Source organism: Chitinophaga sp. (genome assembly GCF_019236475.1).
Taxonomy (GTDB): domain Bacteria; phylum Bacteroidota; class Bacteroidia; order Chitinophagales; family Chitinophagaceae; genus Chitinophaga.
Map to the genome: position 1 here is coordinate 1 of NZ_JAFAIX010000009.1, position 230686 is coordinate 230686.

General features: G+C 43.7%; 201 protein-coding genes, 1 tRNA gene, 1 other RNA gene and 1 riboswitch. Of the genes, 113 read left to right on the forward strand and 90 right to left on the reverse strand.

Going from position 1 to position 230686, the window contains the following annotated elements; genetic code table 11:
* The 4 genes from JO154_RS11195 to JO154_RS11210 all read left to right on the forward strand — a co-directional run.
* Positions 1-5311 (forward strand): Calx-beta domain-containing protein (locus tag JO154_RS11195; RefSeq protein ID WP_291945284.1); only part of this gene is annotated, 5311 nt, incomplete at its 5' end.
* An 18-nt stretch (positions 5312-5329) separates the two neighbouring features.
* Positions 5330-6244, forward strand: a complete 915-nt coding sequence (locus JO154_RS11200) for a type IX secretion system membrane protein PorP/SprF (protein ID WP_291945287.1) — start codon at positions 5330-5332, stop codon at positions 6242-6244.
* An 18-nt stretch (positions 6245-6262) separates the two neighbouring features.
* Entirely contained in the window at positions 6263-8473 is a 2211-nt protein-coding gene (locus JO154_RS11205) for an OmpA family protein (protein ID WP_291945290.1), read from the forward strand.
* A gap of 34 nt (positions 8474-8507) precedes the next feature.
* Positions 8508-10994: a Calx-beta domain-containing protein gene (locus JO154_RS11210; protein WP_291945292.1), complete on the forward strand. Its 2487-nt coding sequence runs from the start codon at positions 8508-8510 to the stop codon at positions 10992-10994.
* Between the two features lie 745 nt (positions 10995-11739).
* On the opposite strand, the gene JO154_RS11215 is transcribed toward JO154_RS11210, so the two are convergent.
* From JO154_RS11215 to rplU, 7 genes are all read right to left on the reverse strand, one after another.
* The gene (locus JO154_RS11215) at positions 11740-12237 is read right to left on the reverse strand and encodes a GNAT family N-acetyltransferase (protein WP_291945295.1); all 498 of its coding nucleotides are present in this window, start codon (positions 12235-12237) and stop codon (positions 11740-11742) included.
* A 9-nt stretch (positions 12238-12246) separates the two neighbouring features.
* Positions 12247-12876, reverse strand: coding sequence for a DsbA family protein (locus tag JO154_RS11220; RefSeq protein ID WP_291945297.1), 630 nt, complete (start codon positions 12874-12876; stop codon positions 12247-12249).
* 42 nt (positions 12877-12918) lie between these two features.
* On the reverse strand, positions 12919-13635 hold the full coding sequence (locus JO154_RS11225; protein WP_291945300.1) for a PrsW family glutamic-type intramembrane protease: 717 nt from the start codon (positions 13633-13635) through the stop codon (positions 12919-12921).
* A complete protein-coding gene (locus JO154_RS11230; protein ID WP_291945303.1) occupies positions 13632-15320 on the reverse strand; it encodes a DNA polymerase/3'-5' exonuclease PolX in 1689 nt (562 codons plus the stop codon). Before JO154_RS11230 ends, JO154_RS11225 begins: the two co-directional genes overlap by 4 nt.
* A gap of 405 nt (positions 15321-15725) precedes the next feature.
* Entirely contained in the window at positions 15726-16064 is a 339-nt protein-coding gene (locus JO154_RS11235; protein WP_291945307.1) for a hypothetical protein, read from the reverse strand.
* 64 nt (positions 16065-16128) lie between these two features.
* Positions 16129-16407 carry a 50S ribosomal protein L27 gene (gene rpmA, locus JO154_RS11240; RefSeq protein ID WP_073076832.1) on the reverse strand — a complete coding sequence of 93 codons (279 nt, stop codon included), beginning with the start codon at positions 16405-16407 and terminating at the stop codon, positions 16129-16131.
* 55 nt (positions 16408-16462) lie between these two features.
* Positions 16463-16765, reverse strand: a complete 303-nt coding sequence (rplU, locus tag JO154_RS11245; protein ID WP_291945311.1) for a 50S ribosomal protein L21 — start codon at positions 16763-16765, stop codon at positions 16463-16465.
* Positions 16766-17048: 283 nt separating this feature from the next.
* On the opposite strand from rplU, the gene JO154_RS11250 reads away from it, so the two are divergent.
* From JO154_RS11250 to JO154_RS11285, 8 genes are all read left to right on the forward strand, one after another.
* Positions 17049-18545: a GH3 auxin-responsive promoter family protein gene (locus JO154_RS11250; protein WP_291945313.1), complete on the forward strand. Its 1497-nt coding sequence runs from the start codon at positions 17049-17051 to the stop codon at positions 18543-18545.
* Positions 18546-18635: 90 nt separating this feature from the next.
* Positions 18636-19802 carry a 1-deoxy-D-xylulose-5-phosphate reductoisomerase gene (locus JO154_RS11255; protein ID WP_291945316.1) on the forward strand — a complete coding sequence of 389 codons (1167 nt, stop codon included), beginning with the start codon at positions 18636-18638 and terminating at the stop codon, positions 19800-19802.
* An 86-nt stretch (positions 19803-19888) separates the two neighbouring features.
* Positions 19889-21229, forward strand: coding sequence for an RIP metalloprotease RseP (gene rseP / locus JO154_RS11260; RefSeq protein ID WP_291945319.1), 1341 nt, complete (start codon positions 19889-19891; stop codon positions 21227-21229).
* Between the two features lie 94 nt (positions 21230-21323).
* Positions 21324-21698, forward strand: a transfer-messenger RNA (tmRNA) gene (ssrA, locus tag JO154_RS11265).
* Between the two features lie 257 nt (positions 21699-21955).
* Complete coding sequence (locus tag JO154_RS11270; protein WP_291946333.1) at positions 21956-22744, forward strand: RHS repeat-associated core domain-containing protein; 789 nt, start codon at positions 21956-21958, stop codon at positions 22742-22744.
* Between the two features lie 701 nt (positions 22745-23445).
* Complete coding sequence (locus JO154_RS11275; protein ID WP_291945322.1) at positions 23446-23715, forward strand: hypothetical protein; 270 nt, start codon at positions 23446-23448, stop codon at positions 23713-23715.
* 459 nt (positions 23716-24174) lie between these two features.
* Complete coding sequence (locus JO154_RS11280; RefSeq protein WP_291945324.1) at positions 24175-25236, forward strand: heparin lyase I family protein; 1062 nt, start codon at positions 24175-24177, stop codon at positions 25234-25236.
* A gap of 164 nt (positions 25237-25400) precedes the next feature.
* Positions 25401-25886 (forward strand): hypothetical protein, encoded by a 486-nt coding sequence (locus tag JO154_RS11285; RefSeq protein WP_291945328.1) that lies wholly within the window; start codon positions 25401-25403, stop codon positions 25884-25886.
* 18 nt (positions 25887-25904) lie between these two features.
* On the opposite strand, the gene JO154_RS11290 is transcribed toward JO154_RS11285, so the two are convergent.
* Positions 25905-26348 (reverse strand): nuclear transport factor 2 family protein, encoded by a 444-nt coding sequence (locus JO154_RS11290; RefSeq protein WP_291945330.1) that lies wholly within the window; start codon positions 26346-26348, stop codon positions 25905-25907.
* Positions 26349-26588: 240 nt separating this feature from the next.
* Here JO154_RS11290 and asnA point away from each other — a divergent pair, with 240 nt between their 5' ends.
* Entirely contained in the window at positions 26589-27578 is a 990-nt protein-coding gene (asnA, locus tag JO154_RS11295) for an aspartate--ammonia ligase (RefSeq protein WP_291945333.1), read from the forward strand.
* Positions 27579-27691: 113 nt separating this feature from the next.
* Positions 27692-28744 carry a metallophosphoesterase gene (locus JO154_RS11300; protein WP_291945336.1) on the forward strand — a complete coding sequence of 351 codons (1053 nt, stop codon included), beginning with the start codon at positions 27692-27694 and terminating at the stop codon, positions 28742-28744.
* An 8-nt stretch (positions 28745-28752) separates the two neighbouring features.
* Here JO154_RS11300 and JO154_RS11305 read toward each other — a convergent pair whose 3' ends face one another.
* The 3 genes from JO154_RS11305 to JO154_RS11315 all read right to left on the reverse strand — a co-directional run bounded on the left by JO154_RS11305 (position 28753) and on the right by JO154_RS11315 (position 32435).
* Positions 28753-30348 (reverse strand): ABC-F family ATP-binding cassette domain-containing protein, encoded by a 1596-nt coding sequence (locus JO154_RS11305; RefSeq protein ID WP_291945339.1) that lies wholly within the window; start codon positions 30346-30348, stop codon positions 28753-28755.
* A 188-nt stretch (positions 30349-30536) separates the two neighbouring features.
* Complete coding sequence (locus tag JO154_RS11310) at positions 30537-31553, reverse strand: carboxylate--amine ligase (protein WP_291945342.1); 1017 nt, start codon at positions 31551-31553, stop codon at positions 30537-30539.
* 105 nt (positions 31554-31658) lie between these two features.
* A complete protein-coding gene (locus JO154_RS11315) occupies positions 31659-32435 on the reverse strand; it encodes a DUF1080 domain-containing protein (protein ID WP_291945344.1) in 777 nt (258 codons plus the stop codon).
* Between the two features lie 174 nt (positions 32436-32609).
* Between JO154_RS11315 and JO154_RS11320 the strand changes: the two genes are divergently transcribed.
* Positions 32610-33098 (forward strand): DUF4240 domain-containing protein, encoded by a 489-nt coding sequence (locus JO154_RS11320; protein WP_291945347.1) that lies wholly within the window; start codon positions 32610-32612, stop codon positions 33096-33098.
* A gap of 213 nt (positions 33099-33311) precedes the next feature.
* Here the strand turns inward: JO154_RS11320 and JO154_RS11325 are convergent, their stop codons facing one another.
* Positions 33312-33722: a Dabb family protein gene (locus JO154_RS11325; protein ID WP_291945350.1), complete on the reverse strand. Its 411-nt coding sequence runs from the start codon at positions 33720-33722 to the stop codon at positions 33312-33314.
* Positions 33723-33880: 158 nt separating this feature from the next.
* Here JO154_RS11325 and JO154_RS11330 point away from each other — a divergent pair, with 158 nt between their 5' ends.
* From JO154_RS11330 to JO154_RS11355, 6 genes are all read left to right on the forward strand, one after another.
* Positions 33881-35389 carry a histidine kinase gene (locus tag JO154_RS11330; protein WP_291945353.1) on the forward strand — a complete coding sequence of 503 codons (1509 nt, stop codon included), beginning with the start codon at positions 33881-33883 and terminating at the stop codon, positions 35387-35389.
* 6 nt (positions 35390-35395) lie between these two features.
* Entirely contained in the window at positions 35396-36595 is a 1200-nt protein-coding gene (locus tag JO154_RS11335; RefSeq protein WP_291945356.1) for a DUF4407 domain-containing protein, read from the forward strand.
* Positions 36596-36598: 3 nt separating this feature from the next.
* On the forward strand, positions 36599-37300 hold the full coding sequence (locus tag JO154_RS11340; RefSeq protein ID WP_291945359.1) for a LytTR family DNA-binding domain-containing protein: 702 nt from the start codon (positions 36599-36601) through the stop codon (positions 37298-37300).
* A gap of 113 nt (positions 37301-37413) precedes the next feature.
* Complete coding sequence (locus JO154_RS11345; protein ID WP_291945361.1) at positions 37414-37809, forward strand: DoxX family protein; 396 nt, start codon at positions 37414-37416, stop codon at positions 37807-37809.
* 83 nt (positions 37810-37892) lie between these two features.
* Positions 37893-38924, forward strand: coding sequence for a TIM barrel protein (locus JO154_RS11350; RefSeq protein WP_291945364.1), 1032 nt, complete (start codon positions 37893-37895; stop codon positions 38922-38924).
* A 294-nt stretch (positions 38925-39218) separates the two neighbouring features.
* A complete protein-coding gene (locus JO154_RS11355) occupies positions 39219-41606 on the forward strand; it encodes an ABC transporter permease (protein WP_291945367.1) in 2388 nt (795 codons plus the stop codon).
* Positions 41607-41612: 6 nt separating this feature from the next.
* On the opposite strand, the gene JO154_RS11360 is transcribed toward JO154_RS11355, so the two are convergent.
* Entirely contained in the window at positions 41613-42461 is an 849-nt protein-coding gene (locus tag JO154_RS11360) for a dienelactone hydrolase family protein (RefSeq protein WP_291945370.1), read from the reverse strand.
* 79 nt (positions 42462-42540) lie between these two features.
* Positions 42541-43215 carry a FecR family protein gene (locus JO154_RS11365; protein ID WP_291945373.1) on the reverse strand — a complete coding sequence of 225 codons (675 nt, stop codon included), beginning with the start codon at positions 43213-43215 and terminating at the stop codon, positions 42541-42543.
* A gap of 306 nt (positions 43216-43521) precedes the next feature.
* Between JO154_RS11365 and JO154_RS11370 the strand changes: the two genes are divergently transcribed.
* On the forward strand, positions 43522-44700 hold the full coding sequence (locus JO154_RS11370; protein ID WP_291945377.1) for a proline dehydrogenase family protein: 1179 nt from the start codon (positions 43522-43524) through the stop codon (positions 44698-44700).
* A gap of 89 nt (positions 44701-44789) precedes the next feature.
* Here JO154_RS11370 and JO154_RS11375 read toward each other — a convergent pair whose 3' ends face one another.
* Positions 44790-46097, reverse strand: coding sequence for a RagB/SusD family nutrient uptake outer membrane protein (locus JO154_RS11375; protein WP_291945380.1), 1308 nt, complete (start codon positions 46095-46097; stop codon positions 44790-44792).
* A 26-nt stretch (positions 46098-46123) separates the two neighbouring features.
* Positions 46124-49117 (reverse strand): SusC/RagA family TonB-linked outer membrane protein, encoded by a 2994-nt coding sequence (locus JO154_RS11380; protein WP_291945383.1) that lies wholly within the window; start codon positions 49115-49117, stop codon positions 46124-46126.
* 412 nt (positions 49118-49529) lie between these two features.
* On the opposite strand from JO154_RS11380, the gene JO154_RS11385 reads away from it, so the two are divergent.
* The gene (locus tag JO154_RS11385) at positions 49530-50351 is read left to right on the forward strand and encodes a thymidylate synthase (RefSeq protein ID WP_291945386.1); all 822 of its coding nucleotides are present in this window, start codon (positions 49530-49532) and stop codon (positions 50349-50351) included.
* A gap of 9 nt (positions 50352-50360) precedes the next feature.
* The gene (locus JO154_RS11390) at positions 50361-50858 is read left to right on the forward strand and encodes a dihydrofolate reductase (protein WP_291945388.1); all 498 of its coding nucleotides are present in this window, start codon (positions 50361-50363) and stop codon (positions 50856-50858) included.
* 7 nt (positions 50859-50865) lie between these two features.
* On the opposite strand, the gene dnaG is transcribed toward JO154_RS11390, so the two are convergent.
* Positions 50866-52860, reverse strand: a complete 1995-nt coding sequence (dnaG, locus tag JO154_RS11395; RefSeq protein ID WP_291945392.1) for a DNA primase — start codon at positions 52858-52860, stop codon at positions 50866-50868.
* A gap of 83 nt (positions 52861-52943) precedes the next feature.
* Between dnaG and JO154_RS11400 the strand changes: the two genes are divergently transcribed.
* From JO154_RS11400 to JO154_RS11420, 5 genes are all read left to right on the forward strand, one after another.
* On the forward strand, positions 52944-54116 hold the full coding sequence (locus JO154_RS11400; protein WP_291945395.1) for an acetyl-CoA C-acyltransferase: 1173 nt from the start codon (positions 52944-52946) through the stop codon (positions 54114-54116).
* 216 nt (positions 54117-54332) lie between these two features.
* A complete protein-coding gene (locus tag JO154_RS11405) occupies positions 54333-54821 on the forward strand; it encodes a hypothetical protein (protein WP_291945398.1) in 489 nt (162 codons plus the stop codon).
* Between the two features lie 230 nt (positions 54822-55051).
* Positions 55052-55387, forward strand: coding sequence for a hypothetical protein (locus JO154_RS11410; RefSeq protein ID WP_291945401.1), 336 nt, complete (start codon positions 55052-55054; stop codon positions 55385-55387).
* A 196-nt stretch (positions 55388-55583) separates the two neighbouring features.
* A complete protein-coding gene (locus JO154_RS11415; protein ID WP_291945404.1) occupies positions 55584-55814 on the forward strand; it encodes a hypothetical protein in 231 nt (76 codons plus the stop codon).
* A complete protein-coding gene (locus JO154_RS11420; protein WP_291945406.1) occupies positions 55796-56353 on the forward strand; it encodes a hypothetical protein in 558 nt (185 codons plus the stop codon). Before JO154_RS11415 ends, JO154_RS11420 begins: the two co-directional genes overlap by 19 nt.
* A 30-nt stretch (positions 56354-56383) precedes the next feature.
* Here JO154_RS11420 and JO154_RS11425 read toward each other — a convergent pair whose 3' ends face one another.
* Positions 56384-57040 carry a hypothetical protein gene (locus JO154_RS11425; protein WP_291945407.1) on the reverse strand — a complete coding sequence of 219 codons (657 nt, stop codon included), beginning with the start codon at positions 57038-57040 and terminating at the stop codon, positions 56384-56386.
* 166 nt (positions 57041-57206) lie between these two features.
* Between JO154_RS11425 and JO154_RS11430 the strand changes: the two genes are divergently transcribed.
* The gene (locus JO154_RS11430; protein WP_199074001.1) at positions 57207-58190 is read left to right on the forward strand and encodes a pyruvate dehydrogenase complex E1 component subunit beta; all 984 of its coding nucleotides are present in this window, start codon (positions 57207-57209) and stop codon (positions 58188-58190) included.
* A gap of 76 nt (positions 58191-58266) precedes the next feature.
* On the opposite strand, the gene cysM is transcribed toward JO154_RS11430, so the two are convergent.
* Both cysM and JO154_RS11440 read right to left on the reverse strand, forming a co-directional pair.
* Positions 58267-59148 (reverse strand): cysteine synthase CysM, encoded by an 882-nt coding sequence (gene cysM / locus JO154_RS11435; protein ID WP_291945411.1) that lies wholly within the window; start codon positions 59146-59148, stop codon positions 58267-58269.
* Between the two features lie 9 nt (positions 59149-59157).
* A complete protein-coding gene (locus tag JO154_RS11440; protein WP_291945413.1) occupies positions 59158-59961 on the reverse strand; it encodes a serine O-acetyltransferase in 804 nt (267 codons plus the stop codon).
* 184 nt (positions 59962-60145) lie between these two features.
* Between JO154_RS11440 and JO154_RS11445 the strand changes: the two genes are divergently transcribed.
* The 5 genes from JO154_RS11445 (at position 60146) to JO154_RS11465 (ending at position 64880) form a co-directional block, all read left to right on the forward strand.
* Positions 60146-61330, forward strand: coding sequence for a sigma-54 dependent transcriptional regulator (locus JO154_RS11445; protein ID WP_291945416.1), 1185 nt, complete (start codon positions 60146-60148; stop codon positions 61328-61330).
* Between the two features lie 12 nt (positions 61331-61342).
* Positions 61343-61996 carry an alpha/beta fold hydrolase gene (locus JO154_RS11450; RefSeq protein ID WP_291945419.1) on the forward strand — a complete coding sequence of 218 codons (654 nt, stop codon included), beginning with the start codon at positions 61343-61345 and terminating at the stop codon, positions 61994-61996.
* A 192-nt stretch (positions 61997-62188) separates the two neighbouring features.
* A complete protein-coding gene (lepB, locus tag JO154_RS11455; protein WP_291945422.1) occupies positions 62189-63379 on the forward strand; it encodes a signal peptidase I in 1191 nt (396 codons plus the stop codon).
* Between the two features lie 18 nt (positions 63380-63397).
* Positions 63398-63886 (forward strand): cytidine deaminase, encoded by a 489-nt coding sequence (locus JO154_RS11460; protein ID WP_291945425.1) that lies wholly within the window; start codon positions 63398-63400, stop codon positions 63884-63886.
* 82 nt (positions 63887-63968) lie between these two features.
* Positions 63969-64880: a tetratricopeptide repeat protein gene (locus tag JO154_RS11465; RefSeq protein ID WP_291945427.1), complete on the forward strand. Its 912-nt coding sequence runs from the start codon at positions 63969-63971 to the stop codon at positions 64878-64880.
* A 199-nt stretch (positions 64881-65079) separates the two neighbouring features.
* Here the strand turns inward: JO154_RS11465 and argS are convergent, their stop codons facing one another.
* The 3 genes from argS to JO154_RS11480 form a co-directional block, all read right to left on the reverse strand.
* Positions 65080-67020, reverse strand: a complete 1941-nt coding sequence (argS, locus tag JO154_RS11470) for an arginine--tRNA ligase (protein ID WP_291945430.1) — start codon at positions 67018-67020, stop codon at positions 65080-65082.
* A 192-nt stretch (positions 67021-67212) separates the two neighbouring features.
* Positions 67213-67785, reverse strand: coding sequence for a porin family protein (locus JO154_RS11475; RefSeq protein ID WP_291945433.1), 573 nt, complete (start codon positions 67783-67785; stop codon positions 67213-67215).
* A 391-nt stretch (positions 67786-68176) separates the two neighbouring features.
* Positions 68177-69550, reverse strand: coding sequence for an OmpA family protein (locus JO154_RS11480; protein ID WP_291945436.1), 1374 nt, complete (start codon positions 69548-69550; stop codon positions 68177-68179).
* Between the two features lie 301 nt (positions 69551-69851).
* Here JO154_RS11480 and dnaK point away from each other — a divergent pair, with 301 nt between their 5' ends.
* From dnaK to JO154_RS11495, 3 genes are all read left to right on the forward strand, one after another.
* A complete protein-coding gene (gene dnaK / locus JO154_RS11485) occupies positions 69852-71759 on the forward strand; it encodes a molecular chaperone DnaK (protein ID WP_291945439.1) in 1908 nt (635 codons plus the stop codon).
* Between the two features lie 113 nt (positions 71760-71872).
* A complete protein-coding gene (locus tag JO154_RS11490) occupies positions 71873-74530 on the forward strand; it encodes a 4-alpha-glucanotransferase (RefSeq protein WP_291945441.1) in 2658 nt (885 codons plus the stop codon).
* Complete coding sequence (locus tag JO154_RS11495; protein WP_291945443.1) at positions 74505-75515, forward strand: mandelate racemase/muconate lactonizing enzyme family protein; 1011 nt, start codon at positions 74505-74507, stop codon at positions 75513-75515. The genes JO154_RS11490 and JO154_RS11495 overlap by 26 nt, the downstream gene beginning before the upstream one ends.
* A 2-nt stretch (positions 75516-75517) precedes the next feature.
* Here the strand turns inward: JO154_RS11495 and JO154_RS11500 are convergent, their stop codons facing one another.
* From JO154_RS11500 to JO154_RS11510, 3 genes are read right to left on the reverse strand one after another with little or no spacing between them, the layout of a single operon-like run.
* Positions 75518-76120 carry a hypothetical protein gene (locus JO154_RS11500; RefSeq protein WP_291945446.1) on the reverse strand — a complete coding sequence of 201 codons (603 nt, stop codon included), beginning with the start codon at positions 76118-76120 and terminating at the stop codon, positions 75518-75520.
* Positions 76121-76175: 55 nt separating this feature from the next.
* Positions 76176-76457, reverse strand: a complete 282-nt coding sequence (locus JO154_RS11505; RefSeq protein ID WP_291945449.1) for a hypothetical protein — start codon at positions 76455-76457, stop codon at positions 76176-76178.
* Positions 76438-77958, reverse strand: a complete 1521-nt coding sequence (locus JO154_RS11510; protein ID WP_291945452.1) for a C25 family cysteine peptidase — start codon at positions 77956-77958, stop codon at positions 76438-76440. Before JO154_RS11510 ends, JO154_RS11505 begins: the two co-directional genes overlap by 20 nt.
* 159 nt (positions 77959-78117) lie before the next feature.
* Here JO154_RS11510 and JO154_RS11515 point away from each other — a divergent pair, with 159 nt between their 5' ends.
* The 7 genes from JO154_RS11515 to JO154_RS11545 all read left to right on the forward strand — a co-directional run bounded on the left by JO154_RS11515 (position 78118) and on the right by JO154_RS11545 (position 84071).
* On the forward strand, positions 78118-79344 hold the full coding sequence (locus tag JO154_RS11515) for a PmoA family protein (RefSeq protein WP_291945455.1): 1227 nt from the start codon (positions 78118-78120) through the stop codon (positions 79342-79344).
* 105 nt (positions 79345-79449) lie between these two features.
* Positions 79450-79752: a hypothetical protein gene (locus JO154_RS11520; protein ID WP_291945458.1), complete on the forward strand. Its 303-nt coding sequence runs from the start codon at positions 79450-79452 to the stop codon at positions 79750-79752.
* A gap of 18 nt (positions 79753-79770) precedes the next feature.
* The gene (locus JO154_RS11525; RefSeq protein WP_291945462.1) at positions 79771-80271 is read left to right on the forward strand and encodes a hypothetical protein; all 501 of its coding nucleotides are present in this window, start codon (positions 79771-79773) and stop codon (positions 80269-80271) included.
* Positions 80272-80278: 7 nt separating this feature from the next.
* Complete coding sequence (locus tag JO154_RS11530; RefSeq protein WP_291945464.1) at positions 80279-81277, forward strand: DUF3137 domain-containing protein; 999 nt, start codon at positions 80279-80281, stop codon at positions 81275-81277.
* A 110-nt stretch (positions 81278-81387) separates the two neighbouring features.
* The gene (locus JO154_RS11535) at positions 81388-81825 is read left to right on the forward strand and encodes a hypothetical protein (protein WP_291945467.1); all 438 of its coding nucleotides are present in this window, start codon (positions 81388-81390) and stop codon (positions 81823-81825) included.
* 24 nt (positions 81826-81849) lie between these two features.
* Positions 81850-83193, forward strand: a complete 1344-nt coding sequence (locus JO154_RS11540; protein ID WP_291945469.1) for a DUF5458 family protein — start codon at positions 81850-81852, stop codon at positions 83191-83193.
* Between the two features lie 20 nt (positions 83194-83213).
* Positions 83214-84071, forward strand: a complete 858-nt coding sequence (locus tag JO154_RS11545) for a hypothetical protein (protein WP_291945471.1) — start codon at positions 83214-83216, stop codon at positions 84069-84071.
* Positions 84072-84089: 18 nt separating this feature from the next.
* Here JO154_RS11545 and JO154_RS11550 read toward each other — a convergent pair whose 3' ends face one another.
* From JO154_RS11550 to JO154_RS11560, 3 genes are read right to left on the reverse strand one after another with little or no spacing between them, the layout of a single operon-like run.
* Positions 84090-85859 carry a hypothetical protein gene (locus JO154_RS11550; RefSeq protein WP_291945473.1) on the reverse strand — a complete coding sequence of 590 codons (1770 nt, stop codon included), beginning with the start codon at positions 85857-85859 and terminating at the stop codon, positions 84090-84092.
* 2 nt (positions 85860-85861) lie between these two features.
* Positions 85862-86278, reverse strand: coding sequence for a GPW/gp25 family protein (locus JO154_RS11555; protein ID WP_291945477.1), 417 nt, complete (start codon positions 86276-86278; stop codon positions 85862-85864).
* Positions 86279-86288: 10 nt separating this feature from the next.
* Positions 86289-87272 carry a hypothetical protein gene (locus tag JO154_RS11560; protein WP_291945480.1) on the reverse strand — a complete coding sequence of 328 codons (984 nt, stop codon included), beginning with the start codon at positions 87270-87272 and terminating at the stop codon, positions 86289-86291.
* 227 nt (positions 87273-87499) lie between these two features.
* On the opposite strand from JO154_RS11560, the gene JO154_RS11565 reads away from it, so the two are divergent.
* From JO154_RS11565 to tssD, 5 genes are read left to right on the forward strand one after another with little or no spacing between them, the layout of a single operon-like run.
* Positions 87500-88318: a hypothetical protein gene (locus JO154_RS11565; RefSeq protein WP_291945482.1), complete on the forward strand. Its 819-nt coding sequence runs from the start codon at positions 87500-87502 to the stop codon at positions 88316-88318.
* A gap of 18 nt (positions 88319-88336) precedes the next feature.
* Positions 88337-89170, forward strand: a complete 834-nt coding sequence (locus JO154_RS11570) for a TssN family type VI secretion system protein (protein WP_291945485.1) — start codon at positions 88337-88339, stop codon at positions 89168-89170.
* Positions 89158-90321 carry a hypothetical protein gene (locus JO154_RS11575; protein WP_291945488.1) on the forward strand — a complete coding sequence of 388 codons (1164 nt, stop codon included), beginning with the start codon at positions 89158-89160 and terminating at the stop codon, positions 90319-90321. Before JO154_RS11570 ends, JO154_RS11575 begins: the two co-directional genes overlap by 13 nt.
* A gap of 12 nt (positions 90322-90333) precedes the next feature.
* Positions 90334-90861, forward strand: coding sequence for a type VI secretion system TssO (tssO, locus tag JO154_RS11580; RefSeq protein ID WP_291945490.1), 528 nt, complete (start codon positions 90334-90336; stop codon positions 90859-90861).
* A gap of 32 nt (positions 90862-90893) precedes the next feature.
* A complete protein-coding gene (gene tssD / locus JO154_RS11585) occupies positions 90894-91280 on the forward strand; it encodes a type VI secretion system tube protein TssD (RefSeq protein ID WP_291945493.1) in 387 nt (128 codons plus the stop codon).
* Between the two features lie 259 nt (positions 91281-91539).
* On the opposite strand, the gene JO154_RS11590 is transcribed toward tssD, so the two are convergent.
* Genes JO154_RS11590 through JO154_RS11600 form a run of 3 tightly spaced genes read right to left on the reverse strand, consistent with a single transcriptional unit; the run spans position 91540 to position 94624 of the window.
* Complete coding sequence (locus JO154_RS11590; protein ID WP_291945497.1) at positions 91540-92298, reverse strand: MBL fold metallo-hydrolase; 759 nt, start codon at positions 92296-92298, stop codon at positions 91540-91542.
* A 5-nt stretch (positions 92299-92303) separates the two neighbouring features.
* Positions 92304-93260, reverse strand: coding sequence for a type I pantothenate kinase (coaA, locus tag JO154_RS11595; RefSeq protein ID WP_291945500.1), 957 nt, complete (start codon positions 93258-93260; stop codon positions 92304-92306).
* A gap of 11 nt (positions 93261-93271) precedes the next feature.
* Positions 93272-94624 carry an NAD-dependent succinate-semialdehyde dehydrogenase gene (locus JO154_RS11600; protein ID WP_291945503.1) on the reverse strand — a complete coding sequence of 451 codons (1353 nt, stop codon included), beginning with the start codon at positions 94622-94624 and terminating at the stop codon, positions 93272-93274.
* Positions 94625-94744: 120 nt separating this feature from the next.
* Here JO154_RS11600 and JO154_RS11605 point away from each other — a divergent pair, with 120 nt between their 5' ends.
* The gene (locus JO154_RS11605; protein WP_291945506.1) at positions 94745-95917 is read left to right on the forward strand and encodes an MFS transporter; all 1173 of its coding nucleotides are present in this window, start codon (positions 94745-94747) and stop codon (positions 95915-95917) included.
* Positions 95918-96031: 114 nt separating this feature from the next.
* Here JO154_RS11605 and pyk read toward each other — a convergent pair whose 3' ends face one another.
* Both pyk and pfkA read right to left on the reverse strand, forming a co-directional pair.
* Positions 96032-97519 carry a pyruvate kinase gene (gene pyk / locus JO154_RS11610; protein WP_291945509.1) on the reverse strand — a complete coding sequence of 496 codons (1488 nt, stop codon included), beginning with the start codon at positions 97517-97519 and terminating at the stop codon, positions 96032-96034.
* A gap of 12 nt (positions 97520-97531) precedes the next feature.
* On the reverse strand, positions 97532-98512 hold the full coding sequence (gene pfkA / locus JO154_RS11615) for a 6-phosphofructokinase (RefSeq protein WP_291945512.1): 981 nt from the start codon (positions 98510-98512) through the stop codon (positions 97532-97534).
* A 137-nt stretch (positions 98513-98649) separates the two neighbouring features.
* On the opposite strand from pfkA, the gene JO154_RS11620 reads away from it, so the two are divergent.
* Positions 98650-100776, forward strand: a complete 2127-nt coding sequence (locus tag JO154_RS11620; protein ID WP_291945515.1) for a prolyl oligopeptidase family serine peptidase — start codon at positions 98650-98652, stop codon at positions 100774-100776.
* A gap of 108 nt (positions 100777-100884) precedes the next feature.
* Positions 100885-101784 (forward strand): SDR family oxidoreductase, encoded by a 900-nt coding sequence (locus JO154_RS11625; RefSeq protein ID WP_291945517.1) that lies wholly within the window; start codon positions 100885-100887, stop codon positions 101782-101784.
* A gap of 16 nt (positions 101785-101800) precedes the next feature.
* Here the strand turns inward: JO154_RS11625 and JO154_RS11630 are convergent, their stop codons facing one another.
* From JO154_RS11630 to JO154_RS11640, 3 genes are all read right to left on the reverse strand, one after another.
* On the reverse strand, positions 101801-102760 hold the full coding sequence (locus JO154_RS11630; protein ID WP_291945520.1) for a hypothetical protein: 960 nt from the start codon (positions 102758-102760) through the stop codon (positions 101801-101803).
* Between the two features lie 85 nt (positions 102761-102845).
* Positions 102846-104510: a TonB-dependent receptor gene (locus tag JO154_RS11635; protein ID WP_291945523.1), complete on the reverse strand. Its 1665-nt coding sequence runs from the start codon at positions 104508-104510 to the stop codon at positions 102846-102848.
* 45 nt (positions 104511-104555) lie between these two features.
* Entirely contained in the window at positions 104556-107630 is a 3075-nt protein-coding gene (locus JO154_RS11640; protein ID WP_291945526.1) for a tetratricopeptide repeat protein, read from the reverse strand.
* 277 nt (positions 107631-107907) lie between these two features.
* Between JO154_RS11640 and JO154_RS11645 the strand changes: the two genes are divergently transcribed.
* From JO154_RS11645 to JO154_RS11660, 4 genes are all read left to right on the forward strand, one after another.
* Positions 107908-108312 (forward strand): DoxX family protein, encoded by a 405-nt coding sequence (locus JO154_RS11645; RefSeq protein ID WP_291945530.1) that lies wholly within the window; start codon positions 107908-107910, stop codon positions 108310-108312.
* Between the two features lie 18 nt (positions 108313-108330).
* Entirely contained in the window at positions 108331-108741 is a 411-nt protein-coding gene (locus tag JO154_RS11650; RefSeq protein WP_199073961.1) for a thioesterase family protein, read from the forward strand.
* 12 nt (positions 108742-108753) lie between these two features.
* A complete protein-coding gene (locus JO154_RS11655) occupies positions 108754-110022 on the forward strand; it encodes a CinA family nicotinamide mononucleotide deamidase-related protein (protein WP_291945537.1) in 1269 nt (422 codons plus the stop codon).
* Positions 110023-110083: 61 nt separating this feature from the next.
* Positions 110084-111409 (forward strand): dihydrolipoamide acetyltransferase family protein, encoded by a 1326-nt coding sequence (locus JO154_RS11660; protein ID WP_291945539.1) that lies wholly within the window; start codon positions 110084-110086, stop codon positions 111407-111409.
* A gap of 251 nt (positions 111410-111660) precedes the next feature.
* Here the strand turns inward: JO154_RS11660 and JO154_RS11665 are convergent, their stop codons facing one another.
* A complete protein-coding gene (locus tag JO154_RS11665; RefSeq protein ID WP_111592184.1) occupies positions 111661-111990 on the reverse strand; it encodes an RNA-binding protein in 330 nt (109 codons plus the stop codon).
* 250 nt (positions 111991-112240) lie between these two features.
* On the opposite strand from JO154_RS11665, the gene JO154_RS11670 reads away from it, so the two are divergent.
* Complete coding sequence (locus JO154_RS11670) at positions 112241-112951, forward strand: hypothetical protein (RefSeq protein WP_291945547.1); 711 nt, start codon at positions 112241-112243, stop codon at positions 112949-112951.
* Here the strand turns inward: JO154_RS11670 and JO154_RS11675 are convergent, their stop codons facing one another.
* The 4 genes from JO154_RS11675 to JO154_RS11690 all read right to left on the reverse strand — a co-directional run bounded on the left by JO154_RS11675 (position 112952) and on the right by JO154_RS11690 (position 115545).
* Positions 112952-113584, reverse strand: coding sequence for a DUF4230 domain-containing protein (locus JO154_RS11675; protein ID WP_291945550.1), 633 nt, complete (start codon positions 113582-113584; stop codon positions 112952-112954).
* Positions 113585-113661: 77 nt separating this feature from the next.
* Positions 113662-114165: a cupin domain-containing protein gene (locus JO154_RS11680; protein WP_291945553.1), complete on the reverse strand. Its 504-nt coding sequence runs from the start codon at positions 114163-114165 to the stop codon at positions 113662-113664.
* A 44-nt stretch (positions 114166-114209) separates the two neighbouring features.
* Complete coding sequence (locus tag JO154_RS11685; RefSeq protein WP_291945555.1) at positions 114210-114662, reverse strand: GNAT family N-acetyltransferase; 453 nt, start codon at positions 114660-114662, stop codon at positions 114210-114212.
* 43 nt (positions 114663-114705) lie between these two features.
* The gene (locus JO154_RS11690) at positions 114706-115545 is read right to left on the reverse strand and encodes a DUF6597 domain-containing transcriptional factor (protein ID WP_291945557.1); all 840 of its coding nucleotides are present in this window, start codon (positions 115543-115545) and stop codon (positions 114706-114708) included.
* A gap of 688 nt (positions 115546-116233) precedes the next feature.
* Here JO154_RS11690 and JO154_RS11695 point away from each other — a divergent pair.
* Positions 116234-117226: a virulence protein RhuM/Fic/DOC family protein gene (locus JO154_RS11695; RefSeq protein WP_291945560.1), complete on the forward strand. Its 993-nt coding sequence runs from the start codon at positions 116234-116236 to the stop codon at positions 117224-117226.
* Positions 117227-117313: 87 nt separating this feature from the next.
* On the opposite strand, the gene JO154_RS11700 is transcribed toward JO154_RS11695, so the two are convergent.
* Positions 117314-120154, reverse strand: coding sequence for a prolyl oligopeptidase family serine peptidase (locus JO154_RS11700; protein WP_291945561.1), 2841 nt, complete (start codon positions 120152-120154; stop codon positions 117314-117316).
* Positions 120155-120301: 147 nt separating this feature from the next.
* Here JO154_RS11700 and JO154_RS11705 point away from each other — a divergent pair, with 147 nt between their 5' ends.
* The 10 genes from JO154_RS11705 (at position 120302) to JO154_RS11750 (ending at position 137387) form a co-directional block, all read left to right on the forward strand.
* Positions 120302-120898, forward strand: a complete 597-nt coding sequence (locus JO154_RS11705) for an RNA polymerase sigma factor (protein WP_291945563.1) — start codon at positions 120302-120304, stop codon at positions 120896-120898.
* Positions 120899-120988: 90 nt separating this feature from the next.
* On the forward strand, positions 120989-122149 hold the full coding sequence (locus JO154_RS11710) for a FecR domain-containing protein (protein WP_291945567.1): 1161 nt from the start codon (positions 120989-120991) through the stop codon (positions 122147-122149).
* Between the two features lie 271 nt (positions 122150-122420).
* Complete coding sequence (locus tag JO154_RS11715; RefSeq protein WP_291945570.1) at positions 122421-125795, forward strand: SusC/RagA family TonB-linked outer membrane protein; 3375 nt, start codon at positions 122421-122423, stop codon at positions 125793-125795.
* A 21-nt stretch (positions 125796-125816) separates the two neighbouring features.
* Complete coding sequence (locus JO154_RS11720; RefSeq protein ID WP_291945573.1) at positions 125817-127337, forward strand: SusD/RagB family nutrient-binding outer membrane lipoprotein; 1521 nt, start codon at positions 125817-125819, stop codon at positions 127335-127337.
* A gap of 236 nt (positions 127338-127573) precedes the next feature.
* Complete coding sequence (locus tag JO154_RS11725; protein WP_291945577.1) at positions 127574-128173, forward strand: RNA polymerase sigma factor; 600 nt, start codon at positions 127574-127576, stop codon at positions 128171-128173.
* 86 nt (positions 128174-128259) lie between these two features.
* Positions 128260-129408 carry a FecR family protein gene (locus tag JO154_RS11730; RefSeq protein WP_291945580.1) on the forward strand — a complete coding sequence of 383 codons (1149 nt, stop codon included), beginning with the start codon at positions 128260-128262 and terminating at the stop codon, positions 129406-129408.
* A gap of 101 nt (positions 129409-129509) precedes the next feature.
* Entirely contained in the window at positions 129510-132968 is a 3459-nt protein-coding gene (locus JO154_RS11735) for a TonB-dependent receptor (protein ID WP_291945583.1), read from the forward strand.
* Between the two features lie 10 nt (positions 132969-132978).
* On the forward strand, positions 132979-134487 hold the full coding sequence (locus JO154_RS11740; RefSeq protein WP_291945586.1) for a RagB/SusD family nutrient uptake outer membrane protein: 1509 nt from the start codon (positions 132979-132981) through the stop codon (positions 134485-134487).
* Between the two features lie 6 nt (positions 134488-134493).
* A complete protein-coding gene (locus JO154_RS11745; RefSeq protein WP_291945590.1) occupies positions 134494-135345 on the forward strand; it encodes an endonuclease/exonuclease/phosphatase family protein in 852 nt (283 codons plus the stop codon).
* Between the two features lie 8 nt (positions 135346-135353).
* Entirely contained in the window at positions 135354-137387 is a 2034-nt protein-coding gene (locus tag JO154_RS11750) for a DUF5689 domain-containing protein (RefSeq protein ID WP_291945593.1), read from the forward strand.
* Between the two features lie 114 nt (positions 137388-137501).
* Here JO154_RS11750 and JO154_RS11755 read toward each other — a convergent pair whose 3' ends face one another.
* From JO154_RS11755 to JO154_RS11770, 4 genes are all read right to left on the reverse strand, one after another.
* The gene (locus JO154_RS11755) at positions 137502-138389 is read right to left on the reverse strand and encodes a DMT family transporter (protein WP_291945595.1); all 888 of its coding nucleotides are present in this window, start codon (positions 138387-138389) and stop codon (positions 137502-137504) included.
* A gap of 76 nt (positions 138390-138465) precedes the next feature.
* A complete protein-coding gene (locus JO154_RS11760; protein WP_291945598.1) occupies positions 138466-139206 on the reverse strand; it encodes a polyprenol monophosphomannose synthase in 741 nt (246 codons plus the stop codon).
* 72 nt (positions 139207-139278) lie between these two features.
* Positions 139279-140052 (reverse strand): 3'-5' exonuclease, encoded by a 774-nt coding sequence (locus JO154_RS11765; protein ID WP_291945601.1) that lies wholly within the window; start codon positions 140050-140052, stop codon positions 139279-139281.
* 33 nt (positions 140053-140085) lie between these two features.
* On the reverse strand, positions 140086-141441 hold the full coding sequence (locus JO154_RS11770) for a Mur ligase family protein (protein ID WP_291945604.1): 1356 nt from the start codon (positions 141439-141441) through the stop codon (positions 140086-140088).
* A 149-nt stretch (positions 141442-141590) separates the two neighbouring features.
* Between JO154_RS11770 and JO154_RS11775 the strand changes: the two genes are divergently transcribed.
* From JO154_RS11775 to aroQ, 4 genes are all read left to right on the forward strand, one after another.
* On the forward strand, positions 141591-141746 hold the full coding sequence (locus JO154_RS11775; protein ID WP_291945607.1) for a hypothetical protein: 156 nt from the start codon (positions 141591-141593) through the stop codon (positions 141744-141746).
* Between the two features lie 7 nt (positions 141747-141753).
* Positions 141754-142083: a bacillithiol system redox-active protein YtxJ gene (gene ytxJ, locus JO154_RS11780; RefSeq protein ID WP_291945610.1), complete on the forward strand. Its 330-nt coding sequence runs from the start codon at positions 141754-141756 to the stop codon at positions 142081-142083.
* A gap of 94 nt (positions 142084-142177) precedes the next feature.
* Positions 142178-142750 carry a UbiX family flavin prenyltransferase gene (locus JO154_RS11785; RefSeq protein WP_291945614.1) on the forward strand — a complete coding sequence of 191 codons (573 nt, stop codon included), beginning with the start codon at positions 142178-142180 and terminating at the stop codon, positions 142748-142750.
* A 43-nt stretch (positions 142751-142793) separates the two neighbouring features.
* A complete protein-coding gene (gene aroQ / locus JO154_RS11790; RefSeq protein ID WP_291945616.1) occupies positions 142794-143207 on the forward strand; it encodes a type II 3-dehydroquinate dehydratase in 414 nt (137 codons plus the stop codon).
* Between the two features lie 61 nt (positions 143208-143268).
* Here aroQ and JO154_RS11795 read toward each other — a convergent pair whose 3' ends face one another.
* The 6 genes from JO154_RS11795 to JO154_RS11820 all read right to left on the reverse strand — a co-directional run bounded on the left by JO154_RS11795 (position 143269) and on the right by JO154_RS11820 (position 149314).
* Complete coding sequence (locus tag JO154_RS11795) at positions 143269-144054, reverse strand: glucose 1-dehydrogenase (RefSeq protein WP_291945618.1); 786 nt, start codon at positions 144052-144054, stop codon at positions 143269-143271.
* 70 nt (positions 144055-144124) lie between these two features.
* Positions 144125-145027, reverse strand: coding sequence for an AraC family transcriptional regulator (locus JO154_RS11800; protein WP_291945622.1), 903 nt, complete (start codon positions 145025-145027; stop codon positions 144125-144127).
* A 140-nt stretch (positions 145028-145167) separates the two neighbouring features.
* Positions 145168-146274, reverse strand: coding sequence for a M42 family metallopeptidase (locus JO154_RS11805; RefSeq protein ID WP_291945625.1), 1107 nt, complete (start codon positions 146272-146274; stop codon positions 145168-145170).
* 46 nt (positions 146275-146320) lie between these two features.
* A complete protein-coding gene (locus tag JO154_RS11810) occupies positions 146321-147166 on the reverse strand; it encodes a UbiA family prenyltransferase (RefSeq protein ID WP_291945628.1) in 846 nt (281 codons plus the stop codon).
* 56 nt (positions 147167-147222) lie between these two features.
* Complete coding sequence (locus JO154_RS11815) at positions 147223-148761, reverse strand: acyl-CoA carboxylase subunit beta (RefSeq protein ID WP_291945631.1); 1539 nt, start codon at positions 148759-148761, stop codon at positions 147223-147225.
* Between the two features lie 97 nt (positions 148762-148858).
* On the reverse strand, positions 148859-149314 hold the full coding sequence (locus JO154_RS11820; RefSeq protein ID WP_291945634.1) for a hypothetical protein: 456 nt from the start codon (positions 149312-149314) through the stop codon (positions 148859-148861).
* Positions 149315-149466: 152 nt separating this feature from the next.
* Here JO154_RS11820 and JO154_RS11825 point away from each other — a divergent pair, with 152 nt between their 5' ends.
* Together JO154_RS11825 and JO154_RS11830 are read left to right on the forward strand one after the other, a co-directional pair.
* Complete coding sequence (locus tag JO154_RS11825; protein WP_291945636.1) at positions 149467-150450, forward strand: acyl transferase; 984 nt, start codon at positions 149467-149469, stop codon at positions 150448-150450.
* A 57-nt stretch (positions 150451-150507) separates the two neighbouring features.
* The gene (locus tag JO154_RS11830; RefSeq protein WP_291945638.1) at positions 150508-151377 is read left to right on the forward strand and encodes a hypothetical protein; all 870 of its coding nucleotides are present in this window, start codon (positions 150508-150510) and stop codon (positions 151375-151377) included.
* Here the strand turns inward: JO154_RS11830 and JO154_RS11835 are convergent.
* Positions 151352-152071, reverse strand: a complete 720-nt coding sequence (locus JO154_RS11835) for a hypothetical protein (RefSeq protein WP_291945640.1) — start codon at positions 152069-152071, stop codon at positions 151352-151354. The genes JO154_RS11830 and JO154_RS11835 overlap by 26 nt on opposite strands.
* Positions 152072-152640: 569 nt before the next feature.
* Between JO154_RS11835 and JO154_RS11840 the strand changes: the two genes are divergently transcribed.
* The 4 genes from JO154_RS11840 (at position 152641) to JO154_RS11855 (ending at position 155046) form a co-directional block, all read left to right on the forward strand.
* A complete protein-coding gene (locus tag JO154_RS11840; RefSeq protein WP_291945642.1) occupies positions 152641-152979 on the forward strand; it encodes a hypothetical protein in 339 nt (112 codons plus the stop codon).
* A gap of 68 nt (positions 152980-153047) precedes the next feature.
* A complete protein-coding gene (locus JO154_RS11845; RefSeq protein WP_291945644.1) occupies positions 153048-153884 on the forward strand; it encodes a DUF692 domain-containing protein in 837 nt (278 codons plus the stop codon).
* The gene (locus JO154_RS11850; protein ID WP_291945646.1) at positions 153859-154608 is read left to right on the forward strand and encodes a DUF2063 domain-containing protein; all 750 of its coding nucleotides are present in this window, start codon (positions 153859-153861) and stop codon (positions 154606-154608) included. The genes JO154_RS11845 and JO154_RS11850 overlap by 26 nt, the downstream gene beginning before the upstream one ends.
* A 3-nt stretch (positions 154609-154611) precedes the next feature.
* Entirely contained in the window at positions 154612-155046 is a 435-nt protein-coding gene (locus JO154_RS11855) for a DoxX family protein (RefSeq protein WP_291945648.1), read from the forward strand.
* On the opposite strand, the gene JO154_RS11860 is transcribed toward JO154_RS11855, so the two are convergent.
* Positions 154981-155793, reverse strand: coding sequence for an NAD(P)H-dependent oxidoreductase (locus JO154_RS11860; RefSeq protein ID WP_291945651.1), 813 nt, complete (start codon positions 155791-155793; stop codon positions 154981-154983). The genes JO154_RS11855 and JO154_RS11860 overlap by 66 nt on opposite strands.
* 80 nt (positions 155794-155873) lie before the next feature.
* Between JO154_RS11860 and JO154_RS11865 the strand changes: the two genes are divergently transcribed.
* On the forward strand, positions 155874-156722 hold the full coding sequence (locus JO154_RS11865; RefSeq protein ID WP_291945653.1) for an AraC family transcriptional regulator: 849 nt from the start codon (positions 155874-155876) through the stop codon (positions 156720-156722).
* Positions 156723-156777: 55 nt separating this feature from the next.
* Positions 156778-157137 carry a SnoaL-like domain-containing protein gene (locus JO154_RS11870; RefSeq protein ID WP_291945655.1) on the forward strand — a complete coding sequence of 120 codons (360 nt, stop codon included), beginning with the start codon at positions 156778-156780 and terminating at the stop codon, positions 157135-157137.
* A gap of 64 nt (positions 157138-157201) precedes the next feature.
* Here JO154_RS11870 and JO154_RS11875 read toward each other — a convergent pair whose 3' ends face one another.
* A complete protein-coding gene (locus JO154_RS11875) occupies positions 157202-157597 on the reverse strand; it encodes a DUF2809 domain-containing protein (protein WP_291945657.1) in 396 nt (131 codons plus the stop codon).
* A 138-nt stretch (positions 157598-157735) separates the two neighbouring features.
* Between JO154_RS11875 and JO154_RS11880 the strand changes: the two genes are divergently transcribed.
* The 4 genes from JO154_RS11880 to JO154_RS11895 all read left to right on the forward strand — a co-directional run bounded on the left by JO154_RS11880 (position 157736) and on the right by JO154_RS11895 (position 162984).
* Positions 157736-159379: a glycosyl hydrolase family 18 protein gene (locus JO154_RS11880; protein ID WP_291945659.1), complete on the forward strand. Its 1644-nt coding sequence runs from the start codon at positions 157736-157738 to the stop codon at positions 159377-159379.
* A 91-nt stretch (positions 159380-159470) separates the two neighbouring features.
* A riboswitch (cobalamin riboswitch) is annotated at positions 159471-159690 on the forward strand.
* A 209-nt stretch (positions 159691-159899) separates the two neighbouring features.
* Positions 159900-161246: a DUF5074 domain-containing protein gene (locus JO154_RS11885; protein WP_291945662.1), complete on the forward strand. Its 1347-nt coding sequence runs from the start codon at positions 159900-159902 to the stop codon at positions 161244-161246.
* Between the two features lie 22 nt (positions 161247-161268).
* The gene (locus tag JO154_RS11890; protein WP_291945664.1) at positions 161269-162189 is read left to right on the forward strand and encodes a hypothetical protein; all 921 of its coding nucleotides are present in this window, start codon (positions 161269-161271) and stop codon (positions 162187-162189) included.
* Between the two features lie 219 nt (positions 162190-162408).
* Complete coding sequence (locus tag JO154_RS11895) at positions 162409-162984, forward strand: GNAT family protein (protein ID WP_291945666.1); 576 nt, start codon at positions 162409-162411, stop codon at positions 162982-162984.
* Positions 162985-163015: 31 nt separating this feature from the next.
* On the opposite strand, the gene JO154_RS11900 is transcribed toward JO154_RS11895, so the two are convergent.
* From JO154_RS11900 to JO154_RS11935, 8 genes are all read right to left on the reverse strand, one after another.
* Positions 163016-163687: a response regulator transcription factor gene (locus JO154_RS11900; protein ID WP_291945668.1), complete on the reverse strand. Its 672-nt coding sequence runs from the start codon at positions 163685-163687 to the stop codon at positions 163016-163018.
* A 6-nt stretch (positions 163688-163693) separates the two neighbouring features.
* Complete coding sequence (locus JO154_RS11905; protein ID WP_291945669.1) at positions 163694-164479, reverse strand: ATP-binding protein; 786 nt, start codon at positions 164477-164479, stop codon at positions 163694-163696.
* On the reverse strand, positions 164469-165143 hold the full coding sequence (locus tag JO154_RS11910) for a hypothetical protein (RefSeq protein WP_291945671.1): 675 nt from the start codon (positions 165141-165143) through the stop codon (positions 164469-164471). The genes JO154_RS11905 and JO154_RS11910 overlap by 11 nt, the downstream gene beginning before the upstream one ends.
* Before the next feature lie 76 nt (positions 165144-165219).
* Positions 165220-165705 carry a hypothetical protein gene (locus tag JO154_RS11915; RefSeq protein WP_291945673.1) on the reverse strand — a complete coding sequence of 162 codons (486 nt, stop codon included), beginning with the start codon at positions 165703-165705 and terminating at the stop codon, positions 165220-165222.
* Between the two features lie 775 nt (positions 165706-166480).
* A complete protein-coding gene (locus JO154_RS11920; protein WP_291945675.1) occupies positions 166481-166930 on the reverse strand; it encodes a MarR family transcriptional regulator in 450 nt (149 codons plus the stop codon).
* A 21-nt stretch (positions 166931-166951) separates the two neighbouring features.
* The gene (locus tag JO154_RS11925; RefSeq protein ID WP_291945677.1) at positions 166952-167704 is read right to left on the reverse strand and encodes a glucose 1-dehydrogenase; all 753 of its coding nucleotides are present in this window, start codon (positions 167702-167704) and stop codon (positions 166952-166954) included.
* 136 nt (positions 167705-167840) lie between these two features.
* The gene (locus JO154_RS11930; protein WP_291945678.1) at positions 167841-169652 is read right to left on the reverse strand and encodes an outer membrane beta-barrel family protein; all 1812 of its coding nucleotides are present in this window, start codon (positions 169650-169652) and stop codon (positions 167841-167843) included.
* Positions 169653-169724: 72 nt separating this feature from the next.
* On the reverse strand, positions 169725-170003 hold the full coding sequence (locus JO154_RS11935) for a hypothetical protein (protein ID WP_291945681.1): 279 nt from the start codon (positions 170001-170003) through the stop codon (positions 169725-169727).
* A 198-nt stretch (positions 170004-170201) separates the two neighbouring features.
* On the opposite strand from JO154_RS11935, the gene JO154_RS11940 reads away from it, so the two are divergent.
* From JO154_RS11940 to JO154_RS11965, 6 genes are all read left to right on the forward strand, one after another.
* Positions 170202-171194: a sensor histidine kinase gene (locus tag JO154_RS11940; RefSeq protein ID WP_291945683.1), complete on the forward strand. Its 993-nt coding sequence runs from the start codon at positions 170202-170204 to the stop codon at positions 171192-171194.
* 4 nt (positions 171195-171198) lie between these two features.
* Positions 171199-171918: a LytTR family DNA-binding domain-containing protein gene (locus JO154_RS11945; protein WP_291945685.1), complete on the forward strand. Its 720-nt coding sequence runs from the start codon at positions 171199-171201 to the stop codon at positions 171916-171918.
* Positions 171919-172022: 104 nt separating this feature from the next.
* The gene (locus JO154_RS11950) at positions 172023-172523 is read left to right on the forward strand and encodes a hypothetical protein (protein ID WP_291945687.1); all 501 of its coding nucleotides are present in this window, start codon (positions 172023-172025) and stop codon (positions 172521-172523) included.
* Positions 172524-172679: 156 nt separating this feature from the next.
* Positions 172680-173018 carry a metalloregulator ArsR/SmtB family transcription factor gene (locus tag JO154_RS11955; protein WP_291945689.1) on the forward strand — a complete coding sequence of 113 codons (339 nt, stop codon included), beginning with the start codon at positions 172680-172682 and terminating at the stop codon, positions 173016-173018.
* Between the two features lie 27 nt (positions 173019-173045).
* The gene (locus JO154_RS11960; RefSeq protein WP_291945692.1) at positions 173046-173471 is read left to right on the forward strand and encodes a VOC family protein; all 426 of its coding nucleotides are present in this window, start codon (positions 173046-173048) and stop codon (positions 173469-173471) included.
* Between the two features lie 35 nt (positions 173472-173506).
* The gene (locus JO154_RS11965; RefSeq protein ID WP_291945694.1) at positions 173507-173983 is read left to right on the forward strand and encodes an SRPBCC domain-containing protein; all 477 of its coding nucleotides are present in this window, start codon (positions 173507-173509) and stop codon (positions 173981-173983) included.
* 62 nt (positions 173984-174045) lie between these two features.
* Here JO154_RS11965 and JO154_RS11970 read toward each other — a convergent pair whose 3' ends face one another.
* A complete protein-coding gene (locus JO154_RS11970) occupies positions 174046-174414 on the reverse strand; it encodes a VOC family protein (RefSeq protein WP_291945695.1) in 369 nt (122 codons plus the stop codon).
* Between the two features lie 348 nt (positions 174415-174762).
* Between JO154_RS11970 and JO154_RS11975 the strand changes: the two genes are divergently transcribed.
* From JO154_RS11975 to JO154_RS12015, 9 genes are read left to right on the forward strand one after another with little or no spacing between them, the layout of a single operon-like run.
* A complete protein-coding gene (locus JO154_RS11975) occupies positions 174763-175395 on the forward strand; it encodes a hydrolase (RefSeq protein ID WP_291945697.1) in 633 nt (210 codons plus the stop codon).
* A 24-nt stretch (positions 175396-175419) separates the two neighbouring features.
* Positions 175420-176808 (forward strand): alginate export family protein, encoded by a 1389-nt coding sequence (locus JO154_RS11980; protein WP_291945699.1) that lies wholly within the window; start codon positions 175420-175422, stop codon positions 176806-176808.
* A 10-nt stretch (positions 176809-176818) separates the two neighbouring features.
* Complete coding sequence (locus JO154_RS11985) at positions 176819-177580, forward strand: M17 family peptidase N-terminal domain-containing protein (protein ID WP_291945701.1); 762 nt, start codon at positions 176819-176821, stop codon at positions 177578-177580.
* 11 nt (positions 177581-177591) lie between these two features.
* Positions 177592-179487: an amidohydrolase gene (locus tag JO154_RS11990; protein ID WP_291945703.1), complete on the forward strand. Its 1896-nt coding sequence runs from the start codon at positions 177592-177594 to the stop codon at positions 179485-179487.
* 11 nt (positions 179488-179498) lie between these two features.
* Positions 179499-179930 carry a DoxX family protein gene (locus JO154_RS11995; protein ID WP_291945705.1) on the forward strand — a complete coding sequence of 144 codons (432 nt, stop codon included), beginning with the start codon at positions 179499-179501 and terminating at the stop codon, positions 179928-179930.
* Positions 179931-179940: 10 nt separating this feature from the next.
* Positions 179941-180414, forward strand: a complete 474-nt coding sequence (locus tag JO154_RS12000; RefSeq protein WP_291945707.1) for a DNA starvation/stationary phase protection protein — start codon at positions 179941-179943, stop codon at positions 180412-180414.
* A 25-nt stretch (positions 180415-180439) separates the two neighbouring features.
* Positions 180440-181135 carry a YoaK family protein gene (locus JO154_RS12005; protein ID WP_291945709.1) on the forward strand — a complete coding sequence of 232 codons (696 nt, stop codon included), beginning with the start codon at positions 180440-180442 and terminating at the stop codon, positions 181133-181135.
* A 4-nt stretch (positions 181136-181139) separates the two neighbouring features.
* Positions 181140-183395, forward strand: coding sequence for a histidine kinase dimerization/phosphoacceptor domain -containing protein (locus tag JO154_RS12010; protein WP_291945712.1), 2256 nt, complete (start codon positions 181140-181142; stop codon positions 183393-183395).
* A gap of 10 nt (positions 183396-183405) precedes the next feature.
* On the forward strand, positions 183406-184773 hold the full coding sequence (locus JO154_RS12015; protein WP_291945713.1) for a sigma-54 dependent transcriptional regulator: 1368 nt from the start codon (positions 183406-183408) through the stop codon (positions 184771-184773).
* 30 nt (positions 184774-184803) lie between these two features.
* Here JO154_RS12015 and JO154_RS12020 read toward each other — a convergent pair whose 3' ends face one another.
* Positions 184804-186417: a sigma 54-interacting transcriptional regulator gene (locus JO154_RS12020; protein ID WP_291945714.1), complete on the reverse strand. Its 1614-nt coding sequence runs from the start codon at positions 186415-186417 to the stop codon at positions 184804-184806.
* Between the two features lie 247 nt (positions 186418-186664).
* Here JO154_RS12020 and JO154_RS12025 point away from each other — a divergent pair, with 247 nt between their 5' ends.
* Entirely contained in the window at positions 186665-187270 is a 606-nt protein-coding gene (locus tag JO154_RS12025; RefSeq protein ID WP_291945715.1) for a Crp/Fnr family transcriptional regulator, read from the forward strand.
* A 67-nt stretch (positions 187271-187337) separates the two neighbouring features.
* On the opposite strand, the gene JO154_RS12030 is transcribed toward JO154_RS12025, so the two are convergent.
* The 3 genes from JO154_RS12030 to JO154_RS12040 all read right to left on the reverse strand — a co-directional run bounded on the left by JO154_RS12030 (position 187338) and on the right by JO154_RS12040 (position 189997).
* Positions 187338-188159 carry an alpha/beta hydrolase gene (locus tag JO154_RS12030; protein WP_291945717.1) on the reverse strand — a complete coding sequence of 274 codons (822 nt, stop codon included), beginning with the start codon at positions 188157-188159 and terminating at the stop codon, positions 187338-187340.
* Positions 188160-188403: 244 nt separating this feature from the next.
* A complete protein-coding gene (locus tag JO154_RS12035; protein WP_291945719.1) occupies positions 188404-189360 on the reverse strand; it encodes an amidohydrolase family protein in 957 nt (318 codons plus the stop codon).
* A gap of 67 nt (positions 189361-189427) precedes the next feature.
* Complete coding sequence (locus tag JO154_RS12040) at positions 189428-189997, reverse strand: Crp/Fnr family transcriptional regulator (protein WP_291945721.1); 570 nt, start codon at positions 189995-189997, stop codon at positions 189428-189430.
* A 183-nt stretch (positions 189998-190180) separates the two neighbouring features.
* Here JO154_RS12040 and JO154_RS12045 point away from each other — a divergent pair, with 183 nt between their 5' ends.
* The gene (locus JO154_RS12045) at positions 190181-190525 is read left to right on the forward strand and encodes a hypothetical protein (protein ID WP_291945723.1); all 345 of its coding nucleotides are present in this window, start codon (positions 190181-190183) and stop codon (positions 190523-190525) included.
* 293 nt (positions 190526-190818) lie between these two features.
* Here the strand turns inward: JO154_RS12045 and JO154_RS12050 are convergent, their stop codons facing one another.
* The 3 genes from JO154_RS12050 to JO154_RS12060 form a co-directional block, all read right to left on the reverse strand.
* Positions 190819-191766, reverse strand: coding sequence for a hypothetical protein (locus JO154_RS12050; RefSeq protein ID WP_291945725.1), 948 nt, complete (start codon positions 191764-191766; stop codon positions 190819-190821).
* 44 nt (positions 191767-191810) lie between these two features.
* Complete coding sequence (locus JO154_RS12055; RefSeq protein ID WP_291945727.1) at positions 191811-193358, reverse strand: hypothetical protein; 1548 nt, start codon at positions 193356-193358, stop codon at positions 191811-191813.
* Between the two features lie 105 nt (positions 193359-193463).
* Positions 193464-193673: a hypothetical protein gene (locus JO154_RS12060; protein WP_291945728.1), complete on the reverse strand. Its 210-nt coding sequence runs from the start codon at positions 193671-193673 to the stop codon at positions 193464-193466.
* 316 nt (positions 193674-193989) lie between these two features.
* On the opposite strand from JO154_RS12060, the gene JO154_RS12065 reads away from it, so the two are divergent.
* The 5 genes from JO154_RS12065 (at position 193990) to JO154_RS12085 (ending at position 202087) form a co-directional block, all read left to right on the forward strand.
* Positions 193990-194514 carry a hypothetical protein gene (locus JO154_RS12065; RefSeq protein ID WP_291945731.1) on the forward strand — a complete coding sequence of 175 codons (525 nt, stop codon included), beginning with the start codon at positions 193990-193992 and terminating at the stop codon, positions 194512-194514.
* A 17-nt stretch (positions 194515-194531) separates the two neighbouring features.
* Positions 194532-195497: a hypothetical protein gene (locus JO154_RS12070; protein WP_291945732.1), complete on the forward strand. Its 966-nt coding sequence runs from the start codon at positions 194532-194534 to the stop codon at positions 195495-195497.
* Positions 195498-196322: 825 nt separating this feature from the next.
* Positions 196323-199475, forward strand: coding sequence for a SusC/RagA family TonB-linked outer membrane protein (locus JO154_RS12075; RefSeq protein ID WP_291945734.1), 3153 nt, complete (start codon positions 196323-196325; stop codon positions 199473-199475).
* 30 nt (positions 199476-199505) lie between these two features.
* Entirely contained in the window at positions 199506-201071 is a 1566-nt protein-coding gene (locus JO154_RS12080) for a SusD/RagB family nutrient-binding outer membrane lipoprotein (protein WP_291945736.1), read from the forward strand.
* Positions 201072-201091: 20 nt separating this feature from the next.
* Complete coding sequence (locus tag JO154_RS12085) at positions 201092-202087, forward strand: DUF1735 domain-containing protein (protein ID WP_291945738.1); 996 nt, start codon at positions 201092-201094, stop codon at positions 202085-202087.
* Between the two features lie 214 nt (positions 202088-202301).
* Here the strand turns inward: JO154_RS12085 and JO154_RS12090 are convergent, their stop codons facing one another.
* The 7 genes from JO154_RS12090 to JO154_RS12120 form a co-directional block, all read right to left on the reverse strand.
* Entirely contained in the window at positions 202302-204065 is a 1764-nt protein-coding gene (locus JO154_RS12090; protein WP_291945740.1) for a right-handed parallel beta-helix repeat-containing protein, read from the reverse strand.
* Positions 204066-204338: 273 nt separating this feature from the next.
* On the reverse strand, positions 204339-205481 hold the full coding sequence (locus JO154_RS12095; RefSeq protein WP_291945742.1) for an epoxide hydrolase family protein: 1143 nt from the start codon (positions 205479-205481) through the stop codon (positions 204339-204341).
* Positions 205482-205552: 71 nt separating this feature from the next.
* Positions 205553-206395 carry a helix-turn-helix domain-containing protein gene (locus JO154_RS12100; protein WP_366935584.1) on the reverse strand — a complete coding sequence of 281 codons (843 nt, stop codon included), beginning with the start codon at positions 206393-206395 and terminating at the stop codon, positions 205553-205555.
* Positions 206396-207136: 741 nt separating this feature from the next.
* On the reverse strand, positions 207137-207445 hold the full coding sequence (locus JO154_RS12105) for an RNA-binding protein (protein ID WP_291945746.1): 309 nt from the start codon (positions 207443-207445) through the stop codon (positions 207137-207139).
* 528 nt (positions 207446-207973) lie between these two features.
* The gene (locus JO154_RS12110) at positions 207974-208603 is read right to left on the reverse strand and encodes a carbonic anhydrase family protein (RefSeq protein WP_291945748.1); all 630 of its coding nucleotides are present in this window, start codon (positions 208601-208603) and stop codon (positions 207974-207976) included.
* 64 nt (positions 208604-208667) lie between these two features.
* On the reverse strand, positions 208668-209165 hold the full coding sequence (purE, locus tag JO154_RS12115) for a 5-(carboxyamino)imidazole ribonucleotide mutase (RefSeq protein WP_291945750.1): 498 nt from the start codon (positions 209163-209165) through the stop codon (positions 208668-208670).
* Between the two features lie 5 nt (positions 209166-209170).
* Positions 209171-210289, reverse strand: a complete 1119-nt coding sequence (locus tag JO154_RS12120; protein ID WP_291945752.1) for a 5-(carboxyamino)imidazole ribonucleotide synthase — start codon at positions 210287-210289, stop codon at positions 209171-209173.
* A 129-nt stretch (positions 210290-210418) separates the two neighbouring features.
* Between JO154_RS12120 and JO154_RS12125 the strand changes: the two genes are divergently transcribed.
* From JO154_RS12125 to JO154_RS12150, 6 genes are all read left to right on the forward strand, one after another.
* On the forward strand, positions 210419-211093 hold the full coding sequence (locus tag JO154_RS12125; RefSeq protein WP_291945754.1) for a TetR/AcrR family transcriptional regulator: 675 nt from the start codon (positions 210419-210421) through the stop codon (positions 211091-211093).
* A gap of 227 nt (positions 211094-211320) precedes the next feature.
* The gene (locus JO154_RS12130; protein WP_291946336.1) at positions 211321-211785 is read left to right on the forward strand and encodes a sigma-70 family RNA polymerase sigma factor; all 465 of its coding nucleotides are present in this window, start codon (positions 211321-211323) and stop codon (positions 211783-211785) included.
* A 1-nt stretch (position 211786) separates the two neighbouring features.
* Entirely contained in the window at positions 211787-212575 is a 789-nt protein-coding gene (locus JO154_RS12135; protein WP_291945756.1) for an anti-sigma factor, read from the forward strand.
* A 233-nt stretch (positions 212576-212808) separates the two neighbouring features.
* Positions 212809-213522, forward strand: coding sequence for a ferritin-like domain-containing protein (locus tag JO154_RS12140; protein ID WP_291945758.1), 714 nt, complete (start codon positions 212809-212811; stop codon positions 213520-213522).
* Positions 213523-213553: 31 nt separating this feature from the next.
* The gene (locus JO154_RS12145; protein WP_291945760.1) at positions 213554-214363 is read left to right on the forward strand and encodes a ferritin-like domain-containing protein; all 810 of its coding nucleotides are present in this window, start codon (positions 213554-213556) and stop codon (positions 214361-214363) included.
* 29 nt (positions 214364-214392) lie between these two features.
* A complete protein-coding gene (locus JO154_RS12150; protein WP_291945762.1) occupies positions 214393-214806 on the forward strand; it encodes a hypothetical protein in 414 nt (137 codons plus the stop codon).
* A 275-nt stretch (positions 214807-215081) separates the two neighbouring features.
* Here the strand turns inward: JO154_RS12150 and JO154_RS12155 are convergent.
* The 11 genes from JO154_RS12155 to JO154_RS12205 form a co-directional block, all read right to left on the reverse strand.
* Positions 215082-215165: transfer RNA gene (locus tag JO154_RS12155), tRNA-Leu, on the reverse strand.
* 95 nt (positions 215166-215260) lie between these two features.
* Positions 215261-217165 carry an AAA domain-containing protein gene (locus JO154_RS12160; protein ID WP_291945764.1) on the reverse strand — a complete coding sequence of 635 codons (1905 nt, stop codon included), beginning with the start codon at positions 217163-217165 and terminating at the stop codon, positions 215261-215263.
* A 12-nt stretch (positions 217166-217177) separates the two neighbouring features.
* A complete protein-coding gene (locus tag JO154_RS12165) occupies positions 217178-219385 on the reverse strand; it encodes a multicopper oxidase domain-containing protein (protein ID WP_291945766.1) in 2208 nt (735 codons plus the stop codon).
* Between the two features lie 91 nt (positions 219386-219476).
* Positions 219477-219935 (reverse strand): DUF3347 domain-containing protein, encoded by a 459-nt coding sequence (locus JO154_RS12170; protein WP_291945768.1) that lies wholly within the window; start codon positions 219933-219935, stop codon positions 219477-219479.
* Positions 219936-220019: 84 nt separating this feature from the next.
* Entirely contained in the window at positions 220020-220379 is a 360-nt protein-coding gene (locus tag JO154_RS12175) for a hypothetical protein (protein WP_291945770.1), read from the reverse strand.
* A 71-nt stretch (positions 220380-220450) separates the two neighbouring features.
* Positions 220451-221218 (reverse strand): metallophosphoesterase, encoded by a 768-nt coding sequence (locus JO154_RS12180; protein ID WP_291945772.1) that lies wholly within the window; start codon positions 221216-221218, stop codon positions 220451-220453.
* Between the two features lie 220 nt (positions 221219-221438).
* A complete protein-coding gene (locus JO154_RS12185) occupies positions 221439-223061 on the reverse strand; it encodes a RagB/SusD family nutrient uptake outer membrane protein (RefSeq protein WP_291945774.1) in 1623 nt (540 codons plus the stop codon).
* Between the two features lie 11 nt (positions 223062-223072).
* The gene (locus JO154_RS12190; protein WP_291945776.1) at positions 223073-226393 is read right to left on the reverse strand and encodes a TonB-dependent receptor; all 3321 of its coding nucleotides are present in this window, start codon (positions 226391-226393) and stop codon (positions 223073-223075) included.
* Positions 226394-226561: 168 nt separating this feature from the next.
* The gene (locus tag JO154_RS12195; protein ID WP_291945778.1) at positions 226562-227725 is read right to left on the reverse strand and encodes a FecR family protein; all 1164 of its coding nucleotides are present in this window, start codon (positions 227723-227725) and stop codon (positions 226562-226564) included.
* A 69-nt stretch (positions 227726-227794) separates the two neighbouring features.
* On the reverse strand, positions 227795-228385 hold the full coding sequence (locus JO154_RS12200; protein WP_291945780.1) for an RNA polymerase sigma factor: 591 nt from the start codon (positions 228383-228385) through the stop codon (positions 227795-227797).
* 758 nt (positions 228386-229143) lie between these two features.
* Entirely contained in the window at positions 229144-230667 is a 1524-nt protein-coding gene (locus tag JO154_RS12205) for a TROVE domain-containing protein (protein WP_291945782.1), read from the reverse strand.
* Between the last annotated feature and the right edge of the window lie 19 nt (positions 230668-230686).

The following is a 230686-nucleotide window of genomic DNA, read 5'->3' on the forward strand; positions in this document are numbered from 1 at the left end:
TGATTTGAATGATTATAGCCTGACTTTACCTACTCCATCTTTCACTGGTCACTCTATCGATGCGGACCTGGTGCTTAAATTGGATGGCCTGATGGAAGGTCCGGAAACACTGGTGATCGACGCTACCGCTGTAGATGCATTGTCTACGAGCTTTAACGTTACGCCAACTACTATTACTATCATTGATGCGGATTATCCACCGGCACATCCAGTGATCTTGCACCTGGATCAGACCTTTGCAAAAGAAGGCGATGCCACCGGTGCTGCTTTCTGGGTAGAACTGCCAGATAATCTTATTGCAGGAAATCCTGTGAACTTTACGCTGACTGCTGGAACAGGTACGACTGCGGCTGTAGGGAGATACAATCTTCCCGCTACCATTACCATCCCTGCGAATAAATCAGCCTCCGATAAAATCTATATCACCGCCACTACCAATAAAGTACTGGATGACGATGCAGCGCTCTACATCGCAGCTACTTGTACAGATCCGCTGATCACTACTGCGGCTCCTGTGCAACTGACTATCCAGGATGACACCAGAACTACTTATCCTGGTAGTAACACGCTCACCGTTGCTGCTGTTACGAACCCACTGCTGGAAGGTGCTAAGTCCAAATTAAGTATCGCGCTGCCTGCGGGCTTTACGTCTGCCAAAGACATTAATATCAATCTCTCTGGTGTTGCTGGGGACGCTAGTGCTAGTGATTACACGCTGATAAATACAGTAGTTACCCTGCACGCTACCAATAATAGTGAAACCACTGTTGATGATGTAATCCTGGCAAACACAGATAATATTATCGAGAAAGACGAACTGTTGACGATCAGGCCAGATGCAGGCGCAGCTTATACCAGTGCTGATTTCTCACTGACCATCAATGATGCTACACGCAGAGATGCAAACAACAGAAAGTTGATAGTAACACCTGCCACTAGATTGCAACTGCATGAGGGCGATGTGCAACAGTATACCTTGAGTCTCCCTACAAATATCACAACAGAAATTCCTATCAATATTTCCTTCACTACTAGCGGAACTGCCACTGAAGGCGCCGGACAGGACTATACAGTTCAGTCTACTGCTAGCTTCAGTACTGGAAATAGTGTAGTCATTCCCGTGAATGTATTGACAGATGATCTGGTAGAAGGAACCGAAAACTTCACCATCACCGGCACCACAACAGATGCTACCGGTGAAGTATATACGACAGATGCTATCACCGCTGATATTATCGATGCGCAATATCCTGTAACACTGGAAATTACTGCGTCGCCAGATCATATCCTCGAAGGTTTCAGTTCTGCGGTGAGTGTTAAACTGCCAAATAATTGGAGAGCGGGTTATGATATCCCTGTGAATATTGTCAAAGGTGCATCGTCTACCCTGGACAATGCAGAGCATACCGCGCTGCCTACCCAGTTTATCATTCCTAAATTCAGCAATGCGGCCACTGCGGTGAATGTAACAGCATATAGCAATGATATGTTGGGAGATGGCGGTACCATCGTGGTGGAAGGATCTACCGCTGATGCGAATATCTTGGTAACGCCAGTAACGATTACCGTAGAAGATAGTACCATCAAACGTCCAGGTACTAACATCCTGAATATTACCAGCAGTAAATCAGTATTGAAAGAAGGAGAAAGCGCAGATATTACCGTTTCCTTGGGTACCAACCTAATGTCTAAAACTCCGATTGTGGTAACCCTGAATCGTGGGACGGCTTCCACTGCTTCCGCTAGTGATATGACTTTTGCGACTACCACTATCACACTGCCTGCTGGTCAGCATAGTAAAACCTATACGAATCAGATTACCGCTGTAACAGATAATATCCTGGAAAACGATGAAACCTTTATTATCACAGGTACATCCGGCCCTTATGTAATTGGTGATCTGCCGATTACTATCCAGGACCAAACCAGGTTAAATCCAAACAATACGGTACTGAATATCACACCAAGCAAAACAGGTATACTGCAGGAAGGTGATGATGTGACTTTACAGATTAGTCTACCTACAGGTATTACCACCGAAGTACCTATCACGGTAACGAATATACTGAGTGGTACGTCTACCGCTGCCGACTATACGATTCCAGCATCCTTCATCTTCAACAAAGACACTACCATTGCGCTGCATATTGTTGCAGATGATCTGGTAGAAGGAGATGAGACCCTGCAAATAGGATTGTCTGGCAACGATGGCATTTCCACCTATACGAATACACCTATTAATTTTACCATTAAGGATGCCCAGTATCCTGCCCGGATTCATCTGAGTGCTATACCAGATAGGATTGACGAAGGAGGAACAGGAGCTGTGCTGCAAGCGGCCTTTGAAAACAACTGGAGAGCTGGTAAAGACTTTACGGTTGCCTTGTCCAAAGATGCTGCCAATAGTACCGCAGATGATTCAGACCATTCTTTATTACCAGCATCCATCACCATTAAATCAGGGGATAATGCCGGTGTAGCCACTACGCAATTGTTTGGCTTAAAAGACCTGATCCTCGAAGATGATGAAACAGTAAGTATTACTGGTATCTGCAATGATCCGCAATTACCGGTAGATAGAACCCTCGTTACTATTCTGGACAGAACCCATGATGATCCGGCTACCGGAAAAATCTATCTGTCGCCGGTTACTCCTGGTAATACAGTGGTTGAAGGAAATAGCTATCAGGTGAAAGTGTCTTTTGCACCAGGTGTTACCGCAAGCAAACCATTGGAAGTAAGATTGGATATGTCTCCAAATTCCACTGCCGACGCATCCGATGTAAATGGATTGCCAACCACCATTGTCATTCCTGCTGGCGCAACAGATTTCTCTTTTGCCTTTACCGCTTTGAATGATAATATCATCGAAAGACCTGAACTGTACAGAATTGTAGCTACACCAACGAATTTCACCGGTATGAGAGGTGATTCCATCGATGTGACTATCATTGATGCTACCAGTGCAGATCCGAATAACTTGAAAATGAAACTGAGCATAGACTCTACTTCACTGCAAGAAGGTCATAGTACCAAAGTATTGCTCAGCTTTGAAACAAATAATATTGTGGCAGGAGAAGACGCGGTGTTGCACGTAGCGCCAGATGCTACTTCCACAGCAGATGTGAATGATTACAGTGGCTTACCAGATAACTTGGTGCTGCCTGCTGGAGAACATCAGATTACGTATACACTAACCGCTGTAGCCGACAAACTGATTGAAGGAGATGAAATCCTGCAACTGCAAGGCAACTTTGTCAACAGTTACTTTACGTATACATTGCAACAACCACATGCACTGACCATTACGGAAATTATAGCACCAGCAGTACAACTGCTGAAAGGTACGGATGCCTCCGAGCCATCCACCACAGGTTCGTATACAGTGAAATTGCCGCTGGATTATACTGCCATTGCACCTGTACAGGTAACCTTGTTTATAGGAACCGTTCCTGGTGCTACCAATATTGGTAGTGTAGCCAATACCGTTACCATCCCAGTGGGTAGTAATAGTGCGGATATTCAAGTGCCAGTGATTGATAACAATATCATAGATGGAGATGAATTCCTACCTGCCGTATTGCAAATAGCATCTATGGTAAGAGGCGCGAACACCATACCATTTGCTGTCAATAAACTGGATACAGTTAAACTGCCAGTGCATGATGATGAAAGTGCCACCACTGGTCCTAAAGCGACAGCCAGAGAAATACTGGTAGAGAAGATCAAAGATGCTGCAGAACCAGCCACCCAGGGCCAACTGAAAGTACGCTTTACAGAACCTACCCTGACAGCCGCAAAAGATGTAACCGTTAACTATACTGTTGGTGGTACTGCTACTCCGGATGTGAGGTACAAGAAACTGAGTGGTCAGGCGCTTATTCCTGCTGGTAAGAACGAAGTACTGATTAACGTAGATCCGATCGATAATAATATTGTAGATGGAGATGGTACCGTATCCTTGCAACTGAAGAACGTTACCAGCAACCTGGTAAATGTGACCTGGCCGTTCTCCGCGCAAGCAGTACCTGACCTGATCATCAGCGACAATGACACCCTGGTAGTAGAACTCTATACTAATGTGACCACTGTGGCAGAAGGTCAGCCTATCCAATACACGATTAAATCACCAAGCAAAGCAGCTATTCCAGTACCTATCACCATCCAGGTCGATCAGGATGCAGTACGTACTTACACCGCCAGCGAAGGACAAATTAATGGTAAAATACTGACCATTACCTTGCCTGCGATGCAGTCTGAACACAGCTTTACCATCTCCACTTCAGATGATGCCATCAACGACGACGATGGCTTCCTGAATACAACCCTGCTGCCTTATGCCGGTACCAACAGCACACCGCTGTATTACCTGGGTAGCCAGATTAACAATCATGTAATTGTGACAGATAATGATCCACTGAATATTTCCTTCGCCAACACGAAATTTAGTGTGAAAGAAGGAAACCTTGGAGACACTAATCTGCTGCGCTTTGCCATCAAACTGAGCAATAAGAGCTCCCGTCCAGTAACAATTACCTTCGATAACGAAGAAGCTACTGAAGGCGTAAGCTATCCGTTCTTCGACTTCAGAGCCACTCCAGGTGAGGACTTCATCATGGATGTGAAACAAATCACTATCCCTCCATTCTCATCTGAAGGTGAACTTGCGGTGAAAATTATTGGTGATACCACTTTTGAACAGAATGAGTCCTTCTTTGTGAAGATGTTGTCTGCCACTGTTCCATCCAATACCAATCTGCCAAAACTGGTAGATCCAATCAAAGCGCTGGGCGTCATCCTCAATGATGATCCGATGTGCCGACCTTGCGATGCCGATGGTGATGGCCTGACCAACGAAGAAGAAGATATCAACCAGAACGGTGATCCATTCGATGATGATACCGACGGTGATGGTATTCCTAACTTCCTGGACCTGGATTCTGATGGCGACGGTGTACCGGATTCCGTGGAAAGATGGACAAGAGATAAACGCTACATAGACGCTAACAATGGTCTTATCAGGATACATCCTGCTATCTCGCCAAATGGTGATGGTAAGGGTAACGATGTGATGTACATTGAAAACATCGAGAAGTATCCGGATAATGAAGTGGTGATCTTCAACCGTTGGGGTGGTACCGTATTTAAATTACAGCATTACGATAATACGTCTAGGAACTTTAAGGGTAAATCGAACGTAGGAATGGGGTCAGGAGCGGATGTGCCAGATGGTTCTTACTTCTATACTGTGACGATTCGCACGGAAGGGAAGACACAACAGGTAACAGGCTTTATCGTAATCAAACGCTAATCAGAAAAGTTGAAATCTATGCGAAACTTTTTGGTAAAATCATTATATCTGCTGGGCATGGTGTTATGCTTTGGTTCTTACGCCAGCGCCCAGCAGCAACCGATTTACTCTCAGTATATGTTTAACGGTATGGTGATAAACCCGGCCTATCCTTCCATGGATGAGTCGTCCAGTTTGACCGCCGTAGGACGTAACCAGTGGGTAGGGGTAGATGGTGCTCCGAAAACCTTATCGGCTTCCTTTTATACGCCCATAAAAGCGAGTAATACTAGTTTGGGCGTATCGTTGATGAATGAGAAAATTACCGTCAATTCCCAGACCCAGGTAAATTTCAACATATCTCAACGTGTGAAGCTCAACGAAAAAACGTATATAGCGCTGGGTTTGAAAGGAGGGATGTCACAGTTCAGAGAAGATAATGCCTCTCTGGGCACGTATGATCCCGTGTTTGCGGAAAACCAGAGCTATTGGAAATCGGATATTGGATTTGGATTAATGTTGTTTACGGATAACTTTTTTATTGGCTTATCATCCCCTACTTTTCAGAGTTTTGATTTGGGGAGTAAGTTGAATAAGGTGGAGTCCAAACCGCATTATTATTTGCAGACTGCTTATCTTTTTACCATCAGTAATGATGTGAAACTTAAACCTAACCTTTTGATACGTGCTGTAAAGGGTTCTGGTATCCAGTATGATATCAATGCCAACGTACTGCTGAAAAACCTGATCTGGCTGGGAGCTTCCTGGAGATCAGAGCAAACGCTTACTGGATTGGTACAAGTACAGGCCACGAAAAATTTACAGATCGGATATTCCTATGATACCCCTATGCAATCCAATCTTAAGGGTGCGCAGACGGTATCACATGAGTTAATGGTGAACTACCGGTTTGCGTGGAGCAAGTGGAAAGTGGTAGCGCCTCGCTATTTCTAATCGAAAAAACATGAATGTATGCCAACGAAGCCCATTTCATCCCTTATATTAATACAGGGTGCTGTATTGATTCTCGCATCATGTTCCGTCGTGAAAAATTCCGGCAGCTTTGGCGATATGTCCAAAGTAAACCGCGCCGAACGGCTGTTTAAGCGGCAGGATTATGAGCATGCTATCTCCCTATGCAACAGCGTTATTAACAATGGCAGCAGCCCAGAGGCAACCCGAAAGGCTAAATTACAACTGGCAAGGGTGTATTACGAGACCAGGCAGTTCGAAAAGACGATCAGTCTCTATGACGAAGTGCTGTATAAGCCTGAAAAAGATATCCAGGAAACGGATGTCACCAATTATACAGACCTCCTCAAACGAACTGGAAGAGTAGAGAAAGCCAAGCAGATTGCGGATAACTTCTCTAAAACCTATGCAGACAACACCCGCTTTCAGAATATTCAGCGTTCACTCAATAATTACTATTCTTTCTACAACAGGGAATCCGCTGCCACTATGAAAATAGACAGCTTGCAGCTCAACCTGGCGGGATACCAATACGGACTGGCCTTGTACAAGGACAATGTAGTATTCCTATCCAATGATATTAAGAAAAAGGATGCACAGTCGCTGTACACGAACTCCAAAATGTACCTGATCTCTGAAACTGGGGTACAGCCGTTCAACAACAGTCTGAAAGGTATTCTGCAACTGGGCCCCGCCTCATTTTACGACGGTGGTCAGAAAGTGATTTTTACTTCTAACCAGTTTTCCGATGTAAGGAATGAAAAAAACTCCTACATCAATTACAGTAACAATACCCAATTGCTGGCGTCTACCTTCCAGCCAGAGCATAATACCTGGACTCGCCCAGTAAGAGTAGAAATCGGAAAAAACAGCGCTTCTTACTCAATTTTGCATCCTTCAGTTGCTCCTGACGGGAAACGTTTGTACTTTGCATCCGATATGCCAGGAGGTTTTGGTGGAACAGATATCTACTATACCGACTGGGATGCCACAGAAAAACGGTGGAAAGCACCGGTGAATATGGGCCCCAAGGTCAATACCAATGGGAATGAACTCTATCCTTACATCGCTGGAGAGAAATTATTCTTCTCTTCCAATGGTTTAGAAGGATACGGTGGCCTCGATATTTATGTGATCAATACCAAGAAGCCAGAAGAAGGCGCTGAACATTTACCTTTCCCGGTAAATACCCAATTCGATGACCTGAACCCTGTGCTGGATGAAAATAAATGGTTACTGTATTTTACTTCTGATCGTTCAGGAGTACACGATAATGACCATATCTATGTATTGAGCCTGCAAAATAATCCTTTGAAAAAAGTAGGTATATCTAATCCCGATGCACCTGCGGAAGATGTAAAACAGTCCCTTACCGTGATCCAGACGGATGAACGCCGTCAACACACCTATACCGGCGACGCGCGTTACGACAATCTCATCTCAAAAGATTCAGCTCAATCAACAATTAGTACACCTGTTCAAAAGGAACAGCCACGCGAGGAAGTAAAAGACCAGCGTGTAACAACAGACTATGTCAATTCAGCCGCCAACAGTTCTCCTGAAATGATTTCCTGGGAATATCAGGCTGGAAGTCCGCAAGCCGCTGCTGCAGCCCAGTTGCAGCAAAAGGCCCGTACCTCCGCAACTGTACAACCTGAACAAGCGAAGAACAGTCAAGGGGAAACTATTGCCTGGAATCCTAACGCCAACGCCGCTACGAAAGCAGGCGGCAATACTGTACAGGAAAAAAAAACGGTAGCAGGAAACGATAATGCCTCCACATGGCAACAGGACAATCACGCCCTGGATGCGCGTATGGACAGCATCACCCGTGCCGCCAACATGCTGTTGCGCATGCCTGGGGTTATTTATTTCGATCTGAACTCCAGTATACCACTGGATCAGGAATGGGGGAAACTGGATACCATCTTCCGTCGTTGGAAAAAATACCCTAAACATACAATTCTGATCAGTGGGCATACAGATATCATTGGCACAGAAAAATACAACTTGGCCTTGTCTAAAAACAGGGCGGTATATATCCAGGAATGCCTGAAAAGCAAAGGAGTAGAGGCGGATAAGATCCGTATCAGCTATTTTGGTTCCAGCAAACCGGTATGGGTGGCTGATCAGCAATCACTGGATAGTGACCGGATAGAATTCATTCGGGACCAGGGTGTGAACCGGAGATGTGAGATAAAAATATTGTAGTAATAATTTTTTAGCGTATATCAAACTTACAGAAATGAACAAGATTGCTTCATTAATGCTTTTCCTGGCCGTAGGTACACAAGCCATGGCTCAGGAGATGCCAGTAGTGTTCAACAAGAGTTTCAGCGGTGCAAAGAACCAGTATAAGAAACTGGCTATTGCCGACAATAACTCTATTGTTGCTATCGGTGGAGGAACTGATAATGGATGTATTACCAAATTATCATCTGCCGGAAACCTTATTTACAATGCCAAGCTGAATAAAGGTGGCCTGGTGGCATACCAGGACATGCTGATGCTGCCGAAAAATGAGCTGGTAGCCGTGGGTGGAGGAACGATTGCCTATGGTAATGCTCGTATCACTAAGTTAGCTTCCACTGGTGAAGTTATCTTTGATAAAAGCATCGGCAATGGCCAAGGTGGTTTTTTCACCAAAGTGATTACAGACCGTCATGGTAACTATATCACCGTGGGTGTTGACGGTAGCAAACCCGCACAAGCCCGTATCACCAAAATGGCGCCTGACGGCAGAATCGAATTCGATAAAGCTTTCGGTGCACACAACGTATTCAACAACGTACTGATCGACGAAGATGAGAACATCATTGCCGTTGGTGGCGACGTTGGAGATGGCCAAGGTAAAGCGTTTATGGTGAAGGTAGACGGAAAGGGAGAGAAAATATTTGAACTCTCTTTCGGTAAACCAGGAGCCGTATTTGAAAAAATGCTGTTGTTGGAAGATGGCGCGGTACTCGCAATGGGTGGCGGCGCTTATGGCACCGGCAACGCCAGCCGTATTGCTAAAGTGAACACGGAAGGCCAGGTGGTATTCGATAAAGAATACAGCACCGTAGATGGTAAATTCAACGCTATCCGCGTAAACGATCTGGGACAGATCTTTGCTTGCGCAGAAGAAAAAGAAAAAGGCCGTATCGTGAAGCTCCGTCCAGATGGTACTGAGCTGTTCAATAAAGAAACCGATGCAGCCCTGTATGCCCTGGAAGTAGGTAAAAACGGTAAAGTGGTAGCCGCTGGTGGGAACTCCACTACCAACACTGGTAAAATCGTTAAACTGCTGCCTGATGGTACTGTAGTAGTTAATAAAAATGCAGGTACTTCTTTCTCTCATCTGTTACTGACAGAAGATGATGAAATCATGGTGGTTACTAAAGAAGGCTACCGCCTGATGAAATTCAATCCAGATGGCGAACAGATGTTCGATAAACAACTGGGTAAGTACGATGCAAAAACTTCTCTGGCTGCCCTCCTGATGAGCCCTTCTGGCGAAATCATTGCTGCTGGTGGTGGTGAAGAAGATGGTAACCGTATCATCAAAGTGAGCCACGGTGTATCTATCAACGATATCGTGGTAACAGAGCCTCTGAATGGCCTCTCCAACGCATCCCTGACTATTTCTCTGTCCGGCTTCCTGCGTAGCAACGGTGTTCGTATGCCCGTTAACGTGCATTACAAAACCGTAGCACATAAAGATGGCGCTGGTGTGGGCGACTTCGATGCCACTGAAGGAACTATTTCTTTCGTGCCTTCTGAGTTTGCAGCAGGCGCACAGATCTCCAAAACCATTCAGATTCCTGTAAAAAGTGATAACCTGCTGGAAGGAAAAGAAACTTTCCACGTAGAAATCATGGATGCATCGGATCTTCATCTGACTAAAAACAAAGGGGAAGTAACTATCCTGGATCAACCAGCGATTGTGAAATTTATAGGTGGTAGCAATGGTGCTGAACCTGCAACTGATGTTGTATTCTCCGCTGGTTTATTTAAGAGAGACGGAACTCCGTTGATTAATGCCACTTCTAAACCAGTACGCCTCACGTACAAGTTTGGTAACGGAACAGCCGTTCCAGGCTCCGATTTCGTAAACAGTATCAAAGCTCCTTTTGTAATTGAGACTGGCGCTAGCACAGCTAACCTGAATGTAAAAGTAAAAGACGATAATCGTTTTGAACTGGCAGAAACAGTTGTACTGGTATTGAGCGAAATCAAAGCAGAAAACGAAGCGGTAGTAGGCTATAATGGCGATGTAACCAGCATCTCTGCTACACAATATATCCAGGATCAAGCAGCATATATCACATTGGTGAAATTGACAGATGCCAACGAATCTGCTACTGCACCTGTGAGCATGTTCAAATGTATCCTCGTAAAAGCGGCTGATCAATCTGTACAAACTAACTGTACAGGTAGCGATATCAATATTTACTTTGGTGTGGACAGCTCTTCTACAGCAGCTTACGGTAAGAAGTATATCATCATGAATGGTGATATGGTGAAAATCACTGGCGACTGTGCTTTCAGCGAAACCGATATCCAAGTGGCTTTGGTAAACGATCGTATCAAAGAACCAGATGCACTGATAGTACTGAAACTGAAAGACGTTACAGCAGCTAACAATGCAGGTATGCTGAAAGTGGCTCCAGACCTGAAACTGAATAAAGCTGTAGCAACTATCCACGATGATGATACAGACGAAAACGGTGCTGTATTGACATCCAAATAACAACGGCTTGATTATTTAACCGATATACGCACTCAAGCACCTACGTTCCCGCATAGTTTCTTCTATGCGGGAATTTTTTTTGCTATCATTTTGATACGATTAACATTTGAATAATTGTTGAATATAAGTAAATATTATTTAAATGATTATTAATCAATCAAATAGAAATGATTTAGAAAAAAATATGTATTTTTTGGTTAATTGAAAATCCAAAGGGAATATAGGGGCGTATATGATTGAGAAGGCATTAAAGAAGTTATTTACCGTATCCTAGATATATTAACCAGTTCTTTGTAAAAGATTGTCAGATAATTCGGATGAGCGTTGCTCATTTTTTCCTGGGGGCATGTTTACTTCTTGTACACAACATGCATCAACACCTCAGTGTATTGGTTCAATGGCAGGGAATTTACGACATGGATTCTCTGCCACCACAGTACAGATTCAGTAATGTAATGCGTTTGTTTTACAACCCACTTCTGTGTAGAAGGGCCGCAAATTGAGCGTTGTGGATTTGATCAGTTACACAACGTTCAATTTGCACTAGCTGAAGCCCAAAGATATTTTAAAATAAACTGCACTTGTAATGCGAGCCCGTTTGCGGGACTTTGGAAAAATTATTCAATTCTTTAAAATCTGTATAAAGAGTTGTGTCTTTTAATGGTTAACTTGGGAATAAGCCTGGTATATCCTTACCGGGCTTTATTTTTTTCTACAACTCTTACTACAATCCTGTTGAAAGCCTTTATTTTAAAGGCTTTTGCATCACATAATCTTCCATCAGATAACCGTTGCCAATATCTGTATTTTTCTCTTTTATGACTGAAAAGCCCATTTTTTCGTAGAACTGCTTCGCTTTATTGAAGCGATTCACATCCAATTCCAGTATGGTAGCTCCTTTGGCAGCCACTTGATCTGCAACAGTATTCAGTAAGAATTTGCCCGCACCCTTACCCTGATAGGTAGGATCCAAGTATATTTTATGCAGTTTATAAATGCTCGGATCATCCGTTTTACTATAGGCGGCATAGGCAATGGGGGCCTCTCCATCTGCCATAATAATAAACTGATGTTCTTTCTCTGTCATTTGTTGTTCCAGCGATGGAGTGCTATACATCATGTCCATCATAAATGTCATCTGTTCCGGACTAAGTATAGACTGGTAAGTAGGGGTCCATATTTTGACAGCCAACGCTTGTATAACGGGGATATCTGCGATGGTAGCTAATTTGATTTGATACATGCTGACGGTTTATTTTTGACTTTCTGCGAGAATATTATCAATCGTTTGTTGAACGGTGGCCAGTGGCGCAAAGCCTCGGGCGCATAGGTATAGCTGTTCTCCTGTATCCAAGATAGCTGCTGGAAACCCAGTGATGCCCCAGTTTTGTACCAATTGAAACTCTTGTTGTGTTTCATAACGGTTTTGCTCTTCCTGCATTTGTTGCAGGAATTCATCCACAGGCAAGTTATAGCGGGCAATCAACGGACGATAAGTATCATCGTCGATGAGGTTCTGTCCTTCGAAATTGAGGGCTACTTGCATATCATGCGCGAAGTCCAGCGCTTTTGCTGGTAAGTACTTTTTGAATACCGTGAGCGCGATCGCTGGTTTTTCAGAATCCATTTTTTGGGAAGATGGCAGCAGCTCGTAGAGAAACGTGTCTCCAAATTTCACACCTGTCATTTCCTCTACATTCTTATGTGCCTGTAGGATATATGCCTGCATGGTAGACCATGGACGTTTATTATCGCCCAAAATCATACCACCTGAAAGCACTTCAAATTCCCAGTCGGGATGCTGCTTTTGGAGTTCCTGCATTACTGGTGTGAAACCATAGCACCAACCACAGAGCGCATCATATACATAGATTATTTTCATTACTATTTGATTATCGTTGAGATATTAATTGAAAGGATACCGTCAGCTTTGGCCGCGATTATCTTCTTCATTAAAGTAGTTATTATCATGCAGTTTTTCAGATAATGCACGATCTTTTTTAATCGCCCTGATGGAATTCCTGATGGCAAAAACTAGTGTCACCAAAGCGGCTCCAAAGAAGAACAAATTATTGCCCGTAAAGAGGAAGAAATCGTACGTACCATGAAAAAACACCGCTACCAATAAACCCTTCCTCAGCAGTTCCTCCTTTTTATGAGGCAGGAATTTCGCCAGACCCACGTAATAGCCCATTAGCACCGCAAAAGCGCCATGTGCAGGCACAGAGAGGAACATGCGCGCCACGCCGGTTCCCATCCCGTATTTGGCCACATAAGCGATATTTTCCAGGGTAGCGAATCCCATGCCTATCATCACCGCATATACGATGCCGTCGAAAGGTTCATTGAACGCTTTTTTCGGATAGGCGTAAAGGTAGAGTACCAGGAATTTCGCCAGTTCTTCTGATAATGCAACAACGGCATAGGCAAAGAAAGCGGTATTAAAAAGTGTATCTCCGCTTTCGCTGAAGCCAAACATAAGGGCGCTGGATTGTACTATCAATGGAAGTATAATACTGGCCATGCCCAGGAAGAAACATTTCAGCAAGAGGCCCAATGGCTCGCGTTCGTATTTGTCGAGCGCATAAATCAGCATAGAGATTGCCAGTCCGGGAGCTACTGCCAGGGCCAAAAGTATCATGAGATCAGATTTTTTTGTTTTTTCCTTTCCTTGAGGAAGGCATCCAACTGATCAACAGTATAGCTACTTAGATTGTTTGCCTTTGTCAGGCCGCCTTTTTGCGCAGCGAGGGTACCATAAAATACATCTTGGTAACCTTCAATACTATGGGCATCTGGATCGATGGAGATGAGTACATTTTTTTCCAATGCATAATGAATCCACGACCAGTCCATATCTAAGCGGCGAGGGTGCGCATTGAGTTCTATCACCACATTATTTGCAGCACAGGCATCAATGATTTTTTTATGATCTACTGGGTAGCCATTACGACTCAGTAGGAGTCGCCCTGTCATATGTCCCAATATGGTAGTATAAGGATTCTCGATGGCTTTGAGGAGGCGTGCCATGGCTTTCTCTTCTGTCATCTTCAAGGTAGAGTGGACGGAAGCAATCACCAGATCGAACGTAGCAAGGATTTCATCTGGGTAATCGAGGTTACCATCATTGAGAATATCCGATTCGATGCTTTTGAAGATGCGGAATGGCGCCAGTTGTTTGTTCAGTTCATCTACTTGCGATTGTTGCGCCAGTACACGGGCGGCATCCAGCCCATTTGCATAGAAAGCAGAGCGGGAGTGATCGCTGATCACCAGGTATTCAAAGCCTTGTTTTTGGGCTGCCAGCGCCATTTCTTCGAGTGTATAAAGGCCATCGCTCCATTGACTATGGGAGTGAATAATACCTTTGATATCGGTCGATTGAATAAGATGTGGCAGTTGATGCGCGCGGGCTTGGTCCACTTCGTTTATGCCTTCCCGTAAGCATGGCGGGATATAATCCATGGCTGCTCTACTGAAGATTTCCGCTTCGCTGGTAGCACCAGTGATGGCTGGGTGACCGCCAGCAGCATTGAATTTGTCGATAAAAGCAGTAGATCCGGTAGTCAGGAAGAGCTGTGCTGGGAAATCGGCCGTATTGCAGGAATGGGTAATGATTTTGATTTTCTCTTCCGTAGACCAGATGATATTGGTATCATTTACGGCTTCCAGGTGAAAGCCTGGCAGGAGAGAAAGTTGTTCCTGAATGGTTTGTACTGGAGCAGCTACCAGTAGTTCGATTTCATCGATGATGATCGCATTTCTTCTGAAGGCGCCGGTAATGCTTACAGGAGCAGGAGCGAAGAGTTCCTGGAGTTGTTTTTCCAGTTGAACGCCGGTGGCGGCGACTTCTGCATAGAGGAAACGGTGTTTATTAGAGAGGTAGAATTCAATATTCTGGCGAACGTTGTCCTGTGTTTTCTGACCGAATCCTTTCAGGAGCAGCAGTCTATTTTCGTTGCAGGCATAGAGGAGTTCTCCCATGGATTCTACTTCCAGTTCTTTCCAGATGGTAGCTATTTTTTTAGGTCCCAGACCTTTTATTTTCATGATTTCGAGGATACCAGGAGGAGTGATTTCCAGGTAATGATCGAGTAGGCCGAAGCGCTGGTTTTCCAGCATTTCGATGATGGCTTTTCCGGTAGATTCTCCGATACCTTTGATTTTAAATATATCGTTATGGGCGGTATCTTTTAATTGGCCCGGCAGTTTTTCTATGGTAAAAGCAGCGGAGGCAAATGATTTTGCTTTGAAGCTATTTTCGCCGTGGATATCCATTAGTTTGGAGAGCAGGGCGAAGTTATCGGCAATTGCGTAGTTGTCCATGCGATAAAATTAAGGGATTTTTTCACGCAGAAGTTTTTTGCGCGCAAAGCGGTATAAGCAGCAAGGCAGCAAAGGAATTTGTGGGGAAGGGTAGAGGCGAAATTTTGTCTCGCAAAGGGCGCAGAGGAATAACGTGAGGATTAGTGATTGTTGTTTTAAAGACCGCAAAGGTCCTATTCAGTACTTTTTCTCTGGGGTGAATGAGGCATTTAAAGTGAAGCAGTAGTTTGCTGCTTTGGGAGCTACTGGAAACAGCATCATCCTACAACAAAACATAGTCCTTTGTTTCTTTGCGCCTTTGCGAGAAACACAGCATAACACAATCCTTTGCTGCTTTACATCTGGGGCAAAGAAAAAGGTCCTGATATTTCAGGACCCTTATAACTACATTTTGTAAATCCGATCTTAGTTAGCTGGATTTGCTGGAGCTGGAGCGGTAGCAGGAGCGGCTTTTTTAGCAGCAGCTTTCTTCTTAGGCGCAGCTTTTTTAGCAGCAGCTTTCTTTTTAGGAGCGGCTTTCTTAGCAGCAGCTTTCTTTTTAGGAGCAACGGCTTTTTTAGCAGCAGCTTTCTTTTTAGGAGCAGCTTTCTTAGCAGCAGCTTTCTTTTTAGGAGCGGCTTTCTTAGCAGCAGCTTTTTTAGGAGCAGCTTTCTTAGCAGCAGCTTTCTTTTTAGGAGCAGCTTTCTTAGCAGCAGCTTTTTTAGGCGCAGCTTTTTTAGCAGCTGCTTTTTTAATTGTTGCCATTGTTTTTTGAATTTGGGTTAGTAAAAAATAATTGGGTATAAAAAAACTTTATGGCAAACACTGATTAGGCTTCCGCCTGAGCAGTGGTGTCAAATGCTTTAACAGAAACGTAGGTTTTGTTTTCGCGACCTTTTCTGAATTCAACTACACCGTCAGCTACTGCGAAAATGGTAAAATCTTTACCGATGCCTACATTTGAACCTGGATGGTAAACAGTACCTCTCTGGCGTACAATGATGTTACCAGAAATAGCAGGTTGACCACCGAAAATTTTAACGCCCAGCCTTTTGCTTTGGGAGTCGCGGCCGTTCTTTACACTACCTTCACCTTTTTTATGTGCCATTGTATAATTTCTTTAAAAACTTTGTCTAATAAATAAATTGCGCTTAACGTACAAATTAAGCGATTTCATTGATTTTAATCTTAGTGAAGTGGGTACGGTGACCAACTTTCTTTCTGAAGCCTTTTCTTCTCTTCATTTTGAAAGCGATAACTTTATCACCCTGAACATGTCCTAAGATCTCTGCTTTTACTACTGATTTTACATCAGTACCTACGGTCAGCTTACCAGCGTTATCTGTTAACAGTACTTCAGAAAACTCCACTTTATCTCCGATATTTCCCTGTAACTGCTGTACAAATATTTCCTGGTCTTTTTGTACTTTAAATTGCTGACCTGCGATTTTTACAACTGCAAACATAATTATCCAAAATATAATTTCCGCAAAAGTAACATTTGTTTTTCGGATTGACAAAGTTTTCCGGTTTTTTTTAATTCACATGTGTAAATTAATGTATTCAACCAGATAAAACTTAATCTTTTCAAAGATACGTACTTTCCTGAATTTTAGATTTTTTTAACATTTTATTACCATATTTTAAATCATCATTTTTACTGTAAAAGGGATCGCATTTTTATATACATTTGTCGTTTACACTATATTATAATAGATGTCCAATCTCTCAATAATAAAATAACGAGGCATGAAGTTTAAATCACTGCTGGCCAAACCATTTGCTTCCATTGTGCATAACAAGATCAAGAAGGAAATGCTGAGGGCGGTAGAAGACCAGGAGCATATCCTGGAGGAGCTGATAAAAACAGGAAGGAAAACGGAATTCGGCGCGGAGCATAAATTGGATGCAGTCAATACCCACGAGGAGTTCAGACAGGCCATTCCTGTGCGCGACTATGAGCAGTACAAACCTTATATAGAACGTATTAAGCAGGGTAAACAGAACGTTCTTTGGAAAGGGCAGCCCATTTACCTCGCTAAAACTTCCGGCACCACCAGTGGTGTAAAATATATTCCCATCACCAAAGATTCTATCTCCAATCATATAGATACTGCCCGAAATGCGCTGTTGAACTATATGGGAGAAACGGGCAATACCGCCTTTGCAGATGGTAAAATGATCTTCCTTTCTGGTTCTCCTGAACTGGAAAGAGTAGGAGGCATCCCTACCGGCAGGTTGAGTGGTATCGTCAATCATCATATTCCAAAATACCTGCGTACCAATCAGCTCCCATCTTACGAAACAAATTGTATTGACGATTGGGAAACGAAGCTGGACCGGATTGTGGAGGAAACCATCAACCAGGATATGACCCTGATCAGTGGTATTCCACCTTGGGTACAGATGTACTTCGATCGCCTGATGGAACGTACCAATGGTAAACGTATCCGCGAAATATTTAAAAATTTTGATGTGATGGTATATGGTGGGGTGAACTTTGAACCTTACCGCGCTAAGCTGATGGCTTCCATCGGGGCGCCGATCCATACCATCGAAACATTTCCGGCTTCAGAAGGGTTCTTTGCCTTCCAGGATTCCCAGGAACAAGAAGGATTGCTCCTCAATACCAATTCAGGCATTTTCTATGAATTTATTCCTGCACAGGAAATATTTAACGAAAATCCTACCCGACTGTCACTCAAAGATGTGCAGGTTGGCGTAAATTACGCCCTGATTATTAATAATAATGCTGGCCTCTGGGGATATAATATCGGAGATACTATTAAATTTATCTCCACCAATCCGTATAAAATCCTGGTAACAGGACGTATTAAACATTTTATTTCTGCATTCGGAGAGCACGTAATCGGGGAAGAAGTAGAGTATAGTTTGATGAAGGCCGCTCAGGAAGAAAATGTACACATTACGGAGTTTACTGTAGCACCGATGATCCAGACAAACGGCGAACTTCCTTACCATGAATGGTTTGTGGAGTTTGAAAATATGCCGGCCAACCTGGAGGCATTCGCCAAAAAGGTGGATGAGAACTTGCGCCGGAAAAATATATATTACAACGACTTATTGACTGGCAATATCCTGCAACCCCTGAAAATAAGACCTGTACGGAAACAGGGCTTTATCGACTATATGAAGGCGATTGGAAAACTGGGCGGACAAAATAAGGTACCTCGTTTGAGTAACGACAGGAAACTGGCAGACGAGCTGACGCAGTATTTACAGTGATAGTATTCCAGGAGAAAATATAACTGCTGTAAACCAAATTTACAGCTGATCGTTCATGTATTGTTAACCGATAAAATGTAAATCACCGTAATGAATAAACGAAAAATTGCCATCTTCGGCTCTACCGGATCGATTGGTATTCAGGCACTGGATGTGATAGCGGCGCATCCCGACAGATTCTGTGTGGAAGTATTGACCGCCCAGAATAATGCAGACCTGTTAATTGAACAGGCGCTGAAATTCAAACCCAATGCAGTTGTCATCGGGAATGAAGAGAAATATAAGCAGGTTAAGGACGTATTATTTGATAAAGGCATTAAAGTATTTGCTGGCGCTAAATCCATGGTGGAAGTAGCTGCCTGGAATTCTATTGATATGATGCTGGCTGCCATTATGGGCTTTGCCGGTTTGGCGCCTACCATGGCGGCAATTGAACAAGGTACTGCCATTGCGTTGGCCAACAAGGAAACCCTTGTTTGCGCCGGCGATATCGTCATGGCTGCTGCTGCCAGGAAAAATGTGCCGATTATTCCGGTAGACTCCGAGCACTCGGCCATCTTCCAGTGCTTGTTGGGAGAACCGCTGTCGAAATTGGAAAAGGTGATCCTCACTGCTTCTGGTGGTCCTTTCCTCGGTAAAAAACCGAATTTCCTGATCAACGTGAAAAAAGACCACGCACTCCAACATCCTAACTGGAGTATGGGGGCTAAAATCACGATCGATTCCGCCACCTTGATGAATAAAGGACTGGAAATGATCGAAGCCAAATGGTTGTTTGGTCTGAAACCAGAAGATATTGAAGTGGTGATTCATCCGCAATCTATCATCCATTCCATGGTGCAATTTGTAGACGGTTCTCTGAAAGCCCAGATGGGATTACCAGATATGAAACTGCCTATTCAGTATGCCTTGGGATTCCCAGACAGATTACAGAATGATTTCCCTCGTTTCTCTTTCAGAAACTATTCTTCGCTGACATTTGAGCAGCCAGATACCAAAACATTCCGCAACCTGGCCATCGCTACGGAAGCGATGTACAAAGGTGGAAACGCTGCTTGTGTGATGAATGCTGCCAATGAAGAAGTGGTGAATGCCTTCCTGAAGAACCGCATCGGATTCCTCCAGATGACGGAAGTAATCGAGGAAACAATGGCAAAAGTCCCATTTGTAGAGAAGCCTACACTGAACGATTACTATGAATGTGACGCTGTAGCCAGAGAGCACGCGTCTTCCTTAATCAATTCAATTGTAATTTAACAGCAGTCAAAAATTAACAACAAATTTTGCCTTTATATCTGTTAAATCTGATATTTTACAGGCGGAATAAAAGCAGCATATACTAAATGACATTAGAGTTAATATTAGTGAAAGGCGGACAGCTTATTCTGTCGCTCTCTATACTGGTGGTTCTGCATGAGCTGGGCCACTTTATCCCTGCCAAGTTGTTTAAAACCCGTGTAGAAAAGTTCTACCTGTTCTTCGACCCCTGGTTTTCACTCTTTAAAATCAAGAAAGGAGAAACGGAATACGGTATCGGCTGGCTTCCACTCGGCGGATATGTGAAAATATCCGGTATGATTGATGAAAGCATGGACAAGGAACAAATGGCTAAACCCCCGCAAGAGTGGGAGTTCAGGGCCAAACCAGCCTGGCAACGTCTGATCATTATGATCGGTGGTGTTACGGTGAATATCCTGCTGGCTTTCTTCATCTATTCCATGATTCTCTGGTCTAAAGGATATACCTATATTCCTACCAAAGACCTGACTTATGGTATAAAAGTGGATTCCCTCGGTAAAAGCATCGGGCTGCAGGATGGTGATAAAATCATCTCCCTGGATAACAAAGAAGTAAAGGAATTTGATAAGATACCGGTATACATGATCCTCCATGGCGCCAAAACTATCCAGGTGGATAGACATGGTCAGCAGGTGGAAGTAGCCATTCCGCAAGGATTTATTCGTCGCGTAATGGGCATCATGAAAGGCGGTGGAAGCTTCATCGATCCTAATATGCCAGATACAGTGCCTTACGTGATTGGTAAAGTACTGGAAGGATACCCTGGCGATAAAGCTGGTTTGAAGGCAGATGACCGCATGCTGGCAGTAAACGGCGTTGCTACTCCGGATACGAAGGCCTTCATGACGGAAATGAAGAAGTATAAATCTCAAACGATTGATCTGCAAATCCTTCGTGGAAAAGATACCTTGACTGTTCATCCGGTATTGGATTCTACGGGTAAAATGGCGCTCCTGCCATTTAAAACCGTGACCATTCATTACTCCTTCCTGGAATCTTTCCCTGCGGGTGTAAGAATGGGCGTGGATAAACTGAATTCTTATGTGATGCAACTGCGACTCTTGTTTGTATCCAAAGAAGTGAAAGTGACGGAATCGGTGGGTGGTTTTGGTAGTATTGCCAAACTGTTCCCGGATCAGTGGAACTGGCTGGATTTCTGGCAATTGACTGCCTTCCTGTCGATTATCCTGGCGTTTATGAATATTCTGCCTATTCCTGCATTGGATGGCGGCCATGTGCTCTTCCTGATCTACGAAATCGTAACAGGTCGCAAACCAAGTGAGAAGTTCCTGGAATACGCCCAGATTGTAGGGATGGTATTAATTCTCGGACTCCTGCTGTTTGCGAACGGAATGGATATTTGGAGGGGAATTTTCGGTAAATAGCCACTTTTTGATAAAATTTTGAAAAAAGCATACAGTTGTCACAACTGTATGCTTTTTTACTTTGCGGAAAAGTTGTATATTTGTGGAATAATCAGGGGCTGCCTGGTTTTGACAGCATAGGTCTTTGAAAGTGTAAGCATGTCGTGCGTTGGATAATTAGCACGTTAATCTGAATATTCAAACTTTAAATGGCGAATCTAACTACGCCATGGCTGCCTAATCAGAGATTAGACACCCATTATAGCCGCCTGGAGTTGTCGCCTTATGCGACTCCCGCCGCTGAATCATCAAACCCATAGGGATAGGTACTCATGGTTTCTGTGAGTGAGTACCGAAGCTCAAACGGATAAGAACGAGGTTGGTTCGTTGCACCCCTGCCAAGTTCCGACATACTAATGTGTAAATAAGCATGTAGAAGCCTTTCGACGAATATGTTTGGACACGGGTTCGATTCCCGTCAGCTCCACAGATAATTTTTAAAAGCCGTTGAGTTTTTCAACGGCTTTTTTTATTGTAATACCACTCGTTTTTTCAACTTGCCTTGTTGGAAGTAATTCCTGACGAATGATGGCTATTTCGTTTAATTGTTTAAGTTTGTTGGAGTTTGATTGACCATAATCGAAATTAATAATTGATATCCCTTTATTCTGATTGACTGATAAGCATCTGTTGAGTAAAGCGCCTTACCTTATATTATGCCATCAATAATACTGTAGGCGTCCCCGCATTGAGTGGTATGACTATGGGGCGAGGATGTATGATCAGCAGATAGGAAGATGGCATGTACTAGATCCTTTATCGGAAAAAATGAGGAGGTATTCGCCTTTTAATTATGCTTTTGATAATCCAATTAGATTCATTGATCCTGATGGACAGGAGGCTACGGAGAATGAAACATCAGAGGATAATAAATCCAAGACACGTGCATTTAAATCGAGAACTATAGTAAATACATTTACATATAGCAATAAAAATCAGACAGTTGGCGTCGATAATATTACTGAAACTAACCAATCCATCACAGAAACGACGGATAAGAATACTGGAGATCGTATTGTTAATACTAGGGTCATAAAAACAACAACTACAATTAATCCAGATGGAGAAGTGGGTGAAGTACAACAAAGCATCTATACGGATAAGGTTCTATATAAGAATGATGAAAGTAATGGTCAAATTGTGGATAGAGGGGCAGTTACTTTGAAGGCGGATTTAAAAGTCACAAGTAAAGAGTTTCAATCTGCTGTCCAAAGTGTGGTCGATATTAAAACTGAGGATAAAAGAAGCCCCCTTCAAAATAAGGCGGATGCAATAAATTCGGCATTTTCCAACACAGGAAAGGCTCAAGGAGGTGTAGGAGTAATATTAGCCTATGCTAAAAAACTGAAGAGTGGCCCTGTTTCAGCCATTGTTGGTTTTTTAACATCAATGACAAGTGTAAGTCCTGAAGAGCTTAAGACTGTTATTCGCCTTGATGGGGACAACAAAGAAGTAAAAACTAGAGCAATACGTTAATATAATTATGAAAAAAACACTTGATATACTTGCAATTTTGTTGGTAACTGCTGCTTTACTACTTGAAATTTACTCTAGAGATACTATTGTACTGTCATGTATATACTGCATTCTAATTATTTTCAGTCTTTACTTTTATGGGGGTATAATACGATATAAGGAATATTTTTATCCTAAGGAAGGAGGACCTGTTTTCATTGTTATCTTAAAGGTTATATGTTTTTATGTTGGGGTGGTTGGGGTATTTACTATATGGAGTAACTGGTCTAGCTATCCTTTATACCTATTAATACCTAGATTGCTATTTTGGATTCTTGTTGGATTATTTCCTATAATTTATTTTAAGAATATTTGGCAGAAGTAGAATGATTATTCTCTTTTTTAAAGTCTAAACGTGAGCATGGTTGAATGAAAGTGGCGAAAGAGATTTTGAGACAGATTGGTTCTTCAATTGAATCCAGAAAAAAAATCTAAGGTTTCATAATAATTACCAATACTGGAATACGAAGAATCTGTAATAAACCTAGTATGCCGCAGGTACCGCCTGCGGCATTTTACTGGATTTCACACAATCTTATTATAGGATTTGAAGAAATGTGAAAATAGCTAGTCTCCATTACCGCCACCGACATCAAAAAGATATTAGAAGTGATCTCCTCCCCAAAAAATGTAGAGTTGAAAATTGGAAATTTCGGGGTATAATGGATTTTACCTGGATTTTTAATGGAGAAAATGGACGTTTTGCATCCGCCGTTTTTACGGAACTTTCACTTGCTGAAGATTGGGTCAGAACGCATAAATTGACAGGAGTATTAACGAAGTACCCTATTAATACTGGGGTGTATGATTGGGCTGTTAAAGAAGGAATGTTTAATGTGAAGAAAGAAGAGCACACGTCTTCACTATTTATAGGCAAATTCACTTCAGCAGGTCAGGAGCATTACCATTATGAAAATGGAGAAAGAGCTTGAATGCTGATAACATCCTACTTTAACTATGAAGATGTTTGTTGTAATGCTAATTTCTTGACAGCGGATAATTTACTTAAGAAAATAGGTAATGGTGCTCAGATAGTTCCCCGCTCCATTTTTGTAAGGAGTTGAAATGATTATTTCGGGAGACAGCCAGGCCTGTAATTGAATGAGCTCAAACATACACGATTACTGCGTGTCTCCCTAAAAGCATTTAATGTCTCTTCTTTCCTGGTGATAATTACTGTTCCTTTAATCCCTCTCATTGGGTTTATCGAATTCTATAACTCCCTATTAATCGGCATACCTCACAAATATGTTGTTATAATATTATAGAGACATTAGTTACTCTAATCAGAAATAAGCAAATTAATATCAGAAATTGCGAATCCGCTGCCTGATAAATTGCAATCGATTGCTTAGATTCGGAATATATTGTTCACCCAAATAAATTCCCTTATGAAAATCAATCAGGCGCTCATTACCTGCCTGCTGGGCCTTTCCTGTATCACAGGTTTGACCAATTGCGCAAAAGACAACAGTAACCCTGCAAATGCCAAGACTGGCAATGCCGGCGCTCATGTCGAATCTCTGCTTTTTAATGGCGATGCTGCCCTCGGCGCTTCCAACGTATGGAAGGTCCTAAACATCGAAGGTACTGGCACCATTACGGTAGATACAGACGCTGTTTACGGACCTGTCTGGAAGTTCTACAAACCAGCATTGAGTCATCGTACAGAAGGCCACGGCGCTAAGAACTATCAGGCCGCAGAAGGAGATGACATCTACATCGGATGGCGGTCCAAACTAGACATTCCTGCCAATCAGAATACCAATGCGGTATTCCAATGGAAGGCCTTCGGCACTACACAGCCAATGCTGCAGAATTATCCGATTGTACTCAGTACTTCTTCCAGCAACACTTTCCACCTGATGCACTATGCTCCTGGAAAAATTGGAACAGAAGTATGGGTGACGCCATTGTCTTCCAATGTTTGGAACACGATGGTACTGCATCTCAAAGTATCACGAGATTCTTCCATCGGCTTTATTGAGTTCTGGTACAACGGTACAAAGCAAACGCTGGTGAATGGTACGCAGCGTTATTATGCGCGTACCCTTGATGCTGATTACTGTGATCCTAAGTTTGGTGTATATGGCGGCGATCCGTCTGATATCACCAACTATGTACAGGGAATCAAAATCGGCACCACACTGGCAGATGTAGACCCAGGTGGCAATACGCCAGCACCGCAAGTGCTGGTATATCAAAACTGTAGCTATGGTGGCTGGAGCGCTAGTTTCGGACCAGGTCAATACAATACTGCTGCTATCGTGGCTGCTGGCGGTCTTGATAATGACGCGTCTTCCCTAAAAATTCCTGCTGGCGTAACCGTTACCCTATTTGACGGCGATAACTTCACAGGAGATTCGCTGGTATTAACCTCCGATGCAAGCTGTCTGAAAAACACCAGTACATTTAATGACCGTACGTCTTCTTTGAAGGTAAGAGTGAATTAGAACGAAAGCGAAAATTGTTGTAAACGGCCATGGGTGCAAACTGCACCTGTGGCCGTTTGTATTTAAAGTTTCGAGAAATTTTCAAGTTCAATTTTGGTGGATGATTATCAAATAAGTTTATCGATCTTGCCTCCGCTGATTTTTATACATCTTGAACTACAGCGATGAAGAAAGTACCACTGCCATTCGTAATACTGCTCTGTTTTTCCCTATCACTTGCTGCGCAGCATCATAAGGCGCAGTTTTATAAAGGGAAAGAATTCCGGGGTTATATTTTCGATACTACCTATCATACCAGTTACAGAATAGAGGGACAAAAATCCAGGATCGATTTATCAATCAAGGATATTGAAGACGCAGAAAAATTGCTAAAAAGAAACCTGGGAGTAGTTACAGTTGGATTGCCGCTTGAACGCTTTGGTCACAATATAGTTACCAGTTTAGCACAATATTACCGTCAGTATTTTGGCTATACCAATTGGAATGGTGATACCATTATCTGGATTAACCTGTCGTGTAATGAAGATCTTGAAGAAAAGGCCGCATTGGGAGAACTCGAAGTGATGGATGGTGGTAGCTGCTATTGGAATATAGAGGTAAATATTACCACACAGCGGTTATCAAACCTCAGTATACATGGTCTGGGATAGCAAAATGGTAGCTTATTGTTATAATTTCAATCCCACTTCCGCCACTCCTGTCGTGGCATTAAAAGGCACAGAACTATGTGATGCCACAATCTTCCATTCGCCCTGTAACTTCTCCCAGCAGAGGGTTTCTCGCCAATACCCCTCCAATTTATTGCCGTTTTTTAAATTAGCAGAGATATGCTTTATACAATTGCTGAATGCAATTGACTCTTCGGCTACTACTACTAACTGATGTGTAGTGAGACGCACAGGCTCTTCACTGAAATTGCCCGTCCAGGCAGTAAGTCGGGCTTTCACCTCCGAAACGCCATGCTGCTGCAAGGGCCCCACTACATCAAATATCTTTACATCATATTGATAATTTTCCACTGCTGCATTGAGATCCCGGTTGCTGATAGCCTGATCCTGCAAGGTTATCAACGCGCCTATATGGGTTTCCTCCCGATGATGATGACTTTCCATATTTCACTCTTTTATGCTACTTATTCAACACCTGAATGCACTGCTAGTTCAATGCATAATTAACAGATTTTGCTAAAATTTGACCTGATTTTGTTCATTTTACAATAAAATGGCCGTATTTGTTAAAAATATTTTATAATTTGGATAATATTTTTGAATATTGTCGCATAAATAGCGACTTTTGTAGAAAGTCATCTAACGAAATCATAAAATTAACATAGAAAACGCAACGGAAGTATTATGCAACCGACCGCCAAAACATCAGCACAAAGCGATATGCTCGCGAAAGAACAAATAATTGCACAGGTGAAGGATTTCTTCGCTAGTCAACTGTGCCGTCAGTTGTCACTGATTAAAGTGACCGCTCCTCTGTTTGTGAAATCCGGAACCGGTTTTAATGATGATCTTAATGGGGTGGAAAAACCCGTTCAGTTCCAATTGAAAGGGGTGTCCGAATCCGTAGAAATCGTGCAATCCCTCGCTAAATGGAAACGTATGCGCCTCCATGAGTTGGAAACACCTTCCGGACACGGTATCGTAACGGATATGCGCGCTATCCGCCCAGATGAGGTAATTTCTCCTATCCATAGCTTCTTCGTAGACCAATGGGACTGGGAAAAACGCATCAGCCAGCAAGACCGCTCTCTGGCATATCTCAAACAAACAGTGAACGCTATCTATCAAGCAGTGAAAGCCACCAATGATATGGTGGCCGCTGAAACTGGCCAAGCACTGGACCTGCCAGCAGATATTCACTTTATCCATAGTGAAGACCTGCTCGCTAAATACCCGCAACTCACACCGAAAGAAAGGGAAAATGAAATTACCCGTCAATATGGGGCGGTATTTATCATGGGTATCGGCGGACCACTGAGCAACAATCTCGTGCATGATGACCGTGCTCCTGATTATGACGACTGGACCACTGCCAACGAAGATGGCTACCATGGCCTCAATGGGGATATCCTCATCTGGAACCCTGCACTGAACAGCGCATTGGAAATCTCTTCCATGGGTATCCGCGTAGATGCTACTGCATTGAAAAAACAACTGGCACTCAAAAACTGTGAAGAACGCGCTACACTGGAATTCCATTCCAATGTACTGAACAGCGCCTATCCACTGTCGATGGGTGGTGGTATCGGACAGTCGCGTCTCTGTATGCTGCTGCTCCAGAAAAGTCATATCGCGGAAGTGCAATCTAGCATCTGGCCTAAAGGCGCTTACTAATAATTTCACTCTAGGAAAATATATACTTGAAAAAGCCACCGCGAGGTGGCTTTTTTATTGCGTTTGATCCGTATCTTCATGTATCCCTCAGTCATTTTTTTCTTACTTACATCATGTTCAAACTGAAAACCATTTTGGTTGTTTCCCTGTTGCCCCTGACCGGATATGCCCAGCAATATGTAGATGGGCCATATGTTTACTACAAAGGAGACAGCGCAATCGTGAAAACAATTTTTCAGCAGGAAGATCTAAAGACTGTTGAAACGAAAATCTATCCGAAAGATAGTACTCCTACCTTACATGCAGGTTCCTTTAAGGTGCAACTAAAGCGGGAAATCAGTATCCCTGCTGCCGTTAGCGCTCAACCAGACAAGGTATTTGTGCTGTCGGATATTGAAGGGGAATTTGATGCCGGAAAGCAGCTACTATTGGCAGCAGGCGTCATTGACCGACAGTATAATTGGACTTTCGGTAAAGGCAGCCTCGTGATTGCCGGCGATTTATTCGATAGGGGGCTGGCCGTAATGCCGTGGCTATGGCTGCTCTACAGCCTGGAAGATAAAGCCGCCGCGGCAGGAGGCGCGGTGCATGTGATCTTGGGAAATCATGACGTGATGCAGTTGAGCGGAGACTTCCGATACACAGATGCTAGCTATTTCAAAAATGCCTGGCTCATGGGACGTGACCTGCATACCGTTTTCGCCACGGATACGGAACTAGGCAGATGGTTGCGTAGCAAAAATGTAATAGAACAAATTGGCGATCTATTGGTCATGCACGCAGGACTATCTCCAGATTTGCTGCATAAACAATGGTCACTGGAACGCATCAACGAAATGGTAAGGCCCGCATTAGGCACTCCTAGAAAACAATTGCCAGAGTCCGTACAGATACTGTTCGACAGCAGGTCGCCCTTCTGGTACCGTGGCTATTTTATGGACCCTGCGGCCAGCATTGTTGTTGTCGACAGTACCCTCCAACTATATCATTGTAAAAAGATCATCGTAGGGCATACCATCACCGATACCACCATTGTTACAAAGTATAATGGAAAGGTGATAGGCGTGGATGTTGACCAGCACGAAGGACATCACAAAGGTCTCCTCATTGAAGGCAAAAAATATTATGTGATTGATAATACCGGTCGCAGAAAACCATTGGAGTAGCCATAAGGCTACTCCAATACTATTTCCCGGGTTATGCCAATATCTGCTGTGAAAGACTGATCATGCGAAATCAAGATAATAGTACCCTTGTATTCCGCGAAAATCTTACCCAACATCGTAATATTGATAAGGTCCAGGTTATTGACCGGTTCATCCAGGAAAATGATATCCGGCGTTTTATTCTGTAGTATCATACAGCAAAGCGATAGGCGCAGCATTTCTCCTCCACTCAATACAGCACAGGGTTTGTGCCAGGTGTCTGGCTTAAAGATGAAGTTCGCCAGCATCGTATGTATCTGCGCAGGTTCTAGTTTCCTTTCATTAAAAGAAAATGCTTGTTCCAGGATGGTTTTGTTCCTGTCTATCAGGGTGTAATCCTGATCCAGTAATACACTGCTATAACTGCTGGTTTGCAAGCTTCCCACGGTGGGTTGTAGTTTCCCCAACAATAATTGTAATAATGTGGACTTACCAGCCCCATTACTACCGGTAATGGCTATACGCTCACCGCTACGAATAGTGAAGGTGAACGGCTGTTGCCATAACAGCGGCTGATCCGGGTAGCTGAAATTCATTTCATCCGCCTGGAAAAGTACCTTTCCATTGTGTAGTGCAGCGTTTTCAAAGAAGCCTTTCATCATCTGCTGCATTTGTACCAGTCCGGCGGCTTCCTGTAAGGATTCACGGATATTGTCGATCTTATCCGCATGTACCTGTTTTAGCTTACCGGAACTGTTTTCTGCTGCATTTTTCCGACCATTCAGCAAGATCTTCGGATCGGAGCTGTTTTGGACTTTCTTCTTGGCCTGTGCATCGGCGCGCTGTTTGCGTTCAAGGGCTTCTTGTTGCTTTTTTTTAGCCTCTTTCAGGGCTTTCTTATGTGAGTCTAGCTGTTGTTCTTTTGCGGCTGATTCCTGCTCTTTTTGCGATTCGTACAGGTCGTAATTGCCCCCATATTCCTGTATGCCATTGGCGGTCAGTTCCATGATGGGCTCGCACAAACGCAGCAGTTCCCTATCATGGCTGGTAAGCAGTACAGCGCTACTAGTAGTGGCCATCCATTCATGTAACTGGGCCCTGGCTTTGCGATCCAGGTGATTGGTAGGCTCATCGAGCAATACGATTTCCGGTGAGAAAATGGAAATCCCCGCCAGGAATAGCTTTGTTTTCATACCGCCGCTCAGTTCTTGTAACGACTGATCCAGCCGTATGCCTGTCAGTCCCCATTCAGCAAAGGCTTCTTCACATCTAGCCACGATATCCCAGTTATTTTCCATGATATCGTAATCTTCCTGTGCTACAGAACCATTTTCTATCGCTGCCATGGCCGTTGTCAGGTGTGCAATACCTAGGGCGCCGGCCACTGTCTGTTGATCGAAATGGCCATAGTGCTGAGGAACATAATACAGTGTTCCGTTGATCAGTAGACTACCTTGATATTCCGGTAATTGCCCGGCGATGAGCTTTAATAAGGTGCTTTTTCCAACCCCATTTTTGCCTACAATAGCGGCTTTTTCTCCTTTGTCTATGCTAAAGGAGACATTTTCGAAAATGCTGGTGGAATCAGGTTGACGGAAGGATATATTTTGTGCGTTAAGTAGCATGGAAATTGGGTTGAGATGTGAGCAAATAAATGAAGCGTCCGTTGGCAGGAAGTAAGTTTCATGTCAGTAAATTTTAGTTAAGAAATATATGTATATGAGAAATAGCAGTGCCGGACGGCCTGCAATAGCTTGGTGCTATATTTTTGGTAGGATTAGAATCACATAGTGGCGCAAAGGTAGGCAAATTTCTAAATACCCCAATTTTGGGCAAGAATATTTTCCAATAGCTCGGCGTATGTCCAGCCGATTTTCTGGGCAGCAATGCCGGTCAAGCTTTCTACATTGCGTCGGTGAACCCTGGATGGGCCAGTGAGGGCGGGTTGCATATTTAGGTCTATAATGGAAAAAACACCCGTAGCATCAGCGCGACAATCCATTTGTATCGGAGCGCGGATGCCAACGAGGCGGGCGGCGGCGATACAATACGTATACGCTGCCTGTACCTGCATTGAATTTTCTTCTTTGTCATTCAACACTTTGGTGTCGTGGAGAATGGTAGCAGGATTAATTTCTGGGGAGACGCCGTTCTGGTGGTCCAATCGTTTTACACCGGGCAAGCACCAGGGGTTTTCTTTTACAACGCTTTTACCTGCAATCGTGTAGGTACCGGGAGGCATAACGGTAACAGCTATTTCCTCTCCTGGCAGAAAGGATTCTAGCAGCACGGCGGAGTTGTGTCTGTCTATATCAAACATTTTAGTTAATTCTTCCTGGAAATCCTCTCTGTTACGAATAATCGCTATCATATCCCGATGATGCCCGCGAATGGATTTGGCTACCAGCGGATAACGGGGTCTTTTTTTGTACTGCCGAAAATCGTCATATTGCAGGAGTTCCGCTTCAGGAACAGGAATATCATTGTCTTTCAACAGCATTAAAGTATTCCATTTATCGTTGTACATCCCAGAAAGCATCGGGTGCTGGCCCACGACCTTTATACTTCTGTTCAGCCAGGTCGTAATGGGATGATCCGAAGAGAGCACCGTATCAAGCCAGATGCAATCAGCGCCAGCGTTTACCGCATGTTCAATACCGTGTGCGGTATCTGGAAAAATCCAATCAGTATCCTTGTCGATATAGGGATTTTTGGCAGGGGTAATAACTGCTTTCGGAAGATTTTTCAAGGCGCAGGCAATATCGGCGCCACTGTCCGTATGACTGGAGGAAGCTTGATATATGATAGCCACTTTTAGCGAATCTGTCATGATAAAGCAATTGTACCAATGTATCAACAAAAATGCCGAGGAACAGTTTGTTTCTCGGCATTTTTTTATGGGATGAATCAAATCATCGTACAGGCGTTCCCGTAATTACAGTTCTCTGATCCAGATATTGCGGAAGCTGATAGGCTCGCTTTTATCGCCATGGGCCTGCAGTTTGATAGGAGAGGCGCCATGCGCCTGTGTATACGAAGGTTTCCCGATGTATTGGGTAGGCCCCAACAGGCTCATATTGTTTTGTACCAATACGCCATTGAAGAATACCGTAACGCGGGCAGGTGATTGCAGGGAGCCATCGCCGTTGAAGACAGGGGCTGTCCAAATTACATCATAGGTTTGCCATTCGCCTGGTTTGCGGGCAGGATTGGCGAGTGGAATGAATTGTTTGTAAATACTGCCAGCCATTCCGTTGACATAGGTTTTATTATTGTAGCTGTCCAGGATTTGCAGTTCATAACCACTATCTCCTTTACCCGTAGAGGCCAGAAACAGACCGCTGTTGCCGCGGGCTTGTCCGCTACCAGTGATATTGGCAGGAATGCGCCATTCGATATGCAATTGATAGTTGGTGAAGTTTCTTTTTGTTTCTATGTTGCCTGCGGATTTATTTACCGTCATGACATTATCCTTCACATCCCAACCGGCAGGTTTGGTTCTGTCTGCCACAGAAACCCATTCATTCAGGTTTTTCCCGTCGAATAAAATGATGGCATCTGAAGGTGCATTTTCGAAGGTGATTTTACCGGGCGTAACCACTTTTGGAACGGGTTCCCATACTTCTGTGTCTTCAGGTTTGGCTTTTTCTTGTGCTTGTGCCATAAAGCTGCCGCATACCAGCAGCGCGGTGAGCAAATGTTTTCTCTTCATTGTGGAAAGTTTAGCAATATGTAATCCACCATTTTGCGGATGGTTCCGGCATAGATGAAAGGGTATCTCTGCCACCTCAAGATAGCAGAAAAACTTTATTCTTCACAGTGTAATTGCACTACGCAATTCTATTGCGTACCGACGATGTAGTTTTGAAGTAAGAATTAGATATACATGAACGAACAGCAATTTTGGGCATTAATAGACGCATCTTGGAAGGATATTCCTTCTGCGGATAAACAGCGACAGGAAGGCATTAAATCGAATGAACCGGAACTTATTTTTGAATTGAGCGAATTGTTGTCGGCAGAAATTGCCGATTGTATGAAGACACGGTTACTCGCGCTGGAAAAGCCTGATCTGGTAAGGTTTATCCGGATACTAGAGTCCAAACTCCAACAGATAGACCGCGAAGAAATTCATTTTTATACCGATGGCTCTGATGATGGATTTCTGTATAGTCGGGGTTTTATCGTAGGAATGGGAGAGGAGTATTTTAATCTGATCGACCGTCATCCTGCATATGCTACCTGTTGTGCGGAAGCTGAAATTATTAGCTTCATTGGATATGCAGCTTATAGTGAAAACTTTGGACACGAATTTCACCGGGATGCAGATAACCTCTCTGCCACCGATTCTACGGAAGGTTATTCTCTGAACTAATGTTCTGTACTGATATATTACTGCAGTGGTGCTGATGCCTGACTTCCCAACACTTCCCCCTACTAGGGCGTCGGCACCCTGTATTTAAATTGTTTGAAACCCTGATGTCCTGCGGTCCTATTGCAGTGGAGAAGGTAATTAAATCTAAACACCTTTCTGGCAAGCGTTTCGGTGGCTTATCCGGCATGCGCTTACATGCCCATACGTTTTGCCCTAAATAGTCATAGCATCATATACTACCACCCGTTCCCATAAGTGGCCGTAGTTCTTCACAAACTCCAGGTGTACAGGATGGGTTTGATAGGATGCTTGTCCGGATACATCGTCAAAGAATATCATCTCTGATACGTCCCAGGTAGCATCTACTACCTCTCTTTTCTCGGTATCCGCTACGATACCTACATGTAAAGTTCGGATGCTTTCAATTTTACCCAAGGTTCTAACACCTTCAATCAGTTTGTTTCTGTCTTCTTCAGAATGAGGGTTTTTTAGCCAGAAAAAGACGTGATGAACGAGGGGCTGGAGACTTTTTGAGGGAGCAAATGGTTTTGCTGAGGCGGCAACAGCGCCCACGGCAAGCGCCGCGGCGGTGCCGAGGAATTTTCGGCGGTTAGCGTTGGACATAGTGAACGAGGTTAAGGACCTGAAATTACGGATAACTGCCCAGAAATCAAAGCGCAGAAGGGATTTCGCGCATTCGTAACAGAATATTGCTGTTTCATCCCATTTTGTTACAGCAGCAACCGCCATTGCTTAATATTGCTGTAAATATTTAGCCTGCTATGAATCAGCAACAACTGCGGAAAATTGAATTCGGTGTCGCTACAGGAATTTTCCTGCTGGCGCTGATAAATCTTCTGGGGCCTTCTTTCATGTCCAACGACCGCATCTCCATGGACGGTCCCTATGTATACAAGTTTGAGCAATATCACCAGGTATATGATTACTACCTGCATTATGTACTGCCAGCAATGGGAAAAATGTTATTCCTCTATCTCTCCTTTATCGCCATGAATTTCCTCATTATCCCCCGTTTCTTTGAACAAGGGAAATGGGTGGAGGGAGGATTACTTACCCTGCCAGTGTTGCTTATACTTTTTGTAGCCCTGATGGTATCTAATTCCTATACCTATGGCTATATGCTGGGGCAGTATGCCACTATTCGCGGCGCACATGTGCAATTCGCCAAGATGGCCTTTCTCAGTACTGCCGTATATGCTATCCTGTATGTGTTCTATTATGTTTCCAAAACCCTGTATGCCGACTACTTACATCGTTGGGTGACAGAAAAATTTCTTCCCGCAAAAGGGGCGAAGGAGCTACTGATTGTAGGTATCACTTGGGTGGCTTTAGTGGCTATTACCTACAGTAGTACCCGACGTATCATCTTCTTTGCAGGACCTGTTGTCATGACAGTGTATTACTTCACGCAGTACCGCATTTTCCCAGAATATGAATTGCATCGTAATAAACGCGTATTGTGGAGAGACCTATCCTTGCTACTCTTGATGGTCAATACGCTTATGGTGATTGTCATCGCGGTGGTGGCGCACCGTCATGCCGGTAGCAGCGTGCCATTGGGCTTGTTATCCTTATTGTTTTGCGTGATATTGGTATTACCGCTTTGCTGGCTGCTTTTCAAGTCCAGGCAACAGCAACAAGCCACCGTTACCGGATTACAAGTTGCCCTCGGACATTCCGCTGCCAACCTAGATTTTCTCCGTACGCAAATCAACCCGCATTTCCTCTTTAATGCACTGAACACACTCTACGGCACAGCTCTCCAAGAAGAAGCCACCCGCACCAGCGAAGGCATTCAGAAACTAGGAGATATGATGCGATTTATGCTGCACGATAATACATTGGAAAAAATTCCGTTAGATAAAGAAGTTGCGTATCTTCAGAACTATATTGATCTACAGCGACTGCGTGTACTCGTGTCTCCCGATATTAAAATTGAAGTAAATATCGATGAAACGAACTGCCACCATGATATCGCTCCTATGTTGCTGATCCCATTTGTGGAAAATGCATTCAAACATGGTATCAGTCTACGCAACAAATCGAGCATCGTTATATCCATGTCCTGCAATGAGGATAAGATATTCTTCGATGTGTATAATACCGTACATCCCCGTCCGGAAAACGATCCGGAAAGAGATAGCCTAGGAATAGGATTGAATAACGTGAAAGAACGACTGGCATTACTTTATCCCGGCAAACACGAACTTAGTATCAGACAAACCGCGACAGGATTTTTCGTACATCTTACCATTGATGTGAACAGATAATAGACCATGACAACTTCATCAGAAAACAAAATGCAACCTGCTCAAGCAGAACCAGATGCCATCACAAAATTCCTGTGGTGGCTTTCTGCTGCTGATACCGACATCCTAAAAGAATGCAAAACAGAAAAAGAACGATATCGGATTATTGGTATCGCGGTATTTGTCACCTGGATGTTTGCCACCCTTGCCTGGGGATATTTTTTCTCTACCATCGTAAGCGATGATATGATTGTGCTGGCGCTAGCCCTTTTCTTTGGCTTCGCCATACTCAGTATTGATCGTACGCTTATTGCCGCTATGACGCGTAGTAATGGCAATAACAAATGGATGCCGGTTGTTTTCCGGCTGCTGCTGGCCATCACCATTGGATTGTTTATCTCCCAGCCAGTTGTGTTGATGCTCTTTAAGAAAGATATCACCGCACAACTGGAAATTAATAAACAAACTAAAATCGATGCATTCAAGGATTCCCTCGTCAAACAAAATGCGGTACAGCGACAATCATTTCTAACGGATCTGGATAAGCTGAACAAAAACATCGCGCAAAAAGAAGCGGAAACAAAAGGCTATAAAGACGGTTATATCAAAGAAACAGACGGTACTGGCGGTTCCGGAAGAATAGGAGAACAAGCAGTAGCCCGTGTGAAAAAAACCGCCTGGTTGGCCTCCGAAGAGGAACTAGCAGCATTGCGCAAGCAACTGGCGCCACAACAGGCGGCATTAGATGAACAACTAGCACATATGCGTGCGGTGGATAGTATCAAGGTGTTGGCATATACCAGTACCCTTACTGATGGCTTCCTATCGCAGATAGAAGCCCTGCACGACCTGACAGAAAGCCATCCTCCACTCAAGCAACGTTATCGCCTGATTGTATTTATTATCACCTTGATTGAAATCATGCCCTTGCTCAGCAAACTAATGATGCCAAGAGGCGAATATGATGAAAGATTGGCTGCTGCTAGTTCACAAGGTATGCTGAATGCAAAACTAGAACAGGAAAAAGGACGAGAACTACAAGAACATTTTCAAGACGCCGCTGTTGCTGCTGATAAGGAACTGATGGACTACCTGATGCAAGAAAGTAACGCTATACGCCGTCAGCAGGCAGAACAACTAGTAAGAGAATGGAAACAGCGGGAACCGGCTTCTATTAAACTGTTCTGGCAAGAGGCGAAAAGATTGTTCTTCGGAAAAATGATGTAGATTATGAAACTTACTGCAATTGCCATAGATGATGAACCTGTTGCACTGACGGTCATTAAGAACCACGCTACCATGGTGCCTTTCCTGGAAATGAAAGGCTATTTTACCAATGCCTTTGAGGCAATGGAATTTCTGAATAAAGAAAGAATAGATCTCCTTTTCCTGGATATTAAAATGCCGGATATCTCCGGCCTTGATTTCCTCACCAGTATGCCAGAGCCGCCCATGACCGTTTTTACGACGGCCTACTCAGAACACGCGGTGAAAAGTTTTGAACTGGATGCAATTGACTATCTGCTCAAACCCTTCTCCCTGGCACGTTTCATTAAAGCATGTAATAAAGCACATGGTTTGTGGTTGTTGAAGCAGCGGAATAATACTGTGCGAGAAGTGCCGGAGTATATCTTTATCAAGAGCGGATATGAGCAATTGAAAATAATCCTGGATGATATCCTGTACCTGGAAAGTGCTGGGAATTATGTCAATTTCTTCATGAAAGATAAAAAAATCCTTTCCCGATTATCCATGCAAGAGGCAATTGATCTGCTGCCAGAATCTATGTTTACGCGCGTACATCGATCTTACATTGTAGCCAATAATAAGATTGATCGGGCCGACAGGAACTCCTTGTATATTCAGCATTTCCCGGTGCCTGTAGGGGCGGCATTTGCGGAAGCGGTGGAAGAATTATTGTTGCGGAGATAGGTTGTCGCATTTACCCCAGTAAATGTCTTAATCCCTACCCATGAATAAGGAATAAGCAGTATAATTTTACATCATCGAAAGACACTGATTGTTTAACTATTATACTGTTTATTATGACAACCTTCACCACTGCTCGTATTGCAAAGAAAGACCGCATTATTTATTGGATTTTTACCATCTTGTTTGTACTGATGGATAGTGTGCCTGCTATCTGGTTTAATAGTGAATTGGCCCGTAATGGAATAAAAGATATGGGCTTCCCTGCTTATTTTGGCGTAGAGTTGGGTATTGGAAAGATTGTAGGTGGACTACTGCTGATTTTGCCAATGATTCCTGCACGCTTCAAGGAATGGGCCTATGTTGGATTTGGAATATCACTGATCTCCGCAGGTATTGCTAACCTGGTAGTAAAAGGACCCCTCTTCGCATTAGCCCCATTAGCTGGCCTAGTAATTCTCACCGTTTCTTACGTTTATTTTCATAGAATCAGGAAAGATGCAGCTTTATAAGGCTGCATCTTTCCCTGTCATTCATCAAAAAAAGCTACCTGTATTCTCATAAAAACGATATATTTAAATAAAACCACGTTATTATGAGCAATACGAACAATCGCCGTGATTTCCTGCGGCAGGTAGGGCTTTACACCATGGGACTAGGTATCCTGCCTTCTATTCTGGCTGCCTGTAACAACGGGCAATCTACTGATAGCAAAGACAAAAAAGACAGCGCCAAAAATAAACTGGTGACTGAAAATGTACATGATCTCTTCTTTAAAATTTCCTTAGCAGAATGGTCTTTTCACAAAGCATTGTTTGCTGGGAAAATGAATCACCTCGATTTCCCCCTTCGTGCAAAAAACGAATTCGATATCCACGCAGTGGAATATGTGAACCAGTTTTTTAAAGACAAAGCGAAGGATAAGAAATACCTGGAAGAAATGAAAAAACGCTGTGATGATAATGGCGTAAGAAGTGTATTGATTATGTGTGATGGAGAAGGAGAGATGGGAGACGCGGACCCGAAGAAACGGCTGCAGGCTGTTGAAAACCATTATAAGTGGGTAGAAGCGGCGCAATTCCTCGGCTGTCATGCTATCCGTGTAAATGCTGCTGGAGAAGGCAAAGCCGAAGATGTGGCCAAAGCGGCTGCTGAGTCATTGGCAAAACTCGCTGCTTTCGGCAAAGATCATAACATCAATGTGATCGTGGAAAATCACGGTGGCAACTCCTCCAATGGCAAATGGCTGAGCAGTGTTATGAAAACTGTTAATATGCCTAACTGTGGCACCTTACCGGATTTCGGCAACTTCTGCTTACAACGTTCAAAACCAGAAAACAATACGCCCGAAGCTTGGGCTAAAACCAAGTGCCTGGAAGATTACGACCGCTACACCGGTATCCAAGAACTGATGCCTTTCGCGAAAGGCGTAAGCGCGAAATCATACGACTTCAATGATAACGGTGATGAAACCACGATGGACTTCGCCCGTATTATGAAGATTGTGAAAGAGGCAGGCTATACCGGACATGTTGGTATTGAATATGAAGGCGACCGTTTGTCTGAAGAAGAGGGTGTTCGCAAAACAAAAGAACTGCTGCTGCGTGTAGGCGCCAGCCTTAGCTAGCAGCGAACCTGGCAAATACTTCTGCCTGTCGTCCCTGCCCAAAGAGAATGGAGGCAAAAACGCTCCAACCTGTCGTCCCTGCCCGCAGGGCAGGGACGACGAAAAAATAAAATCCGAAGGTGACATCGCAGATGTTACCTTCGGATTTTTATTTTTCCTGTATTGAAAGCGAACATGATTTGTTTCAAAAACGAACATATGCATATTTATATAATATTTATAAATTTGATTATGTAGACACGGATTTAAAGGCACTGCATTGGTTACTTACAGCATCATGTCAATTAACACCTTATGATCAGAAACTATTTTAAAGTTGCGCTACGGAACCTGGTAAAGAACAAAACCTATGGACTACTGAATGTACTGGGGCTGGCGTTGAGCTTGACCTGTGGCATATTGATAGTGATGATGGTGCGGTTTCACCTGAGCTTTGATAACTTCCATAAGGATAGTGATCGTATTTATCGTATTGTGACAGAGCAACATCGGGATCGTATATTTTATTCGGCCAGTGTGCCTCCTCCGTTGGGTAAAGCTTTCATGAATGATTATGCTTACGCGGAAGATATGTGTCGTTTTGTAAATCCTGGTACTGTTTTGTTAACAACGAAATTCGGTAATGAGGTGAAAAAGGTGAAGGAGTCGAGTGTAATTTTTGCCGAGCCTTCTTACCTAAATATGTTTGCATTCCGACTGTTGGAAAGCGATAAGCAACCCTTGAATGAGCCTAATACAGCTATCCTGACAGAGAAAATGGCCCGAAAGTATTTCGGTAATACAAACCCCATCAACCAAATATTTTACCTTGAAAGCAGACAAGCCATACGCGTAACAGGCATTATGCAGGATCTACCCGGAAATACGGATCAAAATGGCCAGATTATTATTTCCTGGATTTCATTAAAGGGCTTTAATAATTGGTTTCTTAGTGAGGATAGTTGGGGTGGAATAACCTCCGGTTTGAGTTGCTATGTGCGCTTGAGGCCGGGAGGAAATATTGCTGCTATTGAAAAAGACTTAGACGCATATGTACCGCGTTTTCGCCCTCATAACAAAAATGTTCATCATTATAAGCTGCAGCCATTATCAGATGTACATTTCAATGCGCGGTACGGTGGTGTGATGGAGAAAAAGAACCTCTGGATACTTTCATTGATCGGCGTATTCTTATTGATAACGGCCTGTATGAATTTTATCAATTTGGCTACTGCACAGGCATTGAATCGTAGTAAAGAAGTAGGCATTCGCAAAGCTTTGGGGAGTCAGCGCAGCCAGCTTTTCTGGCAGTTCATCGCTGAAACCGCCATTATAACGTTGACGGCTACACTGTTGGCAGTTATATTATCTTATCTCACCTTACCGTTTTTCGGATCACTGTTCCATTCTGATATACCATATCAACTATTTAGAGATCCTTTGTTGATTTCAATGCTGTTGTTGATGTTTGTAGTGGTAACCTTCCTGGCAGGTGCTTATCCAGGATTGATATTATCCGGATTTAAACCAGTAGCGGCACTTAAAGGGAAACTCTCCTTACAGCAAATGGGTGGCTTCAATACGAGGAAAAGTCTAATTGTGGTGCAATTCAGTATTTCATTGGTATTGATTATTGTGATGATGGTGATTACCCGACAAATGCAATATGCGAAGGAATTTAATATGGGTTTCGATAAAGAGGCGATTGTAATGGTACCTATGGGAACTGATGATCCGGATATCAGCACCAAGACGCTGCTTCATCAACTGGGAACGATACCAGGAATAGAGCACATCTCTTTATGTTATGCATCTCCGTCGTCGCAGGCCACCTGGTCTACTTCTGTTTATTTTGACCATCGTGCCGAGGCGGAGGCTTTCCAGGGAAGCGTAAAGGGAATAGATGAAAATTATCTGGCAACATTTGGATTGAAATTGGTTGCAGGGAAAAACATCTTTCCTGCGGATTCTGCCAGGGAAATTCTTATCAATGAAACAATGGTGAAAAAACTGGGTTTGGCCACTCCTGAAGAAGCAATAGGAAAGAATATTACCATCGGTGGTGGAGTGCTGGCAGCGCCCATTACAGGAGTGGTGGCGGATTTTCATGACGGCTCCCTCCATAGGGACATCGAAGCTATTGCCATGGCGATATTCCCGTCACAATACGAATATTATGCTATTAAGCTGGATTCCCGCAGAATGGCCGCCACACTGCCCGCTATAGAGAAGGCCTGGAGCGCCATGTATCCTGATAAACTATATACCTACGAATTCCTGGATGATACCATTGCTGCGTATTATACTACAGAAGAAACCATGTTGAAAATCATTCGCGTGTTTTCATTATTGGCCATTTTTATCGCCTGCCTGGGACTTTACGGCCTCGTGTCCTTTATGGTAGTGCAGAAACGAAAGGAGATTGGCATCCGCAAGATATTAGGAGGAACAGTACCAGGAATATTGTGGTTGTTTGGAAAAGAATTCAGCCGATTGATTTTACTATCCTTCTTGTTTGCTGCGCCGTTGGGGTGGTGGCTGATGCATAACTGGCTGCAAGACTTTCGCTATCATGTGGACTTAGGACCAGGGGTATTCGCTGCTGCGATTATTATCACGATGATCATAGCGGCACTTACTGTAGGCATGCAAAGTATTCGTGCCGCTATGATGAATCCTGTTAAGAGTTTAAAAAGTGAATAACGGGTGTTATTTCAGACCAAACTGTTGACGAAGAAATGCGATAGCATAGTCATATGCTTCTTTAGTGGCTTTGCTATCGTATATCGGGTTGCTAGGATTGGCAAAACCGTGTTCTGCATCAAAAGAGTGAACGGTTAATTTTTTCCCTGCTGCCTGCATATTTTCTTTGAACGTTTTCACCACTTCCGGGCTGATACCTTTGTCTTTGGAGGCAAACAGTCCAAGTACAGGCGCATGCAGTGTTTTCAGTCGTTCAATATCTTTTTCCGGCATGCCGTAATACATCACATCTCCTATATTCTGTGTACCGTTGATCAGACCTGATTGCAATGATAAGCCTCCGCCAAAGCACCAACCAATGGTAGCAATCTGGGCTGCCTTACCTGCATAATGCAATGCCCCCTCCATAATCGCTTGTAGGCGTTCACGTGGTGCCGCTTGCATCAATTTACTGGCTTCCTCGCGATTGGTGGCTATCTTTCCATCATACATATCCAAAGCCAATACATTCACTTTTCCGCCGAGATCGTTGTATAATTTTTCAGATTCTTTTTTAATGTAGTCATTCAATCCCCACCATTCCTGGTATACAAAGAGATATTTATCAGATGGTGTTTTTGCTTTGAATAAAAAACCATGTGCTTCTTTTCCATCAGGAGCGGGGAATGTAATGCTTACTCCTTCAGCGCCCTCATACTTATAGGGCAGGGGATTGGCGTGCTGATTTCTGAAGTCGGAAGAATTGGCAAGGTCTGCAAACTCCGTAACAGCATCCTTATGGCAGCAACTGGGCGTCTGTGCCTTGGCGACGGAAACCAGGCCCAGCAAAGTAATTGCAAATAGTAACTTTTTCATGGAAAGTTGATTTGGGTAGAAGGTACAAAAAATGTATATAAAGCTTGCTAACGTACAGGCATAAACGTTAGTAGATCTGCTAAAATTTAATTTCTATCTGGTTGCCCTCGGCTTTCCAGGTAAAGCCTTGTTCCTTGCCTAATTTATCCAGTACTTGTGGGAGGGAAGCATGTATAAATACTTGGCTAACAGGTTTCGCTTTGGATGCGTTTCCTTTAACATCTATTTCTACACCATACCAATCTTCGAGGACTCTCCAAAGGTGCAGTCCCTTTGACTCATCCAAGAGCAGGGAATCGGCCAGCCAGCGTTCTGCATCCAGCGGGTTATAGGTTTCCTTTTCCATCAGGTCGATTTCCCGATTGGCCAGGATCATTTGCCCTCTTTCCAGTATTTCAGGCTGATTATCGGTGGCTGAATGATAGCTCTTGGCCACCTTCAGTTTCCCTGTCAGCAGGTAAACGGTGGCGCCCTGTTGCCCGGTAAAGCAGTGTACTCGGAAGCTGGTTCCCAGGACGGTCGAGGTCAGCTTGTCAGCCACTACGCTAAACACAGCGCTGTCGGGCTTCACTTCAAACCAGGCATCGCCATCCAGTAATATCCGGCGTTCCTGCTGGCCATAGTTTTCCGGCACTAGCAAGAGCGTTTCCGAATTAAGGATCACGGTGGAGCTATCCGGTAGTACGACTTTTGTCCGATTGCCCATAGTCCCGGTATAGGACTGGTATTTGATACCTGGCTGCTGTAAAGACAAGATTGGACTGGGCTTTTTAACCTTTGGGGCAGGTTGGTTGCAGGCCAGGAAGGCCATGCAGCATCCTACCGATAGCAAACGAGAAAAAACCAGTATTTTTTTGGTATCATAATTAAATAGCATATACCGGGAATTTTGTATACAAAAGAAAAGATCTAAAAGTAATCAAATTTAATAGCAGTCGGAAGCGTGACTTTTCCAATTTCTAACAAGCAATCGACAATATCCGTTAATGCTGTTAAAAAGATGTTTCAATCGCTCAATGTTTTTTGTTGGAGTTGTCCGTCCACCCTAACTTTGCGGCCCATGGAAAAGCAGCTACCTTTATCATTCGATAATACGGCTATTGCATTTGAGGCAAAGACCGACAAAGCCTTGAAAAAAGCCAACTTTCTCTTTAGTAACATTGGGAAACCTTGGTTAGTTAAACTGGGCGCCACGTTTACTCCCATCGCATTTAAACTGCGATTACCTATTAAAGGAATTATTAAAAATACCATTTTCTCCCAATTCTGTGGAGGGGAAACACTGGAAGAAGCAGCCCACACTGCGTTGCAGCTTGGTAACTACCATGTGGGAGTAGCCCTGGATTACGGTGTTGAAGCCATGGAAGGAGAGGAAAACTACGACCATGCAGTACCTGAGTTTGTACGCGCTATCCAATATGCTGCTTCTCGCCCAGATATTCCATTCATCGCTATTAAAATCACCGGTTTTGCTCGTTTCAGCCTCCTGGAAAAAATCCATAGCGGTGAGAAACTCACTCCGGAAGAGCAACAAGAGTTTGAAAGAGTACGCAAACGTGTGCTCGCCATCGCCGATGCTGCTGCCAAAAATAATGTAGGTATCCTCGTAGATGCGGAAGAATCCTGGATTCAACAGCCAGTGGATGACCTGACAGATGAAATGATGTCGCTGTTCAATAAAAAGAATGTGATCATCTTCAATACTTTCCAGATGTATCGTCATGATAGACTGGAGTTCCTGAAAGTGTCCCTCACCAAAGCGCAAAAAGAAGGCTACTTGCTTGGCGCTAAACTGGTACGCGGCGCTTACATGGAAAAAGAAAACAAACGTGCGGCTGAAAAGGGTTATCCAACACCTATCCAGCCTAGCAAAGCGGCCACTGATAAAGACTACGATGCAGCGGTTAGCTTCTGCTTGGAAAACCTGGATAAACTGGGGCTGTTTATCGGTACACACAATGAAAATAGCTGCATGCAGGCTGCCCGTATTCTCCATGAGAAAGGTTTCGCGCATAACCATGAACACATTAGCTTCTCTCAATTGCTGGGTATGAGCGATAACATTACTTTCAACCTGGCACATGCTGGTTATAATGTATCCAAATACCTGCCTTATGGTCCAGTGAAGGATGTAATGCCTTACCTGATTCGCCGTGCACAGGAAAATACTTCTATTGCCGGTCAAATGGGCCGTGAACTGGGACTGATCAGAAAAGAAATGAAACGTAGAGGATTATAATCTTGTAAATACAGTGCAAAGGGCTGACCAAATGAATGGCCAGCCCTTTTTTATGCTTCTCCAGATTAAAATGCTATGCGTGAAAATCTTTAAATATTTACTTCTGTTTGTGGCAGCGGGAAGTTAGGCCAAACCTTATCATTAGGCCTGTCAATAGGCAAATCTCCCAGTCGGCCGTACCTTCTCAAGTCAATCCAGCGATGACCTTCTCCCAGCAAGGAATACCTGCGCTGGTATAACAATTCATTCAGCAAAGCGGCAGTTGTATTTGCACCGCCATAAGGAGGCAGGTTGTGCCCTGTTCTGATTGTATTCAATGCCACCTGCGCATCAGGAAAGAGGCCTAGTTGGATCTTGGCTTCAGCATATAGTAATATCAATTCCTCATTGCGAATGATAGAAATAGGAGCGTCCAGGGCGGTCCAAATATAGAGATCACGGTTGCTGCTGAGGCCTGATTGGCTCACAGTGGCGTTACGTAATGGGGCTTTAGAGATACGATCATCACCGGCCATCATATCCGTGGCAAAACTAGGATGTACTGCTCTTACTTCTCCTGTCTGATTGAGGGCGATGAAGTTAGGGTTTACCTGGTCGCCACCGCCAGTGGAGAAGAAATGATATACGCCTGTACTGAATTTACCACTGAAGTCCATAAAGGAACCGTTCAGGTCTGTGAGCACATTCGCCCAGTTTTTACGATAAGCATCTACACGGGCTGCCAGTGCGCGATTGAATTTCGTCAATCCTGCGGCATCTTTGAAGCCAGTAAAACCGGTAGACAGCGAGAAGATCACGGATGATCCGCTTAAGTCTGCCGCCCCATCTGCCAGGTATTTCAGGATGGAATCCTGAACCTGTCCCGGATCTTTGATTACTGGGCCAATATAGGTAGGATCTGCGGTAGGAATGCGTACCCCATTTACATCGGTCAGATTAAGATTTAACAGCAACTGATATCCGATGATTGTTTTTGCAAATCCGGTATATCCCTTGCGTTCTGCATCTGTGATGGATTTACAGTTGGCTGCTCCTTGCAGGATAAGCCAGCATTGACGGATAACCAGGTATCTAGATGCCCAGGGATTGGTCAGGTAAAAAGTATTGTTATCCAAGCCACTGGTGAGCATATCTGTTACCCAACGAGGCTCTGAATTGGAGAACCTATATATCTCTCTGCCAATGATACTTACATCGTCCAGGTAGGTACCCGCGTCTCTTCTCATACCTGATTCCACACCGGATACGAGGTTATTCAAATCGGCTTTACTCGGATTGAGCACAATAGCATCCGTAGGCGTATTCAAATTAAGGATCTCTCCTTTCTGACAAGCATGGCATACTAGCATAATGCCGGCCAGTACAGCGAGTTGTATATATTGATGATACTTTTTCATGTGAATAAGTTTTGTCTGTTGAAGAATCAGAAGTCGATGCCCAAATGGAAACTCGCTCTTTTAGATGCAGGATATGGCATAACGTCTACACCAGTGGAAAGACCGTTACTACCGCGACTTTGCGCAGTAGACATGGTGTTGCTTCCGAAGTTGGAAACTTCCGGATCATAACCTTTATATTTGGTCCAGGTGAAGAAATTATTTGCAGAGACACCCAGTCTGATTCCTCTGATATGTTTCACATTGGTAAGCGGAATGTTATAGTAAAGACCGATCTCACGTATACGTATATACGAAGCATCCTGTACCCAGATGGAAGCGTCTCCTGCACTAGGTCTGTACACGCCGGCTTTTTTTCCATTGATGATATCATCATAATCCGCTGAGGTGGCGCCAAGATCTGTTAATAACTGGGTGAGGTTGATATTATCGCCTCCTTTCTTCCAGTGCAACAGCAAGCGGAAAGAGAAGTTTTTCAGGAAAGTAACTTCGTTGAACCAACTGGTCTGAAAGTCGGGTTCCGCGTTGCCCAGCAGTTTGAGAGAACCGCCTACTGAACCCTTAATCTGTGTGGCAGGTTGTCCTTCTTCCAGGTAGAAAGTACCCAGTGAGTTACCGAATGAACCAATAGCAAATGGAGGAATGGTCAATTTGGTAACTACTGCTTTGTTCTTCCACCAGTTGATATTCGTTGTCCATTTCACCTTTGGTGAATTTACTGGAATGGCAGTAATACCCAGCTCTATACCGCGGTTACGAAGGTCGCCACTATTTTTCCACTCACTCACATAACCATTGGAGGCAGGGAGTGTATGACGCAACAGCAGGTCATAGATTTTCTTGTTGTAATAGGAAGCTTCCACACTGATACGACCTTTCAAAATACTGAAGTCAACCCCCATTTCCATCTCTGTTTGTCTTTCTGGTTTGATATCAGGATTTCCTCTCAGGTTGTCTAGCAGAATACCAGGGTAGGAATTGATATTGCTGGGCAACAGGGAGATGAATTTACTGCCGTAGGGAGGGACGTTACCGGATTGGCCGTAAGCTGCGCGCAGCTTGAGGTTGTCGATCACGTCTGAATGCCAGAAAGACATTTTAGAAATATTCCAAGAGGCGGCAGCTTTAGGGAATACATAGTATTTTTTGTAGTCGCCATTATTGGTGGAACGGTCGAAACGCACGCCACCACTGAGGGTGATCGCGTCTATAAGCGTCAGATCTTCCTGGAGGAAAATACCATTATCCCGGTATTTCATACGGAATTGTCTGGTAGTAGCATTGGCGCTTTGATCCACATTACTTTGATCCGTAATGATATTGGTAGCTACCGTGGTGATATTCTCAAAATACCCAGTTTCATAAGTAGCACCGAGGGTACTGGATAATGTCAGATTATTATTGGGATTGAAAGTATTCACCAAGAATCCAGCGAAGTTGGTATTCAGGTTATTACTCATCCCCTGTATGGAGTGACCTAATTGGCTATTCTTTTCAAACTGTAAGTCGCGAGGGAAAAGCCCTATGGTTTTGAAATTGAAGAAATCCACGCCACCACGTAGAATTACTTTTGTAGTACTGGTTTTGCTCTGTTGGAAAATGGCATCCAGGTTACCGCCGCCTACAAAGCGATTGGTAGTTTCATTGTTAATAGCCCTGTCTCTTGTTTGTAGTGGGTTGGAGGCCGCAAAGGAATCTACCGGATATTCTCCTTGTGCATTTGGATGTATGTCAATCCAGCCGGGCGTAGAGGAGAGGGCAACACCATAAGTAACGCCGTTGTTGTCGTTGTTAGTGAGACCTCTGTCCGCTGATGAATTGATGTAATTCGTAGTAACGCCGATGGATACACGGTCAGAAATTTTATGATCTACATTGAGGCGTATGGAGTTGTTGAGATAGCCAGTATTCTTGATGATACCGTCCTCTTTACGACGATTGCCAGATACAAAGAAAGTGGTTTTATCAGAACCGCCGCTAACAGAAATATTGGTATTCAGCACTAACCCTGTCTCCCCAAACATTTCTTTCTCATAATCAAATATTTTTCCAGCAGCCTGCGCTTGTTGAAACTTGTATTTATACCATGCCCTTGCACTAATAACATCCGGATCGGTGCTGCTAGCGGAACCGGCCAGGTCTGCGGCTGTTTCGGCAGTGAAGGCGCGTACGCCCATTAGATGGCGGGCTTTCACTAAGCCTGTTTCCTGGTTGAAACTGATATTTGTTCTACCGCTTTTACCTTTTTTGGTAGTAATGATCACTACGCCGGCAGCGGCTTTAGCACCATAGAGTGCAGCAGCAGAAGCGCCTTTGAGGATTTCAACGTTTTCAATGTCGTTGGGATTAAGGTCCGCGATACGACTGGAAGGATTGTCTTGGTTTTGTGGATTTCCCGCGGTAGCGGCTCCAGTTACATCATTGAGGGCTGCAGGAATACTGCTGTTGTTGAAGAACACACCATCCACAATGAACAGTGGCTGAGAGTTTCCGAAAATGGAGGTGATACCACGCAGTTTTACAGAAATACCACCACCGGGAGCGCCGGAGTTGGCCGTAATCAATGCACCAGGCACCTTGCCACTGAGGGCGGCATCGAAGGTTTGCGCAGGAGCTACGCCGGTCAATTCTTTTGAAGAAATAGTGGCTACCGCATTGGCCAAGTTTCTTCTTTTTACGGTAGTGGCCATCCCTGTTACCACTATTTCATCTAGCTTGGCGAAGTCTTCTTCCATGGAAATGGTAAGCGGACCGCTACTCTGATTGACGGCTACTGTTTTGGTTTTGTAACCGGTGAAACTGAATACCAGCGTGGTGTTGGAGGAGGTGGTCATAATGCTGAATTTTCCTTCTGCATCTGACACGGTACCACGAGTACTGTTAGGAATGCGAATGGTAACACCCGGAATAGGGCGTCCGTTGGCGGCATCTTGTGTTTTACCCGTAATAGGCTGCTGGGCATAGCTCACAATACAGCATACGAGTAACAACACCAGAAAGGTGAATCTGGATAGAAGCATAATAAATGGAGTTGATAAATATGTAAAATGGGACCACCTATGGTGATCGGGTTCAAAAGCAGCTTAGTTTTTCTTGTGTTTTTTAGGTTTTATTCGATTTTGGTTTTTTGAGAATCCGGTCTGCCTCTATTCAATAATGGATGTTGGGATGCAGGTTAAGCCAATCATTTTGCTACTCTTTTGCTGGCATTAACTACGTTGTCTGGTCACCTGGCAAAATATCTTCGTATAGTCGTCAAGTTGGGGAAAATCCTGTCTAAAAAAATATTTGGCAGTCTACGAAAATTGCCGAGAAAATCGACTTTTTTTATTTGAAGTATTTTCTTTATATTCTTTTTGCATTGTCAGCTTCCGTTCATATAACTATCTGAGGTTCCCGGTATTTTTTAAAACTTCGTATCTTGCCCGAATTATGGAGCAGTACCTTTCATTATTACAGCATATTATTAAGGATGGAGTTGTAAAGTCAGATCGTACCGGAACCGGTACCACCAGCGTGTTTGGTTACCAGATGCGTTTCAATTTGCAAGATGGCTTTCCCCTGGTGACCACCAAAAAGTTGCATCTGAAATCCATTATATATGAGCTCCTTTGGTTTTTAAAGGGAGACACGAACATTGCTTACCTGAAAGAACATGGCGTGAGTATATGGGACGAGTGGGCGGATGCCAACGGTAACCTCGGACCTGTTTATGGTAAACAATGGCGTAGCTGGGAAACCCGCGATGGCCGTGTGATAGATCAAATCACGGATGCCGTGAACACCATCAAGAAGAACCCTGATTCCCGTCGTATTATCGTGAATGCATGGAATGTAGGGGATCTGCCAGATATGAAGCTCAGTCCTTGCCACTGCCTTTTCCAGTTTTATGTCACACCTCCAGATACCTCCAAAGGCGAAACCCGTGGAAAACTGAGCTGTCAGCTCTATCAGCGCAGCGCGGATGTATTCCTGGGCGTTCCTTTCAACATCGCTTCCTATGCGCTTCTGACCATGATGGTAGCACAGGTATGCGACCTGGAGCCCGGCGATTTTGTACATACCTTCGGAGATGTTCACCTGTACAGCAATCATATGGAACAGGCCAAACTGCAATTAAGCCGTCAGCCATATCCATTGCCAGTGATGAAAATCAACCCGGCAGTAAAAGATATTTTTGCCTTCAATTATGAGGATTTTGAACTGCAGAACTATCAGTTTCACCCAGCGATCAAAGCACCAGTAGCAGTTTAAGCAAATCTTATGAAAACAGTTTCCATTATAGTGGCCGCTTCCGAGAATAATGCCATTGGTATCAATGGCCAATTACCTTGGCGAATTGCGGACGACATGAAATATTTTAAAGACACGACCACTGGCAAACCCATTGTGATGGGTCGTAAAACCTTTGAGTCATTAGGTAAGCCTTTGCCTAACCGTCCTAATATTGTGATTACACGTCAGATGGATTATGCGCCAGTAGGGACCATCGTCGTGGATTCCCTCCAAGCCGGCCTGGATCGCGCCAAAACCTATGATGTGCAGGAAGTATTCATCACCGGTGGTGGCGAGATCTTCGAACAAGCAATGGATATCACAGATAGAATCTACATGACCCGCGTCTATGCCGTAGTTCCTGGCGATGCGTTTTTCCCGGAAATAGATGGAAATAAATGGGAATTGGTAAGTGATGAGCGCCATGAAGCGGATGAAAGAAATCAATATCCTTTCTCCTTCCAGATTTGGGAAAAAATTAAGTAATCAGGGATTATTTAAAGATAACCGTACCCAGCCCCTGGGTCAGCTCTTTTTCGAGTTGTTTCAGGTGCTGGTGTAATTCCATACAGCGTTTCAACTCCTCTATATCGCTCAGCGTAGCAGCTTCCTGCTGATTCTCAATAATCATCTTCTTGATCTTCCGCAATATGAGATAGTTACTAGTGGAAATAGTGTCTTTCAGATAGGCTACGTCTCCATAAACCGTATCAATTTCAAATCTCTCCTTCCAGTTAACGCTTAGGTCAGCCTCTTTATCTTCGATAATAAGGGCAATACTTTTGGCTAAGTCTTGATCTTCATGATACAGGAACTGTTTTTTATCCGGAATAGTACCCTCATCGTAGATGCGTTTGTATTCCCGGAGGATACGTTTAACCAGTTCACTATCGACCAATGATTCAAAATCATAGGGAAGATGGAAGACGTAATCCGCTACTGTATTCTGTGCTTCCTCGCTGAATGGCCGATCGCCAAATCGCAGCAATATTTTCACCAGTTCTCTTTCCTGCTTTTCATCAGGGTTAAAGAGGTTATCTGATCCATAGGCTGCTTCTGCCGCTTCCATGGCTGCAATAGCCTCATCGGAGAGCGCATCGTCTGGCGGAGCCGGGTTATTCTTATTATACTGTTGTTCTCTTTTTACGAGTCGCTCGCGGATATATTTATTGACCAGCGTAATCAGTCCCTGTTCATCGATTTTCAGGAGCTGGCTACATTGGCGGATATAGTCCTGCTGACGAGTGAAATCTTCCGCTTTATCAATCTTGGAAATGGTTTCCGCGATTTCATTTACGAGCTGTGATTTCTTTACGCTATCATTGCCGGCATCACGGAGACTAATCTCCAGTTTAAAGAGAACGAAGTCTTTTTTATTCTCCTCAATAAACTCACGGAATGCGGTAGCGCCAATGCGTTGCACATAGCTATCCGGGTCTTCTTTTTCAGGGAGCAATACCAGCTTCACGTTAAGGCCTTCTTCAATGGCCATGTCCAGACCACGGAGGGCAGCCTTCACACCGGCAGCATCACCGTCGTAGATGATAGTGAGGTTGTTGGTGTATTTCTTTATCAGGCGAAGCTGATCCTGCGTCAGGGAGGTACCGCTGGAGGCTACCACGTTTTCTACGCCTGCTTGGTGCAGGGAAATAACGTCCGTATAGCCCTCTACGAGCAGACATTCATTGAGTTTATCAATAGCATGTCTGGCGAAGTAAGTACCGTATAGCACGCGACTCTTCACGTATATCTCATTCTCCGGGGAGTTGATATACTTAGGCGCCTTATCAGATTTAACGAGGATACGGGCGCCAAATCCGAGTACTTTTCCCGATTGGTTATGGATAGGGAAGATGACACGTCCGCGGTAATTATCCGCAGGTTGTTCATTGCGGATGGTTACCAGGCCTGTTTTCTGGAGGTATTCCAGGTTATAGCCTTTTGCCGTTGCCGTTTTGACAAATGAATCACGGGTATTCAGGCAGTAACCGAGTTGGAATTTACGTATAGTCTCTTCCGTGAATCCGCGTTCTTCGAAGTAGGAGAGGCCTACATTCTGGCCTTCCTCTGAGTGGAAGAGGGTATCGGTGAAGTATTCTTTGGCGAAGCCGTTGATAATGTAAAGACTATCGGCCAGTTGCTGGTATTGGCGGAGTTCGGGACTTACTTCCGTTTCCTCTACATCGATTTGATATTTTTGCGCCAGCCAGCGGAGGGCTTCCACATAGGAGTATTTCTCATGCTCCATGACAAAGCTGATCGCGTTGCCAGAGGCGCCGCAACCGAAGCATTTATAGATTTCCTTGCTGGGAGATACGGTGAAGCTGGGAGTCTTTTCGTTGTGAAAAGGGCAGTTGCCTAAATAATTGGCGCCGCGCTTTTTGAGTTTCACAAACGAACCTACTATTTCCACAATATCTATGCGGCTGAGAATCTGCTGTATGGTGTTCTGAGAAATCACGTTCTTTCCAAATACATCTACAAACATACGCTAAAAATCCCAGTGAGCATTCATTCCCTTCCTTTTCGTTATATTTGGAGATTATCATAAGCCAAACAATCTTTTATCAGATGAAAGAAGTATTTATAGTATCTGCTGTTCGTACACCAATAGGTTCATTTAACGGTGGGCTGTCTGGAATTGCTGCAACCAAACTGGGTTCTATCGTCATCAAGGCGGCTCTGGAAAGGGCTGGAGTAGCGGCGGATCAGGTAAACGAAGTGTATATGGGGAATGTGATCAGTGCCAACTTGGGGCAGGCGCCAGCTACCCAGGCGAGTCTGGGTGCAGGTCTTCCTAATACAGTTCCTACTACTACTGTCAACAAGGTATGTGCTTCCGGTATGAAAGCCATTATGTTGGGTGCGCAGAGCATTATGCTCGGCGATAACGACGTGGTGGTAGCCGGCGGTATGGAAAACATGAGTCAGGTGCCTTATTACCTGGATAAAGCCCGCAACGGTTACAAACTGGGACATGGCGCTATTACCGATGGTATTATTCGCGATGGCCTCTGGGACCCTTACAAGGATTTCCATATGGGTAATGCCGCAGAAATCTGCGCGAGCGAATATCACATCACCCGTGAAGACCAGGACGCCTATGCTATTCAGAGTTACAAACGTGCTGCGGCAGCTTGGGAAAAAGGTCACTACAAATCAGAAGTCCTGCCAGTAGAGATTCCAGGCAAACAAGTAGTAACTGTTTCGGAAGATGAAGACTACAAGAAAGTAATTTTCGATAAGATCCCTTCCCTGAAGCCTACCTTCCAGAAAGATGGTACCATTACTGCGGCCAATGCCTCCAATCTGAATGATGGTGCAGCGGCGGTATTACTGGTGAGCGGCGAGAAGCTGAAGGAGCTGGGATTGAAGCCACTGGCTAAGATCGTAAGTTTTGCAGATGCGTCTCAGGCGCCTGAGTGGTTTACCACTACGCCGGTAAAAGCGATCAATAATGCATTGCATAAAGCAGGTCTGAAGATTACAGACATGGATTTTGCAGAGGTAAATGAAGCATTCAGTTGTGTACCTATTGCGAATGCCAAAGATCTGGGCTTGCCTATGGAGAAAGTGAATGTATGGGGTGGTGCGGTGTCTATGGGGCATCCGATTGGATGCAGTGGTGCTAGGATCGTAGTTACCTTGAATTCCATTTTACACCAGGAGAATGCGCGCTACGGAGTAGCAGGTATTTGTAATGGTGGTGGTGGCGCTAGTGCGATCATCATTGAACGAGTATAACAACTGCCATAATATTTTATTTGTAAGCCTGTCTGAAAAGACAGGCTTTTTTTTGTGTCAAATCTGATCAAAATGATAATTATTGTATCAATTTTATAATGTATAAATTATTAATCTTCAATAACATTTGATTAACTTTTCTACTGATTTTTGAGAGGTAAAGCTCGCTAATTTTGGATGATAAGATTCATTTTTTTAACCCAAAAATGCAATTACATGTCAGATGATCAGATGCAAGTAATTTTAGCTGCTTTGAAAGGAATGGATGGTCGGCTTGAAGGAATGGATAATCGACTTGAAAGAGTAGAAAATCGACTCGAAGGAGTAGATAAACGACTCGAAGGAGTAGATAATCGGCTCCACAAAGTTGATGATCGACTCCATGTTTTGGAGACTAATTTTGAAAGCTTGGGCAATCAAGTTAAAGGCTTGGATAATCAAGTCAGAGGCTTGAACAAACAAGGGAAAGATCTTGAACAAAGGCTAATTTCCATGGACATCAAATTCGAACAGAGGTTTTATCTTCTGGAAGGTAGATTTGATACCATGAAGGAAGATTTCAAAGGATTAAGGAATAAGTTAACTGTGATGGACAGGAAGATTGAAGCACGATTTAAGGTTATTGACCAAAGTTTTTCAGGTGTAAAAACAATCTTGACCGAGTTTGGCAAAATGCAGCAGGAGGCTATGGATAAAATACTGTAGATGCAGTAAAATGAATGGATTTAGTCAAAAGTAACAGGGCGTCTCAAAAATAATGGAGGCGTCCTTTTTGTGTCAGCTATAATCAGAATGATAATTATTTAATCAATTAAATAATGTATAAATAATTAATATACAATAACATTAGATTAACTTTTGTGCTGATTTTCCAAGGGGAAAGCGCGCTAATTTTGAATGATAAAATTGATTATTAACCCAAAAAATTACGTTACATGTCGGATGAACAGATGCAAGAAATTTTAGCTGCCTTAAAAGGAATGGATACTCGCTTTGAGGAAATAGCGACTAATCTTAAAGGGCTGAATAAAAATTTGAAAGATTTTAGAGAGGAACTAATATCCATAGACAACAAGTTTGAACAGGAGTATCAGCTAATGGATCGCGGATTTGATGGAATGAAGAAGGATTTTAAAGGATTAGGAAACAGGATTAATGAGATGGACCACGACTTTAAAAAACGATTGGATGTTATTGACACCAGTATTTCTGGATTGAAGTTGATCGTGACTGATTTGGTCAAGGGACAGGTTATTGGGCAGCGGTCGTAAAATGGAAACATAATCAGCCAAAAGTAAAACCTGTTACGGCAGGTTTTTTTGTTTCTTAAAATGATAATTATATTCTCATTTTGATGCTTGAAATGTCATATAAATAATTGAATTATAATCACAAATGATTAACAAAAATAATTATGGTGAGATTGATATTTGATCTATTTTCGAGTCATACTAAAAAAATTAGCATATGGTTAAATCACTTGAAGTAGTTGTGAATCCATCAGGCTTTACTAATTGGGCAGCAACAAAAAAAAAGAATCAAGAAAAACTCCTTGCATTCCTGCGTAAAAAAGCAGAGGAGTTGGAAGCAGATCCGTCACATGGATTGATGGATCTTGTAGCAGCAGGTATTTGGGATGAAAACGCCGATTTTACTAAACCTTTTAATCTTTTAAACGAATGCAAAGCAAAACAATGATTGGATTTCAAGAATGCGATGCTGCATTAGCTCGCAATGTAGCCAGCGGAAAAGTAGACCTTCCGTTGACAGATGATGATTACCGCCTTGGTAAGGGCATTTACTTTTGTGAAGTCAGGCAGCCCAGACCAGACGTCGAGGATCAGGAAAATAAAATGACAGTTATAGGTGGCATGATGCACCTTGGACATTGCCTGGATTTAGAAGATCCACAGTGTCAGGAAGTGGCGAAATTATGTTTCGATAACCTTGTAAACATAGCGACTAAAATGGGTTATGTTTTTCCTACCCAGGATGACAATATCCAAGAAATTTTAGAAGGTGCAGCTATTGAATATTTACATCAACTCAATGAATCATTTGGATTGATGCCATACGATTCCGTAAGAAAATGGATTGTCGCGGGAAAGGAGATCTATCCTGGTTCACGTTTCAAAGACCAGACCCGTAATCAGGTTTGTATCAGGAACCGGGACTGTATTGATATGTTATTTATTCCAAACAGTCTTGAATTCATCCGGTCGTACGATAGGTCATAAGTAAAAACATCTTTACCCATTTCCCTTTTATTATTGCAAATATCCCTGTTTCAAAGCCATCACCGTATCTATACTGTTTGTACCGCCAGTCTTCATTGTACCACTCTTAATAAACTGAATCCTTACACTATCGGCGCCTTTTTTAGTGAGGCGAATCGCTGCTGGAAATGCCTGCGGATCAATGACCCCTGGAGTTATTTTTTCGAAAACCCCGTATTTGTCCTCTATCATGCTGTAAACAGGATAGCGAGACATGATACCCATGGTTTTGGTCTGAATGGCATAGTCGTCATCTATTTTGTAGCGTTGGAACTCGCTATCGGAATAGAGCGTGAGCGCTAGCATCAGCACATAGGTGCGCACAACGGGTATTATAAGCCCAAATACTAACACAAAGGGCAAAGCAAATAAACCGGCCAGGTAATAATAGCGAGCGTTAATTTCAGGCTTGGAGAGGCCGTAGAGGACCAATCCGGTGCCTGCATACAAAGAGAAAATCACCCGCTCCGTCTGGGCCCCTTTGAACCCATAACCGTTTAAAGACAATATCAGGCTGATAACAGCCAATGCTAGCAAAATGATATGGAGGTTCCAAGTCAACAGCCGCAATACAGGCGCTTTTACATTCTTAATACGGATGGAAAGCGCAGCCAAGTAGGATATACCAAGGATTGTAATGGTAATCATTTCATCAGGATGTGAAATATATTTAAATATCAAAATATAAATATATAAATATTATACTTTATGTTGTCTGGTTTTTTTTCCTTTGCTTTTTCGCCAACAAACGATATTTTTGCCCTGCCTAAAAGAAAACTAGGCAATTAAACTTTCAAACTTTATTAAGATTAGCATGCGTCAGATAGCTTTCAGACAAGCCTTAAGAGAAGCCCTGCAGGAGGAATTTCGCCGTGATGAACGGGTTTTCCTTATGGGGGAGGAAGTAGCCGAATATAATGGTGCTTACAAAGTGAGCCAGGGAATGCTGGATGAGTTTGGACCTAAACGTGTTATCGACACGCCGATCGCTGAACTCGGTTTCGCTGCCATTGGCGTTGGTGCCGCACAAAACGGTCTTCGCCCAGTAGTTGAGTTCATGACCTGGAACTTCGCAGTGCTCGCACTGGATCAGATCCTCAATACTGCCTCTAAAATGCTGGCAATGAGCGGTGGCCAGGTAGGTTGCCCTATCGTTTTCCGCGGACCAAACGGTTCTGCAGGTCAATTGGGTGCTCAGCACTCCACTGCTTTCGAAAGCTACTATGCCAATATCCCAGGCCTGAAAGTAATCTCCGTATCTAACCCTTACGATGCTAAAGGTCTGCTGAAAGCCGCTATCCGCGACGACGATCCAGTTGTTTTCATGGAATCTGAGCAGATGTATGGCGATATGGGCGAAGTTCCTGAAGAAGAATATATCATTCCAATCGGTAAAGCAGATATCAAACGCGCAGGTAAAGACGTTACCATCGTTTCTTTCAACAAAATGATGAAAGTAGCCCTGGGCGCCGCTGAAGAACTGGCTAAAGAAGGGATCGAAGCCGAAGTAATCGACCTCCGTACCATCCGCCCACTGGACTGGTTCACCATCCTGGAATCAGTTAAGAAAACAAACCGCCTGGTAATCGTGGAAGAACAATGGCCTTTCGCTTCTGTTTCTTCTGAAATTACCTACCGTATCCAGAAAGAAGGATTCGACTACCTGGATGCTCCAATCCGTCGTATCACTGCGCAAGATGCTCCTATGCACTACGCTCCAAACCTGGTGAAACTGTACCTCCCTGATGTGGAACGTACCGTGAAACTGGTGAAAGAAGTGATGTACATGAAGAAGTAATTTCCAACTTCGTTATACAAAAAAAGTCCGGCGCATTTGCACCGGACTTTTTTTATTTATGCTGCTTTATATGTCATTACGCAAATAAATCACTACTCAAATACCTATCGCCCCGATCACAAATAATACAAACCAATACGCCACTACGCAGCTCCTTAGACAATCTTGCCGCCGCGGCCACTGCTCCGCCACTACTCATGCCACAGAATACGGCTTCCTCCTTGGCTAATCGCCTAGTCATTTCACGGGCTTCGGCTTCCGAAATATCCATGATCTGATCAACCCTAGATCTGTCAAAGATCTTCGGCAAATAAGCCTCCGACCATTTGCGGATTCCTGGAATTTTAGAACCTTCGGTAGGTTGACAGCCTACTATCTGTATATCTGGATTTTGCTCCTTTAAAAAGCGAGAAACACCCATAATAGTACCTGTCGTCCCCATGGCACTGATAAAATGCGTAATCCTGCTCTGGGTATCTTTCCAGATCTCAGGACCAGTGGTCTTATAGTGCATCATGTAATTATCCGGATTGGCGAATTGATTCAACATGAAATAACCGCCTTTCGCCACCTGCTCATTGGCATAATCAATGGAACCTTCCATGGATTGCTCTTTAGGCGTCAGTATCACTTTAGCCCCATATGCCTGCATGGTTTGTACTCTTTCCAGGGTGGCATCTGCGGGCATTACCAGCTCTATCTCAATACCAAAGAGATTGGCAATCATGGCCAGCGCAATACCAGTATTGCCACTGGTAGCTTCGATGAGCTTAATGCCTGGTTTCAGTTCGCCTCTGTCCAGTGCTCCTTTAATCATCCCGTATGCGGCACGGTCTTTCACACTACCACCGGGATTATTGCCTTCCAGTTTACCGTAAATGGTAACTGCGGGGTTAGCAGAAATCTTTTTCAGTTCTACCAGTGGGGTATTGCCCACCAAGTCTAATATTGTAGCCATGGTTTATGATTACAGTTCTGTTAATCTGTGTTCTGCTTTGTAGTATATACGAGAGAAAGGCTCGACACTTCTTATCAGCCACACATTACCACCTATGATACTGTGATGCCCAACTATGGTATCACCTCCCAATATAGTGGCGCCTGCGTAAATGACAGTATGCTCTTCAATAGTAGGATGACGCTTGCTATGCGCCATTTCTTTGTCCACACTCAATGCGCCAAGGGTCACGCCCTGGTATAACTTCACATGTGGGCCAATCACGGTGGTTTCACCAATAACCACTCCTGTACCGTGATCTATACAGAACCAAGGGGCAATAACGGCCCCAGGGTGAATATCAATACCTGTTTTGCTATGTGCCAACTCCGTAATCATCCTTGGAAAAAGCGGTACCCGCAGCTTACAGAGAATATGTGCCATCCGGTAGAATGCCACCGCATAAAAGCCCGGATATGCCCGGATTACCTCGTAGAGGCAGGTGGCCGCGGGATCTCCCTGTAAAATAGCATCCGCGTCTTTCTTCAAATCTTCATACATACCCGGCACCTGCTGCATGAACTGACGACTCAGTTGCGAAGCTGTATCAGGTAACTGATGCTGCATCGATTGCAGGAGTAATTCGAGTTGTATCTCCAGTTGCTGGCCATATTGCTCCAGCATTACAGGATCTGCCATTACCTGGCCAGTATGTTCGGGAAATAACCAATTTAATAAGTTGTTGGCAAAGTCATTGACAGCTCCCGTGGCGGGAAATGCGCTCGCCGCCGCCGATTGGTGCCGCCGCTTCAATTCATCCAGAAAATCATTCATATGCGGTTTGGAATTACAGGGTCCGGCCTGTGATCTAACAATAAAATTACATATAAATCTACAAAGGTAGTGGACTAATTCTGATATTTAACTGCGTTTAGCAACAATTTTAGCAACTCTTTGTACCGGTTTCTTGGGTAAGAATCTTATTTTTGGCGTCTGTGAATTAACACTTAATCATACTATGGCAAACATTTTAATAATTGATGATGAAAAAAGCATCCGTAAGACCCTTACGGAAATCTTAAGTTACGAAGGGTATAAAGTTGATGAGGCGGCAGATGGACAAGAAGGTTTTAAAATGTTTAAAGATAAACAGTACGATGCTGTACTGTGCGATATCAAAATGCCAAAAATGGATGGATTGGAATTCCTGGAGAAAGCCAGGGAAATCAATCCTGATATTCCGATCATTATGGTGTCAGGACACGGTAACATCGATACCGCAGTGGATGCCGTGAAAAAAGGCGCGTATGATTATATCTCCAAACCACCAGACCTGAACCGCCTGTTGATCACATTGCGTAATGCCATGGATAAAACCACCCTGGTAACTGAAACCAAAACATTACGTCGCAAGGTGAACAAAGTGCCTGAAATGATAGGGGAGTCTGCTCCCATTCTCAAAATAAAAGAAACACTGGAGAAAGTAGCTCCTACTGATGCCCGCGTACTCATCACGGGTGAAAACGGGGTGGGTAAAGAACTGGTGGCCCGCTGGCTCCATGAGCTGAGCAGCCGCGCTGCTGGCCCTATGGTGGAAGTAAACTGTGCTGCTATCCCTAGTGAACTGATTGAAAGTGAACTGTTCGGCCACGAAAAAGGTTCCTTTACTTCTGCGGTAAAACAACGTATCGGTAAATTCGAACAAGCTAGCGGCGGTACCCTCTTCCTCGATGAAATCGGAGATATGAGTCTCAGCGCCCAAGCAAAAGTATTGCGCGCCCTCCAAGAAGGTAAGATTACCCGTGTAGGCGGCGATAAAGAAATCAGTGTAGACGTTCGCGTAGTGGCTGCTACCAACAAAGATCTGCTCCGCGAAGTGGAAGAAAAGAATTTCCGCCTCGACTTATACCACCGTCTGAGCGTAATCCTGATCCACGTGCCTTCCCTGAACGATCGTCGGGATGATGTGCCATTATTGGTAGATAACTTCCTGGATGCGGTTTGTAATGAGTATGGTATCTCCCGCAAACAAATCGATAAAGACGCGATGAAAGCATTGCAACAACATAACTGGTCCGGTAATATCCGTGAACTCAGAAACGTTGTAGAGCGACTGGTTATCCTCTCCGGGAAAACCATTACCGCAGAAGATGTGGATGATTTTGTAGTGCCAAATCGTGATAAGAAAAAAGTCAATTCTTAAGATAATATCGCAATGACCAGAAAGCATTTGTACCTCATAAGTGGACTGGGAGCGGATGAAAGAGCCTTTCAACATCTGCGTTTCCCAGCGGAATATGAGTTGCATCATCTGCCCTGGATTCCTCCATTGCCAAATGAGTCTATCAGCAGTTATGCAGCCCGTATGGCAGAAAGCATAACTGCTGATGGTCCTGTCAGTATCCTCGGTCTCTCTTTTGGCGGCATCATGAGCCTGGAAATAGCGAAGATCCGGCCCGTTGAACAAAATATCCTGATATCAAGTATCAAGCATACGAGTGAAAAACCTAGTTATTTTGATTGGGTATTGAGACTACATCTACTCCAACTGCCAGATTTCATCATCTTCCAGAACCGACGTTTTGTAGTGGAACGCTACATGGATGCGCAGTCGCCCGAAGAGAAACAGTTGCTACGCGAATACCTTTCAAAAAAGGATTATGCTTATACCCGTTGGGCCATCAACGTTATATTACACTGGCAGAACGAGTACGTACCAGAAAACTTGGTGCATATTAACGGAGATAAAGATCATCCCTTCCCGATAAAGCATGTGCACCCTACTCATATTATCCGTAATGGCGGCCATTTTATGGTAATGAATAGGGCCGGAGAGATCAGTCGTATATTGGCTGAAACCATGTTATAGTCGCGTGTTGACCATCTTCATAACCCCTTCTTACACTATTTTCAATATCTTTAATAATGGAATTATCCATCTGGAGAGTATTTCGGGCTAAACATTAAGGTATTTTTAAGAAAGTTTTCCCGTATAAAAGATGGAAGGATAAGACAGAATATTATATTTGCCTTTTTAAGCATTTAACTTAAGCCTAACTGAATGAACCTGGCATTTTGGAAAAATAATAAGGACAAGCAGCCCAAGAAAAAGAAGTCTGTGGCTCGGGAATGGCTGGACGCTGGTATATTCGCTATTATAGCCGCTACACTGATTCGCACTTTTATTTTTGAGGCCTATACTATTCCGACTCCTTCCATGGAGAAAACCCTTCTTGTGAACGACTTCCTGTTTGTAAGCAAGATCAGTTATGGTCCCCGTATTCCGATGACCCCACTGGCAGTGCCTTTCGTACACCATACCATGCCTCTTACCAAAAACACTCCTGCTTATTCAGAAGCGGTGCAATGGAAATATCGCAGGTTGCCTGGTTTGTCTGACGTAAAACGCTACGATGTAGTGGTATTCAACTTCCCAGAAGGAGATACCGTGGCGCTGGATGCCGCAGATCCAAGCTATTACAGGATGGTGCGTCAGTTTGGATGGTCAGAAGTAAACAACAACTATAAAGTTATTCATCGCCCAGTAGATAAAAGGGAGAACTATATTAAGCGTTGTATGGCAGAAGCTGGTGATACCATCCGTATCGTACACGGACAAGTATTCATCAATGGTCAGGCTGCGCCTGTACCTGCTGGTAGCCAACATCGCTATATGATTGAAACCACCGGAGATGCCCTCAATCCAACGCGTATGGAAGAAATGGGTATTACTGGTCCGGATGCTACGATAGATGCCAGTCACTATGTATACAACCTGACTCCTGAGCAGGCGGCTGCATTGAAACAGTTCCCAGTCGTGAAAAGTCTTGTTGTATTTGAAGAAGCAAATATCAATGTCAACTTCGATTACAACGATATCTTCCCACACGATACAACACATTTCCATTGGACAGAAGAAAACTTTGGTCCTTTATACATTCCTAAAAAAGGCGCTACCGTTAAATTGGACGATAGCAATATTGCCCTGTACGACCGCGTAATCCGCGTGTATGAAGGCAATACCTTAGAAAGAAAAGATGGTAAATTTATCATCAACGGTCAGGCGACAGACAGCTATACCTTTAAAATGAACTACTATTGGATGATGGGAGACAATCGTAATAACTCCCTCGATTCCCGCTACTGGGGCTTTGTTCCAGAAGATCACGTAGTTGGTAAGGCATGGATGATCTGGATGAGCTATGGTGAAGGTGGTATCCGCTGGAGCCGACTGTTCAGAACAATCAAATAACCCAAAAAAATTACAGTCATGGCAAAACAACTGCAACAATTCGAATTCTCAGTTTATGATGATATCAAAGAACTGGAAGATGCGGATGCATGGCTGCTCAATGAAGCTCGTGACGTTACGCAACATGCGTATGCACCATATTCTCATTTCCAGGTTGGAGCCGTAGCAAGGCTCGTTAACGGCGAAATCATCGCTGGCTCCAACCAGGAAAATGCCTCCTTTCCTGTAGGCCTCTGTGCAGAAAGAGTTGCGCTGGCAGCAGCTGCTTCGGTTTATCCGGATGTAGCCATCGAAACAATCGCTATTAGCTATCATAACCTGAATGGAGATAGCTCACAACCTATATCTCCTTGTGGCATCTGCAGGCAATCACTGGCAGAAGTAGAAATGCGCCAACAAGAACCTATCCGCCTGATTATGGGTGGACTTAGTGGTAAAGTATACATTGTGGAAAAGGCAAACGACCTGCTCCCCCTTGCATTCTCCGGCAGCATGCTGTCTATTTGACCCGTGTCTTCCTATATAACAAAAAAATAATATCATTAAATTAATATTTATTTATATTTGTCGGTATACGTAACTGCCGGACATGATATCCTGTCGAAAAAACCTGCTGATACCATTCTTATTGCTATGGATGGGGATTCAGCCTGCCACAGCGATCCATCGGAATACATCACATGATAAATCCCGACAACTATTACGGGAAGGTCTTGCCCTGAAGAAATCAGGAAAGCTACTCGCTGCGCGCGAATGCTTTCTGGCGGCTATTCAGGCAGATACTACCTGCGCTGCTGCGTATAGTGAACTGGGAGATAGTTACTTTGCAGGTAAGGACTATAAGCTGGCTTTGCAATACAGTTCTCGGGCAAAACAACTGGGAATCACTGCTGCCACGCAGGTGATAGGACTTAGTTATTATCATCTTCAACAGTACGACAATGCCCTAGAAGTGCTGCAGGATGCAGTGAATGAGCATCCAGACAACGGACTGCTGCTACAAAAACTGGCACAAATACAAGGTCAGTTGGGCAACTACCGCGAAAGCATACACTATTATCAGCAAGAGCTGGCAGTAGATAGTACCCACGCAGAAAGCTGGTACGAGTTAGGAATGATGTATTTTAATGATGCTGATTTTCCCGCTGCCAGTAAGGCTTTTGATAAAGCTGCTCTGTATGGATGCGATCAACAGGCGCTATTCTGTTTGCATGCAGGCGTAGCTGCCATGCAATGCGGACAACTGGATAAAAGTATTCAGTTACTGACAAAAGCCAGCCAGTTGCAGCCCGATAATGAACAGGTATTATTTAACCTGGCGCATGCCAATTACAGGAAAGCAAATTATCCAGCGGCAGTAAATGCCTGGACAGCAGTGTTGAAACATGAACCTGGCAATGCTTTTGCACTGTTTATGTTGGGGAAATCGTATATGGGTGCAGGTGAGAAAGAGAAGGGAGAGAAATTATGCGATCAGGCACAGCAAATGCCTAATCAATAGACTAACGACAAAGAATATACGTTATATAGATAAAGCTATTCGCCACAGTAGAGAAGTGATTACAAACAACGTTTTACAGGAAAGGCAAGCTCTTGTTACGTTGTGCTGATGACTGTGGTATCTTCTTCGGCAGTTTGGCCACGGTGGCTGCAAGCTGCTAAACGCTGCGAACCTTTCGGTCCGCAGCGTTTTATTTTTATTACATACGCTCAGGTACGCGAATACCTAGCAGTTGCATACTTTTTGCAATGGTATTGGCAGTCAACTGAATAATCTGCAGACGCAGTTTTTTCTTCTCTTCATTTTCCGCTTTCGTGATGGAGTAGGTAGGTACGCCATCCGCTTTTTCTGCATAGAAAGAGTTGAAGGTTTGTGCCAGTTGGAACGCATAATTAGCAATCACAGAAGGGCTCATTTCCTTATGCGCATCTGCAAGAATACCTGGGAACTGCTCGTTCAGGGAGATCAGTTCTTTCTCCATTGGCAACAAAGTACCGTTGTAGGTATACTTGTTTAGCTCAGCTACGGCATCTTCATTACCCGGATCACGCAGGATGGATTTGATACGTGCATGTGCATATTGAACGAAAGCGGCGGTGAAGCCGTTCAGGTCAATAGATTCTTCCGGGTTGAAGATCATTCTCTTCTTAGGATCTACACGCAGCAAGAAGAATTTCATCGCACCAAGACCGATGGTCTCATACAGTTCATACAGTTCGCCTTCTGATAAGTCGGACAGTTTTTTAGTGATATGTTCTTTGGTCTTATCTTCCGCGGCTTTCACCATTTCATCGATCATATCATCCGCATCCACTACGGTACCTTCACGGCTCTTCATACGACCATGTGGCAGTTCCACCATGCCATAGCTCAGGTGGAAAATACCAGGAGCAGAAGGCTCGCCCAATTTCTCGAGGATGAGTTGTAATACTTTAAAGTGATAATTCTGTTCATCGGCTACTACATAGATGCTTTGATCCATTTGGTAGTCGTCATATTTCAGGCGGGCAGTACCCAGGTCCTGCGTCATGTAAACAGAAGTTCCGTCACCACGGAGGAGGAGTTTTTCATCCAGGCCATCAGCGGTGAGGTCGATCCATACGGAGTTATCTTCTTTTTTGAAGAGTACACCTTTACGCAAACCGTCTTCTACCAGGTCTTTACCTAGGAGGTAAGTCTCGCTTTCGTAGTACATTTTATCGAAGTCAATGCCCAGTTTTTTATAGGTAACATCGAAGCCTTCGTATACCCATCCGTTCATTTTGTTCCACAGCTCGCGTACTTCAGGGTTGCCGGCTTCCCATTGCTGCAGCATAATTTTGGCTTGCAACATGATCTCCGTTTTATTACGGGACATCTCTTTGATGTCGCCCATAATTTTCCCTATTTTATCTTCATCGGCCTGTACTTCTGGTTTGTGGAGTGCAGTTACCAGTTTCTCCAACTTTTCAATTTCAGTGGGGTTGAAGTCGCGGAAATCGCGTTCCAGCACGCGGTCGATGATAGGTTCCGCCTGTTCTTTCACTACAGATTCAAACTTCACATAGTAGTCGCCTACGAGGTGATCTCCTTTGATACCAGTGGATTGAGGGGTATCGCCGTGGGCGAACTCCTGCCAAGCCAGCATGGATTTACAAATATGGATACCACGGTCGTTGACCAGGTTGGTTTTAATCACTTCGAAACCGTTTGCCTTCAGGATTTCTGCGATAGAATAACCTAGGAAGTTATTGCGCAGGTGACCGAGGTGCAGCGGTTTGTTCGTATTGGGAGAGGAATATTCCACCATGACTTTTTTACCATTGGCGGGTTGTATTCCAAATTTGGTATTGCTGTATTGTTGTTGCAGGAAAGCAGCCCAGTAGCTGTGGTTAATAACGAGGTTCAAGAAACCTTTTACCACATTGAAACCGGAAATCAGCTCCTGGTGATTGTTTTGCAGGTATTCACCGATTCGTTGGCCGGTTTCTTCCGGTTTTTGTCGGCTGAATTTAGTGAATGGGAAAACGACAATGGTATATTCACCTTCGAATTCAGGTTTGGTAATATTGACAGAGATGTCAGCTTCCGTTACCTGCTGGTCGTAAAGTGATTTAATGGCGGCCACTGCGGCCGTTCTGATTGATTGAACAACACTCATGCTGAAAATGATTAATGCGAAGAGCAAAGATAATTGTTTCTAGCAAAGTGCACAAAGTACGTAAAGGGGCTATATACGTATAGGGGGTAAAGTTAGGGAGACACGTGCCGCTCTGGTGGGCCATGGAATAATAAAGCCGCGGGATAGTACCCCGCGGCTTTGAATAAATTTGTCTAAAGTTGAGCTTAGCAATTAGAAAGCATAGAACAGACCGATTTGAGCAACAGAGTTTTTGCTGTTGGTAGAGTAGTCGCTTTTGAAAGCGTCGGTGATACCGAACATGTATCTGCCGGATACGCCTACACCACAATCAAATTTGTAACCCAGACCGAAACCCAGGCCGAAATCAGCACCAGCCATGTATTTTTTCATGTCGGAGGTGTTGGAGCCTATTTTGTCTTTAGCGCTAGCCAGGAAACTCACCTGTGGACCCGCTTCCAGGTAGAAGCTAGGAGCGATAGAGTATTGCACCATTACAGGGACGCTGATGTAATCTGCTTTGAAAGTTTCATCAGGAATAGGACTTGGGTTGTTTACTTTCACACCTTGTCCTGAGTACAGTACCTCTGGTTGAATAGCCCATTCTTTGTTCAGGCCGATGTTTACGAAACCACCAACATTAAAGCCAGCTTTGGTTTTAGCATTGTCTGTATTGGTGAGTTTAGTGATGTTCAGACCACCTTTCACACCAAACTTAATGTTTTGTGCTTGTGCGCTCAGTAAAGCTCCTACTGCAAGAACGCCGGACAGAATAAGTTTTTTCATGATATGTTATTGTTTGAGGATTCGGGAAAGACAATAACTGTGCCGGATACACGAAAACATATAAATATTTTTTATACTAGATAAAAAGGTGGTCAAGCAGCACAAAAAAACTCCTGCCTGAAGCTGACAAAAAAGTCATTTCAGGACAATCGCTATGCCTGCGGTAGCAACCGGGCGAAGCCCGGAACTCCGCAAGTTGACATCGAAGATGTCAACTTATAATGATAATTATCGTTATCTGCGATATTTAAATCGACATCTTCGATGTCGATTTGGTTTGTTTCGCCCTTCGGGCGGTGACGCTGCGCTGAGCTTTGGGAGAGCCCCAAAAATAAAAAGGGAAAGGACGTCGCAGACGTCCTTTCCCTTTTTATTTTTGATATAGCTTGTATTAGAAGATCGTAAACTCTACGCGGCGGTTTTTCTGACGGCCAGCGGCAGTTTTATTGGAAGCGATAGGTTGGGTAGGACCATAACCCACCGCTTCAATTTTATTTGTCAGCACCCCTTTAGCTACGAGGTAGTTTTTAACGGATTCTGCTCTTTCTTTAGACAGTTCCATATTCCGTTTGAGGCTACCTACGTTATCGGTGTGGCCTGAGAGTTTAAGGTTCAGATTTTTGCGTTTGAGGAGTTCGGCCACTCTATCCAGAGAAGGATAGGATTCAGGTTTGATCGAAGCTTTTGCAAAGTCGAATTCGAGGTTGCGGATAGCTTCTTTCACAATACCTCTGTCTTCTTCTGTGATGATTACTTTTTCTTCCACTTTTGGCGCTTCTGGCACTGGGAGTGGGCAACCGCTTCCATCCACTTTTACGCCTGGAGGTGTATTCGGGCATTTATCGAAGAAGTCGGATACGCCATCACCATCAGAATCTTTTGTCAATATGGCCATATCGGCAGCCATCCTGGCATTAGCGGCATTGGCAGCGTCCAGTTTGGCACGTGTGGCCAAATTTTCGGCTGTCAGTTCTTGGTACATTTGTTTGGCCGGGTTGTGGAACTGGAGTTGAGGTCTTCCTTTTTTACCCAGGGCGAATTCCAGGCCCACGTGGCCATAGGAGAATTTATCCTTGTTGGGACCATAATAGTAGCCATCAAGGTTATCGCCATCTGTGTAGTACATGGTGTATCCCAAATCCAGGTTAATGAGGTCGGAGAGTTTGAATTTAATCCCAGCGCCAACGGGGATTACCAATTCACTGATGGTGCCACCTGGCTTGTAATCCACGGTAGAACCATTTCTTAAAGTGAGGGTAGGGCTGTAACCTGCCAAACCTCCACCCACAGTGGCATAGAGGGTAGCTATATTCTGGCGGGTGAGCCAGTTAACAGTGGTGATGTTGAAGATGGCGCTAAATGTACCCGTGTATTTCAATTTGGTTTTGAATTCCAGGTAAGGACTATTGGGAGGCATACCATTACCAAGATTCTTATCATTAGTACCTCTCAGTTGTCCGCCCATATAATCCAGCCGTAGGCCGAAGAAATGGAGGATTTGGTACTGAACATAGGCGCCGTAACCAAAATCGGCTTTCCACTTGGTAAAATCGTTACTGCCGCCAGTAATAGCTACAGGAGCGGTTGCGCCGCCATTAATACCGAGGTACCACTTTTTGTACTCTTTACCACCTTTGAATAATGGGGCTTTGGGTTCATTGGTTTCCCCTTCTACAGTAACAGTGGCTTCTTGTTGGGCCTTGGCAATAAATGGCATGAATGCCAGGAAGGCTATGGCGAATTGCCATATCATGGTTCTTTTCATAAGAATGAACATTAAAGCGGATGAACAATAAAAAATGGTTGATAAGGCTCGGGGATAATAGAATCTTTTGGGCGGGCAGAGGTTATGAACAATCGAGCCCCCGTAATTGTCTAATAAGGACATCAGCAATCTGACGTCTGGGGACGCTATGGGTAAAAATAGTGATTATTCATTTAATTCAGCAGTAATTACTTAAAAAAATCGGACTGACATATTTTCAGATTCTTGCCGCTTGGCATAATCATTGACAATTTTCCGCAAACACGCATTTTACTTACAACTAAAGGAGAATCTTAATACTATGGGAAAAATAATAGGCATTGACTTAGGAACTACCAACTCATGCGTTGCCGTAATGGAAGGTAACGAACCGGTAGTTATTGCCAATGATGAGGGTAGAAGAACCACCCCATCTGTTGTGGCATTTTTGAAAAATGGTGAAAGGAAAGTGGGTGATCCTGCAAAACGTCAGGCTATTACCAATCCTGTGAACACAATTATGTCAGTTAAACGTTTTATGGGCCGTCATTTTGACGAAGTGTCCAACGAACTGACACACGTTAGCTATAAAGTAGTTAGAGGGGATAATAATACTACCCGTATCGATATCGATGGCAGATTATATACACCGCAGGAAATTTCTGCGATGATTCTGCAGAAAATGAAAAAAACAGCAGAAGATTACCTGGGTCAGGAAGTGACTGAAGCGGTAATCACTGTTCCTGCATACTTTAATGACGCTCAACGTCAGGCAACTAAAGAAGCTGGTGAAATTGCCGGTCTGACTGTTCGCCGTATTATCAACGAACCTACTGCCGCAGCACTGGCATATGGTCTCGATAAAAAACATCATGACAGCAAAATCGCGGTATTTGACCTTGGTGGCGGTACCTTCGATATCTCCATCCTGGAGCTGGGCGATGGCGTATTTGAAGTAAAATCCACTAATGGTGATACGCACTTAGGTGGTGACGACTTCGATAAAGTGATCATGGACTGGCTGGCTGATGAATTCAAAAAAGACGAAGCGGTTGATCTGCACAAAGATCCAATGAGCTGGCAGCGTCTGAAAGAAGCTGCTGAAAAAGCTAAAATTGAGCTGTCTTCTTCTGCAGAAACTGAAATCAATCTGCCATATATCACCGCTGTTGATGGTGTTCCTAAACACTTGGTGAAAAAACTGACCCGTGCTAAATTCGAACAGTTGAGCGATTCCCTGGTGGAAAGAACCCTGGAACCTTGCCGCGCTGCACTGAAAGATGCCGGTATGAATACTTCCGAAATCGACGAGGTAATCCTGGTAGGTGGTTCTACCCGTATTCCTAAAATCCAGGAAGTGGTAGAGAAATTCTTCGGTAAAAAACCTAACCGCGGTGTGAACCCTGACGAAGTAGTAGCCGTTGGTGCTGCTATCCAAGGTGGCGTACTGACCGGTGAAGTGAAAGACGTATTGCTGCTGGACGTTACCCCACTTTCTTTGGGTATCGAAACTATGGGCGGCGTTATGACTAAACTGATCGAGTCTAACACTACCATCCCTACTAAAAAATCAGAAACATTCTCTACTGCTGCTGACAACCAGCCTAGCGTAGAAATTCACGTGCTGCAGGGTGAAAGACCAATGGCTAACCAGAATAGAACACTGGGCCGCTTCATCCTCGGAGATATTCCTCCTGCTCCTCGTGGCGTTCCTCAGATCGAAGTTATTTTCGATATCGATGCAAACGGTATCCTGCATGTAACTGCGAAAGATAAAGGCACCGGTAAAACCCAGAACATCAAAATTGAAGCTGGTAGCGGTCTTAGCAAAGATGAGATCGAAAAAATGAAAACCGAAGCCAAAGCTAATGAGGCTAGCGATAAAGAAGCACGCGATAAAATCGAAAAGCTGAATAAAGCTGACAGCATGATCTTCCAGACTGAAAAACAGTTGAAAGAGTACGGTGATAAACTGTCTGCTGATAAAAAAGCAACCATCGAAACTGCATTGCACAAACTGAAAGAAGCGCACAAATCTCAGGATAGTGCAGCCCTGGATACAGCTACTGCTGAACTGGATGCTGCCTGGACTGCTGCTTCTGAAGAACTGTACAAAGCAACCCAAGGCCCGCCTGATGCAGGTCAAGCCAACGGTGGCGGTCAGCAACAACAGAGCCAGAGCAACGCTGGTGACAGTGTGACCGATGCTGAATTTGAAGAAGTGAAGTAAGTACAATTAAGCAAACATAATGCACAAGGGCGCTCATTCGGGCGCCTTTGTTTTTTTATTCCGTTCCTGCTTTTGCTTGAATTCCTTATTTTGTAGCGGCTTAGCAGGAAAACATGTATTACAGACTTAGGTTCTATCTTCATTATCAAACCCAATTCGGGCAGAATATTTTCCTGCTCGGTAACATCCCCGTAGCCGGTAACAATAACCCGAAACAGGCTATACAACTGCATTGGCTGCCAGGAAACTGGTGGTATGCAGATATCAATCTCCCTCAAGAAGAAACCATCGAATTCCAGTATCATTACCTTGTTCGGGAACTGGAACAGACAATCACCGAAGGTGCTTTCAGGAAAATTTCCATCCGTGCCGGCGCTCCATATGACCAGGTTTTTATTGACACCTGGAATGATGCGGCCAACCTCGAAAATAATTGGTCAACCGCACCGTTTACGCGGGTATTCTTTCCTCACAAAGCAACTGTTGTTCCAGGCCAACTAACGGCTACGCATATATTTAAAGTGAAGGCTCCCTTGTTGGAGCAGCATCAGACGGTATGCCTACTGGGCAGCAGCCCACAATTGGGAAATTGGGATGCCACACATCCTATTCTCTTGCAGTATACCGCAGATGAATGCTTTACTGCCGTTGTGGATCTCCGGAAAGTGGCTACCCCATTGCCTTATAAATACGGCATTTGGGATATGAAAGCACAGCGCTTCCTGGAATTTGAAAACGGGGACAACAGGTACGTTCATTTTGATGCGCAACCTGGTCGGCAGGTTACCATGCAGGATGGATTTGTACGTCGCAATTATCAGCCGTGGAAAGGAACAGGTGTAGCAGTACCGGTGTTCAGCCTGCGTTCTGTAGCAGGACTAGGTACGGGCGAGTTTGCTGATATTCCGCTGTTGGCCCAATGGGCTGCCACGCAGAAGATGCATTTGATACAATTACTGCCTATTAACGATACTACCGCAACGCATACCTGGCGTGACTCTTATCCTTATGCAGCCGTGTCTTCCTATGCCCTACATCCTCTCTATATCCGTTTACAGGACGTAGGTCATCTTCCAGATGCACATCCCTTGCAGCAGGAACTGCCATTATTACGGCAACGCCTCAACGATAATGACAAGGTGGATTATGAGGCAGTCATGGATTTCAAACTGAAATATCTGCATGCATTGTATGAGCAACAGGATTATCAGTTGGAGACAACCGGTTATTGGCAATGGTTTGCGGCTAATGAGCATTGGTTGTTGCCTTATGCGGCATTCTGTTACCTGCGGGATAAGTATCAGTCGCCCGATTTCAGCCACTGGAGTGATTTCCGCCACTACCAATTCAGAGCGGTGAATGCGATGATTATGGAAGATGTGGTAGCAGCAGAATCGGTGAGATTCCATTTTTTCGTGCAGTATCATCTGCACTTACAATTGGAGGCGGCTGTAACGAAGTCGCGCGCCCTGGGGATAGCCTTGAAGGGCGATATTCCTATTGGTGTTGGCAGGTGCAGTGTAGAAACTTGGACGCATCCCGATTTATTTCACATGGATATGCAGGCGGGAGCTCCGCCAGACAGCTTTACGACGGAAGGGCAGAACTGGGGATTCCCTACTTATAACTGGTCGCGGATGGCCGAAGATGGCTATGAATGGTGGCGGCAGCGTTTCCAACATATGGCGCAATACTTCGATGCTTTCCGAATTGATCATATCCTGGGCTTCTTCCGCATCTGGCAAATGCCCATGGATGCGGTGCAGGGCGTATTGGGGTTTTTTCATCCAGCCGTTCCCGTTAGTAGGGAAGAGTTGATTTATATGGATATCGGTTTTGAAGAAGAACGCTTCTGCGAGCCATACATCACGGATGAGCTGTTGGATAGCACCTTTGGAAATTATGCGGGTATCATCAAGGATACTTACATGATTCGCCTCACCAATGGGCGATATGCGATGCAATCGGCCTTCAACACGCAAAGGAAAGTGCAGCAACAGGAGTTGCCTGCTGGCATGAAATTGGCCTTATATCATCTATTGGCAGATGTCATTTTCATCCGGGAAAAGAAGGATGGTAAAGTGATGTATCATCCCCGGATTGACTTTATGTCTACTTCCTCATTTGCCGATTTTCCTGCGGATATTAAGGTGCGATTGGCAGATTTGCATCAACAATATTTTTACGGGAGACACGAGCACCGTTGGCGGAAAGAGGCCCTCCAAAAATTACCTTATATCAGCAAAGCAACAGACATGCTGATCTGCGGGGAAGACCTCGGAATGGTACCAGCCTGTGTACCCGCTGTCATGGAGCAGTTGGGCATATTGAGCCTTGAAATACAGCATATGCCCAAGCATCCACAGGATAATTTTCAATCATTGCAATCATCCCCTTATCGATCAGTAGTAACGCCCTCTACGCATGATATGTCTACCTTACAGGGCTGGTGGCAGGAAGATCCTGCACGCACTCAGCAATATTGGGAGGAAGTATTAAAGCAAAGTGGTAAGGCGCCAAAAGACTGTTCACCAGATATTATCCAGGAAATCGTGGACTTGCATTTGCAATCTCCGGCAATGTGGCGTATCTTTCAAATCCAGGAACTGCTGGCGATGGAAGGCCTGCAAACCGTTATCAACCCGGAGGAAGAGCGTATTAATATACCCGCAGTACCTGTACATTATTGGCGTTATCGCATCAAAACAAACCTGGAAGACATACTTAAAATCAATTCTGAAGTTAATGGAACTGCATCTATATCCATTTGAGCTGAAGTTCAGACATACCTTTACCATCTCAAGAAAATCGAAAGACACTCAACCAACTCTCATTGTAGAATTACGCACAGACGGATTCAGTGGCCTTGGAGAAACAGTAGATAATTCCTACTACAACATGACTGTTCCCATCCTGATGGATACTATCAACCGTCATCGGGATTTTATTGAAAATTATCAACTGGATACGCCGGAAAAATTCTGGGCAGATTTGTACCCACACTTCAGCGACAACATGTTCGCGTTATGTGCGCTGGACCTTGCTGCGTGGGATGTCTATGGGAAGAAGAAAGGATTGCCGCTTTATCAGTTGTGGGATTTGGATATCTCCAAGAATCCTATGACAGACTATACCATTGGGATAGATACTATCGAAAACATGGTACGCAAGCTGAAAGATTTTCCTTGGCCAATTTATAAAATTAAACTGGGTACCAAAGAGGACATCGCCATCATGCAGGAATTGAGAAAGCATACAGACGCCATTTTCCGTGTGGATGCCAACTGTGCCTGGGGAGTAGAAGAAACGCTGAAAAATGCGATTGCCCTGAAAGAACTGGGAGTGGAGTTTATAGAACAACCTATGCCTGCGGCTGATATTGAAGGCATGCGGGAAGTGTACAAGCAATCAGTTCTGCCATTGATAGCAGATGAAAGCTGTATTCTTGAATCTGATGTAGACCTTTGCCATGGCTGCTTTCACGGAATTAATATCAAGCTCGTTAAATGTGGCGGTATAACGCCTGCTCGTCGGATGATCGCAAAAGCGCGTCAGTTGGGCATGAAGGTGATGACTGGCAGTATGAATGAAAGTACTGTTGGCGCATCCGCCGTAGCACAGTTGTTACCTTACCTGGATTATGTAGATATGGATGGCCCGCTGTTACTGGCTGAAGACACGGCAACGGGTATACGAATGGATAATGGTCGTATCCTTTATGCTGATAGGCCCGGCACTGGCGCTTTATTGAAGTAGCCTTATATATTCGGGTTAAATCCTGGCCAGAGAATTTCCTGGTAGTTTCCCATCGCTTTTATCACTGCATTTTTTATCTCGGGATGCTGGCATCTGCTGGTATCCCGGGTTACAATAACCCTGTCTGCATACGCCTGCAATAATGCTGCATCTTGTAATACCGGTTCGAGGGAGCCAGTAGGGGATACCTGCATGCCTGTAGATGAAAAGGGCCATTGCGCAGCAGTTTGGAGCACATAATTCCGTAGATGATCTGTTTTGGTATAGAGGAGAAGGTCCGGCAGATAACGCAGGCATAGATCGGCGCTATAAATGACCGCGGGTGTAATAGGTTGTGTATAGGAAGGCAGTAGGGTTGTAAGCGGTAATAGCGACGGCTCCTCCGCCAACTGCACGATGCGGTAGGCAAGGGTAGCGGCCCAGAGGGCAGCATCTTCCTGGAAAGCAGGGGAAGAAGGAGGCATCTCTTGGATGTCGTCTCTATAAAAATTATACAACACCAAACTTGCATCCTGTAATGCAACAGGAGAAAATGGGGTAATACCGGGTATAACGGACACTTTCCTGTCCTGAGTCAGGGCAGTTACAAATAAAGCTAGATTCATAGGTAACAATGGCACAGCCATTCTCCCACAAATTAGCAAAAAAAGGTTTAGCTAGTTAGTCGTTATCTGTGACTTCCTGCCAGGAAGTTACCAGGAAAACGTAGTCTACAATGACACCTGTGGCGGAAATGATTTTGCCGGCCATTGGCATCAGTGGATTCTCTGCGAACGGATTCCCTGCAGCAGGGCGGATAAGGTATTCGCCCTGATCAGAGACGATGTAAACGCCCATATGTTCACTTTTGCTGTGCTGAGCGAACATGCGGAGTATCAATCTGCCGCGGAGCGTAATGGTTGTAGTGTTGCTGTCCATTTTGTTATCTGCTGACGTATTCACGATATCCCAGGATTTGATTGTTTTTGGCTTTAACTACCAGCACTTTCACACCAGGGGCCTGCGCTGAAGCAGGTATTGCTTCCGAAAATACATGAAATTTTACAGATGCATTGGTAGTTGGATGTATATCCTGTCTTTTATGTCGGTTGACGAAAGTGCGTTTATTTTTTGTGGCTTGAAAATTCCTGTCTATCAGGAGGCTATCCATGGATTTATTCAGATGATCATTTGCATCATCGTCGTTATCTGGCTCTGGGCTGGCGATAAACAGGTCCAGCATTTTACCTCTTGCCTCCATATTCTCCCGACGGTTTTGAATGGAATTTACAAAAGACTGGCTGTTATCGACGGGAGCGTCTTTTTCATTGATAACGGGCTGGATGGAAGGATCTCCTAGCAGATAGAATTGGGCGGCCGTTTTAAGTTCATATGGGTCCAAGGTAGGGCCCATTTCATTGAGGAACTTTTGTCTTGCCTCCAGTAGTGCCCTGCCTGTACTAGCGCCGTTCAGCATATTGATTACAAAGAATTGCGTCAGCAGATCTGCCAGTCCTTGGCCGGTAGCAGGGCCATAGGCGATATTAGAACTGCCAAGGAATGCAATGGCATTGTTACCGAGATAACTGTTCGCCATGCTGATCTGTTTAAAAACATTTTTAGCTGGATCAAACAGTTGCGCCCCATAGCAGCATTCAGCAGTCACCACCGTACCTGCATCAATTCTTCCTTTGATTAGATCGGATTTCATGGCCAGTGGAAAATCTGACTGTTTCTGACCATAGTAGCGGGGATTATTGAGTGCGCCGTGGCAGTTGATGAAATGGGTTTTAGGCATCAGTTGATCGGCGGACCAGTCGCCATTATCAGGAACATTTTCTCCTGGAATGATGCGTAGGGAGGTATTGTTGCCGAAAATAGCCATCAGTGATCGTTGAGTAGAATCCTGCCAGTCGAATGTACTCAAAGAGAAATAGTTTTCGTACACGTTTCTTTGCTGTGGCGTATACTGGAGGATATTATTGATTAGTGAATGAAAATACGATGGGTCTGGATTGCCTGGAATATCCGGTAGGCGGCCCAGAACGCGGGTAGGTGCAATAAATTTACCTGGGTCTTTATCGTAAGGCGCATCGCAGGCATAAGGGAGATCGCTGGGAATAAGGGAATCTGGATCGTGATCGCCGCCTACCAGGTTGGTGAGGCGTTGGAATGGGACGATATCCTGAGCACCGGCGATCATCATATAGCCTGGTGTAAAATGGGTATATAGTGCGTCGATGGCGTTTTTATTTTGGGCTTCATCCGCAGGATTGCTGACGGCAGTTGCCTGGAAAGTTGTCATTTGCGTGGCATCATCTAGGAAAATGATACTGGTATCCAGGTGGCGTGTTTTATCGAAATCCTGTAGACGCTGAAGGTCCTGGAGCAGTTGCGTATGCTGATCGCCGTATTTGGCTGCCAGGGCTGTTTTGTTGGTAATAATGAGTTTTGTTGACTGCATAAGTGATACCGGGGTTTCCATTTTACAGACGGATTAGTTCGTCAAAAATATAGAATAAATTAACCAGTGAAGCTCGTGTCTCCCTAAAATAATTTCTATCTCCACAAGGTACTTGCGTAGGGGCAAACTAACTATTATCTTGTTATAATAATTAGCGTAATGAAAAAACTCTTCCTCTTTTTGCTGCAGGTAGCTGTGGTACCTGCTATCGCGCAGGATATTCATCTTTCCGTGAAGGCAGGCAGATATAACCGGAGTAATACTTTGGTGACCTATCATCCTGTACAGCCGCTTCCTATGGGAAAAGGCTGGCAGATGGAGGAATTGGTGGGGAAGACTAAAATTCCGGTAGCAGTACAGCAGGATGCAGATGGGAATTTCACCTGGATGATGGTGGGTCAGACCGTAGCAGGAGCAGAAAGGAGCTATCGTTTGTACATGGGGAAGCAGGTGGGTAAAACAGCGCTACAGGCACTTGTTTCCGATACCGCTATACTATTGGAAGACGGAAAGAACCGTGTCTTACAATATAATACTGCTGTCGTATCGCCACCAGCAGGCAGTGATACCGTTTATAGAAGAAGTGGTTTTATACATCCGCTTTGGGCGCCTAATGGGGTGGTACTAACAAATATTTTTCCTAATGCAGGGCATCGGCATCACATGGGGATCTGGAATCCGTGGACCCATACTATGTTTGAAGGGAAAGAAACAGATTTTTGGAATGTGCAAAAGAAAGAAGGTAAAGTGAGATATGGCGGTTTGGTAGCGACAGATGGGGGAAATGTTTGGTGTGGATTTAAGGTAAAGCAGGAGCATGTTGCTTTTCCGGCGCCGGGTCGTGAAAGAATTGCTATAGAAGAGGTGATGTCCGTCAGGGCATATAAGGCTGATCCATCGGGGAATCACCGGTATTGGGATATGACATCTAGTTTTGAATGTCTGGGTGATAGTGGAATAACATTAATGCAATATCGTTATGGGGGCGGATTTGGGCTTCGCACCACCTCTTATTTTACGGATAAGACCAGCACCGTATTGACCTCCGAAGGAAAGACTCGTAAGGATGCTGATAGTACGAGAGCGCGGTGGGTAATGGTAACTGGTAATACGCCTAAAGGAAGGGTAGGACTCCTGATAATGAATGCGCCAGATAATTATGACTCCCCGGAGGCTTTACGCGTATGGCCGGAAAATATGGAAGGGGGAGAATTAATGTTAAATTATTCCCCAACAAAAATTAAATCTTGGCGGTGGTTCCACGGCAACGTATATACGTTAAGATACCGAATAATGGTGTATAGTGGTGATTTATCAGTATCGGAGGCAGAGTTGGCCTGGCAGGATTACGCATATCCTCCGGAAGTTACTCTTTTGGGGCACTGAACAAATCAATAAGAAAAACATTATTTTAGTAGTCTGATGGAATTTGGGGTTCCTTTGGGCATCCTGTCGTCCCTGTATCATTATCCTTAACCATAATGGGACAGTATGAGCAATAGCGTTAATTCCAAACCGGACAGACCAGACAATGCACCTGAAGACGATCCTTCCTGGGGAGGTGTGATAGTGGGGCTGATGTTGGCAACAGCCGGGATAGGGCTCATATACAACAGATATCAACAATTTCATGATCTAGCAAACGACCCCATCAGTCTAACCAGGATTGAATTATTGATTTACAAAATAGCGGGAGGAAATGAGTGGGTATTATTAGCAGCCTATGGAATAATTGCATTGGTGGGTATTTATTTGATTATCAGCAATATTATTCATTTAAGAATCAAGCAATAGACATACAATACGGCGAACATGAGAAACCTTCAGGAATTGAAAGTGTTTTTGCTGTCCATGCATCATAAGGATGTGAAACAAACCATTATAGCCTTGATAGTGGCGGAGTTCATCACTTTTTTGCTGGCATTCCTGATTTTGTTTATCATTTATGAACGGGGAGTACAGCCGCCTGTTTTCATTTGGGGGGTGGTAGCTTTGCTGCTGATTGGGCCTTCTATTCCATATTTGATGATGTTGTACAAGGGGACCCAGCGGCCTGCGTTGATTATTTATTTTATCGAGTTACTGGAGCGGGGTGCGACTATTCAGCAGGTGGATATTATTCAGCAATATAAATTTCAACTGATATTAGTGCATTTGTATCCAGTAATTTATGCTAGAATTAGTGTAAGTAATGGCAGGCAGATATTTGTATTCCCCATTTCGAAAGTTTATGTAGAGCAGTTCCAATCACAGATAAGTAAGGAAATCACTGGCGTAAATGGTTTTTCAGGAATAAGCTGGTCTTCCAACTAATCCAATTATGAAATCACCGCATAGTTTAAATGAATTTATAGGCAGTCATCTGCAAGATACGCTTAAACAACTGGAAAGGACCAGACGGCGTATGCGTAGTACGTGGTGGCTTTGGGTATTATGCCTAGGGCTGGCAGCGCTATTTTATTTATTTGTGGTGGAACCGATACACTTGGAGCAATCCAAGGGTCATGAATTGTATATTAAGTTAGCGTATATAGGTATCGGCATTGTGTTGGCGCTTGCTGGTGTGATGCTCATTCGGAATTTAATGATGCGGCAATTTGTAGATCGGCCATCAGAGCATCTGCAGCGGGAATACAAGCAGAAGGTCATTGCGCCATTATTACAGTTTGTGCATCCACATTATATTTATGAGCCGACAGAAAATTTGCCGGTAGAAGATTTTGTGGAGACAGGATTGTTTGCGAATAAGGATTATACGGTTCAAGGCAATGACCTGATCACAGGTCGGATGGGATATTTATTATTTCAGTTTTGTGATTTGCGGGTGTCTGTGATTCCTGGCGCTAGGTTTCAACGGGCCAAGGCGGATACAGTTTTTTATGGCAGTTGTTATATGTTACAGTCTCCTCGTTATTTTGGGACGCCTGTTTATGTGCATAGTCGTGGCTGTAAATTTATGGAGATGGTGAATCCGGGAAATTTTTTGATGCTATCAGATAAGGCATTCAATCAGCGGTTTGTTGTGTATTCAGCAGATGTGGCGGAGGCAGAGCAGTTATTGAAACCGAGTTTATTGAAGCGTATCAGTGCCTTGCAGTTTATGCCAGATATCAGTTTGTTTATCGCGTTTCATAAGCATAGGATTTATATTGCCGTTAATACAGGCATGGATAATTTCGAATTAAATATGAACCGATCATTAGAGGATCGGCAATTATTAATTGATTATTGTATGGTCTTTATGCATCAGTTGCAACTGGTGCAGGAGATGCGGGATAGCATTAGTATTTGGACGACTGCCGCATTTTCTCGCTCCTAATTTTCATTATTTTCATTCGCGGATCTGAAATCGGAAAATGATGATTTTCCAATACTTTCTCTTAGTAATTTAGGGTGTTAAATATTGTTTGTTTGTTAATCAGGATTGTTATGATGAAACACCCAGGTATTGGTGGTACGGAAGTGAAGCCGGAAACCAATGAAGCCATTGCAGAAATCTCTCCTAACAGAACGTTGTTTGCTGAAAGTCTCACGTTAGCGCCTTCCTTGAAGCCTGAGATTGTAAAGGGCTTGCATCACATTGCTGCTGTATTTGCTCATTACAAGCCTAGTGTTCCGATTGATTTTACGGGGCCAGGAGGGGAAAGAATAACAGAGGTATTAACGTTTCAGCAGATGGCGGATTTTGGGGTTAGTGGGATTACGGCACAGAGTGATTTTCTTAGAGCTTTAGCTTTACGTCGTGAATTGTATTTACAGGTTATTCGCCATTTAGGGAGTAACAAGGTATTGCGTATGGCGCTGGCGGATGATGCCGCCAGGAAGTCCTTGTTGGTGTTGATCCAACAGTTATTGGAGGAATTATAAAGATTAAAATTAAAAACCATTGTTATGTTATCCACAGAAACCAATGAGCGGTCGTCTTCTGCGGCCGGGTATGCTATTCAATTACAGTGTCTTTCACGATTTGGTGGATTTGAGTTGCTGGAATCGGCGATTGAAGGGGTACAGAACTTGAATCCGGAGCGCAAATCGAGGCGTCAGCTCTTTTTAACGGAATCCTCAAAGGAGCTGGACAGGGGGCGGCTAAAGGCCTTATTGTGCATATGGGAGCAAATCTTGAGTGGGCATCAGGAGGTAAAAGATATGATGCAGGATTGCAGTCATGCTGTGTTACAATCGGAAGCCTTATTGAAGGAGAATCTGTTAGTCGCGTTGGGAGCTACTCGTACGTTGGAGCAATCTTACCGTAATGTGTCTCTTTTCTTTGCGAATACGGAGGAGGAGAAGGTCAAGAATGTAAGTTTTCTGAATGCGGCGCCGGAGCAGTTGCGGGATTTAGACAACAGTCGATTTCTAGATGCGATTAGGCAGGAGTTATCGCAGCATTATGATCGGCTGGATCTAAAGGGGAATTATAGTTTGTTGCTCATGCCGGGGTATGCTGGTAGTAATAAGATCCTTGAGAAGTGGGCTCGGATGGCTTATGATAATAAATGTTTGCTGATAACTGATTTCTGTCATATGGATGCGCCGGATGATGTAATGGAGATGTTTGACGCTGCTTGTTTGACGGGTGCGGAAGCTTGTAAGTCAAATGTAATCATGACCTGTAACTGGCTGATAGGAAGAGGGAAGGCTATACAGGTGGGTGAAAAAGAGCATGTGCTCGTGTCGCCATCGGGGGCATTGGCTGGAAGGATTTATAGTACACTGATGTCGCAGGTGACTGCGGGGAAGAAGTATGGCGCATTGCGAGAAGTAGACGGTGTTAGTTTTGAGCTGAAGAAAAGTGAGATAGCCACGTTGGAGAAGCTTGGATTGGTGCCTATGGTACAAGAATATGGGCGCGTAATGGCCTTTAGTGCCAAGACGTTGTTTACGGGTGATAATATTGGGCTACAGACGTATTCTGTAGTACGGGTATTCGATTATGTCACGAAAGTATTGATCGACTTCCTCAACCGTAGAGCATTTGAGAATTTTAGTGCTAATACTAGGAAGGATTTACAAAGACAGATCATACAGTTTCTGGATAGTATCACTGGCCCAGACAGGTTGATTGAGGATTTTGAAATACGTCGGTTTGAACAGGATAATAGGCAAAAGGATACGATCCATCTGGATATATTTTTGAAACCCTATTTTCCGGCGAGGAACTTCATGATTCGGATGGATGGCCATAAAGGAGAGGATGCTAATGCCTGGGAAACTAGTTATGAACAAACTAAGTAATAACGGTAAACAGGTATAGTATGCGTCTACAAAAAACAGTTGTATTAGTACTGGTGGGGCTATTGCGGTTAACGATTGTATGGGCGGCAACGGATACTATTGTTGTCACTAAGGGAGCTGTTACGGCGTTAACGTTTCCTTCAAAGGTGGTTACTGTGCAACTGGGTAATACTCAGGAGCAGGAATGTCAATATACGTTGGCGGGGCATTTGGTATTATTAAAGGCACAGCGTCCGTTTCCATCCGTTACCAATATGGTGGTCATTACACAACGGCAGGTGTATTATTTGTTGGTTGTTTACCGTGAACCGGTGGATATGGCATTACTGAATGTTGATTTTTCCAAAGGGAAAAGTAAGGCAGTAGCTTTAACAAACGAACAAGAAATCCTACGGAAGCAGCTCAGCACATGCAATGAAGCTGTTGATACGATGGTCATCCTAAATACTATAGATACCGTCATTGCGGCGCGTATTGCGGCAGATTATCGCTTACAGCATAAGAAAGGGAGTATTGGCAGGATGCATAAAGCAGCGATTACTTTTAAGCTGGAAGACGTGATGAAGCTCAATAAGCTCCTGTACCTGCGGTGGTATTGGAGCAATCGTGCAGGGCTGCCAGTGGAAATCGTGCGTATGTCGGTATGTATGAAATCGGCAGCTACTACTGCATTGATGCCTTTAAGGACTTGTCTGAAGCTGCCACCACAAACGCTTCCTGCGAAGAGTGGTCTCCGGCAGGTATTGGTGATATCTGCACCAATTATAGATAAGGCAGATGAATTATTTGCTGTAGTACAGTTGAGGAATATTCCAGACCCATTGGTTTTGAGAATCAAAGCAGGGGCGTTACCTAAGTATATTTTAGAGCCGGGTTAGGTACCCGGTTCTAACCCACTACATGTCATGAATAAACGAAATGCATACAGGCAGTAATTGGAAGGAGCGCTCTTCTAATTGCCGTAGTATGCATTCTTTATAATGTGTAAGCAGTGGTTGGGGATAGGGTGATCCTGTATGGCTGAGGACTAATGTTATTTGCAGTACCCGTCTGAAACCTTCCTGGATATTGGCAGAGAGGATAGATCCTATTTTAATGTGGCAATCTTGCAGGTGTTCTCCCATTATAGCCAAACAGCATAATCTAATATCTGCCGGCGTAACTATTTTATCGCCGGAGTAGAATTGTTGCCTGAAATGATGAGTGATGTCAGTGGATGATAATGGTTGTTTTCCGCCTGCTGAGGGGAGAAGGCTTTTGATACTTCCCTTCATAAAGAGATCATTTTCTGTTGTTTGAAATGCGGCTCCTGGTGGAATATTATTGGCTAAATCACCATCCGTGCTGAAGTATTTTATATACAGGAAATCTGCATCTGGTAATGGTTTTATGGAAAGGATAGGCCAGGTGGATTTTTCTTCCTGGTCAATGGATTGTTCGATTTCATGAGTGAGTTGTTGCAAGTTTTGTAGATGTTGGATTAATAAGCTGTTTCGAGTCGGTTGTAATAAACGATGTTCTTCTCGGAGTCGGTATAACAATAATGAGATCTTTTGCTGTAAGTCCTCATCCTGCCATCTTTTGTGTGCTGGATAATCGCAAGTATATTCTCCTGGTTGTAAGTCGGATACTGTTTTGGTGGCTTCCTGGCGATAGGCACGTTGATGCTGGTCTGTACAGGAATGTAGTTTGAAGAAAGAGTGTTTACCTGTTAGTGGAAATACCTGGAAATCATGTGTGACGGCAAGGGAAGTTGATATTGCCCGAAGATTTACCACAGGAAAGCAATTGCATTGGCAGACGATATCCGGAAGAGCTTCCATTGGTAATCCTGGTAATTCGATTTTTAACCAGATGCCTGGCAGGAACGTTTTTAGTCCATTTTGTTGCTGATAATAGCGTAAAGGCGCTGGAATATTCATGTCTGCCTCCTGGAAGGTATAATGGCTGTTAATTGTCAGGTAATGCTTCTTGTATTTTTGTTGCCAGAAACTCCATATTGCATCTGGTTTGGGAGTATTCGATGCTTCATGAAAACCAATGGTTGTTTTGATAGGTTCCTCATTCGCGTATATGCGTGCAAGGGGTAATACATGGAATAATATATCTTCCATTGCGGTATTGTTAACTAGGAAGCATAATGAAAGACCATACAGATCGGGCATGGCACCTGATGGATATGCTAGTCGTACATACACCTGAGAAGGGGTGTTGTGCCAGATAATATCTTTTATTAAAATGGTTGGTTGTATATCATTCATTTGCAGTACTACTTGTGGGCATACAATATGTGTGACATGCCCTGGTGTAAGTTTGAAATGACCGGTAGGAATGAAAGAGGGCTTTACCAAAGCATGATTTGAAAGATGTGTCATGAATTCCTGCTCTGGAGTGATGATTATCTCTTCTTTGGGTAAGGCATGCAATAGTACATCGGCTGGATGTGCGCAAGTATTTATGGTAGGTATCAGTATACTGGCTAACTGATGAACCATTGCTGTTTGATGTGCATGGCTTTCGCTATGTATTCTTTCCAATTCATCCGCGAGACCTTCCAGTAGCAATTTAACAACCGGATCCAATAAGGCATCCTTCTCATGATCTGATATCTTCCATGTACGACAGGCGAGTTGTATCAGTCGCTCTTTTATAGAATTGTTAGTCATCATTAAAGTTTGAATGTAACCGGGTTGATATTTAATTTAAATGCAAATTCGAAAGGCTGTACGGGCATGATGGTATGTCCGTGTATGGTAAAAAGTGCAACAGACGTATTGTTATGTAGTAGACGTTTTAATGAAACATGTATAGCAGTTTGTTGAATACGTGTTTCATGTTGTGTAAGACTGTTGAGTAGTATTGATTCCAGTTGGGTTTTAAGTAGGTGCGGCGGGTTAGAAAGTTTTAATAGTTGTTCCTGCATACCGCATCCATAGGAGGGATTGGCTGGGAATTCACCAGTGGCTGTTTGGATTAACAGTTGTATATGCTGCATTACAGACGTTTTGAGTTGTACAGTGTATTTATGATTGCCTGTAATTAGCGCCTGAATATCCAGTGGGAGTTTAAGGAATGTATTTTTCATATTTCTATTTTTAAAAGAGTCCAATAAATCTTTTTTTGTTGTAGTGTACGCTAAGTGTGGTAATGCAACCGGATTTATCCCGTGTCATCTTCACCTGATCCAGGGATAGCCGTTTTCTTCCCGTAATTTGAAGACAGAATTGATTAAAGGGGATCATTGTTTTTTCATTGATGATCACCGGTATGAGTAGATTATTGCAGAGATATTCGGAGAAATCTGTGCACTGTTTGTACCCGCTAATAACCTGTTGTAACATAAATTTGAATTCCTCCTCGGTTATGACCGGCATGCTGGGTTCAGCTTTTTTTACAGGTGGATGAGTGGGCGGTAGTGGGATAGCGGGGATTGGTGGACTGATGGGTATGGGCGGAGGAAAAACATGGATATGTTTAACAGCCATACGGGCCGTATCTCTATTGATGATGAGCGTAAGTATTTTTTCTCCAGGAGTACGAAATGTATATGTTACTGTTGGGGTGTGGTGTATACTGTCTTCTCTGCCTGTAAGTTGCCATGCAAAACCTGTAATGGTAGGCTGATTGGAACTGAAGGTGGCTTCTATTCCAACTGTAGCGGTAGAAGGGCCTGTGATACTAGGGTATATCGAGATGGTATCTTTAGTAGTAACTATTGCTGGTTGTATGGTTATCCGTTGATGAAAGTGACAGTTGCCTGTGAGTACCTGTATATCCTGTATGCCTATATGGTGAAAGGATTTAATTATACTTGATCCGGAAGCATAGCTATGATCTGGTAATATCCAGAAAAGGTGATCTGATTTTTGATTCCCGTTTAAGAATAAATGTAATGTGTCATTTATCGTATATACATTGACGTTATAAACGTATTTGCTTTTTATTTCAATCCCTTTATATCTGCAGGTTGCAGTAGGGTGTAATTGTAAACAGTAAAATAGAATGCCCAGCATTCCAGTTACAATAATAGTGAAAAAGATAAACCGTTCCCGTAGGAATGGAAGGTTAAAATGTAGCATGGGTAATGGTTTGGGTTAACATCTGCTGAAGGGGGAGTGGTCAGCAGTTAAATTATTTTTATAATTACAAGTTTAAAGATTATTTTAGGAACGAGAAATTTTTTTTCAAAAAATATTCTCAAATTTTTGTTTTGTATTGTTTCGATTTTATATTTTTGCTTACATGTGATTTACTTCTTTATCGCATTTCCTTCAGGCTATATTTTGATTAGTTAACCCAATAGATCATGCCTGATTATTTATTTGATGATTTTCTCAATGCGGAGCTATTATTGCCGTTATTCTTACATAAGGATATTACAGTCAATTTCGCTGGAAATTTTGCCCGCGCATATAGCGCTGACATTCGTAACATAGTTTTAAACAAGGCGGTAGCACAATTGACACTTAATCGCAATGGTTTGTATCATCAATTGCCGGAGGGATTGTTTCATGCATCGGACTGCCCGTTGGATCAGGGTGGAATGGAAGCTGTGACGAATAATAGTCGTCATCTGAAGCAGGAAGCAGCCATGGCTTGTCTTTTTTTTCAACCCATGGAACAAGTAATGTTTGAGGAACGATGCAGGATTTACCATCACGCTGTGCAGCCTGTTTTAATGGCGTTGTTGCGGGCAATCAGTGGATGCAAGGAGGAGACCTTTTTACAGCAATTAATTCCTTTTTTGGCGGAAATGTGTAGTTGTAAAAGTATACCAATGGCCATCGCACTGATATCCAAGATAATCAAACAACCAGTATCGTTTCATTGGAAGCGTAATAGAAGGTGTACTGAGGTAATTTCTTCGAAAGGTAGAATCATAGCTGAATTAGGGGTGGACCTAGTGCTGGGGGATGTTATGGAGGACGCAGGATCTATACTTTCAATTGACGTTGGACCGGTTACAACACTGGATGCACCTGCTTACTTACCATGGAGTTGTAAGGGAAGATTCCTACGATTACTGGCGTATCTGTTACTACCTGCGGCCGTAGAAATTGACTGGAAGTTATTAGTTGAACAGGAGGATCATATCTGTATGCTTGGAGGATATATGTATTGTTAACCCAGAATCATATCTAAAATGACTTATTTACTTATTGCTCTTGCAATATTAATATTTATTGGCGCCTGGTTGATACGCAGCGCATGGAAATATGAGCATAAACAATCGCTGTTGGTGGCCCTGTTGATCATACTGCCTTTGCTGGTTGGTGGATATATGATGCCAACGTTTATGGGGGCATCATCCTGGGAGGGAGTATTTGCACTTGGAGGAACTGCTTCCTTTTTAAGCGGTATTGTAGCGGTGGTTTGTGGGCACTATGGTAGGTGGAATATGAAAATGAAAGTCCTCCATTGTGTTTGTATGCTGTTGTTTGGAGTTAATATCATTTTATGCACTCACTACTTGTATGTGGATACTCGGTGGCCTCCAATACCTATTGGCTACGGGCTACTTGATTTTTTAATCCCTGTTAGTTTCTGGGAGTTGTGGGAGGTACTTAGCTTTATCCCCGCTGTCTTATATGATGATTGGTGTTATCCGGTTGAGGAAGGGTATGAGGAAATTGCAGAAAACGATATGAGAGATTTATTGGTGATCGCGCTGAAGCTAAGAAAAAATGCCAGTAGTGGATTATCTGGATTTCGGGCTAGGGCGCCACGTCATGTGACTTGGGGTGTTTTCTTTTATCATTTTATCAATGATTATAATGCCCGTCATCCGGAGCATCAGATTGATATTTTCGACGAAGATAGGCAAGGCTATAGATGGAGATGTTATCGCGTGCGTAAATGTTGGTGGCCGAGCGTGATAGATCCGAATTTACCAATATATAGTAGCGGCATTCGAGAAAACAGCATTATTCTTTGTGAAAGAATTCACCAGTTAAAAATTGAAACATGCGACCAATAATCAATTATCCAATGGTGAACTGGGTAGATGGGATGAAAGTACGCCAGGAGGATTTTACCACCATGGAAAATGCAATACTAGCGCGAATCCATCGAACGGCAGCGTCTATTCTAAATGAGCATAACTATGGGTTGTTGGATGTTAGTGCATTGCCTAAAAGAATCTTGCATCTACAAATTACCCCAGAGCGCCATTGTTGTGTGTTGCATTTGCACGCCTGTCAGGCGATTACAGCGGAGGGTATCCTGATACAACTACCAGTAGTAACTGCAGCGGGCATTATTATCTCTGGTAATATATCTACTAACTGGGCAGTACCGAAGCAAGATGGTGTTTGGTATGTAATGGCTAACATAGACTGTTATCAACGGATTCCCGCTGGAGAGCCAGTTTTGGAAGAGCTTCCATCTCGAACGAAGTATATGATAGACCGCCTCCTGCTCTCCGTGGTAGCTGTGCATGAATTGCCGGCTGATGGTCTGTTGCCTGGGCAACTGCCTGTGGGGCGAATTATAGTAAAGAATCATGTACCGGAAGTAGATCAAAGTTATATTCCGCCTTGTACCTGTGTGGGGGCATACCCTTTGTTATTGGCTGCTGGGGAAGAAATTATTGTATTGTTAAGACAAATACACTGTAGTTGTCAGGAAATAATAGAAAAGATTTATTCCAGGAATCAGCAGCAAGAGCTAGCGATAATCGTTTTATACCTGGCGGAGCATGTTGGGCAGGTAATCAATTTTTCGCTTCCATTTTGTCAAGAGAAAGTTGGAAGGGAACTACCGTTTCGCCTGTTTGCTTTGGCAAAAGCTATAGGTGGAATGTGGGCGTCAGCGCTAGAGCAACGAGCATCTGGTAACAAAGAGGAGGTACTACAATATTTCGCTGAATGGGCTGGGGTGAATGCTGGAGAGATTGAAACTAAATGTTATGAGTTGATCGTAGCGGTCTATAATCATCTGGATATTCAGTTGGCATTCCATAGCGCTTTGAGCTTTCTAAGAATCGTGCAAAGGGTCTTATCCGTCATCGCAAAACTAGAGTATATAGGTAAAAAGCCTGAAGGGAATATTTTTGTAAAAGAAGAAAGTGTAGGGCTGCCACAGTCATCGCCAGGTATACGTAAATCTAAATGGTCCTTTTCGGAATAAATTAGCGTTATTATGGAACCGATAAATAATCATGCAAGACGGAAAGGGTTTGCATTATTTCTATTGATGTATACGGTCACAACAGGGTTGTTGATACTTGGTGTGTTCTTTCATTACCAAGTGCCAATTGTGGAAAATATTATGCTGCGGCGTGAATTAATTTATCATGGCAGCAGGATGGAGCAACAACAGCAGTTCGGTGAAGCTTTAGGGAAAGTCAGGCAGCAACTGGCAATTGTCAATGATCCAGGGCAAAACAGTGGATATGTTGATCAGATAATTGCCACCATGCTGGCCGGAATGCGTAATCGTATTACGCCACAAGCATCTGGTTTTACTTTTTATGACGATATCATGCAATGTTGTCTTTCTCTGCAACAAAGTAAACAACAATTGAGAGAATGTAGAGATGCCCAGCAAACTATCATGGCATTGAAAATGGAAGTGGTTCAACTGCAACAGCAACTGGATGGCAAGTCCAGGGAGTTAGAGAATTGCCGTTTATTAATGATGACCAACCATGCACAAACAACCCCGTGATTATTATTTGTTAACCTTTAAAATCAGAATGTATGTCATTTAAATCAATTCTTATGGTAAATGGTGAGCAGTACAATGTACAGCATGTGAGTTATGAATTACATCAGGAAACGGATGCTACTGGAAGGCCTTCTGCCATTACAAGAGGAGGGCGTATTGAAATGACCGTCGAATCCACTGGTAAAACCGATCTTTTTGAGTGGATGGTGAATAACTTTGAGCGGAAAGATGGCACCATTACATTTTTCAAAAGGGATACGGATGCCAAGCTAAAATCATTAGAATTTAAAGAAGGGTATCTGGTTAAGTTCGAAGAGGTATTCGATTATGCAGATAAACATCCTATGACCATTACGTTTACGATTTCTGCTAGGGAAATGAGTATGGGCAATGCTAGTCATATCAATGAGTGGGTATAGCAAGGAGGAGGTTAAAAGTGGCTTTATCAATCCATTGTTTATGTTGTACTGAATACATTGCAATTAATCATGAGGATAGGCCGTAGATTGAATGCAATTTAAACGAGGATATTTTTGTTTCGAAAAAGGAATGCTGTGGAACGGGGGATAGCGTTAAAGAAAGGAGGTAATATTGTTTGGGTTAAACACCATTTACGCCGCCTACATCGCAGCGTAAATGGTAGAGGGGATGGTAATGGAAGAATTAGGGAGATGCGGATTAATTTAGCATAATCCAGTCTCCCGGATCGGGGATGTTACATTCTTTGGAAGCCACTGCTACGGCTACTGCCAGGTCTTCCCTGGTGAGGGTGCAGTGATTGATGGACTCCATATGGACTGCAATAACATTTGTATGAGCAGGGTGATTAATCACCTCCAATACATCTGCTGCTGTCATAGTAATGGGATCTCCCTGGAGGAATCTTGCAGCACCCGCATTCACCACAGTATATTCTGGTTTGAAACGGTCCAGGGTTTCTTTTACCTCATTGCACCAGATAGTATCTCCAGCGATGTATAATCGATGTTCACCATCGGTGATGACGAAGCCGGAAACAGGTGCCATTAGTTTACCGATTTCGCCGGTACCGTGTTGGCCACCAGTGCGATGAATGGTAAAATGATTCCAGGTAATACTGTCTTGAACGGGAATAACATTGATGAATCCCGCTTCACTGATTTTCTGCACGTCTTCTGGCTGGCAAATAATCGTGGTCGTTTTTGGAAGCATCTGTTGTGCCGCAACGTCCCAATGGTCTCGATGCGTATGGGTCAGCAAAACCGCATCGATATCTTGCACCATAGTTTGAACAGCAATATCGCTGAGGGTAAGATCTACAGTGGGATTACGGATAGTGTTGGCTGTGTTGGGGACAGGGTCCATACTTCCTTTGGATCCCAGCATGGGATCGACGAGGATTTTCTTGTTGTTCCATTCCAGTAGGAATGTTGCATTTCTTAAATACAGTAATTGCATGTCGATCAGGTTTTCCTGAGTTTGATGGATTGAACAAAATGGTTACTACCTTTCTCCAGTATCAGGCCTGCACGGTAGCGTGTAGGTGCAATATTCTGCTCCAGATTGGGTTTGTTGATATCGTCCCAAATCTGGGTGGCGAGTTCCACAGTGGCGCCATCGGACAGTCCTGCATATCTGTGAAAGAATGAATCCGGGTTTTGAAATGCTGTCTGACGCAAGGATTCAAATCGCGCGATATACCATTTACGGATATCTTTTTCAGCAGCGTCAACATATATGGAAAAATCGAAAAAGTCAGATACGAAAACGGCAGGATCTTTTTGTTGCTGGCGAGGACGTACTTGTAATACGTTCACACCTTCGACAATGATAATGTCCGGTTGTTCTATCCATTGTAATTGTCCTGGAAGAACATCATATTCTAGGTGGGAATATAATGGTGCGGCTACACGTTCTTTGCCTGATTTGACATCTGCCAGAAAGTGAATGAGGCGTTTGATATCATAACTTTCAGGGAATCCCTTACGGTTCATGATATTGTTTTGTTCCAAGATTTTGTTGGGATAGAGGAATCCGTCTGTTGTAACGAGGTCTACTCTGGGATGATTTGGCCAGGCCTGTAATAATCGTTGTAATACTCTGGCAGTGGTGCTTTTACCTACCGCAACACTACCTGCAATTCCAATGATATAAGGTACTTTCAGTTGTTGACTACCGAGGAAATTGCTGGTGGCTTTATGTAATTGCTGGGATGCAGTTACGTAGAGGTTTAATAAATGGGCCAGGGGAAGATATACTTGTGTAATCTCTTCCTGTGTAAGTGGCTCATTCATACCATGCAATTGTTCCAGGTCGTAGTCTGCCAGTTGTAGCCTGGCATCACCGCTCCTTTCTGCCCATTCTTTACGGGAGAAGGTGATATAGGGAGTATAGCGGTCGCGTTTCAGAGATGTGGTCATGTTCTAAAAGCCTAATGTATGTAAACGGTCTTAACGTTTAGAAATTCGTGTGTTCCTTCCAGTGATAATTCCCGACCATAACCGGATTGTTTAACTCCTCCGAATGGCAGTCGGGCATCTGAACGAACCATAGCATTGATAAATACATTGCCGCTTTCAATCTGGCGGGCCAGTCGGGCTGCTTTTTCCAGGTCTTTGGTCCATAACGCGGAACCCAGTCCGAAATCCGTTTCGTTGGCAAGTGCTATCGCTGCTTCTTCACCAGTTGCTTCTACGATTATGCCCAATGGGCCGAAGGTTTCTTCCCGGAAGGCAGTCATATTTGCAGTGACACCAGTCAGCAGTGTAGGGGCAAAGTTACATCCTTCATAGGTGCCACCCAATACTAAGTGTGCGCCTTGGGAAATACTCTCTTTCAGTTGTCTACCCAGATCGGCTGCAAGATCCGGTCTGGCCATAGGTCCCATATTAGTGCTTTCCAGCATGGGATCTCCCTGTTTCATTGCCTGGAGAATTTCCGCTACGGCCTCTGTAAACGCTGCCACTGCTGGTTTCTCAACAATCCAGCGTTTGGCGGCAATACAAGACTGGCCGGCATTCTGCATACGACCCTGCACAGCTACTTTGGCGGCTTCTTTAATATCGGCATCTTTCAAAACGATAAAAGGATCGCTGCCTCCAAGCTCCAGGACTGTCTTTTTGATGTATTTCCCTGCCAGTGCCGCCACACTTTTCCCGGCAGGCGTACTGCCAGTGAGCGTAACACCCTGTACACGCGGATCTGCGATAATGGGTTCTATATGTTTGGACGACAACAACACTGTCTGGAACGTACCAATAGGGAACCCCGATGCTGTAAAGAGCTGTTCTATGGCCAGGGCACATCCGCTCACGTTACTGGCATGCTTTAATAATCCTGCATTTCCTGCCAATATATTAGGAATAGCGAATCGAAAAACTTGCCAGTAGGGGAAATTCCAGGGCATAATGGCCAGAATGATCCCTTTAGGCTCATAAGATACGTAACTTTTTGAGGCATCGGATGATATCATCCGTGGTTGGAGGATCTGTTCTATATTTTCGACATAGTAATCAATGGTGGTGGCGCATTTCTGCACTTCCGCGGTGGCTTCCCGGAGGGTTTTCCCCATTTCCCGGGAAATAATGGTAGCATGCTCCTTTACATTATCGCGCATGGATTTGGCTATCTGTGCCATCCACTGCCGGCGCTGGTCCAGGGGGATTTTAAGCATATCCCGAAAAGCCTTTTCGCCCTGTAGCAATTTGGCTTCAATTTCATTTTCGTTGTGTTCCTTATACTCTGCTATTAATTCCTGTGTGTAAGGATAGATACTTTTGAACATAACTATCTGCTTTTAACGGTGAGCAATTAACTATTACAAATTTACCGTTTCCAGGGCAATGAAATCGTTCTGGCGGTTTTATGCTTTCAACTATCTTTGCAAAGCAAAAAATTGGAATATATGGCGCTTAGCAAATGGAATATAGCTGTAATGGCACTCTGTACAGGTTTGATTGTAGCAAATATATACTACAGCCAGCCTTTACTGGTGTTGATGAGTCAAGAATTCGGGGTTACGGATTCTAATGCAGGACAGGTAACCTTTTTCACACAGGTGGGATATGCCCTTGGATTGCTGTTTTGTGTGCCTTTAGGGGATATGCTGGAAAAGAAGAAGCAAATAATAGGTATGACACTCGCCTCCTCAGTGGCCCTGGTGGCTTCTGCGATGTCTACTAATATCACTATGCTGAAAGTAACCGGTCTAATGATTGGTTTTACTTCTGTAGTACCACAACTGATACTCCCGCTGGCGGCTACATTAAGTAGTGATAATAATCGGGGAAAAGTAATCGGAATGGTGATGAGTGGCTTATTGGTTGGGATTTTGTTGTCAAGGACGCTAAGTGGTATTATTGGCCATAATTTTGGCTGGAGAGGCATGTTTTGGATTGCTGCTGCCATCAGTGGCTTATTGGCACTGGTGATGACAGTTTCCTTTCCGCAAAGTGCTCCTACTTTTAAAGGGTCATATAGTGATCTGATGAAATCATTGATCACCCTTGTTAAAGAACAGCCGATATTAAGAGAGGCCTCTGCCATTAATGCTTGCACCTTTGCGATGTTTGGGCTATTCTGGACAACGGTGGTTTTCCTGTTATCGGAAGCCCCCTTCTTTTTTCAGAGTGACAAAATTGGGCTAATGGGATTGGCGGCGGCTGCAGGAGCCCTCGGAGCTCCTTTGGTAGGACGTGTAGCAGATAAGAAAAATCCCCGTATAGCAGTTGGATATGGCATTGTTTTCCTGTTTGCAGGTTACCTGCTCTTCTTCCTGTTTAAGACGGATATCATAGGTATTATAGTAGGAATTATCGCCATAGATCTGGGTCTGCAGGCAATCCACGTATCCAACCAGACAAGAGTATACGCATTAATTCCCTCCGCCAGAAACCGCCTCAATACCGTATTTATGACCACTAGTTTTATCGGTACCTCTCTTGGGTCCGGTATCGGGCTATGGGTATGGTCTGTGGGCAAGTGGACAGGTGTCTGCGTAGCTGGTACTGCCCTCATCACTACGGCGCTGATCATTTACCTATTGACACTGCCCAAATTGGCTGTCAGTAAAGCGTAATGGCAATTAGAGGTTTTATAGGTTGACATTTCAGGTGGGCCACTACCCTAGGATATTAAATAAAAAAGCCCGGTTGAACTCAACCGGGCTTTGTATTTCAAATAATGTAGATTACTATTCTACTCTGGTGATTTTCAGTGTGTTAGTAGCCAAATGCAGTTTCACTGGCGTACTACCTGTATTTACCACAACATCACCTGGTTTGATGAAACCTCTTTCTTTCAAGATGTTGATCTGATCGAAAACGATATCATCCAGGCTTTCTTCCTCTTCGTAGAAGAAGGCACGTACGCCCCAGCTCAGGCTCAACTGATTTACCAGGGTTCTTTCTTTGGTAAATACATACAACGGAGAGCGTGGACGGTAGGAGCTCAACATAAAGCCGGTGTAACCGCTTTGGGTCATACCAATCAGTGCGTCGGCATCCAGATCTTCAGCGATTTTACATGCATTATAGCAAAGTGCATCACTGAGGAAGGTAGGAGAGTGACGGTGAGGAATCAGGTTACGATTGTAAATGATCGCCTCTTTTTCCACTTCCTGGATAATTTTATTCATTGTCTGAATAACCAGTACTGGGAATTGACCAGTAGCGGTTTCGCCGGAGAGCATCACTGCATCGGCACCTTCCAGTACGGCATTCGCAACGTCGGTGATTTCGGAACGGTTAGGACGGGTACGGTCCATCATGCTCTCCATCATCTGTGTAGCCACGATCACAGGTTTTGCGCGGTGGATACATTTGCGGATAATATCTTTCTGGATCATCGGGATTTGTTCCACTGGCAGTTCAACGCCGAGGTCACCGCGGGCGATCATTACGCCATCGCTTTCCCAGATAATTTCTTTCAGGTTTTGAATCGCTTCAGGTTTCTCAATTTTAGAGATCACCTTGATTTTAGAGTTGCGTGCTTCCAGACGTTTGCGTAGATCGATCAGGTCTTTTACGCTTCTTACGAAGGAAAGCGCAACCCAATCACATTGATGGTCAATGATGAATTCCAGGTCAATGATATCTTTTTCAGTCAGAGCTGGCAGGGAAACTTTCGTATCAGGCAGGTTAAATCCTTTTTTGGAGGACAGTACGCCCGGGAGGGTTACTTCTGCTTTGATTTCGCCTGCAGGAGTGATTTCTCTAACAACAGTTTCAATTTTACCATCGTCCAGAAGAATTTTCTGGCCGGGTCTGAGATCTTTATACAGGTCAGGGTAGGAAACATAAATTTTTTCCATGTTACCCACTACTTTCTCGTTGATGAAAGTGAGGATATCGCCGGCTTTCAGCGGGAGTGCATTATTCTCGATTTCGCCTACACGCAGTTTAGGGCCTTGCAGATCGGCCAGGATGGCCACATTGTAAGGTTCTGTTTTATTGATCTGACGGATGTATTCAATAATCCGCAGTTTGTCTTCATGCGAGCCATGAGAGAAGTTTAAACGGAAAACATTCACACCTGCTCTAACTAACTCCAACAACTTGTCATAGGTATCACTAGCTGGACCAACGGTAGCCACAATTTTAGTTTTGTGGGAAGAATGTTCTCTACCTGCAGCATTGTCCATCTGCTTGTGATAGTATTTGGAAAGGTCCTTTGTACTCATAAGTCTTATTTTTTAACTCGCAAGAATTTTAACAATCTTAAACCATTCTGGGTCAATTTCCTGTTTGGCTTTCACCGCTCTATCAAGCGGAGTATACTGAATTCTGTCATTCACTACTCCGATCATTACGTTGTGAATACCTTCGCGGAGTGCTTCAACAGCGGCATATCCCAATCTGCTGGCCAGGATACGATCCTGACAGGTAGGGGATCCGCCACGTTGGATATGACCAAGGATGGCCACTCTGGTGTCCAATTGAGGACAGGCTTCTTTAATTCTGCGGGCTACTTCGTTGGCGCCTCCGGTTTCATCTCCTTCTGCCACCACAATAAGGTTAACGAGCTTTTTACGACGTTCGTTGGCCTGCAGTTCTTCAATAATTTCGTTTACTTCTGTTTTGCGTTCTGGCATTAACACATGCTCTGCACCTGTAGAGATGCCACTGTGTAATGCAATGTAACCGGCATCCCGGCCCATAACTTCAATGACAAATAGTCGGTCGTGTGCGTCAGCAGTATCCCTGATTTTGTCGATCGCCTCCACCGCAGTATTGACGGCTGTGTCAAAACCAATAGTGAAATCGGTGCCCGCAATGTCCTTGTCAATAGTACCAGGCAAGCCTATACAAGGAATGTCAAATTCCTGGCTGAATTTCTGCGCACCATTAAATGAACCGTCTCCACCTATTACGACCAGTCCATCAATGTTGTGCTTCTTCAGATTCTCATAAGCCTTTTTTCGCCCTTCATATTCATAGAACTCTTTGCACCGGGCGGTCTTTAGGATGGTGCCTCCGCGCTGAATAATATTGGCCACTGACTTGGACTCCATATTGAAAATGTCATTAGTCAACATTCCCCTGTAGCCGTACATCACGCCATATACATTCAGCTGATGATAAATGCCCGTTCTTACTACTGCACGAACCGCGGCGTTCATGCCAGGAGCATCTCCTCCTGAGGTAAGGACTGCAATGTTGTTCAACTTTTTCATATAAATTGCTAAAAAAATATCTTAAGGGCGCACAAAAATAACATTTTGGAATTGTTTTCTAATTGTTATTTCATGAAATAACCTAAATTTTTAATTTTCATCAAACAAAGTAGCATAATTATTTAAAAATTATAGGCATGTTTAAAAAAACTAATAAGACCTTGCTGATTATGAGTATGACTATATTGACGGGACAGGCCATGGCACAGCATCACAGCGGTATCAAATATCCTGAAACAAAAAAAATCGATGTAACAGATGATTATCACGGAACCAAAATTGCTGACCCATACCGTTGGTTGGAAGATGATAATTCGCCAGAAACAAAAGCTTGGGTGGAAGCTCAGAACAAGGTTACACAGGACTATCTCTCCAAAATCTCCTTCAGAAATGATGTGAAAATAAGATTAGAAGAACTCCTTAATTATCCCAAGACATCTGCCCCTTTCAAAAAAGGGAAATATTACTATTTCTACAAAAATGATGGTCTCCAGAACCAATCTGTACTCTATCGTTCCACCACACCAGGAGGAACCGCAGAAGTTTTCATAGATCCCAATAAGCTGAATGCTGCTGGTACCACCGCTCTGGGTACCATCTCCTTCTCAAAGGACGGAAAATATGCTGCCTACCTGATTGCTAAAGCAGGTTCCGATTGGCAAGAGGGGTATGTGATGGATGTAGCTTCCAAACAACTGCTCTCTGATAAACTGGACTGGATTAAGTTCAGCGGCATCTCCTGGAAAGGCGATGGTTTCTATTATAGTCGCTATGATAAGCCAGATGAAGCCAACAAATTATCCCGGAAAAATGAATTTCATAAAGTATACTTCCATAAAATGGGAGATACGCAGGAAAAAGATCAATTGATTTTCCAGGATAAAGAACATCCGCTGAGAAATGCTAATGTAAGCGTAACGGAAGATGAACGCTTCCTCATTCTCCACCTGTCTGAAGGTACCTCCGGCGCAGAAGTGCGGGTATGGGATCTGAAAAACCCTGCTCAGAAAGACTTTTCAGTCCTGGTACCTGGCTTTAAATATGAACCAGCAGTTATTGATAATAATGGTGATAAATTATTGGTACGTACCAATCATCATGCACCTAATTATAAAATCGTAGAAATCGATCCGAAACATCCGGAGGAAAGCAATTGGAAAACAATTGTGGCGGAAACACCGGAAGCCCTGCAAAATGTAGGTACCGGTGGCGGTAAGCTCTTCCTCAGTTACTTGAAGGACGCGTCTTCCTATATCGTTCAATATGATTATAATGGTAAGAACATGAAACCGGTGAAACTGCCCGGTATTGGTTCTGCTAATGGATTCGGAGCGGAAAAAGAAGAAAAAGCATTTTATTATACCTATTCTTCTTACGTAACGCCGGCAACAGTATATAAATATGATATCGCTACGGGGAAGTCTACACTCTTTAATAAAGCAGAAGTAAAATTCAATCCAGATGAATATGAAACCAAACAAGTTTTCTTCACCAGTAAGGATGGCACAAAAGTGCCTATGTTCCTTTCCGGTAAGAAAGGTTTCAAACTGGATGGCAATAATCCGGTATTGATTTATGGTTATGGTGGATTCAATATACCACAGACGCCATCTTTCAGTGTATCCAATCTCTATTTTATGGAACAGGGAGGCCTATACGCTGTAGTATGTTTACGTGGCGGAAGTGAATATGGAGAAGCTTGGCATGAAGCAGGTATGATGGAGAAAAAACAAAATGTGTTTGACGACTTCATCGGTGCCGCTGAATACCTGGTTAAAGAAAAATATACGAATCCTGCTAGAATAGCCATCCGTGGTGGTTCTAATGGCGGTTTGCTGGTGGGTGCATGCATGACGCAGCGTCCTGATCTCTTTAAAGTAGCACTTCCTGCAGTAGGCGTAATGGATATGCTTCGTTTCCAGAAGTTCACTATTGGTTGGGCTTGGGCTACTGAATATGGCAGCAGCGATAATGCAGAACAGTTTCAGTACCTAATAAAATATTCACCGCTTCATAACCTGAAACCTGGTGTATCTTATCCGGCAACGATGGTTTCTACTGCCGATCATGACGACCGTGTAGTACCTGCACACTCTTTCAAATTTGCAGCTACACTGCAGGCCGACAATGCAGGTGCTAATCCTGTATTGATCCGCATTGATACACAGGCTGGTCATGGCGCTGGTAAACCTACTTCTAAAGTAATTGATGAAGCAGCAGATATTTGGTCATTTACCATGTATAACCTGGGAATGAGGAAGTAATATCTTATACCATATAAATGAAAAACGACTGCTCATGGCAGTCGTTTTTCATTTAGCTAATAGCGGAAAAATTTTAGTATCTTTAGAAATAGCGTATGATTAAGGCTTATGAACGTACTAATAACAGGCAGTAACGGATTATTGGGTCAGCATTTGATCCCTCTTTTTCTCCAGGATAAAAAGTATAATGTAATAGCTACCGGAAGAGGCCCCAACCGTATTCCCCAGCGCGAAAATTACATTTATGAGGCAGCCAATCTCCGCACTCCTGGAGCGGCGGCTAATCTCATTGATAAATATAAACCGGAAATCATCATCCATTGCGCCGCGATGACGCAAGTGGATGAATGCGAAAAAAATAAAGATGCTTGCTGGGATATGAACGTGGGCGTTACCCGTTACCTGGTACAGGCGGCTGAAAAAGTCAATGCTTATTTCCTGTTTGTTTCTACTGACTTTGTATTTGATGGTCTTAGCGGTCCTTATACAGAAGAGGATCTCGTAAATCCTATCAATTACTACGGAACCAGTAAAGTAGCTGCTGAAAGGCTTGTCCATAACAGCAAGCTTCCCTGGGCTATCATCAGAACGGTATTGGTATATGGCGTGGTGGCGGATGCGCAACGTAGCAATATGATCACCTGGGTGAAAAACAATCTGCAACAGCAGAAGAAAATCAAGGTGGTAGATGATCAGCTCCGTACGCCTACACTTTGCCAGGATCTGGCTACAGGCTGCAAATTGATCGTAGATAAGAAGGCTACCGGCGTATTCAATATTTCTGGTAATGAAACGCTGTCTCCTTACGATATGGCTATTAAAACAGCTAACTATTTCAACCTGGATACTAACCTCATTGAAAAAATCAGCTCTAAGAGTCTTTCTCAGCCGGCTGCCCGCCCTGCCAAAACAGGTCTGGTAACAGAAAAGGCGGAAAAAGAACTCGGCTACAATCCCCATACCTTCGCAGAAGGGCTGGAAATTGTAGCCGGTGAAATTAACAGGTAGCCGTACCCGTTATATATTATGGTCTTTCCAGGAATGCCTGGTTACCAAAGTCTTTTCTTACTTTTTTAATGGCTTCAGCAGTATCTGCATCATTGATCTTTACTGCCAGTCTGTATTTACCATCTTTATAATACATCATTACCTCTCTGCCCCAGTTTTTTTGACGGAGCTGCTTTTTGGCAGCATCTGAACTATCTTTTGTCGTATAGTAAACCGCTACATAGTGCAGTGTATCCGTTACCGTTGGTGCAGGTGTTACAGCAGCGGTACTATCGACTGGAGCTACGTGTGCAGTGGTGTCTGATGGTGGAGTGGTTGTAGTATCAGGTTTTGCAATGGGCAACACAGGCGTCTCTTTAATAACTTCCTGTTGAGCCGGTTTGGATTGATAGGTGATATACCACCAAGCAGCCACGCCCCCGAGGATCACCACAATGGGTATTACCGCCCACCACCATTTGAAACCGCTTTCTTCCTCTATAGCTTCCAAGGTATTTTCCACCTGTTCCGTCATAATTGGTTCAATGGGTTCAGGAGGTGTAGCAACGGGTGCAGCCGGAGCTTCTGCTGGTTGCTGCTCGCGAATAGGGTGGAGGTCAAGGGATTCTTGTGAAACTGGCAGTTTTATGGCAAAAAAGTGAATATTTCCTGCGAAATCTCCTTGTAAAGTGCCGATTCCAGGCAATTCCATGGGCTTACCTGTGCGAAGTTCCTCCTTCATTTCTTCCAGGTATTTATCCAATTTGCGTTGGGCTACTGAAGGTACAAGGTTCTCCTTAAGGGCAATCCATTCCAGGCAGGAACCATCATCTTGATAGGTCTGACTGAATAGTACTTGATCCCAAGGTGGAGTCAGGGTTTGCGTGTTAACATTATATTGGGCAGGGAAATGCTGTAAGGTAAAGGTGCCTAACTGGGGAATCACACAAACACGCTGTCTGAATAGGACTTCCTGAATATATTGCTGTAAAATCATAGTGATTCTTACTGATTACTATTGACAGAAATGGGGAGATATTGTTACATATCTCCCCACAATCTCTTAATTACCAATATGTAATTTAGAACTTAAATAGCAACCCACCAACTATATTAAAGCCATAGGATGGGTATAGGTAATAGCGCTGGTACTGAGAATTGAAGATATTATTCGCATTCAGCCAGAGACCAAAATTCTTGGTAATATCAAATGAAGCGCCCAAATTCATATCCCAAGCACCTTTGGTTTTACCAAAGTCCACTTTATTTGGATTCATGTAATAAGCGCCGCTCATGGCAAACAGTTCTGCATTGAGGTGCAGTTTTTTCATCAACAGGTAAGTGGCAGAGAGGTTACCCTGGAATGCTGGCAAGGCCCATGGTTTAATCTGACTTTCCTGTTTGTTATAGTTAAACCAGTCGAACGCCACTCTTGCCTGAAACTTCTCTTCTTGAATATAACCTACTTCCGCATGCAGTTGGAAGGCACGCATTTCTGCTTCGTTCAAGGTAATGAAACGGCTGGAGTTCAGCGTGTCATTAACGAACAGTGGCAGATTGTACCAGGTTACGCTGGCGAATTTGGTGTTATAGTTGAAATGACTGCCCAGCGTACCTTTGATACCGGTATATTTTTCTTCTACGCGGGTATTCTGCATATTATCCATTGCTCCCAAGAAATATGGGTTGCGGTTGATCAAATTGCGGTAGCTATTTTTTTCAATGTAAGAAATCCATCCACTGCTCAGAATCAGCTTTTTGCGGATCAGGTGTGTTTCGTTCACGATGTCTGGCAGCAAGTAGAATTTGCTGATACCTGGTGTGTTGCTCCAGGTAGGGTTTACGCCAGCATGGAGTACGAAGCCAGGATATACGATGTCTACAGCAGGATGAATGGCCACCACATTGTTACTGATGGACGGCTTGTTATCTTCTTTGAAAGTAGAGAGGTCGAATACGCCTTCTGCTTTCAGGAAGATGTTTTCAAAAATCTGTTTGCGAATCGGCACATTCAACTGGAATGAGCTTTCATTACGTTTGTAGTTATCGTTGAAGTAAATGAACTTCACTTTCGGTTGGAAGCTGAAAGCCCAATCATTGCCAGGCAGGTTTCTTCCAGAAGCCGTTGCGGTAATCTGGTTGAAATGCTGTGCGATACTACTTTTCTCAACAGGAGCGAGGTTGTGATCATAACCATAGTAGTGTACGGTATTACGATCGTAGGCGAGACTGCCGTTCAGTTGGAATTTATTCAGTAAATAACTACCGGCGGCGAGTGTATTCAAGGTGCTATAGTCCTGGTTTTCTATCTTCCCTTTGGAGGAGGTATAGTTGACAAACAGGCCATAGTTATAATTTTCATGTCTGCCGCTACCAAAACCAGCCTGTACATATGGCGTACTCAGATTACCATAGCCCAGTTTGACAAAATTGTTTTGGAGCAGATCCAAGGAATCTTTTCCCAATGCCAGTGGTTTGAGCGGAGCGGCCTGATATCCGAAACTGAGGTTCAGGGAAGGTACTTCGTACTTCAGGGAAGGACGGGTAGTATCAACGCCTGGCAAAGATGCTGTCAGGTTCAGTTTGGCGGCATCGCGCAAACGGGGCTGATAGGTGGAAATAATATCGATAGTTTCCTGTTTCAGGGAGTCTTTCGCTTGGGCCGTAGCTTGTTGTACGGCTGCTGCTGAGAGTCCCATTGCAGCTAATAAGAAAAATCCTTTGTGATATATGTTCTGAATGTTCATGCTGTCATTTGCTTAAAATCCGTTGCCGGATGCTGATACGAAATATTATTTCTTCTTCTTACCGGCAGCTTTTTCGTCTGCTTCCGCTTTCGCCAGTTTATCCTTTGCTTCCTGTTTCAGCTCTGGAATTGTACTATTGGCGGCAATACTCTGATAAGTGGCTTTCGCATTGAAATAATCCTGTTGTTTGGAATAAACATCTCCCAGCAAGATATATGCTTTGGCCACCCAGTATTCGTAGGAAGCGGTGTTTTTGATGACATCAAATCCGGCTTTCTCTGCAGCATCCAGCTCATTCTGCTGGTAGTAAGAATCGGCAATATCATAGCGGGCTTCTGCACCGATTTCAGATTTGGTGAGACCCGTTACTGTCTTGAACTCAGTGATCGCTGCTGCGTATTGGGCTTTTTGTTTAAGCCCTTTAGCATGATAGAAGTGACCGAGGATCTGGTCGTCAGTACTATTGTTGCTACCAGCGAGTAGCATTTCAGAGTAGTTGGTCACATCGTCCCAACGTTTCAGCATATAGTTGCTGCGCAGCAGTCCGCGAGTGGCAGCCATGCTGTTTTCCTTGCTGGTGGCCAGGTCTTGCAGTTGCAGATAGTAGTTTCTTGCCTTCTCGTAATTTTTTACTTGGTAGTAATTAATATTGGCAGCCTGGAGAGCAGAGCGTTCTGCATACAGACTGTTATTACGAGATAATACAAACTCATATGCTGGAAGTGCCGTCGTATAGTCTTTATTGTTATAGCTACATTCTGCTTTATAGAAGTTGGCCGGCAGGATAAACTGTCCGTCAGGATATTTGCGGATGTAGTTGTTGAATGCGACAATCGCGCCTGCGCAGTCATTGTTGGTAAAGCGACTTTCAGCAGTAGCGTATGTGAGTGAATCTTCAGCGGAAGCACTTACCGTTTTTCCATTGGCTTTCAGGAAGGCCAGATAATCATCCGTCTTCCCCTGACCAACATATATAGAACGGATACTTTGCAGTGCCTCATTACTTTCTGGGGAACCCGGGAATTTTTCCACCACCTGGCGATAATAGCCCAGCGCTTTGGATTCATTATCCTTGTTATAGTAGCAAAGACCCAGTTTCAACAAGGCTCTTGGAGCATTGGCGCCATTCGGCTGTTTTTGCAGCACATTTTCCAGGTAAGGAATGGCCTCATTGAATTTTTCGGCGGACAGATAAGTATTGGCAATCTCCATATCTGTTTCGTTACCGAAATTACTGTTCGGGAACTTATTACCCAGTTGTTTCAGCAATGCAAGCTTTTCGGTTTGCTTACCCTGTAAACCCAGGATGATACTTTTCTGATAGGTGGCGTAATCGGCTCCTGGATCATTATTGCTGATTGCTCGGTCATATAATGCCAGCGCTTTCGGAAACTGACGCATCATATAATAGCAATCGGCACTACGGAGGAGGGCATCATTGCCGATACGCTGTGCATTTGGACCACTTGCTTTCTGAGCAGTTTCAAACCAAGGTAATGCTTCACTGAAGCGATCTTGTTTGAGCAGACTGTAACCCAGGTTATAGCTGGCAGTTTGGGCATTCGCCTCGCCAGACAGCACGGCGGTATTGCTCAGGTAAGTATTCAGATTCGAGATAGCAGCTTCTGTTTTATTCTGACGAAGGGCAATTTCTCCTTTCCAGAAGTAAGCCAGTTGTTTGATCTGCTGGTCATAAGGATTTTTGATAGCGATATCCAAAAGGCGATCCGCTTCCGCCAATTGACCATCATTGATTAGTTGTGTGGCGCGGCCATAGGCAACTTTCTGGTATGCCTTCAATACAGTCTGGTTTTTATCAGGAATCATTTCGATGGTAGCCAGACCTTCCTTATAGTTATTGGAATTCATAAAGAGGTTCACCATGATTTCACGGGCCTCTTTATTATAAGTAGAATTCGGATAGGTTTTTACAAACTGGGTCAATTCGCCGAGTGCGGCATCAGGATATCCCAGTTCATAGGAAAGTTTACCGTAGTTGAATCGGGAAATTTCCTGTTGTTGTGCATTAGAGCTATTGTTGGCACAGAAGGCGAAAGCGTTGCGGGCATTCGTTTTCTGGCCGGTGCGCAAGTAGCAATCGCCCAGTAGGTACATAGAGTTCTGTCCCAGGGAATCTTTTGCGCTACTCAGTTGTTTGAATCCGCTAATAGCTTTTTGGAGATTGCCAGTCTGGTAGTAGGAATAAGACAACTGGTAAATGTCTTCATTCCTTACATCGTCAGAATTATCCTGGAATTCCTGGAGATAAGGCAATGCTTTTTTGTAGTCCTTTTTCTCGAAGTAGGCTTTACCGAGCAGTTGTTTCAGTTCTGCTTCATAGTATTGGCCGCCTTGCTTCACCAATGGTTCGCCGTAGGCTATCAGTTGGTCTGTTTTACCTTGGAAGTAATAGATTTCAGCGATATAGTAAGGTACTACATTGCTGTACTTAGGCTCCTTCACCACGCGTTGGAAGCTGGTCAGGGCTTCGTTGTACTGGTGGTTGTTGTAAGCAATGAAGCCATAATAGTAGTTTGCCGGGAGATAATATTTACCCTGGATTTCCTTTATTGAAGCAAAAAGCGGTTGGGCCTTTTTGAATTCTTTTACATTGAAATAGCAGTACGCCAGTTCAAACTTGGCATCGGCAATTTCATCGTTGGAGAGATTGTCGATACTGGCCTTTTCATAGTATGGAATGGCCTCTTTGAGTTTATTGGCGTGGAAGTAGTATTTCGCCAACTGGTAGCTGATAAGCTGTTCGCGGGCGTTATTGTTGAAGTTTTGGAGATATTCCAGCGCAAGTTTTTCCGCATTGGCTTGTTGCAGTTTCAGTGCGCAAGCGGTGTAATAGTAATACGCATCTGATTTGACAAGATCGCGGTTGGTTTCATGCCAGTAATCGATATTGTCGATAGTTTGCTTGAAGAGCTGCATGGATACTGCATATTTCCCGTGTTGGAAATATTGCTGCGCATCTTTGAAAGCTTTCTCCGGATCTGTATAAATGCGGGTTTGCTGGGCCTGTGCTGCAGGGATGCCTGCTACACTGGCGCCTGCAAAGGCGATTAGGGATAAGTACAGATGTCCGGGAACAAAAATTTTTCTTATGACCTGCATGTTTGCTTGTTATCTTGAATATGCGATTAAAACGAATACCCAGCAGAAATATTTTTCAGCCGGGCGATTATTGCTGTTACATGATCCTCTATTACGCAGTTCTGTGTTGGGCTGCAGGATATTGTAGCCATGACAGAACGGTTAGAAGCAAATATATATGTTATATCCATTCTTTTTTGAACGTGTTCTTAACAATGTGGATAACTCCGTATAGCCGGCATGGGCCATTACGTTATCTTGTGAGAAAGAATTCTTATTAGCAAAAACCTTACCTACTATGCGAAAACTTTTTTCTGCCGGCTTTACGAATGGTGCTGTTCATCTCTCGATGCTTGTGCTGCGACTGGTTTTTGGGGGATTGATATTGTTGCATGGCTGGCCAAAATTGATTCATTTTGATGCCAAAAAAAATTCATTTCCGGATCCATTGCATGTGGGGCATACCCTTTCGCTGGGTATCACCATCTTTGCTGAAGTGGCCTGTGCCATCTTCCTAATGCTGGGATTACTGACCCGTATAGCGAGCGTACCGCTTATTATATGCATGGCAGTCATTATTTTTGTGATTCATGCAAATGAACCAATTGACAAGATAGAATTACCGATTATGTACTTGGCAGCCTTTTGTACCATCCTATTTATAGGACCTGGTAAGGTTTCCATAGATAATCTGATTGCCTGATAAAAAACAGAATGGACCATGTTTATTAGTACAACCACCATACGGGTGAGATATGGAGAAACAGACCAGATGGGGTATCTTTATTACGGAAATTATGGCCTTTACTACGAAGTAGGCAGAGCAGAAGCCATCCGGGAACTGGGATTTACTTATAGAGAGCTAGAAGAACAAGGGGTTATGATGCCTGTGGCTGAATTGAATGTGAAATACTTCAGACCTGCTTTTTATGATAATCTCATCACGGTTAAGACTATACTGAAAGAACTGCCTAAAAGTTCAAAAATCCAGTTTCACAGCGAATTGTACAATGAAAAAGGGGAATTACTCAATGTAGGCGTGACCACATTGGTATTTGTAGATGTGAAGACACGACAAAAATCTGGTCTTCCGCAGGTACTGAAAGAACGCCTCGAACCATTTTTCAATTAAAAACAACACAAAGTGGAAAAAATCACTGTCAGCATCATTACCATCGGGGATGAACTGCTCATCGGTCAAACCATCGACACCAATTCCGCCTGGATGGCGCAACAGCTCAATGGTATGGGGATTTGGGTACATCGTCGTGTAGCCATTGGCGATATACGGGAAGATATTCTCTCCACCCTGGAGGAGGAAGCTGCCCTGTCGGATGTGGTGCTCATTACAGGCGGACTCGGCCCCACTGCGGATGACATCACCAAACCTACACTCTCTGAATATTTCCAGAGCCGGTTGGTGCAGGATCGTGAAACCCTCCAGCGGGTACTCTATATGTTCGAGAGCAGAGGCTTGCCTATCCTCCAGCGAAATGTAGATCAGTCCCTGGTACCAGAAGCGGCCACTGTGATTCCAAATGAGCGGGGAACTGCTCCTGGCATGTGGTTCGAAAAAGATGGAAAGATCTATGTTTCCATGCCTGGTGTGCCCCATGAAATGAAAGGAATCATGGAAAACTATGTGCTCCCACGCCTGGAAACACATTTCCGGACGCCGGCAGTAGTACATCATACCTTGGTTACTTCTGGGATGGGAGAGTCTTTCGTTGCTGAACGACTCGTAGATTTCGAAGCGAAATTACCTCCTCATATCAAGTTGGCTTATCTACCTAGCTATAGTTTGTTGAAACTGCGCCTGACCGCTCATGGTAGGGACAAACTCAGTACTGCTACAGAATTATCATTGTATTTCACGGAGTTAAAGGAACGACTGTTGGATATCGTGGTAACAGATCAGGATATTTCTATTGGCGAAGTGTTGGGGCGTTTGCTACTACAGCGGAATAAAACGGTAGGTGCCGCGGAAAGTTGTACTGGTGGCCTTATTGGTAGCTGGATTACAGCTATTTCTGGGAGCAGTTCTTATTTCAAAGGGGGCGCTATTACTTACTCCAACGATATGAAAGTGAAGATGCTAGGGGTAAGAAAGGAAACCCTGGCCATTTATGGAGCAGTTAGTGAGGAAACCGTCAGGGAAATGTTGACAGGGGCACTGCATATGCTAGATGTGGATTACGCCATGGCGGTTTCCGGCATTATGGGCCCTACTGGCGGCAGTGAGGAAAAACCTGTTGGAACTGTCTGGATAGCAGTAGGTTCCCGCGAAAAAACAGTAACGATCAAATATACTTTGCGGTACGACCGGGAGAGAAATACTCAGATGGCGGCCGTATATGCAATGAATGAATTGAGGAAGCTTATTTTAGAGCTGGAGCCGGAAGGCCTGAATTGATCTAATTCCCTTATTTTTGTTCCGCACTAAATTAAGCTCAAATCAAGCTAAAATCAATCTTATGGCTATTGTAGAACTGGTAATGCCGAAAATGGGGGAGAGCATCATGGAAGCTACCATCCTGCGTTGGCATAAAAAGCCGGGAGATCACGTAAAAGTGGACGAAACCGTGCTGGAAATTGCTACCGACAAGGTGGACAGCGAAGTTCCTTCTATTGCAGAAGGAGAAATTGCTGAGATCCTGTTTTCTGAAAACGATGTAGTTCCAGTTGGAACTGTGATCGCCCGCATTAATACCAATGCCGAAGCCGGCGCTGATACGGCTCCTGCTGCCCCTGTAACTACTGAACCGAAATTTACGGCTGCATCTGTCCCTATGGCGGCTGTACCAGCCGAAGCTGCTCCGGCGCCTGCCGCTGGAGGTACCCGTTTTTATTCCCCGTTGGTACTCACTATTGCCCAACAGGAAGGTGTTAGCTTCGCTGAACTGGAGAAAATCCATGGCAGCGGCACTGAAGGAAGGGTTACTAAAAAGGATATCCTGCAATATGTTACCAACCGTAAGGAAGGTAAAGTACCTGCGGAAGTGATCACTTCTGCTGCTCCAGCGCCTGCCGCTGCTGCCGCTCAACGCCCAGCAGCTACCCCTGCTACCGTGGTTTCCCCTACCTACAGCGGTAATGTGGAAATCATCGAAATGGATCGTATGCGCAAACTGATTGCTAACCACATGGTGATGAGCAAACAGGTGAGCCCGCATGTAACCAGCTTTGCAGAAGCAGATGTTACCAATATGGTGAAATGGCGCGATCGCATGAAAGGTGAATTCGAGAAGAGAGAAGGGGAGAAACTGACCTTTACACCACTCTTCATCGAGGCCATCGTGAAATGTATCAAACGTTTCCCGCTGATCAACTGCTCTCTGGATGGAGACAAGATCATTATCAAGAAAGATATCAACGTGGGTATGGCTACTGCACTGCCATCTGGTAACCTGATCGTTCCGGTAATTAAATATGCAGACCAGTTGAACCTGGTGGGTATTACCAAACAGGTAAATGGCCTTGCCAACGCCGCACGTAATAATAAACTGAAACCTGAAGATACCCAGAACGGTACTTTCACCCTGACAAACGTGGGTACTTTCGGTAGCCTGATGGGTACGCCTATCATCAACCAGCCGCAAGTAGCCATCCTGGCGGTAGGTGCTATCAAAAAGCGTCCGGTGGTGATTGAAACTGAACAAGGCGATAGCATTGCCATCAGACATATGATGTACCTGTCTATGTCTTACGATCACCGTATCGTAGATGGTTCCCTGGGCGCTACTTTCCTGACTGCTGTAGCACAGGAACTGGAGAATTTCGATCCGAAAAGAGGTATTTAATAGTCATAATATTTGAAGTTGTATTAAAAAGGGATTTGACGCGACGTCAAATCCCTTTTTAATTTCTTTCGTCGTTCCTGCCCACTGGGGAGGAACGACAGGCAGGAAAATTTTACAAAAAATGGCCATCGAAAGATGGCCATTTTTTAATACAATTAAATTGATAATCAATGCTTTATTGCATTAAAAAAAGGGAAGCCAATTTGGCCTCCCTTTAATTTTTTTAACAGCTTTACCGAGAAAAAAATGACTTAGTAGCGTCCACCGCGGTCGCCACGAGGACCACCATATCCTCCGCCACCACGATTGTTTCCACCACCTCTGAAATTATTGTTCGGTTGTTTTGGTCTTGCTTCGTTTACGGTAATTTGTTTGCCGTCAATCTCACTGCCATTCAAACTTTCCATAGCCTTAGCTCCTTCTTCCTGATTAGGCATTTCCACGAAACCGAAACCGCGTGAGCGACCAGTTTCATGGTCCTTGATGATCTTAGCGGAGGTAACCTCTCCAAATTCGCTGAAAATCTGATGAAGATCTTCATCGTTCAACCTGTAATGAAGGTTGGCTACGTAAATGTTCATGTTAACTGAATTAAAAAAATGAAAAATAATATACTGAAGATATGAAAATTAAGCTAATAAAAAAGGAGGCAACCTAAAATATTCCCCTTTTTTATGATTTTTTATAGAAACTAATTGCCCAGAACCCCTCCCAGCTTCACTTTACATGTAATAAAAAAATATTTTCAAATCCCACCAACTATGAATTTTGTGAAATTTTTGCCAGTTTTTCTTCGTAAATTAATAGCAGAATCCATTAAATTATTTTGTTATGGGAGCCTTGAGCGAAACATGGTTTGCGGATGGCTACATAGACTTCGAACTAAAGAAATATACGCTACTCGCATACCTACAAGATATCAACCGATACTTCAACCAGCATAAACTGTATCCGCAGTTGGCGGACATCATCTTTCACTACAATAACCTAGTGGCCTTCCGTGATAATAAGCAGTTTCTACAGCAAAGTTTTCCTAAAAAACTCTCTGCTGTCAACCTGGAGAAATTGCAATTGCTCTATGAACAGATCATAGCAGATGATGAATTAATGAAGGAACTAGAAGAAATCATCGATTTTGCCATGAAAAAAATGAATGGCACTATTAAGGAAGGAACAGAACTGTACGAGTTTGTAGAAGGCCGGTTGAATATTTCACCGGTAGGACTGGTACCACTGGAAACTACCGAAGGTTACATGCTGCTGATTGATGGCAGGTACCGGGAAACGCTCGTTTACAATTACCGGCTGACCATTTTTGAAAGACATGATGAGAAATTTCGCGGCATACATATGCATTACATGGACTCCTACGAGAAAGACTTGATGCATACCTGCGAATACATTAAAGGTCAACTGATACGCCAATACCAACAATTGCCTAATCCAGCAGTTTATTGCGTGGAAACTAAGTTAGTATTGCCGATCAATGAAACATTGTTGCCAGTGGCGAAAAGGAGTCTTGTAAAGTTTATCGCAGCTTAGTTATTGCAACTTAGTATTATTGACTACATGTACGGTATCCCCGTCGAACCGCACTTCCAGCGTATGGTCTTTCAGGAAGGGAGTATAGTATTCCCGCATGATGGCAATAATCTTGTTTTTGGAACGCTGTATATATGCAGGACTATTTTCCAGTTGTGCACGGGAAGTCTGGTATAATTTCTTTTGTACGGCAGTATAAGTTTCATCGTCTTGGAAGAGGAACAAACCTTTACGGTTGGCCGTTTCCATTTGATCTACCTTTAGTTCGTAGCTAAGTAATTTGGGAGACGGAAGCTCCACGACGATATGTTTCTGCGCAATGCTTACCTTAAAATTTTTCTCGTTGATATCTACGCCGTATTTTGCTTCATACGGAATCGTTACCCACACTGTATTTTCTAGGAATGCTTTTTTGAGATTATCCGTCCAGTCGCTGCCACCTTCTTCTAGGTTACTGCGTTTAATACTGGCACTGCCTTGAACATCCAGACTGGAAAGCTCCGCAATCTCTTTTACAATAGTGCTATTGGAGATGATTTGCTGACTCGTGTTCTTACTGCCAAAAAAGCGGCCCATCCAGAACATCAGCGCAGCAACTACAACAAATACAACTATGTAAATAATCTTCTTCATAACTGAAAGTTAAGGAAAGATAACATGTAATCCATACCAATAGCAGTAAGGCTTAGTAGGAAATGAATGATAAACAATTATCGGGTGAGGGTTGCAATCAGGTCTGCATGCTGTGGATAAGCTGCCTGGAGTACTGATCTTTCTGCCAGCTCGAAGTCAGCGAAGTCAAAACCTGGAGCAACCGTACAACCAGTCAATGAAAAACCGCCCGGTACTTCTGTACGGGAAGCAAACCAATTGCCAGCGGAAATGATTACCTGCAGCCGTTCTCCTTTGTCAATATCCCTTCCTAGCTTGTGGGTGATTAGGTTTCCTCCTGGCTCTATTTCATAAATGGTTAAGGTTGTACCATCATAGAAATGCCAGATTTCATCAGCAGCGATGCGATGAAAAGCGGAAAATTCTCCGTGTTCCAGTAAAAAATAGATACAGGTAGAGGCGTTGCGGTTGCCGGACATGCCCGCAGGGAGGGTGCTCATATCAAGCATCCATTCAGAACGGTATGTTTCCCGAAAGGCGCCGCCTTCGACGTGCGACTGCAATTGCAGCTTTTCACGCCACCAGTTAGCAGAATATTGCATAGGTTCCAAGATTGAGACCGGGAAGTTATGGAAAATGGCTGTCTTTAGGAGGTTTTTTTCGTATATGGATTAGCGTGACTGACTTGCATCAGTTTGCTCGTGTCTCCCAGCGGTTCAAATCCAAACTGCTTATATAAGCCATGGGCATCGGTAGTAGTCAGCATCCAACGACGTAATCGCTGGAGGGTGGGATATGCCATAATGGTGCGCATCAGGAATTTTGACAGGCCTTTTCCGCGCCATGCCTGCAGTACGAATACATCCGCTAAATAGGCGAAAACCGCTTGGTCTGTGATAACTCGTGCAAAACCAATTTGCTCGGAACCATGATATAGCCCGAAACAAAGCGATCCGGCAATAGATTTTTCCACCAGCTCCCGGGGAATATTTTGGGCCCAGTAAGATTCTGTGCTGAGAAAATGATGAATCAGGTCAACATCGAGTTTTTCCGTATCAGTGGAGACACTATAAGGGCCTTCGTAAAAAGTAGTTGTCATAATGAGGTGTCTTTTACGAAGACCCAAGTTACGTTATATTATATCAACTGGCAACGGCCACTTGTAGCCTGTTACCAGTATGCATATGTGCAATGGTGGTGGCTACTGGCTCGAAGTAATCAGGAAGATCCCCGTTGAACAGGAGATAGTCCTTTACAAACATTGCCTGATTGTAATAATTGTTCTTGCTCATGTTTACCTGCCACTGTGGAAAATTCATCTGTTGCAAAGACTTCAAAGCTGTCTTGAACCTTACCATACGGGAAAACAACTGTGGTGGCAACCCAGTAACGGTAGTGAATACACGTTCCATCGTAGGGCGAGACAAATGAAATATATGTGCCAGCTCTTCTAGGCCTACATTGCCTTTGCGGGCTATCAGGTAATCCACCATCTCATCCACTTGACGGAGAGAGCGACTACCAGCATCCAAACAACTGCGGTAGGCACTGTTCAGCACAGGAATAATGCTATCTGGCTGACGTACCGTGGCCAGTTTAGCAGATACTTCTTGCCACAGGCTACCAGCGCTGATATCCAGATTGCGGAAATAATTGGTAAAGGAAGGCATGTCTATTCCCAACAATTTGTAACAGCCGTAAGCATTCAACTGTACAATCACAATTTTTACGGGTCCTTTCACTTGCAATTGACAAGCACAGGTAAAATGACCGATCACGGAATTAGCTGGGAGGATGTAAGCGGGATGGTTGGTAGGCTTCACCGTGGCTTCACCCTGTTGGATAAAGGCCATGTACTGGTCGCCAAGGGCAAATAAACTCTGCGGTAATTGAATAATGCCACGGGTATTGTCTTCCCAATAGTAATACTGCTTAACATAGGGACGCAATGCGTCTTCCGGTTGGAAAATATGGAAGTTCATAGGCACGATGTTTCTGGTTTAATAGGATATTACTAGCATAGGTCCAGGCTTACTCGGAGTAAGTCGGTACAGTAAATATATGTTAAAAATATTGTAATTATATTTTTTTATTACGTGTGGGGTGATAGGGAGACATGGGTACTTATGGATGAGTTGGCTAAAAGTGGATTCGAACTATTCAGAAAAACTGGATAGTTGGGGAAATCGAACCGGCCTAAAAATTAGGACGGTTCGATTTCGCTACAGTAGCGATTTTAGGTCTATTTTGGGGTTTTAATGTGAGTGAGTTCTTCAAAATTGATTTCGAACTATTCCATTTTTTGAAATAGTTCGAAAAAATCCAACCGGCCTAAAAAATGGGTCGGTTCAAACCTGCTGCTGTATTAATTCTAGAGATATAAATAGTAAAAATGTGGGAGAGGCTAAAAGTGTGCTTCGAACTATTCGGAAATTCCGAATAGTTCAAAAATCGAACCGTCCGGTTTTTCCGGACGGTTCGATTTTTATAATATGTATATGATTATTAATTAGTATGTTGAATTAAAATAGAACTATCCCAAATCGCAATCAAACTAAAAAAACTGGAATTATTGATCTAATTAAATGGATGAGTTTGTTAATCATTTGCTATTAAGATTTAATCAACAAATTAGGAGGCTAATTCTTTCAACTTCATGCAAAAAATGATATGAAAGATAATCAGATCCTAATTTATCAAGACGCCGAAGGAGGCGTAAGCATTGACGTAAAGTTAGAAGAGGAAACAATTTGGCTATCTATGGCTCAAATTGTTGAATTATTCAATTCTAGTAAGTCTAATATTAATGATCATATTAGAAATATTTATAAATCTAATGAATTGGAGCGAAAGGCAACCGTCCGAAATTTCCAGACTGTTCGAAATGAAGGTAAGCGCGCAATTACAAGGGAATTGGAGCATTACAATTTAGACATGATTATATCCATTGGATATAGAGTAAACTCCATTAGAGGCACTCAATTCCGAGTTTGGGCAAATACAGTAATTAAAGATTATTTGATCAAAGGCTATGCAATCAATAAGAAACGGTTCCAAGAACAATCAGCGCAACTGGATGAATTAAAACAAACTGTAAAACTCCTGGGAAATGTAATAGAAAGTCAAGAGCTCAATACAGAGGAGGCAACAGGTTTACTAAAAGTAATTACAGATTATACCTACGCTTTAGACTTACTTGATCAATACGATCATAACAGACTTAAGATCTCCTCCATTACTTCAGAAGGGATATTTGAAATTTCATACCAAACAGCTAAGGATGCTATTGAAGGACTTCGGAATAAATTCGGTGGCAGTAAGTTGTTTGGGAATGAAAAAGATCATTCTTTCCGAGGGGCGCTGGCAGCTATTTACCAAACATTTGATGGAAAATATCTCTATCCCAGTGTGGAAGAAAAAGCTGCAAACCTATTGTATTTTGTTATTAAGGACCATTCATTTTCCGATGGCAATAAACGCATCGCGGCTTTCCTGTTTGTTTGGTTTATGGAGAAAAATGATCTGCTTTATCATAAGGATGGAACTAAGAAAATTGCAGACAATGCACTGGTTGCATTAACATTAATGATCGCAGAATCCAAGCCAGATGAGAAAGATGTAATGATTAAGGTAGTTGTAAACCTTATCAATCTGAGAAATTAGCATACACAAAGTTTTTATTCCTTTTGCCAGGAAACAAGAAAGCCGCCTCAAACGAGGCGGCTTTCTTGTTTTGTAACCTAAAGAAATTTATTTCGTGAGATCAAAGCCCCAGTTAATACCTTTCTCTGTAGCAGGAACACCTGACTCCATCCATTCAGGAGCTGGCGCACCTTTCAGGAGATGATCGAAGAATTGTTGTTCTCTGCGGGAGATATCTTTACGGTTCTGGCGCTGTACCAGGTTATGTGCTTCATTGTTATAGTTCAGCATCCAAACTGGTTTACCCAGGCGGCGCAGACCAGTGAACATTTCAATACCCTGGTACCAAGGTACTGCCCCATCTGCATCATTGGCCATGATAGCGATTGGAGTAGTCACTTTAGGCAGCGAGAACAGCGGAGAGTTCTGGATGTATAGATCTTGCTTTTCCCAGAGCGTTGCACCGATACGGCTTTGGCTCCTCTCATACTGGAATTGTCTGTTCATACCGCTTTCCCAACGGATACCGCCATATGCACTCGTCATATTGGCTACAGGCGCACCTGCCCATGCAGCGGCAAACAGGTTGGTTTGCGTAATCAAGTAAGCTACTTGATAGCCGCCCCAGCTCTGTCCCTGGATACCCATATGTTTACCATCTACATAAGACTGTTTGGCCATGTCTTCCGCAGCACTTACGATATAATCATATGCACTCTTGCCTGGATAACCATCTTGGTAAGTGATATCTGGTGCAAACACCAGGTAACCACGACTTACAAAGAAGCTAATGTTCAGACGGGAAGGGGTAGGCGCAGGAGCATTGTAGTTATACATGCCATCTGTCAGCTTCTCGTAGAAATAGAAGATAACTGGATATTTTTTATTAGGATTGAAATCTTCCGGTTTGTAGAGGATACCTTCCGCTTTTTTACCGCTGAAAGTGGTCCATTTGTATAGTTCCGCAGTTCCCCAGTTGTAATCTTTCTGCTGTGGATTAGTATTGCTGAGTTGTTCCGCTTTGCTGATATCCGCTCCTGCAAAGATGTTTGGAGAGTTGACATAGCTAGCTTTTACAAAGGTATATACATCGGCGTTTTTAGCCTTGGCGAGATCGGTGTAGCTGTTAGGACTCAACACGATTTCTTTTGGCTGCGCTGCTTTTCCTTTTGCTCCTGGCAACTGCACACTGTAGTAGCCATTGTATTTGGTGGTATCGGAGAAGGCAGTGAGGATGCGTGTCTGTCCTGGTTTTAAGAAGCGCTCTTCTTCGTCCAGACGTACCATGCGGAAACGGATACCGTGTTGACGGCCATAACCACTGGTAATATTTACTGGTGCTTTTTCACCTGTAGGATCCAACTGCCAGATATCATAACGATCATAGATCAGTACATGATTGTCATTTTCCATCCAACCTGCTAATCCGTATGCTTCTGGTGAATCTGGATGATCGTCTTCTTCATCGTAGACTTTTACAGGTACGTTTTTGCTGATATCTGCGAGTTTTCCGGTTTCGTTGTTGTAAGCCCACCAGTGCTGTCCTTGGAGATCATACCAGATAATATATTTCCCTTTTGGAGAAATAGAATACATACCATCTAGTTTGCTTTTAATCTCTTTTCTGGTACCATCGGTAACATTAACGAGATAAGCTGTTTTCAGGCTACGACCTACCCATTGGATCTGGATACGTTCGCCTTTATCTGTATAGCCCAGTGCAAAGTTACTGTTGCCCTGATCAGTGGGGAGTACGGTTTCGAGATCTTTATCGCCGAGTTGGATCATGCGTTTGCTAGCAGGATAGTATACAGCAGCATAGTTTCTCTTCAGTTCTTTGTCGGCATTTTTCAACTGCATGGGTTGCAGGTAATCATCCTTGTAGTTCCAGATATCCACCTTCGCTACTTCGAAGTCAACGATATTGGTATCCTTTACTGGCAGCACAGGCGCAGTACCAAAGAAGATACGCTGATTGTCTTTGCTGAAAGTGATGGTACTATGTTGGCTAACCGTCCATTTGGAAGGGATAGCGCTGTTGTTTTTATCTACTGCGATGGTGGCGCTATCCATGCCTGGTTTGTAATAATACATGGCATAGAACTGCTGGAGGGACTTGGCGCTGTCGCGGGTAGCGAAGTAAGCGGCTTGTTCTCCTTTTTCATCGAAGGCGAATTGTTTGAAATCGCCGTAGCCTCTGCTCAGGGTGTCGGCTTTACGAGTGGCATTGTGCCACAGTAATACGCCTGTTTTGGAGAGGGAATCTTTTTTATCGCTATTGATAGCTACCAGCATATTGTTACCTGGTTTGCTGATCACATAGGAACCGGCGTTTTTGATGGTATCTTGTTGTCCAGTCAATAGTTGACGGATAACGAGCATACCATTTTCGCTTTTATCACCGCCTGATTTATCATCATCATCGGCGTCTGCATCTTTTTTAGTGTGTTTGGCTACTTTGCCCTTGGTAGTGTCTGCCGCAGGGGCTTCCGCTAGGAAAGCCAGTAATCCGCTGCCTTTTTGAGGCGTTTTAAAGGATTTTACATTCGCCATTTTCTCCAACTGACCAGTGGTCAGGTTGACGATGGCCATAGAATCCTTCGGCATTTCAGGCCCTTTCTTTTTCTTGATTTTTGCTTCGCGGGTATCCTTGAAGAGTGGTTTGATAGCAGCGATCACGAATTTGGAATCTTCGGTGATCACGGGCGCACTCCCACGGGGAATGATAATATCTTTCCCGGTTTTACGATCATGGATGATCAATCGGCCATCCCCTTCTTGCGGAATAATGGTATAGGTAATCCATTGTCCGTCGTTACTGATAACTTTTGCTCCTGCAGATTCCCATCCATCGTACACACTGTGATCCAGTGGTTTTTTGGACGGTTGTTGCGCATAGGTCATAAGGGCAGATCCCATTAAAAAGGAGCCCAGCATTAATTTTCTCATAAGCGCCAATAATAGACTTTAGTTTAATCGGGCTGAAATTACAAAACAGAACTGGTGTCTCCCTAAAAAAAATGGATGAACGTCTTATCCATCCTATGGAAAGACGGGGCATTTTCAATAGTTTTGGCCAAAAGTTCCCCCGAACCAATGAAGCACGCCACAACAGATGACGAATTATTGTTGGGTATCTCCGCCGGAGATGCAAAGGCTTTCAAGGTTTTTTTTGATACCAACCGTAAAAAAATATATGCATTTATTTTGCATATGGTGAAGTCGCGCGAGGTAGCAGAAGAAATTGTGATGGATGTCTTTATGCGTATCTGGCAGGGGAGGGATTTATTGCGACTGGTGGACAATATCGATGGTTTTCTCTTCAAAGTAGCCTATAACAAATCAGTAGATTTCCTGCGGGCAGCCGCTCGCACGCCGGAACTGGAGCAGGCCGTATGGGAAGAAATCCAGCCTGTTAGCGATGTACATGCCGATTCGCGGTTGTTGCTGCGCGACTATGAGACCCGTCTTCAGGAAGCCATGGAGCTGCTCCCGCCAAAACGTAAACAGGTGTACCTGCTCAGTCGCGAGCACGGGCTGTCTCACGACCAAATAGCTGATATGCTGCATATCTCCAGAAATACTGTCAACAACCATATCGTTACTTCTCAACAGTTTATTAGGAATTACCTAGTGAAAAACCTGGACCTGGGGAGTACTGCGTTTATCGCTTTCATTATCAGCCGTATCTAACGGTAAAAAAATATTTTCCGAGAGAATAGTTATACCGCTTATTTCTATCGTCATTACTTATAAGAGCACCTTACAGTGAACAATGAAGCTATGCCCGAGGCAAGATGGAATCATATTGTAGAAAAATATCTGGATAACACCTGCACCCGTGAGGAACTGCGGCAATTGCTGCAATGGGTAGAGGAAGATCCGGATAATGCGCATTTCGCAGCCATCCTGCGCACCCATTGGGAGCGCCTGGACGCGGATATGCCAGATGATGCCGCCCACTGGGATCAACGTTTTCAAGCCCTTACCTTACAAATCTCTCCTCCGCCAAAACGCGTCATACGTTACCGGCCATGGGTGGCTGCTGCAGCCGCCGTATTGTTGCTGGTGGCGATTGGCGTGGGTTATTACAAGTACCGGCCTAATACATCCATTGTTGCTGCCCCAGCAACTATTGTGGCACATGATGTAGCTCCAGGTGGGAATAAGGCCATGCTCACATTGGCAGATGGTTCTGTTATTTCGCTGGATAGCGCGGCAAACGGCCTGCTGGCACAGGAAGGCGGCACTAGTGTCAATAAACGACAAAACGGACAGTTGGCCTACCAAGGCGCGAATGCCTCCGGCCAACAGCAGTTCAATACCTTGAGTGTTCCGAAAGGAGGGACCTATGCCCTCATCCTGCCAGATGGCAGTAAAATATGGCTGAACTCCGCATCTACCTTACGTTTCCCGCTGACCTTCGGCGCTGAAAGAAAAGTATTGTTGACGGGAGAAGCCTATTTTGAAATCGCCCAGGATGTGAAACATCCCTTTATTGTAGCCGTAAATAATACCGAAATAAAAGTACTGGGCACCAGCTTCAATGTAATGGCCTACCAGGAAGAATCTAAACTGACTGCCACGCTGGTGGAAGGTGCACTGGCTGTTAGTAAAAATAATAAACAGGTGATCCTGAAACCTGGTCAGCAGGCGAATATCCCAGCAGGACAGGAAAAAATTGACGTATCCACCGCCGACCTAGACGAAGCCCTCGCCTGGAAAAATGATCGATTCTATTTTAATAATACCGATATCCATACCGCTATGCGTCAGTTGGAGCGCTGGTATGATGTACAAGTGACTTTTCGAGATTCGCTCAATATGCGCCTGAATGGTACGATCAGCAGGTCGGTCAATATTTCCAAAGTACTGAAAATGCTGACGTTTACAGGCGAAGCCAACTTTTCTATCGAGGAGAAAACCGTGATTGTAGGTAAATAAACTATCTATTTTTTCGTCAACCAAAAACTGTAACTACTTATGAAAAGCAACTAACAACCAATAGCATTATAAAAAAACCGGAGGTGTAGCAGCACCCCCGGCGAGTCTGAAATAATGCTTGCAACATCCGACAGAACGTATTCAACAAATTCCAAACAGTAACAAAAGTATGTATTTACGCACTCTAATCAAAGGTATGCGTAGGCGTAGCCTTTGCCACACCACAATCATTCGTGTGATGCAACTGAACACCTTTTTTATACTAGCTTGTATGCTACAAGTCCATGCAACTGGCTTTTCGCAGAACAAGATCAATATCACGAAGAATAATGCCACCCTCCGGGAGGTTTTTCGTGAGATCAGCAAACAGACAGGTTATGATTTCCTGTATACCAACAAGGTATTGTCTGCCGGAAAACGCGTGACCCTAGACGTGAAAGACGCTGCACTGAAAGATGTGCTGGTCAAATGTCTGGAAAATCAACCATTGAATTATACCATCTTGGATAAGACAGTGGTGATTAAAATCCAAGCACCTGCGGCGGCCACACTGTCTGCAGCTATCGCCGTTCCACCGATAGAAGTGCAAGGGGTGATCACCGATGAAAATGGCAGTCCGATTCCTGGCGCTACTGTGATGATCAAAGGAACCAATAAAGGAGTAGTCACCACTACCGATGGTTCCTTTCATATTGCAGCCCCTGAAAATGCAACGCTGGTCATTTCTTTCCTGGGTTTTGAATCCAGGGAGATAACAGTTGCTGCCAACGGCGGCCCGATCAACATCGCCATGAAAGCGGCTAATGCAGGATTGAACGAAGTAGTAGTAACGGCATTGGGTATTAAAAAAGAGAAAAAAGCCCTGGGTTATTCTATCCAAGAAGTAAAAGGAGAGGACCTTACCAAAGCACGTGAATCCAATCCAGTGAGTGGTCTTACTGGTAAAGTAGCTGGCCTCGTGATCACACCGAGTCCGAACCTGTTCGGTGATCCGGGTATTGAACTCCGCGGACGTACCAACGTATTGGTAGTAGTAGATGGAGTGCCTATTAGCACGGATTCCTGGAACCTGAACGCAGATGATATTGAGTCTTATTCTGTGCTGAAAGGGGCCAATGCGGCGGCATTATACGGTCAGCGTGGTCAGAATGGTGCTATCCTCATTACTACCAAAAGGGCGAAAAGCAATAAGAAAGGCTTCCAAGTAGATATTAACTCCAGCACACAGTTGCAATCCGGATATAACTCTATCCCTAAATATCAAACAGAATACGGTCCTGGAGACGATTTTAAATATGCCTTCAAAGATGGCCGTGGTGGCGGTATTAACGATGCGGACTACAACATCTGGGGCCCACGTTTCGAAGGACAACCGATTACACAGTACAACAGCCCTAAAGACCCTGTTACTGGCCAGTTAACGCCCATTCCGTGGTTGGCACGTGGTAAAAATAACCTCACCAACTATCTCCGCAATGGCTTGCTGAGCACCAATAACGTGGCCATCTCCACAGCTAATGATAAAGGTGATATGCGTATCTCCTTATCGCAGGTGGCACAACGCGGACAGGTACCGAATACCAAATATGGGAGTACGAGCGTGAATTTTAACGGTGGTATCAATATTGGGGAGAAACTCCGTATTGATGGTGCGATCAACTATAGCAAACAATATACGCCTAACTATCCAAGCCTGGGCTATGGTCCGAGCAGCTTGATCTATCTCATCACCGTATGGGGTGGTGTGGATTATGATATCAATGATTTGCGTAACTACTGGCAGCCAGGTAAAGAGAATGTACAGCAGTATAACCGCGAGTACACGATCTATAACAACCCTTGGCTGATTGCTAATGAGGCTACCCACTCTTACTACAAAGATGATATCTACGGCCACTTACAACTGCAATATCATATCAGTAAGAAATTGGATTTCAAATTGCGCTCGAATGTGAGCACATGGAATCGTCATCAGGCGTGGCGTTACCCGATTTCAGCGGACTTCTACGAACCTTATCGTCGTGTAGGCGGTTACCGTGAGTTCTACGATTATTTCTGGGAGAACAACACCGAAGGTGGATTCACGTATAAAGATAAATTCAGCAAAGACTTCAGTTTCACGGGATCATTGCTCGCGAACCTGCGCACCGTGAAGGTGAGCAGCCTGAGTGGCGCTACTAAAGGCGGACTCATTACGCCAGGTGTGTATGACCTCGGCAACTCCAAAGAGCAGAATTCTCCTGTAAATGCCTATGCAAAACGTCAGGTGGCGAGTGGTTATGGTTTCATTGATATGGACTGGCGCAGTATGATCTTCCTGAGCCTGACCGGCCGTTTCGACCGTTCTTCCACCATGCCAGTGAAGCATAACACTTATTTCTATCCATCGGCTTCCCTCAGCTTTATGCTGTCTGAAATGTTCCATATGCCGGAATATGTGTCTATGCTGAAACTGCGCGGCGCATACGCTAACGTGGCGGGGGATCTGGTAACAGGCACCGACAACTACGATATTTACAAGTTGCTGGCCAACTACAATACCATGGGTACTCGTTGGGATAATAACGTGGGTATTACTTATACTGGCACCAGGTATAATCCTGATATCTTGCCTAGTCGCGTAAAAACAAATGAAGTAGGTCTGGAAGGTAGTTTCTTCGGCAACAGACTGGGTTTTGATGTGGCTTACTATCGCAATATTGAAGGTCCTGGTATCGTAAACGTAACCGTATCTTCAGCATCTGGCGTATCTACTATCCAACGTAATGCAAATACGTATATCCGTAAAGGTGGTGAAATCACATTAACGGGTGCGCCTATACGTAATAAGGAATTCTCTTGGGATGTAATGGTGAACTGGTCTAGCAACCAACGTTGGCTGAAAGAAATTGATGGTATCCAGACCCGTACTGGTATGATTAAAGTAGGGGATCGCGCCGATGGTTATTACATCACCGATTTCCAACGTGATAATAATGGGAATATCCTCGTAGGTAACGACGGTTTGCCTTTATACAATCCGTTCCAGACTAAGATTGGTTATGAGCGTAATAAGTTCATGATGGGCCTTAATAACACTTTCCGCTATAAGAATTTTGCACTGAGTATTCAGGTAGACGGCCGATTTGGCGGACTGATTAATAACTACGTGGATGGCTATCAGTGGCGTTCTGGTACTGCTCCTGCTGCTGCATCTAGCTATCGTTACCAGGATTGGGTACACCGCGATGATCCAAACTGGCAAGGTACCGTGATGACCAACGGACAAAAAGTAGTTTCCGGAAAACTGAATGCCGACAGAGATGGTAATATCATTTCCGATGATCGTAAATATGCGCCAAATGATGTACCTGTACTGTGGAGAGATTGGGCAACCGATTTCTATACGGCAGACAGAAGCCTGGTACACAGCGCTACTTTCGCCAAACTGCGTGAAGTCATTCTGACTTACCGTGTACCGGCAGCTACGCTGAAACGTACCCATTTGTTCACCAATGCCAGCGTTTCCCTGGTAGGACGTAACCTCCTGTACTTCACCAGCAAATACAATAAGAACATAGAGCTGGATCAGTATACCACTGATAATGCAGGATTCCAGACGCCTTCCGTGAAAAGTTATGGTGTGAATATTAATCTGTCCTTCTGATCTTATTAAACGAACAAGAAAATGAAAGCTGTTATTTCGAGATATATATTAGGTGCGGCACTGGTGAGCAGTTTATGGGGATGTGAAAAAGTGGACAAGCTGCAACAAAATCCTTCCGCAGTATATAACGGTAGCCCGAAACTATTGCTCACAGGGCTGTTGATCAATATGAAAGATGGTCCGTGGAATGATGTGCAGCGACACAATCAGTATGCTACACAAAACAACTCTTACTACTATGGCCAGCCATATGACTGGACCACCAGCGGAGAGAGTTTTAGTGCTTTTGATCGCTTGCGCGACGCGAACCAACTAACCATAGAAGCTAAAAAAGTAGGCGATGTAGCCAAGGGCTATCTGCCACTGGCGAGGTTCTTCAAAGCATGGTTCCTGATTCGTGCGACGGAGATGTACGGTGATATTCCTATGTCCGATGCTATCAAAGGTATTAGCGATGGAAACTATACGCCTAAATATGATGAGCAGAAAGAAGTATACCGTAACTGTTTACAGTTGCTGGATACGATCAATACAGAATTGACGCCCCTCGTTGCTGCCAATGTTAAAGTAGAAGGGGATTTCTATTTCAAAGGGGACCTTTCCAAATGGCAGAAACTGGTCAACTCTTTCAGACTGCGTGTATTGATGAGTCTTAGCAAAAGGGCAGACGATAATGCAGACCTGAAGATCAAAGAACAATTTGCAGACATCGTAGGGAATCCGGGCAAATACCCGCTGATCCTGACGAATCAAGATAACCTGCAATTGATCTACAACAGTAATGCCCGTGATAATAACTATCCGCTATGGCCTGCAGACGGTATTGTGATTAAGAATGACATCAACAATAACCTCGCGTCTACCATTATCGAAATTTTAAAACAAACATCCGATCCAAGGTTGTTTGTGATGGCCTTACCTACTGATTCGGCGAAGAAAAGTGGCGATCCGTTGTACGCTACCAAATTCACCTCTTTCCGTGGTGGTTCTGTAGGTATGATACAGTCTGAGTTGAAAGACCTGGCAACTGCTGGCAAGTTCTCCCAATTGAATTATGATTTCTGGGAGGCAACACCATCGGGCGTTCCTTGTATCCAACTAGGTGCTGCAGAAGTGAATTTTATCATTGCGGAAGCCATAAACAGAGGTTGGATTGGACTCGATGCTACTACTTACTACAATGCTGGTATCCGCGCTAATATGGCGTTTTACAACATTGCAGCGGTTGCGCAAGATGCTTTCATTGCTAATCCTGTTAATACTTATGCAGGGAATACAGCGGCTGGTTTGCAACAAATCCTCATTCAGAAGTATGTTGCTTTCTTCCAGAACTCCGGCCGACAGGCATTCTACCAGAACCGCCGTACGGGTATTCCAACATTTGAAGTTGGCCCAGCGAATAAGAATTCCAAGATGATTCCAGTAAGGTGGAAGTATCCGTCTTCAGAGTATGATACGAATAACAAAAATTTGCTGGATGCGTTAAAGCGCCAGTACAATGGTTCTGATACGCAAAATGATAAGATGTGGTTGATTAAATAGTATTTATTTATAATTGCCTCGGCCATATATTAGGCCGGGGCTTTTTTGTCTTGTTATCTCCAAATGTTATATAATTATGAATTCCGACCCTCCGAAACCCAGTTGGGGATTGTCGGAATGCTTTGCTGGTGGCTGGTTTTAAAATATTAATAAAAATTCAGGCATTTACCGTATTTTCATATAGGCTTTACAGTGACCCCCACGCGATATTATATTTGTGACCAAAATCTATATGAATGGAACTCCGCGAGCTACATACAGATCCTGACCTGTTCCGTGCGATTGCCAGCGGAAATGAGAAAGCTTTTGAGACACTCTTCAATCAATATCGTAACAAAGTATACACGATAGCCATTAAGATTACCGGTACGGAAGAGTTGGCCGAGGAGATTGTACTGGATGTTTTTCTGAAAGTGTGGTTAAAAAGAACACAATTACCTGAACTTGAATTTTTTAAGGCCTGGTTGTTTACGATTACCCGCAACCAGATATATAAGACACTCAAACAATCGGCATACCGTGCCACAGAACGGCCTATTCCCGATAATGAGGAATGGTTGCTAGCACCAGCAGATACTTCCAGTTCCCAACTGTTAGAAAAAGAGTATCGCCAGATATTACATGAAGCGATATCTCAGTTGTCTCCTCAGCAAAAGAAAGTATATCATCTTATCAAGGAGCATGGGATGAAAAGAGAGGAGGCCGCAAAAGAATTGAATCTTTCTCCTGAAACGGTAAAACGCCATCTGGCAGAGGCTATGCAGGTTATCCGCACTTATTGTAGCTATCGTATGGGCACCTATGTAGCCCTCGTGATTATTAAGGAATTGTTATGAAGCCGATTTTTTCCAAATTCGACTGACCCATTTTTCTTTTTCAGGGATTTCTTTAAGTATAACCGGTGATTAACCCGGCAAACAGCATGTCTTATTTCGAATCACTATTTCGTAAATCACTGGAGCATACCAGTTCTGAAGCTGAGAAAAAAGAGCTACAGGAACTGATCGCCACATCTGACCATGATGAGGAGCTGGTGCAGTTGCTGGATGAGGCAATTGCCACCACCATCGAGGAGCAGGAGCTTCCAGATGACCGGGCAAAGGAAATCCTTGCGCTCATCTTGGATGCTGGGAAGAAACGAAAGCAGAAGCCGTTGTTGGTGAGCATGCGTTGGTGGGCTGCTGCAGCAGTGGTTTTACTGGGGGGCTTCTCCTGGTTTGCATTCAGACATACTATGCAGCCCGTGCATTCGTCAACATCTACTGCTGTGGCCATGCAAGACATCTTACCAGTGTCTCAGAGCGCGATCCTTACATTGGCAGATGGCCGTCAGGTAGCACTAGATAGTTTACAAACAGGCAATATCAGCAATACATCTGGCGCCGCTATTCACTTACAGAAGGGCAGTATCAGTTATATAGGTGGTCAATCTGTATCCAATACTTATAACACCCTTTCCACTCCTCGCGGACGCATCTTCCATCTCATCCTGCCGGATGGTTCAGAGGTATGGCTGAATGCCGCGAGCTCGCTGCGTTATCCGATTGCTTTTACATCCACAGAAAGGGTAGTAGAACTACAGGGAGAAGCATATTTTGAAATCAAACAATCGGCCTCTAGTCCATTCCGTGTAAAGGTACACGGCGACAACGAAATACAGGTACTGGGTACAGGATTTAACGTAAATGCCTACACGAATGAGCCACATGTGACCACCACCTTATTACATGGTAGCATTCAAGCGGTAACCGCCAATCAGAAAAGATTGTTGAAACCTGGTCAGCAGGCTTTGATGAACAATGATCATATCCATCTACAATTGGCCGATACCAGTCAGGCTACCGCCTGGAAAGAAGGAGTTTTCCAATTCGACAGTACTAATATACAAACAGTGATGAACCAATTGGAACGATGGTATGATATAGAAGTGATCTATGAAAATGGCATACCTGATATTCAGTTCGGTGGTAAAATGGAGCGGGATCTGAGTCTGAACCATATACTCAGGATAATGGAAATATCGAACGTACATTATCGACTGGAAGGGAAAAAACTATACATCAAACAGTAACCAATACATACTTGCAAACCAACTAACACTATGCTGAAAGGCGTAGCAGGGCAGCGTTTGCCTGAAAAATACTTCATACAAATTCAGACATCATTATGTTCATGAAACAGTTTCACACAAAAAGATCTGTATTTACATCTGATCAGGTGCCCCGGTCCAATCATCGTCGGGCCGGTAAACCTGTCAGTCGCCTATGGCCATGTATCCTACTACTAGCCGCTATCCTGTGCTTCCAGGTACAAGCGGCCACCATGGGGCAGACAGTCACGCTTTCCGGAAAAAACCTCTCTTTCAAAGAGATATTTCAATCGCTGGAAAAGCAAACGGGCTATGTTGTTTTTTACAACACCGCTATGCTGCATAAAACAAAACCTGTTACCGTATCGGTCAAGAGCATGAACATAGTGGAATTCCTCCATACGGTAATGGCTGGCCAGCCGATCGACTTTGAGATCAGCGTAAAAACCATTACCATCAAGGAGAGAGGCAAACTAGCCGCAGAACTGGTGTCAGCACCAGCAGACAAAATAGTAGACAAAGGTCCCGTAAAAGGAGTAGTGACGGATAGTGATGGAAATCCCTTACCTGGCGCTACAGTGGCTGTTGCCGGTAGTACGCATGGTGTGCAGACCAATGAAAAAGGTGAATTTAATATTGAAGCTGCCAGTAATGCTTCTCTCGTTATCAGTTATATCGGTTTTGAGAAAAAAGTGATTGTACTGACGCAACAAAAAACACCGCTTACCGTACAATTATCGGCTGCTAAAAAGGATATCAATGAAGTAGTAGTAATTGGTTATGGAGCCGTGGCTAAGAAAGACCTTACTGGCGCGGTTTCAGTAGTGCGTACGGCGGATATAGAGGGGCTACCAGTGACCCGTGTAGACCAAATGTTGCAAGGGCGTATTGCAGGCGCGGAGATTGTATCCACTTCTGGAGAGCCCGGCGCCGGTACCTCTGTAAGAATACGAGGTACCCGTTCTATTACGGCTAGTAATGAACCACTGTATATCGTGGATGGCATGATGGATGGTATTAACAGTCTGAATGAACTAAATCCCTCTGATATCGCTTCAATCAACGTGCTGAAAGATGCTTCGTCCACGGCTATTTATGGCTCGCGAGGAAGCAATGGGGTTATTATTATTACCACCAAAGCCGGCACCAATAGAATGGGTAAAACGAACTTTACATTTCGCTCAGACCTCGGTTCTTCTGTATTGCCTCGTTACCTGGATCTGATGAATGCTACGGAGTTTGCCCAACTGCAAAACGATCGGTTCTATTTCAGCAATGCGAACAATCCTACACTTCCGCTGGAGAGTTATCCTTACCCTAACCCACTTTCCCTGGGAGAAGGCACCAACTGGACTAAAGAGATCACGCGTGTGGCGCCTTACCAGAATTATACCTTGTCTGCCAACGGTGGCGATAAGGCCACCCAATACTATTTTTCAGGTAACTATAACGACAACCAGGGCATCATTAAAAATAGTGGCCTGAAACGTTACCAGGTGCGTCTGAACCTCGACAGAACCATCAACAGTTACGTAAAAGCAGGGGTAAGGTTCAACTACTCTCAAATAGCGCGTAAACTCAATAACGCCGATATTGGTACAAGTACGCTCTGGTATCGTTCTACCATATTCCTCGCGCCTACTATGCCAGCCTATAAACCTGATGGTAGTTTCAACGACTGGAATACGCAATGGTATAGTGGTACGCTGTTCGATTCTCCCATTGCCAACGTAGAACTGAAACAGAATGATGCCTTGGAGAAAACACTCAGTTCTATGGGATACTTGGAAATCAGACCAGTGAAGAATATTCTCCTCCGCAGTACATTATCCTATACTGATTATAGTAAGACGGAAGACCAGTTCATTCCTTCCACGATGCCTTCCCGTGCGAATGCGAACAGTGGTGCATCTGCCTATAAACGCAGTTATGCCGATAATAACATCCTGAATGAAAATACCATTACCTATAAAAATTCCTGGAATCGTACACACAACCTAGAAGTGATGTATGGTTTCACGGTGCAGAAGAAAAAATTCAATAACATGACCGCCAGCGGAAGTGGTTATTTTATCGATGGCATCGGCGATAACGATATGGGGGCTTTGCCTTCCAAAGAAACGATGGCGATCAGTTCCTCACTGGAAAACCAGGGACGTGTGTCGCACCTGGCGCGTGTTAACTATAACTACCGCAATAAATACTATCTGACTGCTACTGGTCGTGCGGATGGCGCTTCTAACTTTTCCAGGAACCATAAGTGGGCTTATTTCCCTTCCGCTGCTTTTAAATGGAATGTTACCAGCGAGCCTTTCATGCAACGTTTCAAGGATATCAGTGAACTGTCTATTAGGCTGAGTGGTGGTACCTCCGGTAACGATGGTATTGCCCGTTACCAGTCTTTGTCTCGCATGAACTCCACTTCTTCCGGATACATTTTCAACGGCACACAGCCAGTGGCCTATTATCCAGGCCGCATCGAAAACGAAGGACTTTCCTGGGAAAAGACTACTTCCTGGAACGCCGGATTGGACCTGTCTTTCCTCAACAAGCGGGTGGATGTCTCCCTGGATTTGTACAAAAGCTTTACTTCAGATTTGCTGCTAACGGTGCAACTGCCTACCCAAACTGGTTATAATTCCAGGCTGGCCAATATAGGAAAGACGCACAATAATGGAATTGAACTGACTATCAATGCAGAGAATATCCGTCGGAAAAATTTCGGTTGGTCTACCACCTTCACCATTGCACACAATAGCCAAATGGTGGATGATATTGGCGGACTGGATAAGGTTTCTGTATATGACAATCCTTATGGTGCGCAATACATGATGTATGGCTATGTAAAAGGAAAACCGCTGAATGCCTTATGGGGTATGCAATACGCAGGTACTTGGAAAAGTCAGGATGAAATAGACCAAAACAAAAAAGATAAAAAGTATGCTTCTGCTTCGGCTGGTTATTACTCTCCTGGCCGCCAGCGCTACATTGATCAAAACCATGATGGCATCCTCGATAACAAAGATCTGGTATACCTCGGCAATGCAGATCCTGATTTTTACGGTGGTATTCAAAATACTTTCCGATTTAAAAAACTAAGCGTATCCTTTTATTTCAACTACAGTGTAGGTGGTCAGATTTACAATCCTACTGAGTTGTTTATGGGCACTGGTACTTATTTGAGTAATCAGTATCGATATATGGTGAATGCTTGGCATCCGGTGCGTAACCCGAATTCTGATATCCCTAGAGCTGATTCTAAAGATGACATTCCCAACGACAGGTTTGTACATTCCGCTACCTTCCTGCGTTTCAAGAATTTCTCCATTGGCTATCCATTTGACCTGAGTAAGATGACCCATAAGAAATTACAAACCCTCTCTTTGTCGCTGGGTGGTAATAACCTGGTATTGTGGAAGTATTACAATGGCTATGATCCGGAAGTCTCTACACAGAGTGGTGGTTCTACTATCCGTCGTATGGACAATGGTGCTTATCCTTCGAGTCGCACCGTCACATTTAGTGCTGAGTTAAAATTCTAAAAGTATTGGTATGAAAATAAAATACAATTATCTGCTTGCTGTACTCTTACTGGCTGGTGTGACCGTGTCTACCGGTTGTAAAAAATTACTGGAGGAAGAACCCAGTAGTTTTGTAAGTCCTGGTGAGTTTTTTCAGAATGAAAACCAGTGTATTGCTGCACTGAATGGTTGTTACATTCCGCTCAACAATATTTACACGGCCGATTTTATGGTGGCCCAGGAAGGGGCCACAGACTTGGCTTTCCTGAATTCTTCCTCCTTGGATGCCAAATTTGAAATCTCTCCTGCAAACCCTGGTATGGGGGATAATGTTTGGTCATCTTGTTATAGTGGCGTCATGTATTGCAATGCGGCTATCTATGGTATTGAAAACGCTAAAGTAGCTGCTGATAGAAAGCTTGCGCTCAAAGCGGAAGCAGTGACATTGCGGGCTTTATACTACTACATTCTCACCAGTGCTTTTAATGATGTACCTTTCTATACCCAGAACGTTGGTAGCCTGAGTGCCTTAACAGACGTGATGAAATTGGGACGGATGAGTGCCGTGGAAACGAGGGATAAACTGATAAAAGAACTCCAGGAGTATGCGCCTAAACTGCCACAGGCAAGAACTTCAGAGGTGCCGCAAAATAGGGTATCCGCATCAATGGCATATATGCTGATTGGTAAGATGGCATTATGGAATAAAGAATATCAGGTTTGTGTAGACGCGATGCAGTCGGTCCGGAAGATCTATGGCCAGCTTGGACAGTATCAACTGAAAGATACTTGGTTCAGGAATAAAAATACTCCTGAGTCAATTTTTGAGATACAATTTACATGGTCGGCCACTGGTCTGCGGAAAACCTCTACTGTGGCTTGCTTTTTTACGCCTACCAAGGCCGCGGGTACCAGTACTTATGACGGTGTGAACATTCCTGAGTTGGGCTCAAAAGCAAATCCGTTTACTTCCATTACACCTACTGAATATTTCATGGGACTGTACGATTATGCAGATCCCCGTCGGGAAATGATCCTGGCGTACAGTTATAATGGCGCTTATTTCAAGCGTCCTATGCAAAACAATGGTACTGGTAAAGCCTGGATGGGCCCTAAATTCTGGTGCCCTGGTATGGACAACGTTTCTGATGGTAACAACCAGAAAGTATTCCGTTATGCAGATGCACTGCTGATGCTCGCTGAAGCTGCCAATGAAACCGGCGATAATGCTTTAGCATTTCAATGTCTGAACGAAGTAAAAGCCAGAGCTTATGACGGATTGAAACTCCCTGCTTATCCGGGTAAAGATCTGTTTTTTGAAGAAGTGAAAAAGGAACGCGCCCGTGAATTGATGGGCGAATATGGCCGCAAATGGGATCTTGTAAGATGGGGCGTATTCTTCAATGCTGTTAGTCAAACAGCGGGAACAGAGTACGATGTCATCAAAAACAACCTTCGTCCTTATCACGAGTATTATCCCATCCCGGACAAAGAAGTATTACGTTCCGGAGGCATCTTAACAAATCCAGCTTATAAATAATTTATCATGAAACGTTTTTTAAGTATCTCTATTCTATTCTTTGCTGCTTGCTTCGTGACCCGTGTTCAGGCACAGGCGCCACTTCGTGTAATCAGTTATAACATCCTCGAAGGAATGACCACCGATACCACCAAAGGCAAGAAGGTATTCGTAGAATGGATTAAACAATTCAACCCGGATATCATGGCTTTGCAGGAATGCAACGGGTTTACCCAGAAATCGCTGGAAGACCTGGCGGCTACCTGGGGCCATCCATATGCGGTTATTGTAAAGGAGAATGGCTATCCAACCGGTATCACGTCTAGATATCCTATCACAGGTATTCAGAAAGTGAATGAAAACATGACGCATGGTTTCATCATGGCTAATATCAATGGCTATAATGTGGTAGTACTGCATCTCAATCCGCATAAATACCGCAAGAGAAATGAAGAAATCGCTACTATCCTTACCAATATGGAAAGGAAAAATGAAAAGAATAATTGGATCATCATGGGCGATTTCAATTCAAACACTCCATTGGATAAACATAGACTGGATTCCAATAAAATAAAATCTTGGCAGGCAAACGGTTTGAAAACTAACCCTAATATCGACAACCTTGTAAATGGCAATATGATTGATTATGCTGTACAGCAGCGCATGCTGGATGCTGGTTTTACCGATGCCCTCTATGAAACAGACAAGCAACAGAAAGCCGCTACTGGTAAGGATACTATCCGTACAACAACACGTATCGACTATATCTATCTCAGTAAAGATCTGGCAAAGAAGTTAATGACTTGTCATTTCATTTACGATGATTTTACTGCTAAATATTCGGATCACCAGCCGGTATACATGGAAATTAAAAAATAAGCACTGTCATGGGAAAATATCTGTACATCATAGCTTGTTTATTACTGGGAGTGATCGCGTGCCGAAAGTCGGAAGATTATAAATTCAGCACGCCATTGGCCATCGATAGTCGAATCGTTAGAGTAGACGTTCCTGCGGATACGACACGCATTATCGTATATGCGGACGGCGACTGGAAAATGGAGCCTGTAGCCGAAACACCCTGGTTACAATTGCAAACGAATAGTGGTCACGGTAAGGGCGAAGTGCTGGTGCAAGTAAAAGATAACAGCGGACAGTTGCCGCGCGCCGCCAAACTGGTGGTACGCGGTGGAGGAAAAACAGACACCATCGTGCTGCAACAGAAAGGTATCGTACCTACACTGACCCTCGCCGACAAAACTGCACAGACTATCTCTAATGGCGGAACCTACAAAACTGCCATTAACACTAACATCCCAATGAACCTGATGACTATAACTTATAGTTATGATTCAACTGGGGCTACCAACTGGGTATCTGGATTGCAGATAAAAGACGGATATTTGTTTTTTAAGACAGATACGAACCAATTGTCTGTCATCCGTAGTGTGGTAATGCGATTGAGTTATTTGGACGCGTTGGGTACTACTACTAAGGACACGCTCTTGATCCAACAAAAGCCGGGTATGAGTTTCGAAGGCGCGGTGCAAAAGGATTTCGCTTATGTAAAACAAGCACTGGCCAATGGCGTGATCAATGAAAATATCTATGTAGAAGGTATCGTTGTAAGCGATAAAGGGCATCCTAATATCGCACAGAACTTAAATACACCTGCCAATAAACACGTTCTGGATAAAACCGAAAATAGTATAGCCGTGTACGTACAAAGTCTGGATGGTACTAGTGGTCTTTATTTCAGGACAGCAACACCAGGAGATAACATCTTTAACTTCAATGATCGTGTAAAAATCTGGCTGAAAGGTACTAGTGTACAGCAATTGCAAAATCCTGCGCGCACCATTATTTCCAACCTGGATGTATTACATATCATGAAAAAGGATGTAGGTACGACCTCATTACTGCCGAAGGAAAAGTACATGGCTGACCTGACAGATAATGATCTCTATACTTACACCAAACTCAAAGATGTAGAGATATCTATTCCTAGTGGGTCCTTTACCAATATCAATGAAGGTTACACGGCGAGAATGGATTGTTATCCCATGAACATTAGGGATATACAAGGCAACAGTATGTATATGCTTACCAATCTGGACGTGCCTTATCGCCGGGATGGTAAACAGGTGCCGCAAGGATCGGGTACCATTGCGGGTATCCTGGTGCATGAAGAATATGACCGTTATGGTGGGAATATCGGGCGGTATGCGATTCGCCATCTGAAAAGGGAAGATATTGCATTGAGTGATGATCGCAATAATGGGTTCTCAAAAGTATTGGCAGAGTGGAGTCGTTTTAAAAACGAATATGCTAACACCCCAACAGATGCGCTGAACCCACTTACTCCTGATATCGGTACAGGGCGTATTACGCAGAGTAGTAAAACCTGGCTCGATTTCACCGCTAATGGCATCACTGGCACCACCGACTATAACGGATTATTACAAGAACCTACTACCAACAAAGGTGCTGTAACCAACGGTGGCTGGGGATGTAAAGGATGGTGGAATACGGTAACAAATACAGGGGAATATTGGGCGATGGAAGTTTCTTCTGCTGGTATTTCTACACCATTATCCATGCAAATAGAGGGAAATACAGATATCGGAGGGCCTCGCAACTTTGTGGCGGAATGGTCTGTGAATAACAGTACTTGGAATAGTATAGGCAGCTTTACTTTTGAAGACGTGGCCAACTGGTCCAATACCTTACTCACACAGGTAGCGGGATTTAAGGTATTGAACTTCCAATTACCACCGGCCGCTTCCGGACAAAATCATTTGTACATTCGATTGAGAGTAGCGAATAAGAATGTGGGGACTACCAATGCTGCCACAGGCGGCACTTTGACTACCACCACTTCGTGCAGATTGGTACATGTCTCCCTAAAATATAATAAATAGAAAATCTCCTTCCCATTCCCTGCCTGTCGTCCCTGCCCGCTGGGAAGGAACGACAAAAAACGAAGAGGGAGTGACGTCGTAGACGTCACTCCCTCTTCGTTTTGATACATGCTATCAGGCAGTTGCCCGTAATTTCCTATGTTGCCAGGTGACCCTCACCATTTGCAGTATTACAGAAAGTATAATGCAGGCCAAACCACCATAAAAAGCAGGATTGAGGTATTTATTTTCATGGAAGATCACAAATGCCATTATGATGCTGTATACCGGTTCCAGGTTGAAGCAAAGGTTCACCGTAAAAGGAGAAATCTTTGTCAGGGCGCTCATGCTCAGTAGGTACATACAGATCGTGCAGGCCCAGGAGAGAATGAGCAGGTACACCCAATCCATCGTGCCGGGGAGGAGACTCGCAACCGGGAATAGATGCAGGTAGATAGGCGCCAACAGCGTCAGCACAGCCAATCCTGTAGACAGCTCGTAAAACGTGATGGTTTTAGTATCGAAGCGTTTGATCAGTCGCTTATTGAAAACGGTAAACAAGGCCGCAAACATGGCCGAGATAATACCCAATATGATACCGGTTCTGTATTGTGTGTCGAAATGAAAGATCAGCAAAATCCCTCCCAGCGTGAGTAAGCTGAGGAGCATTTCCACTGTATCGAAGCGGCGTCTGTTGATCAACGGATCGAAAATCGCGGTGAAAAGACTGGTCAGACTGAAACAGACCACTGCAATAGACACGTTGGCATATTTGATACTGCCGTAAAAGAACAGCCAGTGTAATGCCACTACCACTCCCGTACTGCCAATGGGCAGAATATCCTTCCAGGAGAGTTTTTTTAATGTTCCCTGGAAACGGAAGAGGAAGAACATGGTGATAACAGTGATGAAGAGACGATACCAAACCAGCATTCCTTCATTGAGGGTAATCAGTTTACCCAGAATGCCGGTAAATCCTGCAAGGAATACCGAGAGGTGAAGTTCTAAAAAAGCTTTTTTCATGATAAACCGCCATGGGCGGGATTGCGCGGCAAAGATGGTTCCCGGAAGGGAAGCATACCGTCTGCTGACGGTATGCTTAATTACTTACACGCTTCTTATACTTGCGGAAGAGACTTTGCCATTGAATTTTCAGGACACCGAGGATTCCCTCTTTCACAATGCCTTTACTCATTTTGGAATAGCCTTCCTTACGGTCTTTAAATGTGATAGGAACTTCGGCGATTTTGAAGCCCAGTTTCCAGGCGGTAAATTTCATTTCTATCTGGAATGCATAACCAACGAACTGGATCTGGTCCAGGTTGATGGCTTCCAGTACTGCGTTGCTATAGCAAACGAAACCTGCAGTCGGATCTTTCACCGGCATCCAGGTGATCAGTCCTACATAGATAGAAGCACCGTAGGAGAGCACCGCTCTATCCCATGGCCAGTTTTCTGTTTTCCCACCTTTTACGTACCTGGAGCCAACGGCTACGTCTGCACCACCTTTGGCGCATGCGTCGTAAAGGCGAACCAGGTCTTTCGGGTTATGGGAAAAGTCAGCATCCATTTCGAAAATATAGCGATAGCCTCTGGCCAGCGCCCATTTAAACCCATGAATGTATGCGGTACCCAAGCCCTGCTTGCCGGAACGTTCTTCCAGGAAGAGCGCATTGGGATGTGTACCCTGCAATGATTTTACAATGGCGCCGGTACCATCCGGAGAACCATCGTCAACTATCAGGACATGGAAATCCTGCTGTAAGGAAAATACAGCGTCAATGATGTTTTGGATGTTGTCCTTTTCATTGTACGTAGGTATGATGACAAGCTTTTCCAATTCGGCAGATGATGTTTTAGGACTGCGAAAATAATTCAATTCGGCTGCAAGTTAGGTTGTTCTACCGGAAGATTACATTTTTTTTAACATCATATTATAATAAATCTCCGAGAGTTTTTGTTTTGTATTCAGTGGGAAATCGGCTTTCATCATCCAATCATAGTATTGAGGTTCTATTTTCAGGACTTCCCTTACTGGTTTCCCCTTGTATTTTCCGAAGTTGAATACTTCCTGTCCGCCTTGCATCACGATTCTGCGGGCGAAGTCCACATAATCTTCTTCTTTGGTAAAGGTAGCCAGGGCGTCGATATCGTTCTGGAGTTGTTCGTACCTAGTGAGCTGGGCTTCTAGGATTTCGTAGGTAGCCAGGGCGTCTGCTTCGGCGCTATGGGCATTCTCCAGGTTTTTATCGCAGTAGAATTTGTAGGCAGCACTGAGGGTACGTTTTTCCATCAGGTGGAAGATGCGCTGTACATCTACGAATTTACGTTTAGTGATATCGAATTCCATTTCTGCGCGGAGGAATTCCTCTACCAGCAACGGAATATCGAAGCGGTTAGAATTGTAACCTGCCAGGTCACAGTTCTCCAGGAACATTTTCAGTTCATTGGCAGACTGTTTGAAGGTAGGCGCATCTTTCACATCTTCATCGCTGATACCATGAATTGCTGTAGATCCTGCAGGAATTGGCATTCCTGGGTTGATACGCTTTACTTTGGACTGAGTTGTTTTATCAGGAAATACTTTAATGATAGCAATTTCAATGATACGATCGGTAGCTACATTAGTACCTGTAGTTTCCAGATCAATAACGGCCAGAGGCCTTTTGAGGAGCAAAGAAGACATTATCTGTTGTTTATAATTGTTTTGTTTTAGTAATTAACCGAGCAATTTGGACAGTCCGTTGAAGTCGATACCATCATAAGTACCTGAGCTCATCAGCAACAGGTTGGTATGGTCGTATGCTTGTTTTTCAAGGAAAGCCTCAAAGGTAGCACGGTCTGTAAAGATATGCAGGTCATTTCTGCCGAAGCGGGCTTTTACCAGTTCGGGGTCCAGATCAGGCATACGTTTTATTTCGAGGGCATGTTTGCTGTAGAAGACGCCTGCTACATCTGCCGGGTCCATGGCGCCTGCATATTGGGTCAGGAAGTCTGCATTGAGACTGCTATACGTATGCAGTTCCAGTACGGCAATCAACTTGCGGTCTGGATATTGTTGTTTTACCGCTTCCATGGTGGCTTTCACTTTGGAAGGCGCATGGGCAAAATCGCGATAAATAGCGCTGCGTTCATTTTTAGCCACCAGTTCCAGGCGTTTAGCGGCTCCTTTGAAACCAGCAATGCCGGCCAGGAATGCCTCGTCGGAGATACCCAATTCATTACATACCAGCTTAGCCGCGTGCATATTCAGCAGGTTGTGACCGCCGAATACTTCCAGGTCAGCGAAGCCTTCATCGAAAAAGACCCTCGTTACGCCATTACGTATCATATGGATAGGCATGTTGTAAGGGATCAGCTTCAGATGGCGTCCTTCCTGGGCTACTAGCTCAGCAAGTTCTGTATCACTGCTGTTATAGATCAGTACACCACCGGCTTCCATGGTACGCAGAAAGATGGCAAACTGCTCTTTGTATATCTCGTAGGTAGGAAAAACGTTGATATGATCCCAGGCAATACCCGTCAATACGGCTATCTGTGGATGCAGGAAATGGAATTTCGGCCTTTTTTCGATGACGGAAGCCGGGTATTCATCTGCCTCACATACGATTACCGGGGCGTCTGTGATGTTCACCGACTGTGCAAAACCTTCCAGTTTAGCGCCTACCAGGTAGTCGAACTGCTTGCCGCTATGTTGCAGTACATGCATAATCATAGCGGTGGTAGTGGTTTTACCGTGACTACCGCCAACGGCTACACGGGTTTTGTGGATAGATTCCTGGTAAATGTATTCCGGGAAGGAATATATTTTCAGGTTGAGTTCTTTGGCACGGATCAGCTCTGGATTGTCGGCCCGAGCGTGCATGCCAAGGATAACGGCATCCAGGTCTGGGGTAATTCTGGTAGCGTCCCACCCGGTGGAAGGGGGGAGGATTCCGGCCTGCCTGAGGTTGGAAAGGGCGGGTTCAAATATTTCATCATCACTGCCGCTCACTTCATACCCTTTGATTTTCAAGGCTATGGCTAACTGGTGCATCACACTTCCTCCAATCGCTATAAAATGTACTTTTGTCATGGCGTTTTTAAGATCACTACCAGATATATAGTGTTGTTTTTTATAATGTATTTTTTATCTTTGCAAAATAACGTTAACAAACACGATTAAAAAAGAGATCGTATCATATTTCCTGTGAAATTTCGTTTTACTTATTTAAAACTCCCATCATGAAACCTTACGTAAGAATTTTGGGCTGCACCGCGATGTTATTTATCTTTGCAGCTTTCCTGACATCCTGCGCGACGCATCAGAAACTGGGCTGCCCTATGAGAGGAATGGGGATGGTGCCTACGCATAACGCAGACCAAATCAAGCATTGCTAATTCAAAAATGAACTGGATAACGTTAACCGATGAGGAGCAATTGCAGCAAATTAACGCTGCATCTGCAGAGCAAACAATCGCCATTTTCAAGCACAGTACTCGCTGTTCTATCAGTTCCATGGCCAAATCCAGGCTGGAAAGGGCAGCAGTTCCCAGCGCGTTAACGTTTTATTACTTGGACCTGATTTCCTATAGGTCTGTATCCAACGCTATTGAGGCATTGTATGGCGTGCCTCACGAATCTCCGCAAATATTGCTCATCCGCAATGGTAAATGTATCTATGACGAAAGTCATAACGGTATCCGCATGGAAGAAATTGCGGAACATGTGGCCTAAATAATATTCGTGACAAGATATTGATAAAGGTCCGCCATGGCGGACCTTTATTAGTTTTTAGGGAGACACGACCAAAAATACCTAGCTTTGCTCCATGAAGCATCGTATAGTTGTAGCTGTTACTGGAGCCAGCGGCTCTATATATGCCCGTCAGTTGCTAAACAAGCTGGCAAAGGCACAGGAACAGTTGGATGAAGTGGCCGTTGTGATGACGGAGAATGCCAAAACAGTATGGCAGACAGAACTAAATAATACCGAATACCTAGATATTCCCTTTAAATTTTACAGTCAGCAGGATTTCCATGCGCCCTTTGCTTCTGGCTCCGGACGTTTTAATACCATGATCCTCTGTCCTTGCTCCATGGGCACACTCGGACGTGTTGCGACGGGCATCTCCAATGATCTGATCACCCGTGCCGCCGATGTGGTGCTGAAAGAAAGACGTAAGCTCATCTGCGTTGTCAGGGAAACGCCCTATAACCTGATGCATATACGAAATATGGAAGCGGTGACATTGGCCGGTGGGATTATCTGCCCAGCTACTCCCTCTTTTTACAGCGTTCCGAAAACCATCGAAGAAGTGGCGGATACCGTGGTAGACCGTATCCTGGATCTGGCAGGTGTGGAGATCAAGACTTACCGCTGGGGCAGCGATAGCAATAGTTAAGCGGATTATTTATCTTAGTGCCCGTATCTTTCTTACTTATTTTATGCAGATCGTAATTATAAACGGCCCAAATCTCAACCTCCTCGGAAAAAGAGAACCAGGCATATATGGCAATGAATCTTTCGAAGATTACCTGGAAACATTGAAAAAGACCTTTCCACAGGTGAATTTCACGTACTTCCAGAGCAACGTAGAAGGAGAACTGATTAATTACCTCCACCAGGTGGGCTTTTCCGCAGATGGTATTCTCCTGAATGCTGGCGGTTATACCCATACTTCCGTGGCTATCAGAGATGCGATTGCCGGTATTAAAACCCCTGTGATCGAAGTACATATCAGTAATGTATATGCCAGGGAAGAATTCAGACATACTTCCTTGATTGCACCTAAATGTGTGGGGTCTATCTGCGGACTAGGTATGAAAGGATATCAATTGGGTGTGGAATATTTCCTGTAAAGGATTGTACATATCTTAAAAAATGTGGGCTGGGCAAAGTTGTTTGTCCAGCCCACATTTTTTATAGACGTTGACCTCCAATCGCCAATCCGCCATCTACGGCAATACTTTCTCCTGTAACAAAACGAGCGGCAGGGCTGCTCAACCAAAATACCAATTCAGCTACTTCTTCGGGTGTTCCAAATCGGCCTACTGGCGCATGTTTCATCAAGGGCGCCATCCATTCCGCTGCATTTTCAGCAGGAAAGAAGCGGTCAAACATAGGGGTATGGATATAACCCGGTTGCACGTTGTTGACGCGAATACCCGCTGGTGCCAGTTCTACTGCCAACGCTCTGGTCATGCTATCCAGCGCCGCTTTACTGGCGGAATAAACAGCAGACCCAGGAAAAGCACCACGGGCGAGCCAGGAGGAGGTATTTACAATCGCGCCACCTTCTCCTTGACGCTTAAACTGCGCCACCGCGTATTTGGAACCAAGCCATACTCCTTTCACATTGATGCGCATTAGCTCATCAAAGGAGGATTCCTGTGTATCGTCGATGAGTGCAAATTGCCCTTCAATACCAGCATTGTTGTAGATGACATCTAGTCTCCCAAACAACTGAACGGTTTTATCAATCAGTTGAGATACTTGCTCACTCAGGGAAACATCTGTTTGTACATAAGCCACTTCCTGGCTGATTTGTTGGAGTTGCGCAACGGCTTTCTGGCCTTCTTCCTGTCTGCGTCCTGCAATCACGACTTTCATTCCATGTTGGAGGAATAAAGCTGCTGTGGCTAATCCTATACCTGTAGTTCCTCCTGTAATAACGGCTACTTTGCCTTTCATTGATTCGTTTGTCATAGTTCAATTATTTATGACAAAGGTCAATAAGCGCCGATTTTAAAAATTATGCCATTCAAACGGAAAGTTATTAATTGGCGACAATCGTTTTTCGAAACTGGTTTGGTGTGAGAGAAGTATGTTTTTTGAAGAAAGTGTTGAAATTAGAAGAATGTTCAAACCCAAGCGTATAGCCAATTTCAGAGATATCCCAACTGCTGCGTTGGAGCAGCGATTTGGCCTCTTGGGTGATCCGGTCGGAAATCCATTCTGTAGTGGTTTTTCCGGTCACTTCGCGGAGGGCTCTGTTGAGGTGGTTGGTGTGGATGTTGAGTTGCAAGGCAAACTCATTGGCGTTCTTAAATTGTATGGTCTGCTGTGGAGAGTCAATGGGGAACTGTAAATCCAGCAACTCCATAAACAAACTGCTGATGCGTGCTGCTGCATTGCCAGACTGGTACTGGTCTACCGGGGCTTGCAGCTTTAACGCTTCATGCATGATAATCTGCACGTAGTTATTGAGTACCTCGTTTTTATTGGCATAATCCGATTTGTTTTCGGATATCATGCTTTCAAAAATCTGTGTCAATAACATGACGTTGGCTGGTTCCAGGTAAAAGAGGTGATCGCCGCCTACTTTGAATAACGGCGACTGTGCCAGGCTTCCATTCCGTAATGCAGGGGTGATGAAGTCTTCAGTAAAAACACAGAAATATCCTCTCTGATCAGTGGTAGTAGGCTCCCAGGAGTAGGGTATCCAGGGGTTCGAAAATATGATGCCAGGCCGCCGGATATGAATAGTTTTGTCTGCATACCCTACAATACCCTCTCCGGAAGTAACCATCGAAATCTTATAAAAGTCTCTCCTGTTGGTGGGTAGGGGCGTCACATCGCAGGCAAATTCTTCTCTTTGGTAAACGAAAAAATTACCTCCTCCGGCAAAAGGTTGCCCATGCCTATCATAAAAACCCACGATTGTTTCTTTCCTGCTCATACTATAAAGATAACCATATTCAAAATTCTTTCCAGCCAGTCGTCCCTGCCCGCTGGACCGGGACGACTAAAAAGATCAACACCCAGCATTGAGGTCGCAGACGTCAATGCTGGGTGTTGATATGGTATTGTAAGAAACGATTAATCCTTCAGGTAGTTGAAATTTGTTTTCGGCGTGATGGTGAGCAGGGTATGATAAATCAACTGAATGGTATTTTCAATATCCTCTTTTTTCACCATTTCTACGGTAGTGTGCATATAACGCAGCGGCAGACTGATCAATGCAGATGGCGTACCGTCATTAGAATAGGCAAATGCATCGGTATCGGTACCGGTACTGCGACTCACCGCATGTAACTGGTAAGGAATCTCGTTCTTTTTAGCTGTTTTGATGATGAGATCGCGCAGGATGTTGTGTACAGCAGGACCGTAAGTAATGCTAGGACCAGCGCCACATTTGATTTCCCCTTCGATGTTTTTGTTGATCATCGGAGTGGTGGTATCGTGGGTTACATCCGTGATGATAGCCACATTCGGCTTGATACGTTTGGCGATCATCTCTGCACCACGGAGTCCTACTTCTTCTTGTACCGCATTCACGATATATAAACCGAAAGGCAGTTCTTGTTTCTTTTCTTTCAGAAGGCGGGCTACTTCGGCAATCATGAAACCACCGATACGGTTATCGATCGCGCGACAGATGTAGTAATCGTAGTTCAGTTCTTCAAAGCCATCTTCGAAGGTACAAACGCAACCTACGTGGATGCCCAGATCTTCTACTTCTTTACGGTTACGAGCGCCGCAGTCCAGGAAGATGTTTTCTACCTTCGGTTGTGGTTCTTTACCGTCAGCACTGCGCAAGCGGGTGTGGATAGCAGGCCATCCGAAAACTGCTTTTACAATCCCTTTTTCTGTATGTATGTTTACTCTTTTTGAAGGAGCAATCTGTTGATCAGAGCCACCATTACGGATAACATAGATCAGACCTTCCGGAGAGATATAGTTTACGAACCAGGAGATTTCATCCGCATGGGCTTCAATTACCACCTTAAAGGGGGCTTTAGGGTTGATAACACCCACTACAGAGCCATACGCATCTACCATATGTTCATCGATATATGGCGTGATATATTTCAGCCACAATTTCTGTCCTTCTTTCTCAAAACCGGTAGGAGATGGGTTGTTCAGGTAATCTTTAAGGAATGCGAGGGATTCCTTCGTGAATATTGATTTCTGTTTCTTAGACATAAGCTTCCAGATTGTGATCGAACAAATGTAATTTATTTTGACAATTTCACATGCAGTACACCAGCAGTAGCTGAATAACGGCAGATAACATCATGAAACCGTCCAGTACAAAGTAATAGAGGTAATCGGAGTTATCCGTCCATGCTTTGTGAGTAATCAGTGCAGTGGCCATTACAGCCAACAGCAGGCTTACTATTGCCAGCGTATCCGCGTAAGGCGACAGCGCCCCAGCCGTAACGGCTGCGAGCAGCAAGGACGCAAAATATACCCGTAACAGGTTCTTTGTGCTCAGATGTGTGATCAGACTGCGTATCCCGGCCTTCTTGTCTTCCTCTAGATCCCTGTTGTCAAACAATATACAAATGGCATATACTAGTGCGAAACGGTGCAGGGTAAATAGTATAACCGGTACAGTAGCTGCATGATCTGCGATCAATGCAGGTAGTACAGTCGTCACGTACGTCCATACAAAGGTGAGGAACAGGGTTTTACCTACGGCAATTTTACTCAGCCAACGGAGGGAGGGATGTGGCACTTTTGGCGCCGAATAAAGGAAGGTTAAGAAAGCGCCTCCGCAGAGCTCCAGCCAATGTACCCGCAGTTGCCAGAAGAAAAATGCAGATCCGATAGCGCCGATCGTACAAAATACCAGCATCAACTTTCGATGGCGGCCACCCCAGTGGATACGTTCAGAATGGGAAGTGGGATCATCGGGAGTAAGGTACCAATGGAAATTGTAACTGCAGATAGTGGAGAAGAAAACAAACAGATAGAAATTACTTTGGTCATACTGAAGATGGAGCAGACGGTTGGTCTGCCAGATCATCATCAAGGCACAAAGTGTTATCCAGAGTGATGAATTGACAAAAAAATTGAATAGCTTTTTCAACATGCGCACGACATTAGGTAAAGTTGCAGGGGCTGCTGTTTAGGCAACCCCTAACTCCATTACAAAGGTATATTGCCGTGTTTTTTTCTTGGCATGTTTACCACTTTATTTTCAAGCATTTTAAAACCTTTTATCAGTTTTACTCTTGCCTGAGAAGGAACGATAACCTCATCAATGTAGCCTTTTTCTGCGGCCAGATAAGGGTTTGCGAATCGTTCGGTATAGTCGTTAACCAACTCATTCATGCGTACTTCAGGGTTTTCAGCGGCATCAATTTCTTTCTTGAAAATGATTTCCACCGCGCCTTTTGCGCCCATTACTGCGATTTCCGCCTGTGGGAAGGCAAAATTCAGATCGGCCCCGATATGCTTTGAGTTCATCACGCAGTAAGCGCCACCGTAGGCTTTGCGGGTAGTTACCGTCAGTTTAGGCACAGTGGCTTCACTGAGGGCATACAGCAGTTTAGCGCCGTTGGTAATGATACCGTTCCATTCTTGGTCTGTACCTGGGAGGAACCCTGGTACATCCACGAGTACGAGCAGTGGTACGTTAAAGGCATCGCAGAAGCGGGTAAAGCGGGCTCCTTTTACAGAAGCGTGGATGTCCAGTACGCCGGCCAGGTGGGCAGGCTGATTGGCCACAATACCAATACTTCTACCTGCGATGCGGGCGAAGCCTACAATCAGGTTTTCCGCGAAGTCTTTATGTACTTCGAAGAAGCTATCGGCATCTGTCAGTTCTGCGATTACTTCCTTCATATCGTACGGTTGGTTAGGGTTGGCTGGAATCAGTGTATCCAGTTTCTCCCTTACCTCGTTTCCTAACGTGTAGGGGTATACGGGGGCAGTTTCTTCGCAGTTCTGCGGAATATAGCTAAGCAGTTGTTTGATGTATTGGATACATTCCACCTCGTTGGCACAAGCGAAATGGGTAACGCCGCTTTTGGTAGCATGGGTTTGAGCGCCACCGAGTTCTTCGGAGGTCACTTCTTCATGCGTTACGGTTTTCACCACGTTCGGACCTGTAACGAACATATAGGAGGTTTGCTCCACCATCATGATAAAATCGGTGATGGCAGGAGAATATACGGCGCCGCCGGCACAAGGCCCCATGATGGCGCTAATTTGTGGAATAACGCCGGAAGCCCTGGTATTACGGTAGAAAATATCTGCATAACCGCCTAAGCTCACCACCCCTTCCTGGATACGGGCGCCGCCACTGTCGTTCAGACCTATTAACGGAGCGCCATTGTCCATGGCCAGATCCATGATCTTACAGATTTTGCGGGCATGTGGTTCAGAAAGACTACCACCATAAACGGTAAAGTCCTGGGAGAAAACGTACACCAGACGGCCGTTGATGGTACCATAGCCGGTAACCACGCCATCGCCGAGGAATTGCTCCTGGTCGAAGGTGAGGCCCCTGTTACGGTTGTTAACCAGCATATCCAGTTCTTCAAATGAGCCTTCATCCAGCAGGAGCTGCAGCCTTTCGCGGGCAGTCAGTTTCCCTTTCTTGTGCTGGGAGGCAATTCTTACTTCACCGCCACCTAACTTGGCTTCGGCTATCTTTGACTGTAGTTCTTCTATTTTATTCATCGCGGAAAAATCTGGTGGTAATTTAAAGATAAAATAAACGCCGCAGTGTTGCGGCGTCTATAAATTTTTTATCTGAAGGGGTGAAAAACGGCTGAAATTACAACCTGGACTTAAAAATCGGGATACGCTTGGTTTTGATCGTATCGCTGATATGACCAGCCCTATCTTGTATAAAGACTTCCAGCCACATGCTATCTGGACGGTCTCCTGTATGTTCAATCCAGCGTTTGAAATCAATTTGGTCCAGTCTTAATCTTACCTGTGCATTTACACTTTTGCCATAATTTTGGCCAATATCGGGCATATGCTTTTCTCCTTGCGTTTCTGCGAGGGGATTAGGAATGAAATAATGGATCTTATAGAAAATAGAAGAATCGATATCACCATCACCATCTTTTACACGGAACATCGCTTCAAAAGATTGGGTATTGCTATCGATAGAGGGAATGGAATAACCTTCAAAAGAAATAGTGGGTATCGGGCCATAAGAATCCTTGTTACAGGATAGTACCACAAAGGCAGCAAACAGGAATAATAACAGGAATTTCTTCATAAAACAAACCTACATTAATTTAGGTAATATACAAATATATCGTTGTATCCCGGAGGTACTGACTAAGTAACGTTTTTTTATATCAATTGTTACTTGCTGCGGCTAAATTTATTCTTCTCTTTACCTTTGCATTGATTTAAAGTATCTAACAGATGAGTGGAGTATCACCAGATAACATTTTTACCCTACAGCCGGAAGGCCTGGAAGTCTTAGCCCTGGAGCTTTTTCGTTTTCAATATCGCGAGAATGATATCTATCGCGCCTATACGAATGCCCTGCATATCCGTCCTGAGGAGGTAAAAAGCATGCTGGAGATACCGTATCTCCCGATACAATTCTTTAAAACTCACCGGGTTGTTTGTGGCAACTTCGCACCAGAACTGGTGTTTGAAAGCAGTGGTACTACGCAAACGATCAATAGTAAGCACCTGGTAAAGTACAGCGATATCTACACCCGCAGCTTTATGACGGCTTTTGAGCAGTTTTACGGGAAGGTGGAAGATTATGTTATTGTGGGATTGTTGCCTTCCTACTTGGAGCGCCAACATTCTTCCCTAGTGCGGATGGTGCAGGTGATGATCGAAACGAGTGGAAAACCGGAAAGTGGCTTTTATTTATACGAACATGCCAAGCTGGCGGAAGAACTGCAAAAGCTGGAAGCCCGCGGCCAGAAGGTGCTGTTAATCGGCGTTACGTTTGGCCTGCTGGATTTCGCAGAGAACTTCCAATTGAATCTGAAAAATACCATTATCATGGAAACCGGCGGGATGAAAGGTCGCCGGGAAGAATGGACCCGACAGGAAGTACATGCCTATCTAAAAGAACGTTTGGGCGTAGACGTGATACATGCCGAATATGGCATGACCGAATTATTATCGCAGGCGTACTCCAAAGGAAACGGCCTGTTTATGACCCCGCCATGGATGAAAATCCTACTCCGAGACGAAAATGATCCCTTTGATATCAAAACTGGAAAAGGCGCAGGTGTGATCAATGTAATTGACCTGGCCAATATTTATTCCTGTGCATTTATTGCCACGGATGATATCGGTAAAATGCAGGAGGATGGCCGCTTTGAAGTGCTAGGCCGCCTCGATAATTCCGCCCTGAGAGGCTGTAGCCTAATGGTTAGCTAATTGTTTTATTGTAATTTATTTTAATGTAAATTGCCCGGGTATATAACACCTATGCCTATGAAACGGGTAATGATGCTACTCGTATGTACCCTAATGTGGGCCGCCTCCATGGCCCAAGAGACCATTATTAAACAAATCAAGGATGGATTCCGCCTGGAAGGCCCTCGGAAAGATACCCTCCAGATGGACGACGGACCTTATGAAGCAGTAGGAGGGAAGCCACTTGCCGGCCCTTCGTTGATTATTGGCGGAGATAAGAAAATACAGGTGGATACCGCCTATGATTTTGATGTAGCGCTTTATCAAAAGGTGTATCGCAAAACCTCAGATACTGCATCCCCGCAGGAAGTGAATGAAATTCTGACCATGTACCACAGTGAACAGCCACAACTGGCCATTCTGATGTACAATCTGGTTAATAAAGCGAAGTATATGTATATCGCGGATTTCAATCATGCTTCGCAAGTCAGTGTAACGGCTATACATAATATGGGTAGTGGTGAGAAAGAGCAACTGGATTTGCATGATATGTCGCCGGTTTATCCCGGAGAGCCTGATTTCAAGGACCAATTACAACCTACTGGAACGGCGGAGGAAATCCTTGGCGTAAGATGTCATATCTATGAATGCGAGCTTGAAACGACCGTGGATACTGCCGGTGCCCCAGTATTAGTGTCTGCTAGGGTTTGGATACCAGAAAATATACACCAGGTATTCGGAGGGTATATCCATATCCGTGAGCCTTACCGTCAGCAGTTGCAAGATATCTCGGAGGCGGGAAAGCTCCTACCAGTAGCGGTTCCGCTTAGAAAGGAACTGCGTTATAGCGATGGTACGCTGCTGTACACGGTACCTTGGGATATGATTACCCAGGAACCCCGTCGGTTAAATGTTTCAGATATTATTCAAGCGTCGATCCATTCTTAGCCATATTCAGCAATGCCGGTAACTTGGTCGGCTCATGCATGATGGCGGAGAGGGTTTGCATGTAAGGGAAAGAGTGGTGATCCATACCGAAACGGTTCAGCAGGTATACGTCCAACTGTTCGGGAGAGGTATGGCCTTGGATATAATCGCCCAGGTAAAAGAGGAAACGTTGTTGTTCTTTTTCTGTCAGCAGGACCAGGGCTACTTTGTCTTTCAGGACTTGGTGTTGCTGGCTGCTGAAAATTTTCAAGGCTTTTTCGTAATGTTCGAGGGTTAATTCCTGGTGATATTGGGGCAGGAGTTGGGTGCACATATAATCTACCGCCACATCATCAAAGAAGCCGGCGCCCATATCCGTATGTGGTTCATTGTGCCAGGTGGCCCATTCCAGGAAATCGGAAGAACTGATATCGCCTGCCAGCATGGCTTTCAAGTGGTGGATCATACCTGCCCGGGTAGGCGTTGTTTCCACGGCATGTGGCATTTCGGTTAGTACCTGCTGATAAAAATCCTCATTAACAGTGCTGGCTGTAGACAGCAGCATCTGCGTTACTTCTTGCCCCACCGCAACAGAGGCGGCCTGTACAGGGGCTATATCGGCTAAGACTTCCGCTTTTGTTTTGTTTCCACGCAAATAATCCTTCACCAGTGCAACAAAGAAGGTGGAAGTTACAGGAGGCGTTTGATTGTTCATGGCCTGTTAATTAGTTTTAGCAAGTCACCTGAAACTACCCGTTTAGGTATAGTATATGGATGTCCGTTATAAAATTTTGCCGGAATAGCCGGCAGGTAGTTGTAGTTACCGTCATGTCAAAAATAATACAAATTGGGTTATTAACATTTTTTTCGGGCGACTTGTAAACTAAATCCTACATTTTTACGTAACCATTAATACAATACCCGGCAGAAATCGATACAGCAGAAACAGATGGTCAGCATCACCAACTGACTACCTTGCTGAACTATCTGCTTTCGAAGTGGTTATTGTATAAGCATATTTAGGGAGACAGCCTGGCCTTTGTATTCAATATCTTTTCCTGAGCCTGGCAATTACCTGTAATAGCGAGTTCAACAATTTAGGCGCTCCCTTTTCTAAAACCATCATGTATTGAAATAAACGTAGCGCGGAAAAGAAATTATGTTTATCCGGCTGGTGGTAAGGTTGGGTAATTTTGTGTTAGTTAGGAATCCGTATTTATTTGTGATACTGTGCGCTTGAAACCTGTAATGCGTTTTTTTTACTCAGTTATAAATTCTCAAAACATGGAAAACAAATCAGTTAACAAGAAAGTAATTTTCTCCGGATCTCTTGTTGCCGGCGCTATCCTTGGACTGGCTACACTGGCTAATGCAAACCCTGTAAGCTACACCAATATGGGAAGTGGTACTTCCGTAAGAAGTACGCTGACAGGCAATGGTCATGTCATGACTACAGAAATGAAATGCAGTGGTAAAGACTCCGCTAAAATGAAACATGAAGGTAAATGCACTCCAGGCAAATGCTCTCCAGGAAAATGTGCAGGCGCTCCTAAAAAAGGAAAAGGTGGTAAAGCAAAAGGCATGGCTAAACCAGCAAAAGACACTACCAAAGGTGGCATGTAATATACTCATACAGGAAGACAGGTGATGAGCCCTGTCTTCCTGTTTCTTTTATCGCTAAACATCATCTTATGGTAGGTATTGGATTCCGACGGGAGTTTGCGGAGGAGCTAATTGCCGGTGAATTAATTCGGCCCGATTTTATTGAATTCGCTCCCGAAAACTGGATGCACATCGGTGGGCACTGGAAGAAATTATTGCATCAGGCAGTAGAGAAATACCCGGTGCTATGTCATGGATTGTCCTTATCTATTGGGAGTCCTGAGCCATTAGATCAGGAATTTCTGCGTCATGTGAAATCATTCCTGGACGAATACCAGATCCAGCTTTACTCTGAACATATCAGCTATTCCAAATGTGATAACGCACATATGTATGACCTCTTGCCGGTGCCTTTCAGGATGGATGCGGTGAGGCATATCTCCTCGCGTATTCAACAGGTACAAGACTTCATGGAACGGCCGCTGGTGATGGAAATCGTGTCTTACTATACCCCGGTAGCAGCAGAAATGAGCGAAGTGGATTTTATCTGTGAAATTGTGCGCCAGAGCGGATGCCAGTTGCTATTGGATGTGAATAATGTGTATGTGAACGCCTTCAATCACCAATATGATGCGAAGGAATTCATATCGCAACTACCCCTCGATAAAGTAGGCTACATTCACATGGCAGGCCATGAAAAAGTACTGCCAGATCTTATCATTGATACGCATGGGGAGGCTATCATTGACCCCGTGTACGACTTATTCGAATGGACCATACAACGGCTGAAACCCGTGCCGGTATTACTGGAACGGGATTTAAATATTCCACAATTACCAGCGTTGCAAGGAGAACTGAATAGACTGAAATCAATTTGTAACAAACATTGGAGTATCAGCCATGCACTTGTCGGCGGAAACATATAATATTCAACAAGCTTTTTCCCGCTACTGCCTCACGGGCAAAAACCGCAGGATTACAGGGGTACAGCCCGATCGCCTCAGTTGGTATCGGGAGATGGTCTTTAATATCCTGACGGAGGCCCTGGAAGCTGCATTCCCCATCGCTTATGCAAATCTTCCACAAAGAAAGTGGGACAGTATGACGCAGGATTTTTGCAGTCATCATGCCTGTAAGTCGTATCAATTGTGGAAGATGCCGCTCGAGTTTTATACCTACGCGGTAGAGCATAGTTGGGATGAAAAATATGATATTCCTTACCTGAACGATTTGCTAAGTTTTGAATGGGCAGAACTAGAGCTATACAATATGGAAGATCTGCCTACACCTGCATTTGTACCGCAGGGAAACTGGTTACATGATGTGATCCTGCTTAATCCAGAATACCGATTGCTAGCCTTTAAATATCCAGTCCAAAAAGAAACTACCCGGCGGAAATTGTTGCAGCAAGTTGGTGCTTGGTTTGTGTTGCTATACAGGATACCTGTGACAGGTCAGGTGCAATTTGTTGAATTATCGCCCTGGCTGGCCTTTGTGGCAGAGCAACTATATGCAGGGATAACGTTGTCGGATATACTGGAATATGCCCCTCAATTGAATATAACAGTAACGGATACACTAGCATCGGATACTATTACATTTCTTCGTGAGATGCAGACCCGGCAATTAGTGCTGGGATTTCAACCCTGATATATGAAAACATACCGCAAGTGGGCGGAAAAGGTGTCTGCCCTAAAAGATTTACCATTACTATTTATGCGGCTTGCGCTTGCATATGGCTACTACGGACCCGCCAGTATGAAATGGAAAGATATTCATAGCGTCGGGGATTGGTTTGTACAGTTGCAAATTCCCATGCCGTATGTCAGCGCCTACCTGGTGGCCATTACAGAAGCGGTGGGGGTGGTATTGCTCACATTAGGATTGTACGTCCGATACATCACTATTCCCCTCATGTTCAGTATGGTAGTGGCCATTATTACCGTCCACTGGGCGAATGGCTTTGAGGCCAGTAACAATGGCTTTGAAATTCCTTTGTATTATTTGTTGATGTTGTTTGTGCTATTGGTTTTCGGTGCTGGCAGGATCAGCGTTGACTACTTCCTGGAACGTAAGCCCAAGCGATGATTTCCTATGCGCAGCCAATCCGGATTTATTATCTCTCAGATGTGTCTTCAGTACATCGTTTTCATCATAATCGCCGGCAGTAATGGAATAGTAATGAATAGGATCAAGGGTTTCCAGCGAGTCGATACGAGCTTTCAATGTTTGTAATGTTTCTGCTACGTGCGCTTCTGAAATGTGATTGGAATTATACACTATGAACGGCTGTAATGGCGTAATACCGCTGTACCACATAATCCCATGATGAATAGGGAATAGCAGATCGTCCATGTGACCGTTGATGCCATTTAGGCTAAAGCTGTGTGTATCACTACCGGCGGTGACAATCAGCATACCTTTTTTTCCTAGGAACTTGCCGCCACCATAACGTTTACCGGCGCCGTAGCCAAACCCTTTGGTGAAGACGCGATCCACCCAGCCTTTCAAGATAGCGGGCATGGAAAACCACCATAAAGGGAATTGAAAAATTATCAGGTCCGCACGCAATATTTTCTCCTGTTCCGCGACGATATCCGGTGCTAAGGCTTGTTTTTCCAGGGCTACTTTAGAAACGTTTCCTACAAACAGGCGATCTTCTGGTTGATGATGCAGGTAATCCCTTCCGTCTACCGCTGATTTCCAGTTCATTTGATATAGATCAGAGACTTCCACCTGATGGCCGGCGGCCTCCAAATAGGCTACTGCTGCATTTTTAATGGTTCCATTGAGAGAACGTTGTTCTGGATGAGCAAATATGATTAATACATTCATAAAATTTGTTACTTTTGATAGTGTAAAATTGTACAATCTTTCAATTAAGTAATTGTACAATTTTTCCAAATTTTTGAATTATGATGAGAGAAAACATATTTCAGCCGTTTGTGATCCGGGAAATGAATACGGATCATTGTCCTGTGATACCGCATTATCATAACTATTTTGAGCTGGTGTATATATTAGCAGGAACGGGTACCCAGGTAGTGAATGAGAACCGTTTCGCATATAGGGCGGGGCATTTGTTCCTATTAACGCCAGAAGATGAGCATCACTTCGAGGTACATGCCACTACGCAGTTTTTCTTCCTGCGATTCAACGCCATCTTTATCCGGCAAGTGATGAATGAAAGGAAGGAGTGGGTGAAGCGCATGGAATTTATCCTGGATCATGCAGGGCATGCACCTGGTTGTATTTTGCATCAAGACAAAGACGGCGCTATTGCACATCACCTGATACAAGCCCTGCGAGAGGAAAACCAGCGGGAGAGCCTCTACAAGCAGGAAGTCATGGAACAATTGGTGAATACACTGATTACCCTTGTAGCTCGTAATGTGGCTGCCCGATTGCCCGCAGAAATACCTAATAACAATGACCGAACCCTACAGGAAATTATCCGGCATATCCAGGCGCATATTTATGAACCAGAAATGCTGAAAGCAGATAAAATAGCAGCAGCAGTAGGGGTTTCCGTTAATTACCTGGGAAGGTATTTTAAAAAGCATGCTGGTGAAAATATGCAGGATTATATCCTACGATATAAATTGAAACTGGTGGAAACCCGCTTGTTACATAGCAATATGCGTATCAATGAAATTGCGTGGGAGTTGAATTTTGCAGATGAAAGTCACTTGACCCGATTGTTCAAAAAACATAATGGCATGAATCCGTCTGCCTTCAGGAAGAAAGCGCTAATGACGGCATGATGCTTCGAACAAATGCTTTATGTTAGCAGTTATCCATTTACAAAACTACTATATTATGAAAACTACTGAAATTGCAAATCGCCTGATAGAGTTGTGTAATAAAGGTAAATTTGAAACTGCGCAGAAAGAATTATTTGCAGCCGATGCCATCAGTGTGGAACCTTATGCGACACCAGATTTTGCAAAGGAAACACAAGGATTGCAAGCCATCTTTGAAAAAGGTAAAAAGTTCGACAGCATGGTGGAAGAATATCATTCTACAAAATGCTCCACGCCGTTGGTTACTGAAAATTCATTTGCCATCACTATGACCATGGATGTTACCATGAAGAATAAAGGCAGGATGAAATTTTCTGAACTTTGTGTCTATGAAATAAAAGAAGGCAAAATTGCAGCCGAACGTTTCTTTATGTAAGTCTTACGGTGATGGGTAAACGTATTTTATAGGGAATGATGCTTTGCCGTCATTCCCTGTTGTTTTACCGCAGTAGTTTTTCCCCGAGGACACCAATACCATGCCCTAAGAGCGCTCCCAGTGCGTAGCAAATGATGTCTCCCCAATAAAAATCATAACCGAGTATTAACCCGAATGGAAAGGTATGTCGTAGGTGGATGATCCAATCTGCCCGATAAAGTTGTTGTATTTCAATCAGTACGCAAAAGATAAAACTCCCGACACTGATTTTCCAGAGGGCAGGGCGTAATGCCAATAAACGTAATCCGAATACAATAAAGGTGGCGTATAGGATGTCGCCGGCATAGAGCTTTACTAGTTCGGGGTAATGATGGTTGGGTTGCCTGGAGGAAAGTCCCAGCCACATCGTCAATGGAATTAGCAACAGGTAAAATATGCGTAGTCTGATTTTCAGGCTCATAAATGTAAAGGATATACGAAAGGTAGCAAATTTAAGGGATGACGTAGAATTGAAGTACATGATAAATTCGCTGAGCACCTTCATTCTGATACATTTGTCTAGTTCCGGAACCTATTATTCACTGTTAAAAATTCCATTATGAACCGAAGTTTATTTACCCTGTTTTTACTGTTTGTTTGTTTCCTTTCTGCTACTGCACAGTCGCCGTTCCGAGTGGTGGGCTATATGCCCTCTTGGTCTGGGGATGTAAATGCGGTGCAATACAGTAAGTTGACCCATATCAATTACGCTTTTTTGTTACCTACTGCAACGGGCGGCTTCCAAGCCATTGATAATCCTTCCAAGTTGCAAAGTCTTGTGTCCACAGCGCATAATAATGGCGTAAAAGTCCTGATTTCTGTAGGTGGTTGGAATGGCGGAGATCATAGCGCTTTTGAGAGTCTTTCGGGCAATAGTAGTTATCGTAGCACCTTTGTTAACAACATGATTGGCTTTGTGAATCAGTACAATCTGGATGGTATTGATATCGACTGGGAGTATCCAGACCTTGGCGCATCTGCCAATAATTATATCTCGCTGATGACACAGCTCAGTACGGAGATGCATAACCGCGGTAAGTTGCTAACAGGGGCCATCGTGGGTACGGATGGTGCTAGTATACTTAGTAGTGCCTTTGCGTTGGTCGATTTTTATAACCTCATGGCCTATGATTACAATAACTTCGATCACTCTACTTATACTTATGCTACACAATCTGTCAGCTATTGGCTGGGGAGGGGATTGCCTGCATCCAAACTAGTGCTGGGCGTGCCTTTTTACGGCAGGCCTACCTGGGAATCCTTTGCACAATTGATCGCCAGAGGAGCAGACCCTTATGCGGATATATTTGGTAATGTAGGGTATAATGGTATTACGACGATTAAAAAGAAAACCAATCTCGCATTTGATCAGGGGAGTGGTATCATGATTTGGGAATTATCCCAGGATGCTACTGGTGCTAATTCCTTGCTGTCTGCCATCAATGAAGTAGTCGTGAGCAGAACCGGTACCACCGTGCCTATTGGCAAGGTGATTACGTTGAAAGGCAATAACAACTTGTATGTTAGTGGCGAAAATGGTACTACTGCGATGAACTGCAATCGGGCTACACCAGGCACTTGGGAACAGTTCTCTGTATTGGATGCAGGAGGTGGGAAGATTGCATTGCGCTCCATGGGGAAATATGTTTCTTCAGAAAACGGGCAGCAGCCTATTACCTGTAACAGGGCTACTGCACAGGATTGGGAGAAGTTTATTTGGATTACCAACAGTAATGGAACGATATCATTGCAGTGCAATAACAATGCTTATATCGGTTCAGAGAACGGAGCTGCAGCCATGAGTGCATTCAGAACAGCGATAGGTACCTGGGAATCATTTAATTATTCAGTAGTAGGGAATGTTGTCGGCTCCATCTATGCACAGGCAACTCCTGGAAGTAATGCAGCCACGTCGCTGGCAACGATGTCGCCGATGGATAAAAGTACCAAGGCTACTACTGTATTCAACGTATATCCAAATCCGGTAGTATCAGGAGGCAATTTGCAAGTGAAGATTCCTGCGTATAGTGGTAAATCGGAAGTGAGAGTAGTATTGCTCAGTGCAGGCCGTCAGGTGGTGCAACAGCAGCAAGCGCATACAGGATCATTTGTTATGAAGATGGCGAGTTTGCCGGCTGGCAGCTATTTCTTGGAAGTGACGTATGACGGCAAAGCATATACGCAGCAGGTGATTATTCAATAGTTTATCGTCTCAGTTTTTTATAGGCCGTTGCAACATATTTGCAACGGCTTTTTGTTTATATTTTCAATTTGGATAATAATATTACAAGTACTAAGTTTGCGCTGCATTTGGTTACAAGGACAAGCATTGTTCGTGTATTAAAAGGGAATCCGGTGCAAAACCGGAGCTATCCCCGTAGCTGTAATCCTGCATACTGTTTATCAGTATAGATTTTTTCGGCATTATCTCCATTGCCACTGTCCCTTATGGGATGGGAAGGCCGCCGGAAAAGCAGGGAAGCCAGAAGACCTGCCAGTTGTATTTTTCGTTCAGCACTTTCGGGTGAAAGGTTAAGAATGTTGGCTGTCATCAGCATGTGATTTTATTGTGTGAATCTGTCTGTAATGTTCTGTAGAACTGTAGATCAGGTGTCTGTTTGATTTGGTTAGGATGCCTATCTGTGTTGCTGTTGGCCTATGTCCCCGAGGGTGTTGCTGCTTTATGAAATTTTATTTCTTCATAAAAACGCTAACAACCAAAAATGAAACTGAACAAAGTTCTGTCCCTGCTGGTGTTGATTGCTACTGTAGTTTTCTCCTGCAAGAAAAATGATGACGTTCCTGGCCCGAAAATTATTTCTGGCGGAAGTAAAGACACGCTGGCATTGGGTGTTGCTACCACTTACAAGCCTCAATTCAACAACAAAGCGGGATTGAGTTTCCAATGGACCTCCAATGGAGCGCCGGTAAGTACAGACAGTATTTATCAATTCACAGCTACTACGTACGGAGATTACCACCTGGTATTGACAGCTAAGAATCAGACTGGTATTGATTCTGTGGTGTATAATATCCACGTGCTTGGGAAGTATGAAAATGGTTACTTCATGGTGCATGAAGGCCAGTATGGTACTACCAATGGCGATATGGCTTATTACAGCTATGACAGCAACAAAGTAACCTTCAACATTTTCAAGAAAGAGAACCCAGATAAGAATCTCGGACCTACTACCGCCACATTGCAGTATGCTACCATTTATAATGGTAAAATGTATATGGTCGCAAAAGTAGGCGGACCAATGGTCGTAGCTGATGCCTATTCCATGAAAGAAACCGGGCGTATTGCAGCATTACCCGGCGATGAAGGTCATGCTTTTGTAGGTATTGATAATAGTCGCGGGCTGTTGAGTACCGTTAATGGCGTGTATCCTGTGAACCTCTCTACGCTGGCGCTGGGCGCTAAAATTGCAGGTACTACTGGCGCCGTAGGAGATATGTTGTCGGTAGATAACAAATACGTTTTTGTCTTGACAGAAGGAGATGGTGTTGTAGTCCTGAATAGTACAGATTACAGTGTGGTTAAGAAGTTTGACCGCGCTACTATCGGTTTCGTACGTACGAAAGACGGCGCAGTATGGGCTGCTGGCGATTCTTCATTGATGCGTATTGATCCAGTTACCTTGGCGCGTACAGAAACAAAACTGCCATTTAAAGTGACCAATCCTTGGGCCATGTGGTCTTGGAGATCTGGCTCTATTACCACTAATCCTGATGGAACGGAAGTATACATTGCTGCCCGTAATGAATTTATGGGAGGTATTGGCGGTTCCTTGGAATATGGTGGTACCAAATTATACAAATATATTCCTGGCAATGCGGCCTCTCTGTCTACCCCATACATCACCCTGCCTGCTGGCCAATACTTCTACGGTTCTGCTGTAAGGTACAACCAGCGTACAAAAGAGCTTGTGATATTAACCCTGACAGATGAGTGGGGCGCTAGCAACGATAACAGATGGTTGATCTATGATGCAGGAACAGCGACCCTAAAAAATACTATCCGATACACGAGTTATTCCTTCCCGGCGATGCCCGTGTTCTACCCGTAGAAGATCCTAAATATCACATAAAATGAAAAAATCCCTTTTCCCCGTAGTAGCCCTGTTGGGCGCTGTAGCCTGGACTTCCTGCCAAAAGGCGAACCAGGCCGAAGAGCTGCATTTGCAGCCATTAAATGCCTCAAAGACCAGCGTGTACCGGCCTTCTACTGCTAGCAGTAGTCCGCTGATTAGCAAAGTGTATGCGTACTTGCCGGCAGCAGGGCAGTTTGTTAATAGTCCTGGTATAGGAACTTTGGCAGACGCGCAGGCCTTGATCGGCAGTACTTCCAATATGGTATCACTGGGTGCATTCGGTGGTTATATCATCTTTGGATTTGACCACTCCGTAAGTAATGGAACTGGGGCTGATATTGGCGTGTATGGCAACCCGTTAGGCCCTACTTATCAATGGTCAGAACCTGGTATCGTGATGGTAAGCCAAGATGTAAACAACAATGGTATTCCAGATGATCCTTGGTATGAACTGGCGGGCAGCGAATACAATAGCAGCGCTACCGTTAAGAATTACACCATTACCTACTACAATCCGCATGCAGTAGGCACCAATGTTACCTGGAAGGATAATCTGGGTAACACAGGTATTGTGCAGGCCAATGCCTACCATACCACCAATAACTATTATCCCACCTTTGCAGCTAACCAGGATTCAATTTCCTTCACTGGTACGAAACTGGCTAACACATTGGTGCCTGGTAGCATTGTCACCAACTTGGCTTATGCCTGGGGGTATAGCGACAGCTATTCCAATGATTATGTTACCTATGGTTACAACACCTTCGATATTTCTTGGGCGGTTGACGGCAGCGGTAACCCCGTTAGCTTGGGTTATATCGATTTTGTGAAAGTCTACACTGGCCAGAACTGCAATTCTGGTGCGATGTTAGGAGAAATTTCAACAGAAGTTAAAGGAGCTCGAGATATGCATCTGTAACCAGATGTGTATATATAGTTGACAAAGCCGCGTCTTATTTAAGACGTGGCTTTTATTTTTTGCAGAGGAATTCATGAGAAATGGGAGCTTGGGTATTTGTTGAGTTGGTGCGGGGCACCGAGAGGAGGGGGATATTGAAAAAGTGCGCTTGTATTGTTATATTGTTGGGAGGCTGTGAAGTAAAACAGCCTAACGGGATAACATAAACGAAGTGCACGTATGAATAAACTGCCTGAAACTTTTCCGGTGCTGTCCACGGAGCACCTAACATTGGAGCCGGTGAGCATGTCCATGTTGGAAGACATATTTTTTATATTCAATGATCCTAGTGTAGTAAGGTTTTACCATGTACATCCGATGGCTAATCGGGGGAAGGCGATGGAACGGATTCAGCAGTATCAGCGGATATTTCGGGATAAGACTGGTATTAGGTGGGCCATTATTCCGAAGGGAACGCACCATGTTGCTGGAACGATTGGGATCAACAGTATGGACAGTAGTAATAAGTGCAGTGTGTCTTATGATTTATCCAATAATTGGTGGAAGCGGGGATATATGGAAGAGGCGATGGCAGCGGTTTTAGCATATGCATTTGGCGTATTGGATATCAACCGGGTTCAGGCGGAAGTAATGAAAGATAATACGGACTCGTGTGAATTACTAGAGCAATTGGGATTTGTGAAAGAGGGGTTATTAAGGGAGTGGCAGTATTGGGATGGCCGATACGATGATATCTATATGTATGGCTTATTACAGCGGGAATATAAAGCGCAGGGCCATACGGATCTCGTATAGCCCTGCGCTGTATAATAGCAGTGAAATGAGATTAAGGTAATTTATCCAGCATGACAATACCATGTTTGAGGGCGTAAGTAACGAGGCCAACACGGGTTTTTACCTGTAGTTTGGCAAAAAGGTTGTCTCGATAGCCATCAATGGTGCGGGCACTGAGGTGCATTTGATCGGCAATCTCCTTATAAGTCAGTTCGGTACAGACCAATTTAAGAAAGGTGATTTCTCTTTCGGTCAGGTTGGTAGCGTATTTGGTGGTATTGCCTTCTTCTTCCGCCTCATGAATAGAGTGGATGAGTTTTCCGGTGACCATTTCGGAGTAGTAGTACCCTTTATGAACGAGCGAGCTCATGGCTTCGCGGAGTTCGGAGGGTTCTGAGTCTTTGAGGATATAGCCTTTTGCGCCGGCTTTAAACATACGAACGATGGATTGTTCGTTGTCGTACATGGAGAGGGCAAGCACCTTGATATTTGGTTGATTTTTCTTCAACCAGAGGCAGGTTTCATAGCCGTCCATTTCCGGCATATTAATATCCAGCAGTACGATATCCGGCAAGTTTTCCGGCCGGAGCATGCTGATTAATTCTTTGCCATTATTGGCTTCAAACAGCAGATGGTAGTCGTCGAAGCTGGCGATGAGTGTACCCAGACCTTTTCTGAAGAGTACATGGTCATCTACCAGGGCTATACTGATTTTGTTGTTCATATCAAATTAAGGGAGCAGATAGGGTATATTGACCTTCACACGGGTGCCCTGGGGCTCATTTTCGGCTATACTGAGGTCAGCGCCTATCAGGTTACTTCGTTTCCTCATGCTACCAAGGCCGATTCCAGAGGTTTCGCCTTGGAGAATTTTGGGATTGATGCCTTCGCCATTATCAGCGATATCCATGATACAGCATTGTTGCTGGTAGTCGAGATTGATATCGATGGCTGTAGCGCGAGCGTGTTTGATAATGTTATTTAATACTTCCTGAAAGATACGAAATAGAATTAATTCCTTGTTGGGCTCTAGCCTTACAGGATTTCCTTCGATTTGGAAATTGATATCGAAGGTACCTATTCTGCGGAGCATTTCCACTTCCTGGCCTATGCCTGCGCAGAGGCCTTTATCCATGATAAGGTCGGTATCTAGACTTTTACTAAGATTTCTGAGATCATGGATGGCTTTGGTAAGAAGTTGTTTGGAATCGTTGATTTTTTCGAATAGGGCAGGGTTGGTAGCCGTATCGATGGTACTCATGTTTAGTTTAACGAGGCTCAGTACTTGTCCTATATTATCATGAATTTCTTGGGAGATATTTTTTTGTGTTTGTTCTTTTATTTCCAGTTGTGTACGTAGCATTTCTTGGTCGAATGCGGATTTAAGTTGTTGTTTTTCCTGTTGATGAGCGGCACGGCGGCGCTGGTATATCATCCAGAATGCGATGATAAAGCTAATCAGCAGGAGAAACAAGAGGGTTGCCATTACGATGCTTAAGATGATATCATTTTCCATTTCCACGATGATGAGCTATGTTGGCGTCTGATAACTTGCGATCTTTCCAGATGCCGATGGTAAAAAGGCCATACATAGTAATGTTAAAAATGCTTTGAATAACCCAAAGTCTGGTGATAATAGAATTTGGGTGAACCTTGATATAGTGCCATAGCGAAAATACCAGCATGGTACATGGTGCATACAGAAAAATACCTGTCAGATACCAGAAGAATGGTTTTTGGGGTGAAATGCCATCCATTACTTCATATTGATCTAGAATAATCAGCAGTATCCAACCGGTATACATAAGATTATTTACAGACACAGCTTCGCTGATAAACCGGGCCGACAAACCATTCCAAAGCACTATCCCTATATTGAATATCGTTATTAGACACGTTGTGATAAAAAAGAGTCGTCTTCTTCCTTTATTAATAATTTTTGGATAGAACAACCAGCAGATCAGGCTAATTTCGGCCAGTGTATACAAGTTGTATGTCACATTCAGCAGTGGTCCTTTGGCGATAAAGGCCCTTAGCAATTGAGGGATAGCAGCCAAAGCTACTATCCCCAATACGATTCTTGAATCGACTGATATCTTCCGGCAGCAATAGATGCCCACGATTAGCGGACAAATAACTATCCAGATTGAAATATCACTTAAAACATCCTGTAGTTGCATATAGCCCGTGGTATAGTTCTCATTTGAGGGGTGAGTATGTGCAAAATACAGAAGTTCAGTGGAAAATACCTGCTAATTATACGTAGTTGATTTGTGTAACGTCTGTAGCAGGTGGATGTTCCAGTCCAATGGTTGGATCGTCGTCGAGTCTATTAGTCTTGGCGATACCGGCTGCAGTTCCTTGAGGAGCCAAGCCAGTGGCTTCCAGGATCATACCGCCTTCTTCCGCTGCACAATCGTCTTTGGTCAGGAGTCTGCAAGGGATCACCATGACAGTAGGGTCGCCTTTTTCAAATTGTTCGGTTTTTTCTGGGTGGGCGCCTGCAATTACCATGTAGTAAGAAGCGCCGCTGTCCAGCAGCTTTTGCAGTTCCTCTTTGGAAAACAGGAAGCCATTGGTTTTACTGAGGTAAAAGTTGGTAACAGCGGGATCATGAAGGATACCGGTAGCCAGCCTGAGGGCCAGTTCCATTTTGTTAAAATATTCTTTACGAACATTCATGATTCTACGTGCCTCGTCGAGGCTGATTTCCTGTCCTGGAAGTTGTTGAATTGGATCCATCAGCATTGAAGGTTTTAGTGAGTAATTTTCAGATCATGAAATATATAAAATTCATTCTTAATGTGTGGTGTAAAAAGAGGATGCCGGAAAAGAAGGTACCAGCATCCCCTTGAACCTTGGGGAACAAACCAGGTTGGCGCTAGTACGAAAGCGCCGGATAAGCAATGTATTGATCAGACCTAGTGAAGGAAGACGATCCGGTATCTGTTGTGGATACGGGTGCCTCCGAAATATTATTATAGAATACTTGGGTAGATTTTTCCTGCGTTGTATTATGCTGTAGGTGAAAAACGTGCCGCATATATATTGCAAGTTGTGTAACAATCAGTAACATTAGGAACAGGAACCGTTTCATTTCATAGTAGTTTTATCAACAGGATACCGTAGGATTATGACTCCAAAATTAGGAGCTGTCTTGGTGTGGATCAACGTGAAAATCTACAAAGGGATACCGTGTTTTCACGGTATTTATGAAAGCATGAAAACTATAAGTAAAGGGAGGGATTCCATTTTTTACATCATTCCAGCCAGCGGAATTTGCATGAAAACGGTCTTTTTTGTTAGAAAATCCTAGTTTTTGATAGCATCTGGCACTATCCAGCTTACTAACGGCAATGGGTATATGATCCAAGTCAGTGATAACTGGTGGGTGGTTGTTTACCTGTGCGGTAACAAGCAACGTACTTGTTATGCATAAGAGGAAGGTAGCGGAAGGCGCATGTTTCAGCTTTTACAGCGGGGTAAAGAGTGACATTACGATATTATGGTGATGGGGCTATTTAATACTTCGGATCTTATCCAGCAGGTGGTTCAGTTCTGCTACGTCTTTATCTGTCAGTCCGGCGTATACCGTGTCTACCTGATCCAAATGATTTGTAATTTCTTGACACAGTGATTCGCCTGAGGGGGTCAGTTTGATATCGATCAGTCGTTTGTCTACCGCATTGGGTTTTTTCTGCACGAGGTTTTTGATTACCAGGCGGTCAACCAGCCGAGATACTCCTGCGTTCTTCTCCACCATTTGCTCCAGCACTTCGGAAGTAGAAATCGGCCGGTCCGCCTCGTAAAGGATTTTTAATACATTATACTGTTGGGAAGTAAGTCCGTATTCAGCAAAGAATAGCTGCGAGCGATCGTATACCCAGTTAAAAGTTTTTACTAGGTTGATGCCTAACTGTCGGCGTATGGACATTTGTTGCTCGCTGTTTTGCTGTTGCTTTTTCATGTTTGGATAAAGCGATATCTTTTATTGAATCAGGTATCCGCCATCTACAGGCAGGTAAGCGCCTGTGCAGAAACTAGCATCGTCGGAAGCGAGGAAAAGGAATGCTTTAGCTACTTCTTCCGGTTTACCTAGTCTTTTCATGGCATGTTTGGATTCCATGTAAGCTCTGTATTCTGCGCCTGCGGCTGAGTTGTCCATCAATAATGGTGTTTCAATATAACCCGGTCCGATGGCATTTACGCGAATATTATTGGTAGCGTTTTCCAGTGCCGCTACTTTCGTAAGCCCTACCAGTCCATGTTTAGATGCTGCATAGGCGCCAATTCCCTGTTCTGCCACTTGGCTCATGATGGAACCCATGTTTACAATAGCTCCACCCGTTGCTTGTTTACGCATCTGGGCAATCTGGAATTTCATGCCATAAAATACGCCGCTGAGGTTAATATTCAAAACACGTTGCCATTCATCTTGCGTTTTTTCATGTACAGGGGAGGCGTCTACTACACCTGCGTTGTTCAATGCAATATCCAGGCTTCCAAATGCATCCACTGTTTCTTTCACCGCCCTTTCTAGGTCTTCATACCGAGAAACATCGCACTGCACAAAGCGGGCGTCTGTACCTTCTTTCTTTACTTCGTCCAGTACCGCTTTGTTTTCTTTCAGGTCGGCAATTACAACTTTTGCGCCTTCCCTCGCCATCAGGATGGCTGCTGCTTTGCCAATGCCGCTGTTTCCTCCGGTGATAAAGGCCACCTTGTTTTCAAAACGTTTCATGTGATGGTGTTTTAAAAATGAATCAAATCTTTCCTTTACAATATTAATGATTAATCATTAATGATTAGTTAATGAATTGTTAAATTGACGGAAAGCAAGCTCATATGGATAACACGAAATCACGGAAGAGGTTGTGTTATCTGGTTCTTTTATCTTCTTCTTCCAGTCCGGATTTCCGTTGGCGTCCGGGTTTTACTTGATTATTTCCGAAGCGGTAGGCGACATTGATTCTTACCTGTCTGGATTCTTCCTTATTCACGGTGAGGATTTGTTGTCCTGCAAAGTGGCTGGAGAGGCGTGTGGTAAGGGTATTGAAAATATCGCTAACGGCCATGCCTGCACTGATTTTACCATTGGACCAGCTTTTTCTGATACCGCCATCTGCGCTGCCTTGGCCTTTACTATGGAAATAGGCTTGTATAATGGAAGGTGAATACCAGGAGAAGGCTAGTTCGGCCTGCCAGTCGTGCCCCAGGTTGAAACGCTGCCGGAGATTACAATTGACCGTATAGGCATCGAGTACCACGTGTCTCCCTAAACCATAATCTCCCTGGTATTTAGCATAATAGGCGCCTGTGTTGATAAATATTTCATACCAGTGGAAACGATGATTATAGCTGGCTGTCAGGCTAACTAAATGCTTACTGGCAAGATTTTCTTTCGTAATAAAGGTGCGGGATTGTTGGGTAGTATCCGTAATGGTGGCAAAGATATCTTTTATGTAGCTGAAATCTGCTACCAGCAATAGTTGTTGAAACCCTAACCAGGAAATGCTGATGCTATGGGTATACTGCGGCTTTAGATGAATGTTACCTTTCTGGTAAGTATAGTCATCCAGTTTAAATTCGAAAGGATTTAGGTCCCGATAGGCAGGACGGTCTATCCGATAGCTGTAATTCAATGTCCATTGGGATTTCGAATGTTTGTTGAAGGCCAAAGATAGGCTGGGAAATAGTTTTAAGGAATGCAACTGAAAGGTGGAATCATATTCCCGGAAGCTGCCATGTTGATATTGAAATCCCCGGGAATTTCCTTTACTGTTGGTTTGTTCTGCGCGTAGGCCCGCTTGTAGTGTCAGGTCTTTAAATCGTTGTTGCCAGGTAAAGTAAAGTGCATTGATATTTTCTGTATACCGGAAGTGGTTACTGCGGGCGCTGTCGGGGATTTCCTGTTCTTGGAGCACATCTGCTTGCCTGAAATTATTGTCTGTCTGTACCACGGCGGTTTTGGCGCCAAATCCCAGTTTGGTTTTCTTGTATTGTTTTTCGTAGTCAGTTTTAAAGCTGTAGATATGAATGGTGGCAGGAGAGTAGATGCGATAAATATTACTATCGATGATGGTTTGCGTGTGTGGATCTATGTAAATATTGGGTTGTACCTGCACGCCATCTGTGTTATACATACCCAAATCCGCATCTGTACTCCATTCTATCCCTTTATTGGTATAACGGTAATTCAGATTGGCATTCAATGAATTTCGTTTATTGTTGGATTCACTATTACCCAACAATATTTTGTCTGGTAAACCGGTAGCGCGCTGTATGATATTGGTATTGGCAGCAGTCCACATTTGTTTGTTTGTCAATAAACCTGTAATCATCAATCCCAGTGATTTTTTATTATTGATGGTGTAATCCATACCTGTAAATAGGTGATGGGCGCGGCTATTCACGCGTATGTTTGTATGTTGATCAAACACGGTATCCGTGATAGATCGGAGCATACTATTTTGCGCATCAAAGTTGCCTGTACTAACATTATAATTAGTATAGCTATTGAGCTTTTTGTTACGATAATTCAAAGAAAAACCTGCATTATATTTTGGATATACGCCGAAAGTTGCGCCAGTATTGATTCCTCCGTTAGTACCCAGGTTTTTATTTTTTTTGAATTGGAGGTTAATAATACCGGCGTTTCCGGCGGCATCGTATTTCGCAGAAGGGTGCATGATAATTTCGATGTTCGCGATTTGTGTTGCGGGCGTATTTTTCAGGAGTTCGGCGAGGTCTTTACCACGGAGTTATATTTGTCGGCCATTGGTGTAGATAGTGGTACCGTTTTTCCCCATCATGGTAATATTCCCATCGTTGTCCGCGGTCACTCCCGGTGCTTTGCGAAGCAGGTCTAGCGCGGTTTCTCCAGGTGCGATGATACTGTTTTTCACATGTAGGATAATTTTATCTGGCTGTATTTCGATCATTGGTTTTTGTCCTTTTACAGTGACAGTTTTTAGGGTATCTTGACTGTATAGGAAGGTATTTGTCAATAACAGTAAGAAAGTGAGTAATTTGATTTTCATAATTAAGGATTTTTATAAAACTCCGGGTTTGTAGCTAGGGGGTAAAATGAATTCAACCAAAGTGGGCGTAAGGCAGGTATATGGCTATTTTGCAGTGAAAATGCCGTTGGTAGTATAGGGAGACACGTTGGCCGTATAAATGCCGTGTTTCGTTGAAAATAGGTGTTAGGGTCTTTACGGGAATATTACATTTATGCTATGAATAATAAGCTGCTCGTCGGACATATTATCTTCTGGCTTTTGATTGCGGGCATCCAGATATACACGATGATCTGGATGGGAGCCTCCAATGGAATTGCCCACTGGTTAACGGTTTTCTTATTGTACATCATTTCGTTTTATGTGAATCTGTTGGTTATCCTTCCAAAATGGGTACAGGAGCGTAAATGGAGCATCCTGGTAGGTGGATGGATCGCTATTATCCTGGTGGATATGATTGGGATGTTGTTGATCAACAAGTTGTATGGTTTTTATCAGAACGGCGATTGGCAATATAGAATCCTTAAATTCTTTTTCCAGGCTTGTTGGTTGCAGGGAATGCTGATACCATTGGCGGTGGCCTATCGGTTCGGGGTAGATTGGTTTCAGCATGATAGGATACAACGACAACTAGAAAATCAACAATTAAAAACAGAGTTAGCTTTCCTGAAATCCCAGATCAATCCACATTTCTTTTTTAATACTTTGAATAGTATTTATATCCTGGCCTATCAGCAGTCCGTAAAAACGGCAGATGCGGTCATGCGGTTATCTGATATCATGCAGTATATGTTATACGAAAGTAACCATGAAAAAGTGCCTGTGGTAAAGGAAGTAGATTACATCCGGCAGTTGATCGCTTTACAGGAGCTACGCATGACCAAACCCCTTTCGTTGAAGATGGATGTAACGGGAGCAGTGGAAGAGCGGATGATGTCTCCCTTAATCTTCATACCTTTTGTAGAGAATATTTTTAAACATGCGGTATTGGATGATCCTGGAGATCCAGTACAGATGCAATTGGATGTAGCGGAACATTCCTTAACTTTCTATAGTCGGAATAAAATCAATGTGGCATTGAAAGACAGAACCGGCGGAATAGGGTTGATAAACGCCCGCAGGCGGATGGAGTTGTTGTATCCGAAGCATCATCAGTTGCAGATACATAACGACGGAACTCATTTTGTTGTAAAACTGACTATAACTTGGTAAATGTATGAGGGTTTTGAAATGCATCGTTGTAGATGATGAACCGCTACCACTGGAGTTATTGCGGGATTATATCGGGAAGACACCATTTCTCGAACTGGCAGGCGTATTCAGCAATCCGTTGGAAGCCTTGGCTGTGCTTAGGTCTCAGCCAGTGGATTTGGTATTCCTGGATATCCAGATGCCGGAGCTGAATGGGCTGCAACTAACGGAATTGTTGGGGGACCATATTAAAGTAATTCTTACGACCGCTTATCGGGAGTTTGCGCTGGAAGGCTTTGAATTAAATGCCATTGATTATTTATTGAAACCTATTTCTTTTGAACGGTTCCTGAAAGCGGCTACCAAAGCTTTACATGCGATCCCTTCTCCAGCAGAGGTGCCTGTTCTAGCGGTAGAAACAGCGGCGTTTATTTTTGTGAAAACAGCCTCCAAACTGCAAAAAGTAATACTAGAAGATATCCTGTACATTGAAGGGTTAAAAGAGTATGTAGCCATACATACTACTAACGGGAAAGTGATTACCCTTCAAAATTTGAAGAAGCTGGAAGCTGCACTGCCAGCGAAGTCATTTATAAGGGTACATAAATCATTTATTGTAGCTATCAATAAAATAGAATCCATTGAGCGTAATAGGATTTATATTAACGCGGCAGTGATACCGGTGGGAGATTTGTATAAAGAGGTGTTTAATTTGGAGATACAACGGAAGAGTATTTCTGGTTGATATTTACGAGGGTCTATTTTTCATATAGCCATCTAAGTTAGATTATACTTATATTACGGTTATCTTTAATTCCGCAGTGTCTCCTATTTTTGAATTTTACATTTATGAAACAACTATCCTTATTGCTTTTCTTTTGTGCCGTATTTGCTGTTTCTAGCCAGGCGCAACAATCTCAAAAGTTACCTGCAGATCTGATGCAGTATTATATAGGTAAGTGGAAGGGGGAAGGTACTTTCTCTAATGGCAGACCCATCGCCTCCACCGTTACATTTCGTATGTCGCTGGATAGTGCGTGGTTGCAGAATGAGCATGTGGATGTGCCTCCCAATATCTATAAAGCCCTTTCTTTATGGGGAGTAGAAAAGGATGGAACCTTAATTGCTTTTACTTTTGATAATTTCCATGGCCATCGGCAATTCACTGCTAATTATTCGCAGGACAAGTTAATGTTAATGACTACAGGTACATTCCAAGGGGCGAAGCTCTATCAGCGTTTCGTTTATGAGAAATTATCTTTGGATGCTTTCAAAATGGCCTATGAAACAAGCTTGGATAGCGTAAAATGGAGAATGGGGGATACGCTTATTTACCATAGAATGATGTAGTAATATATTTACGGGGGAAATAAATAATTTTAGCCAGGAAATACGGCATTAGTAAAGGTTGTAAGGAAACTTACAGCCTTTTTTGTGCCCGAAACTAAAAATAAAATTGCGCAGTCAAATAACTGCACGTATATTTGCAGTCAAATAGCTGCACAAATGAAGATTCGTAGAGATGTCTTTCATGCCCTAGCCGACCCAACCCGGAGGGTTATATTGAGCCTGGTGGCCCTCCAATCAATGACGCCTGGCGCCATTGCTGAACAGTTTGATTCGACGAGGCAGACCATTTCAAAGCATATTCAAATCTTAACTGAATGTGAATTATTGAAGCAAACGCAATCGGGGAGAGAAATATATTATCATCTCAACTTGAGCAAATTAAAAGAAGTAGGAGATTGGCTGGCCCCATACCGGAAAATGTGGGAGGGTAGATTTGATGCAATAGAGGATTTATTGGATGAAATGCAAACGGGAAAAACAAAACGTAAAAAGTAGTTCAACATTAACCTAAACATCAATTATATGAAAACACAAGTGTATCCTTGTCTCTGGTTTGACGGTCAGGCCAGAGCCGCTGCAGACTTTTATTGTTCCATTTTTCCTAATTCAAGCATTATTAATGATACAGGAATGGTGGTAAATTTTGAACTTAATGGACAATTTTATATGGGACTTAATGGTGGTGATAACTTTAAGTTTAACGAGGCCGTTTCATTCGTGATCCCTTGTAAAGACCAGGCGGAGATAGATCATTATTGGTACAAACTGACTGCCAATGGTGGTGCAGAAGGCAGATGCGGATGGTGTAAAGATAAGTTTGGATTGTCTTGGCAGGTAGTACCTACCATCCTAAATGAATTGATGTCGAGTCCTGAAAAAGGGCAACGTGTTGTGCAGGCATTCATGCAAATGCGGAAATTTGATATTGAAGCGCTGCAGCAAGCCTAAATACAGTATTGTTCTTACCTAATTTGCACGCAATCATGGCAAAACAAGTCGAAGTTACCAGAACATTTAATGCACCAGTTGAAATGGTTTGGAAAGTCTGGACAGAACCGGAGCTTGTTAAGCGCTGGTGGGGGCCTAAGCATTTTACGTCGCCTGTTGCGAGACTGGATTTTCGAGAGGGTGGAAAATCCATTGTTAGCATGAAAGCGCCGAAGGAAATGGGTGGCCAAGAATACTACTCCATCTGGGAATACAAAAAAATTGTTCCCTTCAACACCATAGAGTTTGTTCAAAGTTTATCTGATAACGACGGTAATAAAACAGATCCTACGAAAGTAGGTATGCCTGCTGATTTTCCGATAGACATTAGGACTGTGGTTACTTTTAGAGCAATCGCGGAGGATAAAACGGAGATGACCGTTACGGAATACGCTGCGTTTGGAACCATTAGTGAATTTGCGCAAATTGGTTTGGAACAGAGTATGGAAAAGATGGTGGCTATTTTTAGTTGATATGGCTGCAAAATAATAAAGCCTTCCAGCTATTGCTGGAAGGCTTTATGCAATAATGCTTTTTATTCTTCTACAGTCCAAACCGCCAGTTCATAACCATCGGGGTCCGCGAAGTGGAAGCGTCTACCACCAGGGAATTGGAAGATATCTTTCACAATAGTGCCGCCTGCCGCAATCACCTTGTTTTTGGTAGTCTCCAGATCGTTGGAGTAAAGTACTACTAGCATACTACCTTTCACTGGTTTCCCTGGCATGAATCCGCCATCCACATGATCTCCTCCAAATGCCGTATAGTCGGGGCCGTAGTCAGTGAACTCCCAGCCAAAACTGCTGGAATAAAATTTCTTGGCGCGCTCGAGGTTTTCGGAGAGAAACTCGATATACTGTACCTGTTCGTGTTTGTATTTAGTTTGGGCCAGATTGGATGACATAAGAATATTTGATTTTTTGCGAAGGTATTAAATTGGGGGTATTTGTCAGTTGGATTAGGTGAAAAAAACTTGAAGATTAATGACATTGATAAAATGGGAAATGGATGTGGGTTTTGCCACGTCCATTTTTGTATTTAGCGTAGGATTCCTGATGTTCTGTGTTAAACTATCATTATCTACGTTGCTGTTGACTCAGCAGCAATTTCCTTGCACTTCAGTTTCTTCTTATCATAATTCTACGAAATGTCGTAATAATCATATTGATCAAATTGATTATAAATATTTGATTATCAAATAATTGTGTATGGGCATCTGATTTGTCTCTACGGGGCCAAAATATTATTACAGATGAAACCATCTACCAACTTATTGTCTCCAGACAATCATGCATTGATCTTGATCGATTTTGAAGGCCAAATGGGCTTTGCCACAAAAAGTATTGCTATAAGTGAGCTAAGAACCAATGCTGCCATTATAGCTGGTGCTTCCAGGATATTTAATGTTCCCACCATTGTGACAACAGTAGCGGAGCAATCTTTTTCTGGTCCTGTATTTCCGGAGATCGAAGAATTCTATCCACAGGCTACATCAGGTTATATTGATCGTACCACTATGAATACTTGGGAAGATGAAGCTGCTTACAAAGCTATTGTAGGAAAAGGAAAAAAGAAACTGGTCATGGCTGGCTTGTGGACAGGTGTTTGCATTGTAGGTCCTGCTTTGTCAGCTCTGGAGGAAGGTTATGATGTATATGTCATCACTGATGCCTGTGGTGATGTGAGTGCAGAAGCACATGAGCGCTCTGTTCAAAGAATGATACATACTGGTATTAAACCAATGACTTCCATTCAGTACTTGCTGGAACTTCAGCGTGACTGGGCCCGTCAGGAAACCTATATGGCTGTTACTGACCTGATGAAAAAATACGGAGGCGCTTATGGCCTTGGTATCCATTATGCCCACAATATGCTGCAACACTAAGTTCACCGATTAATCCCATTCCATTTGCCTACTAATCGCCTCCCTAGTCTCATTCGGTACGCTATCCTTATGATAGCCTTCCTGACATCAGCCCGGATGAACGGACAAAGCTTCAAGCTGATGCGCTTTGATGAAGACAATGCTTACCTCAAGGATTCCTCGAGGAATCTTTACAGGGAAATAAAATACACCCGTTTATCAAAGCGCGACAGCAGTTATGTTTCATTTGGTGGCTCCGCCAGACTGGAATATGTTGACTTCAATAATGAAGACTGGGGTAGGCGGGGCATTGGACATAACGGTTTTTTGTTGCAGCGTTACGACGTGCATGCTGACCTGCATCTGAATGACAGGTTTCGCATTTTCGCACAGATCAGAAGCGCATGGGAAACCGGAAGGAAGACTGGTCCACGGCCCATCGACGAAGACAGGTTGAATGTACAGAACCTCTTCCTCGATGCAGCCATTATCAGAAAAAAAGATCAGGCACTCCTGCTCCGCCTAGGCCGGCAAGAGCTTGACTATGGCAGTGGGAGACTGATCTCCGTGCGAGAAGGGCCCAATCTCAGATTGTATTTCGATGGGGTAAAACTTATGTACAGCACTCGCAATTGGACTATCGATGGAATTGTGATGATGGGAGACACCAGCTTCCCGGGCGGATTAGATAACAAGATGAGCAAGGAAATAAACCTCTGGGGCGTATACAGTAAAATGACTGTTCCCACGCTTCCCAATATAGACCTCTATTATATCGGTATCAGGCGCGATAAGTCGGTATTTGAGGAAGGGAGCCAAAACGAATTGCGTCACACTGTTGGCACAAGAGTTTGGAAATATCAAAGTGGTTTTACCTACAACCTGGAGGCAGCCTGGCAGTTCGGATCTTTCGGCAATGGTAATATTAACGCATGGACAACTTCTGTGGAAGCTGGTTATCTCTTTCAGCATATCAAAGGCAAGCCATCTCTCAATCTAAGAAATGATTATATCTCTGGGGATCGGAAAAGAGGGGACGGAGATCTTCAGTCTTTCAATCCGATCTATCCGAAAGGAGGTTATTTCGGATTTAGTCCGCAGATAGGGCCAGTAAACCTGATAGACATTCATCCATATGCCACCATCCATATCGGCAAGAAAATACTGGCAGGGGCCGATGTTGTAATGAACTGGCGTTACTCCACACAGGACGGCCTTTATAGGCCTGGCGGAACGTTTAATCTCCCTGGCTCGGTATCATTGAAAAAATATATCGGTACAGGCTATCTCGCCAGTATTGTATACAGCATGAACAACTTCGTTTCTCTCAACTGCGGGTTACAGTATTTCAGGGTGGGCGCCTTTATAAAAGACGTAGTTCCCTCCCCGAAGGACGGTGTGTTCTTCAACACCAGGCTTAGTTTCAAATTTTAAAAAAAGAAAAATGATGAATAGGATATTTCATCTCTCAGTTGTGAAAAATTATCGCAACAGGATAATGGCTTTAATTAGTACCCCTCTTTTCCTATTGTGTTCAACAGGGTTTGCGCAGCAACACGACACTATCGCAAAAATAACACCTATAGGCACTTCAAAGATCTGGGGTAAAGTAGATGGTATGGCTATTGAAGGACTCGTGCAGGGCCCTTCCGCTGCCAGTGCTCCTTTGCAGGTGGCCTGTGTATTTGAGTATACCGAAGGGGATATTTTCAATCCGCCGGCATTACCTGCTCAACTGAATGGTATGGTACATCTTGATCACGCACTTAAGGGGCAGATCACTGCATTGCGAAAAAGCGGAATGTTTGCCGGCCATTATCTTGAAACCATATTAATCACGCCCCCTAAAGGTGCTTTAAAAGCTCCACGGTTGCTGCTGATAGGCTTGGGTGATCGTAATCAATTCCATGCGGATATAATGACCGCAGTAGGTGCTATCGCACTGCGGGAAGCCACCAGACTCGGTGTATCCAGGTTTTCGTTTGCCAGTGATATCAAAGACGCTGGTATCAATTCACCCACTGAAGTGGTAACAGCTAATGTTGTCAAAGGTATCATCCTTGCATATCGCACACAGTTGTACTTACAACAACAACACCTTGCACCAGTACATCCGATTATCAAAGCCACCTTGCTCGCAGGCCCTGCTTTCTTTGAAACCTCTGGAGAAGGCATTAAAGAGAGCATTGCTTCCTTTAACCATTAAACACTTTCTTCATGAATAATAAAGCAGATATCATTCTGTTTAATGGAAAGATCTACACCGTAGACCCATCCAATCCCCGGGCTACCGCCGTTGCTATTAGCGATGGAAAGTTCATTGCAGTGGGCGATGACAAAACTATCCTTCAACAGTATGGCGAAGAGGGTACTTTGCAAATAGACCTGAAAGGGAAGAGGGCCATTCCAGGACTTATAGATTCCCATATTCACCTCATTCGCGGTGGCTTGAATTACAACCTTGAATTAAGGTGGGATGGTGTACCTTCTCTTGCTGATGCACTGAATATGCTGAGAAAGCAGGTAGACATCACCCCTTCACCGCAATGGGTAAGGATAGTAGGAGGATGGACCGAACACCAGTTTGCTGAAAAGAGAATGCCTACCCTGGAAGAACTGAATGACATAGCACCGGATACACCTGTTTTCATCATGCATCTTTACGATCGTGCATTACTAAATCGTGCGGCTCTTCGTGCAGTAGGATTCACTAAAGATACACCGGCACCTCCTGGTGGCGTGATTGAGAAGAACAGCAAAGGAGAGCCAACAGGACTAATCCTCGCCAGTCCGAACGCGATGATACTATATTCCACATTGGCAAAAGGCCCGAAACTTTCCTATGAGCACCAGGTCAATTCCACACGTCATTTTATGACAGAACTGAACAGGTTTGGTATCACCAGCGTCATTGATGCGGGTGGTGGGTTTCAGAATTTCCCAGACGACTACCAGGTGATCAATGAACTCAACGAAAAACAACAGCTTACTGTGCGTATCGCCTATAACCTGTTTACCCAAAGGCCTAAACAGGAACTGGAAGATTTCAAGAACTGGACCAGCACTGTTAAACTTCATCAGGGAGATGATATGTATCGACACAATGGCGCCGGTGAAATGTTGGTGTTCTCTGCTGCCGATTTTGAAGACTTTCTTCAACCCCGGCCTGATCTTCCGGAAAGGATGGAAGAAGAACTGGAAAAAGTGGTTCGTCATCTCGTGGAAAACCGCTGGCCATTCCGGTTGCATGCCACTTACAATGAAAGTATCACCCGCTTCCTGAACGTGTTTGAAAAAGTGAACAGAGACATCCCATTTAATGGCTTGCATTGGATATTTGACCATGCGGAAACGATCGACGAACGAAACATCGACAGGGTGAAGGCATTAGGTGGAGGTATCGCCATTCAAAGCAGGATGGCATTTCAGGGAGAATATTTTACAGATCGCTATGGCAAAGCTGCGGCTGCACACACTCCTCCGGTAAAACGCATGTTGCAGGCAGGCGTACCGGTAGGCGCAGGTACAGACGCCACTCGTGTCAGCAGCTATAACCCCTGGGTGGCCCTATACTGGCTGGCTGCCGGGAAAACGGTTGGCGGTCAACAGTTGTATGATGATACCAATAAACTGAGCAGAGAAACAGCACTTGAATTGTATACCAAAGGTAGTGCGTGGTTCTCCAGTGAGCAGGATATTAAGGGTAGTATCAAGCCAGGGCAGCTCGCAGACCTTGCAGTATTGGACACTGATTTCTTTGAAGTACCAGAAGAAGGGATCAAACATATTGAATCTATCATGACCATCGTGGGTGGAAAAATCGTGTATGGAAGTGATGAGTTTGAACATTTCTCTCCCGCTCCTCTGCCCATTCTTCCTGATTGGTCACCGGTGAATCAGTTTGGCGGTTATTATTCTTCATCCAAGAACAACATTGCGGCAACAATAGCATCTGTACATCCAGGAGCATCTATAGCCAACCAGGTACACAGTTGTATAGGTAGTTGCCAGGTCCATGGTCATGATCACAATGTAGCTAGGTTAAGCAATGTTCCTGTCAATAACTTCAGTGCATTCTGGGGTGTATTCGGATGTTCCTGTTTTGCTTTTTAAAATCTCCTTTTATGAATGAGATTATCCACCGTATTATATATTCAGATGTTGGAAGTATGCTCAATAACTATGCGTTACTGGCATTCCGCATACTACTCGCTTATGAACTGTTCCGTGTGCACGGCATGAAAAAATTCCGTGCAACAAATGGAGAAAAGGAACACGTACCTAATCCGCTGCACCTACCTGAAAAGCTAAACGGGTTAGTGGCGACTTTCGCAGACACGGTAGTGCCGTTCCTTATCGCATTGGGGCTGATAACTAGGATTGCCATCCTACCCACCATCAGCGTGACCGCCATTGGTTATTTTGTAGTACATAGAAAAGACAGTCTGGAAGTACGTGATGTGCCGTACATGTATACGCTGTCCCTTTTATTGCTGCTAGTACTGGGGCCGGGTCGCTATTCCCTAGACGTTCAATTATTATATCCACTTTTATAAATTTTAATCTATGCAAGTCAATATTGGAATCAAACAAGAGTTTCTCGCAGCCGTATCCCATTCATTGGGAAAAATCCTGGCGGATGAATTTGTGCTGTATACCAAAACGCGTAAAGCCCATTGGTGTGTCACTGGACCTGATTTCCACAACAAGCACCTGTTCTTCGAAAGTCAATACCAGGAACTGGATGAGATGATCGACAATATCGCAGAACGTATCCGTGCGCTTGGGCATTTTCCACCTACTACACTGAAGGAATTCCTGGCGCTTACTCATCTCACCGAAATGACACGGGAGAACAATGATAGCAACGGGTTTATCAAAGACCTGTTACATGATCATGAAAGTATACTTATCCATCTGCGGGAGAACATCAATAGTTACGCCAACACATTTCACGATGCTGGCAGCAGCGACTACATTACAGGACTGCTGGAAAAACATGAGAAGATGGCCTGGATGCTCCGCGCACATCTTGAGTAAATTTCTAACATAATCAATAACAGGTATGACAGAACAAAAGCACAGCATCAACTGGGTGACTTTTTTGCTGGCATGGGTGGCGGGGTATTGCGATACCGCCACCTTTGTTTCCGGCGACTCGATTTTCTCCGCCCATGTTACGGGGAACTTTATTGTATTTGCAGCGCAGGTTTCTTCCGGAAATACCAGTGCCACGGCCTGGATTAAGCTGATTACCTTCCCGATATTTGTAATTGCGGTGATGATCGGAGGGTGGCTGGTGGAAAAATCTCCTAAAAAATACCGGATTTTGCTCGTGGAAGGGCTAATTTTGCTGTTTTGCGGATTAGCAGCGTTTCTTCTGCCCATTTTTACAACATGGGAAGAAAAGCTGGTGACATACCTTATTGTGATGGTAACGGTACTGGGTATGGGCTTGCAGAATGCCTTCGGGAAACTCTTTGCAAAAGAGACGCATGGCCCTACTACGATGATGACAGGCAATGTTACACAGGCAGCGCTGGACCTGGGAAATATCATCCGGAAAGGGATTTCAGGAAATGAAATATCCCTGTCAAGTCTCAATAAACAGTTCGTTACCATAGGAGGGTTTCTGGCCGGTTGTTTCATCGGCGCCCTGCTTTCACGCTGGGTGGGCCTGAGTGCCCTGATGATACCAGGCGTGGCCATTGTGGCATGTTACCTGCAAGGCGAAGCATCCGCGCTCAAATCAGAAGGATGAACCTATGTTATCATACATGACCAACTGCCGGGTAAAGGCCATATCGATTATATTCCTGCTAATGCCAGTATATGCGCTGGCACAGTCATTAGATGATCCTGCACGGGCAAATGAACTGCTCCGCAATGGAAAGACAGATACAGCCACCATTTCAATACTGATGCATACCGGTGAAGCATTCCTCGACAGACCGGAATCTAAGGAGGAAGATATGCGTATGGGTTTCCGGATGGCTGAGGAGATGGAAGTCCGCAGCAGAAAAACCAATTATCAAAGAGGGATTGGATTGAGCAAACTGCTGCGGGCAAAATCCTTTCGTGAATCAGGTAGGGCAGGTGAAGGTAGAGCGGACAGTGAAGAAGCCATCAGGTTACTGAGCGGGTATGGAACACCAACAGAAAAAGCACAGGCAATCCTCGAACTGGGCGGTTCCTACTCCAATGATGATGCTGACCTTCCGCGTAAAATTGAACTATACGAAAAAGTTATTGCGCTTTACAAGCAGCTCGGCGATGACCTGAAAGTCGCTAATTTAAAAGAGTTTCTGGGGGATCTGTACCAGATAAAAAAGGATTACCCCCGTGCACTGCGGGAATTGAATGAAGCCCTTTCCGTATACAAAAAAGTGGGTTACACAAGATTACACGGACTTTATTCCATCATGGCAGGTATCTATCACGGTTCCAATAATTTTGTACAATCGCTCCGCTATAACCTGATGGCAGTGGAAACCGGTGAGCGGCTGGGAGACCGGGGAGAACTAATGTCTACCATCTATAACCGTGTTGGATTGAATTACTATGCGGTGAGGTATTTTGACCAGGCGATTGAATATTTCAATAAAGCACTTGTCCTTGCAAAGAATAACCAGAACACTGCCACTGTTACGAGTTTACTGTTGAACATCGCTGATGCATACAGGAATAAAGGAGAATACCACAGGAGTTTGGATTCACTGCAGGTAGTTGAAAAAATGGGGAATCTGTCAAAATTTGATAGACTTCAGGTAGACATGATCTCTCTTGAAACTTATGTTGCACTTAATTCCCTGGATAAGGCTGCCGCACATTTTCAGCAACTGAAAGACTTTGTCAATAATCCGAACGAGGATAAAGACATCGGGCAGGGGGTACGTCAGTCTGTGATTTTATACCTCCAGCGTGCCGGCCGTTTCAGCGAAGCAGACAAGTATACCCGGGATTACCTGCGCAACCTGCCCCTGGTTTCTATGGGAATACGAAGACTGGCCGCGGGTGAATACCTCGCTTTTCGCACTGATTCTGCCATGGGTAGGCTGCAATCCGCAATAGGACATTATCAGCGCTATAAATATCTGTCAGATTCCATTACCAGCACTAACCAATCCAGGCAACTGGATATATTACGCCTGCAATTCCAGACAGAAAGAAAAGACAAGGATATACAACTGCTTACCCAGAAAAGCAAGTTACAGGAGATTTCCCTTCAGAAAGGAAGGGTATTCCGCAATGTGGTAATAGGGAGTATCATAATGCTGCTATTGATCCTAGCGTTGCTGTATAATAGATACCGATTGAAGAAACAGACAGCCTTTCGGCTGGAAAAGCAACAGGAAGAAATCAATGAACAAAATGAACTGCTGAAAAAACTGGTAGATGAAAAGGAATGGTTGCTAAAAGAAATACATCACCGGGTAAAAAACAATCTTCAAATCATCATCAGCCTGCTGAATACGCAATCGCAATACCTGGACAATGCCGATGCCCTTGCAGCCATCAAAAACAGTCAGCACCGGATGTACGCTATGTCGCTCATTCATCAGCGACTTTACCATACCAATAATCTTGGGGCTATTGATATGAATTGGTATATCTGTGAGTTGATCGGCTTCATGAAGGAAAGTTTTGATACAGGCAGCAAAATCAGCTTCCATGTCAGTAGCGAAAAAATCTTGCTAGACATTGTACAGGCTATTCCCCTTGGCCTAGTATTGAACGAAGCTATTAGTAATGCCATCAAATATGCCTTCACAGGTAGGAAACAAGGTGCAATACGGGTAAGGTTCTATAAAGATCAGTCGCAATACTGTCTCCTTTCCATTGCAGATGATGGCGTTGGTTTTCCTGCTAACTATTCACCAGAGGCATCTGCTTCACTTGGCATGAGCCTAATGAAAGGACTGTCTGATCAGTTAGAGGCGACCTTTGATCTAAAAAGCAGCCAGGCAGGCGTAATGATACAGATACGCTTTCTGACAAGATCCTTTAATAATGACAATTAAACATGCAGGAATGAACGCCAAGGAAAAGATATTGATCGTAGAAGATGAATTCATCGTAGGCAATGACCTGAGAATGATGTTGGTCAAGGGAGGTTACGAGGTTTGTGGTATTGCATCTTCTGTAGAACAAGCCAGAACACTGATTGAACAAAAAAAGCCAGACTGGGTATTGCTGGATATCATCCTCAAAACACCCATCACTGGTATTGAACTCGCAAAGGAATTGTTACAGCGGAAAATTCCATTTCTGTACATCTCCGCCAATACCAACCAGCCCACTTTGGAAGCTGCCAAAGCCACACAGCCCTACGGATTTCTGGTAAAGCCTTTCCGGGAAAGGGACCTGTTTGTTATGCTTGATATTGCCCGCTACCGACATGGTGTGGAGACAGGTATAATAAAACAGGAAGCAAGGACCAGCCACGAGGAAATAACACTTGATCCTGATATCATCGGAAATAGCGGCCCTATCAAGAAAGCGTTGGATCAGGTGAGGGCGGTTGCTCCCACAAACACTTCGGTACTACTGCTTGGGGAAAGTGGCACTGGAAAGGAACGTTTTGCCCGTGCCATCCATAAAAACTCCTTGAGGAAAAATAAACCATTTATTACAGTTAACTGTGCAGCCTTGCCTGTTTCACTGGTGGAGTCAGAGCTATTTGGTCATGAACGTGGCGCCTTTACTGGCGCTGTGCAGAAACGCACTGGGAAATTTGAGCAAGCAGATGGTGGTACCCTTTTCCTAGATGAGATTGGCGAACTACCACTGGAAGCACAGGTGAAACTACTTCGTGCATTGCAAGAACGGGAAATAGAAAAATTGGGTGGTGATCGACTGATAAAGGTAGATGTTCGAGTGATTGTGGCGACTAACAGAAACCTGGAAAAAGAAGTAGCCGACGGAAGATTCAGGCTAGATCTTTATTACCGACTGAATGTATTCCCTATCGAACTGCCACCACTGCGTGAGCACAAGGAAGATATTGAATTACTAGCCTTTCATTTTCTGAAAAAACTCTCCAGTAATTCCGATAGGAAAATATTACGTATAAGCAAACCGACTTTGAAAGCGCTACAGCAGTATGATTGGCCCGGTAATATCAGGGAATTAGAACACCTGATAGAACGACAATTTATCCTTGCGAATGGTGAGGAGATCGAATCAACAGAAATTTCAGGTCTGCCAACAGGACTTATAACCGCTGAAACGAAGCTGGAATCAATGGAGGACATGGAAAGAGCCCATATTCTGAAAGTTCTGAAGGCATGTAATGGCCGTGTGTCTGGCAAGATGGGTGCAGCGGAAGTGCTTAAAATACCGGCCCAGACGTTGTATTCAAAGATGAAAAAACTGGGAATAAAAACTATCTATTCCTAATCAAGGCTGCTGGATAATTATAAGGAGGTCCTATTTGGTTTCCTTTTGTAAGTCGATGTAATGTTCCTTCCGGATATCCAGTTTTTGCATTTTTGATATAAGGGTAGTTGAAGGTAGTTGTAATTTAGCTGCAGCACCATTTGGGCCGGAGATTCTACCATTTGATAACTGTACCATTTTTAGAATATGCTCCCGTTCCACATCCGCCAGAGAACGCACCTGCACGGCTGTTTCCTGTTGTCCATACAATATTTTATTTTTGGTAGGCAGGTTGATCATTGTAATCGTATTGGTGGTAGAAAGCAGCACCGTCCGCTCGATCAGATGTTCTAGCTCCCTGATATTGCCTGGCCAGGAATAGTTCATTAATTTCTCCAATGCTTTTGGCGCAATACCAGTTACTTTTCTGCCAGTGTTAGTAGCATATTTTTCAATAAAGAAAGAAACAAGTTCCGGTATATCTTCCTTGCGTTCCCTTAACGAGGGCAGTGCGATAGGAAATACGTTTAATCGGTAGTAAAGATCACTGCGGAATCGGCCGGCAACTACCTCTGCTGCCAGGTTTTTGTTGGTGGCTGCAATGATGCGCACATTGACTTTGATTACAGTTTTACCACCGATTCTTTCGATCTCTTTTTCCTGCAGTGCTCTCAATAATTTAGCTTGCATTTCCAGCGGAAGTTCCCCAATCTCGTCCAGAAATAAAGTACTGTTATCTGCGAGTTCAAATTTTCCGACCCTTTTCTCTAATGCTCCTGTAAAACTCCCTTTCTCATGTCCAAACAGCTCACTTTCTACCAGATTAGCAGGAATAGCGGCACAATTTACTTTGATCATAAGTTTGTCTTGACGCGGAGAGGACTCATGCAACTGTCGTGCAATCAACTCTTTTCCCGTTCCTGTTTCTCCAAGAATCAGTACGGTCGCATCGGAGGGAGCAACTTTAGCAACCATATCATACACGTTCCGCATAGCGGTTGAACTGCCAATAGCCTTGCCTGTTAGCTGTTTATCCTTTTCCCATTCTTCTTTCAGATAACGGTTCTCCTGTTCCAGCTCTGTTTTATACTTTCTGATTTCTTCCAGTTGTAAGGCTATTTTTTCATTGGCAAGAATATTGGATATTCCTGTACCTAATTGATCTGCGATTCCTTTGAAAAAACTAAACTGGCTTTTTGAGAATGCTCCGGCTCTCCGCGCAAAGAGAGATAGCACTCCTTTGGGCTCCTTACCATTACAAATCCTGATCAGCATTATCTCTTTTACCCCGGAATTATACCAGTGTATGATATAGGTAGGGAGGTCCTTTCGCCGTATAAGGCTTTGCATATCGAATATCAATGGTTCTTCGGTACCTATGACCAGGTCGAAAATCCCGTTATTCATGGGGTGTTGTTGGTGAACCACGGGGCTTTCTCCTGTAATTGATTTTATCTTATTTTCTTCTGTATGCAGGAATGGAGAATAGGTGGAGGTATCTTCATTGATCAGGCTAATCACATAATAATTGGCGCCAAAACCTTCCAGTAATTGTTCATTTATGATCCCCCAAAGGTCGGAGCGCTGTCTGGCACCGGCTATTGCATTGGAAATACCTAATAGGGTTTCAAAATCATTTTTATTGCTGGAAATAACTGTGTCCATTCTGTTTGTTAAAAAGTTGGCGAGAGATAGGCATCTGAGAGAATATTAAGTCTGCCCATGTCGTCGCAATAATACAAAAAAACGTTCATAAAATTACGATATATCGTAAAAATGTGTCTAGTTGTTAATGGTGTATATAATTGATATTCAATTATATACATACAGGTATGAGGTTTGGCGATGCTGCCTCGCTGCCATTCGGGAGAAGGGGAGCAGCGCCGAACCTAACAACCTATCTTTAAAAACAATGTTTGAGCAGATCGACAAATTTGTAGACCGTATTATTTCTCTGACGCCGGCAGAGCGTCAAATATTTCATGCCATGCTAAAATTCAAGCGGGTTAGAAAACGTACCTACCTGTTGCAGGAGGGAGAGATATGCAATTTTGAAGCATATATCCTCAAAGGGTGTATTCGTACCTATTATCTGAGTGATGATGGTACGGAGGTGATACCTTCTTTTTCGATAGAAGACACTTGGGTAAGTGACGCATGCAGTTTTACAGCACAAACACCTTCTAACCTGTTTATTGAATCGCTGGAAGATTGTGAGTTGTTGGTGATTGATTATGAAAGTAAAGTTGCGTTATATGAAAAAATACCACAGTTTGAGACATTGTTCAGTATGTTGATACAGCAATCCTACTTTGCGCTGCAAAAGCGTTTTTATAGTCTCGTTTCACAAACTGCAGAGCAAAGATACCTGGCCTTCGTTGAAAAATATCCTCAGGTGGTCCAACGTGTACCACAGAAGCAGATAGCACGCTACCTCGGAGTATCACCTCAATTTTTGAGTAAGGTTAGAAGTGCGATACACAAAAAGAAAGGGTTCAGCCCCATATCTGGTTATTGATGTATATTGGTTAAGAGTGACCCGAAAAGATTCCGGACCACTCTTAACCGATTTTTTGCCCTACGCTTTATTCTTTGATAAAAGCTAGGAGGTCTGCATTGATAGTGGTTGCTTCTGTAGTTGGCATGCCGTGTGGAAAACCAGGGTAGGAAATCAATCTACCATTCTTTAAGAGCTTGGCTGCCTTTTCCGCAGTAGTAGCTATGGGTACAATCTGATCATCTTCGCCATGCATAACCAGTACAGGTATTTCAACACTTTTAAGATCTGTTGTAAAATCTGTTTCTGAAAATGCCTTAATACAATCATAGTGTGCTTTGATCGCTCCCATCATGCCCTGGCGCCACCAGTTGTCCATAATACCCTGAGATTTTTTGGCGCCTTCACGATTATAGCCATAGAATGGAATGGTAAAGTCCTGAAAAAATTGCTGTCTATTGGTGGCTGTATTAGCACGTATATTATCAAATACAGACATGGGAACACCGTCAGGATTATTTTCATTCTGAACCATAATCGGTGTAACTGCGCCGCTAAGCACTGCTTTGGCTACACGTCCTTGTCCGTGTTTCGCAACATAACGAATCACTTCCCCGCCTCCGGTTGAATGGCCAATGTGGATAGCATCTTTTAAGTCAAGCGCTTTAACCAATTCTGCAACGTCTGACGCATAGGTATCCATATCATGTCCGATGGCGGTCTGGCTGGACCTTCCATGGCCTCTGCGGTCGAATGCAATGACTCTGAAACCTTGGTTCAGAAAGAATATCATTTGGGCATCCCAATCATCACTTGAAAGCGGCCATCCATGATGGAAAACTAATGGTTGACCTGTTCCCCAATCTTTGTAATAAATTTCAGTACCATCTTTTACTGTAATCTTGTTCATCTTTTTGAGTTTGATTATATTGAATAATGATCTTGAACATCCATTTTGTGGAATGGATCTGTGTCAATCAAGCCAGCTTGAGGCACGCTCCTTGCCTCTGCACTTACGGCTCTTAATTATTCAACAAAACTCCGCCTTTAGAGATCTATTGACAATAACCTATATTAAGATTAAGGATGAATCTAGATTAATATTTTTATTTCCCATAGCTAAAGTAGGGGACCTACCATATGCTGATATTTTTTTATGGATGCAAGCCTAGTAATCTCTCCGCATTTCCACTTGCGATTTTCGCTACCTCTTCCGGTGGCAGCGGAATGCTTTCCAGCAGTTGTTTTCCTGCTTCGTTTGTGCTGAAAGGATAATCTATGGAGAACATAATATTATCGATGCCAAAAGTGCTCAATGCGGCCATTAGTGGAGGTAACAAAAAAATCCCACTGGTAGTGATGTGTACCTGATCGCGGAGGGTTTGACTGATGGAGCGTTGGTGGGCGCTAGTGTTGGTCACCTTGAATTTTTCATCTAGTCGCGACATCATCATGGGGATCATTTCTCCCATATGTCCAATGATGATCTTTAAACGAGGATATCGGTCCAATGTGCCGAAAGTAATCAAACGTAACACGTGTAAGGCTGTTTCGGCATGCCATCCCCAACCGCCGCATGCCAGCATGATACCTAATGGCCCTGGTAGGTCGTTGTAATATGCTTTGGCTACTGCTTCGGGTGGCATGCCAGGATGCAAGTAAAGCGGCATTTGTAATTGTTCCGCTTTTTCCAGTAGCGGTCTGAATTCCGGATGGTCCAGGAATTTACCATTTGTGAGCCCGTTGATGAGGGCGCCACAGCAATGGTGTTCCGTTTTTGTTCTTTCTAACTCGTTTGCTGCTGCTTGTGGATCGGACATCGGTAAATGTGCGAATGCCTTAAATCGGGTAGGGTGTGCGGCAATACGTGCAGCAAGGATATCATTATACCTGACAGCAAAGTGCAGGGCTTCCTGGGGAGCTAAACTTTCGGCCCCTCTACCCACAACCGACAATACTTGCATATCAATACCGTTATCGTCCATTGATTTTAAGCGAACATCGTCGATGTCAGCTAGTAGCTCCATTGCTTGCTGTGGCATGGGCCACTGCTGTATTTCATGGGCAAACTCAGGTAAGGCAATATGTTCTTCTAATGTAATTATACGCATAGCTGATTGGATTGAGCTACAAAAGTCCAGCTATCCAATCTGTATTTTATTGATCCTGATCAAGAAATCAAATGTCTGATTTTATTCTGCTGAGTGCTTCTTGGGTAATATTGAGATAATTGGCTACCAATTTATTCGGTAATCGGAGCACCATTTGGGGATTTTCCCTCAGTAGTAATTGATAGCGTTCGCGGGGATTTAGCGTGATAAAATCTTCCAGTCTCTTGGTATTGCTTACATAGGCATATTCAAGAAAACCGCGGTAAAATATATCCCATCCAGGAATGGTGTTCAGTAAGTCATAAAAATCCTCGCGGTTTATATATAGCAGCTCCGATCGCTCGATGGCCTGTGTATCTTCTTTGAGCAGGGTACCACCGATAAATGACGTTAGTGAAGTAGAAAAGGAGTTTTCGAAAGCAAACCGGCGAGTAGCCTCTCTTCCGTCAGGTTTTATGAAGTACACCCGCAAGCATCCTTTGTTAATAAAAAACATACGCCTGGACGGTTCTCCAGCTCTTCCCACCAGCTCATTCTTTTTTGCTTCCAAGAGATGAAAACAGGAAAGCACCTGCTGCAAATCGGCTTCACTTAATTGAACCCTGTCTGTAATAAATTTAGTCAGTTGTTCATGCATAGGCATCTATTAGAGTAGCAATAATAAACAAAAGATAGGAGGAACATGCATATGGCTTATTTCAGTGTAAAATTGTATTATTTTCAGAAAAATTTTACCTTGAAATATCTAGTCATTTTTGTTAACTAACATACCCGTTGATAGTGAAAAAAATTCCTCCTATTGTGCTCTTAAATACTAAAAATGAGAAAGAAAAAAAACATCCGTAGAAAGTTGGTTACTAAGCATGTCATAGACATCTCAAGTTTTAAAAAAGAAGATTTTTCAGCTACGATTGAGGCGTTAAAGCGAGATGCAGCAGCTACTGGAGTAAGACTGACAGATAAGGATATCGCCGAAAAAATTGGACTTGTTACAGCAGCATTTGACACATACATGGCCAATAATGACAAGGCTCCGGAGGAAATTTTTGATGTTCTACGCGGAGCCTACCCAGACATCCTGAAATACAAAGTTTATAAAATCGAGACATTTGATAGCCATCCTGATCCATATACCGAGATGGAACCGGAAGACTTAGAAGATTAAACATGCCAGGGATAGGTGCTAACTATACATGGACCATCGTCTAATAGATCTGTATGGAAGTTATGTTTTTTGATATCCTTGGAAAGAAAATCAGGCTGTAATAAGGAATCTTTAATGGCAGCATTAAAAATTAGTATAGTCTACCTGGGAGCCATTGAAGGAATGAAATATTTTCTTGGTATCTCTTTATTTAAGATAGTCAAATGGTTTTTGGATGGTATCATTTAATGGTAGATTATTGCCAATAGGATGGCATATTAACGCAATACACTACCTGCAACTATAGGAAAATTTCAGATAAGGTTATTTGAAAAGATGGAATTAAATTTAAATACAAGCTCTGCATCTGTTGTAATACTTTTATAAAATTTTGCAGCATTTATTTGAATATCTACTATGTTAAGATGTTCGCACCTTGTTAGGTTTTCATAAGCATATTGATCGGCCAAAAGCATTTTATTCAATAAAAATTCACTATCGAGAGACTTTAGTCTGATTGTTCTTGTATAACAGTCACAGTCAATTATATCATTTTGGTAAAGAAAACTGAATAATAAAAACGGTACTGCTCCATATCCATCTTTTAGGGTTGTGCGGCTTTGCAATTCAACTCCAAATCGTAAGAGAATGTTATATATAAATATTGAAATTGACGATTGGGAAGAAAGATTATTTGCTGCGAAGCCAAATGAATGTAAATCTGCCCTGAATTCCTCAGTAAATACCAGTGGCCAAGCAATTTTTCCATTCACTTTGAAATAGCCATATTTATATTTTGACCTAATAGCGTATCCGATAAAGTGACCCGCTTCATGACAAAAATACTCATTGATAATGATGGATTTCAGATCTTTTGCCAATGAAATCAATTTATCAGCTTGATCTCCAAAGATAGCCCGAATAAATTTGGTTCTTTCTCCCCAAAGTATCATTGACTTGTTTACATCTACAAAGTCAAAATCCATAATATCACTGTTCGGTGAAGGAACAAAAAACTGTTTTTTAATTAGAATATCAGGTTCGGTAAGAAAGAGTCCTGATCTGAAACTAACATCCGCGCCAACAAGTGTAACTAATTCTTCTCCTTGCCACCAGGGGTGATTTTTTAAAGAAGCATTTACATCGTTAGAGGTAAGTAAATTTTCTCCATTAATCCATTTGCCTTTTATTTCAGATGGGATCATCTTCTTTTTACTCTGAATGCGATACAAGCCGTTAAAATGAAAAATATCATTCAGCATGTTAAATTTTTTTATTTACATCAAATGTTTAGCATGCAAAATTATTATCCCAAAAAGCAGATTGGTTTTTCGTAGCAGTCGTATTGATCTTTTGAATTAATGAATTCATTACACTGAATGATGGCATTACAACAAAGGTCTATTTCTGCAAACGTTAATGTAATTGTAGAAAGATAATTTTTGATTGCTTTAATTCCTTTTTCGGTTATGGGTAACACAGGTTTTGAATCGCTGCTTGCCAATGCTTCGTGCGTGCATTCAGTTAGATGAAATAGGAGAAACGCAAATATCCGGGGCTTATACGATAGTGAGTTAATGAAATTTGTTAAGGCTGTAATCCATAATGAATGGTCATTTGTAAAACATTCAGGAAAATATTCCGGCTTTTCGGCCAATTTTCCAAAGAGGATAACTTCTTCATGCCTATCAGCATAACTTAGGGCTCTGAAGAAAGAAATGACAAGTTGTGAGTGTAGATAGATAGCGTCTTCTTCGGAACAAGTAAATAAATCGGAAACGCCTCTAATTTTATTGAAGCTACAATCACATAGATTATGATAGAGTTTTATGGGAGATGTATCAGTAATTGATCTTTCTGATTCAATTTGATATTGTGCCAATAGGGAATTGGAAAGAGGGTTTAGTAAGCCATTCCTGACAGGTTTTCTGAGCATAAGTGTAAGAGATGGAACATCTTCTTTTAATATTTCGTCTAACGAACTTATTAGAAATCTAAAGGATCTATTTGCTTCTCTAATAGATTTGAAGAATTGCTCTTTTGTAATTTTGGAGTCCGATTCTAGTAATTGGCCTAACTCTGCCGCGTGATCATGGTCTAGGTCAAGCGACATATGTTGAATCCATGAATCAAACATACCTTCAATTTCATAGTTCTTTTCAACTTCCTTATAAAACTTAACCGCTTCGTCATGAAATTTAATACTTGATTCCTGAAAATAGGAGATAAGTACATTTGCCATCCAATCATACTCGACAGTCCTGGTAGCTTGCTGTTCGAATGCCAGGCTGGAGGGTAAAGGAACATAGGACTTTATATCTTCATCATCGACGTTAAGGTTCTTGTGTCGAACAAAGTAGAATGCTTCACAATGCCAATATTCTTCCAAACAATTTTGTTTAAAAAACAAACGTAACTTCTCACTAGGCATCCCTATGGCTGCTCTGGCATCAGTCATTCCCGCCGCCTTAGATGTATGGTAGTTGTGGATTAACCATCCTAGTAAACCATTTCTAGAGAGCTCCCCTGTCCTTAGTTTTTTCCATAAAGTATGTGAATAATATTCAGAGTACCATTCACTTACCAACACATTATATATTTGTCTGCATTCGCTTAAACTATAATCCTCTTTTTCTTCAAAAGCAAGAAATCCGGCGTTGTTCATAAACGCCATAACTTCCGCCAATTGCTTTGTATAGTTAGTAATGTGCGATTTTCTTGATTCCACTAACTCCTTAAATTCCGGATTATCATTAACCCAGTTTATCGGAAGCTCTAACTTAAAAGTTGGATTTATTAGCTGAACAATGACAGCATCCATATTAATCTTAACATTGTCTCTAAGTTTGTTCATGGAAGATCGCTTGTAGGTAGAAATAGGAAAACCTAAATGCTAGGCACTAACATTCAATTTCGCCGATGTGGCAAAGCAGTCAAGTTTAAAACTATTGTTAGTTATTTATCTAACAATAACAGATGCAGCATGGTAATTAATCGTCACTTTAGATCCTTTGGGCATTTCTAAAAGATCTAGTAATGCGTGTATTTTTTCAGGAGAATTTTGTAAATCGTAAGAGACTCCTTCGATTTTTAAAGCGGCATTTTTTCCTTTTTCGCCACTTTCAATGTTTAATTCGAAATTCTTTGTGTGCTTTTCGGGGGTAGCCATAAGTTTGAGTTTTTTTGGAGTAAAACAAATTTGAGGTAAAACGAATATACCCAATTTATTCAATAATTACAATTCTAATGCTCGAAAAAAGTGCATTAATGGATAAAGGTGCTGTTAAATCGGGCAATTTTGACTTGGATAAGTCATTGGCTTATTGTATTTTAGTAATATTACCTGATTTTGGTTACTGGGTCAACAAGTTGGTTCCAGATAAGTGCCCTTAGCTTTCCCCAAATAAAATAATAATCATGATATCTCTATAAGTACTTCCTTTTTCCGTACACAATCATTACTCAATTCTAACCCCCTTTTCCTTATGAAAAAGAGAACCAATCGCTACATGGCGCGATTAAAGAATACAAGAGCAAGTATAATGGGCTTGTCGTTACAGAATGTATCAAAAGTAGATCCATCGCAATACACTTGGCAGGATGGAAAGATTGTTGATTTACTTTCGGAAAATGAGTCGAAACCTATACTGTTGCAAGACGACCTGGAAGGTGGTCTGGTGGGATATGGTTTAAAGGAACCCTTTTTGAAAGTCGATATAGCTGATGCTCCATCAACGGGTCTCGAAAAAACTTTGCCATTGGAAGTAAGGGTGAAGTGGCGTATAATTGGTGCTGGTATGCTTGTTGGGTTTACTCCTGATACATTGAACAATGAATTAGAGTTGGTGAATGATCTTCAATTTAGTGAAAAAGAATATGCTGATCTATGTAGCGACTTATCAATGTTTGTGCTTGAAATTAAGCCCGATGAAGTGCTTAGTTGTAGTGATGTTTCCGATTGTGAGAAGGTTAAAGATGTAGTTGATCTAATAAAAAAGACAATCAAATAATTGCAAAATTTTGCAGTATGTACTTATGTAAGTTTATTCTTGCACTATTATGCATTTGCTTTCTGCTAACGGCATCTGCTCAGGAAATGTCTTCAAATAGGAAGAAAAAAAATCAATACTCTTCAAAGCTGAGCATTCGAAATGCTTTTGAAGAGCAAAGCGATAAAGCAGAACCGTCAAAAGCTTCTTTTTCTCTGCCTGATACTGGGAAAAAATCATTTTTGATTGATCTTGGTATTTCTTATGATATGTATTGGATGGGACTTAATCAGAAAAACAAAATTAATGACAAGAAACTCAGCCCTTTTGTAGTTTTTAGTCGAAATACTTTGATCTCAAAAGAACAATATAGTTATCGTACGGGATTGGCTGGTGAATATGCTGTTGGCAGCCGTAACTCGGAACCACAGAACGGAGATATTTACAGATCAATTCATTATCTGAATGCAACGGTTCAGTATCAACGAAATAAAATAGATACAACTCATTCCTTTATAACGACTATTTATTGGAGTTATGCAAAGGGGAATCAAACTAATGCGGAAAGAAATATGTTCATCAACTATTACAAGAGAATTAGGGGTAGCTATTTTTTTTATTACATTGGACCTAGTGCAGGGGTAGAGTTTCAGGATATTTTTCAGGCAAAGGACACTACTATCGGCGCGCAGCTGCGGCTATATAGCAACATTGATGGAAGAATTGCGTTTAGGTGGGCAAAGAAGGGGAGGCGCGAAAAGATAAAATCCTATAGTTATCCAAAGTTGTTTGAAATAACGGCCAACTACATTCCAAGGTATACCCTTTTTAATGGATGGAAAAACGCGGAAATCTATAATCCATTATTCAAAACTTCGTTGGTTTATTATCCAACTTTTAATCAAGATTTCTCCATCGCATTGTCCTACTCAAATGGCGCAGACCCGATAGGTGGGCTGGAAAAGCAGAGGTTCTGGCTGTTTGCGGTTCAGTTTAAAAAATAATTCGGAAGTTTTCATCTCCCTTGAGTTCCTCAAGATCAGTATTAGCAATTTTTCATTTCTTATGACGTGTAACCTGTTTGTGTTATAATTGATATCAGCAAAAAAGAAAGGTTCTTACTTAGAATTAACCGTTCATAAAAAAAATATTATAATTTTATCTTGCTATTCTATGGTACAATTCATATATTTGTTTTGAACAAGGAAAATGCAATTATACGTTTTGTTTATGAGCCGACAACTGTTTCTATTTGTATAAAACTGTTTCACTTGTATTTAATATTAACGTGCACTCAACCAAAATCAAAAGGCAATATGATCTGATTCCATTATGCCATGGTCAGTTATCATAGGTCTGTAAAACTGATTACTGTAATACTTTTATAAGCCAAACTAAAGATTTGACCTTCTATGGGTGTAAAATCTGCAATGTCAGGTTTTATATCAATACTTGCAATAACTACAGCAAGTATTATATTCTATTTTCCAATGATAAAATAAGTATGATTTTCCCAGATAGCATGAGCATCTGATTTCAAAATAAAATCTAATTCTTAAAACCAAAATCTAACTAATCGATGGGCAAACACATTCCATGCGGTCGCGCACGACCGTACCTTTTTCTAGTTATTAATTAAATGAGCAAAAAAACGATTTAGCAATCATTACGCAAGTAATGATAAGGGTTGCTATTTGCCGTAACAATTCATTTAAAACAACCAAAATCTTAAACATGCGCAATAAGGCTTTGTTGCGCTAACGGGTATTCTTTGCCTTTACCCAATGCCTTATGTGGAACACATCTCCAAACTAAAAACAACTGTTCAAATGAAAAAAATTGCATCTCTATGTCTGCTGCTGGTGCTCTTCGGAACGATTGCCTTTGGGCAGCAAACCCGAAGTATTTCCGGGCATATCACAGATGAAGCCGGCGCCCCTATTGGCGCAGCTACCATTTATATCAAAGGTACCACCTCTGGTACAATGACAGACGGAAATGGTCATTTCAAATTAAATGTGAAAAATGGCGCTATTTTAATCATCTCTTCTATAGGCTATAAAAGCAAGGAAATTACTGCCGATGGACAAACAGAATTCTCTATAAAACTCGCTTTTTCTTCTAAATCAATTGACGAAGTAATCGTTACCGCCGGGGGTGTTTCTGCTAAAAGAAAAGAACTTGGTTACGCTAACTCTGTTATCAAAAACGATGCATTGGTTGCCGGTAAAGCTACCAGCATTGCTGGCGGCCTGCAAGGTAAAGTGGCCGGTCTGCAAATCAGCGGTACCGGTGGCGGTGTAAACCCTAACTACCGTTTGATATTGAGAGGTCAACGCTCCTTAACCGGTAACAACCAAGCATTGATCGTACTGGACAACGTAATCGTTACCAGCGATATCCTCGGTAACCTGAACCCTAATGATGTTGAAAACGTAGTGGTACTGAATGGTGCCGGCGCTGCCGCACTATACGGTTCCCAGGCTTCTAACGGTGCTGTAATCGTTACTACTAAAAAAGGTAAGAAAGGTATGACCAGCGTTAATGTAGGTCATACTACCACATTTGAACAAGTAGCATTCTTCCCTAAAATCCAGAAGAAATTTGGTGCTGGCGGTACTGCTTATGGCACTGATGCAAACGGTAATCCTCCTTTTTCTTATCTCGAAAACCAATCCTACGGACCTGCATTTGATGGTGTTAAAAGACCGCTGGGACCCGCTTTGGAAGATGGTTCCCAGGATTCTGCCGTTTATGCTTTCAACAATGGCCACAATAAATTTTGGGTAACCGGCATGACCAATCAAACAGATTTTTCTATCTCCAATGGCGATGATAAATCTACGCTTTATTTATCTGGTCAATATCTCAGTGCTTCTGGTACTACTCCCGATGATAAATACAACCGTATTACCCTGCGTGTAAACGGTACAAGAAAAATAGGCAATACCATCAATGTTAGCTATAATACCAGCTATGTATCGAACAAGTATGATGTTACCTCTGCTACTGCATCTATGTATGGCAACATGCTGAACATGCCAAGTAACGTTGACATTACCAAGTATAAAAATTGGCAGACAGATAAATTTGCCAACCCGAACGGGTTCTACAATCCTTGGTACCAGAACCCGTACTTCACTAAGGATAATAACAGATCCAATATGAAAAATGATTACCTCACTGGTAATCTTGAATTGAAATTTACACCGATCGCTGGTCTTGATTTCGTGGCACGCGAAGGTATTATCACCAGAATATATACTAACAAAAATACCCTAGGCGCTTTCAAGTATACTGATTTCGCCAAACATACTGATGGTAGCTCCAAAGCAGATATCGCTGCTGCTGTATCTGACAACAGTAATTACACCACCCTGCTGCTCACTGACCTGTTTGCTCAATACAACAAAAAAGTGGGGCACTTTAATTTCAATGTAATCGGTGGTGGCCAATGGCACCAGGATCAGGCTAAATATGTTGGTGTTTCTGCCAATGGATTAGTGATTCCAAACTTGTTTAACGTAAGTAATGGTGTGGGTACACCGGGAGCTACTGAAAGCAACTACAAAGCCCGTCAGATTGGTGCTTATGGAAGTGTAACCGTTGGTTATAACAACTACCTCTTCCTGCATGTTACTGGCAGAAATGACTGGGTTTCTACGCTGGCTCCAGAAAACCGTTCATTCTTCTACCCATCTGTAAACCTCTCATTCGTTGCTACAGATGCGCTGGATGTATTGAAATACAGCAAAACCATCAGCTACCTGAAACTCAGAGCTGGATGGTCTAAAGTGGGCCAGGTAAATCTTGGTAACAGCTCTAACTACGGCGCTTACCAGCTTACTCCTACCATCAGCGGTAAGGCTTTTGGCTTCCCTTATGGCAGCCTAGCCGGTTACACTGTTGATAACACCTTGATCTCTAATACACTGAAACCTGAGATCACCAAAGGCTATGAAGGTGGTTTTGACTTGAATCTCTTCAACGATCGCTTTACATCCAACTTCACCTATTTTAATACTAAAACTGATAACCAAACTGTAAATACACGCGTATCCTACGCTACCGGTTTTAGCTCTTTAAGAACAAATACGGGTCAAACACAAAGTAAAGGTATTGAAGTAACGGCGCACGTTACGGCCATTAAAACAAATAAATTCACTGCTACTATAGGTGGTAACTACGCCTACCTTGATAACAAAGTAAATTTCATCAGTGCGGCACTGCCTACACTCGCACTGGCTACTTATGGAACAGACGGACCAGGTTCTTATGCACTGCCTGGCCAGGTATTCCCTGTAATTATGGGCTTTGACTATAAGCGCACACCAGATGGTAAAGTTATCGTAGATGGTCAAACCGGCTTACCTACCAAATCTGATACTATTTCTATGTTAGGTAACGCTACACCTAAACATAAACTCAGCTTGGATGGGTTGTTTACTTACAAAAACTTTAGCCTGAGCATTCTCTTTGAATACCGTGGTGGCTACAAAATATACAATGCCATGGGCCCTGAATTGGATTGGTCCGGAACTGGCTACAGAACTGCACTATACAACCGTGAACGTTTTGTATTCCCGAACTCAGTGATCGCGGATCCAAATAACCCTGGCAAATACATTCCTAACACCAACGTAACAGTTAAGAATGGTAATGGTAACAATGGCTTCTGGACAGATGGTATCAATAGAGATGTAACCTCTAACTATGTTACTTCCGGCGACTTCTGGAAATTGAGAGAGATCGCACTTTCTTATAATGTACCAGAATCATTCCTGAAGAAAACAAAGATCCTGAAAGGACTTACCCTGAGTGTACAAGGACGTAACCTGTTCCTCTGGATGGCGAAAGATAATTACTACACCGATCCAGAATACAGTGATGCAGGTAATGATAGCAATGGTATTGGATTAACAGGCTTAGGCCAAACACCACCATCACGTTATTATGGCGCTTCCATATTAGCTAAGTTCTAATCCTGATGATGATCAATTAAAAAAAACATTATGAAAAAGATAAGCTTCTTGTTTTTTATGGGGATGGCGGTACTGACTACCTCCTGTAAAAAATATCTGGATATCAATAACAACCCTAACCAGGGTACTACCGCATATGCTACGCCACAACTTATAATGCCACAAGCATTAACAGGTACGGCTGCCAGCCTGAACACCTACAATAGCTATGGCTCTCAATTAGGGGGATATGCTGCTAATGCAGGTGGATATGGTGGATTTGGACAATCCATCTCCTATAACTTTTCTTCCACCTTCTTTTCTGGCTTGTGGACAGGCCCTTACGATAACCTGGAAGACTACCAAACCATCCTGAATGGCTGCAAAGATGCTACCTATAGCTACTTTGCTGGCGTAAGCAGAATCATGATGGCATATAACTATCAGTTGCTGGTAGATACTTACAATGATATTCCTTATGCAAATGCCTTACAAGGCGCCAACAACCTTACGCCTAAATATACTGCCGCCGCTGATGTATATAAAGATATCGCCAGCCAGATAGACACAGCCATCACGTTAATCAACACCGGCAGTAAAACTCCTGGTGTTATTCCTTTGGGCAATTTGGATGTCATCTTTGGCGGTGATCTGACCAAATGGAAACAGTTTGCCAACACGCTTAAATTAAGGATACTGCTGCGTGGCAACGGGAAAGTAACTTTCGCCAACAGCACTTTCACTGCTGATGGCTTCCTGACCACCAACGCATTAGTTAATCCTGGTTATACAAAAGACAATGGCAAACAAAATCCTAAATGGGATAGCTGGGCTTTTTCGTATACTGGAGGTGATGTAGGTAAATCATGGATGCCTAATACTTTTGTATTCAGCTTTTATAACGGCGTAAAATTATCCGATCCTTACAGAGGTGCTGCTATTTATTACCAGTTCCCTAAAACCGGTATCAACAGGCTGGGCGTAGAAAATAACAACGTACCATCCAGTGTATCAGGTGGTTTCTGGTATCCTGCTGTTAATAGGGCTGGTACTTCAGCAGTAGATACAGTAGGTGTGTTAAAAAGCCCTTCAGCGGGATTCCCTGTGATCACTGCTGCTGAAAGCTATTTTCTGCAGGCAGAAGGCGTTGTGCGTGGCCTAATCCCAGGCAATGCTGCAACATTGTTTAACCAGGGTATTACAGCATCCTTCACCTATCTGTATACCAAAGGTGATGGTACAACCATTGTAGGCAACCCTGCCGGCGATGCAGCCAAATATCTGACAGACAATGCAACCAGCCCACTGGTAAACTTCGCACTGGCTACTACCCTCAACCAGCAAGTAGAAGCGATCATCACACAAAAATACATTGCGCTCAACTTCGTAAACAGCCAGGAAGGATGGAACGAATACAGACGTACGCATTATCCTACTATCAGCAGTGCTGCCGGTGCAGATGGTACCCAAACTTTTGCGTCATCTGTATCTGAAAGCACCCGCCCAGATAAACTGCCTACAAGACTGCTGTATCCAGGATCTGAAGGAGCATACAATACAGCCAATGTACCCAAAAATATCAGTGTGTATTCTTCCCTGATTTTCTGGGCACTGTGATCATCTAAAACTATTATAACATGAAACAATCCAGCATAAAAGCATTACTTTCTTTCGCCATTCTCTTCAGCATGACTTCCTGTCTGAAAAAGAATGATATGATAGGACTAGATACCTCCGCGAGAAGTAATATCATTGAATTTGCCAATACCGGTGATAACGTAGCCACCGCTACTTCCACCTACCCCCGTTTCACCACTGACCTGGGGGCTGTAAAATCCGGTGATACCGTTTCGTTTAATGTGAATGTAAGCTACTCCGGCTCCAACGATGCACCTACCGACATTACCGTGAACCTGGCCTTGGATACGGTGATGCTGAAACAATTCAATGCTGAAAACGGTACTAACTACGTAGCACCTCCTGCTGCTATCTATTCGATGCCACAATCGGTAGTAATAAAGAAAGGTACTCGTAAAACGCAGGTTAAAGTTGGCATCGTCAACAATAACAGCTTTAACTTTAATGTGAACTACGGGTTACCATTAACAATAAGCAGCTCCACTGGCGGTATTATCAGTGCTAACTTTGGTAAAGCCGTATATTCATTTTCTGCACGTAATACCTATGATGGTATCTACATGATGGATGCAACCGCTCCAATGGTGGATGTGCTGAATGCAGGTATTACCGGGTGGTACCCTGTTAAAATGCACCTGATTACCTATTCCGGTAATTCAGTAGCACTTTATGATGGTGTACCAATATATACCAAAACTTATGGCCACCCGATCCAAAGCGGTGGCAGCGGCTCTTACTACGGTAGTTTCAGCCCTGTGTTCTTCTTTGATAAAGCAGGTAATATCACCAGTGTTACCAACTATTACGGACAGAATTCCGGTGGTAACAAACGTTCTGCCGTATTGGACCCTACTGGCATAAACAAAATCACTTTCAAAGCAGATGGTACTGTTGACCATTTTGAAGTGAGCTACATCATGACACAGAGCGTATCTTCACCGGATTTACCAAGAACGTATTTTCATGAGAAATTTACGTATCTGAAATCCAGGTAAGGATCAGTCATGTGGCACTAGTAAGCACAGTATTGACCGCAGTAATAGTTGTAATATTTGACACTCATCGAAAATAAAAAAGCCTGTAAGCTAAACTTACAGGCTTTTTTAGTGCCCAGAACTGGAAAATTATTGAACCAGTTCCTATTGGTAATGAAAAGCTGATACAGCCTACAGTTTAAAAATATGGAGATTGAAAAAGCTATTGAATAAATTATGGCTTTGTTTGAACTGCTGCCTGTATACCCCTGTACTCATTATTTTTGATTTCAAGATTCTTGCACTGGGGGATAAGGATGGGTTTAGAGGCTAGCGTGACATTACCAAATGACGTCATTGTTTTTTCAATAGTATTTTCCAAAAAAGTCAGACCGTCTACACTTTTGGCAGCAAGTACCTGCGGTGAAAATACCTTAAATGTATTATGCTCCACCCTGATATTGCTATGCACGAAATAATTTTTAATGGACGCGTGATTTTCTGGAGCAATATTAATCACATATGGTACCGAAATATTGTATCCACATTCGATAAAGGTATTATTCCTGATCGTTACATCTTTGACTGGTCCGGATTCAAACCAACTCTGAGCGTCATCCGCAATAAGTATAGCATGCATGCCAGTTCGATAAAAAGTATTGTTTTCGATCAATACTTTTCTGCGAGTAGTCACTAACAGGCCTCTGGTATTAGTACCTGCAAAATTACAATTACGGATAGTTAGATCAGGTGTACAGGTAATATTTTCAAGACAATCACCAACTCTTAAGCTATCAGGAGAAACTTTTTCAAATTCGAGCTCCATTTCCCGCTCTGATACTAGTCGTGCCTTTTTGACCTTACCACTTGCATAAACCTGGAGGCTTGTAGCATGTACGAAACTTATTGAATCTCCATTAAAAAATGCTTCCATTCCATAGGTCTGAGGATGCATAAAACGTACCTTCACTTTGGTCGAGGAAAGCAATGCGCTAACCTGCAGATGTGTGCCATGAACATTTATAGGATCATCATGTGCTCCCTTGAAGCGACAATTTTCGATGAGCACGCTGCCAGAACAGCCTGAAAAGTGCATCGCATCAGCAAAGCAGGATATCTGCCTGCCCCGGGATGGCTCAATCCATATGCTGTCGTAATGAAGATTTTTGGAAAACTGGTTTACAATGCCCAATCCATGCATGTAATGAATCTTTACATTGTGCATGAAAACTTGTTCGCACTGGTTCACAAACATACCTACATGATCGCGTATAGGATCTCGAACCGTGAGAACCTCACCTGCAACATAATGCGCTTTTGAAAAATTACCCCGGAACTGTATCGTACCATTCGCCAACAGTTTAGTATCTGCTGATTGTAAGGGTTTAAATGTACTATAGTACAACAGCCCTTCTGTCGGTATAACACCAATTGCATGATAATGCTGCATTGTCCATCCCTCGCCATAAAAAATCAGACGGTTGTCAATGATGGCATATTTCGAATCTGGATGAACAGATGCAATGATAAGTGAATCTGACACTGATTGGAATGTTAGCTCAGACATGGTCGGACGTTCAAAATCAATGGAGATATTCTCCATCGTTATATCCTTGCAATGATCAAATGCAAAGGTGGTCATCTTTCCGTGGAATATCAAGAGAGACCCGTTGCCATCTATCTTCAGGTGTTTCTTTTCTTCAAACAGTAGGCCTATCTTCTTCCGCTTCGACGGACACTCTTCTTCAGAGGAAGTATTCGAAATGAAAAAATTCCTTTCACTGGCCAACTGTGGCCAGAAATCATATCGCCCTTTTGGAAAGAAGAGTATAATGCTATCTTCTCCTCCTATCGCCTCAATTGCGTTTTGAATGAGCGGTGATGCGTCCTCAAAACTATCAGGATGTAATCCATAGCTAGTAACATTGATTATCCGCTGCGCGAAGACATGACCGCAACAAAGCAACAGTAAAGTGGCAAAAAAATAAAAATGTCTCATGTGTATATGTGATATCACAAATTTACCATCATGAGCTCCCCATATTTAATGCTATTTTACCTAATTCCACTTTTTTATTTACTTCAGGAAAGGTGCGTAGCATGGCCATGAGAGTGACATTGAATAGCCTCATAGGAATGTTAAAAGATGTAACCACCCTGAAACCGACAATGGATAATTATTTCGCTAAATATGCTACCCGGAAGATGCTAAGGGAATTAAAAAGCCTTCAAATCTTTCGACTTGAAGGCTTTTTAATTTTCTGGCTGCTAATTAAGATCTACTATAGAAAAAGTCCCTCAGTTCCTTTGCAAATACATCAGGAACGTCCAGTGCTGCGAAATGGCTGCCTTCTTCAACGATATTAAACTGTTGCACATTTACTTTCCTATTGACCCATTCAATAGGAAAAGGGGCCTCTCCAGGGAACAGGGATACACCGGTAGGAACTTCAACTTTCATATCTGATTTAAGCCCCGTAGTCCACGCCGCTTTACTTTCTTCGGTATATGTCCGGATAGAGGTATTGATAGTTTGTGTAACCCAATATATCATGATATTGGTGAGCAACGCATCCTTGCTGAAGTGATCATCAAGATTTTCAGGTTTGCCAGACCAACCATGAAACTTTTCCACGATCCATGAAGCTAATCCTACTGGTGAATCATTTAAGGCATAACCTAACATTTGGGGTTTGGTAGTCTGAACAAGGTTAAAAGCACCTTCAGCAAAAAACCATTGTTGCATATAGCGACCAAACTCCTGCTCCGGTGCTGACATTGTTGCCCAATCTTCCTTTCCGTTTGGATAGCCCACATCCGTTAAATGAATAGCAGAAACCAGAGAAGGATATTGATTTGCCAATGATTTGCTGATGGTTGAACCAATATCTCCCCCGGCGGCAAAAAAAGACTGATATCCTAAAACCTCTGTCATTAGTTTGGCCCATAAACTTGCGGTTTTATCGCTGCTTTGGGGAACACCGTCCGAAAATCCAAAACCTGGTATGGAAGGTATGACAAGATCAAAATCCTGCTCTGCATTACCTCCGTAACTTGCCGGATCAGTAAGCATCGGGATTACTTCATGAAACCTGCAGAAACTATCAGGCCAACCGTGTGTTAAGATCAATGGTTTGGGGTTTTCAGATTTCCCCTTAACATGTATGAAATGAACCGTGATACCATCTATTGTTGTTTTAAACTGGGGTAGCTTATTCAGCGCAACTTCCTGCGCTCTCCAATTATATTTATGTTGCCAATAATCTACCAGTTCACGCAAATAGGTAGGGTTAGTTCCATAATTCCAGCCAGCGTTCTCCGGCTCATCAGTCCAGCGTGTTTGCTGTAATCTTGTTGATAGATCGTTCAATACTTCCTGTGGTACTTCTATTTTGAAAGGTGTGATTCTAGCCATTTTTTTTGTTTTTACAAAGATACCAGCCTGCCTCCTGCCTTCATTGTAAAAAATTTACCTCCCCCCGTAATCTACAAATGATCAGAAGGAGGACGTAAGATTACATCCGCGACCAGGCGATTATCCTCCACTTCAATTTGTGATGATAAATATTGTGTTGGTTTGATACCGGTAAATTGTGAAAACTCCTTGATAAAATGTGCCTGATCAAAATAGTCATACTCATTAACAATAGCCATCCAATCTGCTTTTCCCTTAAAGGCCTGGATATCCCTGATCACATTTTGAAATCTATGGAGCTTTTGTAGGTATTTGGGGGGGAAGCCAGTGTGTTGTTTAATGATCTGTATAACGTGTTTCTGCGAGTAACCGGATTTCTTTATTAGCCAGTCAATCGGTTTATCAATGTTTTTATCAATAAATCTCACCAGAGAATCTTCAAAATGTTGGTCTCCGATATATTGCAGGAAATAGTTTTCAATAAGTCCGAATAGCTGCCGGACATCATTTGCATTGATGAGTTTTTCATATAAATGCTTAAAGGAGTTGCCTAAAAGCAATTCAGCCTCCACACAAACCGGGTGTATTGCTGTTATAGGGATTTTTGTTAGTGCGTAAAAACCACCGGTTGTAAAACGTATGCTAACAATAGATGATGCCGTTTGATTTTGATATAAGATAGCCTGCCTTTGAGTTCCTGATATCCATGCATTTTTCATGGTCAATTTCTCTTTCATAGCAGTATCAAGAAATACAGTATTGATTGTTTTTTCCTGTAGCTCAATGACCAGATTTACACCTTTATCCGGAAGTTCTTTAATAAATGGAATATTGTATGCTGATCCACTAACATACACCATATGTTGAACGTATTCAGACAAAGGAGGGCACGGTATATGTTTATGGAATATCATAGAAGTTACGGATGATCTCTGCTAATAAATTTTACTGTTCCCAATACAAGAAAACGAAAGGGTTAATTCCAATGATTGCTACATTAGCTTTAAATTTGAGCATGAGAATAGTTTCGGCGGATTTTTATCTTGCAAACTGACTGACATTGTAAATATACTTGATTTATCGATTAAAGTTAATAGCAATAAACCACATCAATACCACTGAAGATAACACAGAGCGTTGATAATAATGTAGCAAAAGCAATTGAATTCTTACGACCATAAGCAGGAAGTCCCTTTCCCCAGTGTTATAAATTCGCCATTGGTTATTAAATCATTATTCTTAATCATTTAACTATTCATTCAATGGCAACAACAATTACTTCAAAAAACTTCGAAGTACCAGGTGAAATTTTCCTTACCGTAGCTGGTATAATTTCAAAAGTTACTCTCAAAAGTGAGTGTCAATGTGAGTGTCGTGAATAATGGGAGGAAGCGTGAATTTGAGACTCAACAAAAATAGAAAAAGCCTGTAAGCTAAACTTACAGGCTTTTTCTAGTGCCCCTGGTGGAAGATTATCATACCAAATAGTATTGATATTAAAGCACTTAATCATTTCAATGCACCTGCAATTGTTGCTGCTATTCCTTACATAGAATAGTAAGAACAAAGCTACAAACTACTTAACGTATTCCGCGGCTTTGCTCTTCTGCTTTCTCTACAGATAAAGGATATCTACGTTTTAAAACATCCAACTATTAGTATCTGGGTCTAAATCCAGGTCTTGGGCCGGATCTGGAGAAACGATTATTTTCTGGTCTTTCAGGTTTTGGACGAGCCTCATACACTACTATTGTTTGGCCAGCAACTACTGAATTATTCAATTCCTTAATTGCCTGTACTGCATTGGAATCGTCTGGCATTTCAACAAATGCAAAGCCTTTAGAACGGCCACTGTATTTATCATACGCCACATTAATACTATATACAACTCCAAATGGGTCAAATAAAGACCATATCTCATCTTCAGTTGTTCTGTCACTTAAATTACCTACAAAAATATTCACAAATATAATTTTAATTAAATGTATATACTGCTAAAAAATACGGACTTAGTAAAAAACTAGACACCCAACTACATCAGCAGAAGCCAAATGGGATCTTGTTAAAGGTAGAGCAATAAATTGGGTATTACAGGATTAATTTCTGGGGATATTTTAAGTGCGTAAAAAGTTACGCTTCCTGCAACTCTAACGCTCTGTAAATTAAAAATGGTTGTTGGCGATTACCCAACATTGGAAGATGAGCGCAATAGCAGTGCCATGCCAGCAGATACTGAAGAGGTGATCCGTATTTTCAGAACTATTTATTAAGAATCATTACATCAAAATTTTATCAAGGTAATGGTAAATACCAGCCGGATCAACCAATGCATAACAGTGTCTCCTTCACTTTAGAGCTAAATTTATAGTGAAAAGAAAACTATTTCTGAATACAATATGTACAGGCAGTAGCAAATGCTGTATATATTACCCTGAGAACTATCGAAAGAATGACAGACAGTGTTGCTACCTGTCGCAGGGCCGGATTGGGCATTATCCCTCAAAGAAAGTCACTGCTCCTGTCTCCAGGTGATAGATACCACCTACTATTTTTATTGCTCCGCTATCTGCCAGTTCTGCTATAATAGGACTTTCTGCTTTTAACTGTTCCATTACATGACGCACGTTATTTTCTGTTACAGTCTTTACAAATTCGGTATTCTTTCCGGTCCTGTTTTCAATTGGGGTAGATGTCTCACTGTCAATAGCTGGCTTTATCTTGTCCAATAATTGTGTGAGGTTACCGAGGTGCACATCATCGCAAGCTCCTTTTATAGCTCCGCACTGTGTATGCCCCAGGACAACGATTATTTTTGACCCAGCCAGTTGTGTACCAAACTCCATGCTGCCAAGGATGTCTCGATTAAGAACATTGCCCGCTATGCGTATGCTGAATATATCCCCTAGTCCCTGGTCAAAGATAAGTTCCACAGAAGTACGTGAATCCATACAGCTCAGTACAGTTGCGAATGGGTATTGCCAATCTCTTGTGGCATTTACCTGACTCAACAAATCCCGGTTGGCTCTCAGATTATTAACAAACCGTAAGTTGCCTTCTTTCAGGTATTGAAGTGCCATTTCGGGTGTAAGACTATTTTGTGATTCCTTGGTGTGTTTATACATGGTTTAAAGTTTGGGAATTATTTTTATAAAGTTCAACAGGCCGCAGGTATTTGGCGTCAACTTTCTATGAGATCTGATCCAATGTTTCATTTTGCTTGCTAACCTTATCATAATTTTCTTTTTTTAATGCCGCAAGCATCTGCCTGATTGTGTTGTTATTCGTGCCTAAAATCTGTACGGCCAATAACCCGGCATTACGTGCACCATTAACACCTACTGTGGCTACTGGTACATCCCCAGGCATCTGCACTATAGATAAAAGCGAATCCCAGCCATCGAGAGAGTTTGTGGACTTGATAGGTACACCAATTACCGGTAATGTAGTGATAGCGGCAACCATACCTGGAAGGTGTGCTGCGCCACCAGCGCCTGCGATGATGATCTTCAAACCACGCTCTTCAGCAGTAGCAGCGTATTCAAACATTTTTTGAGGGCTACGATGTGCCGAAACAACACTGAACTCATAACCTATTTCAAACTTCTTTAGAACCTCAATTGCCTGACGCATAATAGGTGCATCGGAACTACTGCCCATAATAATGCCTACCTCTACCTGTTTCATATTTTTTAATTTAAAATTTTTCGTATTGATTCAGCTTTTGCAATGACATTTTCAATTGTATCATCTGTAACAGTTACATGCCCAACTTTTCGGCCTGCTCTTTTACCCTCTTTGCCATACCAGTGAAGGTGGGCTCCCGGTATGTCTAATAAACGCTTCAGTTTTCCCCGTTTGTCAGTATCTAATATTGCGGATTCCAGTATATTCATCATTAAAGATGGAAAACGAAGCCTGGGGGTACCCAATGGTAGTCCGAGTATCGCGCGGAGTAATTGTTCATACTGTGATGTGGTGCTGGCTTCTATCGTGTGATGACCGCTATTGTGCGGCCTTGGAGCCAGTTCATTTACTAAAAGTTTATTATCTTTTGTGACAAACATTTCTACGGCAAGAATGCCAACCAGTTGGAGTGCATTTGCAATTCCTTTAGCGAGGGTTATAGCTTCTTTTAATATTTCTTCATTTATCTGAGCGGGCGCTATTTGGTAGTCAAGTATGAACTTTTCTTCAGAAAATACCATCATCACCGGATCATAACATTCTACAGCGCCATACTCGTTTCTCGCTACGATTACAGAAATCTCGTGTTTAATGGCAACTAATTCCTCCACTACACATGGCGCATCAAACGCAGTTGGAATATCTTCCTTTGTTTTCAAGACCATCACTCCATAGCCATCATATCCATCACGGCGTTTTTTCAGACAGAGAGGTAGTTTATTTTCGTATCGGTACAAATCATTTTTGCCTTGGATGGCTTCGCCAGGTGCTACCGGTATATGATGGGACAGAAGAAACTGTTTTTGCGTAAATTTGTCCTGTATCACTTCAATGGTATTCGGTGCCGGAAAAACTCTTACGCCTTGCTTTTCAAGATGACGCAATGCGTTGATATTTACAGCCTCCTTTTCTATTGTAATAACATCAAGGCCCTTACCAAACTCCAAAACGGCTTCAAAAGAAGCAGGATCTCCGCAAAAGAAAGATGATGTATAACGTGAACATGGTGCGTGAGGGTCCTTGTCCATAATCGAAACCCTTAGCCCAAAATCAATTGCATGCCTTATAATCATAGCACCCAACTGACCACCTCCTAAAATTCCTATTTTCAAATTTTCAAACATAATCTTCAATTGCCGCGAAGATATAAAAACTATTTAAAATGATAGTAATACTATTATTATTTGTAGTAAATAAATGAAATACAAGTGATCTACTATTAAATCGTATTTTAGCTAACTAATTATTTAAGCATGGAGTTGCAGTTGCAGATAAAAATGAACCCCAAACTTTACCTGAGAGATCCGGACAGTACCGAGCTTGGCCGTAATATTATTAAACATGGCATAAAGCTGATTCATGATATTGGCTTTGAGGACTTTACTTTTAAAAAGCTGGCTATGGAAGTCGGAAGTACGGAGGCCAGTATTTATCGGTATTTTGAAAACAAGCACCGGTTACTCACTTATATTACTACCTGGTTCTGGACATGGTTGGAATACCAGTTGATATTTCATACCAACAACCTTAAGCATCCAAGAGAAAAGATAGATATCGTTATAAAGCTGCTGACTTTTGAAGTTCAGGACAAATTTATTGTGGAGCATATCGACAAGAGCATTTTACACGGTATTGTAATCTGCGAGGGCGACAAAGCATACCTTACAAAAAATGTGACGGAAGATAATAAGTCTATGTTGTTTAAACCATATAAAGATCTTTGTCATCGTATTGCTGAGATCTTCCTGGAGTTAAATCCTGAATTTGCGTTTCCTCACTCCCTGGCGAGTACCTTAATAGAAACCGCTCACCGACAGATGTACTTCAAGGAACATCTGCCACGCTTAACTGATTTCGGCAAATCTAAAGCAGTAAGGCCATTAATCGAATTTCTACAGCATCTGACATTCAAGTCACTGAACAACTGACAGAAACCACATCAGAAAGTGGTGTAATAACTGATTTTTACCACAAAAGATTATTGTTGCATAAGACGGGAAGAAGAAATTTTTGTTCAGGCAAACTTTTCAAAAATGTACTTCGTAAATAAATGCGCATTTGAATATATCTGGCACTGAAGGAACCACGAACATACATTACCGAACAGGAACTGATAAACGGATTAAAGCAACGCGAGCAGGCTGCTTTCAGCTTCCTGTACGATCACTATTCGTCAGCGCTGAATGGCGTTATTTACAATATAATACCGGATACCAATATCGCGACAGATATTCTTCAGGAGGTATTTGTAAAAATTTGGCGGTTGATTGATAGCTATGATCCTGACAAAGGAAAGCTGTTTACTTGGATGTTCAATATTGCCCGCAATACAGCTATCGACCTTGCCCGCAGCAAAGAATGGCGAAACAGTAAACGAAACAATCGTCTAACTGACGACTATGCTCAGTTACCTGACCGATCGCTGCCACCATCAGACCTTCCAGAGTTACGGAAAATAGTCTATTCCCTGAAAGATGAATATAAGACCGTCATCGAATTATCTTATTTTGAGGGATATACGCAAAAGGAAATCGCAACGATGGAGCAAATACCACTGGGAACGGTTAAAACACGGTTAAGGGCAGCATTATTACAACTTAAAAAAAAGATCAATCTTTAACGTGGATATCAAGGCATACATAGAAAGTGGAGTGATTGAAAGCTATGTGTTGGGCATAGCGGACGCAGAAGAAGCCGCTGAACTTCAGCGCCTTAGTCTCGAATATCCTGCCATTGCCGCCGCAATAAAGGAACGGGAACAATGGCTCCGGGAGTTTTCAGAAGCTACTGGTCGTCCGGCCCCCGACGGCGTTAAGGACCAGTTGCTACAATCTCTCAATAAAGAATTTGCTGTAACGCCCGGATCTATCCATTTCATCAACCGCCGTTTTAAATTTATTGCTGCTGCATCACTGCTTGCCCTGCTCGTAAGTGCCGCAGGGAACGTCTATCTTTATAAAAGATACACTAAAGCCACGGATGACTTTATAGCGCTTCAGAAAGAGCAGGTTCAGGTACTTGCGGATAATCAGGCTTATCAGGCACGATTAACAGCTTTTGATCATGACCTAAAGATCATGTCTGAACCAGGCGTGATTAAAGTACTGCTGGCAGGCGTTACAGGAAAGGAAGGCAGCCTTGCCACCGTATACTGGAATACGCATAGCAGGGATGTTTATCTGATGGCCAATAATCTTCCCCCAGTGCCATCTGGCAAACAGTATCAGTTGTGGGCGCTGGTCGATGGAAAACCTATAGACGCAGGCATAATATCAGACTGTGCGTCCTTTCTCTGCCATCTGAAGCAGGTGACTGGCGCGCAGGCATTTGCCATTACCCTTGAAAAGACTGGAGGAAGCGCTACTCCAACACTGGACCAAATGTTCGTGATCGGAAATGTGAAATCATAAATATGAAATCATAAATAACTGACAGTTGTTCACGTCAGCAGATTCAAATGCATAAGCCGCCTTAATTAGGCGGCTTTTTTTTAAAAAAATCAACCAGGCCAAACTTTTAGAGAAAATATCTCGTATCTCAGACAACAACTGACAAAAATTAGCGAAAATACTTCATCAGTAATCGTGCATCAACACAATCCAAAAACTATTCTTAAATGATTATGTAACCTAACCTCTGTTTTATGGACAACAAAAACACACTTTTGCCAGCGAATGGCAATAACAGCTTTCCATTGCCCGGAATGTTGGGGCGGAGAAGATTTCTCTCTTATCTCGGGCTTGCCGCAACCTCTGCTACTGTAATCGCAGCATGCAAAAAAGACAAGGACGGTAATAATACCGTGCCGCCAGGTAGCATTGACCTTGGAACAGGCGATATTGGGATACTCAATTATGCATACGCATTGGAACAGTTGGAAGCAGCCTTCTATACGCAGGTGATTAGTAGCCCTTTCAGCGGGATGACTGCCAATGAGCAGTCGTTGTTGACAGATATACGTGATCATGAAATAGCGCACCGTGAGTTTTTCAAGGCGGCTTTAGGGACAATGGCCATCAAAAATCTTGAGGTAGACTTCTCTTCCGTAAACTTCGGAAGTCGCGATAGTGTGCTTACTACCTCGAAGGCGTTTGAAGATCTTGGCGTTTCAGCATATAACGGAGCAGGACAGCTTCTTAAAGATAGCAACTACCTGCTGTTGGCAGGCAAGATTGTATCGGTTGAAGCCCGTCACGCTGCATTAATACGCGATCTTATCAGCAATGGTTCTTTCGCCGACAGCACCGTTATTAGTATGAATGGCCTCGACCTTGCCAGCAAACCTGCAGATGTACTTACGACAGCCAGCGTATTCCTTAAATCGAAACTCTACGCTGGGAATCTTCCAACATCCTGAAGTCAGATTATTCATCCTAAAAAAGTTGTTTATGAATCTTCTAAATATTATATCATCCATCGAAAAAATAGATCCGGAGGTGCATGACCGCCTTGATACAAGGCGGGGCGCAATGCAGCAGTTCGCAAAAATAGGCGGAAAGATTGCAATGGCCGCGGTACCGTTCGCATTGGGTAGCATGTTTAAAACGGCCTATGGACAATCCACCAGTGACATATCTTCCGTTCTTAATTATGCACTCACGCTTGAATATCTGGAAGCGGAGTTTTATACCAAAGGGGCTGCATCGGGTATTGTCCCTGTTGGTACTCCCGCTGTCGGAGCTATTAATACTATCAGGGACCATGAAAACGCTCACGTTGCATTTTTGATAACCACACTTGGCTCTCTCGGCGCAACCCCTGTATCAAAACCAACATTCGACTTTACAGCAGGTGGGACCTTTGCCAATGTATTCACCAATTATGATACTTTCCTGGCGGTAGCTCAGGCTTTTGAAGATACGGGGGTCAGGGCTTATAAGGGTAGAGCCGGAGATTTAATTTCCAATCACGCTGTGCTGACAGTTGCATTGCAAATCCATTCGGTGGAAGCAAGGCACGCATCTCATATACGCCAGATGCGTAAGGCAAGAGGAGCAAACGTGAAGCCCTGGATCACCGGTAATGATACTGGCGGCATTGGTAGTGCCGTCCAGGCCAACTATAACGGCGAGGAACTCACAACGCAGGCGGGGGTAAACATACTAAACTTCGTGAGCGCGAGCGCTGCAAGCGAAAGTTTTGATGAACCTCTTACAGCAAATCAGGTGCTTGCCATCATAAAACCTTTTATTGTATAATCATTTATCAAAAATTCAAACTACAATATATGAACAGAAAATTCAGATGCTTTAGTGCTGGTGTAATAATGCTGCTTATCATCAGCAAAGTGGACGTATCAATGGCTAATAGCCTCTTTTCCGTCAACATGCACGCGCCCGCAAGTGAATGGGTCAAATCAACAACCGGGACTTGGCCGGGCATGAAGGATGGAAAAACATACTGGTACAAACTAGACAAAAAGGCGGGCCTTTGGTGGAGTACAGACGGGAACAAATGGGCAGCGGTACAGGATGGTCTGTGGGCGGATAAAGAGGGCAAGTGGCTTAAAATCCATCAGGGCAAACTCGTTTGGAGCACCGATGGTAAACAATGGACCGAAGTGCCAGACTGGAAATGGGAAGGATCAGACGGCAAATGGTACAAATTTGATGCAAAATGGAACCTGTGGGTCAATGAATAATGCAGTAGAAATAAAATCTTTTTTCAGAATAATAGTTTTGAGCAGTGACATTTTGCCGGATGCCTTTAGTAGCGCAGTAAAGCAGGAAAAACTGACACTTTTCGTTCGATGAAATGGGGGATGTGTGTTGGTAGTGTGCTGGCGCTGTCAGGTGAGTTTGGTGTGTCATTTAGTGTGTCAAATTTGTGTCGGGAATGGTGGGAGAAAGCGTTAAAAAACGACACCTGACTAAATGAAAAGAGGCTTGTAAGTCAATTACTTACAAGCCTCTTTAGTGCCCAGAACTGGATTCGAACCAGCACACCCTTGCGAGCGCTGCGACCTGAACACAGTGCGTCTACCAATTTCGCCATCTGGGCAACTGATTTTGTGTTTCAGGACCGCAAAGATAAGCAGAGTTTTCTTTCTGCCAAATTTATTTTCAATTTTTTATGTTGATAATGAAACGGTTGCGTTATTCTGCATACTCCCATGCGCTCTGGTAGCCGTTTTGAGCCTCTGCATACTTTATAAAGTCAGCATAGAAGGGCAGTTGAGAGAGTGTGGCACTGTCCCCTATAATCACCAATTTCTTCCTCGCACGCGTCATCGCCACATTCATTCGACGGATATCTGACAAGAACCCAATCTTGCTCTCATTATTACTACGCGTCATACTGATGTAAACGATATCCCTTTCCTGCCCCTGGAAACTATCTATCGTATTCACCGTAATACGGCCTTTATAAGGCTGTAAATCCGGGTGATGAGCTAATTGCTCTTTCAGTACCTCTATCTGCTGCCTATAAGGCGAAATAATAGCAATAGAAGGGAATTGCTCGGGGGGATAATGCGGACTAAGCGTACCTGCCACATGTGCCAGATGACGGAATAAAAAGGCCGCTTCTTCTGGATTGGTGGTGCTGGTGCCATTCGTCTGTTCATCAAAGCCGCAGCCGGCAGTATCAATGAAGGCCAGCGGCGTATCCTGGGCGAAGAGGAGATGATCCGCTACGGAGGCATGCGCCCTTAGCTTGTCGTGATAAAAAACGCCAGATGAATAGCCCATGATGGTGGTATGCATCCGATATTGTTCTTCGAGTAAGGTGACACTTTCCGGATACAGTGATACAATTTTTTCCATTAAGGTGTCCGCCAGGCCTGCCTTTGCGGCATCATTGGATTTGATGGTAGGAGGGAGCTGACAATGATCGCCGGCGAAAATTACTTTCTCCGCTTTGAGGATAGGTATCCAACAAGCAGGTTCTAATGCCTGTCCGGCTTCATCTATCACCACCGTGCGATATTTCAGATGACGTACGGTATAGTGGTTGGCGCCCACGGGAGTGGCAGTGATCACCTGTGCTTTGGCCACAATATCCTCTACTACGTATTGTTCTGTGTTTTCCACCGCTTTCATGATGTTGCGCGCTTCATCAAATAAAGCCTTGCGTTGTTCCCGCTCTGCCTTCCCGAAATTGCGCTTGTATTTATGCGCCATGTTGCGAAATTCATTGGCCTGTTTGCGTAAGCGAGATACTTCTTTCATGCCGCTGTGGCCCGACATCTTACTATCAAGGGTGAGGGAGAGCAGTCTATCTGATACCCTTGCCGGATTCCCTACCCGCAATACATTCAATCCTTCCTCAGATAATTTTTCACTGAGGAGATCTACAGCCGTATTGCTGGGAGCCACCACCAGTATCTGTTGTGGCTCTTCTTTTATCAGGGCTTTGATAGCTTGAACGAGCGTGGTGGTTTTACCTGTTCCTGGAGGGCCATGGACTACGGCTACATCACAGGCTTCGAGTATTTTGTTGACAGCGGCATGTTGGGAACTGTTGAGCCGCCCGATATGTGCAGGGGAAATATCTGTTCTGAAATTAGGCGCTGCCTGTCCGGTGAGTACGCGTACCAGGCGGCCTGTTTTTGGATCATCTGCCATGGCAGTGGCCTGTTTGAGGGCTGCCTGCATTTCATCATAGCTGTTGTCGTCGAAAAGGAGATCGATGCCCAGTTTGCCACCATCTGCCCAATCAGGGAGCTCATCCGTGCGAAGGGTGATTTTCAGGCGATTACCGCCTACCCATGAGATGACACCCTCTTGCTGGTGCTCCTTCCGGTCGTGATTGGAGAAGAATACAGCAGATACGCCACTGCGCAATTGATGCGGTACTTCTTGATTGGTGGTTCGTTCCAATTCGACGGTCAGGTAATCACCCCGACTCATCTCACTCCCCCGGATGGCAACAGGGTACCAAGCCAACCCACTAGCACGACGTTCTTGCACAGAAGTGCTGGCGGTCAATGCCTGGTACGATTTACGGTCTTCTTCCCTTTCTGTTTTTAATAAATCCTGCAGCTTTTTGAAATAATCCATCCTACAAAGATACTAATAACTCAGGGTTATACCGGCTCCAAAGCCCATGTCACTGTCATAATGGGTGGATAATCCAAAGTTCTTCGTGATGATATAACGGAACCCTGCCATGTATTCATAATCTGAGTTGACCATGAAATTGAAACGGAGCCTTTTGGTAACCGGTACATCTTCGCGGGAGAGCTGCAAACGCAGCCTTCCTTCTGTATCTAGGGAGGCATCTGCCACTATTAGCATCGGTAGGGTGTATTGCAAACCCACATGGAATACCTGTCTGAAATTCTTGGTGTTCGTTTGTCCGAAGAGATTCTTCTCATGCTCGTCCAGCTTGCGATAGCGGAAATCCCAACCTACATATGGAAATAGCCATTGCATTTTGCCTATATATCTTCCGAAATGGCTCTCACTTTCATAACCATGGCGATCATTGAGTCCCACTCTCCATTCTGTAGATAACTGATAGCGGGTATTAGATAATCGTATCTCCCCATCACTACCATTGCTTTCCAATCCTACGCGACTACTCAAATACAGCATGCGGTCATCTTTTTTAATCATTTTCCAACCCATTTTGGGATCGGGTACCTGTGGATTAGGAGGACTGTCTTCATAGCTAAACACGCGTCCCATGCCACTCATCATGTGATACAGGATATGGCAGTGGAAAAACCAGTCGCCGCTTTCTGTGGCGGCAAATTCGATGGTGTCTACTTCCATCGGCATGATATCCAGCACTGTTTTCAGGGGAGAATAATCACCTTGTCCATTCAATACGCGGAAGAAATGGCCGTGTAAGTGCATCGGGTGACGCATCATGGTATTGTTGTACAGGATGATGCGAATATTTTCTCCTTTGCGGATGAGAATTTTATCTGACTCAGAAACGGTTTTGTTATTGATAGTCCAGACGTACCTGTTCATGTTGCCGGTGAGTTCAAATTTGAATTCACGAGTAGGCGCATTGGCAGGCAGATTCGTTTTTGCTGGCGCACGCAGCATACCGTAGTTGAGGGTAACAATATCGCTGGATGCAGTCATATTCATGTTGCCCATATCATGCCCAGCGTGACCTTCTTGGGCAGCGGGTTTGTTGTCTCCCCCTCCTGTAATTTCTGGATACATAACGGTATTCATATCCATCGTTTGGTTGGTCATTTGCATGCCTCCGCTGGTATCTAGGTTACCGTTCATTTTCATCATGTCGTTCATCATCTTCATCCCTTCGAAGTACTTCAGTTTGGGCAAAGGCGTCATGGGCATATTCATGCCTTGACCCAGCCAAAGAGAAGTAGCGCCAGTACGGTCTTCCGCAGTGGCCAGCAATTGGTAACGCATATTTTCAGGGATGGTAACGATGACATCGTAGGTTTCAGACACGCCAACGATGAAACGATCTACTTCTACCGGCTCCACATCGGCGCCGTCATTGGCTACTACGGCCATTTTGCCGCCAGAAAAACTAACCCAGAAGTAGGTAGACGAACTACCATTGATGATGCGGAGTCTTACCTTATCGCCAGCTTTCAGGCCGGGCATACTATCCGTCAGTTTGCCATTGGCGAGGAATTTTTCATAATACACATCACTCACATCCATGGCATTCATGCGTTTCCATTCATTGGTTACTTTGGTGCCGAAATGTTTATGTTTGATGGCTTCCGTATAACTCTGCGTGGAACCTTTTTTGATAGCAAACCAATCGTTCGCATTATGCAAGTAACGATTGACTTGATGCGGATGCATGTCTGTCCAATCACTCAACAGCAGCACCTTCTCCGGTATATTGCTTTTTTCGCGAGGATGGAACACCAGGGAACCATATAAACCGCTTTGCTCCTGGAACATGGTATGACTATGATACCAGTAAGTGCCATGTTGTACGATAGGAAATTTAAAGAGATGCGTTTGACCGGCTTTGATGGGTTGCGTGGTCAGGTATGGTACACCATCTTCTTGGTTAGGCAGGATAACGCCATGCCAGTGGATGGAAGTTTCTGTATTGAGCGTATTGTGTACATAGATCAGGGCAGTATCGCCTTCTGTAAATTCCAGGGTAGGGCCAGGAATGCCGCCATTGACGGTAAGGCCATGCGCCATTTTCCCGGAATAGTGTACCATGGTATCACCTATGTAGAGATCATATCTGACAGTTTTGGGCGTCTGCGCATAGAGCTGACTACCAATAACCATCAGGGTTATATATAAAAGAAAATGCTTCATAAAATAAACCAGTTGTTGCCCGGAATGGGCGAGAAAGTTACAGGTGAACAGATATACAACCCGTTCACCTGTATAAAAGTTGAAGGAAATATTATTTGATGGTATCTGCTACTTTACCGCAGGTCAGCATTTGGTTGCCGAAATATGGATTTTTTACTGCGTTGGAGTTGCTCAACCAGGAAGCTTTTTTCATTGGGCAATATTGCTGGTAAACCGGTTGCTCAGAGAGTTTGGTGGATTTTGCCAAATCGTACATATCTGTAGAGAACTGTTTAAACTGTTCCCGTTGTTGTGCGATATCTTTTGAAGAGGCAATCTGCTGTGCTTCTGCCACCAGTTTATCTTTTGCAGCAGCGATAGTTTTATTTGCAGCCGCTTCTTCTCCAACTGCTTTAACGAAAGCGTTGGCTGCGGTGCTGGCAGCAGCGCTATTACCACTGATGAGTGCGTCTTTTACTGCATAGTATTCTGTGAGTGCGCCAGATTTATTTTGAGCAACTGCTTTACCTAAAGAGAAGAGAACAGCGATAGCAAGAAATACTTTTTTCATGATTGTAGATTTGATATGATTTATTGAATGAAGTTAAATTCGGGCCGCCAGTGAACGGAAAAGGGAGGAGAGATGTCTATCAAATCAAATCAGAAAACGCTGTATCTCTATACTAATATCCCTTACGGGCAATCCTAATGTATGGTTGGTTAAATATCGTTGGGAAACCATCGGATGGGCAGCGGGTATACCCATATGGTTATATGAATAACTATAGGGAGACACGTGTCCGGGGGCTGCAGCGAGCTGCAAGGAAGCATCGAGCACTTTGTCTAGCATAGGTTGCTTCTCCATCTCATCGGAGCAGCAAGGGTCTGTAGCCGCATGATGGTGGTGAGTGGCCTTGGCTGTCAGCATGATGGCGGAGCAGGTAAACCCTGTCAGCAAGTGCAGGCTGAAGATCAGCAGTAGACTTAAGGCTTTTATGGTGTTGCTTCTTTTCATAATGATGCCTCAAAGATAGCACACGATAAAAGCCGGATGTTTACATAATTGTGGATATGATTTATATAATTTTATTGCCGCTTATAGAGAGATACCAATGGAAAAGCGGTTTTTCCTGTATTCCTGCCAGCTTCTTGTGGATACATCCATCTTACTACATCGCTTTGATAAAAGGCGCCACTATCCGCGTCTATAGCGGAGAGGCGGCCATGGTAGGCAGCACCGGTGTCTATATTCCAGAGATTATAGAGGTGCATGGGTAATGTGCAGTCGGCAAATAGGGTAGGGGTATGCCCGATGAATACTTCCTTATACAGGGATAATCTGGCGGGGCCACTAGCACGCTTTGCCTGCCAGTGATGTTGCGTGTCTTCCCATAAACTGCGATCCCAATACAGCAGATGCGCACTTTTTTCGTCTGCTACGCCGGTGGCTGCGGTATATCCGGCATGGACATACAATCTGTTCTGCGAATCAATGTAATAATTTCTCAGTTGCTGAAAGAACTGGAGGTGTTGTAATCGCATATCAGCGGGGATTTGCTGGTAGCTTTCGATGGTGCTGGCGCCGGAATTACGTAACCAGTTTGGGTCTACTTTACCTGATTCCAGCCAGAGATGGCAGAATACATCATGGTTGCCTCGTAGGAAGACACAGGAGTAACTGTGTTGGAGTTCAATGAGAAAGTTAATCACACCTGCCGATTGTGACCAGCCATCTACATAATCGCCGAGGAAAATTAAGGTATCCAGGGGTTGGATACCTGCTTTGTGCAATACTTGCTTCAATGCCTGTAGTGCACCATGGATATCACCTATTACGATGGTTCTTGAAAGCATAGTGTCGGGTTTTAAAGGTTATTGAGGTATATTAAAAATAACACGGGTATATGATGCCAATGTTATCTGGGGCAGGCATAACCTTTTCTTCATATCAAGATACAAAAAAAAGCCGCTTCTCTTATGGAAGCGGCTATCGCAAACAAGGGTTACAAACAAAACTGGTCGAAAGGCCGGTTTGGGTTCTCCTAAGTGTACTGTTTAAAAATCAGTTGATTATTTACCATTTAGGATTTTGTGTCATGGCAGTATTGCCGTTCATCTCTGTCAGCGGAATAGGCCAGAGATAATCTCTGTCAGGATTGAAGACACGTGTCTCCACAACCACCGGCTGACCTGTAGCTGGGTTGATAGCACCCATGGCAGGGCCACTCAGCACATCCGGTCCGATTTTCCATCTGCGGATATCGAACAGGCGGGTACCTTCAAATGCCAATTCCACTTTACGTTCTCTTCTGTAGAGTTCGCGGATTTTATCCTGTGAATTGTAGACTGCAAGATTCACACTCGGCATCCCTGCACGGTTACGGATCTTGTTCAGATATAACACTACATCAGGATTTTGCCAGTCGCCGGATTCTACTAGTGCTTCCACATAGCTGAGCAGGATTTCCGCATAGCGGATAATCATGAAGTTAAGTGTGCCGGAGTTGGTTTTGGATACATCTTTCGGATCTACATATTTTTTCACCCAGAAACCCGTTTGTGTAGACTGTGCAGTACCAATGGCATCTCCGGAAGTACTGGAGAATGGATCGAGCAGACGGTTCACGAAGGTTTGGCCAGGAACTAGTACACTGGCTGCCAGTCGAGGATCGCGATTGTTTTTGTACAGTGGATTTTTCCAGTAGTAGTTCAGACTATCCTGTCCGAGTTCCTGAAGGGTTTTACCTTGCAGCGTTTCGTAGGTATTCACCATCGCAGCGGTAGGACCGTTACAAGCTTGTCCGGCAAGACTCTTAGGCGCCATTCGGAAGAAGGCTCCGGAATTCCCTGTCCGACGGAAGAGAATTCTTTCCTTGTTTTCCAAGGCGTCGTAGCTGAAGAGTTGTGCATAGCTGTTTACGCCTGTTGCAGTGGCATAATGCAGGTCATACACGCCGGAATTAATAATCTTCTTCGCATATTCAATCACCTTCGGATAGTTCTTGATGCTTAGGTAAAGCTGCACCTGCATTGCATAACAAGCGCCCTGAGAAATCCTATAGGCATCACTGCTAGGGTAAGATGCTGGCAGTAATTCCGCTGCTTTATCCAATTCAGAAGAAATGAAAGTGACCATTTCCTCTTGTTTAGGACGAGGGAGAGAGGCGCCTTCTGTGGGCGTATAGCTCTTCTGAACGATAGGGGTAGGGCCATAGAACAGGAAGAGGTTAAGGTGTGCGCGGGCGCGTAATGCTCTGGCTTCCGCAGCGCGTTGCTCTTTCAGCACCTTGTCTTCCATATAAATACGGGAATAGTTTTCCAGTATACGACAGGCATTGCGGATATCTTTATAATTCTGACGATATGTATCAGAGAGATATCCATCCGATGAAGTGACAGCTCCCAGTGGATAAGAGGCCCAGCTACCGAAGTTGGCGCGGAAAACAGATTCGTCTGTGATACCACTCATGTGCATACGGGCGTTAGCCTGATAGGTACTGGAGGTAATCAGTGCGCCCGGCGACATTTGGTTGACATAGATTACTTCCAGGTATGCCGACAGGTCTGATTCTAGTCGCCACCATTTATCATCCGTAGTCGCCTGCGGATTATCTCTGTCTAGGTAATCTTTGGAGCAGCTAAAAAGTAGGCTGGAAGCCAATAATGAAACACATATTTTTTTATGAAGATTTTTCATGATCCTGTAGTTTAGAATTTGACATTAAGACCGACAGTATAGGCTTTCAGCAACGGCACTGTAGTTTGGTCGCCACCACTTTCCGGATCGAATAGTTTTACTGCAGAGAAGGTGAACGCATTTTGTGCATTGACGTATACGCGTACCATTTTGGCCTTGATTCTTTTGGTCAAGAACTCCGGCATCGTATATCCTAATTCGATATAACGTGCACGGAGGAACGCACCATTCACGCGCCAGAAGTCGGAGAAGTTCGCATTGTTACCTGGTGTTGGCGTCAGGCGAGGACGGGTGGCATTGGTATTCGTTGGTGTCCAGTAGTCCAATTGGGATTTCTGAGGGGTACCACTTTCACCGCCGATATTCAATGGAATAGCGAGGTTTCCGCTGTAGAACAATACGTTACCAGATTGGCCAGAGAACAGGGTTTGGAAATCAAATCCTTTGTACTTTAAGCCCAGGTTGAAGAAGAAGATATCAGTAGGCTCTGTTTTACCCAGTGGAATTTTATCAGAGTTGTTAATGATATCATCGCCATTTGTATTGATAAAGTGGATGTCGCCCGCTTGTTGGCCGGTAATTTTCATCACTTTAGGATCATCGATATCAGATTGTTGCAGTAATCCTTTTGTATTGTAACCGTAGTATTCCTTGAGGGAGCCGCCCACATATAAAATGGTATTTCCACTCACGATCGGATCATTTGTTACCAGTTTGAGGATAGTGGTGTTATTTTTCGTATAGCCGAGGCCTGCATCGATGATCAGGTCTTTTCCGGCTACTTTATGCCAGGATACTTTGATTTCTTCCCCGCGGTTTCTTACGCTACCAATATTGGTAGGAGCGCCATTGTTGCCGGAACCAATACCTGTACCAGAGGAATAGTTCGCAATCGGGATGATAATCATATCCGATGTTACTTTATCATACCATTCAGCAGTGATACTAAAGCCTTGTTTCAGGTGGATATCTGTACCGATGTTGAGCTCTTTAATTTTCTCCCAGCCGAGGTTAGGGTTTCCGATAACGGTTTCTGTACCGTTACCGCCATCGATTGCAGATTGATAGAGATATGGATCGAGATTACTATTACCCATCACGCCCCAGGAGCCTCTTAATTTGAAACCGTCAACAAATTTTACGTTGAAGAAATTTTCCTTGTCGATGTTCCATCCTGCTGCAACAGAAGGGAAGAGACCCCATTTTTTACCAGGAGCATAGATAGAGGAACCATCGCGGCGAATACCGGCTTCCAGCAAGTAGCGGTTATCATAAGTATAGAAAGCTTTTGCGAAATAGGACCGGAGGGCAACATCTTTCCAAGATTCATAGGTACGTAGTTCTTGGGTGGCACCTGCAATCGCATTGACAGTATGTTTCCCGAAATCGTGACTATAATCCAGGTTGCTACCGAAGTAGAGGTAAGTTTCCCTGGCAGTGAGTGTAGCTGATTTCACCGTAGGATAAGAGGTACCGGCAACACGATTGGTATAGTAATCGAAGAATATGTAAGATTCTTGGTCTGCTTTATCGATACCGGAAGCTACGCGATAACTGGCTTGGCCTTTCAGGGTGAGTCCAGGCAAGATGATCCACTGTGGGCGGATGTTTAATAAAGCCTCATCACGTGTTTTACCTAATCTACCACCTTTTTCCAGCATGGCTACTGGGTTCCAGCTTTCGCCATAAATACCATAATAGGTATAACCTGGATTATCTGGTTTGTTAGGGAATTTGGAAATCACATTTGGTGGTACCGTGTACATACGTCTGTAGATATCGGTAGTCAGTCTGTTGCTGGCATACGGTTGGTTCTGCAGGGTACGAGATGCGAAAAGGTCCATGTAGACAAAGAATTTCTTTGTCAGGTCCACAGTAGTGTTTGCACGTACAGTAGTACGGCTATAAGCGGAACTGCGTACATGTCCTTCTTGCCAGGTTTGGTTTACACCGAGAGAGAATCGGGCTGCGGTGTTACCACCAGACATGAGGATGGAATGTTGTTGGATGGGGATTGCTTTACGCAGTACTAGGTCAGGCCAGTTGGTGTTAGGATACTGCACTGGGTCTGTACCTTGTTTCGTCATCAAAATAGTGGAGTCGCTGTAAATAGGATTTCCACCGTAGTTGATCATCGCCTCATTATTCATCCTCATCCAGGTAGCGGCATCTACGAAATCCGGCATGTATTGTGGGCGTTGTACCCCGTAATAGGCATTATAATCGACATTGGGAACGCCTGCCACTCCACGTTTGGTAGTAATCAGGATTACACCGTTTCCAGCTCTGGAGCCATACATAGAAGCAGCGGCAGCATCTTTGAGTACCGTGATGCTTTCTACAGTGCTTGGATCGAGGTTGTTCATATCAAAGGGAACACCATCTACCAGTACCAGTGGGGCCGCACTTTGTAGGGTACCTACACCACGGATGCGGATGTTTGCTTGGTCGCCACCAACCAGACCGGTAGTCTGTGCCACTTGGATACCGGTGGCGCCACCTTGCAGTGCCTGTGATAATTGTACAACAGGTTTATCTTTCACGTTATCCATGTTCACCGTACTAACGGAGCTGGCTATATTTTTTACCTTTTGGGCACTGAAACCAGTTACTACTACCTGATCCAGGTTTTTCAGATCTGGCTTCAGGGAGATGATCAAACCAGCTTGTTCGTCGCGTACAGTATATTCCTGTGGTTTATAGCCGATCATACTGATCACGAGCACACTACCTTTCGTTACATGTAGTTCGAAAACCCCGTCTACGTCTGTTTTAGCGCCTTTGGTAGTTCCTTTAACACCAACTGTTACACCTACTAGAGGTCCGGGAGGATCTTTGGCTTCCAGAACACGCCCCAAAATTCTGACAGTTTTTTCCTGTGGGGGCGCCACGGAGGGAAAGGACTCCACATTGCTTTGTTTCTTTTTTACCACTACCGTTTTATCGATGATATCGTACACCAGTGGCTGATCTTTGAAACAGATGTCTAGTGCCTGTTTCAGCGGTGCTTCTTTCACCTGCATGGACACAGGGGATACCGCATTCATTTCTTGTTCTTCATACACCACATAAACGCCTGCTTGTTTGGCAATTTTTTTCAGCACAGATTTCAGTTGTTCATTCTTGGTGGTGATGGTGATGTTCTGGGAAGTGCCGGTGGCGTAGACATTCATCAATGCCAGCAGCATAAATAGTGAAGTAATACGCATAATCCGGAATATTTTTATACGTTTTTCAGCATCGTGCTTAAAGGCAATCGATTGCACTTTTAGGCACGACAATACACTTGACTTCAGGTTGGCTGAAGCCCCTGTGGATAAATGTAGATGCATACATCAGTGGAATTTGGTGATATACTATAGTTGATTATTACATTGGATTCTTTTTACGCATAGCGATCGGTTTTTAAACAGTACGGATAAGGATGGTCTGCCATCCTGACATTCAATTGGTGTTTTTGAATTTTGGTTGTTTAATAAATAGTTTTTTCAATAATTGTTTTACTTCGCAACAGATAGAATTGTTAGTTTTCTATTATTTAGTTGACAGTGCACATTATATAGTTCCAGTATTTTCATAACATCGTTCAGGTTCATATCGCGGCCTATTTGTCCGCCGAATTTTTTGGCTGCTACTGATTGTTCAGGTGCGGCTATATCGATTTCTATATCGTACCAGCGTGCCAGTTGACGTAGGAATGCGGGTAGATCGGTGTTTTCCAGTTCGAAGCGTCCATTGCGCCAGGCCAGTACTTTATCCAGGTTGGCTGGTTGTAGGTCCATTTTACCGTTGCTATTCAGGATCGCTTGTTGTCCGGGATGCAGCAGTTGGTTGTTATTGCCTTGTTTAACTTTTACAGCACCGGTTACCAGGGTAGTATTGATACTTGCTTCATCCTGATAGGCCATTATATCGAAGCTGGTGCCTAATACTTGTACTTCCATATCATGGACCTTTACAATAAAGGGTTGCTTCGTGTTAGGTGCGATATCGAAATATGCCTGACCTTCCAGTTCCACTATTCGTTTATCCGTGAAGGTGATAGGATATTTCAGGGAAGATGCGGCGTTGAGCCATACGTGGCTGCCATCTGGCAGGACAACTTGGAATACCCCACCACGCGGGGTTTCCAACTTATTGAATGCGGTCACATTCGCGCCGGTGGTGCTATATTGCAGTTGGCCTTTTTGTTGGCGTATATGCGCAGCAGTGGTATTGATTTCTTGGCTAGCGGTATCGTTTAAAGTGATTTTAGAACCATCTGCCAGGGTGAGCACTGCTTTATTGGTAGCAGGCGTAATATTTTTGGTGGCCACAGCAGCAGGTGGCAGTTTCGGTTGTTGACGGAGTATGGGAATAGTCAGGCCGATACCTGTAGCTACTGCGGCTGCAGCCCACCAGTATTTTTTATGGGATCGTTTTAAAGGAATTACAGCAGCCGGTACGGGTTGGGTATTGGCCTGAATTTGTTCCCACATGCGGCGGGAAGTCCCTTCCGGCAGCGGATTGCCGTCGGCGAGGTGTTCCCGGAACAGTGCGGCGGCCACTGCTTGCATGTCGCTGGCATCTGTTCTTTCCAGGTAGGTTTTCAGCCACAGTTCCTCTTCTTCCGTACGATGTACGGAAGTAAGTATTTCCTGTAGTTTTTGTAAATCACTTTTCAACGAAGAAATGTCTTGTTTATATATGTATACAACGGGAAATTAAAAAAGGGGGGGGAGGGAGAAAAAAAATTACAAAAAATTAATCAGCAGGAGGAATGCTAATGTGGTATCGGCTACCATATGTTTGCTAACATAGTCGCGGATGCTGTGCATGACTTCCCCCAGGTATTCTTTGACGGTATAGCGGGAGATACCCATTAATTGTGAGGTTTCCTCATAAGTGCGTCCTTCCATTTTACAGAGTTGGAATACTCTTTTTTTCTGCGGGGACAACTGACTGATGGCGGCTTCCAGTATTTGCCAGCGTGTTTCCAGCAGTACAAGGTCCTCTTGGGCAGCTTGTATTTCCGCAGCAGCGGCAGTTCTACTTTTCTCCCGAAGTTTTTTCTTCAGACTGTTAACGGCGCGGTTGAAAGTGACGGTAAACAGCCATGGGCCTAATGGACGTGCAGTATCTATTTCCTGACGTTTCTCCCAGAGAATGATAAATGCTTCCTGGATGATGTCTTCGGTTTCGGAAGTAGATTGAAGGATTTGGAATGTTTTGCGGTAAAGTGCGTGGTGGTATCTATCGTACAGCGACTTAAACGCCGACTGGCTGCCGGCGGACAAACTCAATAAGAGTTGTTTTTCATCGTGGAAATCGACTGTGTTGATCAATAACTGGAATCTTGGTTGATATTCCAAAGTAATCAAAAAGTACGATACCAACCTGATATTGAATTGATAAATGCTGATATTGGATTGAGCGAAAGTCGTCTCCCTAAAATATAATAACCGGGCAAAAAGGCTTAACAGGCTTTTGGTATCGCTCTATCCAACTGAGCTACCCCGGCTTCCCGGGAGCGGGATTCGAACCCGCCACCTATACAATCACGAAGTACCCCGTTAATACGGCACCGGTTATTAAAGACATCAGAAAAAAATTGACAACTGGGCAAAAAGCATAACAGGAATCATTGCTCTACCAACTGAGCTACATCGGTTTCCCGATGGCGGGGGTCGAACCCGCGACACATGTACGCGAAGTATCCCATTATTACGGCACTAGTTGTCAAAGAATTTAGGTTATAACATCAATGGATAAACGAATCACAGGGCAATCAACCATTACGGGTGAAAATCTGTCGACTCAGTGCCACTGGCATTACCAGGGCAACGGTGGGGACTTGAACCCCATTAACGACTACCGGGTAGAAGTAACCCGCAATTTACGGCACCTGTGAAAAAATTTGATAAAGCGGCTGGGCAAAAAACGCAACGAGCCTTATTAGGGTCAGCGCTCTAACCACTGAGCTACATCAGTTGCCTGATGGCGGGAATTGAACCCGCGACCACTGAGTGTCGAAGTATCTCACTACTACGGCACCTACCGCTTTATCAAAGTAATTGTTTTTCAGGGAAAACAAACAGAATGATTATAATTGAATGGCGGATATATGTTCTAATGCATCTTGTCCTTTATCAATTGCCTCCATCACTTCAAACACTTTGTCGCTCCATCCGGAAATCAGGTGCACATCATTCTCCTCGATACTCAGCGGAGCTTGACCCAATCCCGCCAAGTCGAACAGGTAGAGCTTTGCAGCAGGGAACAGTTGTTTATATGCTGTCCAGGCCTGTTTCATGGCATTGATGTGTTGATTATGTTTTGTGCTCCACATCTGGCAATCGGTGAAATACATGATTTTATCTGCTGGATATTTTCGCTTTACCAGATCTGCCAATACCAGGTGTGCGTTGGTGCTGTATCCCACTTCGCCTTCTCTTTTATAGAAAGCGTCTACGTTGGCAAGGATATTCTTTCCTGGCAGGTTCACCACTTTCCAAGTATCACCGAACATACCACTCAACACGTTATCGCATTTAGACTGCAACATCATTCCCAGCATCAACCCAATATCGTACGACAGGATTTTGCTCTTGGCAGAAACAGACTTTTGCATAGAACCAGATACATCGCAGGCGATGACCACCTTGGTATTGGCATTGAACCCTTTCAGGTTGGCAATGCTGGCATGTAAAGCCGCTTCCAGTGCTTCCATTACTTTCCCGGTCATACCATGACGTACTTCCCGCAGTTCGCGGTAAGCCGCCAGGAATCGGAAAGGCAACTGTTTTGATTTTCTCACCGCCTCCGGGGAAGACAGCAGGTCGCATACATCTTTTATATGTTCCTTGCTGATCTCTGCTTCCAGCATGTTGCGCAGGTTACGCATCATGGCCATGTAGCCCAGATCCTGACTATCGATCAATGCTTCCCAGGTACCACGGAAGGCTTTTTTCTTTTCTTCCTCGGTGGCATACTTTACTTGTCCTGCAGCGGAAAGCTGTGTTTCCCAAGTGTATGGTGTGGCCAATTCCTGTTTGGCGATTTTATTGAACAATTCCTGTTGTGCTTCATCTTTCGCTTTAGGATGTACGAGGAACAGGGCATCCCGCAAGGTGATGGCTGTTTTTCGGTCATATTTCGCGAACTGATATTCGTCGAAGCGGTTGAAGGCGGTGGTCAATCCTTTCTGCACTTGCTTGCTCAGCTTATGCAGTTTTTTCGTCTCTTTACGTTCATTGGCCATGGTGTAGTATGCCAGCAACTCGGTAATTTCATCTGCACGTTGTACCACTCTACCTACTGTCTGGCTAACAAGGGTATCTCCGCTGTGTTTTTTGGCCAGTTCTACTGCCAGTACCATAGGGATGCTGCGCATGTACATTTTTTCACGGGCGTATACCGCCAGCTTTGCTATGAACGCAGGATCAGTTTTATCCATTAGCCCACGGATACGATTCAGCTTTTCTGCTCCTTTTTCATAGAACTGATCGCTCAATGAAGCCGTTACCACGCTGGTGTACAGCTCCATTTCCGGAGTCAGCTTATACGCCGTATATCCTTCATGGTTAGTTGTTAACTGTGTGCCGCGTTTAAGAAAATTGAATTTCATATCCTTTGGGTTTTATTAT

Bases quoted from the DNA above. Each gene is read 5' to 3' on its own strand.
- JO154_RS11200 (WP_291945287.1), top strand. From the start codon at position 5,330: ATGCGAAACTTTTTGGTAAAATCATTATATCTGCTGGGCATGGTGTTA.
- JO154_RS11205 (WP_291945290.1), top strand. From the start codon at position 6,263: ATGCCAACGAAGCCCATTTCATCCCTTATATTAATACAGGGTGCTGTA.
- JO154_RS11210 (WP_291945292.1), top strand. From the start codon at position 8,508: ATGAACAAGATTGCTTCATTAATGCTTTTCCTGGCCGTAGGTACACAA.
- JO154_RS11215 (WP_291945295.1), bottom strand. From the start codon at position 12,237: ATGTATCAAATCAAATTAGCTACCATCGCAGATATCCCCGTTATACAA.
- JO154_RS11220 (WP_291945297.1), bottom strand. From the start codon at position 12,876: ATGAAAATAATCTATGTATATGATGCGCTCTGTGGTTGGTGCTATGGT.
- JO154_RS11225 (WP_291945300.1), bottom strand. From the start codon at position 13,635: ATGATACTTTTGGCCCTGGCAGTAGCTCCCGGACTGGCAATCTCTATG.
- JO154_RS11230 (WP_291945303.1), bottom strand. From the start codon at position 15,320: ATGGACAACTACGCAATTGCCGATAACTTCGCCCTGCTCTCCAAACTA.
- JO154_RS11235 (WP_291945307.1), bottom strand. From the start codon at position 16,064: ATGGCAACAATTAAAAAAGCAGCTGCTAAAAAAGCTGCGCCTAAAAAA.
- rpmA (WP_073076832.1), bottom strand. From the start codon at position 16,407: ATGGCACATAAAAAAGGTGAAGGTAGTGTAAAGAACGGCCGCGACTCC.
- rplU (WP_291945311.1), bottom strand. From the start codon at position 16,765: ATGTTTGCAGTTGTAAAAATCGCAGGTCAGCAATTTAAAGTACAAAAA.
- JO154_RS11250 (WP_291945313.1), top strand. From the start codon at position 17,049: ATGAAGTTTAAATCACTGCTGGCCAAACCATTTGCTTCCATTGTGCAT.
- JO154_RS11255 (WP_291945316.1), top strand. From the start codon at position 18,636: ATGAATAAACGAAAAATTGCCATCTTCGGCTCTACCGGATCGATTGGT.
- rseP (WP_291945319.1), top strand. From the start codon at position 19,889: ATGACATTAGAGTTAATATTAGTGAAAGGCGGACAGCTTATTCTGTCG.
- JO154_RS11275 (WP_291945322.1), top strand. From the start codon at position 23,446: ATGGATTTTACCTGGATTTTTAATGGAGAAAATGGACGTTTTGCATCC.
- JO154_RS11280 (WP_291945324.1), top strand. From the start codon at position 24,175: ATGAAAATCAATCAGGCGCTCATTACCTGCCTGCTGGGCCTTTCCTGT.
- JO154_RS11285 (WP_291945328.1), top strand. From the start codon at position 25,401: ATGAAGAAAGTACCACTGCCATTCGTAATACTGCTCTGTTTTTCCCTA.
- JO154_RS11290 (WP_291945330.1), bottom strand. From the start codon at position 26,348: ATGGAAAGTCATCATCATCGGGAGGAAACCCATATAGGCGCGTTGATA.
- asnA (WP_291945333.1), top strand. From the start codon at position 26,589: ATGCAACCGACCGCCAAAACATCAGCACAAAGCGATATGCTCGCGAAA.
- JO154_RS11300 (WP_291945336.1), top strand. From the start codon at position 27,692: ATGTTCAAACTGAAAACCATTTTGGTTGTTTCCCTGTTGCCCCTGACC.
- JO154_RS11305 (WP_291945339.1), bottom strand. From the start codon at position 30,348: ATGCTACTTAACGCACAAAATATATCCTTCCGTCAACCTGATTCCACC.
- JO154_RS11310 (WP_291945342.1), bottom strand. From the start codon at position 31,553: ATGACAGATTCGCTAAAAGTGGCTATCATATATCAAGCTTCCTCCAGT.
- JO154_RS11315 (WP_291945344.1), bottom strand. From the start codon at position 32,435: ATGAAGAGAAAACATTTGCTCACCGCGCTGCTGGTATGCGGCAGCTTT.
- JO154_RS11320 (WP_291945347.1), top strand. From the start codon at position 32,610: ATGAACGAACAGCAATTTTGGGCATTAATAGACGCATCTTGGAAGGAT.
- JO154_RS11325 (WP_291945350.1), bottom strand. From the start codon at position 33,722: ATGTCCAACGCTAACCGCCGAAAATTCCTCGGCACCGCCGCGGCGCTT.
- JO154_RS11330 (WP_291945353.1), top strand. From the start codon at position 33,881: ATGAATCAGCAACAACTGCGGAAAATTGAATTCGGTGTCGCTACAGGA.
- JO154_RS11335 (WP_291945356.1), top strand. From the start codon at position 35,396: ATGACAACTTCATCAGAAAACAAAATGCAACCTGCTCAAGCAGAACCA.
- JO154_RS11340 (WP_291945359.1), top strand. From the start codon at position 36,599: ATGAAACTTACTGCAATTGCCATAGATGATGAACCTGTTGCACTGACG.
- JO154_RS11345 (WP_291945361.1), top strand. From the start codon at position 37,414: ATGACAACCTTCACCACTGCTCGTATTGCAAAGAAAGACCGCATTATT.
- JO154_RS11350 (WP_291945364.1), top strand. From the start codon at position 37,893: ATGAGCAATACGAACAATCGCCGTGATTTCCTGCGGCAGGTAGGGCTT.
- JO154_RS11355 (WP_291945367.1), top strand. From the start codon at position 39,219: ATGATCAGAAACTATTTTAAAGTTGCGCTACGGAACCTGGTAAAGAAC.
- JO154_RS11360 (WP_291945370.1), bottom strand. From the start codon at position 42,461: ATGAAAAAGTTACTATTTGCAATTACTTTGCTGGGCCTGGTTTCCGTC.
- JO154_RS11370 (WP_291945377.1), top strand. From the start codon at position 43,522: ATGGAAAAGCAGCTACCTTTATCATTCGATAATACGGCTATTGCATTT.
- JO154_RS11375 (WP_291945380.1), bottom strand. From the start codon at position 46,097: ATGAAAAAGTATCATCAATATATACAACTCGCTGTACTGGCCGGCATT.
- JO154_RS11380 (WP_291945383.1), bottom strand. From the start codon at position 49,117: ATGCTTCTATCCAGATTCACCTTTCTGGTGTTGTTACTCGTATGCTGT.
- JO154_RS11385 (WP_291945386.1), top strand. From the start codon at position 49,530: ATGGAGCAGTACCTTTCATTATTACAGCATATTATTAAGGATGGAGTT.
- JO154_RS11390 (WP_291945388.1), top strand. From the start codon at position 50,361: ATGAAAACAGTTTCCATTATAGTGGCCGCTTCCGAGAATAATGCCATT.
- dnaG (WP_291945392.1), bottom strand. From the start codon at position 52,860: ATGTTTGTAGATGTATTTGGAAAGAACGTGATTTCTCAGAACACCATA.
- JO154_RS11400 (WP_291945395.1), top strand. From the start codon at position 52,944: ATGAAAGAAGTATTTATAGTATCTGCTGTTCGTACACCAATAGGTTCA.
- JO154_RS11405 (WP_291945398.1), top strand. From the start codon at position 54,333: ATGTCAGATGATCAGATGCAAGTAATTTTAGCTGCTTTGAAAGGAATG.
- JO154_RS11410 (WP_291945401.1), top strand. From the start codon at position 55,052: ATGTCGGATGAACAGATGCAAGAAATTTTAGCTGCCTTAAAAGGAATG.
- JO154_RS11415 (WP_291945404.1), top strand. From the start codon at position 55,584: ATGGTTAAATCACTTGAAGTAGTTGTGAATCCATCAGGCTTTACTAAT.
- JO154_RS11420 (WP_291945406.1), top strand. From the start codon at position 55,796: ATGCAAAGCAAAACAATGATTGGATTTCAAGAATGCGATGCTGCATTA.
- JO154_RS11425 (WP_291945407.1), bottom strand. From the start codon at position 57,040: ATGATTACCATTACAATCCTTGGTATATCCTACTTGGCTGCGCTTTCC.
- JO154_RS11430 (WP_199074001.1), top strand. From the start codon at position 57,207: ATGCGTCAGATAGCTTTCAGACAAGCCTTAAGAGAAGCCCTGCAGGAG.
- cysM (WP_291945411.1), bottom strand. From the start codon at position 59,148: ATGGCTACAATATTAGACTTGGTGGGCAATACCCCACTGGTAGAACTG.
- JO154_RS11440 (WP_291945413.1), bottom strand. From the start codon at position 59,961: ATGAATGATTTTCTGGATGAATTGAAGCGGCGGCACCAATCGGCGGCG.
- JO154_RS11445 (WP_291945416.1), top strand. From the start codon at position 60,146: ATGGCAAACATTTTAATAATTGATGATGAAAAAAGCATCCGTAAGACC.
- JO154_RS11450 (WP_291945419.1), top strand. From the start codon at position 61,343: ATGACCAGAAAGCATTTGTACCTCATAAGTGGACTGGGAGCGGATGAA.
- lepB (WP_291945422.1), top strand. From the start codon at position 62,189: ATGAACCTGGCATTTTGGAAAAATAATAAGGACAAGCAGCCCAAGAAA.
- JO154_RS11460 (WP_291945425.1), top strand. From the start codon at position 63,398: ATGGCAAAACAACTGCAACAATTCGAATTCTCAGTTTATGATGATATC.
- JO154_RS11465 (WP_291945427.1), top strand. From the start codon at position 63,969: ATGATATCCTGTCGAAAAAACCTGCTGATACCATTCTTATTGCTATGG.
- argS (WP_291945430.1), bottom strand. From the start codon at position 67,020: ATGAGTGTTGTTCAATCAATCAGAACGGCCGCAGTGGCCGCCATTAAA.
- JO154_RS11475 (WP_291945433.1), bottom strand. From the start codon at position 67,785: ATGAAAAAACTTATTCTGTCCGGCGTTCTTGCAGTAGGAGCTTTACTG.
- JO154_RS11480 (WP_291945436.1), bottom strand. From the start codon at position 69,550: ATGAAAAGAACCATGATATGGCAATTCGCCATAGCCTTCCTGGCATTC.
- dnaK (WP_291945439.1), top strand. From the start codon at position 69,852: ATGGGAAAAATAATAGGCATTGACTTAGGAACTACCAACTCATGCGTT.
- JO154_RS11490 (WP_291945441.1), top strand. From the start codon at position 71,873: ATGTATTACAGACTTAGGTTCTATCTTCATTATCAAACCCAATTCGGG.
- JO154_RS11495 (WP_291945443.1), top strand. From the start codon at position 74,505: ATGGAACTGCATCTATATCCATTTGAGCTGAAGTTCAGACATACCTTT.
- JO154_RS11500 (WP_291945446.1), bottom strand. From the start codon at position 76,120: ATGAATCTAGCTTTATTTGTAACTGCCCTGACTCAGGACAGGAAAGTG.
- JO154_RS11510 (WP_291945452.1), bottom strand. From the start codon at position 77,958: ATGCAGTCAACAAAACTCATTATTACCAACAAAACAGCCCTGGCAGCC.
- JO154_RS11515 (WP_291945455.1), top strand. From the start codon at position 78,118: ATGAAAAAACTCTTCCTCTTTTTGCTGCAGGTAGCTGTGGTACCTGCT.
- JO154_RS11520 (WP_291945458.1), top strand. From the start codon at position 79,450: ATGAGCAATAGCGTTAATTCCAAACCGGACAGACCAGACAATGCACCT.
- JO154_RS11525 (WP_291945462.1), top strand. From the start codon at position 79,771: ATGAGAAACCTTCAGGAATTGAAAGTGTTTTTGCTGTCCATGCATCAT.
- JO154_RS11530 (WP_291945464.1), top strand. From the start codon at position 80,279: ATGAAATCACCGCATAGTTTAAATGAATTTATAGGCAGTCATCTGCAA.
- JO154_RS11535 (WP_291945467.1), top strand. From the start codon at position 81,388: ATGATGAAACACCCAGGTATTGGTGGTACGGAAGTGAAGCCGGAAACC.
- JO154_RS11540 (WP_291945469.1), top strand. From the start codon at position 81,850: ATGTTATCCACAGAAACCAATGAGCGGTCGTCTTCTGCGGCCGGGTAT.
- JO154_RS11545 (WP_291945471.1), top strand. From the start codon at position 83,214: ATGCGTCTACAAAAAACAGTTGTATTAGTACTGGTGGGGCTATTGCGG.
- JO154_RS11550 (WP_291945473.1), bottom strand. From the start codon at position 85,859: ATGACTAACAATTCTATAAAAGAGCGACTGATACAACTCGCCTGTCGT.
- JO154_RS11555 (WP_291945477.1), bottom strand. From the start codon at position 86,278: ATGAAAAATACATTCCTTAAACTCCCACTGGATATTCAGGCGCTAATT.
- JO154_RS11560 (WP_291945480.1), bottom strand. From the start codon at position 87,272: ATGCTACATTTTAACCTTCCATTCCTACGGGAACGGTTTATCTTTTTC.
- JO154_RS11565 (WP_291945482.1), top strand. From the start codon at position 87,500: ATGCCTGATTATTTATTTGATGATTTTCTCAATGCGGAGCTATTATTG.
- JO154_RS11570 (WP_291945485.1), top strand. From the start codon at position 88,337: ATGACTTATTTACTTATTGCTCTTGCAATATTAATATTTATTGGCGCC.
- JO154_RS11575 (WP_291945488.1), top strand. From the start codon at position 89,158: ATGCGACCAATAATCAATTATCCAATGGTGAACTGGGTAGATGGGATG.
- tssO (WP_291945490.1), top strand. From the start codon at position 90,334: ATGGAACCGATAAATAATCATGCAAGACGGAAAGGGTTTGCATTATTT.
- tssD (WP_291945493.1), top strand. From the start codon at position 90,894: ATGTCATTTAAATCAATTCTTATGGTAAATGGTGAGCAGTACAATGTA.
- JO154_RS11590 (WP_291945497.1), bottom strand. From the start codon at position 92,298: ATGCAATTACTGTATTTAAGAAATGCAACATTCCTACTGGAATGGAAC.
- coaA (WP_291945500.1), bottom strand. From the start codon at position 93,260: ATGACCACATCTCTGAAACGCGACCGCTATACTCCCTATATCACCTTC.
- JO154_RS11600 (WP_291945503.1), bottom strand. From the start codon at position 94,624: ATGTTCAAAAGTATCTATCCTTACACACAGGAATTAATAGCAGAGTAT.
- JO154_RS11605 (WP_291945506.1), top strand. From the start codon at position 94,745: ATGGCGCTTAGCAAATGGAATATAGCTGTAATGGCACTCTGTACAGGT.
- pyk (WP_291945509.1), bottom strand. From the start codon at position 97,519: ATGAGTACAAAGGACCTTTCCAAATACTATCACAAGCAGATGGACAAT.
- pfkA (WP_291945512.1), bottom strand. From the start codon at position 98,512: ATGAAAAAGTTGAACAACATTGCAGTCCTTACCTCAGGAGGAGATGCT.
- JO154_RS11620 (WP_291945515.1), top strand. From the start codon at position 98,650: ATGTTTAAAAAAACTAATAAGACCTTGCTGATTATGAGTATGACTATA.
- JO154_RS11625 (WP_291945517.1), top strand. From the start codon at position 100,885: ATGAACGTACTAATAACAGGCAGTAACGGATTATTGGGTCAGCATTTG.
- JO154_RS11630 (WP_291945520.1), bottom strand. From the start codon at position 102,760: ATGATTTTACAGCAATATATTCAGGAAGTCCTATTCAGACAGCGTGTT.
- JO154_RS11635 (WP_291945523.1), bottom strand. From the start codon at position 104,510: ATGAACATTCAGAACATATATCACAAAGGATTTTTCTTATTAGCTGCA.
- JO154_RS11640 (WP_291945526.1), bottom strand. From the start codon at position 107,630: ATGCAGGTCATAAGAAAAATTTTTGTTCCCGGACATCTGTACTTATCC.
- JO154_RS11645 (WP_291945530.1), top strand. From the start codon at position 107,908: ATGCGAAAACTTTTTTCTGCCGGCTTTACGAATGGTGCTGTTCATCTC.
- JO154_RS11650 (WP_199073961.1), top strand. From the start codon at position 108,331: ATGTTTATTAGTACAACCACCATACGGGTGAGATATGGAGAAACAGAC.
- JO154_RS11660 (WP_291945539.1), top strand. From the start codon at position 110,084: ATGGCTATTGTAGAACTGGTAATGCCGAAAATGGGGGAGAGCATCATG.
- JO154_RS11665 (WP_111592184.1), bottom strand. From the start codon at position 111,990: ATGAACATTTACGTAGCCAACCTTCATTACAGGTTGAACGATGAAGAT.
- JO154_RS11670 (WP_291945547.1), top strand. From the start codon at position 112,241: ATGGGAGCCTTGAGCGAAACATGGTTTGCGGATGGCTACATAGACTTC.
- JO154_RS11675 (WP_291945550.1), bottom strand. From the start codon at position 113,584: ATGAAGAAGATTATTTACATAGTTGTATTTGTTGTAGTTGCTGCGCTG.
- JO154_RS11680 (WP_291945553.1), bottom strand. From the start codon at position 114,165: ATGCAATATTCTGCTAACTGGTGGCGTGAAAAGCTGCAATTGCAGTCG.
- JO154_RS11685 (WP_291945555.1), bottom strand. From the start codon at position 114,662: ATGACAACTACTTTTTACGAAGGCCCTTATAGTGTCTCCACTGATACG.
- JO154_RS11690 (WP_291945557.1), bottom strand. From the start codon at position 115,545: ATGAACTTCCATATTTTCCAACCGGAAGACGCATTGCGTCCCTATGTT.
- JO154_RS11695 (WP_291945560.1), top strand. From the start codon at position 116,234: ATGAAAGATAATCAGATCCTAATTTATCAAGACGCCGAAGGAGGCGTA.
- JO154_RS11700 (WP_291945561.1), bottom strand. From the start codon at position 120,154: ATGAGAAAATTAATGCTGGGCTCCTTTTTAATGGGATCTGCCCTTATG.
- JO154_RS11705 (WP_291945563.1), top strand. From the start codon at position 120,302: ATGAAGCACGCCACAACAGATGACGAATTATTGTTGGGTATCTCCGCC.
- JO154_RS11710 (WP_291945567.1), top strand. From the start codon at position 120,989: ATGCCCGAGGCAAGATGGAATCATATTGTAGAAAAATATCTGGATAAC.
- JO154_RS11715 (WP_291945570.1), top strand. From the start codon at position 122,421: ATGCTACAAGTCCATGCAACTGGCTTTTCGCAGAACAAGATCAATATC.
- JO154_RS11720 (WP_291945573.1), top strand. From the start codon at position 125,817: ATGAAAGCTGTTATTTCGAGATATATATTAGGTGCGGCACTGGTGAGC.
- JO154_RS11725 (WP_291945577.1), top strand. From the start codon at position 127,574: ATGGAACTCCGCGAGCTACATACAGATCCTGACCTGTTCCGTGCGATT.
- JO154_RS11730 (WP_291945580.1), top strand. From the start codon at position 128,260: ATGTCTTATTTCGAATCACTATTTCGTAAATCACTGGAGCATACCAGT.
- JO154_RS11735 (WP_291945583.1), top strand. From the start codon at position 129,510: ATGAAACAGTTTCACACAAAAAGATCTGTATTTACATCTGATCAGGTG.
- JO154_RS11740 (WP_291945586.1), top strand. From the start codon at position 132,979: ATGAAAATAAAATACAATTATCTGCTTGCTGTACTCTTACTGGCTGGT.
- JO154_RS11745 (WP_291945590.1), top strand. From the start codon at position 134,494: ATGAAACGTTTTTTAAGTATCTCTATTCTATTCTTTGCTGCTTGCTTC.
- JO154_RS11750 (WP_291945593.1), top strand. From the start codon at position 135,354: ATGGGAAAATATCTGTACATCATAGCTTGTTTATTACTGGGAGTGATC.
- JO154_RS11755 (WP_291945595.1), bottom strand. From the start codon at position 138,389: ATGAAAAAAGCTTTTTTAGAACTTCACCTCTCGGTATTCCTTGCAGGA.
- JO154_RS11765 (WP_291945601.1), bottom strand. From the start codon at position 140,052: ATGTCTTCTTTGCTCCTCAAAAGGCCTCTGGCCGTTATTGATCTGGAA.
- JO154_RS11770 (WP_291945604.1), bottom strand. From the start codon at position 141,441: ATGACAAAAGTACATTTTATAGCGATTGGAGGAAGTGTGATGCACCAG.
- JO154_RS11775 (WP_291945607.1), top strand. From the start codon at position 141,591: ATGAAACCTTACGTAAGAATTTTGGGCTGCACCGCGATGTTATTTATC.
- ytxJ (WP_291945610.1), top strand. From the start codon at position 141,754: ATGAACTGGATAACGTTAACCGATGAGGAGCAATTGCAGCAAATTAAC.
- JO154_RS11785 (WP_291945614.1), top strand. From the start codon at position 142,178: ATGAAGCATCGTATAGTTGTAGCTGTTACTGGAGCCAGCGGCTCTATA.
- aroQ (WP_291945616.1), top strand. From the start codon at position 142,794: ATGCAGATCGTAATTATAAACGGCCCAAATCTCAACCTCCTCGGAAAA.
- JO154_RS11795 (WP_291945618.1), bottom strand. From the start codon at position 144,054: ATGACAAACGAATCAATGAAAGGCAAAGTAGCCGTTATTACAGGAGGA.
- JO154_RS11800 (WP_291945622.1), bottom strand. From the start codon at position 145,027: ATGAGCAGGAAAGAAACAATCGTGGGTTTTTATGATAGGCATGGGCAA.
- JO154_RS11805 (WP_291945625.1), bottom strand. From the start codon at position 146,274: ATGTCTAAGAAACAGAAATCAATATTCACGAAGGAATCCCTCGCATTC.
- JO154_RS11810 (WP_291945628.1), bottom strand. From the start codon at position 147,166: ATGTTGAAAAAGCTATTCAATTTTTTTGTCAATTCATCACTCTGGATA.
- JO154_RS11815 (WP_291945631.1), bottom strand. From the start codon at position 148,761: ATGAATAAAATAGAAGAACTACAGTCAAAGATAGCCGAAGCCAAGTTA.
- JO154_RS11820 (WP_291945634.1), bottom strand. From the start codon at position 149,314: ATGAAGAAATTCCTGTTATTATTCCTGTTTGCTGCCTTTGTGGTACTA.
- JO154_RS11825 (WP_291945636.1), top strand. From the start codon at position 149,467: ATGAGTGGAGTATCACCAGATAACATTTTTACCCTACAGCCGGAAGGC.
- JO154_RS11830 (WP_291945638.1), top strand. From the start codon at position 150,508: ATGAAACGGGTAATGATGCTACTCGTATGTACCCTAATGTGGGCCGCC.
- JO154_RS11835 (WP_291945640.1), bottom strand. From the start codon at position 152,071: ATGAACAATCAAACGCCTCCTGTAACTTCCACCTTCTTTGTTGCACTG.
- JO154_RS11840 (WP_291945642.1), top strand. From the start codon at position 152,641: ATGGAAAACAAATCAGTTAACAAGAAAGTAATTTTCTCCGGATCTCTT.
- JO154_RS11845 (WP_291945644.1), top strand. From the start codon at position 153,048: ATGGTAGGTATTGGATTCCGACGGGAGTTTGCGGAGGAGCTAATTGCC.
- JO154_RS11850 (WP_291945646.1), top strand. From the start codon at position 153,859: ATGCACTTGTCGGCGGAAACATATAATATTCAACAAGCTTTTTCCCGC.
- JO154_RS11855 (WP_291945648.1), top strand. From the start codon at position 154,612: ATGAAAACATACCGCAAGTGGGCGGAAAAGGTGTCTGCCCTAAAAGAT.
- JO154_RS11860 (WP_291945651.1), bottom strand. From the start codon at position 155,793: ATGAATGTATTAATCATATTTGCTCATCCAGAACAACGTTCTCTCAAT.
- JO154_RS11865 (WP_291945653.1), top strand. From the start codon at position 155,874: ATGATGAGAGAAAACATATTTCAGCCGTTTGTGATCCGGGAAATGAAT.
- JO154_RS11870 (WP_291945655.1), top strand. From the start codon at position 156,778: ATGAAAACTACTGAAATTGCAAATCGCCTGATAGAGTTGTGTAATAAA.
- JO154_RS11875 (WP_291945657.1), bottom strand. From the start codon at position 157,597: ATGAGCCTGAAAATCAGACTACGCATATTTTACCTGTTGCTAATTCCA.
- JO154_RS11880 (WP_291945659.1), top strand. From the start codon at position 157,736: ATGAACCGAAGTTTATTTACCCTGTTTTTACTGTTTGTTTGTTTCCTT.
- JO154_RS11885 (WP_291945662.1), top strand. From the start codon at position 159,900: ATGAAACTGAACAAAGTTCTGTCCCTGCTGGTGTTGATTGCTACTGTA.
- JO154_RS11890 (WP_291945664.1), top strand. From the start codon at position 161,269: ATGAAAAAATCCCTTTTCCCCGTAGTAGCCCTGTTGGGCGCTGTAGCC.
- JO154_RS11895 (WP_291945666.1), top strand. From the start codon at position 162,409: ATGAATAAACTGCCTGAAACTTTTCCGGTGCTGTCCACGGAGCACCTA.
- JO154_RS11900 (WP_291945668.1), bottom strand. From the start codon at position 163,687: ATGAACAACAAAATCAGTATAGCCCTGGTAGATGACCATGTACTCTTC.
- JO154_RS11905 (WP_291945669.1), bottom strand. From the start codon at position 164,479: ATGGAAAATGATATCATCTTAAGCATCGTAATGGCAACCCTCTTGTTT.
- JO154_RS11910 (WP_291945671.1), bottom strand. From the start codon at position 165,143: ATGCAACTACAGGATGTTTTAAGTGATATTTCAATCTGGATAGTTATT.
- JO154_RS11915 (WP_291945673.1), bottom strand. From the start codon at position 165,705: ATGGATCCAATTCAACAACTTCCAGGACAGGAAATCAGCCTCGACGAG.
- JO154_RS11920 (WP_291945675.1), bottom strand. From the start codon at position 166,930: ATGAAAAAGCAACAGCAAAACAGCGAGCAACAAATGTCCATACGCCGA.
- JO154_RS11925 (WP_291945677.1), bottom strand. From the start codon at position 167,704: ATGAAACGTTTTGAAAACAAGGTGGCCTTTATCACCGGAGGAAACAGC.
- JO154_RS11930 (WP_291945678.1), bottom strand. From the start codon at position 169,652: ATGCACCCTTCTGCGAAATACGATGCCGCCGGAAACGCCGGTATTATT.
- JO154_RS11935 (WP_291945681.1), bottom strand. From the start codon at position 170,003: ATGAAAATCAAATTACTCACTTTCTTACTGTTATTGACAAATACCTTC.
- JO154_RS11940 (WP_291945683.1), top strand. From the start codon at position 170,202: ATGAATAATAAGCTGCTCGTCGGACATATTATCTTCTGGCTTTTGATT.
- JO154_RS11945 (WP_291945685.1), top strand. From the start codon at position 171,199: ATGAGGGTTTTGAAATGCATCGTTGTAGATGATGAACCGCTACCACTG.
- JO154_RS11950 (WP_291945687.1), top strand. From the start codon at position 172,023: ATGAAACAACTATCCTTATTGCTTTTCTTTTGTGCCGTATTTGCTGTT.
- JO154_RS11955 (WP_291945689.1), top strand. From the start codon at position 172,680: ATGAAGATTCGTAGAGATGTCTTTCATGCCCTAGCCGACCCAACCCGG.
- JO154_RS11960 (WP_291945692.1), top strand. From the start codon at position 173,046: ATGAAAACACAAGTGTATCCTTGTCTCTGGTTTGACGGTCAGGCCAGA.
- JO154_RS11965 (WP_291945694.1), top strand. From the start codon at position 173,507: ATGGCAAAACAAGTCGAAGTTACCAGAACATTTAATGCACCAGTTGAA.
- JO154_RS11970 (WP_291945695.1), bottom strand. From the start codon at position 174,414: ATGTCATCCAATCTGGCCCAAACTAAATACAAACACGAACAGGTACAG.
- JO154_RS11975 (WP_291945697.1), top strand. From the start codon at position 174,763: ATGAAACCATCTACCAACTTATTGTCTCCAGACAATCATGCATTGATC.
- JO154_RS11985 (WP_291945701.1), top strand. From the start codon at position 176,819: ATGATGAATAGGATATTTCATCTCTCAGTTGTGAAAAATTATCGCAAC.
- JO154_RS11990 (WP_291945703.1), top strand. From the start codon at position 177,592: ATGAATAATAAAGCAGATATCATTCTGTTTAATGGAAAGATCTACACC.
- JO154_RS11995 (WP_291945705.1), top strand. From the start codon at position 179,499: ATGAATGAGATTATCCACCGTATTATATATTCAGATGTTGGAAGTATG.
- JO154_RS12000 (WP_291945707.1), top strand. From the start codon at position 179,941: ATGCAAGTCAATATTGGAATCAAACAAGAGTTTCTCGCAGCCGTATCC.
- JO154_RS12005 (WP_291945709.1), top strand. From the start codon at position 180,440: ATGACAGAACAAAAGCACAGCATCAACTGGGTGACTTTTTTGCTGGCA.
- JO154_RS12010 (WP_291945712.1), top strand. From the start codon at position 181,140: ATGTTATCATACATGACCAACTGCCGGGTAAAGGCCATATCGATTATA.
- JO154_RS12015 (WP_291945713.1), top strand. From the start codon at position 183,406: ATGAACGCCAAGGAAAAGATATTGATCGTAGAAGATGAATTCATCGTA.
- JO154_RS12020 (WP_291945714.1), bottom strand. From the start codon at position 186,417: ATGGACACAGTTATTTCCAGCAATAAAAATGATTTTGAAACCCTATTA.
- JO154_RS12025 (WP_291945715.1), top strand. From the start codon at position 186,665: ATGTTTGAGCAGATCGACAAATTTGTAGACCGTATTATTTCTCTGACG.
- JO154_RS12030 (WP_291945717.1), bottom strand. From the start codon at position 188,159: ATGAACAAGATTACAGTAAAAGATGGTACTGAAATTTATTACAAAGAT.
- JO154_RS12035 (WP_291945719.1), bottom strand. From the start codon at position 189,360: ATGCGTATAATTACATTAGAAGAACATATTGCCTTACCTGAGTTTGCC.
- JO154_RS12040 (WP_291945721.1), bottom strand. From the start codon at position 189,997: ATGCATGAACAACTGACTAAATTTATTACAGACAGGGTTCAATTAAGT.
- JO154_RS12045 (WP_291945723.1), top strand. From the start codon at position 190,181: ATGAGAAAGAAAAAAAACATCCGTAGAAAGTTGGTTACTAAGCATGTC.
- JO154_RS12050 (WP_291945725.1), bottom strand. From the start codon at position 191,766: ATGCTGAATGATATTTTTCATTTTAACGGCTTGTATCGCATTCAGAGT.
- JO154_RS12055 (WP_291945727.1), bottom strand. From the start codon at position 193,358: ATGAACAAACTTAGAGACAATGTTAAGATTAATATGGATGCTGTCATT.
- JO154_RS12060 (WP_291945728.1), bottom strand. From the start codon at position 193,673: ATGGCTACCCCCGAAAAGCACACAAAGAATTTCGAATTAAACATTGAA.
- JO154_RS12065 (WP_291945731.1), top strand. From the start codon at position 193,990: ATGAAAAAGAGAACCAATCGCTACATGGCGCGATTAAAGAATACAAGA.
- JO154_RS12070 (WP_291945732.1), top strand. From the start codon at position 194,532: ATGTACTTATGTAAGTTTATTCTTGCACTATTATGCATTTGCTTTCTG.
- JO154_RS12075 (WP_291945734.1), top strand. From the start codon at position 196,323: ATGAAAAAAATTGCATCTCTATGTCTGCTGCTGGTGCTCTTCGGAACG.
- JO154_RS12080 (WP_291945736.1), top strand. From the start codon at position 199,506: ATGAAAAAGATAAGCTTCTTGTTTTTTATGGGGATGGCGGTACTGACT.
- JO154_RS12085 (WP_291945738.1), top strand. From the start codon at position 201,092: ATGAAACAATCCAGCATAAAAGCATTACTTTCTTTCGCCATTCTCTTC.
- JO154_RS12090 (WP_291945740.1), bottom strand. From the start codon at position 204,065: ATGAGACATTTTTATTTTTTTGCCACTTTACTGTTGCTTTGTTGCGGT.
- JO154_RS12095 (WP_291945742.1), bottom strand. From the start codon at position 205,481: ATGGCTAGAATCACACCTTTCAAAATAGAAGTACCACAGGAAGTATTG.
- JO154_RS12100 (WP_366935584.1), bottom strand. From the start codon at position 206,395: ATGATATTCCATAAACATATACCGTGCCCTCCTTTGTCTGAATACGTT.
- JO154_RS12110 (WP_291945748.1), bottom strand. From the start codon at position 208,603: ATGTATAAACACACCAAGGAATCACAAAATAGTCTTACACCCGAAATG.
- purE (WP_291945750.1), bottom strand. From the start codon at position 209,165: ATGAAACAGGTAGAGGTAGGCATTATTATGGGCAGTAGTTCCGATGCA.
- JO154_RS12120 (WP_291945752.1), bottom strand. From the start codon at position 210,289: ATGTTTGAAAATTTGAAAATAGGAATTTTAGGAGGTGGTCAGTTGGGT.
- JO154_RS12125 (WP_291945754.1), top strand. From the start codon at position 210,419: ATGGAGTTGCAGTTGCAGATAAAAATGAACCCCAAACTTTACCTGAGA.
- JO154_RS12140 (WP_291945758.1), top strand. From the start codon at position 212,809: ATGGACAACAAAAACACACTTTTGCCAGCGAATGGCAATAACAGCTTT.
- JO154_RS12145 (WP_291945760.1), top strand. From the start codon at position 213,554: ATGAATCTTCTAAATATTATATCATCCATCGAAAAAATAGATCCGGAG.
- JO154_RS12150 (WP_291945762.1), top strand. From the start codon at position 214,393: ATGAACAGAAAATTCAGATGCTTTAGTGCTGGTGTAATAATGCTGCTT.
- JO154_RS12160 (WP_291945764.1), bottom strand. From the start codon at position 217,165: ATGGATTATTTCAAAAAGCTGCAGGATTTATTAAAAACAGAAAGGGAA.
- JO154_RS12165 (WP_291945766.1), bottom strand. From the start codon at position 219,385: ATGAAGCATTTTCTTTTATATATAACCCTGATGGTTATTGGTAGTCAG.
- JO154_RS12170 (WP_291945768.1), bottom strand. From the start codon at position 219,935: ATGAAAAAAGTATTTCTTGCTATCGCTGTTCTCTTCTCTTTAGGTAAA.
- JO154_RS12175 (WP_291945770.1), bottom strand. From the start codon at position 220,379: ATGAAAAGAAGCAACACCATAAAAGCCTTAAGTCTACTGCTGATCTTC.
- JO154_RS12180 (WP_291945772.1), bottom strand. From the start codon at position 221,218: ATGCTTTCAAGAACCATCGTAATAGGTGATATCCATGGTGCACTACAG.
- JO154_RS12185 (WP_291945774.1), bottom strand. From the start codon at position 223,061: ATGAAAAATCTTCATAAAAAAATATGTGTTTCATTATTGGCTTCCAGC.
- JO154_RS12190 (WP_291945776.1), bottom strand. From the start codon at position 226,393: ATGCATCTACATTTATCCACAGGGGCTTCAGCCAACCTGAAGTCAAGT.
- JO154_RS12205 (WP_291945782.1), bottom strand. From the start codon at position 230,667: ATGAAATTCAATTTTCTTAAACGCGGCACACAGTTAACAACTAACCAT.